Genomic DNA, 230,686 nt, shown 5'->3' with positions numbered 1-230,686 from the left:
CCCCCTTGTTGAAGTAACCCACCGCTTAGCGGCAGGTGAAGATATTGCCGATTTACGCGACATTCGCGGTACCGCAATCATCGTTAAAGAAGCCTTACCAGAATGGCAAGGTGTTGACTCTACCTCTCTTGATAGACCCGGTAAAATTGACGCCATTCCAAGCCCCTATCAAATGGAGCCCGAGTGCGATTCACAAGATAAAGACGCGAAAAGCAGTGAAGCGCCAGAGGCTGCGCCTATCGTAATTCAGCCTGCGCAAAAAGAGAAAGAAAAGCGTAAGCCTTGGGAGAAGGTGTACGTTAAGCTGCCAGCGTACGAAACAGTAAAAGACAACAAGGTATTATACGCGCATACATCGCGTATTTTGCACCAAGAGACCAATCCAGGTTGCGCCCGTGCGCTAATGCAGCGTCACGGCGACAGACACATTTGGATTAACCCACCCGCCATGCCTCTTGAAACAGAAGAGATGGATGCGGTATTTGATCTTCCATATCAGCGTGTGCCTCACCCTGTGTATGGCGATGCTAAAATTCCTGCGTACGATATGATCCGCTTTAGCATTAACATTATGCGCGGATGCTATGGCGGCTGTACCTTCTGTTCTATTACCGAACACGAAGGCCGTATCATTCAAAGTCGCTCTGAAGATTCGATTATTCGTGAAATTGAACAAATACGCGATACGGTACCAGGTTTTACCGGCGTAATTTCAGACTTAGGCGGTCCGACGGCGAACATGTATCGCCTTCGTTGTAAGAGCCCGAAGGCAGAAGCGACTTGTCGTCGCCCTTCTTGCGTGTACCCAAGCATATGTGCACATATGAACACGGACCATAAGCCCACCATCGACTTATACCGGCGTGCTCGCGAACTGCCTGGAATTAAAAAGATTTTGATTGCTTCAGGCGTGCGTTATGACTTAGCGGTAGAAGACCCAGAATACGTGAAAGAGCTAGCCCTTCACCACGTAGGCGGCTATTTGAAAATAGCACCAGAACACACAGAAGAGGGCCCGCTTTCAAAAATGATGAAGCCGGGTATGGGCAGCTATTACCGCTTTAAAGAACTGTTTGATAAATACTCACAGGAAGCGGGTAAAAAGCAGTACCTTATTCCTTATTTTATCGCATCGCACCCGGGTACCACCGACGAAGACATGTTAAGCCTTGCGATTTGGCTAAAAGAAAATAAGTTTAAGCTTGATCAGGTACAAAACTTTTATCCGTCGCCAATGGCAACGGCTACAACTATGTACCACACCGAAGTGAATTCCCTTCGTAAAGTTACTAAAGAAAGTGAAGAAGTACCGTCAGCGAAAGGTGAAATTCACCGTAGACTACATAAGGCCATGTTGCGTTATCACGACCCGAAAAACTTTGCGCAAATTCGAGAAGCACTTAAACGTATGGGTCGTGAAGACTTAATTGGTCGTGGTCCTCAGCACCTTGTGCCGCCAGAGACCGCTGACGAAAAACGCCAGAAAGTACAAAAAGGCCGTCGCGGTGAACGTGCGCTTACTAAGCATACTGGGCTTCCACCCTCGTTTCAGGGTAAAAACGGAAAAGGCAAAAGCCGAGACGGTAGCGCTGTAAATAAAAGCCGTCGTAATACAAACGGCAATAAGCAAGGTAGCGGTAATAGGCAAGATCAAGCCAACGGAAATACCGCCAATCGAAATTCCGGTAAAGCTTCTAAGGCGAATAATGGCGGCGGAAACAATCGTGGCCGCTCTCAAAAACAGCCAAGCATGAATAAACGTTAAGATAACAAACGCTAAAAATAAAAAAGCCCGATGCTTTTCAACATCGGGCTTTTTTTGTGACTTTTAGCAATAGCACTGCGGTATTTCAGCTAGCTATTTATGTATTCAACCTTTATGTACCCAAGCTATACGCTTACATTCAGTCGTGATTTGGGTAGCACTTAACATTTTCAAGTTTAGCAAGCTCACCAGTTTGATCATTTCGCAGCAAGCAGTGCTTGCCATTACTTAGTAACGTAAAGCTGTACACAGGGCTGTCATGCCTTCCTTCAACGGGTAACCCCCTGCTATCTATCTTCGCTTTTCGTTCAATTGTAATGTTTGACGCTTTGCTAAATACATTATCAGCAACAGTAATGGGTATACCGCCAAACCAGTTGCTGATGGTATTTTCAATAGTTTGCTTTTGGCTTGCACTCGTGCTGTTAGTGATTGCTTTATGCAACTCAGTCTCCTTGCTTGCAGCACAACCAATGGCCGATGATAGCGCTATAGCAAGGGCTGCAACTGGCAGCCCGGTGCTTTTAGCTTTGCCTCTACCGAATAGAGCCATCATTCTTGTTCCTTGATAACGGGCTGATTAATCTTGTTATGTAAAATAAAGTTTTCCCTGCGCGTTTCGGGTGTGTCGATAGGAATAAGCTTTTCACCTACTAGCGCGCTTTGATTACTGCGCAGTGCATTTACATCAGCCATGCCGTTACCCGATACCACTTCAGGGCATGCGCCCGTAGCTGCAAATTCTAGTGCTGCAGACAACATACCTTCATTCGGGTCGCCTAAACTAGCAGTAAAATCATCTTCAACTTCACATCCTGGCAGTTCAAAATCAAAGTTCGGGGTATTGGTTGGCATAAAGCCATCGGCATAATCACCAAAGCCTTTATTATTCACCCCTTGGAATTGAATAGTGAAGTAAGTTTCACCACAGTTGTCTGTTGGATAGAAACCATAAGGTTTACCGCACGTTGTAGAGCCAATTTGAACCACCTCTACATCTATGCCGCGAAGCGCGTTCATTACCGCTTCGCTCGCTGAACAGGTTGCATCTGTCGAAATTACGTATACACGAGTCAGTGAAAGGCTCGGCAGTAGAGTATCGGTAAGCCGTCCGGCGTTGTAATCGATAACATTACTGTAAAAAGGCGTAGGACGAATGGTCTCACCAGTAATGGGGTCGGTCGTTGGGTTCTTGTCGTTAAATCTTAAGGTTTCAAACGTAGCATTGTTCGTTTGATTTGGGCCCGCTACCATATAAGAAAGCTGAGAAGCTAACGCCAAACGCCCCCCACCGTTGTAACGTAAATCCATAACTAATTCGGTTACATTCTGCTCAACAAATGTATCGAACGCGTCTATCAGCCCTTCTTGCGCAGTAACAATGAAGGTATTAAATTGGAAGTAACCTGTTTTACCGTTTTCGGTATCGAACACCTTAACGTTTTGCACCGGCGTTACGCTCACATCAGCAGAAGTTATATCTACAGACATAGTCGTACCGTCAATCAGCTCAAACTCAAAGCTCGTAGTAGTTCCCGCTTCATCAGGAAACAGTCCATCGTTTAAAGCGTTTACACCTTGTTGGGTATTGTCATTAACGAAATCAACGCCGTTAATACTCACAACCTTAGCGCCTCGCGGCACATTCGCTGCAGCAGCAGGTGAACCAGGCTCTGTGAACCGCACTGTTAGCTCCCTTGGCACTGTGTTTGAACCAGATTCCCAATCAAAACCAAATCCTGACGATATGCCAGATTGAGATAGCTCGTTGTATTCAGCAGTGTCTTGTGAAAAATGAAAATTATCTTTTGGCGTGCCGCTTGGCGTTAATTCATTGGTTTTTAACTGGTTAAAGTATGCCAATACTGAAAAGTTTTCTGGGTCGTTATCGTCTACTTCGTCGTACCATAAATAGGTGTCATTGGTCCAGGAACGCAGCCAGAGCTTTTCATCCATTGCGGTACCTTGGGTATCTGGATAAGCACTTCCTGTAAAAGGGTCGATACCAGTTCTTGGCGTTTCACATTTGGCGATGAAGTCAGATTGCGGCTCATAGACACCGGCTTCCCACTCAGGTTCAGACGTAACGGGAGTAGTAGGTGTTGTTGCTACTGGCGTGTTACTGGATGAACCGCCACCTCCCCCACATCCTGTGAGAAGTGAAATCGTGACTGCAAGTGCAACTGAAGAATACGTATACGCTTTCATGATTAACTATATATCCTTTATGTATAGGTGCCGAATTTTAAAGTTCACCGGCTTTTATGCGCTCGATAAGACTATGTCTTACGTTAGCATGATTTATAGTGCTATAGGATTGTAAGAATAACTAGGTAACAAAAGTTTAAACATTGATTAAATGTAACTAAATTTTATTTATTTCTACGTACTAGTCGTATTATCAGCACTATATTTCGCCACTAGTTGTTGCCACTATTAATTTCCACTGTAAGCGTCGCCCTCCATATCAGTCACGTCCGTTAACGAACGCGTTTTATTATGGGGAAGAACACCCACGGTAGGCGCTATCAGGCTACTAATAAACAAACCATATTCTGTTTCTATAGCGCCAGTTACAAAAGGGTAAGCGCCGCTTGGGTCTTGAAGAGATTTAAGTACCTTCCCACTGTCGCTAATTTTTAAAAGGTGCCCGTATGGTTCACCCTGTGGTCTCAGAAACTGTGGTAAACGTTGAATTATTTTACGAACAAAGGGTTTGTCTGATAACCCATCCACTGGCGCTGAACGGGGTGAAGCTAGGCCTAGATAATAGCCGCCACCGGCAGCCTGACTTATGTTGTCAGGAAAACCGGGTAAGTTATCTATCACCACATCCACGCTTCCCTGTTTAGGCCCCTTTAACCAGTAGCGTAAAACCCGGTATTTTCCTGTCTCGTTAACTAACACAGAGTCTTGGTCATGACTCATTGTTACGCCATTTGCGAAAACTAAACCGTCTATCAATACTTTGCTCGAAGCAGTTAATGGATAGTATTCGATTAGTCTGCCATTCCCTTTGTGCTCTAGAATTTCTAGCAGGCTTGCCGAAAGCGTTCCGCCGTGGTCTTTTGCGGCAAACTTGATGGTCGCGTCGGTAAAATAAACCTTTCCATTTTTAGCTATATCAACATCATCGGCGTATACCACGGGGGTATTCTCTACCTGATTGACCAGCGTTTTTAGTTCGCCTTTTGCGTTTGCAATTAGTAACCCTCGATGGGCATCAGCGATTAGTAAATTTCCTTTGTTATCGTATTCAAGACCAAGTGGGCGGCCATTGGTATTTATCCATGATGTAAATGACGTTTGCCCCTGTTTCATCAACAATACTGCTCCAGAGTGCGTCGCGGTGGCAATGGTTCCCGCTTTGTTTATCGCAAAATCCTCCGGTCCCTCTTCTCCTTCTATATCAATGTACTTAAGCTCTGCCAACCGCGAATTTTCTGTAAACGCTTTTGTAAAGCCACCATTTTTCGGTGCTTGCCAACTGACGGGATCGATAGGTACCGGCCATAACAGTAAATAGGCAAGAGCTAAAATAAGAGAACCCCATAGCATTTTCATTCACTCACTCCTTTTATACTTTTACCTACCTTAGCAAGCGCAGTTGACCGACTCTGCTTTCATTTTTAAATAGAACACTATTCACCAAAGCTTTAAGCTCTTCAAAAAGCTAGGCTAAATTCGCGTATTAGTACGCGCATTACAAATACGTAAGGCGGCATCCATATAAGCATTTCGCGCGTTTTTTAGTAAAACGCTGTTGGAGTACGTCATGCCATTTTATACAAAGCTACTGGGGGCTAAATATACTAAGCAGGTAGATAAGGAACTACGAGCAAGTCATGCTGGCGAAACAGGTGCCGTCTGGATATACCGAGGGGCCATGGTTGCTGAATTTATCTCTAGCCTATTTCGCATTAGCAAAAGCAAAGACGACTCAGAACGCTTTATAAGAGAGCACCTTGAAACGGAGCGTGCGCACCTTGCTATTTTTGAAAGTGAAATGCCGCTGTTTAGGGGTAGCTTCATACTGCCACTATGGATAGCCGCGGGATTTATAACCGGCTTTCTGCCACGACTTTTGGGTAAAAACTGGTTTTTTTATACCATTTATTGTGTAGAGGAATTTGTTGATTTGCATTACGACGAGCAATGTAAAAACATGTCGGCATTATCTATCCCGCCATCAAACGTGATAGAAAGGTTTCAACACTGTCAGGAAGAAGAACAGCACCATAGAGACGAAGCGTTAGCAATGATGACACAGCAACCATCTTTACCAATGAGGCTGTGGGGGCGCGCAGTAGAAAAAGGGTCTGCGTTTGCAGTTGCTGTCGCCAAATTAATTTAGATTGATACTCTGCAAATGACCTGAGAAAACAACAAAACAGCCTCGCGGATAAAATTAGGAAAGAACGCTACAACATGGGAAAGAAAAGCAGGTTAAAACCACCAAAGCAATGTAACGACTGCGGTGTGGAAGCTGATACGCAATTTCGCGTTCGCCAAAGTGAGACAGACGAATGGCGCATAGTGTGTAAGGCTTGCCAAACACTGGCAAAAAATAATGATGACTACATGTATGGCGGGACGTGGAAAAGAAAAAAGCGTAACTAGAGTGAATACATCAAGGGGCGAGGTAGCTGTACTTTCGCCCCTTGATAATTACTTTAAGGTTTATGCGTTAACACTCGTTCCTCGAGCTTCTTCATTTGTGTCTTCTTTATTTCTGTCGCCTCGATTTACCTCGCTAAGGCCACCGCCAACATAATAGCCGCGAACGTTTTCCACACGTTTAAATAGCACAGTAGCGCGGTATAAGCTCCAGATCACGTACACAGCCATTGGTATATTTAGCTGAAGTGATGCAATAGAAAGCGCAGCACCTTGATGTACGGCAGCATAAGTGGCTAAAAGTACAAGTACACTTAACCCAGATATCATCAACCACACTGGCTTTGTCAGCGACTTTACTGCCACGGTCACAGCCGTATTGAATAACATTAGGCACCAAAATACGGCGATAAGAGAACCGGCAAAAAACATATCAACGGCTGCGGTTAAAGCCAGAGCGCTAACACTGCCCCAGACTATGGCGTACCAAAGCCTGCTCGCCAAAGGTGGGTGTGCTTTTTTAGACAGCCAAATTTCCATACCAGAAACACAAAGCATGGTTAGCATAATGCCCAACACTAAGTAGAACCACTTGCTGGTTAGGCCAGCAAAATCACCAAAATGCAGTCGGTACATGGCCCATACAAGCTGCTTGCCCCATTCTCCATCTTCGTAGCCAGCATCACCGATATAGTTTCCGGCAGTATCGAAACGATAGCCTTCAGCGTAAATCATGCGGTTTGGCGCTTTCGCATAAATTTCAATAAATTGCTCTGGCTCACCGACTTCATGTACGGTTAAGAATATCGGCGACTTTTCAGGCGCAAGCGTTTCCATTTGCGCGAAGGCTTTTCCAATAGCGGGTTTACCTTCTTGGGGTGTTAATACGGGGTCCGGTGTGAATATTTGATCAACAACTGCATCCCTGTCGCCGCCATAGTTGAGTGAAGCCACGACCACTAAAATAATGCCCGCCATGCCGAAATAGGCACCCGTAATCCCTATAATTAAATGAAACGGCGCAGCCCACAGGCCAAAGCGATTGTGCAAGTCTATCTGGGCCTGCTGACCATTACCGCCTCTTCTCAGTTTGAATGCATCTTTCCCTATTCGTTTATGGGCAATAATCCCTGTAATAACTAAGGTACAAATAATGGAGCCTAGGGCACTGACTAAAATCATTCCCCAGCTATGCGGCAAATTTAAGTATAAATGTAAGTCCACCAGCATTTGCGTAAAAGACACGCTTTCTTCTTCCAGCAGGTTACCTTCGCTATCAGCAAAATACGCTACATGGTCGTTTTCAACCACCAACCGTGGAATATCGGATGTAGGAAATACAACAAAGAGGTGGTGAGACTCTTCGGTATGTTCGGCTAGGAAGCTATCCATCGCCTTTTCAATCGCCTGTGGAGAAACATTTTCCATCTCTTCAATATGAGGCTGTTCCCATCTTTCAAATTCTAGGTGGAATACGGCAATCGTACCTGAAAGGCATACTAAAAAAAGCAGTACACTCAAAAACACACCAACCCAAGTATGTGCATTTAATGCATTTTGTTTTGTAACTTTATCCATTGATATTCACCTACATGGGTAAGAAGATAAGTATTGGTACACAAGTCGCAGACAATGCTGCGTAAGCACCAATGACTTTAAATTTGTGGGCGGTGGCAAGATAGTGATAAACGAAAAGCCCCCACAACACTGGCAGTAGAACTGTACCCGTAGCCAACTGGCCTGCGATGGAAAACGGAAGCAGCGCGCATACGCCTAGCGTTATTAGAACGCTAACAACCAAGAGAACAACCAGTACCACGAAATAGTTTGCAACATTTGCCAATACTGTACCTCGTGCGAAGTCAAAGCTTCTCGGCTGAGGTACGTTTTTGGGCTGTGGCAAAAACGTTTGATTTAATGCGATGAATGGCCAGACTAGCATTGCAGGAATACACAACGCATATAACACGCCAAACTCCCAACCCTGCGCTTTAGACCAACACACTGCTGACGCTAGCCATACGACTAAGCCTAAATAAAGATAAGTTGAGGCTTGCTCACGCCAACTTTTATAAACAACCCCTAAGGCCGCGAGTGTTAAGCCACCTGCTGCAACTGTAAGCATGATCTTTCCTTAAAACGAATAGGTAAGCGACGCGTTTACTGTTCTACGTACACCTGGGAAACAATCCCCTCTGAACAAACACGACGTTAGGTACTTCTTGTCCGTAACGTTTCTAACATTCAGCTGCAAATTCACGTTACTCGATAGCTCGTACGCCACCATTAAATCGCCCAATGTATAGCTAGGTGTTTCATAACGAATTGTGCCATTTTCAGAGACCGATTCGCCGACATAGCGAACACCTGCGCCTATGGTTAAAGCCTCCAGCTCAAGGGGAGAGTAATTTACCCAAAGCGACGCATTGCTGTCTGGCTGTGCTGATAACGAGAAACCGTTAGGGTCTTCTGCATCCATAACAGACGCAGCGAATTGCGCGGTTACTTCGCCAAAGTCTAAACGCCCTTCCAGCTCTACACCTTCGATGGACGTAACGCCCTGCTGCTGCGCGGCTTCATCTGGTAAACCATTTGGATTAGGAAGGTTAGACACTTCAATATCGTAATACGCTAGCGTTATAAAACCCGGAATAGCAGATAATTCATACTTAATACCGGCCTCGTATTGTCGACCTTCTTCAGGCTTAAGCTGATTGTTGTCGTTATCCAGTCCCACCACAGTTTCGAATGACTCAGCATAGCTAAGGTAGGGAGAGATGCCGTTATCGAAGCGGTATAACACGCCAGCCGAGTAAGAGGTTTGCGTATCATCTTGTTCTGTCACGCCGGTATCGTTGTCAACGCGGTCGTGACGTAGCCCCAACGTCATCCGCCAGTTTTTATAAGTAACCTGGTCTGATAAATACAGCCCTGTATCTGTAACAGTTTGTTCCGGCGCATCGTTATAAATTGAATCAAAAACTGCTAGCTCTGGCGCACCTGTATACACAGGGTTGGCTAAATCTAGAATGTATCTAAAGTCACCTTGTAATACACCTCCACCAGCGTAATAAGCTGAGTTAGCGTCTGTTTTAACATTTTGGTATTGCACACCCGCTAATAATTCGTGCTCAAAAGAACCCGTTGCAAAGGGCTTGTTTACTCGAATATCAAAAGCGTGTTGATTAAACGTGTTGTCCGCCTGGTAAAAGGTTCTTGGAACAAAGGTATCAGTAGGCGCAACAGGCGCTCCTACAAAGGCGTTTAGGTAGCGAGTACCACCGGTAAAAGTAGGCCAGGCCTGGTGATAGTCTGCCTCGCCATCTCGCCATAAGGCGGTAAATGAAAGTGATGTGGTATCGTCAATTAAATGCTCGCCAAGTAAGGTAACCTGATTTGACGTAGTATCGAATTTATTAAACCCTGGCTCGCCTGCGTAAACGTCTTGATCTGGCAGATAGGTACCATCCGCCAAAGGTAATAGTGTGCCTTCAACAGGAATAAACTGTGCCGCCGTATCGCTATCGGTATCCTGAAATAAGCCAATTAATGTTAACGTTGTATCATCTGACGGCATAAAAGAAAGTGAAGGCATAAGCACTTGCGTGTCATCACTGACATAATCAACCTGAGAGTCGGCATTTCTATAAATACCGACAAAGCGCCCTACCCACTTATCATCCTCAGATAGGCTACCGTTTACATCTAAGCCAATTTGCGCCCGGTCGAAACTTCCGTAAGACAATACAACTTCACTTCCCTTACCTAACGTGGGTGTCTTTGACACATAGTTCATGATGCCGCCCGGTGAGCCTTGTCCATAAAGCACAGAAGCTGGCCCTTTAAGTAGTTCAACCTGTTCCATTGTGTAAATTTCAGCGCGCGTTGAATTGTAGCTGCCGAACAACTCTTGAATAGAGTCGCGATAGCGAGGAATACTTAACCCTCTAGAAGATATTGAATCAACCCGAGTGGCGTATCCGTAAGATTCACCGGTAACACCCGCCATATAAGTCGCTGATTGGGATAGATTTAAAACGCCTTTTTGCTTTAAGTCTAATGCCGTTTCAATGGAAATTGTACGGGCGAGTTCAACGATGGGCGTATTAGACTTAGTCGCACCGAAGGGGGAGCGCGTGCCGAGTACCTCTATCTTTTCAACCGCAATTTGCTCTGTCGTTGATGCCTCGTTGCCACTTTCCTGCAAAGCCTGTGCAGCGTTAATGTCGCCTTCCTGGGCATTGGCATAAGACACCAATACAGCTGTTACCGCTAAACTAAGTAATTTTTTGTTCATGTCGAGTGCTGTCTTCTAATTATTTTGTTATGTCTCGCCCGCTCACCAATCTGAAAATAACGAGTGCTGAGTGGCTAACTTGTACTTTGGTATAATTTAACAAAATATCATACAAATGATAACCATTTTTATTACCAATATTGAATACAAATGGTCAAAAATGAAAATCGCAAAACACCCTTTGATATAAGGTAAAGTTATCGCACACAAAAAAGCCGAACTAACTGAGTTAGTTCGGCTTTTTTACATATTTGAGTTAAGCGCTAGATACTAAACGTATTAAGCAGCTTCGCTCTCGTCTTCAGTTTCAACCACTTCATGGCTAAGCAGGTATTCAAAGGCGGCTAGTGACGCTTTAGCCCCCTCGCCCATCGAAATAACGATTTGCTTATAAGGCACTGTTGTTACGTCACCCGCAGCAAAGATACCAGGCTCAGAAGTATGACATTTAGTATCAACAATGATTTCACCATACTGCGTCATCTCTACCGTGTCCTTCATAAACTGGCTGTTCGGTACAAGGCCAATTTGAACAAATACACCGGCAAGTTCGCGAGTGTGAACTTCATTAGTTGAACGGTCTTGGTATTCAATCGCGTTCACTTTGCCATTCTCGGCCGTGATTTGACGTGTAGCCACATTTTTAATAATGGTAATGTTGTCGCGTTTTTCAGCTTGGTCGATAAGTACCTGGTCCGCTTTAAGTTCCGGCATAAATTCAAATACCGTTACTGATTTTACGATACCTGCCAAATCTAGTGCCGCTTCAATACCTGAGTTACCACCACCAATAACTGCAACATCTTTACCTTTAAAGAAAGGACCATCGCAGTGCGGGCAATATGCTACGCCGTTACCTACGTTCTCTCTTTCACCGGGGACACCCAGTTCTCTCCAACGTGCGCCGGTTGCGACAATAACCGTACGGGTGCGAATTTGCTCGCCTGAAGAAAGCGTAATAGTTTTGATATTACCTTTTTCAATGCTATCGACGCGCACGTGCTCTTTAAGCGTAATGTCGTAATCGCGAACGTGCTCCATTAGGTTGCCTACAAGTTCAGGCCCTGTCGTTTTGGGTACAGAGATTAAATTTTCTATACCCATAGTGTCTTTAACCTGACCACCAAAAGTTTCAGCAACAATGGCTACTTTAAGGCCTTTACGTGCACTGTAAATTGCAGACGCAACACCCGCTGGGCCGCCGCCAATAACAGTAACGTCTTGAAGCGGCAATGCGTCGCCTTTATTTGCCTCTTTAAGGCTAGGGTCGCGCTCGATAAGTTTATTGATAAGTACTGAACCATCAACTTTACCGTTCGCGAATAGCTCGCCATTAAGGTAAACGCTAGGTACACCTTGAATGTCGCGCTCTTGAATTAGATTTTGATATAGCCCACCGTCGATCATTTCGGTCTTGATATTAGGGTTAATCAAAGCGAATTGATTAAGTGCCTGTACGACCTCTGGGCAGTTGTGACAGCTTAAGCTGATAAATACTTCAAAGTTAAGTGGTTCTTTAACGGCTCTAACCAATGTTTGAACACTATCATCTAGCTTAAGTTCAGTGCCTGCTGCGTGCAGCATAGCAAGTACAAGTGAGTTAAACTCATGGCCACCCGGAATACCTGAAAAACGAATTCCAGTATCTTCACCGTCAGCTTCTAATAAAAAGCTGATAGCGCTGCGTAGTTCACCATTAGTTTCACGTTCTTCTACGTTTAGTTTTTCGCTTACTGAAGCAATGTCGGACAGAAACTTCACAAGCTCTTCGCGCTTGCTATGTTCACCGGTCTGTACGACAAAGGTTACGTTTTTTTGCATTGACTCAGCATATGATTTCAATGCTTGTAAAATTTCTTTAGTTAACACGGTTGTTCTGCCTTATTTTCGACACGCCGATCCCCGCCAACCCTACAATAGGTCAACAACATAAGCGGAAATTGGAAATTAACATCAGGGAGTGGAGACCCACTCCCTACAAACTATCGTCCTAACACTTTTACTTACAGTTTATCCTGCTGTGCTAGGAACTAAGCGGTGCTGCTTAGATTTTGCCTACTAGGTCAAGAGAAGGAGCAAGTGTTTCTTCACCTTCTTTCCATTTCGCTGGGCAAACTTCACCTGGGTTGTTTGCTACGTATTGAGCAGCTTTAACTTTACGTACTAGGTCGTCTGCGTCACGACCAATACCTTCAGAAGTGATTTCCATTGCTTGTACGATACCTTCTGGGTCAACAACGAATGTTGCACGGTCAGCAAGACCCATAGTTTCGCGCATACAATCGAAGTTACGCGTGATTTCGCCAGTAGGGTCGCCAATCATTGCAAACTTGATCTTGTTGATCGTGTCTGAAGAATCGTGCCATGCTTTGTGAGTGAAGTGTGTGTCAGTAGATACTGAGAATACTTCTACGCCACGAGACTGAAGTTCTTCGTACTTATCAGCGATGTCACCAAGCTCAGTTGGGCAAACAAATGTGAAGTCAGCTGGGTAAAATACGAAAACTGCCCATTTACCTTTGATGTCTTCGCTGCTTACGTCTACGAATTCGCCGTCTTTAAATGCAGTCGCTTTAAAAGGTTTGATAGCAGTATTAATCAATGCCATGTTTAATTCTCCATTTGGTTTAAATTTTCCGGATGCTTAATACATACGGATACAAACTTTACGTTTATTTTGTCGACATGGTTTTGCAGTTTTGTGAAGATATTCACTTGTTGCGAAATCCATGTCTCTCGAAACTGGTGATAAGAATAGCGCGCATCACTTAAAAAAACTAATTGGTAAATATGAATCGCTTAATCAGGTTATTGAATTGAACGATGAAAATAAAATCAATTAGCCAATCGGCACGCGATACAATCCTGTTTATAGCCTTAGTACAAGCAGCGTGAGGAACATATGACAAATACCCGAATTCACCTTATTTCAGAAGAAATAGAGCGTATTGATAATTACAAACCATCGCGAAGCTTGCCAAAACATATAAAAATGGCTACCAGCCCGTTTGTATTTTATCGAGGCAGCGCTCAGTTATTCTACGCAGATATCAAAGCGGGTCTGATTAATTTCCCCAAAGAGTGTGATTCTATACCACTTACCAGCGTGATGGGCGACTGTCATACTTCCAATTTTGGTTTCCTTACCGAAGAAGGCTCTCACGGAGATACAGTAATCTTTTCTCCCAATGATTTTGATGATGCATGCGTGGGCAAAGCACATTGGGACATACTTCGCTACCTCACCTCATTGCGTCTTGCTCAACTGCACTGTAGCGGTATCGTGGAAGGTAGATATTCAGGGGAAGGCATAGATACCACTAAACCCGTAGTCACTCATCAGCAAGTTATTAGCGCGCAACACGCTTTTATTAAGCACTATGTGGAAACCTGCGACCGTGTAGTAAATAATGCTAAGGTGATGAACGAGGCAATAGACTATTGCCCTAATGCTGTGCCAAGTAAGCTTACAAAGCTTTATAAAAAGGCAAAAGCCCGTAGTGCGGGCGGCGAGGAGTTTACAATAAAAAGTGCGCTTGCCAAAGCGGTGAGTTTTAACGGCACGAGGCTGGGCTTTAAACCCAACAGTGATAAATTCGAAACCCTAAGCGAGGGGGAATATAAAACATTACACGAAGCGTTTGCTCCTTACATGGACGATTCTATCGTAGATATTGTTAAACGCCTGAACGCAGGGACCGGCTCCGTAAATATGGCGCGCTATTACTTTTTAGTCGGGCCGTCTAAACCACACAATGAAAAGAGTTTTGCGCATTGCCATATTGTAGAAGTTAAACAACAGCGTAATGCTGCACCTCTTCATTACTTCCCTACCGTTAACCCTGTCAACCGTCTGAACGCTGCCCACCTCACCGCACGTTGCCAACGACGAATGCAAAGAAAGCCTGACCTTGTTCTTGATGAGGTAAAATTCAAAGACGCTCATTACCTAATTCGCTCAAGACATCACGCTAAAGTGGGTGTGGACCCTCAAGATATTGCAATGGGCAAGAAGGCCCTTAACGGGGGCTTTGAATATTTTGCACAATTATGCGGTTATAGCTTGGCACTGGCTCATTGTCGTGGAGATAGAAGAAGCACGCGGTTTGCCCAATCAGCCTCAAATGCCTTTTCTCAATCAAGAGATTTGCTTGTGAAAATAGCAAATCTTTATGCAGATCAAGTCGTTGATGATCACGCTTTATTTTCCCGTCACCTCGAATCAAATTAAAACAATGCTGGCTGTAATAAAAAAGTAATACGCGCTCATAAAATGTCTATAGCGTTATTTAATGGTTAGGTAAGGCTACAAAAGCGATTTAACAGGTTAAGTAAGTTTACTCATACTTCCTATACTTTTGTTTTAATTAAGTTATTTTAAAAACAGCTTGAATAAGATTAAGTTATTTCTATTAATCATAAACTTCCCTACGGTAGAACAAGCAATACGAAAGTTGCTCGTCACAGGGTGCTCTGCTCAAGCAGACTTTACAACAAAAATACTAGTACCTGTGATTTAAAAAATAATGAAACTACAAAGGGAAAATGACGTGAGAACATCATTAACTTTACTATCTGCAGGAATAATCTCTGCACTTTCTTCTACCGCTATTCAAGCCAACGATTTGGTTATAAGTGGTGTTATTGACGGGCCATTAAGTGGCGGTGTTCCAAAAGCTGTAGAACTTTTCGTGGTTAACGATATTGCAGACTTATCTACCTATGGTATTGGTGCAGCGAACAACGGTGGTGGTACAGATGGAGAGGAATTCACTTTCCCAGCTGGCACGTCTGCAAGCGCTGGCACTTATATCTACGTAGCATCAGAAATTGATGGATTTACCGCGTTTTTCGGTTCTGCACCAGACTACGATACATCGGAGTTAGGAATTAATGGTGACGATGCTATTGAGCTTTTCAAAGATGGTAGCGTTATCGATACGTTTGGTGATATTAACACCGACGGCAGCGGCACCGCATGGGAATACTTAGATGGTTGGGCATACCGTTCGTCTGGTCAATCGGCTAATGGCGGCAGTTTTGAAGCATCTAACTGGACTTACAGTGGCGTCGACGCACTTGACGGTTCAACTACAAACACAGATGCGGCGACTCCCTTCCCGTCCGGTACATTCACCACCGAAGGTGGCGGTGATGACGTTGTAGACGTACCAGAAGAGCCTGCTGTTGAGCTCGGCATTTGTGGCGCAGACGCAACACTTATCAGTGCTATTCAAGGCAGCGAAAGCAGTTCTTCTGAAGTAGGCAATAGCGTTATTATCGAAGCTATAGTTACTGGCACCCGTGCTGACGGCTTCTTTGTACAGGAAGAGGCGTCTGATTACGACGTTGACGATGCAACCTCTGAAGGTTTGTTCGTAGACGGCAGTGTTGATGTTGCCACCGGTAATATCGTTCGTCTTTATGGTGAAGTGGAAGAAAACTACGGCATGACAACCCTTGCCATGGATAGCGATGTTGCTGCACTTGATTGCGGCACCGCAGATGCTGTTGCGGCAGTAGAGATCGCTATGCCGTACGAACTTGACCTTGAATCGGTTGAAGGTATGGTTGTTAGCGTGACTGATGCGACAGTAACAAGCACAAACAACCTTTGGCGCTTCGGCGAAATCGTTGTTAGTGACTCGATTAAACGCCAACCAAGTGATGTGGCAGCGCCATTGTCAGATGCTTACACAGCGGCTGTTGAAGCAAGCGAAACAAGCCTGCTTACTATTGAAGATAACAGCAGTTCTCAGTACCCAGATGCACTGAGTTTCTTCCCTACTTTCAGCTACGCTAATGCTATTCGCATTGGTGATTCGGTTTCTGCTGCAGGTCCACTAAACTACAGCTTTGGTACTTACAGAATTAACCCTAGCGACATTATTGAAGTCACTTCAACACGTGAAGCAAACCCTGTTGTTACAGAAGGCAACTTATCAATTGCTACTTTCAACGTGCTGAATTACTTCAACGGTGAAGTGGACGCTAATGGCGATGTAACCTTCGACTATGATGAAAATCGCGGTGCGGACGATGCTGTGGCATTTGAACTACAGCAAGGTCGTATTGTAGAAGCCATTGTTAACTTAAACGCTGACGTTGTTGGGTTAATGGAAATCGAAAATGATGGTTTCGGTGAAGACAGCGCGATACAGGCTCTAGTTGATGCTATTAACGCAGAACTAGGTGAAACTGAGCAATATTCATTTGTTGCTACAAGCGATAGTAGCGAAATTGGCACAGATGCTATCACTGTAGGCCTTTTATACAAGGCTTCTGTAGTAACGCCAGAGGGCGACGCTATTATCGTTGATATGCCAGTACAACAAATTGACGAAGATAGTCTTGCACAAATGCGCCCTAGCCTTCTTCAATCTTTTGTTCACACAGAAAGTGGCAAGTCGTTCCTAGTTTCAGTTAACCACTTTAAGTCTAAGGGTTCGCAGTGCGCTGAAGACATTGCCGAAGCGCCGTCTGAAATTACTACAATTCAGGGTAGCTGTAACGCGTTTCGCGTATCGGCAGCGGTTACATTAGGTAATGCTTTGAGCGATGAAAATCTGCCTGAGCGTAAGATAATCTTAGGCGACTTAAACGCGTACAGTGCTGAAGATCCTGTGGCTGTACTTACCGACTATACACCTGAAGATCGCGGTTACACTATTTCCACTGCAGTAAATACAGGTATGGATGACGGTGCATCTGTGGAAGTTGAATCTAGCTTTGGCTATCACAATTTAGCTGAAGAGTTCGATGCAGAAGGCTTCTCATATTGGTTCTACGGTACCGAACAAGTAGGTAGTTTGGACCATGTTTTAGCAAGTGAAGCCATGCTTGAAGACGCTATTGATGGTGCACACTGGAATATCAACTCAGTTGAAGCCTACCAGCTACAGTACGACCAAGCGCTTCGTTATTATGCTGATGAAGACGGCTACGCGTTCACTGATGTGGGTCCATTCAGAAGTTCAGACCATGACCCGTTTGTTGCAACTTTCGATCTGCAAGCGGATGTAGTTGACGATGAAGAAGACGATGACGACAGCTCAGGTGGCTCAATGGGAGGAATTCTTGCTCTGTTAGCCGCAGCAATTGGCTTTCGCCGTCGTGCTACTGTTGCTAAAAAATAACAGAAGAAAGGATTAAATCCTTCTTGAATTAAAAAAGCTGCCTTGAAATTCAAGGCAGCTTTTTTTTAGATTTTCATTTTGCCGTTGTGTGTACATGATTAGCGGCGTTTAAACTTTTATCTAGCCCTTTATAATAGCTTCGCAAGCTTTAGAAAGGACAACATTCCAAACTACGCTTTAGCGACAACCACGCCGACTAAATCGGCCGCATTAGTATCATCCACTTCAATGCCAATTCGCGCGATATACTGATCTCTTTTTTCCGCTTGGGTCGCCGATAACTCTTCAGAACAAAGCAATTTGGCAGCACGCTGCGCCGAATGCATTTGTTCTTCACTTAGTCCACTATCTAGATGCATTTGAGTAATGACTTTAAGCAAGCTTAACGCGATCTGTTTGTCTTTGGGTGACAAGGTCAAGGCCTGTCTTAAATTGTTATAAGCGGGAATAAGGCGATTTTCTTTGTAATTTACAGCCGCCATCTGCTTAAGCTCTTTAGTAGTAAACTGAATTTCCGTACGCTCAATAGACTCTTGATTCAAATACTCATTAACCACTTGTGAGGTAAAAGTATCACCTTCTATCTGCTTTCTCAGTTTATCTAAAATGCTGACACAGTGTTCACGCATGCCTAACTCATGGAAGGCTTTCATCTTATCTAAACTATCTTCCATTGACAGTCCATCAGTAGACGCTGAGCGATCCTTCATTAACTTTTCAGCCTCACGTTTCTCGTCTCTAAGACATAGTACTCGGGATTTAACCACATCCATTTGCTCAGCAAGCTGACTCTGCATGCCTTTCTGCTGCCTAAGCTCTTCAAGCTCACTTTCGGCGCGTTTAAGGTACTTGTCACCTTCAGCGTTTCCTAAGCTTGTAGCCAAATCAATGGTAGAGCGAATAACATTGAGCGTAAGTTGAGGGGAGTCATGAATAGAATTTTTAGCAAACTTTGCCATATTCTGCACGGCAGAAAGCTGGCCAGCTTTATCATGATTGAGCCTGGCTAGGTCCCACAAGCGCTTGTTTCGCTCGATATTACGGGGCGCAAGCCGGCTTGCCTCTTTCATTTGCTCGTAAGCAATATCAAACTGCTCTTTTTCAATGAAGTATTGTGCGAGCAAATCGAAGGTTAAAAACCGAGTATCGGGCCGCTGGAGTAGATCATCAACCAGTAACTGTGCTTCTTCTAGTTCATCTTGTCGCAATAAGGAACGCGTGAGACCAATATGAACCCAGGCATGGTCCATACTCTGTAGTAGCGTTCTAAAGTAATTTTCTGCCGTTTCATAGTCCCGTAACTGCAGAAGACAATCACCAATAAGGCGTTTTATTCTGGTGTGGTACTCTGAAAGCGAGGGATCTTTTAGTTGTCGCTCAGCATAATACATCGCCGTTGAATAGTCGCCAGCATGCATGCAATGCAGCATTTTATGCAGTTTCAAGCGAACTTGTATTAGGTATTCTAAGCGCGCTTCGATCTTATTGCGCTGTAACGGTTTAACCCAGAAATCATCCGGCTGCAGTTCTACAATACAGTTAACAAGTTCAGGTGATGTTTCGGCACTAAGGAAAATGACCGTTGTGGTATCGTTAATGTGGTTGAGGTGCTTAAGTTCTTCAAAAAGATGAAAGCCATCTTTATCGTGACTTACGTTAAACGCTAGTAATACAAAGTCATACTGCCTTGCCTCGCATAATCTCTTGGCATGGAACGCGTTGAATGCACTACTAACGTTTTTAATCCCTATTTCGTGTAATGCTGAAGCAACAACATCGTGAACTAGCCCCTGGTTATCGATAACCAGCACATGCAGCTCTTCTCTTGGGGTGGGGGCAGGTATTTTTTCCAGCATTAACCAATCACTTCTTACATCTTTTCCCTAAGCGACACAATAGCGTCAAGACGGCCTATTGTGGACAACACTATGCTATCGTTGTGAGGTAACCATCAAATACAAAGCCTGTTTACTTACCACTAAGCTTCACGGACTACTCGAATTTCAAGTACGGTTTTATCACAACAGATATATAGCAAATTCATATTATACATAAGTATGAGTTTTTGGATACTAGCGCGGAGGGTCGATACTGTCATTAACAGTACCGTTTACTCTAAACCATCCTGCAACAGAATGGCGCGTTCTTACCGAAGGCAAAACTTCGTGGGGAAAAGCTTCGCTAAGAAATACTACAAATGTTCCTTTTGCCGGTAAGACTTTTGTTCCTATTTGATCATTTTCATCAAAATACAGCACTAATTCTCCGCCATCTGCCTCTTCCCAGCTATCGTTGAGATAGGCAACAAGCGATAGTACCCTGTTGCCCTGACCTTTAAACGCATCTACATGGCGCTTGTAAAATTTACCTGGTTCATAGCAAGCAAAATGACTCTCAAAAGAAAAGAGCCCCATAAAAAGCGAACGGTTTATATACTGCTTCATGGCTTCACACCAAGACAACCACAGGGCGCCTTCCTCAGATGAACCGGTAATCCAGCAAATCTCGTCCCCTCTCACTTTTTCAGCTTTCTGATAATTCTCTGCGCGACCAATACCCGCTTTTTTATATTCAGCTTCGGAGATTGAACGCTGACAGGTTAACAGTGCTTGTGTAATGAAATCGGGTAAACCATTCTCCTGAATAGAAAAGCCTGAAGTGACTAAGTCATCTACGATGTTTTCAAATATGGCTTCATCGAAAACATGTAGAGGCTGATACGACGCAAGTTGTTCTCTATTCATCAAACTATTTTTACCTATAGGTAGTTAACTAATTGTGTAGTTATTAGAAAGCTGTGGACGCAAAAAAAGTAGCGAACTTATACGCGGCGTTGAGCTTTGTGGCAATTGCATGACCACACATTTTTCGCGCTATTTTTTTATCGTTAAAAGAAAAATTATTTATCGCTTTGACGGCTAAAGAATTCGCACGTTTCTTGCTAGTTTCTTGCGAACTATTCTTTAATTAGTCTTTAATCAGTGCGTGAGCAAGCTCCGCTAGACAGAAACTAAAACAATCACTAAAGAGAAATTTTAACAAATAAGATTAATTAGTAAGCCAAGGTATGTATTTTTAATGGTGTTGCTTGAAACCAAGCCCCTTTTTACTTGTTCTCTTCGCCTTTACGGTAAGAACACGAGGACTACATTTAACAGTTGAAAAAACCATTACAAGGCGTTTAAGTAGAAACATAAACACTGTACGTATCAGAAGTATTTATCAAAAGCATTAGCAAAAAGAGTAACCCATGAGTCAAGACCAGACACAAATAGAAGAAACGGAACACCATCTAGACTTAAGAAACTTAAGACTGGACGACTATAACGATGTAAAAGGTTTGATGGACAAGGTATACGCAAACGTTGGCGGCGCCTGGCCTTACTCTAACTACAAAGCACAAGTCACCACGTTTCCTGAAGGACAAATATGTATTGAAGATAAAGGCAAAGTGGTTGCCTTCGCCATTTCAGTCATTGTTGATTACGACCAGTTTGGTGATAAGCATAGTTACGATGAAATAACCGGCGATGCCTATCTTACGACTCACGATCCAAATGGTGATGTGCTTTACGGCGTAGAAGTTATTGTTTGCCCAGAGTATCGCGGTCTTCGTTTAGGTAGACGGTTATACGAAGCGCGAAAAGAGTTGTGTAGAAACTTAAATTTAAAATCAATTATGGCTGGGGGTCGCATACCCAATTATAGAAACTATGCGAATGAATTGTCGCCTTATGAGTACATCGAGCAAGTAAAACTAAAGGATATTTACGACCCGATTTTAACGTTTCAACTATCAAACGGCTTTGAAGTAAAGCAAGTAATGACCGCATACCTCCCAGAAGATGAAGCATCAAAGGGTTATGCCACATTACTTCAATGGCATAACATTTACTACGAACCGGGCACGCCTTCGTTAATCGCCAGCAGAAAATCGAGTGCGCGCATAGGATGCATTCAGTGGCAAATGCGCTATTTCAACAATGTAGAAGAACTGCTTCAGCAAGTTGAGTACTTCGTTGACGCGCTATCTGACTACTCATGCGATGTGGCCTTATTCCCAGAATTTTTCAATGCGCCGCTTATGGGTCTTAGCCCATCGGATTCATCAATTGACGCTATTTGGCATTTGGCCACTTATACCGATGAAATTTTAACTGCCGTATCTCATTTAGCTGTTTCGTACAATATTACAATTATCGCGGGTTCAATGCCTGTCGTAGAAGAGGAACAGCTGTATAACGTAAGCTACATATGCAAGCGAGACGGAACGATTGAAAGCCAATATAAACTTCATCCAACACCTCACGAGAAAGAGGACTGGATTATGAAGGGCGGAAATAGTCTTAAGACTTTTGATACCGATTTCGGGAAAATCGGCGTGCTAATTTGTTACGACGTGGAATTTCCAGAACTGGCGCGCATTCTTTCCGACCAAGAGATGCAGATTTTATTTGTGCCGTTTTGGACAGACACGAAAAATGGTTATTTACGCGTTCGCCGCTGTGCACAAGCAAGGGCTATCGAAAATGAATGTTATGTAGCTATTGCTGGTAGCGTCGGTAATCTGCCTAAGGTTGATAACGTGGATATTCAGTATGGTCAAACCGCGGTGTTTTCACCCAGTGATTTCGCGTTTCCTCACGATGCTATTGTGTCTGAAACGACACCAAATACAGAGATGACGCTTATCGTTGATTTAGACCTCGACAAACTCACTAAGCTGCAAAATGAGGGCTCGGTGCGAAATTACCTGGACCGACGCCGCGACCTTTATCGCGTCGAATGGATTGGCGATAAAAACTAATCAGGTTTATGCCATTGAAAAATGCTGGCGTTATACAAATTCCAGCTTCTTTGGCTTATGGAAAGTTAGCATTCTACATAAGCCATAGAATTTCCTTCGATTTAGCGATAACATGAAACTGCGCGCAAAGAATAATGGGCTCTCGTTTAGATAAAACGTTTTAACGTCAGATAGAGAGCGCTACATAAAGAGATTATTAATTTACTATGGCAAATAATTCGAAAAACGATGAGTTTCCAACCATTAGATTGGATGAAGAAGACCGTCGAGATTATCAGACTAAGAGGCAAGCGGCCCCAACAAAGGCGACCACGCCTTCACCTTCCCCTTCAGCCAACCGTCAGCCTTCAAATAGTGGTAGCGGAAACGGAGTCTGGGTTGTTTTAGTTGCCTTGATCGCCTTAGCGGCGTGTGGTGGTTGTTACTACTTGTACACTATGCTTGAGCAACAAAAGGCTGTGGCTGAGCAAGCTGAAAAGCGCATTATGCAGCTAGAAAGCAAGCTTTCTGCGACAGGCGAGGAAATTGGTGAATCTACGGTTGCTTTACAAGTCAAAGTTACTGAGTTGTCTAATAAAACCAATGAACTTTGGGAGCAAATGGACAAACTTTGGGCTTCGGCATGGCGTCGTAATCAAAAAGAAATCGCTGACCTTGGTGATCGTGTTGGCAATGTTCAAACTGCATTGAATAAAAATGTCAGCGCCGTTTCTGACGACGTAAAAAGCCAAGCTGCTGCAATTGGTTCTGTTAAAAATCAATTGGCATCACTAGCCGATGAACTACTTGCTGTAAATGTTCAACTAGAACAAGCCACAAGCGATAAACAAAGCGCCCAGCAACGTGTGCGTAATCTTACCGATAAACTATCAGTATTGGAGCAGCGCAACACAACGTTATCTGGACGCATTACCAGTTTAGAAAACGAGATCCGCGACATCGCCACAAAAGTAGTATCAAGTGGCAGTGCGAGTGGTGGTGCGGGTTCACCTCCCTCACCTGCTGGCAGTTAAATTATCTACCACCGGCTGGCTTGTTGTTTTCAAAACGAACAGCAATATAGGGCTACGCCAGATAAATACAGAAAAAAGAAAGGGGTTAATCGCCCCTTTCTTTTTTGTCGTGATACCATTACCGCCTTCGACGAAATAAGATAGGACATACTGCGCAATGAGTGACCAAGCGCCTAAACGTTTAAATAAATATATTAGTGACACAGGCCTATGTTCACGCCGAGAAGCGGATAAACTCATTGAGCAAAAGCGCGTAACGGTAAATAACAAACCACCAGAACTTGGCACTAAAATTGGTGCCGGCGATATTGTTAAAGTTGATGGCAAGGTGGTAGGTGCGGTAGCGAAGGACAAATCAGATAGGGTCTATATTGTATACAACAAACCTATAGGCATAACCTGTACTACCGAGCGCCATGTTAAAGGCAATATTATTGACGCTATCAGTCATAAAGCACGTATATTTCCCGTAGGTAGGCTTGATAAGCCTTCTGAAGGGCTCATCATACTCACCAGCGATGGTGATATCGTAAATAAAATATTGCGCGCTGAAAATGCGCACGACAAAGAGTATGAAGTAACGGTTAACCAGCCTATTAGTGAACGGTTTGTGAAGCGTATGGCGCGCGGCGTGCCCATCTTAGGTACAGTGACAAAGCCATGTGTTGTTAAACCGACCGGCAAAAACAAGTTTACTATTATTCTTACCCAGGGGCTTAATCGCCAAATACGTAGAATGTGTGAATTCTTAGGCTATGAGGTGACTAAACTTAAACGCACACGTATTATGCATTTAGAACTCGGGTCACTAAAACCAGGTCAATGGCGAAACTTAACAGCTCAAGAATTAAAGACGATGCAAAACGCCGTTCGTTCATCAACCAAGACAGCAGAGAAAGTAGAGTTGCGTAAATAGGTGGAACTACTACATTTAATACTAGTATCTAATTTAGCTTTATTACGCCTTGAAACACGGACATTATCATTTTTTTTCAGTAGCAGATTTTCCGCCTAATACTGAAATTCTAGCTACCTACGATGTATTTTTCGTACTGGTTTCCGTTCTTATTGCCATATCAGCATCACTAATTTCTTTCGTGCTTGCCGCTAAGATGGCGCAAACGGAGATGCAAAACGAGCGGACTTATTGGTCGCTGGCATCTGCATGCTTTTTGGGCTTTGGAATTTGGTCCATGCACTTTGTTGGCATGCTTGCTTATCAACTTCCGCTTGTGGTCTCTTACGACCCTTTTATTACTCTGCTATCCGTATTCCCTGCGATCCTCGCAAGCATTGTTGTTATGGGTAAGTTGCCTTACAAGGCAAACGCGCTATGGCTTCGCAGTATTTATATGGGGGTCGGCATAGGCAGTATGCACTACATCGGCATGATGGCGATGCAGATGGACGCCGCAATGGCTTACGATGGCTGGTATTTCTCCCTTTCGATTGTGGTTGCTGTGGGATTGGCCGGCATTGCATTAAAAACCCATGAATATGTGACTACAGCGCAGCTTCGCATTACAAAGCAAATAGTACCAGCAATCATCATGGGGTCCGCTATTTCCGGCATGCACTATACCGGAATGCTGTCTATGCACGTCTACGCCCTTCCAGAGACTAAAATACTGCAAGAGCCTGAAACCAAGAATCTAGTTTATCTAGTCATGCTAATGGTCATGTTATTCGCATTTGCTATCTTGGTATTTATTGAACTTCGCACACGAACTTTATTACTCGAGCGATACAACGCCGTATTAAACACCGTACAAGATGGCGTTATCACCTTCGATAATTCGGGCTTGGTCGAGTTTGCAAATCCTGTGGCGTTAAACATGTTCGGCTTGAGTGACTTAACCCTTACCACGCAGTCGGTGCATATAAGAGAACTTATTAGTCCTTCTGAACATACCACTGAATCACTAATTGTTAGTTTAAAGAAAGGGGCAAATAACAGCGTTGCGCATAGCGCCCCATTTACGTTGGACGGCATAAGAAAAAATGGCAAAGTGTTTCCTCTTTCTCTGAAAGTTAAACAGTTGCCGGGAAACCATGTCGCTTATATGTGTACGATTAAAGACCTATCGGATGTAAAAAACCAAGAAGTCTTTGCGCAAACCGTGTTTGACGCTCTGCCCAATATGCTGCTAGTAAAAAACGCTAAGACGCTTTCTATTACGCATGTTAACGATGCGGGAAGTGAGCTATTGGGAATTGATAAAGCATCGTTAATTGGGCTGTCTGATTTTGATATATTTGAAGAAAAAGAAGCTAAGGCGTTTGTTAGTGATGATAAGCAATTACTGTTAAGTTCCAAGAAGCAAAACGCGCATGAATACAGACTTAATATTGGCGGCAAAGTGCACTACTTGCACACAAAAAAAATAGTCATAGGTGATAGTTGCGGTGACGCACAGTTTATTTTATCCCTTTCTGAAGATGTAACTAAATGGCGTGAAACCCAGTACGAACTTAAGACGCTTAATCGCAGAATGTCTATGGCTGCGGACGCTGCTCGTATTGGAGTATGGGAATGGGACATCCGAGCTAACCTTCTTATTTGGGACGAGTGGATGCACAAAATTTACAATATATCCCAAAATCGTTTTAGTGGCCTTTTTAGTGATTGGGAAAACACCGTCCATACTAGTGATATCGATGGCGTAAAGAAAAAAATTGAGAAGGCGGTATTAGAAAAATCCTCCTTCGAAGCAACGTATAGAATTAAAACCTTAAATGAGCAGTATCGTCACGTCAAAGCATACGGCCGCGTTGAAGGTAGTAAGATGTTCGGTATTAACGTTGATATTACTGAGCAAATAGAAGCCGAGCAAAAAATTAAAAAGCTTGCTAATAGCGACACCTTAACGGGGCTTGCCAATAGATTGGCGCTATCTACTTATATGCGCAATGAACTTCCCAGGCTAGAAAGGAACGCAAAATTTTGTACCCTATTTTATCTCGATCTAAACCGTTTCAAACCAATCAACGATGAATATGGTCATGCCCTTGGTGATGAGGTACTTGTAGAGCTTGCACGAAGACTAAAAGCTTTATGCCGCTCATACGACATTGCTGCGCGTGTCGGTGGTGATGAGTTTATTGTCGTCGTCACTGAACTTAGTAAAGAATACGACATACAGCGGATAACGATGCGGCTATTTAAAACACTGACTCAGCCTATCACTACCACTCAAGGGACATTCAACATAGGGGTAAGTATTGGGCATGCAAGTTATCCATCGGAGGGAAAGACGTTAGAAGAACTTATTCATATTGCCGATGAAAGGATGTATGAAGATAAGAAGCAACATTCAAAGGAAAGTTGAAATTGCAGATTAGCCTAGTTCGAAGGAGAGTATCTCTTAAGTAAAAAACGGATGAAAAAAAAAGCGCCCAATGGGCGCTTTTCTTGAAACCTATGACCCATCCTAAATAACGTTGACACTTTTCAAACTTAATTTGGAGAGTGTAATGAAATCAAATAGCAAAAGAACGCAACGCGATTATTCCCTCGCTTTTAAACTGGCCGTTGTAGACCAAGTTGAAAAAGGCGAATTCACATATAAACAAGCACAAGACCACTACGGAATTCAGGGGTGTTCAACGGTTTTAGTTTGGCTTCGTAAGCATGGTCGTCTAAATTGGACGGATGGTACACCTAAGCTTCTTAAACGAGGTAACTGCGTGGATAAGTCCAAAATAGAGCTCACTCCAGAACAGCGTATTAAAGCTCTGGAGAAAGAGCTTGCTGATACGAAAATGAAAGCTGATTTCTTTGAAGCCGTCGTGAATGTTCTTGAAACTGATTATGGAGTAAGCGTTGTAAAAAAGCGCAAAAGAAAGTCATCCAGGAAAAAGTGATAGACGGGGTTTCCGTAGCCAAAGCTTGTCGTTATCTGAAGATTTCTCGTCAGGCTTACTACCAACACTGCGCTCGCTCACTCAAGCGCGAAGCGCATGAGGCTAGGGTCATTCAATTCGTACGTCAGGAGCGAATGATTCAGCCTCGTATCGGTACTAGGAAACTACAGTATCTTCTTGCGCTCGTAAAAATAGATATTGGTAGGGATCATCTCTTTAATTTACTAAGAGAAAGGCGTCTACTGGTCCCGACAAAGCGTGCCTATCACAAAACAACGAATAGTCATCATCGGTTCCGCTGTCATCCCAACCTCATTAAAGCGGGGTTAAAAGCCGATAAACCCAATCAGCTATGGGTAGCGGATATCACGTACTTACCGACGCGAAGTGGAGAGAGTTATGTGAGTCTCATTACAGATGCTTACTCAAGGAAGATTGTGGGCTATCAGGTTGACGATAACATGCGAACGCAGTCAGTAAAGCAAGCATTTACTCAAGCGCTTAAACAAAAAAGTACGAACGAAAAGCTCGTACATCATTCTGACAGAGGTATACAGTATTGCTCAGAAGAGTATCAAAAACTCCATAGAAAACATGATGTACAGTGCTCAATGACAGATGGCTACGACTGCTATCAAAACGCCCTTGCAGAACGGATAAACGGTATCCTTAAAAATGAATACTTACTCCATAAGCCAAGAGATTTAGAAGAAGCGAGAAAAATGGTTGCAGAGTCAGTAGCAATCTATAATGGTAGGCGGCCACATCTGGCCCTTAAATACAAAACGCCCGATGAAATACATCGGGCGTTTTAACCGAAATAAGTGTCAACCTATTTCAGGACTAGTCACTAGTCTTATCGACGTAGACCTAGACGCTTGATTAGGTCAAGGTAACGCTCAGCGTTCTTGCCTTTAAGGTAGTCTAGAAGCTTACGACGTTGGCTAACCATGCGTAGAAGACCACGACGAGAGTGGTGATCTTTCTTATGATCAGCAAAGTGACCTTGAAGCTTGTTGATGTTGTGAGTAAGCAAAGCTACTTGAACTTCTGGTGAACCAGTGTCGCCTTCTTTTACGCCGTACTCAGCAATGATTTTCGCGGTTTCTGCTTTAGTTAGTGACATATCATTCTCCTAAAATTTATGCTTCGCCGATCACTAATTCAGCAAAGCGGAATGAGCGCAGTATTATAATGACGTTTACACACTTAGCAAGCCATAAACCATCTTTATTTACAGGCGCTACGTTTATGGATAAACAACCCGGCGCTTAGGGTTAACAAATACTTCTTGTTTAGGTATGCCTTGGTCTTTTGGGTCAAGCACCCCTTCCCCAACGCCAAGGAAAATACCATTAGTATCAACGCCGTGGTAGACCCGGTAGGATGTCCCTTCACAAAGTGCTTCACTGCACATGCCTTTAACCGATTGGCCATTGTCAAAACGATTTCTTTCGGCGTCGTTAATTGTCACAAACGGTAGACGACTTACCGCTGTATCCATAGGAATAAGCAAGTCATCAAGGGCTTTGAAGTCACCGTCTTCTAGCGACTCCTGAATTTCAATTAACTTATCCAGCGACACCATTTTATCGGTAGGATAGTCAGCAACTTCGGTGCGATGTAAGCGGGTCACATAAGCACCACACCCCAGATTCTGACCTAAGTCATCCACAATAGAGCGAATATAAGTACCTTTACTGCACTTGATGCGCATATCGACATAAGGCAGTTCGATTCGCAGTACGTCCAGTTCATACACTTCAATATCACGTGGTTCACGCTCAATCTCTATGCCTTGACGGGCATAGTGATAAAGTGGCTTACCTTGGTGTTTCAGCGCAGAGAACATAGACGGGATCTGTTTACTTTTACCTAAAAAAGCTAAACACGCTTTACGTACTTGCTCTTCAGTGACTTCAATGGGCTTCTCTTCTACCACTTCACCGTCGGCGTCAGACGTGGTTGTGCGCACGCCAAGTTGTGCCGTAACCTCGTAGGTCTTTTCCGCATCCAAAAGAAACTGTGAGAACTTGGTAGCTTCACCTAAACACAGCGGCAGCATACCGCTAGCTAGCGGGTCAAGCGCGCCAGTGTGGCCCGCTTTGGCCGCCTTATACAGCCAGCGTACTTTCTGTAATAGTTGGTTTGATGAGCCACCCAGTGGTTTATCAAGCAATACTATGCCGTTAATGTCACGGCCCTTACGACGTCTTGCCATCTACTCCTGCTCTTGTGAATCGTCTTCATCGCGCTTCGACTCATCTTTAGCGATGGTCTGTGACACAAGATTAGAAATGCGCATGCCTTCAACAATCGATTTGTCTTCAAAGAAGTGAAGATCAGGTACTGAGCGCATGCGAATACGTTTGGCAAGAATACTGCGAATAAACTTTTTGTATTCAGCTAGCTGCTTGATTTGGGCTTTGCCTTCTTCTTCAGTGCTGTTGTAAATAGTCACAAAGATTTTCGCGTGAGCTAGGTCGCGCGATACATCTACATCAGAAACCGTAATTAAAGGCATATCGCCTACACGGTGTTTGTATTCGTTTTGCAGAATGCTCGCTACTTCTTTATGAACTTGCTGAGCGACTCTGTCGGTACGTGAAAACTCACGAGCCATTGTACTCTCCTTTCCTTATTTAACGTAGGGCATGCTTGAATCTGTTTACTTTATACAGACAAAAACGGGAGCACTCGGCCCCCGTTTTTCACATGCCGAATTAACTAAGGCAATTAAATTTCGCGTTTAACCTCAACGATTTCGAAGACCTCAATTTGGTCGCCTACTTTCACATCGTTATAGTTCTTAACGCCGATACCACATTCCATACCGTTACGTACTTCTTGTACGTCGTCTTTAAAGCGACGTAGTGATTCTAATTCGCCTTCGTAAATTACTACGTTTTCGCGAAGTACACGGATTGGGTTGCTACGCTTAACATTACCTTCTGTAACCATACAGCCTGCAATTGCGCCCAATTTCGGTGACTTAAATACGTCACGTACTTCGGCAAGACCAATGATTTCCTGCTTAAACTCTGGTGCAAGCATACCGCTCATGGCCGCTTTCACTTCGTCAATTAGGTGGTAGATAACGCTGTAGTAACGTAGGTCAATTTCTTCAGCCTCTAGTACGCGACGTGCTGTTGCATCGGCACGAACGTTAAAGCCTAGTACGATAGCGCCTGATGCAGCCGCAAGGGTCGCGTCAGTTTCGGTGATTCCACCTACACCACTACCTACAATATTAACTTTAACTTCAGAAGTAGAAAGCTTAACCAGTGACTCAGAAATCGCTTCTACTGAGCCCTGTACGTCAGCCTTAAGTACGATGTTAAGTTCGCTAACGTCACCTGATTCCATGTTCGCAAACATGTTTTCAAGTTTCGCTTTTTGCTGACGAGCAAGTTTAAGTTCGCGTTTCTTCTGATGGCGCTTCGCTGCTACTTCACGAGCTTTACGTTCGTCTTTAACAACTGCGGCATCTTCACCAGCTACTGGAACACCTGAAAGACCAAGTACTTCTACCGGCGTTGAAGGTCCTGCAACCTTAATCTCTTTGCCGTTTTCGTCGCGCATTGCTCGAACCCGGCCGTACTCTTCACCACAAAGTAGAATGTCACCAGCAAGTAGTTGACCTTCCTGAACGAGTACTGACGCTACCGGACCACGGCCTTTATCAAGACGAGATTCGATAACAATACCGCGACCAGAGCCTTCAGCTACTGCTTTAAGGTCAAGTAGTTCTGCCTGAAGAACGATAGCATCAAGAAGTTCATCGACGCCCATACCCGTTTTCGCAGAAACGTTACAGAACTGGTGCTCACCGCCCCACTCTTCTGAGATAACTTCTAGTTGAGATAGCTCAGTTTTAACGCGGTCTGGATCAGCTGTTTCTTTATCCATTTTGTTCACTGCAACGATAAGAGGTACACCCGCAGCACGGGCGTGCTGTACAGCTTCTTTCGTTTGCGGCATTACGCCGTCATCTGCAGCAACAACAAGAATAACGATATCCGTCGCCGTAGCACCACGAGCACGCATTGCAGTAAACGCGGCGTGTCCAGGGGTATCTAGGAAGGTGATTTCACCGTTATCTGTTTGTACTTTGTAAGCACCGATATGCTGGGTAATACCACCCGCTTCACCGTCTGCTACTTTCGCACGGCGAATGTAGTCAAGCAGTGATGTTTTACCGTGGTCAACGTGACCCATGATGGTAACAACAGGAGCACGTGTCGATTTCTCGCCTTCTGTGCCGTCTGCTAGCAACTCATCTTCAAGCGCATTGTCATTTACAAGCTCGTACTTGTGACCCATCTCTTCGATAACTAGTACCGCAGTGTCTTGGTCTAGCACTTGGTTGATGGTAGCCATCTCGCCCATCTTCATCATCGTTTTGATAACTTCGTTAGACTTAATAGCAAGCTTACTTGCCAGCTCACCAACTGTGATAGTTGCACCAAGCTTAACAACGCGCTCTACTGGCGCTGCTGGCTTGTTAAAGCCTTGCTTAAGGTGCTCACCCGCGTTTTTCTTAGACTTGCGACGACGACGTGAAGAACGCTCAACTTGCATGTCTTCTTCGTCTTCTGCTTCTTGAGCGTAGCGGTTAGAGTGCAAGTGAACTTCTTCAGCTTCTGCTTTCTTACGACGTTCTTCTTCTTCTTTCCAGCGACGCTCGTTTTCTTCAGCAAGTTTACGCGCTTCGTCAGCCGCCTTCTTCGCGTCTTCTTCAAGTTTCTTTTGCGCTTCTTCTTCCTGTGCTTTGCGAAGACGCTCTTCTTCCTGACGCGCTGCTTCTGCTTCTGCTTTTTCAGCTTCAGTTAGTTCAGGCTCGTCTGCTTTACGGGCTTCAGCTTCTTTCTTAGCTTGTTCCGCACGACGTGCACGCTCTTCATCAGCAGCTTTTTTAGCTTCTTCTGCTTTACGCGCTTTTTCTTCAGCGGCTTTCTTCGCTTCAGCAGCTGCTTTCTCTTCTGCTTCGCGCTTCAAACGTGCCTCTTCTTCAAGACGCTTCGCTTCTTCTTCCGCTTGACGCTGCTGTTCTTCAATGTCGCTGCGCTTAACGTATGTGCGCTTCTTGCGTACTTCTACTTTCACTTCTTTAGACTTACCAACACTTAATGTGCTAGTTGTCTTACGCTTAAGTGTCATGCGCGTTGGTTCAGCTGCGCTACCGTGTTGCTTACTTAAATGATCCAATAGTTTCTGTTTCTCGTCTTCGTTTACCTGATCGCCGGCACTCTTAGAGATACCCGCGTCTTTAAACTGGCCAACCAATCGGTCAACGGTCGTACCAATGTCGCTGGCGAGCTTTTCAATAGATACATCTGCCATTACGTAATTTTCCCCCTGTTGACCTTACTCTTCTTCACTGAACCATACGATATTACGAGCCGCCATGATTAACTCACCGGCTTTCTCTTCGTCTAGTTCATCGATATCACTGATATCATCGGTACCTTGTTCTGCTAATTCTTCTAGGTCAGTAACACCGCGGCTGGCCAACACATAAGCCACGTGTTTACTCATACCTTCAAGATTTAATAAGGCTTCTGTAGGCTCTGCACCTTCAAGCGATTCTTCATTCGCTAGTGCACGCGTGGTTAAGAAAGCACGCGCTCTGTTGCGCAGCTCTTCAACCATTTCTTCATCTAACCCTTCAACCGCTAGAAGCTCGCTTGCTGGCACGTATGCCACTTCTTCTAGTGTTGTAAAGCCTTCATCTACCAAGACAGACGCAAACTCTTCGTCAATGTCCAAACCAGCAGTAAATAGATCAAGTACCTTCGCGTTTTCTTCTTCGTGCTTCTTGTTGAGATCTTCAACCGTCATCACGTTAAGTTCCCAGCCTGTAAGCTGGCTAGCTAGGCGAACGTTTTGGCCACTACGGCCAATTGCCTGAGCTAAGTTGTCCGCTTCAACCGCTACGTCCATACTGTTGCTGTCTTCGTCAACAACAATTGACGCAACTTCAGCGGGAGCCATTGCATTGATAACGAATTGCGCTGGGTTCTCGTCCCAAAGCACGATATCAACACGTTCACCGCCAAGCTCGCCCGATACAGCTTGTACGCGCGAACCACGCATACCCACACACGCGCCTACTGGGTCTAAGCGCTTGTCGTTAGTTTTAACGGCAATCTTTGCACGTGAACCTGGATCGCGAGCCGCAGATTTAATTTCTAGCGTCTCTTCTGCAATTTCAGGCACTTCCAAGCGGAATAGTTCAACTAGCATGTCTGGGTGAGTACGGCTAATAAATAGCTGTGCACCGCGCGCTTCCGGACGGATAACGTAAAGAAGACCACGTACACGGTCACCCGGACGGAAAGTCTCACGAGGAAGCATATCATCGCGGTAGATAACGCCTTCTGCGTTATTACCCAAATCAATAATGATATTGTCGCGGTTTACTTTCTTAACCGTACCCGTAACCAGTTCACCCACTTTGTCTTCGTACTCAGCAATCATTTGCTGACGCTCAGCTTCGCGTACTTTTTGTACGATGACTTGCTTAGCGGTTTGCGTAGTTATGCGGTCGAATTTGATAGATTCAATCTGTTCTTCCACATAATCGCCAAGTTGTATCTCTGGTTCGTCGATTTGCGCCGCAGAAAACGTAATTTCAGCAAACGGATTTTCTTGCTCTTGATCATCTGGGATAACCAACCAGCGACGGAATGTATCAAAGTCACCAGACGTTCTGTCGATACTTACACGAACTTCGATTTCGCCTTCGTTTTTCTTTTTGGTTGCACTAGCGATTGCATACTCTAGCGCTTCAAAAATCTTCTCTCTAGGCACTTGTTTTTCATTTGAAACGGCTTCCGCCACTAACAAAATTTCTTTATTCATTTTCGCCTCTCTTATGCTTTCGTCGATGAAAGCAGAGCTGTTCCGTTAATCGAACGTGGGAACAACGTTACCTTTTTCGATATTCGCCACAGCTAACTGGAACTGCTGGCCATCCACTTCAATACTTACAATGCCGTTTTCACACGTAAGTACTTTGCCTTTAAAATTACGTCGGTCGTCCATTGGCATAGACAATCGAACCTGAACCACTTCACCTACAGCTTCGATATAATGCTTTTCTTTGAAAAGCGGTCGGTCCATACCTGGTGATGACACTTCAAGGTTATATTCAGTGCTAATTGGATCTTCAACGTCCAAAATTGCGCTAACCTGATGACTTACATCTGCACAATCATCTACGGTAATACCGTTCTCATGATCAATAAAAACGCGAAGAATTGAATGCTTCCCCGCTCGTACAAACTCGATACCAACCAGTTCAAAGCCCAGTGCTTCTACACCTGGCTCTAGCATTTCGGTTAGTTTCTCTTCAAGTTTTGCCAATGCAAACCTCCAAAAACGAAAAAAGGGCCTAAAGCCCACCTGTCATCACCCGGCTCAGCGAGGCTGACTCCAGGTTTTAATACAACAAAAAGCCCCGGACTAGCGGGGCTTTTATTAAAATTCTGAACCCATACCTGCCAATGTAGGCAGTTGCAAACTTATGGGTAAAACCACCGATAGGTGATAGCTTGCTAATGATAAGTGCGTTACTTTCCTTTAATGAGGGAGCCCGCTCTCATCACTTAATGCGCATATTATACGTATAGGCGGCGCATTAAGCAACAGCGAAAAGACTTAGCGGTTAGTCCTCATCTTTAAACTTGGCTTTTATGTCGAGTATTTTAGGCATAATTTCTATCATTAATTCGACCAGTTTTGGTTCGAAATGCTTCCCTTTCTGGCTCTCCATAAATTCGACAGTTTTGTCGATACTCCATGCGTCTTTATAAGGCCGTTTACTGGTAAGTGCATCAAACACATCAGCAATAGCACAAATGCGTCCCTCAATAGGAATATCCTCTCCGGCAAGTCCGTTCGGGTAACCCGTTCCATCCCATTTCTCATGGTGGGTCAATGAAACTGACTTTGCCACTTTGAGCAGTAAAGAATCGCCGCAATCACCGATGATCTCAGCGCCAATTTCTGGATGTTGCTTCATAGTGGCAAATTCTTCATCGGTAAGCTTACCAGGCTTAAGCATGATGCTATCAGCAATACCAATTTTGCCAATGTCGTGCATAGGTGCGGCATGTAGCAAGGTTTCTGCTTGTTTTTCTGTCATGCCATAAGCTAACGCCAACTCTTTAGCATAATGACTCATGCGCATAACATGCATGCCTGTCTCATTATCATTGTACTCTGCTGCTCTTCCTAACCGTTGAACGACCTGTAATCGGCTATCTAAAAGCTCATCAGCCTGTACTAAACTCAAATGGGTTTTCACCCGTGCTTTGACGATTGCCGGTGATATGGGTTTAGTAATGTAATCCACGGCACCAGCTTCGAAGCCCTCAGTTTCTTCATGCTCATCGTTTAACGCCGTGACAAAGATAACGGGGATATGCTTGGTACTCGACTGCTGCTTAAGTTGACGACAGACTTCAAACCCCGTAAGCCCAGGCATCATGACATCGAGTAATATTAAACTTGGCTGTCTAGCCTCAGTAAGCTTTAGCGCTTCTTCACCGTTTCTTGCAAAAACAAGCTGGTAGTCCGATGCTAAAAGTTGCTTCAAAACCCGTAAATTTACAGGCTCATCATCAACAACTAATAAAGTAGGTTTTTCAATTTCAATCTCTAACATGCCGTGTCTCTGAGCTACTTTAACTCTTGTATTAGTGAAGAAATGTGCTCGTGCGCCAATTCAAACTCAAAGTCATCTATATCTAAGAGAATTTGACCGATTTGCTCACTATGATTGGAGCACCCTATTTCTTTTAAAAATGACAGTTCCTCTTCATCCACCATATTTTGCTCTACACTATTGAGAATAGCTTTCAGGTGACTTAGGAGCAAAGCATTGTCTATACTTTCATTGATTGCATTTTCTGCATATAAGGGCGATTCACTTAGCATCAGTTCTATCTTCTCTAGAGCGTCGCGGAGCTGATTGACTTGTTCAATATCAATAATTGATTTCAGCGCCTGCGCCTCTATCTCTTTAGTGATACGGAAGAAGGTAGTTAAACATAGGTTACCCGACGTTCCTTTTAAGCCATGAGAAAGCGATGCTACCGCTTTATAGTCTTCTCTAATAGCTGCGTTCATCAACTCGTCGACCTTTTCTCTACTTGTTGAAGTGAATTTGTCCACTTCTTGCAATATCGTCTCAACGCTTCCCCACAGACCAACCGCTTTCTTCAAATCTAAGGTAGCTTTATCGGCTTTAAACGCTGATTCTGAGTCATTTTCTATCGGCGTGTCGGCGGCAAAAACAGTATCGAGTTTCAGCACCCGCGCCACTTCTTCCATAAGTAAGCCAAAATCCACAGGTTTGTTAGCAAACCCTTCCATGCCGGCTTGTTGCGCCGCATGCTTATCCTGCACTAAAACACTTGCAGTCAACGCAATAATAGGTGTTGGGGGTAGCTGGTGTTCTCGCTCAAATTTACGTCGTTGCTTTGCGGCCTCTAATCCGTCTAAGTTGGGCATTTGCAAGTCCATTAGAACAACATCAAATGAAGCCAACTCCATTTTTTCTAACGCTTGGACACCATCAGTAGCAGTATCTACCTGATGCCCTGCTCGCGTGAGGAGCAATGACAAAAGCTCTACATTTTGTTGTACATCATCAACCACTAATAGATTTAACGTCGATTGAAGTTGGGTTGAAGTCGATTCTAAAGTGTCAGGTGTATAGTCACTGACTTCAACCGCTTCTAGCGGCAACCTAAAGGTAAAGGTGCTTCCTTTGCCTTTTTCACTGGTAACACAGATGTTTCCGCCCATAAGTTCAACAAGCTGTTTAGAAATAGTGGTTCCCAGGCCAGTTCCGCCATATTTTCTGCTCATCGACGCGTCCGCTTGCGAGAACGGGTCGAAAACGCGATCCACTTGTTCTTGCGTCATACCAATGCCGGTATCTGACACGCTAAAATAGACAAACTTATCGTCACCTCTTACGTTAATCGACACTTCACCTTCATGAGTGAATTTAACGGCATTACCGATAAGGTTATTGAGCACTTGTCGCATGCGCTCTGGCACACCTCTGTAACCAGTTGCGACCGAAGAATCCACATTTAGGACTAGCCCCACCTTTTTACGCTTAGCTTCTAACCAAAATGTAGAAACAACCAAATCTAATTCTTCTCGAATAAGAAAGTCGCGGTAATCTAAGTCAAGCTTCCCCTTATCTAACTTTGCGCTATCCAGTATGTCGTTAAGAAGGTGCAGCAGTGAACGGGCTGAACGGTTTATCGTGGTGAGATGGGATTTCTGTTCTTCACGCAATGACTCCCCTAACATCAAGTCGCTAAAACCAATGATCGCGTTCATAGGTGTACGAATTTCGTGACTCATATTGGCAAGAAATGCAGTACGTGCTGCAGCTGCTTGTTCAGCTTTGTCTTTCGCAGCTTTTAACTCATCCTCCATAACCCGCCTTTGGGTTATGTCTGATATAAAACCATCGACATATAGGATATTGCCATCATTGTCTTTTACATGAGTGCCATGCTCTGTTACCCACTTTACTTCACCTGATTTAGCTATAATGCGATATTCATAAGAGAAGGCATTGTGTTCAGTACTAACATTAGAAAGCCGCTCAATATCGTCTGGATGGTAAAGGTCGGTAAACGAACGTTTTGGATCGGGTAATACGAAATCGCTGGGTGAATAACCAGTAATGTCAAACACAGCGTCACTTACAAAAACCATAGGCCAGCCTGGCATATTTAAGCATCGATAGGCCATACCCGGGATATTCGAAATCAAACTTCTAAACTTAGCCTCACTTTCACGCAACGCATCTTCGATTTCTTTACGTTTTCTAAGGTCGGAAGCAAAGGAAACAAAAACTGGCTTACCGTCTATTTTTGTGTAGCCTACGCCTAAGCGCACTGGTATCCGCTCACCACCTTTTCTGAGAACTTCTACTTCTCTCCCGGTACCAATTATTTGTTCAGTAGGCACTACGCGCTGGCTAAAAAAGTCGTCGCCATACAGATGCCGTCTTTCAGGGGTGACCATGTCGGAAGCGTGCATACCCACTATTTCTTGCTGCGTGTAACCATAAATTTGCTCTACAGCGGGGTTAGCGGTTTTGATGATGCCCTTATCATCCACGGTGAGAATAGCGTCGACGGCAGTATCAGTAATCGCGCTTTGAATTCGTTCACTTTCTATCGCGCGCAACATCACATCGCGGTATTTAAATAAAAGGCTAATTCCCAACACCATGGTAATTAGCACTAGTGTTACGATAGCAATAGAAATAGCTAGATAGACGGCGATATTTGACGACTGGCCGGACGTTTCCATACCAGGTGGTAAAACAAATCTTGCCGCAGCCATGCCAGTATAGTGCATACCCGCAATGGCCAGCCCCATAACAATACTCGCAAGTAATGCGTGCTTACCCAGCATTTTTCTGCTTTTAGCCGCGGCAGTAATACCAAACTTTATCCATAGCGATAGCATTGCCAAACAAACAGCAACGACGATAGAAAGAGCGAATACACTAAGGTCATAGCGAAGAAGCGGCGCCATCTCCATTGCGGCCATACCACTATAATGCATGGTGCCTATCCCAGCTCCCATCAACACGCCACCTAAAACTACCTCGGTAACGCTAATACGGGTTTTAATCAAAAGGTTCAGAGCTACCCAAGCAGCAGCCACACCAGGAATAGCAGAAAGTGCAGTTATCAAGGGGTCGTAATTGACAGGTAAACACAAATCAAAGGCGGTCATGCCTAGAAAATGCATTGACCAAATACCGCCCCCTAGCGCTATGCTACCGGTAATTAATAAAGTATTTCGTCTTAATTTGTCTTGAGTGACAGCTGCTTGCCCTGCAACGTTAAACGCCATAAATGAAGCGAAAACAGCGACTAATAAAGACAGAGCAACAAGGGGGAAATGATAAGCGCCTTCAATTAATGTGGCGTGTCCTTCGTACGTGAAAAAGCGAGCAATCATGGCGCGGCCAAACTACCTGTAAGTTTAATTGTTCAATGGTGGCATGAGTTTAACTTAGCATACTAGACTAGCATGTGCGGCAATTATTTCTTAAAAACGACCTTAATGTCCGCTAGTTAAATCGAGAAGATATTTACGGATTGCGCAATCAGAAAAGAAAAAACCCAGCAAAAGCTGGGTTCTTAAAGTGGTTGCGGGAGCAGGATTTGAACCTACGACCTTCGGGTTATGAGCCCGACGAGCTACCAGACTGCTCCATCCCGCGACTGTACGGTAATTATTGCTTACGCAATATTATTTAGTTCTGATTTTACAAATTTGGTTGCGGGAGCAGGATTTGAACCTACGACCTTCGGGTTATGAGCCCGACGAGCTACCAGACTGCTCCATCCCGCGACTGTACGGTAAAGCCTGCATTTGCAGTGCTTTGAAATTCTGGTCATTTTCTGTGGTTGCGGGAGCAGGATTTGAACCTACGACCTTCGGGTTATGAGCCCGACGAGCTACCAGACTGCTCCATCCCGCGCCAGAAAATTAACGTTGTAACCGCTGCGTTTCATGCCTCGCTTCAACGTGGGGCGTATTATACATAGAGACTTATTCAACACAAGAGCCAAGCCGAGAAATATTTCATTTTTCTGACTGTTAGCGGTTTAATTAACCAACATGTGCAAAGTTAATACAAATCGCCGCCGAAACAAGCCCATTTTAACCAGCTGACTACCCTAACTATCTAAATTTTTCCATTTTTTCTGCAAGTGAAAAATCGAGTTCCGTTAGTCCATCAGCATCATGAGTAGTCAATGTCACTTCCACTTTGTTATATACGTTGAACCATTCGGGGTGATGTTTTAGTTTTTCCGCCCAAATCGCGATTTGCGACATCCACCCAAATGCACGTATAAAACTTTTAAACTTGAACGTCTTTTTAATTGTATCTCCACTTTGTTCCCAAGGTGTGTCATCTGATACCAGTTCGTTCAACGCATCTAACTTTGCAGTGATTTCTTTCTCTGACAGCTTAGTCGCCATTCTTCTCTCCTTCGCTTCACGTTGTTCATAGGTAACCCTATGCCGTAGGTGCGTCATAATGTAATCAATCGGTTTATAAATGGAAAATATCGTAGACGAAAAAGGGAGGGCGTAGTGGAGACAATGGTTTACAAAAAAACCTGCCTTTAACTATTAACAATAAAGGCAGGTTTTCACTGTGTTATTTTATTAATTAAAACTCAATTGCTAAGCGAGCATAAATTTGGCGCCCTCTTGGATCATGAACCTTAGAGTCAAAACCGCTGTTGGTAAATAATTGAGGCGGCTCTTCATCGAACAAGTTAATGGCACCTAAAGTTAATACATAGCTTTGCTCGGTATCGTACAACCCGCCCAAATCAATATTGTATTGGGCATCAACCGTTAGGTGGCTATCAACTTCATAAAAGCCATTTGAGCAACCACCTACGTTAGCCGTCCCGTCTGCACAGTTTTGATCGTCATCATAAGACGAAATATAACGTAGAAAGATATTGGCAGCATGAATATCGCTTTGCCATGCTAAACCTAAGTTAGCACGCAACTCAGGTGAAGACACACCTATGTTATTGAAATTACGACGTCCAGCGCCATCAATGTTACCAGCCTGAGGGTCCATCAAATCGTATTTAGTAATGTAAGTTGCATTTAACGTTGGCGTAAAGTTACCAAAATCCGTTTCAATTTTATAACTTGTAACGAAATCGAGACCTGACGTTTCTAGCGAGCTTGCATTAACGTAGGTGTTATTTACTTGAAGTACAGGCCCTGTTAGCGGGTCACCCGCGCGAATTACTCTCTCTGTATTGGTCGGATCTTCATTTAGCACAGCTTGCGCATTTTCCTGAATGATCAGGTCTTCGAACTCAAAGTTCCAATAATCAACCTCAACAGAAAGGTCTCTGAAAGGCTCATAAGAGAAACCAATATTGTAAGCAGTCGACTCTTCTGGTTTTAAATCTTCATTACCTGATGTTCTAACTGCCACGAAAGCAGTTGCACCTTGCACGGGGTCGATAAGCTGCTGCAACGATGTAGCGCCCCCCTGCGCTAAGAATACCGTTGGCGCTCTGAACGACGTGGATATTGAACCCCGTAATGAAAACTCATCAGTGGCGCGCCATGATATAGCCAGTTTAGGGTCGACTGTGCTGCCAATAGAGCCGCCGTAATCTTCATAACGCACTGCTAATTGCACATCTAATTCGTCATTAATAGGCAACGCAAGCTCACCAAAGGCTGCCCATACGTCTTGACTACCGTCAATATCGGGGTTGCCGATTACAAAGGTAAAGCTGTCCTGATTAGCCAAGTCATCGTAGTCTTGGCTAAGCTGATTTTCACGGTATTGGACGCCTAGCGCTAATGCTGCAAAGCCGCCGCCCATTTCGAACACATCAAACGAGGTAAACGCTTCGAATACTTCAAGATCTGCTTTCGAATCAATAACCTCTGTTCCGGTAAATGAACTCACTACATAGTCAGAATTCGGAGCACTCGTATATGAACTCGCAAACGGATTGAAGAATTCACAGTCACCCACTCCCGGCGAGCCAGCAATTGGGTCACAATTTGAGCCACCTAGCCCGTATAATGCAAGTTGAAACTCGGTATTGAGCACATCGGGTACTCTAAATACAAAATCGTTCACTGCACGGGTGTAGCTGACCTCCCAGAAACCAGTATCTGTTACGCCCTGCAAGCTAGTACTGAAGCGCAAGGTATCCGATTCGGTATTGGCTGAATCACCAGGAAAACCATTACCTTCAGCACGCCCAAAAAACGCCACTGGCTGACCAAATGGGTTTTGCGGGTGATAATCTGGAACGATAGGCGACGTTAATATAGGGAAGCTCGGTGCCCCGCCCCGTTCAGCACGGTTTCTAGCAGTACTGAATTCAGCTGTCCACGTAATATCATTATCAAATACATAGTCAGCGCGAACGTAGGCGTTAGTTCTGCTCTCATCAGCTACATAAGAATAGAACTTACCAAAGTCAAAACCACAAAAACCAACCTCTAACCCCGGGATGGTGCCACTAGGCGCAAGCAGGTTTGGTGCGCCGCCAAATTCTTCACATCCGTAAGGGTCAATAATAGGTAGAGGGCCTGCACCAGGAATATTTAAAAAGAAAGAGCCAGGATTACCCAATGCACTTGTATCATCTTGTGGTCGGCTTAAGCGTCGGTCGCTTAAAAACAGGGGTGAACGATTTGTGTAACTAATTGCCGCTAATACGCTCCCGTTATCGCCTGTTGCCCCCCACAAACCTTGCAAAATATATTCTTTATTGTCGCCGTGTGCACCGTCTTGGTAGTCAGCAGTCACCATGGCACCGTCATAGTTACGCTTAGTAATAAAGTTAACCACACCTGCAACGGCATCTGAACCATACAAAGCAGATGCGCCATCTTTAACTACTTCCATTCTGTCAATGGCAATCATAGGTACAAGCGAGCTTGTGTCTACAAAGTTGAGCCCTTCGTTTGTAGGCTGAGCGGTAACAACTTGGCGCTTGTTATTAAGCAGTACCAAAGTAGATGCTACACCTAAACCGCGAAGGTTGATGTTAGAGGTGCCTGCGGTGGCATTTTGGGTGAAAGCGTCTGGGTTGTTCTCTGCACCAGTGTTGATGGTTAACGTCTGAGTGATATCCGCGATATTTTTGGCACCAATGGCGTCTATTGCAACACTGTCAACAACAGCGAGCGGTGATGGAGATTCAAAGTTTTCGCTTCTGCGAACAAAGCTTCCGGTAACAAGGATTAGTTCTACGTCTTTCTTAGCTTCTTGCTCGGATTCAACGTCAGATTCTTGGGCTGATGCGATATAAGGAGAGCAAAATAACGCAGTGCCGACCATTGCGGCTACTGCTGTCTTACGCGTTTTAAATTTCATAGTGTGATTCCAAATCTGGGCTTATCACTACCGGCACTACTACCCACACTTTCCGCTAGCAACAGGCTGTTCGATTTCGTGTTTGTTATTGTTAGAGGTCTACAGAATGTTGACCTACATCACTGATACTATGCCCGAATTTTAGCTTTGTAAATTTATTGTGAATAATATGTTTACATTAATTTTACACATGGTCAGACCAGATATACTTAAGGCTAACAAGAAAAAATCACGTGACAGCGGGGATTGAAATATAGTGAGAAGAACTTGCTCTAACTGCGTAATTTATTCACTACAGGGTTTTAAAGGGAAAACCAGAAAATTTATTAAATACTTTAAAATCAGATCTTTACCAAAAATCTGAAAGCGGAACAATTTTTGAACCTTTTTGTGGCATCAATCGAAAAAGGTAATGGAGTCTATGGAGTTCCCCAAGATAGATGAAGTATACAAGCTTCTAAGTGAAAAGCTTGAAGGCTGGATGGAAGGCGCAATCACCTTACTACCAAACATTGTTGTTGCATTTGTCATTGCGATTGTTTTTGGTCTTATCGCTAAAATGGTAGGAAATGTTGCAGGCAAGTTGATGCGACGGACCTTTGAGTCTCATCAGATAGCCGGTCTTCTTACGTCTATTATTAAAGCCCTAGTTCTTGTTGCCGGTATATTTATCGCCCTAGATTTTGTCGGCCTAAAAGGCACGGTAACATCTCTTCTTGCTGGTGCGGGTATCGTTGGCCTAGCCATTGGTTTTGCGTTTCAAGATATGACGGAAAACTTCATTGCCGGTGTAGCAATGGGCATCAGAAAGCCTTTCGATATTGGTGATGTGATTGAGGCTGAAGGGGTCTTTGGAAACGTCAAAGAAATAAACCTACGCAATACGCTTGTTGAAACCTTTTATGGCCAACTTGAAGTTATCCCAAACAAGATCCTATTTCGCAATATCTTGACCAACTACTCCTATCTAGGCTACCGGAGGATAGAGGTTCCGGTTGGCATTTCATACGCTGACGATATTGAAAAAGCCGCGCAAGTTATCACCGATGCGATGAACGATAAAGACTATGTAATTAAAAAGGACGAGACCGCCGTTTATGCAGAATCATTCGGCGACTCGAGTATCAATTTACTACTGTGGTTTTGGATCCGCTATCCCGGAGAACCTGGGTTCATGGTTGTGCGTCACGACGCCATTAACACAGTCAAGACCGTGCTAGAAGACAACGACATTCTAATCCCGTTCCCTATCAGAACATTAGATTTTAATGCAAAAGGTGGCGATAAGCTCAATGCTATGCTCAAGCAGCGCGATGAGAGGAGTTCATCTGATAATAATTCATCGTCACAAACAAACGGTGACGAAAAAGCGGCTGATAATTCAAGTCAAGCCGATGATGAGTAAAACCTAAGGAGAAACAAAATGGAAATGTTAAATTCAACAACACGTAAACATACGTTTTTAGCACTTATTTTTGCAGCGAGTATTGGAAGCTTGGGCGGTTGCGCGACTATCGAAGGCGCTGGTGAAGATATTCAAAGTGCAGGCGAAGCAGTTGAAGAAGGTGCACAAGAAGCGTCAAATTAAGACGATAGTTGTGCTAGTTGATAAGGTCAGATAAGGGGTTGCCTTTTCTGACCTTTTTTCCATCTGACCTTTATTCGTAATAAACAAACTTTGGTTTGTTAACTGAACGCCGTATACGAGCGCAGACTGTGTAAAATCAAGCTTATGTAAACCTACGCCATAGTTCAGTTACTATTGTGGTTTAATGACCGCCAACATTAAAAAGCTTCCTACTAGTGCTGGGTTCCCGCTCGACTTCAAAATGCAGCTAGCCTCTACCTTAAAAAGCTTACCTTGAGGCTTATCGCTTACATCAACAAGTTTAAATTGGTACTTTAACGCGTCATTGCATTTGACCGGTTCAAGGAATCGAAGTTTATCTATGCCATAGTTTATCATTGAGGCAATGTTGTCACTTGGAGCAAGTACCTCACCAAAAGCTTTGGGCATAAGACTGGCACTTAAAAAACCGTGTGCAATGGTTGTTTTAAATGGACTCTCTTTTTCACAGCGAGTTGTGTCTAGATGAATCCACTGATGATCGCCAGTGGCATCAGCAAATTGATTAATCATGTCTTGAGTTACAGTTAAAAAATCAGCTTGTTCAAGCACATCCCCAACCGATAAATCTAAAAGCGTCTTCATATCTAAGTCCAATCTCCGTTTATTAACGACGAAACTACTATTATTCAGTTGAATGTTTCAATTAACTTTTAATAATAGGTATTTATAAATATTCTTGTTACACTAACGTAAATTATTCGTAGATGCTATGTAGCAACAGTCTCTATAGTTGCTCGTTTTTCGCTGTGAAAACAGCAGTGGTTCTTCATTTTTTGGCTTTTTTATTAGGGTAGTCGCCCGTAAAGGACTAGTTATGAATCTCAATAGAATTGATTTAAACCTGTTTGCCGTATTCGACGCTATTTATACGGCTGGTAGTTTAACCAAGGCAGCTGATGTCTTGTGTATCACCCAACCAGCGGTTAGTAACTCGTTAGCCAGATTAAGAGAAATGTTGAACGACCCACTTTTCGTGCGCACAGGTCACAGTATGACCCCTACACCCGTAGCACAGAACATTATCGTGCCAGCCCGGCAGGCGCTTGCATTGTTACGCAAGAGCGTCCAGGAAAGCCACACGTTTGACCCACTCACTGCCGAGAAGTCTTTTAACTTTGCCAGTCGAGATTTGTTAGAGGCCAGTATCATGCCTCGCCTAGTGTCTCGTTTACAGAATTTAGCGCCTAATATCGCCCTAACGAATTATGAGATTCCTCGAAGCCAAGTAGTTTCAGCAATGGCGGCAGGTACGCTAGATTTCTTCGCCGATGCATCTACGTTTACTGATCCGCATCTGTGTAAAGAGAAAATAGCGCAAGACCGATTTGTGGTACTTGCTCGCAAAAACCACCCTGCTCTTAAAAACGGTTTGGATTTAGATACATTTTTGCGTTTGGGGCATATTAACGTATCTCAGCGCAAATCTGGTGCGGGTCCTATTGATGTTGCTCTCGACAAGATGGGCAAACGAAGAAAAGAGGTTATGCGTGGGCAGCACTTCTTGACCGTGCCTAGTACTATCGTAAAAACTGATCTAATCGCCTGCTTACCGTTTCATTTGGCGAAGCACTATGATTTAGCTATTTACGAACTTCCTTTTGACCTGCCACCGGTAGAATACTACTTGTATTGGCACGTTAGTGCAGACCACGACTATGCACATATGTGGATGCGTGAGCAAATTATGGAAGTGGCAAGTAACTTCAAGCCTCATTGATTCTAAACTCTTTTGATACGCAAAAAGCGCCCTGCAGCCTGAAGTGTCCGCGGGGCGTTTTGATGTTAGATTATTTCGTTTACCACTTCTATAGGGTGTCGTGGCTTACTTCCTTCAAAGCGCGCTACTTGGCTGCGGCAGGAAAATCCAGTCACAAGCACTTCATTAAGTGTTTCCTTTTGCGCACTAGCGAAAACAGGAGCCCAGCTTAGCGTATAAAGTGCTTTAGAGCTTTCTAAATGTGATGCTTCGTGGCCATAGGTTCCTGCCATACCGCAGCAGCCAACAGGCTTGTGAGTAAGGTTCACACTTAGATGCTGAAATATGCGTTGCCAACGCGCTGTGGTATCCGGCATGGCGGTTTTCTCGCTGCAGTGGGCAAGCAGAGAGAAATTCTTATCACACCCGTTACTACCGTTAATATCTGCGTTTAAACTTTTTGGCAACGCATCTATCAACCATTCATCAATGGTATGAACGAAAAACTTTCCGCGCTTATCTTTTAAGAATTTTTGGTACTCGTCGCGATAGCACAACACTAACGATGCGTCGGCTCCAACCATAGTAATACCTAACTCATGTATTTTATTTAGCCGCTTTGCCGTACCTAATGCTTGTTTTTCAAATTTGTCTAGAAAGCCTTTTACATGGGCGGGCTTACCGTTTGGAGTAAAGGGCACAAGTAATGGCTTAAGGCCCATTTTACTAATAACCTTTATTAGACTTTCTACACTTTTAGCGTCATAAAAACTGGTAAAAGGGTCTTGTACTACAGCAACATATTTTTCCCGCTCACTGTTATCAAGGCGTTCTAGTTGTTCGATATCCCCTGTACCTACAATTGATTTTACTCTGTCAACGAGCGTTGGGTAGGACAACAGCGGAGTATCTACATACCCCACTTTCTTCTTTAAAAACCATGTTACCCACTTGTGTTGAAGTAACCTGTTGTAAAGACTAGGCACTTTAGCAGTTAAGGGCGCAAGCGTTTCTACATTTGCCACCAGTAAATCCTTTAGCGGGCGCATATAACGCTGGTAGTAAATAGATAAAAAGATGGATTTGAAGTGAGGAACATCAATATTTACAGGGCACTGGTGAGTGCAGGACTTACACGATAAACAGCCGTCCATCACGGCTTTAACTTCATGAGAAAAATCAGCACCCTTAGTCAATACCGTGTTCTTAAAACGAGAGAAAACGTTACTTTTAAATTGTTTGTAGGATAATCCACCACCATTCTTGTCGTCTATTTGTCCGCTTAACGATAGCAGTCGCGCCCACTCCCTTAACATACTCGCCCTGCCCTTTGGCGTGTGACGTCGGTCTGACGTTACTTTACTCGAAGGGCACATGGGGGACGCTGGTTCGTAGTTAAAGCAAAGACCATTTCCATTGCATTCGAAAGCTGGCGCAAGGTCGCGTTTAACCGTTACAGGAATAATCCGCTCGATACTCGCCCTTTTGACCGCTTTAACGGAAACTAACTTATCTTTACTGCCCAACGGCGTACAAATTTTTCCAGGGTTCATTTGGTTATAAGGGTCGAACGCCGCTTTTATTTTGCGCATTTCATTAAACAGCGTTTCACCGAAAAACTCGGGACCATACTCGCTACGAAAGCCTTTGCCGTGCTCCCCCCACATTAGCCCGCCATATTTAGATACAAGCTTTACCACCTTATCTGAAAGATTATGCATAAGCGTCTCTTGCTCGGGGTCGGCTAAATCAAGGGCAGGCCTTACATGAAGAACGCCAGCATCAACGTGTCCAAACATGCCATAGTTAAGGTTGTGACTGTCGAGCAACGCGCGAAACTCAGCAATAAAATCAGCTAAATGCTCGGGGGGCACAGCGGTATCTTCAGCAAAAGCGATAGGTTTCTGTTCACCTTTAACCTTACCTAATAAACCCACTGCCTTTTTGCGCATTGCGTAAATACGTTGAATATCAGCCTTGTCATAAGTAATTCTGTAACCTGAAATATTCCCTTCACCTTGTTTTATTGCATCTTCAATAGCGGCTTCAAGGCTATCAATGTGGCCCTTCATTACCTCTATCGAGCTGGCGTTATATTCCACTAGATTTAGACCAAGTAGCTCTTCGTCGGGAACGTCTGTGATCAAGTGTTGTATGTCGTGCCAAATTATGTCCGTTTTGGCAAAGTTAAGTACTGTACTATCAATCGTTTCCACACTCGTCGCGTTCGCCTCAACCAATTGCGGAGCATGCCTCAGCGCGGCATCGAATGAGCGGTAGGAAATATTTATCAGTGCCTTAACCGGCGATATTTTATCTAGTGTTAATACGGCTTCAGTGACAAACGCCAAAGACCCCTCAGCGCCTGTAATCAACCTTCCTATATCGATGTGGTGACCATCGTATACGTGCGCTAAGTCATACCCTGTTAAAAAGCGATTTAGTTTCGGAAAAGTACGCTCCACCTCGTCCTTATAATTTACGCAGGTATCTATCGCTTGTTTGTAGATAGCACCTTCCGCAGTATTTTCATTGGCTTTTCGCTTTGCCATTTCTGTGGATATTTTGGTTGTTTCAATGACCTCACCGTTAACTAGCACTGCTTTAAGTGCAATAACGTGGTCGCTTGTCTTACCGTACACAAGCGACCCCTGCCCTGATGCATCAGTACTTATCATTCCGCCTAATGTGGCTCGGTTGCTAGTAGAAAGGTCTGGTGAAAAAAATAGGCCATGGGGGCGTAAAACATCGTTAAGGGAGTCCTTAACTATCCCTGTTTGTACTCTCACCCAGCCGTCTTCCACATTTAGCTCAATCACTTTATTTAGATAGCGACGAATATCTACCACAATACCATCGGTGAGGCTTTGTCCGTTGGTACCTGTGCCTCCGCCCCGAGGAGTAAAAGACACGTCAGGATACTTAGCCGCTAATTGCCCGATAAGCTGACAGTCTTCGTTACTTGTAGGGTAAATTACGGCTTGGGGCAGCTTATAATAAACGGAATTGTCAGTGGCTTGCGCTACGCGGGCACTATAGCTAGTTTCAATATCCCCGGTAAATTCACTCGCTCTTAGGTTTTCAATGAATGCGCGGTACTGAATAGCTAAATTTGAATCAGATTTTAGGGCGGGGAGAGTCACTACCTTAATTTCCTTGTTAAAACGGGTAAATCAATGACGAAACAACATGTCAAACTGGCCATGCACGGCCTGCAAATGTTATAATATAACATATCCAATTCGTATTATAGGGCTATGCCTATTGGTGTGATAGCCTATAGCGCTATATTTCAATAACGCATCGTATAGTAAGAGCAACCATAAATATGATTAAAGCAGTACCTACCAACATCATCACGGGCTTTCTAGGTGTGGGAAAAACATCCGCTCTACTACACTTGTTAAAGCAAAAACCTTCAAACGAGCGTTGGGCCATTCTAATCAACGAGTTTGGCGAGATAGGTATTGATGGTGCACTTGTGCAAGGTATGCAAACTGGAAAGCCTACTTCCATCTCAGAAAATGCGCAGAAAGTATTTATTAAAGAGGTGCCCGGCGGCTGCATGTGCTGCGCTGCAGGCTTACCTATGCAAATAGCATTAAATCAATTGCTCGCCCAGTCTAAACCCGACCGTTTACTGATTGAACCTACTGGGTTAGGACACCCTGTAGAAGTTATGCAAACCTTAAGCGCTGAACACTATCAAGACGTGCTGGATATTCAACGTACTATCACGTTAGTTGATGCAAGAAAGCTAACCGATCCTCGCTATACCACGCATGCCACGTTTAATCAGCAAATTGATATTGCCGATGTCATTGTAGGAAATAAATGCGATCTTTACGGGCTAAACGAAGCAGAAAACTTAACGGACTATTCGGTTAATAGAGGCAAGCAAAACACGCCTATCGTACTATGCGAACATGGAGAAATACCTTTTACTGTATTACAGGGAAAATCGGATGCGCTTGTAGAAATGAATGCACATGCCCACCATCACCACAATAGCGAGCCTACACCTTCAATTAACGAACGACCTTTTCCCGATTCAGGCTTTTTAAAAATCGAAAATGAAGGGGAAGGTTTTAAAGCTGTGGGATGGCGCTTTTCCCCCTCCATAGAATTCGATAGAGATGCGCTATTAGCCTGGATAAATAAGCTAGAAGTAGAACGCTTAAAAGCGGTAATGATCACAAGCACAGGCATATTTAGCTATAACCTTGCAGACGGCGACTTAGTTGAAAGTGAGCTAAGTGAGTGTGCTGAAAGTAAAATTGAAATTATTGCTGCTAACGTTAATACTGACTGGGATGATGAATTAGCCGCCTGTGTACAAGCCGGCTAATCATCCGCTCAACAGACGTGGCTTAACGCCTTGTATATTTTACCTCTCCGTTTACCAGCGTATAGTATGTTTCGCCATACAAGGTTTCGTTGATAAAGGGCGAGTTTTGTGACTTTGAAGCAAAAAATGAAGGCGTTACTGTAAACGGCGTATTTAAATCAAATAGCGCTAAGTCTGCACCTGCGCCTTCTTCAATTCGTCCGCATTTAATATTAAATATCGCACCAGCTTGCTTACTCATAAGATCAACAGCAGTATTTAAATTAAGCTTTCCTGTTTTGACAAAATGTGTGTAGATAAGCGCAAATGCGGTCTCCAACCCTATAATACCAAAGGGCGCTTTCTCAATAGGCAAAGCTTTTTCATGCGGCGCGTGAGGAGCGTGGTCAGTTGCAATAGCATCTATTATCCCTTCTGATAACGCTTCTCGACACGCAAGCATATCGTGTTTAGAACGAAGGGGCGGGTTCATTTTCCAATTCGCGTCAAGCGTACCATCGGCCTTAATGGGTATATCTTCATCGCAAAGCAATAAGTGATGGGGTGAAACCTCTACAGTTACATTAGCCCCTTGTACTTTTGCCTGTCTAATAGCCTCTATTGAGTCAGCGGTAGAAACGTGTAAAACGTGATAATGCCCACCTGTTTCTAGACTGTATTCACATCCCCGCTTCACATGTACCGACTCTGAGGATGCCTTAATTCCCTTTACATTATGTTTTCTAGATACGTCTCCTTCGTGGATAGCGCCGCCGTTTGATAAGCTTTCATCTTCGCTATGATCGAGTACTGGCATCCCAAGCGCTTTGGCGTTGATAAGTGCCTGCTTAAACAAGCTATTATTTTGAACGCCTTTACCATCGTCAGTAATGGCAACGGCGCCTGCAGCCTGGAGAGTTTCAAAATCTGTTATCTCTTTCCCTTCTAACCCCTTTGAGAGCGCCCCTGTCGGATAAACTTTACACAGCCCCGTCGTGCTGGCTTTTTCTACCATAAAGGCTACCGTATCTTCATTATCAGCGGTTGGCGTTGTATTTGGCATTGATACTACCGAAGTAAAGCCGCCTTTTACTGCTGCGCGGCTTCCGGAGGCAATATCTTCTTTGTACTCCATGCCTGGTTCTCTAAAGTGTACTTGGGGGTCAAGCAAACCTGGGGAGAGGAATAAACCAGTTGCATCTATTACCTTTTCAGAATTTTTTTCGGTAGAAGTTCCTTGTGGCGCGGGTAATGGACATTCTGAAATCTGGAAAATTTTGCCCTTTTCGATAGCGAGTGAAATAGTGATAAGGTCGTGGCCATTTCGCCCCAACAGATGGGGTGTGGTTGAAGCGTTATTGATTATGATCTTCATAAGTCCCTTCGTATAAAACAATTAAAATTGGGGATTATTGGCAACGTGCGCAAATACACGCGACTTCTAGGTGAGGCGTTATAATCTCGCATTGCAACGCTTGCGCTTGCTGGACAAGATGTTCATAAACAACAGGGTCTACAATAGACTCTTCAACTGCGCCACAGCGAACGCAAATTAAAAACTGCGAATACCCGTGGTGTTCACAGCATTTAGCACGAGCACATCCTATATACTTATTGTTGAGATTAAGTTTGTGAACTAAGTTTGCCTCTGACAGGAATTCAAGCGCTCGGTAAATAGTCATTGGTTTGATATTTTCGTCATGCCGCTTTGCATACAAATCTTTTATTTCATAGGCCGACAGTGGAGACGACGCTTCAATTAATATATTAAGTACCTGTTTGCGCTTCTGTGTTAAGCGCAGCCCGTCTCCCTCACATTTATCCTGAGCTATAGCAAGCAAGTTTTGAAATCGTTGATCCATTCTATCCTCAATCTAATAGCGACGAATATTATTCCCTGTTTACACTTCATTAAAGGCAAATAACCAAAAGCAATTTGTTACAGTATAACATATCAAATGCACTATAAAATGAGTCCCATGAAACTGTCCGTATTTTTGTTAACGACTACCTGAGGTTTTTTGTGTTAGCAGTTAAAGCTCGCCTAGGATTATCAAATAAAGCTTTCGCCCCCTTTTGATATAAAGATATATACCAAAGTATTAGCTAATGTATTTTTCTTAATTCAGCTTTATCGTTTAATCATCCCAACGAAAACAACTATTAAATTTACTTGAGGAATTAGCCATGTTGAAAATAGTTAAAGCTTCTCTTGTTATCGCTGGTACTTTCGGTGTGTCATCAGTAGCACACGCTGACGTTAGCGAGGCATTAGCAAATATATGCACCATTGTGCAGGCGGACGATAAAGGCGAATTAAGAAAGAAGATGCGCGCCGTTCAGTCTGACTATCGAATGAAACTAAAAGATTACTATTCGGGTGTTAGCTGCAGTGGTAACAGCCTTATCCGTACTGCGATGCTTAATAACGCTGTGGAAGCCGGAGAGTTGTTGGTTAAAAAGATGCCGAAAAGCGACTTAAAAGCCCCCGAAGCAGACGGCAAAACCTTACAAGCTTGGGTTGCGGAGAACGGCTTGCAAGACAGCCCAATCGCAGCGGTGCTTCAAGAGCGACTGTAAGACAATTTCACGCCATGTGAACCAGTTCAACATGGTTGCAGAGAAATCTGCACTTTAAGAAGCGACCTCCGGGTCGCTTTTTTCTTTTTAAGATTAAAAAAAGGAGAGTTAATATTTACTCTCCTTTTGTTTATTTACGAGTAACTAATACCTAACTGGCCTTAGCCACCGCTAGCTTTTCTTCAGAAATTGCTTCGCTTATCGAAAGTACAGGCTCATTTTGATAAATTCGCTCAAGGAATGCCTTATATACATCAGCAAATTTTTCTTGCTGGGCAAGCTCACCAAACACTTCTTCTACCTTCAAGAAGCTTAACCTGTCCGTGTCGTTTTGCTGGGCAGCTTGATGAAGTGTATCAGACAATACATCGTTGATTTCTAGCGGCTTTCCGTCTTGAGACGCGTGTTTATCAGAATAATACGACCAACACGCAACGACGAAGGCACTAATACTTACATCGCGACCAGCTACTAAGTTGTCGCGTACCGTAGGCAACAAGAATACTGGCAGTTTGGCTGAACTTTCTAAGCAAATACGTGCCAAGGTATCCTTGATAAACGGATTTGAAAAGCGAGAGATTAACGTGTCGCGATAATCAAATACATCAATGCCTTCAACCTGGTCTAGGGTTGGCATCACCTCTTTTTCCATAAAGATAGACAATAGCTGCTTTAACTGCGCAGCTTCTACACTTTCATGGATAGTATCAAGACCGGCAACTGAACCCACTAGTCCTAGTACTGAATGCCCGGCGTTTAGCATGCGTAGCTTCAACTTTTCATAAGGGGCTACATCGCTAACGAACTGTGCGCCCACTTGGTCAAACTGTGGCTTAGTGTTGCAAAAATCATCTTCAATAACCCACTGATCGAAAGGCTCACATACTACCGGCCAGCTATCTTCAATACCCTGCGCTTTTAACGAAACAATATCTTCGTTTGTCGTCGCAGGCGTAATTCTGTCCACCATAGAGTTAGGGAAGCTAACATTCTCGTTAACCCATTGGGCTAACGCTTGGTCGAATAGTTCGATGTAAGCTAGCAACATTTTTTTCAGCACATGACCGTTGTGCTGAATGTTGTCGCACGACATAACAGTAAATGGCTGAACATTGTTTTCTTTACGCTTTTTAATAGCAGCAACCAAATAACCAAACACTAGTTTTGGATTTTTGGGGTTTTCAATGTCATGAATAACGTCTGGGTTAGTGGTAATAAACTCCCCTGTAGACGCATCAAAGTTATAACCACCTTCTGTGATAGTTAAAGAAACAATGCGCACTTCAGGCTCAGACATTTTATCAATGACAGCTTGAGGGTTATCCGTTGCCATCATAAACCCTGTCATTGCACCTATAACTGACGCAACGCGTGAGCCGTCATTATGTTTTTCAACTAAGGTGTACAGGTTATCTTGCTCATCGAACACTTTTTTCATTGCGCGGTCGTTCTCGCGAAGACCCACGCCACAAATGCCCCAAGACAAATCGCCGGTTTTTGCCATCAGCCTGTCTACGTACATAGCTTCATGTGCACGATGAAAGCCGCCTACCCCAATGTGAACGATACCTGTTTGAACATTCTCCACATCGTAGGCTGGGCGCTGAATACCTGCCGGCAACGACGGTAAATTAGCTTTGTTTAATAAAATAGACGTTTGAGATTGCATAAAAACCTTATTAGCTTTGAAGCGCTTTTTGGCGACGCATCGCCCAATACGCAGTAACGAAATAGATAACGGTGCACGCGAACCCAATATTGAAAAATAGATCTCGGTTCGATTCGTACACGGCAAGCGTGTCACTAAGAGAAAAAGTTTTAATTGCTAGCGCGATGGACACAAGTAGGCTAGCTACAGAAGTAAGGCGCAATAGCTTGGTTACAGCGCTAATATCTTCAACGTGGTCGTTTTCTAACGCAGCTTCTTGTTGTTGATGCGCTTCAACGCGTGCATCGAAAGCCTCTACCTGCGCTTCCTGCTCTGGGTATGACTGTTTTGCACCGTACTTGGCTGCAAGCGCAGTATATACCGCAATAGTAAAGAACCAGGTTGGTATAAACAGGTAATAGAATGAAATTACATCTAAAGCATTTAAACCAAAGCCGAACACAAGTCCTAAGCCCCAGCTTGCAACAGCTGGCGTGCTATGAGTAAGACTCTGATAATGTGCCCAGTAGCGTGTATACCCAATTCGAGGGAAAATCATATGCTCAGCGAATACTATTGCACCCACTGGAACAACAAGTAGCCCAGCATAAGTTAGCAGCGGTAGTAACTTGGTAAATACAAATGGGAAGCAAGCAATGGCCACCGTAACCATACCAACAACGGCAGTGGTTTTGGTACGTGACTTATCTTTGAAAATAGCTTGTGCAGCAAGCCCGGCACGATAAAGGTTAGCATTTGCGGTAGTCCAACCTGCAACGATAACAATAACAAGACCTGATAGACCTAGCGCGTGGAAAGCAACATCGCCTGGGTCGAGTTCAACAATAGATTTTTGAACGATAACCGCGGTTCCAGCGCCCATAATACCCGCTGAAATCCATGCGATATAATGACCGAACAACATACCTGCTGATGTGCAAAGGCCGTAGCGCTTACGCTTTGCAAATCGAAGTAGCGCCATATCAATAAGACCAAAATGCGTAATGGTATTCGCTGCCCAAGAGAAGCCAATAACTTCTAATAAACCAATCCCTGGCTCACCGCTTTGTGTTAACCCCGTCCACACCGACGTACTGCCAATGTGCATAAAGTCGTTCCACGATGTTAGAAACGTTTGTCCTATTACAGATTCTGCTAGTGCAGGCATAAGAATAAGTGGACCACAGATGAACATAGTGAACAGCCAAGGTGCACAAATCCGGGAGAAGTCAGATACGGCGTTAAACCCGTACATGGCGACAAACACAACGATAACCCCTACTGCTAGCACTACAGCAACAAAGGCTAAGTTAGTCGGATACCAATTCAACTGCGCAGGAATATTTAATGCAAAGCGCACAGCCGTTGCCGATACTGTGATCATCGCAGCAGATATTACAGTGAATATGATCACGTTCGCCCAGTTATAGAGCTTTGTCATCGAATCGCCCGCGATCTTCTGAAGATAGGAGTACAAGCTTAGACGGGTTTCAACAGCTATAGGTGTAGTGATAAGTGTCCAGCTTAAAACCGCCAGTAGATTACCAATAAGTAAGCCTAACAAAATGTCGGTCATGGTGGCGCCTAGGGCGACAAACGTTGCACCGAAAACAAATTCTGTTGCGGCAACATGTTCACCGGCATACAAGCCCATGAAATGCTTCCATCCCTTTAATTTATGTTTAGCGACAGGGAGTTGCTCATCGCTTACCTGTGAAATATCAATATCGCTCGACGTTGACTTCATCTTCAAATCTCTTGTTGTAGGTGGCCGTCCCTTATTAAAAATCACTTTTGAGCATTCGCTCACTATATGGGACATATCTCATTTCGGTAGATATTTGCACATGGAAGTGGAATTGTAAATACCTATTAACAAAACAAAGTGCGATGTGAGTACAAATTTAACACAATATTATTTGCTATTTTTTCGCCAATATAGCGCTATTAAGACGCTAATCCTTTGAACTTACGGGATATTGGCTAGGCAGCAATTGTTAATAAATTGGATATTAAAGATACGCTTTCGATATGCTCTTTACTAAAGTGTTTTAAAAGGTAGAAAGCAAAGCACCAATTACTTTACACTTAAGCAATTGTACACGCCGTTTTATTATGTCATTACCAACTTGATGGTATGTTCTTTTCCTTTTGGTAGTGAAGTCTTCGTATAACTGGTGTTTTTGATATGAGGAAAAGTAACCTTTGCAAACAACTACCGTAAAGTTAGTGATCTTTGATTGTGACGGTGTACTCATTGATAGCGAAGTGCTGTCTATGGAAGCTTGGCAGGAAATTCTAGCGGACTATAACATTTCTTTATCGAAGCAGTTCTTTATCACTCACTTTCTTGGTAAAAGCGTAGAACACGTAGAGAAGATACTAAAAACGGACTTTTGCTTTGAGTTAACTGACGTGGTTAAAGAGGACTTTCACGCTCTGCTCTATGAAAAGTTTGAGCACTCATTGCGAAGGACACCAGGCATCAAGTACGTATTAACAAACCTTGATGCCCGCCACATTCCCTATTGTGTTGCCACAAGCAGTTCTCCCGAAAGAACGACTAAAGCGTTAAAAAGCACCGGCCTTTTCTCTTATTTTGAGGGACGTATTTTCACGCGCTCTATGGTAGAGAAAGGTAAACCAGCACCAGATTTGTTTTTACATGCTGCGGCAACGATGGGTATAAAACCTGAAAACTGCTTAGTTATTGAAGACTCTCAGCCCGGTTTAGCCGCAGCAGTAGCCGCCAAGATGTCCTGCCTTCATTTTACCGGTGGTGCACATTTACATAACGATATAAAAGCTGATATTCCAAATGACAGCAAATCTCTCTTTTCATGGGACGAAATTCATTCTCTTCTCCCTGACATTTTCGACGCGAGAAAAATAAATGAGTAAGAAAGCACAAAACGAACTTAACAAACTAGACGAAGCCGCAAGAGCAGGATGGATGTATTACGTTGGGGGCAAAACACAAGATGAAATTGCAAAAACCCTTAACACGTCACGCCAGAGCGCTCAGCGCCTTGTGGCGTTATCTATGTCAGAAGGCTTGGTGAAGGTGCGTTTGGAACATCCCATAGCCAGATGCATGGAGTTGGCGCAAGGCATTAAAGAAAAGTTCGGGCTGTCATTTTGTGAAGTGGTACCCAACGTCGACGACGATCCTAATTCCACACAGGGACTCGGCCAAGCAGGCGCTGCCGCCATAGAGCGTGCCCTTAAATTTGATACGCCACAAACTATTGCTTTTGGCACAGGGCGCGTTCTTCGAGCATGTGCAGATGAACTATCTATTCTTCATTGTCCCCAGCATAAAATAGTGTCGTTAGTAGGTAATATTGCAGATAACGGCGAAGCAACACGATATGATGTTGCCGTTCACGTTGCAGATAGAGTAAAAGCGCAGCATTACCCCATGCCCACACCAGTTATAGCCTCAAGTAAGTCAGAACGCGAAGTGTGGCAACAACAACAGCATATTTCACGCATTCACGCGTTTGCTGAGCAGGCGGATATTAGTTTCGTCGGTATCGGAAATTTAGGTAGCGTGTCACCGCTTTACAAAGACGGCTTTATCGGCGATGACGAATTAGGCGTATTGTCTGACTCTGGCGCATGTGGCGAAATAATAAGTTGGGTCTTTAATGAAGAAGGTGCACTCATAAAATGCGATATTAATGAAAGAGTGACGAGCTTTAAATTGAAAGCTACGCCAGAAAAGCCTGTTATTGGCGTGGCGGCGGGCGATAGTAAATTTAAAGCTATTAGGGGCGCACTTCGCTCTAAGTTTTTAAATGGCCTTATCACAACGGAGCGAACAGCATCAGCATTACTCGAAATTTAACACTACCTCTCACCGAGTAAACAAACAAATTTGATGTACTATTAGTGCCAACCTACTAAGACTAACTGGGCGCTAATTCGCTTTTCGACATAGTTAAAATGCAAAAAAACGGCATCAAACGCTGTTTTTTTGCACTTTATTTTGTGCTTTAACAATTGATACTAAAAACCCCTCTATCTCGCCAACGCCTTTAATACTAAAGGCTATAGCGCCCCCTACCCACTTACACCTTTAGTATAAGGTATTTGCCGACATACTTAGTTATTTCAGTGAGTATTTTTTGAACGCTTTGGTTGTCTTTTAATTAATCCCGAACAAACAAACCGATTAATGAAACAAACGAAGGAATTTAACCATGTTGAAAATCGTTAAAACCTCTCTAGTAATTGCAGCCTCTACTCTAGCTTTTTCTAACACAGCTCATGCTGACGATGTAAACGAGGCTTTGGCAAATATCTGTACTATTGTACAAGCTGACGATAAGAGCGAACTGCGTAAAAAAATGCGTCGCGTTCAGTCTGACTTCAAATTGAAACTACGCGATTATTACGCAGGTGTTTCTTGCGGTGGACAAAGTCTTATTCGAACAGCACTTACTAATAACGCTGTAGAAGTAGGCACATTGCTTGTGAAAAAGATGCCTAGCAAAGACCTAACGCAGCCAGAGTCAGACGGTAAAACCTTACAAGCGTGGATTGCAGAACAAGGCTTACAAAGCTCGCCAATTTCGGCGGAGCTTAACGACAGAATTTAGATAGCATTTTCACAACGCCATGTGAACCAATTCAACATGGTAGCAGCACATGCTGCGCTTAAGGCCCCACTGCTACGGGGCCTTTTTTATTGCTTTTTACTCTAAAGCTTATTCTTTGATGTTTATTGCGAATGCTTTGGTAGCAAAAACGTCGACCGACATAAGTAGCGAAGGAGCAAGCGTATATTTGAAAGGTATACTTTGGTATACCCTGTTATTTTACAATATGTTTTTCAGCAACTTAGATTCAGGTTTAATACATCTCAACGAACAAACATAATCTTAATAACAACAAACGAAGGAATTTAACCATGTTGAAAATCGTTAAAACTTCTCTAGTAATTGCGGCATCTACTTTAGCTTTTTCTAACGCAGCTCAGGCTAATGACATCAACGAAGCACTTGCGAACATCTGTACTATTGTTCAGGCAGATGACAAGGGTGAACTTCGTAAGAAAATGCGTAGCGTTCAGTCAGACTACAAACTTAAACTTCGCGACTACTACTCGGGTATTTCATGCAATGGTCAAAGCCTTATTCGCACAGCGATCACAAACAATGCAGTTGAAGTAGGTACTCTGCTTGTAAAGAAAATGCCGAGTAAAGACTTAGCTCAGCCAGAGTCAGACGGCAAAACGCTACAAGCTTGGATTGCAGAGCAAGGTCTACAAAGCTCACCTATTTCAGCTGAACTTGACGGCAGAATTTAATACAACAAATTAATCACACCATGTGATACAGCAGTTCAACATGGTAGCGGCAGGACGCCGCACTGGAGGCCCCTTTTAGGGGCCTCACCCCTTTCTAAGCCTCTATAAAAGCGATCACTTCTTTTTATAACCATTCAGGCTTTGCCCCGTGTAACCAATGCGACGCGCTGGAAATAAACCACGTTGTAATGAGCGGTACATGGTGTTCATTTCTATCTCACACACTTATATCAAACGCATCATCCTGCTCTCCCCATAATAATAGCGTTGGGCAATGATCAACCTTTGAGTATTGAGAGAAAACCAATGTGCTCTCTTTCTCTAAGTTACTTTAAAAAACAAAAAGGCCGAGTGAAAGAACATAGCCAATGATTAATGGTTCGATCATTTTGCCGGCTACGTTATTTTCTCGGCCTTTAGTACGTTTTATATTAGCGCACTTTTTTCAACTTTATGTGGTTACTCTATGGCAAACATACTCTCTGGCATAGACATTAGGTTGTCAGCGCCTGACTGCATTGCAGAAACCAGTGAGCGAGTGCGTGTCAACAAGCGGTCAAAATAGAACCCTGTTGTTAGGATCTTGCTTTTGTAGAACTCAGTTTCTGTACTACCCGCATCAAGTTGCTCTTGCGCTTTCACCGCCATTTTAAGCCAGAAGTAAGCCACGGTTACGTAGCCCGAGTACATTAGGTAGTCAACAGATGCTGCACCAATCTCATCAGGGTTTGACGCCGCAGCTTTACCAATATCCATGGTAATTTGTTGCCACTCATCAAGGTGAGAGTTCAGAGCATTCGTCCAAGCGCTAAACTGCGCGTTGTCGCGAAGTGAGTTACAGTAGTCGCGTACTTCTTGTACAAATACATTAAGCAGCTCACCGTTAGACCCCATCACTTTACGTCCCAGCAGGTCTACTGCTTGAATACCAGTGGTCCCTTCGTACATGGTGCAAATGCGTGTATCCCGCGCCAGCTGCTCCATACCCCATTCTTTAATAAAGCCATGACCGCCGTAAACCTGCATGCCATAGCTAGTTGCTTCTTGAGCCGTTTCGGTCAAAAACGCTTTAACAATAGGCGTTAAGAAAGCAAGTTTAGCTTCTGCGACCTGCTTTTCTGCTGCATCATCGCCGTAGAGCGTAACATCAACCATTTGCATGCAGTACGCCGCTAACGCTCGGTTGCCTTCAGCAAACGCTTTTTGTGTTAGTAGCATACGGCGCACATCAGGGTGCACAATTATTGGGTCAGCAGGGCCATCAGGGTTTTTACGCCCCGTTAATGAGCGAAACTGAATGCGGTCTTTCGCATAGCGCAATGCACCTTGGAAAGAAGCTTCAGATGCAGCAAGACCTTCTAGTCCAGTACCAATACGCGCGGTATTCATGAAGGTGAACATGCAGTTTAGGCCACGGTTAGGTGGACCAATTAAGAAGCCCTTAGCACCATCAAAGTTGATAACACAGGTAGCACTAGCTTTAATACCCATCTTATGTTCAATACTGCCACAGGCTACCGCGTTTCGGTCTTGTTTTTCACCATCTTCAGATACGTTAAATTTTGGTACAACAAACAGCGAAATACCTTTTGTACCCTCTGGCGCATCAGGTAAGCGCGCCAACACAATGTGTACGATATTCTCAGACATATCGTGCTCACCGGCAGAGATAAAGATTTTCGTGCCTGTTAAGCTGTAGCTGCCATCTTCTTGAGGTTCGGCACGGCATTTAAGCATACCTAAGTCTGAGCCACAGTGTGCTTCAGTTAGGCACATTGTGCCTGTCCACTCACCGCTAACCAGTTTTTCAAGAAACATTTTTTGCTGAAGTTCTGTGCCGTGAGCTTTTAGCGTTTCCATACAGCCCTGACTTAGGCCTGGGTACATAGCCCACGAGTGGTTAGCACCAGAGAACCACTCAGCGATAATAGAAGACAACGAATAAGGTAGCGCTTGACCACCGAACTCTTCTGGGTGAGACATACTTGGCCATCCACCCTCAACGTAGGTCTGGTAAGCTTCTTTAAACCCTTTTGGCGTTGTTACTTCACCGTCAACCCACTTACACCCTTCTTCATCGCCTGATGCATTAATTGGTGCAAGGGTGTTTTCAGAAAACTTGGCTGCTTCAGCAAAAATTGCAGACACTAAGTCTTCAGACGCTTCATCGAAACCCAGCTTTTGATAGTGATTTTGATAATCTAGCAACTCATGCGTTACAAACATGGCGTCACGTTGTGGAGCTTTATAACCTTCCATACCCAATACCTATATAACTTCAAATAGACCAGCGGCGCCCATGCCGCCACCGATACACATGGTGCAAACAACATATTTCGCACCGCGTCGTTTACCTTCGATGAGTGCGTGACCCACCATGCGAGCACCGCTCATGCCGTACGGGTGACCAATAGAAATGGCACCACCGTTAACATTTAATAATTCGTCAGGAATGCCTAACTTATCGCGACAATACAGAACCTGTACTGCAAACGCTTCGTTAAGCTCCCATAGACCGATATCGTCCATGGTTAATCCATGCTGCTTTAATAGCTTAGGAATGGCGAATACTGGGCCAATTCCCATTTCATCTGGCTCACAGCCTGCCACGGCAATGCCTCTATAAATACCAAGAGGCTGGGCATTGCCTTTTGCTGCCGACTGTTCATCCATAATTACTGTTGCGCTTGCGCCATCAGATAGCTGACTTGCGTTACCTGCAGTAATACAACCGCCTTCAATAACAGGGTTTAGTGATTTAAGCCCTTCTAGCGTTGTTTCTGGGCGATTGCCTTCGTCTTTTGACAAGGTCACTTCTCGCTCAGAGGTTTCGCCTGTTTCTTTATTGAATACCGCTTGAACTGCAGTGATAGGAACAATTTCGTCGTCAAATTTACCTGCTTCTTGGGCTGCTGCGGTGCGCATTTGACTTTGATAACCGTACTCATCTTGTACATCTCTGCTGATGTTGTAGCGCTTACCCACTACTTCAGCGGTTTGCAGCATAGGCATGTAAATGTCTTTGTGCTTGGCAACAAGTGCAGGGTCTACGGCGCGGAACATATTCATGTTCTTATTTTGCACAAGTGAAATTGAGTCTAGGCCACCTGCAACCATAATATTGGTGTCGCCAGTACGAATTGAGTTCGCAGCAGTAGCAATTGCATACATACCAGAGCTACATTGACGGTCTAGCGTCATGCCAGCTACCGTCACGGGCAATCCACCAGCAAGACCAGCTAAGCGACCTATATTCATGCCGCCGCTGCCCTGAGTAAGTGCCGCGCCCATCACTACATCGTCTACGCTGGCAGGGTCGATACCTGCGCGTTCTACGGCATTTTGAATGGCATGACCACCTAATGAAGGGGCTGGTAAATTGTTTAGCGCACCTTTATAGGCGCGGCCTATTGGCGTACGTGCTGTACTTACAATAACTGCATCGCGCATTGTATTGTTCCTTTCAGTTGGGCTGAATGTTCAGCCTGAATTTCGCTAGCGCTTTTTATCTAAGACCAATTTCTCAGAATCAGTTCTTAGAATCGGCTCTTAGAGCAGGCGCTTTGCTTTACTTAAAATTTTCTTCGACGGCGTAAACACTCAATGTTTGCGCCGCCGACTTGTTACCTGTGCCTACTTAGGTTGGTAACTTTTAAACGTGCCGCCTTCCTGCGCCAACTTAACAAGTAAGTCACTCGGCTCAAGCCACATTTTTCCGTACTCACCAAGTTGGTCGCGATAAGTCGTTAGCTTATCTAAAATAGTGCCAAGCCCTACTTCGTCTGCATACTGCATAGGACCACCGCGATATACTGGGAAGCCATAGCCGTAAACATAAATCACGTCAATATCACTAGATTTAGCCGCTATACCCTCTTCCAAGATGGCGGCACCTTCGTTTATTAATGAATACATAACACGAACTAGAATTTCTTCATCGCTAATATCTGAGCGCTGGACCACGCCTAAACGTTCAGCTTCCTGCTTAGCAATGTCCAATACCTCAGGGTCTGGGATGGGTACCCGACTGCCGGGCTCATAGTTGTAGGCACCACGACCCGTTTTTAGACCGTTGCGCCCCATTTCAACGAGGCGATCTGCTACAGCGCCATACGCAGGGTCGTGAGAAATGTGCTCTTGGCGAGACTGGCGCACATAATAACCAATATCTAAGCCTGCCATATCTCCCATGGTGAACGGGCCCATTGGCATGCCAAACTCGGTAAGCACGCGGTCGACTTGCTCAGGCGTTGCCCCTTCAAGTAATAATCGGTTCGCTTCCCGGCCGTATGGTTCAATCATACGATTGCCCACAAATCCGAAGCATACACCTACTAAAACAGCAACCTTCCTGATTTTCTTAGCCATCTTCATACAAGTTTTAATAACTTCAGCAGACGTCTTCTCAGCTTTAACCACTTCGAGTAGCTTCATTACATTGGCTGGCGAGAAGAAGTGAAGCCCAATGACATCTTCAGGGCGAGAGGTGGCTGTCGCGATTTCGTCAATATCGAGAGTAGATGTGTTAGAGGCGAGTATAGCCCCTGGCTTGCACACTTTATCAAGGGTTGCGAATACCGTTTTCTTTACTTCCATCTTTTCAAAAACGGCTTCGATTACCAGGTCAACATCAGCTAGATCGTCGTAAGACGTTGTACCAGAAAGAAGCGCCATTCGACTTTCTACTTGTTCTTGGGTCAACTTACCTTTTTTGGCTGAATTTTCGTAATTCTTACGGATAAGGGCCAGACCTTTCTCTAGTGCTTCTTCTTTAAGCTCTAGCATAGTGACTGGAATACCCGCGTTGGCAAAGTTCATAGCAATGCCACCGCCCATAGTGCCAGCACCGATAATGGCGACTTTTTCAATGCTGCGCTCTGGGGTGTTTTTATCAAAATCACTTACGTGACCAGCTGCACGCTCAGCGAAGAAGAAATGCTGTTGAGCTCGCGCCTGTGGCGTGTTCATACATTCCATGAACAACTTGCCTTCATTTTTAAGACCGTCTTCAAACGCTAGGGTGTATGCGCCGCGTACAGCTTCAATACATTTTAATGGCGCGAAGAAGCCGCGAGCCGCTTTTTTAGTTTGTGCGGTAACTGCATCGAACACGGCCTGCGTCTCATCTGACATAGTCAACGTAATGTCACTGGTACGCTTTATGGCTTTATCAGGTGTTAAGCCTTGTAAATACGCTTTGGTATCTTCAAGTAAATGCTCAGGCTTATCAGAAATTTTGTCGAATACACCGGGTAATTTAACGACAGAAGTTGGTTTACCTGTGACAATCATTTGCAGTGAGGTTTGCGCGTCAGCTAGGCGTGGCAAACGCTGTGTACCACCGGCACCAGGAAGAATGCCAAGGTTAACTTCTGGCAGACCGACCTTATTGTCGGCAAAAGTAATACGGTGGTGACACGCTAGCGCCACCTCTAGACCACCACCAAACGCTGGCCCTGGAAGCACTGCGATTACTGGTTTAGATGCATTCTCTATTTTGTCTAACACTTCAGGCAACATGGGAGATAGATCGCCGCCAGAGAATTCACTGATATCAGCGCCACCCGAAAAAATAGGGAGAGAAGAAGTAATAACAATTGCACTGACACTGTCGTCATTAAGTGCGCTATCTATACCTTCAATTAGCCCTATTCTAATAGCACGGGATAGTGCATTTACCGGCGCGCTCTGCATTGTCAGTGTAGCAACGCCTTGTTGTACTGCATATTCTACGGCTTTATTTTCCATCTCAGTCATCACCATGTCCTGTTTATCACGTTAACTGGATGTTATTGCAGTGTTGTTAATCATCCAAGTTTATTGGTGTTATAGACATTTATCATAATTTTTAATAATGACCGCTACCCCTTTTATAAGCTCACCTTCCCGTGAAGCCCTTGACATAGCTTACTTAAGCTTTAATTGACAGCTTCACTTCCCAATGCTTTTGTTAACAACGATAGACCGATAATTACATTTAATTTACAAAGGATGTTTATCTATGCAGGTTCGTAAAACGCCAGAAAGTGCTTTTGACAATATTAATGATTTTCCTTACCCCCCTAAGTTTGCAGAAGTTACTGATACTATCAGTAGTGTGATTTCGATGGCGTACTATCAGTGCGGCCCTCAAGATGGACATACAATTCTGTTAATGCATGGCGAACCTACATGGGCCTATCTTTATCGTAAAATGATGCCACTGCTAGCTGACGCAGGGTTTAATGTGATAGCACCGGATTTGATTGGTTTTGGACGTTCTGACAAGCCTGTAAGAAAAGAAGACTATTCCTACGCACGCCATGTGATATGGACAAAAGACTGGTTTACACAGGTCACCAAAGGTCCGGTGACCTTATTTTGCCAAGATTGGGGGGGACTGTTAGGGCTGCGACTCGTTGCTGATATGCCAGAACGCTTTTCCGGCGTAATGGTGTCTAACAGCGGACTCCCGACCGGTGACCACTCACCGAGCGAGGCCTTTATCAAATGGCGCCGGTTTTCGCAAGACGTACCGGTTTTCCCAACCTCAAGTATTATACAAAATGCAACGACAACCGAATTAAACCCAGCGACACTTGCTGCCTACGATGCCCCTTTCCCTGATGAGAGTTATAAGGCTGGAGCGCGCATGTTCCCCCTACTTGTTCCTACAAGCTCAGACAATGCAGAGGCGCAGGCGAACAGAGATGCTTGGGAAAAACTTAAGCACTACGAGAAACCTTTTGTTACCGCTTTTGGTGATAGTGACCCCGTTACTAAAGGTGGCGATAAGATATTTCAAAAGCTGGTGCCGGGCTGTAAAGGCATGCCCCATACCACAGTGAAAAACGCCGGGCACTTTATTCAAGAAGATAAAGGCGAAGAGCTAGCTAATCTACTTATTCAGTTTATTAAACAAACACAGCTTAAATAGTTTCAACGACAAACTATCAACAGACTTAACTTCCATAAACATTAGACACTAGGAGTTTACCATGGACGCTCTACTCGACTTTACCGGGCAAGTTGTATTGATTACAGGTGCGGGCAGCGGTTTTGGCCGTTTATTATCTTTAGGACTTGCTAACAGAGGCGCGAAACTAGTGCTTTCTGATATTAACCAAACCGCCCTTGAAGAAACACAGAACGATGTAAAAGCGCTCACAGATGTGGTGGTGCTAGCAGGCAACATAGCAAGTGAATCACTCAATAAAGCATTAGTTGAAAAAGCTATGGAAACCTTCGGTAGACTAGATATCGCCGTAAATAATGCTGGCATTGCACACAATCCAGCGCCTGTGCACCAGATGACTGAAGAGATTATAGATTCACAGTTTGCTGTAAACGTGAAGGGGGTGATGTTTGGAATGAAATATCAAATTCCGGTAATGCTCGCACAAAAGCAGGGCCACGTTCTCAATGTTAGCTCACTAGCGGGGTTAGGCGGCGCGCCTAAAGGCGGTGCCTACGCTGCGGCAAAACACGCAGTGTCGGGAATAACCCGTACAGCAGCTGTGGAATATGGCCGTAAAAATGTTCGCGTTAATGCCATATGCCCCTTTTATAGCCCAACTAATATTTTAAACGTGGATGGTTACAATACCCCAGAGGCAAGGGAACAGCTTGGCATGGGCAGCCCAATGAAACGTTTGGGCGAGCCGCAAGAAATCGTAAACACAATGATGCTAATGTTGTCACCAGGCAATAGCTATATGAATGGGCAAACAATAGCCGTAGACGGCGGTGTAACCGCATGGTGATAACAAAATAGCTAATCAATGTCTTAGCCCTGAGTATAAGAAACTATACCTTGGTATAACACAGTGCCTTTAGGTTTTTCACTACTTCAGATGTAATAAAGGGGAACAAACAAAGTCGATTAAGGAGGCGAGTGCAACCGCCTCCGAGATCTTTTCTTAGTGTGAAAGAGAAAATGTGATGAAAAACCTAACTAAAAACATTTCTTCTACTTTGGGGCTACTTGTCGTAATAAGCGCTTCAAATTTCAGCATCGCACAAGAAACGACGCCTTCAATATCAGCCTTTAAAGTAACGAACGCTTCTCAGAGTTATAAGAAAATTCGCCAAAGCAAATCGCTAGCGCTAAACACATTTAAACGTAGTGATATTTTGCCGTCGCCAACTTCCGCCAAAAAGAAAGGTCAATATCTAGTCCACGACGCTTTACCTAGCGGTAGCTTCAACGGCAAGCAATAAACTTCAATAACTAGTCGTTAACGGCTATGCTTCTCGAGCCCTTCATTCCACCTGCGAACAAATTCATCAGACCATGCGTCCCAGCCAATGGTAGTCAGAGTCCAAATTGTGACACCTAAAATAGCAACGTTTAATACTAAACCTATGTAAGCAATAATTTTCCCTTTAGTAAGCGTCGATGAGTTTGCATATTGCTCGTAAGGAAGGGATAGGCTTTTCTTAGCGTTGCGAGCCAAAAATAGTGACAGCAAAGAGAACACAATCGCAAACCCACCAAAGATAAATAAGGTACAGCTCAGTACCGCAGACCAATAAACAGTACCAGCGCCAGAAATTTTATTATCTGTTTGATTTTGCATTGTGCTTCTCTTCCTTGATGAATAATTAGATGTTCAGCCTATTAATTGTTTAAATTACAGACAACTCACCGTTATTGCTAGCGTTTAATAAACTGAAAGCTTAGTGGATATACCCACAGCTCGCCTTTATTAGCTTTTACCGCTGCTATTATCGCGAAAATGATGTTCATCAAACCAAGTACGACAAACCCTAGGGCGCCGATAATGATAAAAGTAAGAATAAAACAAATAACCGAATAAACGAGCAGGCTCAGCAACCAATTAGCTGTTACTCGACCGTGCTGATTAATATCTTCATTTTGATCTTTATGCGCTATCCAAAGCACAATTGGCAAAACAATGCCTAAGCCAGGTATGACAAAGCTAGATAATTGAGACACGTGTATAAGTGTGCAATAGCTACGGGCGTTAAGCCCCCAATAAACCGGTTCTTCCGTTGACATAAATTTTTCCTTATTAGTTAGTTGGTTTTATTTGATAAATATAAGCGTCTATTGTTTCGCCGCAGTCTAGCTTAACTGGAACAATTACTCTTTCATATTGCTCACCTTCAAAATCATCCAGCATGGGCCAATTGTCGCCGAGTTGGCCAGATTCAAGCACCATTCCTTTTACTAGCTGTTTGGGCACTGAAGAGTCGGAGATGATAATACCTGGAAAACCCATTGCTGCGCCCCACCCTTGTTCAACAAGATGGCCTTTTACTGTGCCAGGTAACCACCGGCCTCTAATGTGAGAAACAATATGGTGGTTTGGACAATCGGGTGCAAGGCTGCCATAAATAAATAGCCTTTCTAAAGTTGGGTTAGTAACTTCAAAATCATCATTTTCGTACTTCATTAGGTTATTCACTTCATTGGAAACCGTTTGAGTTTAAAAGCTTATCGATTTCTTTCCAAGAGCACTTCTTAGTACTCTTTTTGCTTGCCATTACTGGCTTCCGTGCATGTGAGCAACTTAAATTTGTTTTACAAAAGCTGCATAGCGATACACAATGCTACCCCATGTCTATGTGAACGTCGATTCACTTTAAAAACACAATAATTAAAGGACAAAGTATGCTTAATCATAAACGTACTCTAATAGCCGCATTGGTAAGCGTATCGCTTATGGGATGTGGCGAGAGTACTACTCAGACAGAAACTAAACCCGAACTTACTGCGCAAGACGCGAAACAATTCTTACAGCAAGCGCAGGATGATATTGCGAAAATGCAGGTGCCGGCTGCTCATGCACAGTGGAGCTATGCTACCAATATCAATTTTGATACCGCTGCGGTTAGCGCCTATTTTAGTGAAGTGCTATCAACAAAAGTGGCAAAGTTAGCAAAAGAAGCGGCTAAATTTAATGACGTAGACGTTGATGCAAATACCCGCAGACAACTTGATTTGCTCAAAAACAGCTTAACTATGCCTCCACCAGCAGATACTCAAAAGGCAGAGCGTTTAGCCAAAATAGGGTCAGAACTTAGCGCCATGTATGGGTCGGGTGAATACTGCAGCGATGAAGGTAACTGTAAGAGCTTAGTTGAAATGAGTGCAGAAATGGCCACGCTGCGCGACGCTGATAAACTGCTAGAGTATTGGACGGGCTGGCGCGAAGTTTCTAAACCCATGGCACCGCTTTATGCTGAACAAGTTTCTCTTGCTAACGAAGGTGCGGCGGAACTTGGGTTTGAAAATGTGAGTGCACTATGGCGTGGTAAATATGACATGCCAGCAGACGACTTCCCAAAAGAATTGGACCGTTTGTGGACACAGGTTGAGCCTTTCTACGAGTCTCTTCATTGCCATGTCCGTGCTAAACTTGGTGAGCATTACGGTGAAGATGTAGTACCGCAAGACCAGCCTATTCCGGCCCATCTTTTGGGTAACATGTGGGCGCAGTCATGGGGAAACATCTACGACATCGTTAAGCCTCAACAAGAAATGAAGGTTCCTGACGTAACGAGTGCACTCGCCGCACAAGGGTATGACGAAGTAGCCATGGTTAAGCAGGCTGAGTCATTCTTTTCTTCACTTGGCTTTGAAGAACTGCCAGCAACTTTTTGGGAACGTTCAATGTTTCAAAAGCCTGAAGGTCGTGACGTGCAGTGTCACGCTTCCGCATGGGATTTGGATGACAAAGACGATCTTCGCATAAAAATGTGTATTCAAAAGACTGGTGAAGAATTTAACGTCATTCACCATGAATTGGGCCATAACTATTATCAACGTGCCTATAAAGATCAGCCTCTGCTTTACCGTGGCTCAGCAAACGACGGTTTTCATGAAGCCATTGGCGATACAATAGCCCTGTCAATTACGCCTAAGTACCTTAAGCAAATTGATTTGATAGATGAAATCCCTGACGAATCAAATGATATCGGTATGCTGATGCAGGTAGCGCTTGATAAAATTGCCTTTATTCCTTTTGGTTTGATGGTTGATCAATGGCGTTGGAAGGTCATGTCTGGTGAGGTTACACCTGAACAATATAATCAGCTTTGGTGGGAGTTAAGAGAAAAGTATCAGGGTGTAATGGCGCCTGTTGAACGCAGTGCTGATGCCTTCGACCCTGGAGCAAAATATCATGTTCCAGCTAATGTACCTTATACGCGCTACTTCCTTGCGCATATTCTTCAGTTCCAATTCCACAAAGCATTGTGTGATATTGCTGGTGATGAAGGCCCGCTGAACCGCTGTTCTATTTACGGCAGTGAAGAAGCAGGTAAAGCGCTTAACGAGATGTTAGAAATGGGAATGAGCCAACCTTGGCAGAATGCCCTAGAGACACTAACAGGCTCACCCCAAATGGATGCCAGCACCATTGCCGATTACTTTGCACCACTCAAAAACTGGCTGGATGAGCAAAACGCAACACGCCAGTGCGGTTGGTAATGCTTCTATAAAAATTAAATCGCAGCACTATTGCTAACATTTCTAAGTAATTAAGCCCCGTTAAAATGGGGCTTTTTTGTACGATTTAAACTTTTGTTCTATTGAAAGTCCTCGGCATTAGCGTAACTTACACCTATGAACAATCCTTAATGTTGCAATGATATGCGCCGCCCTTCAGCCTGCCTCTTCTTTATTCTCGCTTTATTGGTTAGCTGGAACCTTTCTGCACACGCTCAAATTGGAGCCCCCGCTTTTAATACATTCGACATGGAAAGCGGCATTACCCACGTCACCGTTTCTGACGTCGCAGAAGATAAATACGGTTTTTTGTGGTTAGCATCCCAGTCAGGTATAGATAAATTTGATGGTTATACCTTTAGAAATTTTGGAATGTGGGGCAAGGATGAATCTTCAGGCCTTCAAACACTTAGTGTTCTGCAATTAGAAGCAAGCTTAGACGGTCAGTTTATTTGGGTTGGTACGTTTAGTGGCTTAAGTCGCTTGAATGTCGACACTGAAAAGTTTATTCATTACGCCCTTCCCGTTTCTTCGTCATTCGACAAGCAGATTATCAATAGGCTGAAAACCACCCATGACGGCATGCTGTGGATAATATCTGAACGAAATTTGTATCGATACCACGAGAAAACCGACAGCATAGAGTTAGTCAGCTATCTTCCTGATACCACGAGTACACTTACCGATGTAGAGCTCATTGGCAATACGCTTTATGTAACCTCTACTTCCGGTCTCTATAAGCTCGACCCATTTAAAGGCTCGCTAGAATTAGTTGCTTACAAGGGTGTGAACTTCACTCGCCTTGTCGCTGCCGAGCGTTCAAGATTTTGGTTAGGGACTTCTACTTATGGTATTTGCTTGTTTAACCCCAATGCAGAACCTGAGGTCATTACCAAACAGTGTACAAGTGAAGCACAGGGACTGTCGGATAACTCGGTTACGGATATTTTACTTCAACGCAATGGTGACGTTTGGGTAGCAACTGAAAGAGGCTTAAACCTTTTAACAGCGCATAGCCCATACACAGTGTTACGCTTTCCTATCAGTGACAAAGATTCAGGAGACGAGCGCGTTTCAAGTCTATATCAAACAAACTCCGGACTAGTGGTCGTCGGAACCAAAGACGACGGCTTTGCGATAAGCAACCCTGAGCTAAGCAACTTTTACACTACCGAAGTCGGAAATGGCCGTATTGTAGGCTCGATGACCGAATACAAGGGTAATAAAGTATGGCTAACCAACGAAAAAGGGCTATGGATTTACGATACCGTCAATAAAGCTTTCCAGGGGCCATTTACGTCAGATAGCGCTCGAACAACCGACGATAGTGCAAGCGATAAACTAACCAGTGTTTATTACGATAAACATAGCGATACGCTCTGGGTTTCCACACGCAGTGGGCTGGCAAAATTAAATAATGAAACAAAACAGCTTGAAGTTGTGGCGTTACAGGGTAAATCTGGCTACAGCGTAAACATGGATGCTCAGGGTGATATCTGGTTCGGTGGTTATAGCGACGGTGTATTTGTTTATCGCCCGTCTGAGGGGCGTGTTATCAAGCAGTGGCCCCTCTCCCTCACTACTCGCATCCTTTTTGAAAATAACGAAAGTGCATGGCTGAGCACGGTAACAGGCTTACACTTTGCTAATAAACTTACTGGTGAGTTAACGAGCATTAGTGACTACACAGACAAAATGACAGATAGCACAGTGGTGACGTGGATTTCGCGTTCGAAACGCGGTGGCTACTGGGTAGGAACACAAGCAGACGGCTTATTTTTTGTCACAAAAAATAACGATGATTTATCTTCTATCAACGTTAACCAAATAAAGCCAGAGAGTAGACTGAGTAAGGTTTCAATTGGTGCCATTGTCGAAGATGATGAATATGGCTTGTGGATTTCCACAATAGTAGGCATTTCTTATTTAGCGCCCGATCTCGATACACTTTATTACTATGGCGCAGAGAATGGTGCCCTCTCTACTGGGTACTACATTGGCTCTGTAGCCACTACGGAAAATAACACTATTCTTTTTGGCGGCGCTGAAGGGCTCACTCAGTTTAACCCCTCTGACGTTACCAACGTTAAATGGTCTCCTGACGTACATCTTACTAAAGTAGAAACAGTAAATCGAGATCAGAACAATGGCACTAGCGTTCAACAGCGCCTCAATTTAGGGGAAAAGATAGAACTTACCCATAATAATATTGCCCTTTCCATTGAGTTTGCAGCAACAGATTACATGAATGCCAATGAACTGCGCTACGCTTACAAGCTGGTAGATTTCGAAAATAGCTGGCGATTTACCGATTACAAAGCACGAGTGGCGACCTATACGAATTTAGAGCCCGGACACTACCGTTTTACAGTAAAAGCGATAAACCAAGAAAACGTCTGGAGCAGCGATGAGGCCCAACTCGAAATTATTGTCATACCGCCATGGTGGGATAAGCCTGTTTGGCGTGGTGTACTGTTACTCTCTATCTTATTGTTCATTACTTCGGTAGTTTGGCTGAGAATTTCGGCACTAAAAGCACGTTCAGCAGAGCTCTCACTGAAAGTAGAAGAAAAAACGCAAGATCTTGAAGCCATGGTTGAGAAATTGACGCTTTTATCTTCTCAAGACTCGTTAACTGGGCTTAAAAACAGACGCTATTTTACCGAACGAGCCAAAGCACAATGGCACGAATTTAAACGGCACAACCGAGCTTTTTCATTACTAATCGTTGATATCGACTTTTTTAAGAAAATTAACGACGCGTATGGCCACCACGTGGGCGATGCCGTTTTGGTTAAAATAGCTAACACCCTGGAGAATAACCTACGGGAAAGTGATGTTATTGCTCGCTGGGGTGGAGAAGAATTTTTGATATTGTTGCCTTCACTAAATATACAAGAGGCGTATTGGGTCGCTGAAAAGTTACGTAAAAGTGTAGCGGAACAAGTTGTCGAGGCACCGCCGCATTCGGTCAGTGTTACCATCACATGCGGTGTCGCAGATACAAAAGACTATGACAGTGTAGATGCCTGTATTCACGCTGTAGATAAAAAACTCTACGTAGGTAAAGAGTCTGGTCGAAACGCCGTTGTGAAATAACGGTAGCCTTGCGTCGGCTCAACACCTTACATCTGACTCATAACGGTATTGCCCTCACTTACCAATTTATGCAGCCAATCTCTTTAGCATGGCATTCCATCGCAGTTAATGATCGCATATTGCGATTGCTTACTATGCAACCTTGTATCGATAAATATTTTTCAATTACAAGGAGTATAGCATTATGGCTAATGTATTAGTGATTGGCGCTTCAGGACAAATTGGCAAACAAGCTACTGTCAAACTTTTAGATGCGGGACATAAGGTTTTAGCACCGGTGAGAAGTCCTGACAAACTATCTGACATACAAAATGATAATCTTAGTGTTGTAGAGCAAGATCTCGAGAAGGATTTTTCTTCGCACTTTGAAGGAATTGATGTGGCGGTATTCACCGCTGGCTCAGGGGGCAATACAGGCGCTGACAAAACCCTTATGATTGATCTATGGGCCGCACGGAACGCGGTAAATTATGCTAAAGCGGCAGGTACATCTAAATTCATCATGGTAAGTTCCATCGGCGCAGGCGACCCTGATAGCGTAGATTCAGCAATTAAGCCTTACTTAGTTGCCAAGCATATGGCTGACGAGCACTTAATTAACAGTGGTTTGCATCATATTATTTTACGCCCGGGTACTTTACAGAATGAACCAGGTACTCATTTAGTGCGCACTGACATGCCAAGCAATAAAGATGATGCGGTAATCCCTAGAGAGGATGTGGCAACAGCTATTGTTGAGAGTGTTGCAAAAGAAGGGAGTAAAAATACGATTACTTACCTGTTTAAAGGCGACACGCCTATCTCGCAGGTTTTATAGCACTTAAATCCCCCTCCCCTGTTTAGTGTAATCACTACAGCGGGAGGGATAGCACTATGCAAATAGCATCTTAGGGGATTAGAGCTTGGCTCACCCAGTTACCATTGGCGTCTTTTTGATGCCATTCTCGGCTTTGTGGGTTACCTCTTAAATTTAGGTAATCTACGCTCTCAATAGCCAGTAATATCACACAGAAATGAGGCGGCACTTCATCGAAATCGCCTTCTATTTGAAGCGCTGTGCCATCATTACGAGGCGTCCCCGGCTCGCCCCATAGAAACTGCTTTTTCCCCGCGTCCGACAACTTATTCCAGTGCTGTTTGACTAAGTTAATATCCTGACTCGCAGTGATTATTGTAGCGAGGCAAGAGAAACGGTATTGCTCTCTGCTTTTAGAAAAATACCAACATACCTGTGCTTGAGCGTTTTTCTCTAGCTGGCTGTACTTTTCTGTTCGGGTATCAGAGATAACAACTAGCTGATTTTCGTCGGTCATCCCTCTAAATACTACAGTTCGGCAAAACGGAGTACCGCTGCCATCGACCGTGGCTAACTGAAAATATCGACTTTCGGGCATACTGCGGGTTTGGTGTAGACTTTTTGTCAATCCCTGTCGCCATTGGGGCATACCCACCTCCTCATGTAAGCCAACTGCTTTTTTGTTACGCTGCTTTTTTATCAGCTAAAGAAAACAATGTGTAAAAGTTGCGCGTAGTGATATCGGCAAGCTCTTTTACCGATACACCTTTGAGTTCTGCGATAAACTCAGCTACTTCTACTACATAGCCTGGTTGGTTTTGCTTACCGCGATGAGGTACAGGCGCTAACCATGGAGAGTCAGTCTCAATTAACAACCGCTCTAAAGGTATAGCTTTCACCACGTTGCGTAGTTCATCAGCAGAGTTGAAAGTCACAATGCCAGAAATAGAGATGTAAAAGTCCATTTCTATAGCGGCCTGTGCCATCTCTAATGACTCAGTAAAACAATGTAAAACGCCTTTGGTATGCGCAGCTTTGTGTTCACGGAGCAAGTTAATGGTGTCTTCTCTCGCATCCCGCGTGTGAATAATAAGCGGCTTTCTGGTTTCGTTAGCAACTTTAATGTGATCTACAAAAGAGGTAAGCTGAATATCTTTGCTTTCCGGGCTGTAAAAATAGTCCAGCCCTGTTTCTCCTATCGCGACGACTTCTTCACGCTGCGCCTTTTCTAGAAGTTCCTCATAACTACATGCTTCGTCTTGATGCAGCGGGTGCACACCACAAGATACTGAAACGTCATCAAACTGGCTAACTGCGTCTAACATGCTGTCGTAATCGCCGACTGATACGCACACGCAAAGAAAGTGCTCTACACCTCGTGTTCTAGCAAAATTTAACGTTTCAGCCAGCTCTTCTGGCCCTTGCTTCAGTCGGTCTAAGTGACAATGAGAATCTACGAACAAACTACACCTGTATTAATAAATTGCTTTCAGACAAAAGGAACTAAAACCTTTTTTGTCTGTTAACGTTGAAACTGTTTTAACAACCCAAAGAGTACCATCGATTTATTCACCCCAGCATGTTCGAGGGTTTTTACTGCCTCTACACACGCTATATAGCGTTCAAAGTCGACGGCCTGTTGACGTTTTATGTATTCGTCATGGGCCATTTGTTGGCACCACAATGCGATTTGCTGCGCATTGCTCTGCCACTTATTTGCAAGTGTTTGCACCTGCGTGTTGGCATCACCTGCTAAAAGCGCTTGTATACCATCACTGAAATTGCGGTAACTAATATCTTCGTCACCAGATAGCGCTTCTTCCACGCGAAGTGGTGCATAACCATAGGCCGCCAGTAATGCTTCGCTAGCATCTTCTACGCCTTTAGCCTTAAGGTAGTTCAAACTTTCTGGTACAGACGGAAGCGCAAGTATCTGTCGTTCACACCGGCTCAATATGGTTGGCATGATCTTGTTGATACTGTCAGTAATCAGCAGTAAGAAAGTATTATCTGTGGGCTCTTCTAAGGTTTTCAATAGCGCATTAGCCGCCGCCTCTGTCATGGTGTCGGCTCGGGGGATCAGCAACACTTTGTTTCCCCCCATTTGCGCAGTACCAGAGAGCTTGGCAATGCCTTCGCGAATTTTATCAACACCAAGCTGCTTTTCACTTTCTAAAACATGAAAGTCTGGGTGATTACCCGCCTGTCTTAGGTGACAGCTTTGACATTGTTCGCACGGTCCATCGGTGCTAGGTTGCTTGCACAATAACGCGTTGCTTAAGCCCACTGCGAGTTGATTTTTACCGATGCCCTTTGGCCCTGTCAGCAGTAGACCATGGTGCAGTTTTTTAGCCATATATCGGTTAAGCAAGGTCGAAAACGTTGCAACAAACCAGGGCAGCATTTGCATTACCCTCTCTCCTGCTGGCTATCATTTTGCACTGAGTGGCTACTTTCACTTACAGTGTATTCATTGCTGGTCACATAATCGGTGATAGTGGCAATAACATCTTGGTGAACCTTTTCCATAGGCTGCATTGCGCTAATTACTACTATCGATTCATCTTGCTCGGCTAACGCCAAGTATTTAGCACGGGTACGCTCGAAAAAGGCGAGCCCGGCTTGCTCAATGCGGTCAAGTTCGCCACGTCCGCGAGCCCGCTCTAGCCCTACTGCTGGCTCAACGTCTAGGTATAGGGTTAAATCTGGCTTAAACCCTTTTAGTGCAATATTGCTAATGGCGGACATGGTTGCTTCACTTACACCTCGCCCCCCACCTTGATAGGCTTGTGAGGATAAATCGTGTCTATCTCCTACTATCCATGCTCCTGCGTCGAGTGATGGAAATATTTTATTAGTAAGCAGTTGCACGCGAGCGGCGTACATAAGAAGCAGCTCAGTTTCTTCACTAACGGCTTCATCCCAGTCGTGCTTTACACATTCTCGTATGGCTTCCGCCATAGGTGTACCACCTGGTTCACGAGTCTGCTCAACGCGCTTTCCAGCATCTTTTAATGCTTGAACAATTAGCCCTATTACAGAGCTTTTTCCTGCCCCTTCAAGGCCTTCAACTACAATAAATTTTCCGCGCATTACTTTTCAAACTCTGTTTTCATTTAGCTATAACCTACTGGCTAGGTAACTGCTACGCACTATGTAGCTGTAACAGCAGGGTTATCGTTTTAACTGGTATTTTCGCACAGCTGCATTGTGTTCAGCTAGCGAGGTAGAGAATTGATGGCTTCCGTCACCTTTCGCTACAAAATATAAAGCATCTGTGGATAGCGGGTGTAACGCCGCATGAATCGCCGCCTTGCCAGCCATGGCTATTGGCGTTGGCGGTAACCCCTTAATAACGTAAGTGTTGTAAGGCGTAGCCGTTCGAAGGTGTTTACGCGTAATATTTCCGTCGAATGTGGGGCCAATACCATAAATCACGGTCGGGTCGGTTTGAAGGCGCATGTTTTTGTTGAGTCTATTAACAAAAACCCCGGAAATCATGTCACGTTCTTCAGGTACTGCCGTTTCTTTTTCGATTATACTCGCCAAGATAAGTGCTTCATAAGGTGTGGTTAATGGAAGATCCGTTTCCCGTTTTTCCCACTCAAGAGAGACAAACTCAATAAGCGCATGGTGAGCTCGCTTCAATAATTCACTGGCTGTTGTACCTTTAGTAAAAAAGTAAGTATCAGCCAAATACACCCCTTCGGTCTGAGATACCTGTTCGCAGCACCAATCAACACCGTTACCTTGGATTAACTGTCCTAATTTATCGTCGTCTAAATCGAAAACAAGATTGGGATTTTGCTTAAGAGTTTCAATCCATTGAGAGAGGGTTAGCCCTTCAACTAAGCTTACTGCAAAGAAATGCTCGTCACCTTGAGTAAAAAGCGTAAATACATCCACTAATGACTGACCAGGGCGTAACATGTATGTACCCGATTTAACCGACGTGCTGCCTGCAAAAAATTTAAGCCACACTTTTGCCACAAACGGTGGCACATCAGTTATTTCTGCTTCGCGCAAAAACTTCACCGTGCGATACGCATTACTACCGCTTTTTATGGTAAATAAAGTTTCATTTTCTAGCGTTAATTCAGAAGTGACCTTTCCAGACACGTACATAACGCCACATGCAGCACCAATCACTGCAACCATAATAAGGGACAGTAAAGTAATAACAGCCCGCTTCATACTTGGGCTTCCCTTTTGTACATTGTTTTATTTTCCATTCTACTTCGTTCTACGACTAATTCTTCAAATCACTTAAGAATGCATGCGCTCTTTTGTATGCATCTATAATGTCAATTTGAGCGCTAGCTAGTTTCGCTGGCTACCTTTACTTATTATTACTCGCTTTTTTACCGTACACTTTTTACTGCCCACTTTTCATTGCACTAGTAAGACGTGCCTTTAGGCAAGCAACTGCATCGCTTTTAACATCAAAATTGACCACAGAAAAATCAGTCATTCTTACTTGTTTCACCGGCATTACTCCCATCAACGCATTGGTAATTACCACTGCGCTGGCTTTTCGTAAAAAAGAAAGGTCGTAATTCCCAACGTGAAGTACACAGTTATCGTTTAACAGCGAATCAATAAGACACTGCCTTACAACACCATTTACCCCGCTCCCCTTTAGAGAGGGGGTATACCATTCGTCATCAAGATAAAAAAACAGATTACCTGCACTAGCCTCTATAATGCTATCCTGGGTGTCGCAAACGATAGCGTCGTGAGCTCCAGCTTCATCTACTTCATGTTTTACAAATACTTGCTCGAGCCTATTCATATGCTTAACGCCAGCAAGCAGTGGCTGGATGGCTAGCCTGGTTTGAGCACATATAGCCGTAACCCCGTCATTAGCAAGACTATCGTAATGACTCGGGTACGGGTGCTGACTAAATCTTATTAATGGTTCACTGTCTTCACTACGCGCGTAGCCTCTACCCGCTTGACCACCAGAAACGTGAACTTTTAACACATACTTTGTCGATGCGCTCCCTTCTGAGGCTTTCTTTATTGCTTCAACCTGTTCAGCGATTGCGGCTTCGAGAGTATCAATATCGATATCCAGTTTGATGGCAGCGGTATCGTGCTCTAAACGTGATAAATGGTAAGGCAGTAATTCTACGTTGTGTTCGTTCACCATTAAGGTGGTAAACACACCATCTCCGTAATTAAACGCCCTATCACTTGATGAAATAGGCGTAGCGCTGGGAATAATTATCACTGCCTACTCTTCTTCGCCGTTACTATCTTTGAGGGAAGTATACCAACTTGCATTGGTCAAACAACTTATAGCTGTGACCAATTGTTTGACTCCCCAATAAAGAAAGCCAGACACAAACAATCTTCGATGTTACATTTGTTCATATAAACAGCAAAAGGCAGCCGAAGCTGCCTTTTAACTTTACGTGAAGTTCACTTAAACCGCGTTAATTACGCGCCGTATTAGATACGCTTAAATATCAATGAGCCGTTCGTACCGCCAAACCCGAATGAGTTACACAGCGCGTAGTCTTCATTGAATGCTTTGGCTTTGTGTGCAACAAAGTCTAAGTCGCAGCCCTCACCTGGTTCATCCAAGTTAATGGTTGGCGGCGCCATTTTGTCACGTAGTGCCAAAATAGTGAAAATTGCCTCAACCGAACCGGCAGCACCCAGTAAGTGACCTGTCATTGACTTGGTAGAGCTAACAAGTAATTTGTGAGCGTGGTCGTTAAATACACGTTTTACCGCAGCCACTTCAGCAATGTCACCTGCAGGCGTAGACGTACCATGGGCATTAACATAGCCGATGTCGCTTGCGTCCATCTTGGCATCGTTTATTGCGTTTTGCATAGACGCGGCAGCACCTTCACCATCTTCAGGTGGTGAAGTCATATGGTATGCATCACCGCTCATGCCAAAACCAACGAGCTCAGCATAGATAGTAGCGCCACGAGCCTTAGCAGCTTCGTATTCTTCCAGCATTACCACGCCAGCGCCCTCACCCATGACAAAACCATCACGGTCTTTATCCCATGGGCGGCTTGCTGCCTGTGGATTATCGTTGCGAGAAGACAACGCACGAGCTGCGGCAAAGCCTGCCATCCCTAACGGCGTGATAGACGCTTCAGCGCCACCGGCCAGCATGGCGTCAGCATCACCATAAGCAATGGTTCTTGCGGCAATACCTATGTTGTGAACGCCTGTAGTACACGCAGTCACAACGTTTAAATTCGGTCCTTTCAACCCTTCCATGATAGACAAAAAGCCTGAAATCATGTTGGTAATGGTTGAAGGTACAAAAAATGGCGATACGCGCTTAGGTCCGCTATTTGTCAGTTTTAAATGGTTTTGTTCAATTTGCTCTAAACCACCAATACCTGAACCAATAGCTACACCTACGCGATGCGCATTATCTTGTGAAACAGTTAAACCAGAATCGACCAAGGCTTGCTTGCCCGCTGCAATACCCAGCTGGATAAAGCGGTCCATCTTCTTGGTTTCTTTCTTTTCAATGTATTCCTGCGGATCAAAATCGTTAATTTGACCTGCGAAACGGGTTGAATAGTTACTACAATCGAAATGGGTGATTTCACCAATGCCGCTTTCGCCCGCGAGCAATTTGCGCCATGTGTCTTCGCTATTAAGACCTAATGGTGAAAGCATTCCAAGACCAGTAACCACTACGCGACGTTTTGTCACAAAAAGCCCTCGCTTTGGAACTAAGGTAGGAGATACAAAAACGGCTCTGTAAGAAGAGCCGCTTTGTCGCTACTTAAGACTTAAGCGTCTTTGTTAGCGTTGATGTAGTCAATTGCAGACTGAACAGTAGTAATTTTTTCTGCTTCTTCGTCAGGAATTTCAGTGTCGAATTCTTCTTCCAAAGCCATCACTAGCTCAACAGTGTCAAGTGAATCAGCGCCTAAATCGTCAACGAATGAAGCTTCTGCTTTTACTTCTTCTTCTTTCACGCCAAGTTGTTCAACAATGATTTTCTTAACGCGTTCTTCAATGTTACTCATAATTCTAGGTTTCCCTTAAACGTCACTAGATAATAAAAGTGCCGCTAGTTTATTTTGCAAGGTGCATCCTTGCAAGCACCAGTTTAAACAAATTTTCTGGTCAAACCAGCGACATTCGAAATTCGTAAAATACTATTTTTACATCCAAGTTCGGGTAAATACCACCCCAAACTAGGGAAAATTCGCAATTTTTGCGAATTTACCCCATATACATACCACCATTTACGTGGATGGTTTCGCCTGTAATATAGGCTGCACCATCGCTCACTAAAAAGGCAACAGTGGCTGCAATTTCATCAGGCGCACCTAAGCGGTTCGCCGGAATGTCTTTGAAAATGGCTTCTTTTTGGTCATCGGTCAGTGCTTTTGTCATATCGGTATCGATAAAACCAGGTGCCACAACGTTGATTGTAATACCACGAGAAGCTACTTCACGAGCCATCGATTTAGAAAAACCAATAACCCCTGCTTTCGCTGCAGCATAGTTTGCTTGGCCAGCGTTGCCCGCACTACCCACTACAGAACCGATATTTACAATGCGACCACAACGCTTCTTCATCATACCGCGAAGTACCGCTTTTGACATTGTAAAAATAGAGGTTAAGTTAGTGTCGATAATATCTTGCCACTCATCATCTTTCATGCGCATTAGCAGATTATCACGTGTGATACCTGCATTATTGACCAAGATATCAATGCTACCAAAAGCTTCGTTAATTGCTTTTAATGTTGTATCAACGCTTTCTTTGTCGGTGACATTTAGCGCAAAGCCCTTGCCGCCAAACTCAGAAAGATAGTCGCTGATTGTTTGCGCACCGTTTTCACTGGTTGCAGTACCGATAACCGTAGCACCTTGTTGTGCAAGTTGTGTGGCAATCGCTTTACCTATACCTCGGCTTGCGCCGGTAACAAGCGCAATTTTACCGTCTAATTGACTCATTGCGTTTCCTTATTGTTTTAATGCTTCAACACCATCAGGTGTATTAACTGCAAGAGACGTAAGGCTCTTATCAATACGTTTGTTCAATCCGGTAAGTACTTTACCAGGACCTACTTCAATAACACGCTCAACACCCGCTGCCGCTAGATATTCGACAGTACGAGTCCATTGAACGGGGCAATAAAGTTGTCTTACTAATGCGTTTTTGATTGCATCACCTTGGGTTTCAATGGTGACATCAACATTATTCACAATATTGATTGCAGGCTCATTAACGTTCAATGACGATAGCGCGTCTTCTAATTTGTCTGCCGCAGGGCGCATTAGCTCACAGTGTGAAGGCACACTTACAGCAAGAGGAAGTGCGCGCTTAGCGCCCGCTTCTTTACATGCATTAGCCGCTTGTTCAGCTGCGTTCTTTTCGCCAGCAATAACGACTTGGCCTGGAGAGTTAAAGTTTACCGGCGCAACCACATCGCCCGTAGCAATAGCAGTTTGCTGGCAGATATCAGCAATGGACGCGTCGTCTAACCCGATAATGGCATACATAGCACCCGCACCGGCCGGTACAGCCTCTTGCATATATTTACCACGAGCTTCTACAAGCTTGATAGCATCAGCAAAGTCCATAGCGCCGCCACACACTAATGCTGAGTACTCACCAAGGCTGTGACCTGCTAAGTAATCTACGTCTATCCCCTGCTCGCGTATTACACGCCAAATTGCAACACTCGCTGCAAGCAACGCAGGCTGAGTGATATGGGTTTCGTTAAGCTTACCGTCTGCATCGTTTTGGACTAAATCCCACAGGTCGTATCCAAGTGCGTCAGAGGCTTCTTTGAACGTTGCTTCGATAATCGGAGAAGTCTCAGCAAGTTCCTTCAGCATGCCCACACTTTGAGAACCTTGTCCTGGAAATACACAGGCTGTCTTTGTCATGTCGATTCCTTATTATTTTTAGTTTACTAGAAACGAGAATACGTCGAAGTTAAATTACATCATCACATGGCTAATAGCGTACAAGCGCTGACGCCCATGCAAATCCGCCTCCGAATGCTTCTAGTAATAAATGCTGTCCGCGTTGAATGCGGCCGTCTCTGATAGCTGTATCAAGCGCTGTGGGAACGGTAGCAGCAGAAGTATTACCATACTGCTCTAACGTAAGCACAACTTGGTCAAGAGACATATTTAGCTTTTTAGCTGTCGCTTTAATAATTCTAAAGTTTGCTTGGTGAGGTACTAACCAGTCAAGATCAGATTTTTGCATACCGTTCGCAGCAAGGGTTTGTTCAACCACTTCTGAAAGCTTGGTTACCGCAACTTTAAAGACTTCGTTACCGCGCATCACACCCCAGTTTTCATGAACTGACTGCTCATCACCACGGGTTGGATTACCCACGTACAACAAGTCGCCGTATGAACCTGCGGCATGAATATGTGTAGATAAAATACCAGGTTCATCACTGGCTTCTATAATGGTCGCGCCTGCCGCATCACCAAACAGAATGACCATGGTTCTGTCTTCTGGGTCTATTAGACGGCTTAGGCAGTCGGTTCCGATTACAAGAATGCGTTTGGCCATTCCCGATTTAATATACTGATCGGCTACACTTAACGCATAACAATAGCCTGCGCACGCAGCAGCCACGTCAAATGCCGGAATGCCGTCTAAATCAAGAATGCGTTGAATTTCACATGCTGTGCTTGGAAGCGCATAGCGACCACTCGTGGTAGCGCACACAATCATGTCGATAGATTTCGGGTCAATGCCCGCCATTTCTATGGCTTTTTTACTGGCTTCTGCCCCCATGGTAGCAGCGGTTTCATCTGCTCCAATAATACGTCGCTCTTTTATCCCGGTACGGTCAGTGATCCATTCATCACTGGTGTCCACCATTTGCTCTAAATCTGCGTTAGTACGCACGTCGCTGGGATAATAGCTACCTGTTCCTATAAAGCGTGAATATTTGCTCAAAGCTGCTCCAACAATACCGTTTCTATCTTAGTCTTTATCTTTTCAGGCAAATGCATCTTTGCTTCTTTCATTGCTTGCACGATGGCGTAATAAAAGGCATCTTTTTGTGCATTTCCATGACTCTTGATAACAATGCCGCGCAATCCTATCAGACTCGCACCGTTATACTGGTCGGGGTTCACGCTGTTATAGATAGATTTCAGTAATGGGAAGGCAATTTTTGCTAATAATCGGGTATAAAAGTTTTTCTGAGACTGGCGTTTTACTTCGTTTATCACTAACTTAGCCAGCCCTTCGCTCGATTTAAGCGCCACGTTTCCGGTAAAACCGTCTGTAACCACTACGTCCGCATGATCGGTGAAAATGTCGTCACCTTCTACATAACCAATATAGTTTATGCCTGGCGCGTCTTTAAAAAGCTGGTCGGCAGATTTTACCTGCGCGTTACCTTTAATATCTTCTTCGCCCACGTTCAATAAGGCAACCCGTGGCGATGCTATACCCGCGACTTCTTGTGCAAGCACTGACCCCATAACACCGTATTGGAAAAGAATTTCAGGCGTACAGTTCACGTTAGCGCCTAAATCTAAAAGAAATACGTTATGGTGCCCTGTTGTAGGCATCATATTAATGAGTGCGGGCCTATCAATGCCTGATAAGGTTTTAAGCAAATAGAAAGATAAAGTAAGCAGTGCACCGGTATTACCTGCGCTTACGCACGCGTTTGCCTCACCACTTTCGACAAGTTCAATAACGCGACGCATAGAAGAATCTTTTTTGTTTCGTAGCGCTGACGTTGGCGCTTCGCCCATCTCAACCACTTGTGAGCAATGCACAATAGTAACGCGGTTGCGTTCAGTGTTGGTAAGGGGCTGTATACCTGCTTTGATGGTATCTTCATCACCGCATAGCGTGAAGTGCACGTCTGGGTGAAGTTGAATAGCCTTTACGGCTGCGGGAAGGATAACAGGGGGACCATGATCGCCCCCCATGATATCTAACGCGATGGTTAGTTTAGACAAAATGTAGTCGCCGTATTACGCGCCGATTACTTTCTTGCCTTTGTAATAACCGTCAGCGGTCACGTGGTGACGACGGTGAGTTTCGCCCGACGTTGAATCGACAGACAAAGTCGCGCCTGTCAATGCATCGTGTGAGCGACGCATACCGCGCTTAGAACGCGTTTTACGATTTTGTTGTACTGCCATAACTTACTCCTGGTCTCGCTTAAGTTCTTTCAAAACCGCGAAAGGGTTTTGTCGCTCTTGTTCCGGTTCAATCTTTCCAAACGACATATCGTCTTGCTTCACTGTACACTCCGACTCTGCATGAAGGGGTACAATTGGCAAAGATAACAGTAGCTCGTCTTCAAAAATTTGAAGCAGATTAACTTCTCCGTGGTCGTTGACCTCTACCGGTTCGTAAGCCTCGGGAATGATGTCATCGCTTTCCTGTTCTTCTCCCTGCACTGGAGTAAAACAGAATTCCGCTTCCACGGGATAATCGAGTTCACCATTACACCTTTGACAGATAAGTGTTACCTGCGTGGCTAAATGACCGTGAAAAACAGTAAGACCCTGCGCGTCTTTTTCGAACTGCACTTCTGCGTCCACATAGTCACTGCATCGGACAACTGCTTCACTCAATCGTTCCATATCTTTAGACGCAATCACGCCCCGGTAATCGGAACGTTTCATGGCACTTTTAGTCGGTTCAACCGAATGAGGGAGTTTCACTTTCTGCATAGGGCGCGCATGATATAGGGTCAACCCCTTCCTGTCAAAGCAAAATTGCGTTTTAACCTATAATAAAACACTGTATGTCGCACGCTGTGATAATGTAACATTGCGCTATTAACTGAAAGTACGCAACATGTTGATTTTATAAAAGGAGTAATTGTGGCCTCCCTTGTTCTCGCCTCATCATCCCAATACCGAAAAATGTTACTTGCCAACATTGGTATTCAGGTAGACACCCACGCACCAGATATTGACGAAACGCCCTTTGCAAACGAAAGTCCTACGGCATTGAGTTTACGTTTGGCCGAACAAAAGGCGCACAAGGTTGCCGCTGAATTAGAAAGAGTAAATAGCGACACCATTATTATTGGTAGCGATCAAGTGGCTTTGGTACAAACCGATGCGGGCCCGCAGCTACTCGGCAAACCAGGTACGGTCGAAAATGCAGTAAACCAGCTACTGGCATGCCAAGGTAAGCAAGTGTCATTTTATACTGCACTTTGCCTTCATCAGCCTAGCGCCAATAAAACGATAACGCAGGTTGATGAAACACGCGTTTTCTTTCGCCACAACAGTGAAGCTGCCATTCGCGCCTATGTAGATAAAGAGCAACCACTTGATTGCGCCGGCAGTTTTAAAAGCGAAGGTTTAGGCGTACTACTGTTCGATAAAATAGAGAGCCGTGACCCTAACAGTTTAATAGGTCTTCCTATAATGCTGTTAAATGAATTACTAGGCGCACACTTCGATGTGGATTTATTAGCAATGGCTGCACAGTAAGCCACTAATTCTGTAAGAGCAGCACTATCAAAGTAGTTCTATAAAAACAGCGCTATTTAAGTAGCGCTGCTTCTAGTTCACTTATAGAGTGTACGAGTGCCACAGGTGAAAATGCTTCTAAATGAACCTGCGCATGAACACCATATGACACCCCTATTCTATCCATACCAATCGTTTTCGCCATTTGCATGTCGTAGGTTGTGTCGCCAATCATCACGGCATCTTTTATTTCATAGCCCAGTTCATCAAGTAACTGTAGCAGCATGTCGGGCGAAGGCTTTGATTCTGCCTCGTCGGCGGTGCGCGACGCACTAAAGAAAGGTCCCGTTCCTGTTTGTGCCCACGCTCTATCAAGACCTCGGCGCGCTTTACCTGTCGCAACGGCTAAGGTGCATCCCGCTTCTTTCAAATTGCTAAGTAACTGTTCAACGCCATTAAACAAAGGACACGGCGTTGTATCACGGGTAACAAACGCCTCTTTATAGGCGGCGACTAAACGCTCGGCTAACTCATCATCTTCAATATTAAAAAGCTGTTTAATGGCTGGCTTTAAACTTATACCAATAATGTGGCCTACTTCGTCGTACGTAGGAACAGGCATATCACACTGCTTTGCGGCTAGCTGCATGCAGCTAACAATTTTTGCCGCCGAATCCATGAGCGTGCCATCCCAATCAAAGATAATAAGTTTGTACTTAGGTAGTTTTTCATCTAACGAAGTGAAAGGCTGTGTTTCCACAGCCTGGTTCTTTGAATGCATATTTTACAGCGCTTTAAGTGTATTTGAGAGGGTGTCGTCTAACGGCGCGGTAAAAGTAACGCGCTCTTCAGTCGCTGGGTGCAGCAGTGAAATACTGCGAGCGTGAAGGAATAGTCTATTCAGCCCTTTTTGGCGCATTGCCGCGTCAAAATCTGCATCACCGTATTTTGGGTCACAAGCAATAGGGTGACCAGCATGCAAACAGTGAACGCGAATTTGGTGGGTTCTACCCGTAATAGGCGACGCCTCAACTAACGTAGCCCCGGCGTATTCTTCTAATATGCGATAACGCGTTTCTGACGGTTTACCATCGTCACTTACACTTACCATGCGCTCGCCCGATTGGAGTACATTCTTACGAAGTGGTGCTTTTACTTTAAATCGAGTTTTAGGCCATTCACCTGCAACCAGCGCATTATAACGCTTGTCCATTTTACCCGTACGAAGTTGCTCGTGCATGTGTCGAAGGGCAGAACGCTTCTTAGCGATTAAAATACAGCCAGAGGTATCGCGATCAAGCCTATGTACTAATTCCATAAACTTGGCATCGGGGCGCAAGGCTCTTAAGCCCTCAATCAAACCAAAACTTAAACCACTGCCACCATGAACTGCCATTCCAGAAGGCTTGTTTATAACAAGTATGCGATCGTCTTCGAAAAGAATGTGCGACTCAAGCGCTGCAATTTTATCGAGTTTAGGTGATGGTGCCGGTGCACCTTCCGATACACGAACAGGAGGAATTCTGACTAAATCGTTAGCTTGTAGTTTGTATTCTGGCTTAACACGACCTTTGTTAACTCGCACTTCACCTTTACGTAAAATGCGATAGATCATACTTTTAGGCACGCCTTTTAACTGCGTACGCAAAAAGTTATCGATACGTTGACCAGCCAAATCGGCTTCAACCGTTACAAAACGTACTTTTTTGGGGGCTTCTTCTTTCATGCCCAGAGTATACCTCATTGGTATTTCTCTGGGCTAATTGAAAGTGATAAATATTTGAAAAAAGCATTTATCGTCGCAATTTTAACCAAAGGCAATTTTTTGTCATTCGTCTGTGCTCAGTACACAGCCTACTTATTGAGATATACACAATTTATTCACTTGCTTTCCTTGCTAAATTTGCAGTTTTGGTGCGATAATTAACGACGTTTTTTGAACGGTAATATTCACAATTTAGTTTTTGATAGTAAGTGGTAAAAAAACGCCCTTTCAGAAACGTGAAACTCAGCGTTATAAAAACAACAAACGAGAACGAGATAGCAATCTATAAAGAACGACGATGCTACTCACACTTGTAAAACGAAAAAGTATGGCGTTCGCGTTGGTAGCATCCGCAATGAAAAAATATTTTTCAGACCAACCAAGCTAGAGAGGCAACGACTACACTGCCGTGATAAAGCAACCGCCATTGCTTGCGAACATAAAATAAGTTTGCCGTTAACTAACAGAATTAAATGACTAGCGAGCATATAAAAATGCTCGTAAAAAAGAATACAGTAATAAGGGCTAGTCGCTCCCGACATCCTTAAAGCAGTGTGGCCATTGCAATTCGCTTGCGATTTTGTCTGAAAATAAGACACAAGTGAAAACAGTTAAAATTAAGCGCTAAAAACGGTGTAAACTGGCCAACCACCAGGGATAATGCGACGCAACAACAAGGTCCCCGTCCAGCCGTGAGGTTGCGCGGTGAGGGTTTGCACATGTCACTTTAATTTTGTGTCTTAACGGCTGTACTAAAACAGAGTTAGATACAATGAAAAGAATGTTAATTAATGCAACTCAGCAAGAAGAGTTGCGCGTTGCCCTTGTTGATGGGCAACGGTTGTACGATTTAGATATTGAAAGCCCAGGGCACGAGCAGAAAAAAGCGAACATCTACAAGGGTAAAATTACCCGCGTTGAACCAAGCTTAGAAGCTGCTTTTGTCGACTACGGCGCAGAGCGTCACGGTTTCCTCCCTCTAAAAGAAATTGCCCGCACTTATTTCCCTAAAGGTTACAAATTCGAAGGCCGTCCAAACATCAAAGATGTGATTAAGGAAGGCCAAGAAGTTATTATTCAAATCGACAAAGAAGAGCGCGGCCAAAAAGGCGCGGCTTTAACTACATTCCTATCGCTTGCGGGTAGCTATTTGGTGCTTATGCCGAATAATCCACGCGCTGGCGGCATCTCTCGTCGTATTGAAGGCGACGAGCGTACTGAGCTTAAAGAATCACTAAGTAAATTAGACCTTCCTGAAGGTATGGGCCTAATTGTGCGTACTGCCGGTGTAGGTAAGTCGTTCGAAGAATTAGAGTGGGATTTAAAAGTTCTGCTTAAACACTGGGAAGCGATTTCAGAGGTAGCTGAAGAGCGCGAAGCTCCTTTCTTAATTCACCAAGAAAGTAACGTTATTGTGCGCGCTATTCGTGACTATCTACGTCGCGATATCGGCGAAATCCTTATCGATAAAACCAGCATTTATGAGCAAGCGCTACAGCACATTCAGCTAGTGCGCCCTGACTTTGCAAATCGTGTAAAGCTTTATCGTGGTGAAGTACCATTATTCAGCCACTATCAAATCGAAAGCCAAATTGAGTCTGCGTTCCAACGCGAAGTGCGTTTACCATCTGGCGGCTCAATTGTTATCGACCCTACTGAAGCACTAACATCTATTGATATCAACTCTGCCCGCGCAACTAAGGGCGGTGATATTGAAGAGACTGCGCTTAATACTAACTTAGAAGCGGCAGACGAAATTGCTCGTCAGTTGCGTCTTCGCGATTTAGGTGGTTTGGTAGTTATTGACTTCATCGACATGACACCAGTACGTCACCAACGTGAAGTTGAAAACCGCATGAAAGACGCGGTAAGAAGCGACAGAGCCCGTGTACAACTGGGCCGCATTTCTCGCTTTGGTCTTCTTGAAATGTCCCGTCAGCGTTTACGCCCTTCACTAGGTGAATCAGCGCACCATGTGTGTCCACGCTGCTCTGGTCACGGCACTATTCGCGGAACCGAATCTTTAGCATTGTCTATTCTTCGTATTTTGGAAGAAGAAAGCATCAAAGAAAATACAGGGCAAATTGAAGCACAGTTGCCTGTTCCAGTTGCGACCTATTTACTTAACGAAAAGCGTAAGTCAATTCAGCTTCTTGAAAAGCGTCACGGCGTAGATTTATTGCTTATTCCTAATGCAAACTTGGATACACCTCATTACCAGGTGTTGCGTAGACGTCCGGATGACGTTGTGTCTGACTCAAGCTACAACGTAGAGTTAATGCCTGCAGTAGAAGCTGAAACAGAAACGACGACTACGGCACCAGTTAAACGCGAAGAACCAGCGCTTAAAGGCCTTGTTGCGCCAACGGCTGCACCTGTTGTGGCGCCGAAAGAAGAGCCAGCGAAGAAAGCTGACGATGTGCCTTCGTTGTTCGCACGTTTCGGCAAATGGATTAGTGACTTATTTGGTAGCGAAAGCGAAGAAGAAACCAATAAAGACAAGAAAGCAAAGTCTGGTAACCAAAATAGAAACAACCGCACTCGCAATAACGACGACCGTCGTCGCAAGCCGCGTAATAAAAACAACCGTCGTGGCAGCCAGTCTAGAGGCCGAGACCAAGATAAAGATCAAAACCGTGATGGCGAGCAGAAAGATAATCGCAAAGCTCGCGGCGAGCAGCGAAGAGATCAGAATCAAGACCAGAGGAAAGATCAACGTCAGGACCAAGACGAAAAACGCAATAACAAAGGCCGTAAGCCGCGTAAAGCGCAACAGCCTCGCGATGAACAGCAAAAGCCTAAGCACGAGAAGCAAGATGGCGAACAGCAAGAAAACCAAGCGCAGAAGAAGCGTGAAGTGGCTGAACGTAGAAAACGTCGTGACAAGCGCCGTAGCGTTCGTGTGAAAAAAGATGACACTGCCGTAAATACTGCAGAACAAAATGACGCTCAAACAGCCCCTGCGCCGAAAGAAGCACAGGTACAGCAGAAGCCAAAAGCTGATGCAAAACCTAAGTCATCTAAAGTAGAAAAAACGCAGGCGCCAGCTGAAAAAAATGTTGAGTCAAAGCAGGACGCTAACAAACCAGCGCCGCAAGCAGAACAACAAGTAGCTGAAAAGCCTGTAGACGCTAAACCAGTAGTGGCTCAATCGGAGGCGACTAAGAGTGATAGTCAAACTTCTGTAGCTAATGAAGCTGTTGAAGCGACTACTGATGCGAGCAGTGAAGCCAATAGTGAAGAACAAGGTCAAAAACGTGAAGGTCGTGGTCGTTCGCGCCGTTCACCTCGCCATGTTCGTGCTGCAGGTCAACGTCGTAAGAAAGAAGCGCAGCAAGTTGACGATGCAGACACTCAAGCTAAGCAACCTGGCGAGCTTTCACCGCAAGCTCCAGAGGCTGAAGTTGAAGCGACAGCTAAAGCTGACGCCCCTGTTGTTGAAGAAACGCAAGCACAGGAGCCTGGTCAACTAGCGCCAGCTGACGAACAGCCTGTTTCTAACCAAGGCAAGCAAGAAAAAGCCAAGCTTGATGTTGAAGCCGTTCAGGACGAACTTCAGTTTGATGCGGAGCCTTCAGCGAGTGATAAAGCTTCAGCGGATGATAAAGCTTCAGCGAGTGATAAAGCTTCAGCTGATAATAAAGCTTCAGCGGATGATAAAGCTTCAGCGGGTAAAGAGCCTTCAGAAGATAAACCTTCTACTACTGAAGAAACTTCAGCAGAAGAAAACGCTACCACTGAAGCCGAGCAGCTCAAAGAAGCTCAAAGCGCTGAGCAGGCAAACGTATCTGAAGACACCACGTCTGCAGCAGACACAGAATCTACAGATGAGACTGCTGATACTGAGACTTCAAGCGCAGCGTCAGAAGCTAAAGGTGAAGCAGCATCTCCAGAACAAGTTGAAATTAACTTGGCAGATGCGCCATCAAAACCGGAAGCTCCAGCGCAAGAAGCAAAATCAGCTGATACGACGGCTAAAGAGCAACGTACTGTAAAGGCAGCACCAGCTTTAAATAGCCTAGCAGCTAGCGGTAAAGGTAAGCGTGGCGCATCTCATCCTATGGCATTGCCAGCGCAAGTGAACGACACGTTTGTTGATGTTGTGCTTACTGCAAAAGCTGACGATGCACGTCCTGCACTAGCAGTATCAGGTAAAACTGCGGCCATGTCGTACGCCAACTCGCGAGCATCAGCAACTACAACACTTCCTCGAGCAGTAAGCGACGTTGCTGAAGCGCCAGCAGCGGCTGAATAAATCTCAGTTGCTAGTGGTTGACTAGCCCATGAATAAAAGCCGCTTTCGAGCGGCTTTTTTGTTTGTTAGTGTAGTTTTGAAATTTAGTTAGAATTGAGAATGAAATGTCAGACACGGTAGACCAGCAATATATAGATTGGTTAAGCCAAGTGTGTAATGCCAGGGTATTAAATACGCAACTAATCCAGCCTCTTTGGAGTGGCTATGGAGCGTGTTTTCGTGCCATACTAAGCTATTCTAGTGACGGTACCGCAAAAGCCAGTAATAATGTTAGCGCTACTTGTAGAGATGAAATCCAGCACGTACAAAATAGCTCAACTACCCTACCCAAAGCCAACTACCAACCAGTTACTAAGGTTGTAGTAAAATGCGCCGCACCGCCAAACACCCTTTCACACCCCAAAGGTTGGAACGGCGAGGCAAGCCACAACCGAAAATGCCAATCTTTTGCGGTAGAGAACTGTTTTTATAGCCGAGTTCAAAAGCAAACTGATGCCTGCTTTCCAACAGCTAGATACATAGCACACAGCCAGCAGGGCGAAGCCTCCCTTCTGGTTATGGAAGATTTAGCGCACACTGGCTACTCACGCACAGCCTCTTCACTTACTTCAGTACAATGCGAAACCGTTCTAAAATGGTTAGCTCACTTTCACGCGCGCTTTCTTAATGTAAGAAGTGAATTTGAAAACCGAAATATACAGTTGTGGAGCGAGGGTACTTATTGGCACTTAGCTACACGTGAAGATGAGTTTCAAGCCATGCCAGAGGGTCTGTTAAAACAAAACGCCTTGGCCATTGCTAGAACTTTAGATAGCGCTAACTATCAAACGCTAGTACATGGCGATGCTAAAGTGGCTAACTTTTGTTTTACTGAAAATTTTCCGCCTGTGCCGCCGTCGACTTTCAGTATGTAGGTTTTGGTGTCGGCATAAAAGATGTGGCTTACTTTTTGGGAAGTGCATTACCCACTGAGACCCATATTGCCCATCGGGACGCCTTACTTAATACGTATTTCCTTGCACTAGAAGACGCACTACAAGCTCGCTCGTCAAACCATGCTACCCCTTTTTACTTCAAAAGCAGTGATATTGAGCACGTTATTACCGAATGGAAAAAGCTGTACCCTTTTGCCTGCGCTGACTTTTATCGGTTCTTATCTGGTTGGAGCCCAGAGCACTGGAAAATAGATGCTGAGCTTAAGTACCAAACTGATATCGCCTTAGCCGCCTTATAAAGTTCACACGCCTGCTAGCCGCCTTTAAAACCAATAAAACTGCACCAATACATTATATTAAGCGTATATAGTGGCAAACAAATACAATGTCGTTGCCATGTACAAACGCAAACTTTATCTTTTTGGGTTGTTATCTACATTTATCTTGTTAATAGCCTTGGCAAGTGCCGCAATCTCGGCACACTTAACCCGTACTAATCTAACCCAGGCACAGCTTGCCCAGTCCTTACTGTCAGAGCATCAACAGCTATCGAGTGTTTCCTACAGGCTTTTTAAACAGCTGACAGACGAGCTTATATTTGGGAAAAATGCGAACCAAGCTAAAGTTAGAAACAAGCAACAGCAAATAGAAAACGCATTAAATCGGATAACATCGCTAGAACTCGCGCAGCGTGAAGCCTTAGGAGTTGAAGCAACGCTTGGCAGCGTAGAGGACACTGATGAACTCGAAGCACTCATTCAAAGCATAGTGGCAGAATTTAGGGCTATTGCGCTTTCTAACGTTAGCACCCCACTCAACCAGCAGCAGCGCCTTCAAACATTATTAGAAGTCACCATCGACAATCAGTTTAGAGAAGCCATTAACTCTGCTGTAAATAGACAAACAGGTGTGGTATCGCGTATTAACGCTAGCATCGAAACACTTAACACCAGCATTGTATGGTTTACGATTAGTTTGGGTCTTATCACCTGCCCCTTCATTTTGCTGGGTTGCTACTGGCTATTCAATGCCCTTTATTCACCCCTTACAGTCATTCGTACTGGTACTGATGCTATCGCATCAGGAAATTATCACTATCGCTTGCCTGAAACCCTAGACAGCGAATTTACTGACTTGGTGAAAGCGCTTAACTCTATGATTGCGCGACTACAGGAGCATGAAGATCAGGCAGATGCCCATCGCAAGCATTTAGAGTTTGAAGTGGAGAGCCGTACTCGCGCGCTAAAAGAAGCAAATGACAAGCTAACTAAGCAAGACGCAAAGCGTCGTCAGTTTATGGCCGATGTTAGCCACGAATTGCGTACGCCGCTAACTATTATACGCGGCGAAGCGCAGGTAACCCTCAGACAAGCAGCAGCGAGCAATGAGATTTACAAAGAAACGCTGGAGACCATACTAGAGCAAGCGGTTAACTTAAGTAAATTAGTGGATGACTTACTGCTACTGGCGCGGGCCGAGATGCACGAATTTACGGTGGATTTGGTAAAATCGGACTTACACAGCCTGCTTACTCAAAACATGCCATCGTGGCAAAAACTTACAAAGCCCAGAAACCTAGATATTAAATGGCTTGCTAAAGAAAAAGCGCAAGTGCTTATCGACAGTGACAGAATTTCGCAGGCACTAACCATTCTTATTGAGAACGCGCACAAATACTCCTATCCAGATACGCCCATTTCACTGCATGTTGAAAGCGAAAACCAGAATATCAATGTATCAGTTATTGATTGCGGTGAAGGCATTTCTTCAAGTGATTTGCAGCACGTGTTTGAACGCTTCGTTAGGTTAAAACGCAAAGGCAATGGAATGGGGTTAGGTTTGTCTATCGCAAAAGCCATTGCGGAAGCCCACCAGGGCGCACTAACTGCACACTCTACATTAGGTAAAGGCTCTCAGTTTACCTTGACACTTCCTTTGATAGAAAGCCAAGCAAGTCAATCAGATACAACAAGCGCTGAATGACATAGACGATTTAGGATTATACCAACAATGAAGATTCTTATTGCTGATGATGAAGCCCCCTTACTACGATTTTTATCGCGAGGCTTAAGCGCGGAAGGTTTTGAATGTGTCGAAGAGTCGGCATTGCACAATTTAGTCACGCGCATTCGACACGAGTCCCCTGCCATCATCGTACTTGATCGCATGTTTGGCGACGAAGATAGCGTAGAACTGTTGCCCGCCATTAAATCTCTCCCTCATGCTCCTATGGTTTTGCTACTTACAGCTGTAGATGAGGTACGGGAGCGTGTGAATGGTTTAAAACAAGGCGCAGACGATTATCTATGTAAGCCTTTTGACTTTGACGAACTGCTAGCGCGTATAACGGCCTTAAGCCGAAGAGTGACCAACACGCCTGTTACTCAATCAGGCTTAACCGTCGGACCGTTAAACATTGATGATGAATCTCGCATTGCAACACTGTCAGGAGAAGAAATTACACTTACTAAACTAGAATACGACATGCTCTATTATTTTGCGGAAAATACTGAAAAAGTCCTCTCTCGAGAGCGCATATTAAGTCGAGTATGGCGAAGCCACAGCGACCCGCTGACCAATGTGGTTGACGTGTACATCAGTAGGCTACGTCAAAAGCTTCATAGCAGTGATGCCATATTTATTGAAACCTTGCGCGGGAATGGGTATCGATTAACCACCAGAAAATAGTCATTTCGTCTCATCAACTATTGCATTTAGACCCTATTCATCCTATTTTGAACACTCGTTCAAATCTTAATTAAGGATAATCATGGCTCGTTCACCTTCATCATTACTATCACGGATATGTTGTGCAACCGCTTTAGGCCTAGGTCTTCTGTCATCACCTGTTTTTGCGCAAACAGGAAATACCGATGCAATGCAGGTTGAAAAGAAAGAACTGCGCGCGCCCAAAGTTATCTTTTTTGATGTAAACGAGACCCTTCTTGACCTTACCGCCATGCGCAGCTCGGTGGGTGAAGCATTAGGAGGGCGAGACGATTTGTTACCGCTTTGGTTCTCAACCATGCTGCATCACTCGCTGGTCGACTCAACCACTGGTCGCTTCCATACCTTTGGAGAGATTGGCGTTGCCTCACTATTGATGGTCGCTGAAATTGAAGGTATTGAATTAACCAAAGAGCAGGCTAAAACGGCAATTGTTACGCCTTTGCGAAACCTTCCCCCACACCCAGACGTACGTGATGGCTTGCAGGCGTTAAAAGACAAGGGCTATAAACTGGTGAGCCTTACCAATTCCTCTAATAAAGGCGTGTATACACAGTTTAAAAATGCAGACCTACTTTCTTACTTCGATGAGCGACTTAGCGTTGAAGATATTAACTTGTATAAACCAGATACACGCACTTATGAATGGGCTATTGAAAAAATGGGCATAGAAGCAGAAGACGCTATGTTAGTTGCGGCTCACGGCTGGGACATTGCTGGGGCTAAACAGGCCGGCTGGCAAGCTGCGTTTATCGCTCGACCGGGCAAAGTACTCTATCCTTTAGCGCTATCGCCTGACACTGTAGTGAGCGGGCTAGATGAGCTGGTATCTCAATTACCGAAGGCGAAGTAAGCATTCGGGTCTTGATTGATGAATTCTAGGTGCATTTAAAAGCACCGCTTATCGGTTGGCATGGGTAAATAATATTGCTTAATACTTTGGCTATACGTCTGTTCCAAAGCTATAAGGTTATGCCAACCGACTTTTTGAGCTAGTTATAGAGCTAAGCTTTTGCTGTGCCTAGTCTTTTCATATCTATGTGAGGGATGTCATCTTCCAAGTACATCGTTGATGTGGCTTCAAAACCAAAACTTTCATAAAAGCGTTTTAAATACTCTTGCGCACCAATTTCAATATCACACCCCGGCCACAGCGACTCACAGTGCTTAATGGCTTCACACATAAGGGCTTTACCCGCTCCTTTCCCCCGAAAGGCTTCACTGGTCGCCACACGGCCTATGCTTACCGATGGATAACTAACCCCTTTACCAAGTAATCGTGCACATGCCACAAGTTGATTATTTTCAAAACCCATAAAGTGATGGGTTTGCGAATGGCGGTCTTTTTCATCTAATTCCGGATAGGGGCAGTTTTGTTCAACAACAAAGACATCGACTCGCAGCTTAAGCAGGTCGAAAAGTTGATGGTTTGTAAGTTCATTAAATGTAAGTGATTGCCAAGAAACCATGTTACCCCGATGAATTTCTATTATTAACGTTTTTATGGCGCACATTAACTTGTGGTGTTAAAAGCGCAATAGTAAAAGACTAAAGCTATGACCTGCCGTAGTGTAACCCATTGCTATTTACTCACAAAGCGTATCAAGCTCACATTAAACAGAATTGTTTTGGATTAGCACAACAGTTTTATTTTGTAATGATAAGCAACATCCCCTATCGCAATTCCCCCTAACTTTTTGAATGCTCACTTAGGGTTAAGATATTCATTGTTTGCTAATCCGGCCTTTACATAGTCGATGAAGGTTTTAATTTTGGTGAGGTTTTTTCGTCCTTCAACACTCACCACTTGAATAGGCAACTTGTTATCTTCCACATCTTCTAACAAGCTAACCAATTCACCACTTTTAAGCGCATCAGCAACTTGGTAAGACATAAGCCGTACAATACCTACGCCATCTTTTGCTGCATTAATTGCCGCTCTATTTTGGTTAGACTGGAAGCGAGGTGTAAGCTTAATGGGTATAGCTATGCCGCCTTTGTGGTAGGTCCATACGACAGGTTCGTTGAATCTTGTAGGAAACAAAATGCTATGCTGTTTTAAATCTTCCGGTTTCTTGATGGGCCCGCTGCTTTCTAAGTAAGCAGGTGCTGCGCAGGTTACGCGCCTTACATACCCAACAGTAACACCATAAAGCGATGAATCTTTCGGCTTACCAATTCGAATTGCTACATCAATATTATTATCAATCAAATTCACGACATCATCGTGAAAATGACCGTTAATTGAAATATTAGGGTAATCCTTCAGGAACTGAGAAATAATCGGCGTTATGTAACGCTCTCCGAATAATATAGGCGCAGTTATATTGAGTTCACCTTGTGGCGCGAGATCTAAGCCAGATACCGCAGCTTCACTTTGTTCAATGTCGGTCAAAATACGCGAGGCATGACTTAAGTAATGCTCTCCCACTTCGCTCAGCTTTATTTGCCGTGTTGTGCGATGAAAAAGCCTTGTATTTAATTGAGATTCCAAATGTGCAATACAGCGAGTAACTGCAGGCGCTGACATTGACAATGCATCTGCAGCCCCTACAAAGCTACCCGATTTAGCCGCCTCGACAAACACTCTCATGCACAAAAGCTTATCCATATTATTTCACTATTTGAAATTATGAATTTTAAAAATAGCCAATTATTAAACAAAAAGAAAGCATTAGTATTTCCATAAGCTAATTCGCACTTTCAATTCAAACAATATTGATAAACCACAGACCGATAACACGAGGAGACATTTATGAGAGCGCCAACACCACCATTTTCACTTGAAACCGCAGCGCAAAAAGTGCGCCTTGCTGAAGACGCTTGGAACAGTAAAGACCCAGTAAAAGTTGCGGGTGCTTATACCTTTGACTGTAGCTGGCGTAACCGCGCAGAGTTCATTGAAGGGCGAGCTCAAATAGTAAGTTTTTTAACGCGAAAGTGGAACAAAGAGCTCAATTATAAACTGGTAAAAGAGCTATGGACATATGGCTCAAACCGCATTGCGGTGCGCTTTGCCTATGAGTACAAAAACGATTCTGGACAATGGTTCAGAGCTTACGGCAACGAAAATTGGCAGTTTAACCCGGAAGGGCTAATGGAAAAGCGTATAGCCAGTATTAACGAACATCCTATTGCTGAGGGTGATAGAAAATTTACCTGGGATGGTGACCGACGCCCCGATGACTTTCCTTCACTGTCGGAGCTTGAACTATAAACAAGTTCAGTGACGACATTAATCTAACTATGCCTATTGTGAGAAATATCCCATGACGCACCAAATAAATAAAGTTAAGCCCCAACACCCTATAACTTTGATTCAAAACCCTAAGTCTGGCCACTGTCATAAAGTTTCGCTATTTATGGCGCTCAACGCCATTCCTTTTATAACCGTTGAACCTGACATGGCCAGTGGCGAGCACAAAAGTGAGCGTTTTAGTGTACTTAACGTTTTCAAACAAGTCCCCGTGATAACTGACGGCGATATCACTTTGGCTGACTCTAATGCCATCTTGGTTTATTTGATCAACGCATATGCAGACAGCGATTATTGGTTAGGAAAAAGTGCCAAAGAAAAAGCGCTTATTCAACGTTGGCTCTCGGTTTCAGCAGGTGAACTTGCTAAAGGGCCCGCTGCCGCGCGATTAGAATACGTGTTTGGCGCAACAGTTCATGTTCCCACTGTACTTGCCACCAGCGCTACATTGCTAGAAAACATCGAAGCGCATTTATTGCATTCGAAAAGTGTTTTTCTAGTAGGTCATCACGTCACCGCCGCAGATATCGCTATGTATTCTTACATGGCTCACGCCCCTGAAGGTGGCATATCGCTGGAAAAGCACCCTCGCATAACTGAATGGCTAAAGGCTATCGAGAGCTTAAACGGCTTTGTTCCAATGCCATCATCTGATATTGCTCCAGCTCGAAATTAGGAGGTTGCTATGTCACTACCTAGGCTACCGTCAATAAACCCTGCGTTTCACCATGGTGAAATTGCTCTGCAAAAGAAACTCGGTATTGATAAGGAAATAGGCGAGCGAACCAAGGGATTCATCCGTAGCTACATGCCAGAGCAGCATAGGCTTTTCTTTACTTCTAGCCCGTTCACCGTTTTAGCCTTGGTAAATGACGAAGGCTACCCTGTAGCCGTTCCTGTGTGGGGAGAAGGAGATTTCATAGAAAGTCCCTCGCCCACCCAATTGCGCTTTAGCCTTCAAGTACAAGTATGGAACATGATGCTGGGTGCGTTAGATCTCGACGTGATTTCAGGAAGCAAAGTGGGTATAGTCGGAATTGAATATGCAACAAGGCGAAGAAATCGACTAAACGGTACGATAAACCACGCGAATAACGGCAACCTTACGATATTAGTAGATCAAAGTTTCGGTAACTGCCCTCAGTATATTCATAAACGAAACACGACAAAAAGGCGACGTCTTGCCATAGGTGTGCAGCCAGAGAGTAACGCGTCTTGCAATGTTAATATGGCCACTACCACAACAAACGTAATCGACACCAGGGTTCGTACAATAATAGAAAGCGCTGAGACATTTTTTATTGCTTCACGGCATAGTTCTCTGGGACAAGAAGCAAACGAAGGCTTGGACGTATCTCACAGAGGGGGCAAAGCAGGCTTTGTTAACGTGAAAGGAAATACAATAACCTTCCCTGATTTTAGCGGGAATAAGTTCTTTAATACTTTGGGCAACATCCTACTAGACCCACGCGTAGGTTTGTGTTTTTGGGACAATGAAACAGGCGATCTTCTTTTTATTAAAGCAAAGGCAAGTGTCGAATCGCTCGAGCCTAATATAACGGAATTTGAGGGTGCAGAGCGCTTTGTGTCTCTTTCTGTGCTCTCGGTAACGCATATTTCGGGTGTGTATCCCTACTCCCATGAAATCACAGACATGTCCCCCCACGCACTAAAAACGGGCGACTGGAAATAAGCGGACTCAGGTTTCTGGTTGGTTCGTTAGCAGGTAATGAATATGTAACTACTCATCATCTTATATCTGAAAAACTTTTTATTACACTTTTAATTGTAGCAATTAAGAGTTGCGAGAATTCCAAGAGACGTTGGCCGATTTGGCATGATACCTTTATAAAAACAGAGGTTTCCCCTCGTAATAAAAAACCAAATTAAAAATTTGATAAAGCCTAACGGGAATAGCGGCGCTATACGGTTTTCAATTTCAACGCCACTAAGCCCACCTCTTTAAATAATTTCCTCGTTAAAGGATTAGACTTTGCCTAAATTATAGAAAAAACGTTTAGGCAAAGATGAATTGTTATTTTATTCAACTTGCAACGTTTTGAAATGTACCAGCATCGAGTATTTGTTTACGTGTCTTAAATCTACAGATGAAATTCCAATTCCAGCTCGCGTCATATTTATGGCATAGCCCCCAACTCAACCCTGGCGCCTTGCTTTTTTCAATCTCCTCCCTATAGAGACCTATAGCTTCAGGCGCACCTTTTATATGTGCCATGATGTCAAAGTTAAGGCCATCATTGGCAAATTGAATCGTATTCTTCTCGGGGCCATCGGTAGTTAATAGGGACGCGATGCCACCGTTATAATTCCAAACGACGACTTCATGACCACTATTTGAAATTGGGTTTAACTCAGATTTCGTGTAAGGCCCAAGCGGCGACTCAGCAATTGCTACGCCATGCTTTATTTCTCGTCCGCCCATATTCATCGACTCCCCCATTGTCTCTCCTTTGTAATAGAGATAGTACTTTCCTCGGAAAGATAGCAGGCAAGGATCATGAACCTTATGGCTATCAAAGCTTCCTTTAGATTCAACGTGGAATCGGTTGTCCTCTTCCCCTTTCCACTCACCATCCTTTGCTGGGGAAACAATAGGCTCAGGTGACTTTTGCCATGGTCCGTATGGGCTTGTAGCGTGTGCTATCGCAATTTCTTCATACTGTCTATTGGTATAGGGAGTCTTAACACTTTGATAGACCAAGTAGTAGTTATCGTTTTCAACAAAAATCTCGGGGGTGAAAACCGCACGGTCATCATAAGACCCAGGCTCCCCCCTCGATATCGCTACTCCTTGCTCTTTCCAAGTTTCACCGTCTTCCGACGTCGCATGCCAAACTTCTGTAAGGTCCCACGGGAATACCTTGTCTTCAAGATTTGAAGACCCAAACCCCACTGTTTCACCCTCACCTTTAGTATACCAACAATGAAAAATACCGTTTACTTTAACAATAGAAGAAGGGTCTCTACGAATCACCCCTTCTTGATATGCAAAATCGCCTTTTAACGGATACACATCAAACTCAATCATCCATTCGGGGCCTTTTTTATCATACCCCCTTTCTATCGCTCTCTTGGTGGCTAAGCTCAACTGTTGACTCATTAATACTCTCCTTTACCACACTGCTGTTTAAATTCGTTCTTGGCTTTTTCGGTGCTTTCCTGCGGAACAATGGCACCGTGATACTGCACAACTTGCCGCGCCATGGCATCAGCCGCAGCAACTGAGGTTGCGACATCTTTATCATTTAAGCGTGCAGCGAGATAAACACCAGCGAAAGAATCTCCGGCAGCGGTTGTGTCGGTTTGCTTTTCCGGTTTAAACGGTTGCTGACAAACGCATACGCCATCTACATAGGCCAACATTCCTTGCTTTCCAGCCTTTACTACAAACTCTCTGCAACCAAGGGAATTTAAGTGGTCTACAATATCGTTTACGTTTTCATGACCATATACAGCTCGATGGTCATCAAGCCCTGGCAGTGCAATATCAGAAAGTTGATATGCCTTATCAAACCAAAGCTTTGCATGATCATGCCCACTCCACATCGCAGGTCGATAGTTTGGATCAAACGCAATTTTCACTCCACCTGACTTACAAGCAGAGACAAGTTCTATGAGGTTTTGTTTATCATTTTCAGACATAATGCTAAGTGCTATACCGCTGAAAAAAATAATATCAACATCTTTAATAACAGTATTGCGAGCTTGATGTAATGACATCATCGATCGGGCAGCTGATTGTTCTCTCCAATAATCGAAGCTCCTTTCACCTTCTCTATCGATTACTATGCTGTATAGACCAATATTTCTATTTCTACTGCGAGCGACGTACTCTGCGTCGATCTCGTGTCGCTCAAAAAAAGACAACACTTTATTACTGAAATTATCTACCCCTATTGCACTATAAAAGGCACATTTCAAAGAAGAATCCCAACGCTTTGCGTAGATAAGTGCGTTGAGTGTATCCCCCGCAAATCCCAATCGGCATAGCTCTTCACTGTGATCAAATGAAGCAAGCTCGACCATGCACTCACCAATAGCAAGTAATGATTTCCCATGATTATTTTGTGGCATAACTTACAGCCCTTTCGCCAATTGCTTTGAAGCGAAAAAAGCTTCAATTTCTTCAATACTTTTGTTTTTGGTTTCTGGCATTAATTTAAACAACACAATAAATCCAACGACTCCACATACCGTGTAGAACAAGAAAATATCTGCTGCTCCCATATTAGATAACTGCCAAGGAAAGAACTGCTGGACCAAATAGCTAACGATACTGGCGATAAGAGCAAAGGCTGGTATCGCAACACCTCGAACACGCGTAGGAAATATCTCAGAAAAAAGCACCCACATAACAGGTCCAATAGAGAAATGAAATGCGGCAATAAAGCTTGAAATACCCACCAGCACTAAGATACCGTTCATAGTCGTGCTGGCTTGCAAAATTTCACCTTCAAATTGCTTAGCTACTTCAATTCCAACTGTATCTTGAAGCGCATGTTTAAAAGCAATATCCGACTGGTAAACAACGCCTTCAAGTTGGTTTAGTGCAGACAGCTCGGAAAATCCTTTTAATTGCAGTAGTGCTTGCTCGTTTACTTCATAAGTTGCCGAACTGAACCCTAGGTAACATGCAAACAAACTGATTGCAGCCCATGCCAATCCCCAAACTATTAGCGGTCTCCGACCTAGCTTATCTATTAGTAAAATGGCGAGTACAGTAAAAAACACACTAATAGTTCCAACAATAGCAGCTTGGAGAAATGCTGCATCAGAGCCTATTCCCACTTGCTCGAAAACCGTTGGAGCGTAAAACATAATGGCATTAATACCTGTTATTTGCTGAACAATTGCTATTGTCACCCCCACTAATGCAGCTGTTCGTACACGACTAGAAAATAATATTTTAAAAGACTCCTTCACGCTCGCTGACGCACCTCCATCTTTTTGCAGATTCAATCTGACATTGGCTAGTTCTTTACGCGCCAGCTCCATAGGCATCATCGATTGCATTACTAGTAGTGCTTCATCATCACGTCCCTGCATTACCAACCATCTTGGGCTTCTCGGTATTTTAAAGAGCAATATAAACCACATGATGGCCGGCAAGATTTCAACTGCAAGCATCCATCTCCATGTGGCTGTGTCTAAGGCAATTGCGTGAACCCAAGTTAGATCTGACTTGCTCAATTGTACAATGCCATAGTTTGCAAAGTACGCTGCAGATAGCCCTACTACAATGTTAATTTGAATCATAGACACTAACTTTCCCCGCCATTGAGGAGGAGCAACTTCTCCAATATACATAGCCGCCACTGACAACGAGGTAAATGCCAATCCGCCGATAAATCTAGCGGCAACCAATGTCTCGAATGAAAAAGCTATTACAGAAAAAACTGCAGAAAACAAGTAAAGGAAAGAGATGATAAGTAAAGTGGTTCGTCTACCAAAAGCATTGCAAATTTGCCCCGTCACAAGAAGTGCGAAGAGCACTCCAAAACCAGGGGCACTTACTACTGCACCTATTTCTAAATCGCTCAAACCGAATTCCATTGTGATGAACTTAACGGTACCCGATATAAGTGCTGCATCTAATCCAAATATAAACCCACCTAGGGCCACGATAACTGCATTCGCAATAATTTGTCTGGAGTTCATTCTTGATCTTCTTTACCATTGTTAATGGTTAGTTAAAACACCAACCTAATCATGACGATTATCTTAACCCATCACATCATAATTGTTAACAATAAAATATAAACAATTACATCATACTTAAAGACATCAATGTGTCATTAGCTGTTATATATAAAGTTTTGTAAGTACTATCAAAAGCAACATTTGACGTGACATTTGGAATGGAAATACGACCAACCAACACTAAATTGCTATCGAAAACAAAAAGCCCCTCCGGGCCTGTCGCGAACAACAGTCCATTACTGTGAAAAGCTAAGCCATCAGGAAGACCGCTAGAGTTTTCACCCTCTATGTCTTTATGCTCATGTATAAGTGTTTTCTTCGTAACTGAACTATCGTCGCCTAGCTCAAGTTGGTACCATGCTTTATGTTTTTCGTCAGACACCGCTACCACTAAATAGCTTTCATCTAACGCTAGAGCTATCCCATTTGGAAAACTAAGCTCACTTTCTAATAAATTAAGCTGGCCCGCCTTAGTGAATAAAAAGACGCCTTGAAACGGTAGTTCTTTGGTTGGATCATCTATGCCTTTGGGTAACCCGTAAGGAGGGTCAGTAAAAAACAAGTCACCTGTTGTGTTAAACACGCCATCGTTTGGACTATTCAAGCGCTTTGAATCATAAGAAGTAATTAGGTTTTTATAAGTAGAGTTCGGCTCATCAACATCTCCTTCCATCAAGCTTACCGTTCGATTTCGAGATTGAAGCAGTAATAACTTTCTATCAGGAGACATGATTAGACCATTAGAAAAGCGACTGTCACTTAAAAACTCTGTAACTCCCGACTTTTCACTGTAGTGGTATACTTTACTAGCTGGAATATCAGAAAATAAGAGCCCATTTAACTCGTTTACCCAAACAGGCCCTTCTGTCCATTGGAAGCCACTCTCTAATACACATAATTTACTGTCTTTAGTTACTACACTTAACAACTCCAAGTTTGTAGAATTAAGGCGTTCACCTAAAGACTCGCATTCTTTGGCAAGCGCTAGTTTTCCAGACAAAGCAAATATGCCAGCTATACAAAAACCTCTCCATTTGTCTTTACATTCCATAATAATCACTTCTCAAACCTACGTTGATATAACGAGTAGTTGACTTGCTTGACAGATTTAATAAATGGCTTGTAGGGAATATCTGCAACTGAAACAAAACCTACGTTGTAGTTTTCTCCATCATAAGCGCGCCCTGCAATTGGAGAGTCAATGTACTGAAACCAGTGAGCCCCTACAAAATAAGGATTGTCGATTACAGAGTTCATATAAGTTTCGTACATTTGCCCACGTATTTCTTGTGTATGAGCTCCAATTAAACCTGGGTTGAATAAACCAGAGTCCAAGGCTCCCATATGAAACTCTCCGATAATAGAAGGCATATCTAGCTCTTCTAGAAAATGCCAAAATACAGGGTTAATACCCTCTCTGTAGTAGTTATAACTCATTACATCAACATGCTTCGCAGCTGCACTGCGCAGTTCTGGTGTCATGCCCCAGTCCGCAAACCTAGCCCCCATATAGAGATGATTGGGCATGTATTTACCCATCGAATCAGCTACCGTTTTAAAATAGGCTTCCGCATAAAAGGTGAGAAGTTCACTATAGTCTTGAATTGCCTCCGTTGAATTAAAGTTGATTGCAAAGCCTTCATTTAATTCGTCAAAGCTAACGAAGGATACACCCCAATTTTTGTTTAGAGTCTGGATGCTTTCGTATCTATTTTTTAGCCACTCAACAAAAGCTGTTTTTGCGGGACTATCGCTTGCATTAAGCGCCATCGTACCCGCTACTAGACCGAATTGAGATTCGGGGCTCCCCATAATCCCCCAACTCTTTTCGTTATCGATAAACACTCCTACGCACCAAGGGCTATCTTTAACTTCTAGCGCTATCTGCTTCACTGTAGCATCAGTTCGTTCAGCGAACTTTTCATCAAAAGGGTCAGGAATAGGCGCCCAATAGTCATTGCCTGAGCTTACCGTTTTGAAATCACCAATAATCCAGCCATTAGCAAAATATGGGAAGTTGTCATTGTCGTAAAAACGCGTATCAATCCAGTTACCAAACGAAGTAAAGCCCCAGCTTTGCATACGCTTAACCGTTAGTGACTCCCACTTATCTAGTACTCCATCTACCGTCATGTCTCCAAATTTCCTAGCCAAATTCGCCATGTAATAACTGTAGGTTTCGCCTTTATCGATCGTTCCCGTATGCACAGAGCGTCGATAGCCATAAAAGTTACCTAAATCTTCATTATAATCGGGCAAGGAAGTAAACATATTGGCACGTATGGCAGATGCCTCGAAGCGATGCTCTGCTGCTTCATTACTCAGCCTATTGAGGCCCATTGAATCTTCAGGCGTTAAATCAGTACTCGTCCTTGATTTAACATAGGCGTCAGGCACATCAAACCCGGTGATAGTAGATGTATTTGCCATTCGAACATTGGCTATTCCTGTTGAGAAAAACAAATACCCTTCAGGGTCTACAAGGGCCCATTTTCCATCATGCTTTTCAGTGCGAAAATACCCCGTACTTTCTAATTTTGGTCCATTGAGGTACCCACCAAATTTGCTCCTATCAGTGGGAAATTGCGCTTGAAGTTCAACACTTTCTTCTTTGAAATGTTGCCGCAAATTGTCGATGGACGTAACTTTGCCTTCAAAATCAATTTTATTGTTTTGGCCAAATTCGTCGACAATATGCTTCGCCGAATCTTGAATAAAAGAGGTTGGGCGCACTGCTCTAATATCTCTAACGGTGATATATTTATCGGCCATTACCCCCATCACTTGGAAGGTAATTGATTTGATTTTACTGACATCTATCTCTTTTGAGCCCGTTCTCCATATTAGCTGAGTGTAGTTGGTGTCCCAATGTTTGGGGTTCGAACGCATACCAGTATCTAAGGATACATTCTCCCCTTTTATCAAAGAATAATAAGATGCAGAAGAATGAGGAGGTATAGCGCTATTGCGATTGTGTTTTTTCCCGTGCACATCAGTTAGGGCTACATGAAGGTGTACAGGCTCACTGCTCGGGTTATCAATATCCATTACTACGGCGACCGTGTCGTTCAAACTAAAATCCCACGTCGACTCAGCATTAATAGTTAAAAATGGTTTATTTGCTGATGCTGCGTTAAATTTTATATTGAGCTGCTTTTCTCCATCGTCTGCGGTTGAAATTTGCCAATCTACTGCATTAGCGTTTATCAGGCTTTTAGTGTTTTCATTTAACTTAACCATCGACTCAAGCATGTCGTGAGAAGTATTGCTTTCATGTTGTGAAGCCAACTCTTTCGTGTCAGTAATTAAATATGCTTCGCGCTTTGCGCACGATTGAAGCCCAAACACAGCTAAAACACACGTGGCAACCACGCTAAACCTGGTTCGAATAGTCATAATACCCCTTAAAAAATATCATTCGCCTTAACGAAAACCTTACTTTTAATAATACAACTGTCAACATTTTTGTTAACATTTTACAAAAATTGGTTTTTTGAAACTATCCGTTTGAGAGATATTTAGTGAATAATCAACAACATAGAAAAGTATTATAAATGTTACGTTGCAATTTTCACTCATTCGCAAATTCGCTCTTTCCCACAAATCAAAAGTTTGCTATTAATTGTTAACAATGTACAATTAAAAAATATAGGTTTTATAAGGATGCGAAAGTGACAGCAATCCCTTTAAGTACAAATCATGTTTCTGCCAGTGGTATCAAAGATGTTGAGGTTAGCTATTACGTTATCCCACTCCCGGAAGTGTTAAGCGACGCAAAACACGGTGACCATACACATTTTGAGTTGATTACCTGCACAGTGACATGCGGAGATGGTACCCAAGGTACTGGCTATACCTACACAGGCGGTAAAGGCGGACAAGCTATATTCAGCCTTTTAAAATATGACTTAGCCAAATTTTTGGTAGGTAAAGATGCTGATTGCGTTGAGTCTATCTGGGAGCAAATGCAATATGCATTGCACTATGTGGGGCGTGGTGGTTTAGTAAGTTTTGCGATATCTGCCGTTGATATTGCCTTGTGGGACATTCGCTGCAAGCGCATCCAACAACCCCTTTGGCGTCTAGCGGGCGGTTTTTCAGATAGGACCCCTTGCTACGCTGGAGGAATAGACCTTAATTTCAATGAAGAAAAGCTTATATCGAACGTAGACGGATATTTGAAAAAAGGGTTCAAGGCAGTAAAAATAAAAGTGGGTAAGCCTGATATAAACGAAGATATTGCCCGAGTCGCAGCAGTTCGAAATCACATTGGAGACAGCGTCGCTTTTATGGTGGACGCCAACTATTCTATGTCTCCTGAACATGCTATTCGATTCGCCAACGCGATTGAGAAATACAATATTCATTGGTTTGAAGAACCGACAATTCCAGACGACTATCAAAGCTATTCACGCATTGCATGTGCAACCAACATCCCTCTAGCAATGGGTGAGAATTTACATACATTGTATGAGTTCAATTATGCCATCAATCAATCAAAACTCTCGTACCTTCAGCCCGATGCATCGAATATTGGCGGGATTACTGGCTGGTTAAAAGTCGCGAGCCTCGCTCATATAAATAACCTGAAAGTTTGTAGTCATGGAATGCAGGAGCTGCACGTATCATTGATGGCTTCCCAGCCTAATGCAGGAATGATGGAATACCACTCGTTCCCCATAGATGCTTATACGAAGCACCCGGTCACTTTAGATAAAGACGGCTTTGCCGTTGCGCCCAATGTCATTGGTGTAGGCGTAATTTTTGATAAAGAAAAACTCTCACCGCATAAGGTCATGTAAGGAATTATTATGTTTTCAGCACAGTATATAGGTAACAAGACGTTTAACGTCCAGTCCGGAACGGCTATTCCACCAGGACCTGGCGAAGTTCGATTGAATGTAGGATATGTGGGTATTTGCGGTACTGACATGCACATTTACCATGGCGTCATGGATGCACGAGTTTCGCCACCTCAAATTATCGGTCACGAAATGTCAGGCGTAGTAGCGGAAATTGGACAAGGAGTTACTAACGTAGCACTGGGCGATAATGTGGTAGTAAGACCGTTGGATTATTGTCTTGAGTGTCCAGCATGTAAAGCCGGACACTCGCACGTTTGTCAAAACTTAAAATTCATGGGGATAGACACTCCTGGAGCCTTCCAGAGCTCTTGGACAGTTAAAGCAAGAACATTACATAAGTTACCAAGTAATGTTTCGTTAAAAATGGGGGCACTGGTAGAGCCTCTCGCTGTTGCATGTCACGATGTTTCACGTGCACGTGTTTCTCAAAATGAAGATGTTATCGTTATTGGCGGTGGCCCTATTGGTCAATTAGTGGCTTTAGTTGCTAAAGCTAAAGGCGCTAACGTAATGATTTCTGAAGTAAATGACACGCGCCGACAATTTGCTGAAAATAACGGTATTAGGACTGTTGACCCTATTAACCAAGATGTTATTGAGCAGGTAAATACATGGACAAATGGCAAGGGCGCTGATGTTGTTTTTGAAGTATCAGGTGTGCAAGCCGCTGTTGATGTAATGACGGACATTGCGGCAGTAAGGGGGCGTATTTGCATGGTAGCTATTCACTCCCAAAAACCACAAGTAGATTTGTTTAAGTTTTTCTGGAAAGAGCTCGAGCTTTTAGGTGCTCGCGTATATGAGCACGAAGACTTTGAGCACGCAATATCCTTAATTGCAAATGAGTCGTTAGATTTAGCCCCTTTCATTAGCTCAGTAAACCAATTATCAAACATTGGTGATGCGTTTAAGTCGATGGACGGAAATCCTTCGGGTATGAAAGCGCTTGTGTCGCTTATTGAGGAGGTACAATAATGAGCGAACTGTTTAGTTTAGAAGGGAAAACAGCATTGGTGACCGGCTGCAGCAGAGGCATAGGTCAAGCGATGGCAATAGGATTGGCTCAAGCTGGCGCTGATGTTATAGGAGTTTCGGCCTCACTAAATCATGGCAGTGAGACTGAAAAGGGCGTTATTGAATCAGGAAAGCGCTTTTCGGCTTATCAGTGTGACTTTAGCAACAGGGATGACGTTTATAAATTTATTGAAAAAGTGAAAAACGATCATCCAAAAATAGATATATTAGTGAACAATGCCGGTACTATTCTAAGAGATCCAGCAACGAACCACAGTGATGAGTACTGGGATAAGGTTATCGAAGTTAATCTCAATGCTCAATTTATTCTTAGCCGTGAGATAGGCAAAGATATGGTTGCAAATAAGTCGGGAAAAATCATTTTTACAGCTTCATTATTAACTTTTCAAGGTGGTATAACAGTACCTGGCTATGCTGCGAGCAAAGGAGCAATTGGGCAGTTAACAAAAGCACTTGCTAATGAGTGGGCAGGACAAGGTGTAAACGTTAATGCGATAGCACCAGGTTATATTGCCACAGACAATACAGAGGCACTAAGAAATGATCCACAAAGAGCGGCATCTATTCTAAGTCGTATACCACAAGGACGTTGGGGAGAGCCTACCGACTTTGTGGGCCCAACGGTATTTTTAGCATCTAAGGCATCTGACTACATGAATGGCGCTACTGTGCTCGTTGATGGCGGATGGATGGGAAGATAATTCATGTTTAAATACAATAAAAAGCATTTTATTAATGGCCAATACTGTGAATCAGTGTGTGCGGAGTCTATACCCGTTTTAAATCCTTCAACAAGCGAAGCAGTGGGTGAAGTGCCGCTAGGCTGTGAAGATGATGCAGAGCAAGCACTCATTAGTGCACAGCGGGCCCAAAAAGGATGGGCAAAAAAAACGGCTCGAGAAAGAGCAACCGTGCTTCGAAAATTCGCACAGCTTATACGAGATAACTCCCCTTCCCTAGCACCTTTAATCGTTCAGGAACAGGGCAAGCTTATTGGCGTTGCTGAAATGGAAGTGGCTGTAACCGCTAGTTTCATTGATTATGCATGTGACAATGCACTCACCATTAGCGGCGACATTCTGCCCTCAGATAACGAAAACGAAAAAATTTATATTCACAAAGTACCACGCGGCGTGGTTGTTGGTATTACAGCATGGAATTTTCCGTTAGCGCTGGCTGGCAGAAAAATAGGCCCAGCCCTAGTAACAGGAAACACTATGGTGTTAAAACCTACAGAAGAGACTCCGCTTTCAACAATGATGCTTGGCGAATTGGCCAATCAAGCTGGAATTCCAGCGGGAGTGCTGAATATTGTCAACGGTACGGGAAACTCAGTAGGTCAATACCTGTGCGAAAGTCCTATCACCAAACTTATTACCATGACGGGGAGTACTCGGGCAGGTCAGCACATATATCAATCAGCCGGTAAGCATATGATACCTGTAATGCTCGAGTTGGGTGGTAAAGCGCCCTTTATTGTTATGGAAGATGCTGATATAGACAAAGCGGTAAACGACTTAATAGACACCCGTTTTGCTAATTGTGGTCAGGTATGCACCTGTGCAGAGCGCCTTTATGTTCATTCAAATGTGTATGATGAATTTATTGAAAAGCTTACCCCTAAAGTCAGAGCATTAGTGGTAGGCGATCCAATGTCGCCAACAACGCAAATGGGCCCGAAAGTTAATGCTCGAGAGATTGACAATATTTCGTCTCTTCTGGGTAAGAGTTTAGAACAAGGCGCAGAAATTATCACAGGTGGCAGTAAAACAAGCATTGACGGCTTTGAGAAGGGTCACTGGTTTGAACCTACATTGGTGGGCAATGTTGCACAAGATAACGTACTTATGCACGAAGAAACGTTTGGCCCTATTTTGCCAATCTGCAAAATTGACAGCATAGACCAGGCTATTGCATACACAAATGACAGTGAATACGGACTATCCGCGTACTTATATACTAAATCACTAGCATATATAAACCAGGCCATTGACGAGATGGAGGTTGGTGAAGTGTATGTCAATAGAGGTATCGGAGAGCAGCATCAAGGTTTCCATAATGGTTGGAAAAAGAGCGGAATGGGCGGCGAGGACGGTCAATACGGTCTAGAGCAGTACCTTGATAAGAAAACTATTTATATGAACGAGGCCATTTAACACATTATACCTTTTCCTATATGCTCAGTCACCGATAGTTATCTATCGGTGAAATTGAGCATGTTGGAATAGGCAACAGTAAAACCATTGATAATGTTTATCGGAAAACACAATTTATTGAACAATACGAGCATTGCTTGACGCTCATTTTTTAGGAACTTTGAAATGGATTTAGAAAGTATTATCTTTCATTTGTGTTACTAATTTACTTTTGATTTCTACTGCGCCTATCGGATTACTTATTGCCAAAACAGTGCCTGTTTTTGCGTATCCTACAGGCTTTACCAATGTCGCGGGATTTTTAGCCAACACACTGAACCCTAAAGTCTCGATTTCTTATCTTGCCGCTTTTCTACAATTTATGCCTGATGACAACAGCGCGCTGAGCTCTTAGGCTCTTTTTTGTGCATATTCAATAGGTAATGTCGCCTAGTTTTCAACTATGCTCTTTCTCACTGGCGAAATCAAAAAGTGTAACGACCCACCCTAAATTTAACATTTGATTGAACTCTTGCACGGGTTTCGTATTTACCAGGTTCGGTATCAAATTTCTCTTTACAAAAAGTAGTTAGCAAACAACTGCTCGCCTTTGTCGAGTTCATTGCGCGAGTATTCTTACCGCTCCAACGCACCTCCACTACCACCATTTAAAATAGAGTAATACGAGCAAAATCATAATTCCTAGTGCTGACACGTTAAAGCTACGCTGCGTTTTAAAATTGATTGTCGAGACATCTACAGAAGTATCTGTAATCGAGGGTTTTCCGAGAAGTGAAGTAATGGTCGCAACAACTATGCACAAAATGAATACATACCCAATACGGTCCATGAATGGTATGGCAGGCCACGCTAACTTAAATACAATTGAAAAACCAGCCGAGCTTAACGCTGCCGCAAGGGCACCAGATGATGTCGTTCGTTTCCAGAACATACCTAAAAGAAAAATCGCTGTGATGCCTGGCGAAAAGAGGCCAGTAAATTCTTGGATATATTGAAATGCCTGATCAAATTTTCCAAGGAGTGGTTGGGCGGTCAGTAATGCCAAAATCAAAGATACGATCGTAGTTATTCTCCCCACTCGTACATAAAATTTCTGACTCTTATCAGGCTGTAAAGTCCGAAATATATCCATTGTGAAAATAGAAGAAATACTATTTGTCATCGACGCAAGCGATGAAACAATAGCAGCAACTAATGCTGCGAATACCAACCCTTTCAATCCAATTGGCATTAGTTCCATCATTGATGGGTATGCCTGATCGGGCGCGGTCAAATCAGGATATAGAATAAAGGCAGCAATTCCCGGCAACACGACAATAATAGGCATCAGTAATTTAAGGTAGGCAGCAAAAGCAATACCTTTTTGTGCTTCTTTGAGACTTTTTGCTGCTAACGCACGTTGAATTATATACTGATTGAATCCCCAATAACCTATGTTCATCACCCATAATCCACCGACTAGTACTGAAATACCAGGAAGACTCATATAGTGCGGACTCTCTTTTGACAAAATCATATCAAAGTGTTTTGGCGTACTTTCGGTCATAGTGTTAAAACCAGCTATAACTCCTTTGCCATTTCCGATAGTATCAAGTGCTAGATAGCTCAACACAAAGCCACCTACAACGAGTAAAACCACTTGAATAATGTCGGTATAAGCAACTACCTTTAGCCCGCCATAGAGTGAGTACACTACAGAAAATGAAGCTAAAAAAATCATCCCATATAGCCAACTAATTCCCATTATGGTTTGGATAGCCAGTCCTCCAAGCCATAACACAGAAGTAAGATTCACAAAGATAAATACCGAAAGCCAAAACAAAGCAAGTGTTGTCTTAACTCTGGAGTCGAAACGCTGCTCCAAATACTGAGGCATTGTATAAATTGCGTTTTTCAAGAAAATAGGAAGTAAATATTTTCCCACTACGATCAGAGTTATCGCCGCCATCCACTCGTATGAGGCAATCGCCAAGCCTATCGCATACCCCGAGCCTGACATACCAATTATTTGCTCTGCGGAAATATTCGAAGCAATTAAAGAGGCACCAATCGCCCACCAAGGTAAGGCCTTACTTGCTAAAAAGTAGTCTTCTGTATTCTGGTTTTCCTTTCGCTCATTTTTGGAAAGCAGGTACGCTATGAACAAAAGGCTTATTACATAGCCAATGAAAATTGCTAAGTCTAGTGATTCCAGCTTCATATAATTTCCCTGAACAGCCGGTTAAAAACATTAACGTTCGGTAGTGGATTTCCAAATGCTAACTTTGTAATTCATTCGATTACATACACTTCCCTATTCTTAGCTTCAGTAAGATTACGCTGATGTAACGCCTCGAAAAACTTATCGACTTCAGCTTTATATTCCCATGACTGCTGAAGTACATTATTTTGATTTTTTTTATTCCATATATTCCACTTGCGCGCCAGTGATTGCTGCGCCTCAATATTGGAATCTACGATGTTATTCGATTCTGTAGGGTCATGACGCATATCGAAAAAGCTTCTCCCTACACCAGGCAACGGTTGGTTCATATATTTGTAATCCTCTGTACGAACAGCCCAAATATGCTGGGCTTCTTCTAACCTCCAAAACAATGCCTTATGAGGAGAGCCTGTTTTTTCACCTGTTAGATATGGCATCAAATTAACTCCTTCAAGATCTGCGGTGTTTGCGTTCGCTAATACCGTGCTTGTAGCGGCTATATCCAAAGAAGATACTAGGCCATCGAACACCTGCCCTGGGGCAATTTTGCCTTTCCAATTGGCAAGAAAAGGGACGTGTATACCTCCTTCTAACAAACTCACTTTTCCACGTCTGAACGGTGTATTATCAGCCCAGTCGCTGGTAGGTTGCCAGTCTTCCGGATAAACCCCACCGTTGTCGGAAAGAAACAGTATAAGGGTGTTTTCCCTCAAACCTTGCCTGTCCAAAGCATCAATAATCATCCCAATACCACTGTCCATCTCATCGACCATAGCCGCATATACTCGTCGCTCTGTATCTTCAATATGAGCGTACTTTTTTATTGTGTCTTCGGGTGCTTGCAGTGGCGTATGAGGTGCGTTGTACGACATGAATATAAAAAAGGGGGATTTTCTGTTTTCTTTGATGAAGTCCGAAGCCTCTCGACTTAATGCTGTAGTCAGGTATTCCTCAAATTCAGCAACCTGCGTATTTCGCATAATCGGCAATGAATAGCCATCTCCTCCAACAGTAACTTGGCCGGGCATATAATTATGCCCACCGTCTAAAAAGCCATAAAAGTAGTCGAATCCTCTTTTGTTAGGTTGAAAATGCGGGGCACCACCTAGATGCCACTTTCCAAAAATAGCTGTACGGTAACCTACCTCTTGTAACCTTTCTGGAAAAGTCTTAACAGACAGGGGCAATCCCATGTTTTTATCTTGCGGAAAGTAGCTCACATTATTTTCCATACCGAAACGTGCTTGATATATTCCGGCTAATAACCCAGCTCGAGAGGGCCCACAATAAGGATGGGTCACATAACCGTTTGTGAACTGCACCCCCTCTGCAGCTAAAGCATCAATATTTGGTGTTTGAATATCGGTTACACCAGTATAACCCACGTCGTTATACCCTAAATCATCCGCCAATATGACGATTATATTTGGCGGAGTATCACTCCCTACTTGAACACTTTCATAGGCTCGTTTTTCACTAGCAGTCGCTTGTTGCCAAAACATTCCAAGAATGAAAACCACCAAGCTCAAAAAAAGCCATGGTCCTCTATCAGTCTCATTACATCCCACATTTTCTGTATTACTCATGTGTCTTCCTTTTAAAAACGTTTCGGTGTTTCATCATGGAAACCAAATTACTTTACAACAGCATAACATTTGTTTATTTTGTTAACAATTAACTGTGATACAAATTAATATTAGGATAAACATTAGCGATGAAAGTTTGGCTTGTCGTTTTGCGCTATCTACACTCTGCTTGTTGGGTTGCGGGCATTGGTATTTCGATAGGCATTTCTATTGAGGTATGCGCGGCTGAGCCTCATACAGCTTCATCAAACGCAAGAATAGTGCGCTGGGCGCATGTGTACGAAGCCTCTCATCCCCTTCATAAGTGGGCAGTATGGGCTAGTGAGCGCTTTTATGAAGAAACTAATGGAAGGTACAAGATTCTCGTCTACCCATCTTCTTTATTAGGTAAAGAGGGTCATCTCAATCAGAGTCTTAGTTTAGGTACTGTAGATATTATCTACACTGGTATCAGTTTTGCGGCGCAAACTCACCCTCCGTTGGGTCTCTCTGAATTACCCTATATTTTTAATGATATCTCTCATTGGCAACGTTTTTTTAAGTCCTCAATATTCCTTGATATGTCGGAAGACTACAGCGAGCTTGCTAGTGGAAATCGTATCGCAAGCGTTACTTATTATGGAACCAGACACATGACGGCAAACCGTCAAATAAATACACCCGAAGATATACAGGGGCTAAAAATACGTGTTCCAGGTGCAAAGGTTTACCACATTTTTCCTCTTTCTTTGGGTGCAAAGCCCAGCCCTATTGCCTTTTCAGAGGTGTACTTAGCGCTACAACAAGGGGTAGTAGATGCACAAGAAAACCCGTTACCGACTATTTCCGCTAAAAAATTATATGAGGTGCAAACCCATATTAATTTAACTGGTCATATACTTGGCTCAATACTCACCATTACCAATAGCCGGTTTTTAAACGAGCTTTCCAAGAAGGACCAGGGCGTTTTATTAGGTCTACTAGAAGAAGCATCAACTCGCGCATCTCGAGATATAGAACTGGAAGAGCTCCAGCTCAAACGTTGGTTTATTGACAACGGAGTGGTAGTCCACACACTTGATACGCAGCCCTTTAAACGTGCAACGCAACGTTATTTGTCAGATCGCCTTCAACCTAAGAGCCAAGGTATTTATGATAACATCCAATCTCTCTAGTAAGTCGACTCAAAGCACAAACGAAAAAGTCGAATTAGACGAAAAAATAGCCATTACTTTGTTTTGGTTTTTGGGTTTAACGCTTACTGCACAAGTGTTAAGTCGCTATCTATTGAATGCGCCATTAGGCTGGACAGAAGAAGTCGCCCGATATCAATTGATTCTTCTAACCTTTTTAGGCGCTGCTCAAGGTTTTAGAAAACAAACCCACATTAGCTTTAGTTACTTCCAACTGTGCTTGCCCAGTAAAATTAAATATTGGGTTACTCGATGTGTTTTGATTGTGAATTCGGTTACTTTGCTTTTCCTCGCTGCCTCTAGTCTTATTATTGCTTTAAAGATACAAAATCATGAGATGAGCGCACTAAACCTTTCATTCAGCTACTTATATAGCTTTATAGCACTGACTTTGCTTGCATGCTTTGTTCGTGCTGCACAGCAACTGTTCTCTTTTTTACTACGGAACACTTTTAATACAAGCGTAAATTAGACTTATGACCATACTACTGCTTTTTATCTCGCTTTTTGCGCTTATATTCATCGGTTTTCCCATAGCAATAGCGCTTATCGTCGCGTCTTTACTTGCTATTTTGTACGAAGGAAGCATTCCTTCTGTTGTTGTTCTGCACCAAATGGTAGGTGGCATGGATAGCTTTCCATTACTTTCGATTCCATTCTTTGTCATGGCAGGCGCATTAATGAACCAAGGTGGCATTACTCATAGAATATTTGACTTTGCCCAAGCACTAGTAGGTTGGTTACGCGGTGGGTTAGGACACGTAAATGTAGGGGCGTCAGTATTATTTTCCGGAATGTCTGGTGCAGCGGTTGCCGACGCTGGTGGACTCGGAGCAATTGAGATAAATGCTATGAAAGCGCGAGGATATGACACGGACTTTGCCGTTGGGCTTACGGCCGCATCCTCAACAATTGGGCCCATAATTCCGCCAAGCTTACCTATGATTATATATGGTGTACTTGCTTCAGAAAGTATAGGTAAGTTATTTGCAGCGGGTTTAGTCCCAGGGCTTTTAATGGCGCTCGCACTATCACTAATGGTCGCCTTTGTCGCTTATAAACGTGGGTATCAAAAAGATGCTGGTTTTGCTTTTTCTACTATTTTAAGCACGTTTAAAAGAGCTGGGCTTTCGTTGATGACGCCCTTCATTATTGTTGGTGGTATAGTGAGCGGCTTTTTTACTTCAACTGAGGCCGCCGTGGTCGCCTGTGTTTATGCCATCATACTTACAGGGTTTGTGTACAAGACTCTTACCTTAAAACGACTCCTTAGGGTGTCTTCTGAAACTGTTGAAACTACAAGTATGATAATGTTGATCATTGGCGGTGCAGCCATCTTTTCGTGGGTATTAACCAGTCAAGGTATTGATGCGGTAGTCGCTGACTTTTTAGCACAAACAGGTACAAGTAAAGTAACGCTATATCTGTGTATTACTCTTTTGCTTTTCATTGTGGGTTGCTTTATGGAAACCATTGCTGCTATCACAATTTTAACCCCAATTTTACTTCCAATCGCGATAGCCGCCGGAATAGAGCCGATTCAATTTGGTATTATTATGCTGCTTAATCTTATGATCGGGCTACTCACCCCTCCTCTGGGCATGGTGCTATTTGTACTTGCTCGAGTTTCTGGTTTAACAGTTGAAAAAACGGCTAAAGCTACTATGCCATTTCTATTACCGCTGATTATAGTGTTAGTGCTAACTATGATGGTACCGGAGATTACGCTTTGGTTACCCAATTTATTGTATCCTAACACTTAATTTATGGAGACTTTATGCGCCTTCGTCTGGTCATTGCTTTATTAATTCTTATAGTAAGCCCGCTAAGCCTACGAGTTTTTGCTGAACCTAATTTCGACGTTTTATTTGAGTTGGATGAAACTGTACCACCTGCAAATATTGCCGTTACACCAGAGGGGCGAACATTTCTAAGCACACACCAAGCTTACGGTGCTAACTACAAATTGTTGGAAATTACCCAAGACGGTGAGTTTGTTCCCTACCCCAATAAAGCATTTAGTGAATCCATGTTTTCCGTTTTAGGCACAGTTGCAGACAAAGAGGGCGTCTTATGGTTTCTAGATACAAGATGGGATTACCATTCAGGTAGAGTAATTGGATGGGATACGAAAACCGAGACATTGTTTAAAATGTTTCATATAACCAAACCTTATATTGGTGAGAACTATATTTTAAACGATTTAGCGGTTGATAGAACGCATAATGCAATTTATATCTCAGATACTGCTGACGCAAAAACATCTGCTCTAATCGTTATAGATATTGATACCGGACACATCCGTCGTGTACTTTCAGGGTCTACCTACACTATTCCAGAAGATAAAAACATAGTAATTGACGGTAAGGTTCTCCCAATGGGGGAAGAAAATGCCCGTATAGGCGTAAACCCGATAACCATTGATCACAACGATGAGTGGGTCTATTTCGCGCCAATGACGTCTGAATCGCTCTATAGAGTTAAAACTGAAGACTTGCTAAACGATGAGTTAAATGATGCACGCTTAGCAAGCAAGGTGGAATTTTTCGCCCGCAAACCATTTAGTGATGGAATTACGATAGATACAGCTGGAAATATTTATGTTTCAGACATAACAAATAACACACTTGCCATCATCAATAATAAAAGACAATATCAACCGCTTTTTAAAGATGAGAGACTCGCTTGGGTTGAAGGGTTCGCCAATGCAGGCGATAAAGGTATCTTAGCAACGGCCAATCAATTACACCGCTCAAAAGCCTTCAACAAAAGTAGTACTTCTACCAACAAGTTTTACATCATCCGCTTTACACCAAAAGCCAACGCCGGCTTTGGTCGCTAGAACGATGCGATGGTGCCAATGCAAGGCATTGGCACTTACATTTACAACCAGTAATGAATATCAAACTGAATAAAATTTATTAAGTGGCAACGTGCGATGACGATTTCCTGTAGCTGAGAAGATGGCATTTGCAACGCTTGGCGCAACAGGTGGAACCCCAGGTTCGCCCACACCACCCGGCGCGTTGCTCCCCCCGTCCATTATATGAACATGTATTGCAGGGCACTGTGACATTCTTAGTACGGGATAATCATGGAAATTAGATTGCCTCACCGCGCCGTTATCAATATCTATTGTTCCCATTAGCGATAATGACAACCCAAAAATCATCGCACCTTCCATCTGAGCACGAACTCTATCTGGGTTGACTACGGTTCCACAATCAATAACGCAATGCATTTCTTCTACAGCCAATTTTTTTTCAACAACCTTTACCTTTGTTGCCACCGCAACATAGCTCACGAAACTTCGGTGAACAGCGAGCCCCCACCCTTGCCCATTGGGTAACGCTTCGTTTAAGGGGGCGTTCGACAATAAAGTTTCAACAACCTTACGATAGCGTCGCGTTGAGTATGGGTGGCGCGTTAGTGTTTCGGAGTAATTGGTAAATTCAAAATTGTATTCTTCTTTGTGATCGATATCTTTATCCTTGGCAAGATTAGCAAGGATAAAATCAGACATGGACAAATCTACCTTGTGTGCCGCCTCATCTACCGCACAGTTTAACGCAAATGCATGTTGAATATTGCATACAGAGCGCATCCAGCCGATTCTAACTGGACTATCTGCCATTGCCTTTTCAAATAACGCATTATCTACATCGTAAGGGAAGTCTGCAAAACCGAGGCTCAACTCAAAATCTTGGGGCGTATTCGCCTTATGATCGAATGTGGATAATATGGTGGGATAAGCCGTAAGGCGGTGCCATGCTAATAATTTACCCTTTTTATCAATACCCACTTTTATTTTTTCCACTGCTCCAGCATGATAGTAACCGTGCTTGATGTCATCCTCTCTAGTCCAAACCACTTTAATGGGTTTCGATATTCTTTGCGAAAGAAAAACAGCTTCGTTTACAAAATCAGATTTTGATTTTCGACCAAATGCGCCGCCGAGAAGCGTTGGGGTAACTATAAACGATGATTCAGGCAAACCTGTAAGTGCCGCGGCGTTTTGCATTGTCGATTGCGGATCTTGGACACTTGCATAAATTTCGCACTTGTTGTCTTTGAACCACGCTGTCGCCGCGGGTGTCTCCATTGGTGCGTGAGCAAGATAAGGGGTTTGATAACTCGCTTCTAGAATTAAATCCGACTGCTCAAAGCCTTTTGTAACGTCACCTTTTCCTCCTACTTTTTCAGGTAAATCAGATAGGCTCTTTCTCCACATATCAAACGAAGGTTCAGAATTCACCTCCCTATTCGCTTCACCTTCTTCGTTATAAGTCCATTTAACATTTAGTAATTTTCGACCTTGCATGGCTGCCCATGTATTGGTAGCAATCACTGCGACACCAGCTAACGGGAAATACACAACCGTCTCCTTGGTCGCAGGCATTTGTATTACCTCTTGCACTCCCGGAACTGCTAATGCGGCAGCTCTATCAAATGACTCGACTTGACCGTGAAGCACCGGGCAACGCTCGATAGACGCAATTAGCATTCCTGGCAAGGTCACATCAATGCCAAAACACGCTTTTCCTGATGTAATATCATCAATGTCAACGATAGTAATGCCTTTCCCAATATATTGATAATTGGAAAATGGCTTAAACTTTAATGTGTTTGGCTCGGGTATCGATTGTTTGCTAGCAAGTTCGGCCAAATCTCCATAAGCGAGAGTCTTATCGTTTTTCTTATTAAAAACTCTCCCGTTTTTTGCAAAAACGTCTTGTAAAGAAACCTGCCAATACTCCGCACCAGCACTTTCTAGCATTGTGCGTGCAGAAGCGCCTACTTCTCGCAATTTATCCCAAAAAAGCCGGATGCTAGTGGACCCATCGGTATTTTGATTTCCGTATGCCTTGTTACCACGTCCTTGAATAACCCTAACCATTTCCCAGTCGGCCTCGAGTTCGTCGGCAATAATTTGAGCAATACCAGTTTTTGACCCCTGCCCCATTTCTGAGCGATGAGAAACTATGTCTATGGTGCCATCGGTATGGATTGACACAAATATATTAAGCCGATGATGAGGCGCTATAGCGTCAAATTTTATACGCGATGAGTCACTTGCACCTAACGCATATGTCGTATTGCAGGCCAATAACAGTCCTGAGCCTGCTACGCCAGATAACCTTAGAAACTCTCGGCGAGATAATTTTGCTAGAAATGCAGTTGGTGGCGCTATCATTTTTTATCACCTGCTTGATTGCTTTGCATTAGCTTTGATGCGTGCTTAATTGCCGCTTTGATCCTCGGATAGGTACCGCAACGACAAATATTACCTGACATAAACGCATCAATATCAGCATCACTTGGTGAAGGGATGTGATTTAACATCGACAACGCGCTCATGATTTGTCCCGACTGGCAATACCCACACTGAGGCACATTGTATTCTCGCCATGATATTTGAATAGCGTGTTCCTGCCCTTCTTTACTAACACTCTCGATCGTCGCAATTGCAGAACCTTCCACCACTCCTACGGGTGTAATACACGAACGCACAGCCTCGCCATTTACATGGACTGTGCAAGCACCGCATAACCCCATACCGCAGCCAAACTTTGTTCCTTTCTTATTAAGCACATCACGCAATACCCATAGAAGCGGCATGTTTTCCTCCACATCTACTGTGTGTTGTTCGCCATCAATGTAGAGTTTCATCATGCGTTAGTTACCGCCACTATTAGTAAAAGATACGAGGTCATCATTACGTTTCTCCCATTGTATAGAAAAGGCATACGCCAGCTGTGAGGGTGAATTCGCTTTGAGTTTTATCCGCAGCCCATCCATATCTTGCTTCCAATATTCGATGTAGTTGCCATTCAAGCTCTTTACAGAAGTGACAGCATCGTGTTCTAGGCTGTTGTTTAAGGATAAAGATGAAATTAGGATTTCTTCATGCGGCATACCTAGGGCAATTGCATATAGCGTATTATCGTTTTGAGTAAATCTTATATCTTGAGCGGTATAGTCGACATGTTTTGTAAAATGACCACTATTTGACATTTTAGTAGGACCTTCACCAAAAATTTTCCATGGTCGGGTTTTATAAATTGCCTCGCCGTTTATATGAAGCCAATTACCCAGCTCCTTCAATACAGCTTTTTGATCCTCAGGAATAGTGCCATCAAATTTAGGAGAAATATTCAGCGATAACTGACCGTTTTTGGATACAATATCAATAAAGTCATGCAGCACCCAACTGGCAGGTTTTATTTCCAAGCCCTCGATGTACGACCAACTTTGCTTCGAAATAGTATCATCTGTTAGCCATGGCAAATTGGTTAGCTTATCGCGACGGCCTTGTTCAAAATCCTCTACGGAGAAGCTGTAAGGCATGTCCCTATCTTTATGCGTTATCATGACGTCTTTACCCCATCGCCCTGCCGCATTTAAATAGTAGGAAGCAAATTCAAATCGCGCTTGCTCTGGGATTAAATCCAGCCAAGTGTCAAACCACACAATGTCGGGCTGATATCTATCAACAACTTCTTTTAAACTGCCTAACCAGAATGTATCTATCCACTCTTCTTCTTCCATATTACCGTATAGAATCGCCAATTCAGGATCATTTGACGAAGTTGCTAAGCCATCAACCCATGGAAAGTGTGAATTCCAGTACATGTGATACATATCCAAGTGGCCATACTTTTGCAAGGCCCGTTCATATGACTGCCCCTTATAGCGCTGTAAATTTCTAGCGTGATGAAAAGTGGTAATAAGCTTCATTCCCCTCTTTCTCAACTCTGCTGTGATTTCCCCTGTAATATCGCGTTTAGGGCCGATATTAGCCGAGTTCCAAGGAGTAATTTGACTATCCCACAACGCATAGCCGTCGTGATGCATAGCAACAGGCCCCGCAAATTTAGCGCCTGCTAATTCAAACAAATCTACCCATTCTGCAGCATCAAAGTGTTCAGCGGTAAAGCGCGGAATCATATCGTGATACGCAAATTCTGAAGGGTGCCCAAAATTTTGAGTATGCCAATCGAGAAGCTCAATATGATAGCCTGGTTTCTTTCCTTGCCAGCTTTCAGGTGGCACTTTAAAGTGCATCCATCGGGGGTACCATTCGTTTCCTTTTGCGGCTACTGTGTAGGGGCCCCATGTAAAGTAAATTCCCAATTTTGCATCTCTGAACCAGTCAGGCACAGCATAATGACGAGCCAACGATTTTTCATTCGCAGTGTAAATTTCTTGAGCTTGTGCTTTTGAAGCAAAACACAGCATCGATACGAATAGCGCAAATATTGCTAATAGTGCGTTTAACGTCCCTATTTTTTTCATAGTGTTGAGTCTTTTACTAGTACAATTTAATCCGCTGGATACTGTCTTCATACATGTTGCCGTCACTTGAGGTAAATACCACTCTTAGCATGTAGTATTCTCCTGGTTTTAAATTAGAAGAGGGCAACAAACCTTGCAGATTAATAGAGGCGGTGGCGCTGCCTTGTTCGGTGTATAGCACTGACGAATCTACTTCAATTCTATCTTCTAAAGGAATGAGGCCTGATGAGCGGTGACGCAACCAAAACTGCATGCCCCCTTCATCTGCGGCAATTACGTTTTGGCCAGTTCCTGCATGATATTTTACTGTCAGCGTAAGAGGCTTTGAGCTATCTATACCGTTCAGTTGAAGATCCTCTTTATCAAGGATGTTTACGAATGGTGTCCTCTCAACTTTCGAGGCAAGCTGTTCTTTTAGAAAAACAGAATGAACGGAGGGCTCACTAGGTTTGTGCTTCCCTACGGTAAAAATTTGGTTAATTGAAGGCTTTTCGATTACGAGGGTTTCACCATTTCTCCAGCGTATTTGTACTTTGTTTATATGAGCAGTATTTCCAAGCCCAAAATGTACAATATTGAGGAAACTCTGGGAAAATATTTCCCCGGCTGAACCAACGCGTTTTCTGAACTCACCGGCCGGTGTAGTTAATGTTACATAAGCGCCTAATGCATCTACATTGCTTTTTGGAGAGTAACCAACATTAATTAATGCATAGTTACTCTTGCTAGTATTATTTTTGCCATTGTTTTCGTACAGATACCAATAGCCATGCTCGCTTCCAGAAAGAATATCGAGGTAACCATCAAGGTTAAAATCGAACGCTTGCCCCATATCTCCGAAGCCAGGCCCACCGTGATCACTTGCGCCGTGCATTGTTGATGTTTCGAACTTACCCTTTCCAGTATTCAATAACATAACATCAGCAATTCGCTTATCTACTCTACCCCAACGATAAACGAACAAATCCTGATAAGAGTCGTTGTTGAAATCGCCTGTAGTAACTCCCAGTGCATTGCCCCCTAGAGGAATTTCCCACTGAGCTGAAACGTCGAAAAAGCGACCATCTCTATTTTCTAAAAGCACGTCCTGAATGTTTCTATTTTCAGGTTCGAACGCTGGATTTGCTGCGGTAACACCCTGTAAGGTAAAAAAGAAGGACCAAAAGATATTGCCATTTCTTACCAACTCTGCGTTCCACTTCCCATCACCTAGATAACCAAAGTAGACGCCATTATCTTGCCGTATTTCAGGCCAGCCTCTCGCCATCTCGGAATTAAAAGTGAATTGACCACCAGACTGAATATTGTGTACAGCTTTGCTTGCCCCTAAATAAATAGGGTAGTCTTTACCTCTAAATCCCATCTGACCTAGAAAGTAATAATTATTAAGGGTAATTGAGTCATCCGCGCTAAAGCTGAAACTGTCCCGGCCTTCATACCCTCTTGTTTTTATAGCAAAAGATTTTGAAATAGGGTCAAAATCCAACGAAGGAGCTTCGCCAAAACCGTGCTCGAATTCTTTGCCTCTCGCAAGATATAGATCAAGATCGCCGTCATTATCTATATCAATGTCGGCGATAGCCATAACCTGCCGAATGTCTTTTATCTCTAATGGCAACAAAGACGATACGTCAGTGTAAGTAAAGTCACCGTTTCCTTGCCACAAAGTTAAAGGACCGTACATAATGACGTCGTCAATACCGTCGTTATTAAAATCGGTGATCAGCGCTCTCGACGCCCTAACATCTTCTATCCCCGGTACTGATTTATAAACAAATCGTCCCTTGCCTTTATTCTCAAAAAACATATGCTGCGGCTTACTGTGCGTTAAGCTTGTTTCGTTAATAACGAAGAGATCTAAGTCTCCATCGAGATCCACATCAGTAAACCTCGCGCCACGCCCACGGCCACCTTTGTCTATACCTGCATCGCCGGTAAAACGAACAAAGTTCCCGTTGTCGTTCACATAAAAATAGGAAACTGAAGGTGTGGTTCCATTACCTCCGCCTCGAGTGAGCATTAAGTCAAGGTCACCATCGTTGTCATAATCGCCAAGAGCCGTTCCATGCAAGTCTTGCATTAGCCAGCGAGAAAGGTTGCGAGAGTGCTTAGTTACTGTGAAATCACCATTATTCCAGTAAATCTTGCTACTTTCCGCATTATGATTATTTACAACGAAATCGTAATCACCGTCTTGGTCAATATCAGCTACAGAGGGCCCGCCATATTTTAGAGATGGCACTTTGTCTATTCCGGCTTGCTCAGTAATATCGAAGAAGGAGGGAAGTGCAATTGACGATTTCTCGATATGCCAATCTAATAGAGTTAACTTACCGTTTATTGTCTTTAGCGTGAGAGCTTTTTCTCCTGTTGATTCAAACGCTATCAGCGAATGCAAAGTTTGCCCCCCTAGCTCGGGTACATTGACATTATCGACCAGTAGCTTGTTACCTGCTAAAACAGAAAACCTAGTAAGGCGTGAATGATTATTGACTCTAAATACCACTTTATAAGCATGTGATTCAGTAACATTCATAGAAACAACCAAGGGTTGTTGCGGAGTAATTATACGACCGTGGTGCTTTTCATGGTTATAAGTGCACCCAGCTATAGCAATTAATAACGCTAGCAAACACGCTATAATCGCAAGATTCGATAACCAGTTCCCCTGTTGACGCGTATCTTCCTTTGCAATTCGCAACCTACACTGATTGATTTTTTTCACAGGTTATCTCCGACCTTTACCAACTGATCAGCGGGCAAATCTTTAATCGTAGTTACTTCTCTATCTCTCCATTGAACACGGACTTCTTCTATAACCTCTTGCGTACCTAGCCCCACATGAACAATATTCAGCAGACTTTGCGAATGATTCGCATTGGGCGAACCAACAAGCGTAAAATGTTGCTCACTAGCGGTTTTTACCCAAACTTTGGCCCCCATGGGATCAATGCCGTTTGGCGAATAACCTATGTGTAGCAGAAGGAAATGATTTTCAGTAGATGGTGTGACGTTGTGATACATATGCCACTTACCGTTATCATCATCACCACTTAAAATATCGAGCTTGCCGTCAAGATTGAAATCAGCCGCGATCCCCCCGTCGCCATGAGAATCCATTCCCACTTCACTTGTAGCGTTGTGATGTACTGACTCTTCAAAAATATACCCCCCCTGATTCAGTAACATTACATCAACCACCCGGCGTTTGAGCTCACCGAATCGATAAACGAAAAAGTCAGCTAGCCCGTTATTATCAAAGTCACCTGCTGTTACCCCCCAGTTGTTATCACGAGTTGAATTGGGAAGAACATTTGAAATGTCGGTTAATACTCCATCGTCATTGCGTAAAAGCACATCAGGCACAGACAAATCTTGAGGCTGCCATTGCGCCTCATATTTTTCTACTCCAATTACAGACGCTCTCAAATCCCAAGCTAAGTCAGCGGCCATGTTCCACTCAAAGCGCCACTTGTTGTTGCCTAAGTAGCCAATGTACCACCCTGTTTCTTCAACTTTATCGGGAAAGCCTTCTGCTTCTGTTGGTAAAATGGTTACTGGATTGACAGGGGTTGCTATCTGGCGCTTATTTCGCCCAATAAATACAGGCATGCTCTTCAATAGATTTGCTCGGGGAAAGTGATAAAAGTCTGTCAAGGTAAGTGCATTATCAGCGTGAAGATACATGCCGTCGTGCCCCTTACTCCCCTTATCCCTCAAGTCTAAGCGTTTTCGCTTTTGGTCAAAACTTACGGCGTTATTTGCAATGGTGTAATACAGCTTCCCTCTCGCAAAGTAGTAGTCAAGGTCTCCGTCATTATCAATATCCGCCTGCGCTACTGTAATAGTTCCAGGATAGTTCTTACTGTTCTGAGGAAATACCGAAGAAGACGTATTTGTGAACGTTAAATCACCGTTTCCCTTCAATATCGTGCTTTTATCATAGCTAGTAAACGCAATAATGTCGGGTACATTGTCATTGTTATAATCTGTAATAAGCAGACGTTCAGCTTCAATATCTTCGAAACTAGGACTGCGAAAGTAATCGAACTTCCCATTTCCTAGATTTTCAAAAATAATGTTTCGAGGTGTCGACTCATTAAGCATTTTAGCCGCATTGATCTGCAAGAAATCGAGGTCGCCATCATTGTCAAGGTCAACCCAGCGGACGCTTCGCCCCCGGGCCCCCAGCTTTGATACCCCAGCAGCCTCTGTTACATCAGTAAAAATTCCATGGTCGTTGCGCAGCATTCGCTGAGGAGAAGGGTGCAGACCGTTTCCCCCTCCCACAGATAGCAAAATATCATTGTCGCCATCTAGGTCGTAATCACCCGCAGCAATACCGTGCAGATCAACTTTCGGAAATATTGTTTCATGCTCTACATAGCCGTTAGCAGACGTTGCCATAAACAACTGTACGGGAGTAGAGTCATGGTTTGTTAGAAGTAAATCGTAAAAACCGTCTTGGTTTAAGTCGGCGACAGAAGGGCCTCCATACTTCCAATTGGGCTGCGTGATTAAACCTACTTGCTCAGAAACGTCAGAAAACACAACCTTTGCAGTACCGTCTTGCTCGTGTGTATTGCTACATCCCACTACCACTGCCGCACTTAAACAAGCCGTAACAAGAGCCGAAAATACAATAGCGCAATTCTTTTTGTTCATAAGTGTTCTTTGACCAATGTTTATTTAAACCTGCTTGGCCGGCACACGCAGCTGCCAGCACCACAGAATGATGACAACTGTTAACAATATACAACAAAGAACAAAGTTTCAACAAATAACTACATCTCGTTTACAACTAGATGTTGCGAGATTTGAAAAGAATTAAAATGAAGAGAAGGACGGAGTTTTCTTAGCTCCGTCATTATGAACACACGAAATTAAAGCAGGTCGGTAAGACTTTGGGATGGGTCGGCTAATTTCGACTTATCAATAAAGGCATTTTTGTCAATCGCTCTGCCACCAAGTACATATGATTTAGGTGAGTTAATTGCTTCAACACTTACTAGTTTATTTTGCACAAAGTGCCAAACCGACAGCGCTTCTTTTGACTCTTGGCGTGTAACCTGACAATCTGCGTTTACAGGAAGGCCTACCATTTGAAGTTTCATGTTGTACTGATCTGACCAAAACCATGGTATTGCTTTATAATTCTGCAGTGGAGCAGCATCACCAGCGTTAGCTACGGATATTTGCTGTATATTTTTTGCCGCAACCTTGGCCTGCTCCAACGCGTTTTGTACTGATTCAATATGGCTGTTTTCACCATACAATGGATGAGTAAAGCTAGTACAATCTCCAATAGCCCAAATATTCTTAATCGAAGTCTGCATGTGCGTGTTGACGCTTATTGCACCTCTATGGAGTGACGTGCCAGCCTCTTGTGCAAGCTCGCTATTCACTCGCACACCGACCCCGAGTAATATAGCGTCGGCGCGATACCGCTCACCATTATCACAAACTATCCATTGAAAACCTTTATCTGTGTCTCGTTCTACCGCGCTTACGTTACGCTGACATAAAATCGTCGCTCCATTTTCCTGATGTATTCGGGCAACATGATTTGACACAGATTCGCTGGCAACACGAGCAAGAATTCTCTCTTCGCGCTCGATGACAGTAACGCTGGCCCCAGCTTTACGCAACGAAGCGGCTGCTTCGAGGCCGATATACCCTGCCCCGACTATTACAATGTTTAAATTACTTATGTTTTCGCGTTTAGCATGCATTAGTGATTTGAGTGCAAGAGCATCCTTTGCATTTCGCATCACGAGACAATTTTCTGCGACATTGAGACCAGGTATTGATGGAATAATTGGAGACGCACCAGTAGCGAATACCAAATGCGTGTATTTGATAGAGTAACCATTTTCTGCGTTACCTGAGCCACCTTTGTTAAACGAAACTATGTTTTCTTTAGCATCAACTTTCGTAACCATAGCCCCTAGAAATAATTCAATGTCTGCTTGCTCGTAAGCGCTCTTAGCTTTTAACGGTGCCGGGGCGTCATCCAACGGCGTATTAAGAAATGCTTTAGAAAGCGGTGGGCGGTGATAAGGCAAATGCGTATCGGCATCAATAAGCACTAACCTTCCACTAAACCCTTGCTTTCTCAATTCAAATGCACAGTTAACTCCAGCATGACTCGCGCCTACAACTATGCACACCGGCTCTGATTGTATTTGTTCAGACACTATGGTTACCATTGCATTAATCTCTTACCACTGTGACGCTTATGCCACTTATTTCGTCAGATAGTGCCACTTGACAGCAAAGACGACTTGTTTCACTAACACCTTCTGCAAGCTCTAACATGTCTTTTTCAATATCGTTTGGCTCTCCTACACGAGCATAATCTTGCTCGGAAACACGAACATGACAGGTGGCACAAGAGCAGACTCCACCACAGTCACCATCTATCCCAGGAACGTTATTCGCTACAGCTAGTTCCATTAAAGAACCCGATTCGCCCTGCGCATTGATTGTTTGTCCATCTGCGGTAATAAAAGTTACGTTTATCATTTCTATGTCCTGTACTAAAGTGATGCTTATCTATGAATTAATATTTTGTTAAGCGTAATTTGAAATATTCCTAAAGTATCAACTACATTGCATTCGCACACGGCAGCAGCTACAGCTTATGTAATCGCACATTTAGTGAATGAAAGCCGACTTTGCGCTTAACGTCCCCCCAAATCTCAATGTTCTCTTCATATTGCCCTACTTCAATAGCAGAGACTTTTTGGGTCAGTTGCAGAATCCAAATCCTCAATAGTGCTCGAGCATGAGTGGCGCCTAAACAGTTGTGGATCCCGAAGCCAAAAGCAACGTGGGGGTTGGTTTTACGCGTTAAATCCACCAGATTTGGGTTTTCAAATACGGTTTCATCACGATTAGCAGAGGCCCAACAAAGTGAAATACGAGTATCATTTTCCACTTGATGTCCGTTGACCTCGCCATCTGCGGTAGCCACACGTCCCATATGCGTTAATGGAGAAAAATAGCGAATTAACTCCTCAACCGCGTTATTTACAAGCTCAGGTTGTGTGCGTAAGAGTGCTAAATCATCTTTATTTTCGGAAAAATATGCCAACGTATTAGTTAGCGCGTTGATAACCGTGTCGCGGCCGCCTGCAAAAGTAAGGACCATAATGCCTTTTATCTCTTCATCGGTTAGTGCTTTACCTTCCACTTCGGCAGCGAGCAATTGACTGTAAATATCTTCTCCGGGGACTTGTTTTGCTTTGGCTATTTGTTTATCTAAATAGTCATAAAGAACGTTGGCTTTTCCAGCATCAAGAGGGTTGTCATCACTTCTAAAAACATGCGTACCCCAACTAATCCATGTTGCGGCCTCGGCGAATGGTACATTTAATAGCGTTGTTAAAGCCTGTGACTGCACAACTAATGCAATTTCATTGACCGCCTCGGTATACGTATTACTATTAGTTAGTAAACTATCAAGCATGTCACTTACAATACTATTAAGTCGCGCTTGATAAGAGTCTTCCAAAGGACGTTTAAACCAAGGCTCAAGCAAGGTTCTAAAGCCTTTGTGGGCAGGAGGGTCTACTTCAAAAGGTATTTGCCTTATATCTCTAATGGCCACTTCAGAAGGAACGACAATGCGACCTGGTTTTGCCCCAGATTGAAACAATTTCCAGTTGTGCGCCGCTTTTCTCACCTCTTTTAGTCCCAACACTATTGTCACAGGATCACTTTGATCATCAATAGCTAAAACTCCCTCATCACATCGATGCATTGCAAAAGCGTCATTAAAAATACTTACTTTTTTTTCTTTTGTTGCAAATGGGCAGCCGCTTTCTGTTTTCGCTTCAATCTTATTAGAATCACGACGCTGTTCAGGCTCCATTGTGCGCACTCCTATTCGTTGCTGTATGGGTTCATAGCCAAATTACTGTAGGAGTATGCTAGCAACATTTTCTTTACATTAGTGACAGGCTACTATTCAGAAATATCAAAAATATGCTCTTTTGAGGTTGTTTTGGACGATGGCAACAAGACAAATAACCAGTTAAAGCTAAAAATTCACTGTTAAAATGTGCTGCAATAATGTGATTTTGTGCACTGCTAAATACCCACTTTCATCTAAAATTAAACCTGAATGTATATGTTCACAATAGAGGATTAGACCTATGAAACGTGTTGCACTAATAACCGGAACATCAACAGGGCTAGGCATTTCACTGAGTATAAAATTAGCTAGCATGGACTTTGTCGTATACGCCACTATGCGCGATACAAATAAAAAAAGTGAGCTACTAGCAGCAGCTGAAAAGGCCAATGTAAGTATCAATATTTTGCCACTTGATGTGCAAAGCAATGAAAGTGTAAATCGAGCGGTGGCTCGCATTATCGATTCACATGGTCAAATTGATGTACTAATCAATAACGCGGGTGCAGGATGCGTGCGTACAACGGAGCATGCAAGTGAAGACGAAGTGAAGTGGGTAATGGATGTAAACTTCCATGGTGTAGTGCGCTGTACAAAAGCCGTACTACCTCATATGCGTTCTGCTGGACAGGGAAAAGTTATCAATATCAGTTCTGTTGGCGGTCTGGTTGGCCAACCTTTCAGCGACATATATTGTGCAGCAAAGTTTGCTGTGGAAGGTTATACTGAATCACTTGCAAGTTATATTACGCCGAATTTTGGCATTCAGTTTTGCTGTATAGAACCCGGTGGTATCAGCACTGAGTTTGCTAATAATGTAGTAGCTCAGATCCAATCTAACGGCCCGCTTCCTGATGATGAATACAAAGCGGTGTTTGAAAAATTCTTAGCTAGTGGAGCTGGAAATGAACGTGGAAATCTTTATCAAACCGCAGATGAAGTTGCTGACGTCGTAATAAATGTAGTTAAAGAAGATACTATGCCACTTCGCAGAAGAACTTCCGAGTGGGCCGAAACTTTCTGCTCATTAAAAACACAGGCTGACCCTGACGGTTTAAAACAAGTTGCATTAGTAAAGCGTACGTTCGGATAACTCGATGGCAGGCAATACAAAGTTCTACGAACATATTGGTGACTACCTTAGTGCTATTGGTGTTGATGCCCCCGCTCACCCATTGGTTGCTTCGCTAAAGCTTAAAGAAAAAGAAATAGCGGAGCGGTCATCTAATGTTGAACCAGGCACGATGCTTTCGGGTGGCTTTTACTTTTTGTCGTTAAAACAAATCGTTGAAGGCCAAGTTCATTATGGGCAGACCCATTATGACTGCCAAACGGGCACTTTGTATGCCATTGCTCCAGAGCAACGCGTTGCTACCTTTGACATTAAAACGCGGGGCGACGTCAGGATTCTGCTGCTTCACCCCGATTATATTCGAGGACACGCTATAGAGAGCCTGCTTCGAGAGTGTGGTTTTTTCCACTATCAAATTAACGAAGCGCTTCACCTGTCGATTTCTGAAAAGCAAACACTGGCTAATATATTTGACGCATTAACTGCAGAGCTTTCGGGGCCCTACGAACCTTCAAGTCGAGATATTATCTTATCTAACATCACCACCCTTTTGCATTATTGTTTACGATTTTATCGACGTCAATTTCTACAACGGCGGGAAATATTTAGTGATTGGTACGGTAGACTCATTAAAGAGCTTGATAGATATTATGCCCGTGAAGCCTGCCACCAGTTACCTGAACTTCAAGAAATGAGTGATGCGTTAAACGTTTCGAGTCGCTATCTAAGTGATGCACTTAAGGCGCAGATGGGACTAAGTGCAAAGGCGTGCATGCAGCAGTACATCATCGACAAAAGTAAAAGCATGCTGTTAGCCAACATGCAAAGTGTTAACGAAATCGCTTACGCATTAGGGTTCGACAGTCCAAATTATTTTAGTCGTTTATTTAAATCAAAAGTAGGCGTTAGTCCTAACCAATACAGAAAGCAAAGAGCGGAAAAGCATTAAACTCGCTCACTCTGTATTTGTCATTGAAGCGCGAAACTGCCTTGGCGTTTTTGAGAACTGCTTCTTAAATTGTGCAATAAAGTGAGATGGACTAGAAAAGTTTAGCTCATAACTTATTTGTGTGATTGACAATGTTGATTGGCTGAGTAGCCTTGCTGCGCTGTATAACTTATGACGCAGCGCGTATTCAGAGAAGTTAACGCGAAAAATCTGCTTAAACATACGTGAAAAATGAGATGGCGATAAATGACACATATTTGCCGCTTCAATTAAAGAAAGCTCTACTGCTGATTGGCTTCTAAACTGATTAATAACTGGCAACATTTTTTCATAAAGCGGAGAATAGGTTATTGGCTGATTAATACCTCCTAGAGCGGGTTTGGCATACTCTCCAATAGTAAGTATCAACAATTGCAACAGTACTAAACTGCGGGCGCTATTAGGATCTTGCTGGTAACTCTCTAACAACCAGTGAACTTGCTGTTGTATTTCGGTGATGCGAGACTTGGGGAGTCGTAAATGTAAACCGTGTTGGAAAAAGGCATTGGCTTTTGCCATTTTTTCGTCGCCCAATACGTGCGGCATAAACTGGACAATAAACCAAGATTTTTCTCGATCGCTGCAACTGAAGTTATGCGTTTCAAGTGCAGGAGTAAACACGATATCAAAATCGTCTAATTCTGACTCTCCCTGACTGTAAAAGTACTGCCCTTCTATTTTCTCAAAAATAATAAATTCATGAACTTCATGAAAATGCATAAAACAATGATATGGGTCTCTTTCATCGTATTTAACATGATGCACTTCAAAATTTCGTCCCTTTTCTATACAGAATGGTTCACAGTACACCGATTTATTCACTGTCAGACTCCTTGAACTCGATAGTTCACAACCCGTTTAAAAAGCAACTTATTACTGTGTTCAGTAATGCAATAAAAATGACACTAAACAGGGTAATTAAGAAATTATTTTGAGCATATTTAGCATATAAATGACATTTAGGATACTTAGCGCTAAACGTTAACGATAAAACAGGTTTTGGCCAAACACACGGGCTCGTAGAAACAGCAAATTTTTGACATTTAATCACGGCATAATGACAGAAGCCCTTCAAGCACTGTGTTTCAATGATTAACATTCTGTTAATAATTATAAAGTACCAAAATGATCCCATCAAAATCTGTCACATCAGACGGCAACGGCAACATCACTGTAGAAACCATATTTGTAGGACAGCCAAATACGGGGGAAGTACTCGTTAAAGTAGTCGCTGCTGGACTATGTCATACTGACTGGGATTCTATTCAAAACTGGAACAAGCCATTTATTGTCGGTCACGAAGGGGCAGGAATAGTAGAAGCGGTAGGTGACGGCGTGACTCATGTAAAGAAGGGGGACAAGGTCATTTTAAACTGGGCAATTCCCTGCGGCGCATGCTTTCAATGTAGAGAAGGAAATTTACACATATGTGAAGTGAACTCCCCTGTGTGTGGTTGCGGGCTTAAGGGACATGCTCATATTGCATCAAGTCAAAAAAATAATATTCCAATTGAACGTTCTTTTCATTTAGGGACACTCAGTGAATATACTGTAGTAAAACAAGAGGCGGTTGTTGTTGTCGACTCTGCTATTCCCTTCTCGTCAGCGTCTATCGTGGGGTGCGGAGTAATGACAGGCTGGGGCTCAGTAGTAAACGCAGCTCGCGTCGAGGCAGGTGCATCAGCCTGTATCATTGGTTGCGGCGGTGTAGGACTCAATTGCATACAAGGAGCAAAGCACTCGGGTGCAGCTATCATAATCGCCATTGACATAAACCAAGATCGACTCAATCAAGCCAAACAGTTTGGCGCTACTCACGGTATTATTGCAGAAAAAGATGACCTTGATTTTCAAAAAGTCGCGCATCAAGTTCGAGAAATTTGTGGCGGCAGAGGCGCAGACTATGCGTTCGAGTGTACAGCCATTCCTGCACTAGGTTCGGCACCACTAGCATTAATAAGAAGTGCGGGCACCGCTGTTCAAGTCAGTGGTATAGAGCAGCGTATTGATTTTAACTGTGAATTATTCGAGTGGGATAAAATATACATAAACCCTCTCTACGGTATGTGTAACCCCGAACGGGATTTTGCTAAATTGCTCAAGCTTTACGAAGCAGGAAACCTAAAGCTTGATGAGTTGGTCACAAAAACTTATACAATTGACGAGATACATACTGGGTTTGATGATTTACTAAACGGTCGAATTGCGAAAGGCGTCGTTATGATGCCTGGTTTTACCAAGGATAGTTGCTAATGACAGTTAAAAGACTAGAAGTATCCAACCCTCGCTTCACTTCTGACAACCTTACATTGATTACTGTGCATTCGAGCGCCGTTAACGGGCGGCGAGATATTAGTGTTTATAATGCGCACCCTGAATCTAAAGATTTACCTGTTGTGGTTTTACTGCATGGTGTTTATGGTAATCACTGGGTTTGGATGAACCTAGGTGGTGTCCATGAGGTTTACAAACAATTGCATAAAAAAGGGCTTGGTGAATTCGTATTAGTTATGCCATCGGATGGCGCACTATGGGATGGTTCGGGTTACCTCCCATTAAAAGAGCATGGCAATTATGAAACCTGGATAGTCGAAGATGTCAAAGACGCTGTAACTCAAACCATAGATGCGGTAAGTAAGCAAAGCAATTGGTATATATCGGGTCTTTCCATGGGAGGGTTTGGGGCTTTGCGTCTAGGTGCAAAATATCCATCGGTATATAAAGGGATATCGGCTCATTCAGCTATCACCTGCATGGATGATTTTACGCATTTTGTCGACTACCCTATCGAAACCTATTGCTGTGAACATGAGTATGAAACCGATTTAATGTACTGGCTTAGTAAGAGCAAAAATGAACTGCCTTCTTTGCGTTTGGACTGCGGTTATCAAGACGTACTCTACGAAAGTAACAAAGCATTGACGAGCCAACTAAGACATGAAGGTATCTCTTTTGATTTTGAGTGGCTTGATGGTGGCCATGAATGGTCATATTGGCACAGAAACGTAGAGAAAACGCTGCGTTTTTTTGATCAGATTCAAAAGCGTTTATGAACCTTCAAAGTTGAAAAACTAACGCAAGAAAGCGCTACTAATCTTTATACTACTTACCGCTCATCGCTATTTTTTGATGAGCGGATTTTTCAATTTAATACCACAAAATATTAATTCAACAAATTTTCACTTGCGTTTTCTTTTGCATATATAGTGACGGGGTAGCCCGGAAACCGCGGGGATTCGCTATCGGCACTAATATCCACATTAAACCGGTAAGCATCTACTGTGTAGGTCTGCTTTGATACGTCAAACTCAATGGTCCCAAATCCACTTCCTTTTTCATGGGCTTTGACATATCGATTTGGTGACTCCCCTACATCCGGGTGGGCAACAGCATACACATAAATGTCATTTCCGAAAGCATCTCGATAGTTGCCGGTGTTAGGCATATTATGCTTAGGTCTCTCGACACAAGGCAGTCCCGCGTCTTCCGGTAACCACCAGCGAGGCCAGCCAACTGCAATAACGGGAGAGCAGAAAGCCCAATTGCTGTCTCTTGGTTTATGTACCCCGTATTGAGAAAGCGTGCCAAGATGAGTATCGCCGCAAATGTGCAACGCCTTTGCCTTTCTCATGATACTGACCGCACGATTTCTAGCGGAAGCGGGCCAGCCACTGCTATCGAAGTCATACTTAAGGTAACGTTCGGGGTGAGGTTGGTGCGTAGCCCCAAATTAAAACCTGCACCACCATTAAAGAATGGCGTATGGTCACTCTCCACTACTACCTGTGTGATAAAGCCAAGCTCTGGCTGAATAATAGATTGAGTGAGCAAATGCACATTCCGACAACCTTTTTTGCTACTGCAGTAAGCTTGACCACGCTTTATTTCCCAGTCTTCCACGGGGTTTGCCCATACATTCTCCCCAAAAAACGGGCCATCAAAGCGCTCGTCCCAGTCTGCTTTAAAAGGTTTATTAAAAGAACTAGATGTTAGGTTTTCATCTTGTGAGTCAGAATAATGTGTTACACAGCCTAACGAAGTCGTTACTGCGGAAGCAAGAGCGAGTTTTAGTGTTCTTCGCTTTAATAAATCAGGGCGTTCAGACATAGTAAACTCCTAAATAAAAAGGCCTTAAAACAGGCCTTTTTGTCAAACAAAAATGTGTCTAGCTACTTAAAGCGTCTTGAGTACATATTACCGTTTATCTCCCGCGCAGCCTCCACCATAGGAGCATAAGGGGTGTCGGTTACGTTAACGAAGCCCACGTTGTAGTTTTCGCCGTCATAAGCACGGCCTGAAATGGGTGAATCCATATACTGGAACCAATGGGCGCCAACAAAATAGGGATTATCGATAACGGAATGCATATAGTCTTTGTACATTTCTGCTCGGTCTTGCTGTGTAGCTGCCTGGATCAAACCGGGGTGAAATAGCCCATTGTCTCGGGCACCAAAGTGAAACTCGCCAATAATACTAGGCATGTCTATTTCTTCTAAAAATGCCCATGACTGCGGGTGTATACCTTCTTTATAAACATTGTAAGACATTACATCAACGTGCTTAGCAGCAGCTTTTACGATCTCCATCGGTTTACCCCAGTCAGGGAATCGCGCGCCCAGGTACATGTGATTAGGCATATGCTTATCTAATGCAGTGTTCACTATTTTGAAATACTGCTCACCATAGTGATATAACATTGCGCTATAGTCTTCTAATTGAGCCTCATTTCTTATCGACGAGTCAATGCCTTGATCAAACGCCTCCCATGAAGCGATGTCGGTTCCCCATACTTCATTAAGCGAATTTATATTCGAATATTTCGCTTTCATAAGTTCAGTGAAAGCTGCTTTTGTAGGTACATCTTTACCGTTTCGCTTTAGCGTATGGAGCACAATTCCGTACCGTGTTTCATTACTTTCACTTCTACCGAAACTTTTTTCATTATCAATAAATACGCCCACACACCAAGGGTTATTCTGAACTTGTTTGGCAATAGTAGCAGCAGTAATATCAGCACGACGGGCAAACTCAGGGTCAAACACATCGGGCAATGGAGCCCAAAAGTCGTTACCGCTCGACACCGTTTTAAAGTCACCAATTATCCAACCATTGGCAAAAAACGGAACTTCATTATTTTGATAGAAGCGCGGATCGGTCCAATTTCCTAACGAAGAGAAGCCCCAGTATTTCATGCGCTTAATGGTCACTTGTTCCCATGCTTCCAACGGGTCTTCACTTCCGTATTTGCGTTCCAGATTGGCTGCATAAAAGCTAAATGTTTCACCTTTTTTCACTGGGCCAGAATGAGCGCTTCCACGGTAACCAAACCACTTCCCAAGTGGTTCATCGTAAGACGGCAACCATTCAAACAAGTTGGCACGTACTTCAGATACAACATGTCTACTTGGAATAGCTTCATCATTTACCCGGTTAAGCCCCTTCGAATCTTCTGGTGTAACGCCGTCACCTCCCAAATCAACTAGGCTTTCATCAAAACCATACCCGGTCATTGTTGAAGTGTTTGATAAACGAATAATGTCTAAACCCGTTGCGAAGTAAAGATACCCTTCAGGGTCAACGAGTGCCCATTTCCCATCTACTTTTTCTGTTCTAAAATAGCCTGTAGCTGCGAGTTTAGGACCATCTTTATAACCTCCGAAGCGCGAACGATCCGGCATCAGTTTGTTATCTAGCTTTTTCGCTTCTGCCTCTCTTGCAGCTTCAATTTCTTGCTGGGAATGAATTTTTCCTGGAAATTCGACATTTGCATTCTGACCAAACTCATCAACTATTTGAGTAAGAAAGTTCTCATTCATTTCTGGATTCGGTCGTAATCTAATATTGCCCAACGCTATAGATTTATCGAATAAGTTACTTTGTACTGATATGCTTATTTCAGTAATACCCTTGAGGTTAAGATTTTTCTTGCCCCACATCGAAATAAACTGCACATCATTTGAATCCCACGTTTCAGGATTGGAACGAAAACCAGATAAAAAGTTTAGTTCCTGATTTACATTACCATCTGGAGTCGCCAAATCATGGCCGCGCATTTTGGCGTAGTACGTGGTTGTGTCCCCTCTTGGTACTGCAACACTCCGCGTATACGTCGCCCCATCAACGTCAGAAATATTTAAAAAAAGTTGAACGGGATGTTCTCCAGTATTTTTAATATCCATCGCTAGGTTAAAGTCATCTAAGTGACTCATATCCCAAGGCGTATCAGGCTTAATTGAGATGCCTGCGTAAGGATTGTCTTTACCCAGAAAGGTTATATATAAACGGCCCTCATTGGCTTGCGCTGTTGCATTAATCAGGCTTACATTACTGTCTAATGACGACTCAGAAAAGGCGATGAGCGTCTTTTCTTGCTGAAGAAGTGCGCTATGAACGTCACTTTTACCCTGTGAAACAATGTCAGTCTTCTCACTACTTTTTGTCTGTTGACAACCCAAAAGGCTCAAAGAAAGCGCCAACGCGATGGCTGTTCTATTCATTTCTTTTCTCACAATTTATTAACAATCAAAATCTAGTATAACCACATCCAAGACAACATTAAACTGTTAACAATACAATTTGTGACTTTTTTGTTGTACGCTTAGCTAAAATTTTATTCGACGCTTAATATTTAGGGCAGGTTTGCTAGCTGTGCTTTTAAAAATCTGGACATTTCACAAAATAAAGTTAACAATTTATCGATGATTAAATTCTAAAATAATGAAGAGTCTTATGAAGCCTAAAATACTCTCAGTGCGTGATCAGATAGCAGATGTTTTACGCTCAGACATTATATCCGGTGAGCTTGCGCGAAATACAGCTTGCAGAGCGCTTCGGTGTTTCAAGAGGTCCCATTCGAGATGTGATACTCAAACTGACAAAAGAAGGCCTTTTAATTAGTAAAAATAACGTTGGTGCGTCGGTAAACAACCCACTGCCAGCGGCCCTTCAAAAACTCAGTATTGATATGCGAAAAAAGATTGAGGAGTTTGCTGCTAAAGAAATTATTGGCCTTATATCCAAAGAGCAACTTGCAGAAATGGATAAGCTTATTGCCATTATGCAAGAGCATTTTGAGAAACAAGAGTATACTGAGCTCACCAAGGCTGACATAGCTTTTCACCAGTACTTTGTAGAGCTTGCTGGTGGAGAAGACCTACTTAATTTATGGTACCCCATCGTTATCCGTATGCGCATGAACTATCAGCGTATCAAAACCTCAGATAAGCTCGTTGAAGAGCATAGAGATATCGTTGATGCGTTTAAGAATGGAGACGTAAAACAAGCTGTCGCGGCAATTCGGAAAAATATCAAATAACGCTACGCTTACCCCTTTAAAGTCATGAATCTAAAGTGTCGTTTTAGGCACTTTAGTTCGCCCAACTCATGTCTCTCTATATATATCAGTCTTTCTTTTCCTCATCCTTTTTTGTAACACTTGACATTTTGTTAACAATTAACGTAAAACAATAATGACGTTGTGGCACCTGCTTAACTGCGTTTTCTAGTTTTCGCGAGCCTTATGTGTTTTGAAATTGAAGGTACTTCTATGAAAAAACTGTTTATTTGGATACCTTTTGCATTCTGCCTAAGTGTTTCATCCTTTTGTTTAGCCCAAGAAATACAACCAAATATTCTACTCATTGTTTCTGATGATGCTGGCTATAGTGATTTAGGAAGCTTTGGCGGCGAAATAGCAACCCCAAATTTAGATGCACTAGCAGCTAACGGCCTTAAGCTTTCGCGGTTTTACAGTAACGCAAGATGCAGTCCAACTAGGGCATCACTCCTAACGGGTGTAGAAGCAGCTCACGTGGGTTTCGGCGGTGGCGTTGTCGGGGACTGGGAACGGGAGTTACCTTTTTCAGCACACCGCGCACGTTTAAAGTATGAACAACCTTTAATTTCAGAGCTGCTTCTTGATTCCGACTATCAAACAATGATGGTAGGTAAATGGCATTTAGGTGGAAGCTACATTAAACAGCACCAAGAAGAAATGGCACCTAAGTGGAAAGCTGTCCACCCTCCACAAATGGCACTAACCGCTCAAGAAATGGAATTAGACTATTTGGCACTGCCGCCACAACGAGGGTTTGAAAAAAGCTTTGTATTTCACGGTGCACAAGGAAATCTATTTTATCAGCCTGGCCTTCCACATCCCTATTACCACAACAACGAACCAGCCGAACTCAAATACAAACAGCAATATGATATGCGATGCTATAGCGACACCGACTATAGCAGGAAACATTACTCAGCCTGTGATGGCAAGAAAGGTATAGCATTTTATGCGACCGATGGCATTACGGATGAAGCTATCTCGATGCTAAAGCAAACAACAATAAAAGATAAACCGTTTTTCATGTACGTTGCTTACCGAGCACCACATAAACCGCTTCAAGCACCAAAAGAACTTGTCGATAAGTACAAGAAAAAATACTCGGATCTGACCAGTATCGCTAAAGGCCGACACAAGCGACTTGTTTCTCTTGGAATGTTTCCCAAAGAAGCAGAAGCGAGAGATACAAATGCATTTTACAACAATATGCCGGCAGAGAAATATACACAGTATGTTGAAAAAGCGTCTTTCCACGCAGCTATGATGGAAAAATTAGATGACAACGTGGGGCGACTTGTTTCCCAACTAAAGGAAGCGGGTCAGTTGGATAATACGTTAATTGTTTACCTTTCAGACAACGGCGCAGCTTCTCACATAGGCGACCTTATGAATCAGCCCTATGCTGGAGTAAAAGCGCTGCTTTGGGAAGGTGGGGCGAGAACTCACGCCATATTACATTGGCCCAACACAATACAGCCAGGCTCATTGTCTAACGACATAGTATGGGTAGGCGATCTATTCTCTACCTTTATTGAGCTTAGCGGGGCGGAGTTTCCTCAAATATTTCGCGGCAATACTCCTCGCCCGCCCGATGGACGAAGTATCGTTCCTTTACTTAAAGGTAAGCAATTACCCCCTCCTATTGAGTTATATAACAATGATAAGGGACAGCAAAGTGTACTGTATAAAGGTAAGTGGAAGCTTCTTATTGAGCCCGGTTGGTATTTACAAACGCTCGCAAAACCAGGTGTAGCAATTGAGCTATATGATATTGAGAACGACCCTGGGGAGGTGAACAATGTTGCGGACATGCACCCTGAATTAGTGAAGCGCTTAACAACAATGGCTGAAGAATGGAAGAGCAGAAACAAGATTATAGATTACAGGCACATTATCAAAATTAAGCCTAATGACCCGTATTAAACCTCTAACTTAAAGGTACTAAGACATGCGAGTAGCCTACTTGTTACCCTTTTTTTTCGTCCATTCCGTCTCAGCTAAGGATTGGGATGCTTACCCAGTACCAGTGGATGCAGGTGAAGGAATGAAATGGCAACTTCATCCGTTATCAGATGACTTTAACTATGACGCACCCGCTGAAAACAAAGGACATAGCTTCGCTGAGCGCTGGTATGAAGGATTTATCAATAGCTGGAAAGGACCTAGTCGTACAGAATGGCATCCACACCAGTCTTTTGTAAAGGACGGTAAATTGCAACTTTCTGCCAGTCGAAAACGTTTATCGCAGAAAATAATGATGGGAAGTATCACATCTCATGATTCGCTAACTTACCCACTCTATGTAGAAGTAAAAGCTAAGATAATGAATCAAGTATTAGCGTCAGACTTTTGGCTTTTGAGTAAGGACTCCACCCAAGAAATTGATATTCTTGAAGCATATGGTGGAGATCAGCCGAACAATAAGTGGTTTGCAGAACGACTTCACTTAAGCCATCACGTTTTCATAAGAGAGCCGTTTGCAGATTACCAGCCAAAGTCCGAAGACACATGGTATTACAACGGCACTACGTTTAGAGATGAGTTTGTCAGAGTTGGAGTGTATTGGCGCGATCCTTGGCACCTAGAGTATTTCGTTAATGGCAAAAAAGTAAAGGTCTCGTCTGGTAAAGATGTTATCGACCCGCACAACTATACAGATGGCAAAGGACTGAATAAACCTATGCAAGCCATCTTTAATTTGGAGGACCAGGACTGGCGAACGTCACAAGGATTAACACCGACAAACAAGGAACTGGACGACAAAACTCGCGGTAACTATCTTGTCGATTGGGTGCGTTTTTATAAGCCTGTTCCCGCTGAATAATCTAAATGAGCAGTAATCTAAAATTGAATCTGGTAGCGTTATCCAAACAGGAAGAACCACCAGATTCACTTTGTGTGATTTGTTATAAACCGCTTAGCTTAGCAGTGCTAGCTCAGTCTCGCTATGCAATTAACACCCTATCCCTTCAGGAAGGGCAGACAATCTAATATCACCAAGAACAATTTCCATTTTTCCCTCGGTCGACAGCTGCATTATTGAGGTGATTTTACTAAAGTTGACACTTCCACCATCAAAACATTTAAGTGGAATTGGTACAGTAATCCATTCTTTTTTAGGAAGCTTTTTTAAAACATTCTTTAAAGGAAATGACGCTCTCTGCTTCCAGTTCCATTCACTTTCTATCGTCCAATCCACCAGCTCTTTAGGCGGGCTCAATACCATAATGTCTAACGCGATTGCAGCATTCTCTTTTACCGATGATAAATCAATAAATCCACCAGTATTGGTAAGAGTAGCAGTGAGAATATTCTTATCTATTCCACCCCATTCGGTTTTAATATCTTTCGGTTTCCATTTTAACTGAATCGCATCATTTCCATTTTTTCCCTCCACGGCCCTTAACACTAAGCTATTTCTAACTGTAGACGCGTAACCGTTCTCATCAATGCTGTTTTTCCCATAGTTTAAACTTAATTCCCAAGGCGATATCACTAGGCCTTCATGAAAATAATGGATGTTAGCGTCCGTTTCATTTTGTTTTCCAAATGCACTATTGGAAACCAGCAGGACAACTACTAAAGAACACCAACGTGTCAACATTTTACTGCTTCCTTATCTATTTATTACTTGAATCTTTTCGCGGATTATTAGAATATCTCAAACTAATTTTGTTAACAATATACAGATATTATGTTAACACGAAATCTATTATTAAAAATATGAAGAGTTCTATGAACACAAGTGTGATGAAAGTAACGATATTAGGCGGAGGAACCGCAGGTTGGATGGCTGCTGCTCTCCTTTCTAAAACATTCCGTAGTATCGAAATTACCCTAGTGGAATCAGAAGACATAGGTACCATTGGTGTAGGTGAAGCAACTATCCCCAGCCTTCACTTCTTCAATGATATTATGCATATACGGTCTACCGAGTTTGCCAAGGCAACAGCGGGGACATTTAAACTCGGCATACAGTTTGAGAATTGGAAAGCAAAGGGTGAACACTATTTTCACGGATTCGGCACTACCGGCGCTGGCATGTGGGCGGCTGGCTTTCACGAGTATTGGAAGCGTGGGCTTTCATTGGGAATTAGTCAACCTTTCGGCACTTATAATTTAGAAGGCGTAGCAGCTAAACAAGGCAAGTTTGCTCATGTGCAAGGGGGGCCCAATTTTGCCTACCATCTTGATGCAGGCCTTTTTGCTCAAAAACTACGAATAGAGGCACAAAAGCTAGGTGTTAGACGCATTGAAGGTAAAGTCTCAAGTGTTGCAAAAAGCGAAGAAAATGGATATTTAACACATCTGGTATTAGAGACAGGAGAGCTTATTAGTGGTGATTTGTTCATTGATTGCTCTGGCTTTGCAGGATTACTAATTAAAGGCGCACTGGATACGCCTTATGTTGATTGGTCTCATTACCTCCCGATGAATAGAGCAATACCACTCCAAACTAGCCTTACTTCGCCTCCTGCCCCCTACACTCGCGCAATAGCACATGAAGCAGGATGGCAATGGCGAATTCCCTTACAGCAAAGAATGGGTAATGGAATTGTGTATTGTGATGATTACTTATCAGACGATGAAGCACTCAAACGATTGATTAATGATGTTGAGGGCGAAATATTAACAGAGCCCCGTGTAATAAATTTTGTAACTGGACATCGGGAAAAGCTTTGGACTAAAAATTGTATAGCGCTAGGCCTAGCTGGGGGATTCATCGAGCCTCTAGAGTCTACCGCTATTCACCTCATTCAGCAGGGATTGATGCAACTGATTAAGTATTTTCCAGCTAATGGGATCAACCCATTGGAGGTTGATTTATACAATGACTACATGCTGAACGATTATCGCGACATTCGTGATTTTATCGTTCTACATTACTGTCAAACCGAGCGTGATGACTCGGATTTCTGGCGTTACTGTAAAAACCTCACTCTGCCTGAGTCGCTTTCACACAGGATGAAGTTGTTTTCAGAGACAGGGCGATTTGTACAGCGAAAAGAGGAAATATTTTCCGACTCGTGGCTACAAGTAATGATCGGACAGGGACTTATTCCCCTACAACACCACCCTCTTGCAGATGAAATGAGCGAGCAAGATTTAGCTCAGTTTCTCAAGGCTACTGAATCGACCATTATAGAACAAGTGAACAAATTGCCTTCCCACGAAGAATACATTCGCCGTTTTTGCTTATCTCAATACTAAAAATTCCCGCGACAATTGCTCGCGGGAACGCATTTATGAGTTGTTAATGTGCTGGTTTTGTTAACCATGGGGGCAACGATTCTATTGCTGTACTTGAACAGTCGCCTTGCTTTCGGCATCGTTGTGTAGGCGAGCAGTTATTGTGTAATTCCCCGGCTCAATACCTTCTAATATGGCGAGTGCTCTTCCTTTGTAAGTATCAACAGAGTTACTTTGAAAAGGCTGAACACTATTAACCCAACCATTATCTATACCAAGTAACTTAATACCTTCTGGTATATCTAGTGAAATATTCGCATCCGTGAAACGAACAGGGCGACCCATACTATCTGCGAGCTGCATCTCTACATGCACCACTTCCCTCTTTTGCAATTTCACAATTGATTTATCAATACTCATTAATATAGAAGTGGGCATTCCCACCGTTTTTATACTGTCCGCTGCACCGCAATCACCTTCTGCGCGAATCTCACCAGACTGAAACGGTACAAACCATTTAAATATGCGATCATCGTGCTCTTTCAGTAATTGCCGCCCATAGGAAACTTCGTTTACAAACAATTCAACCGCTTCACAATTACTGTACGCTTCTACAACCGTATTCTCATTTTCGTTGTAATTCCAATGGTGTTCAACGTCGTGCCATTCCCACACTCGCGTCTTCCAACCGTCTTTTTTGCGCTCTACAACGTTGCCATTATTATCAAGCTCATACAGCGAATCCTCAAGCAGTTGCGTTGTCAGATACATGTGGGGTGCATCTGACCATAGTGTTTTAAACATATGAAAAGAAGGCTTTTTAAAGCCAGCAAGATCGAGAAGGCCACTGTTTACTCCTTTACGCGGCCACCCGCCATGGGCTTCGCCCATGTAATCAACGCCCGTCCACAAAAAGGTGCCAGCAATTGCAGGGGTATCTAAAACCGCCTTCCATTCATGCCATTGAGGAACATTTTCAGTGCCCATGATCATTTTTTCAGGAAACAATCTTCTTCCGTAATCGTAAATAACCCGTCGATAACTATAACCAACAATATCCAACGCATCTGTATAGCCTGAAATGTGGCTAACTGAAGGTAAAATTAAATTAGCGATAACGGGCCTTGTAGTGTCTAATTCTTTCACCCAAGATGACAATTTCTTAGCCGTATCTGCCAGTGTATATGTACCTTTTTCACCACTTTCAAAACGCTGCTTTATTTCTTGCGAAGAAATAGGGGGCAGCGTATAGAAATAATTGCCGTTCGCATTCATATCGAAGTATCCAGTGGAAGCCGCATACCTTGGATATGTCCACTCTATTTCATTGCCGATACTCCACATGATAAGAGAAGGGTGGTTTCTGTCTCGTAACACTGCTGCGTTTAAGTCTTTATGAGCGTGACTTTGAAACCAATCAGCATATCCTCGACTTATATAATCATCGTGGCGCTCCTGTTGGTTTAAGCGTTTATCTTTAGGATAATCCCACTCGTCAAAAATTTCTGCCTGCACCAGAAAGCCTAGTTCATCACAAAGGTCCATCAGTGTTTTTGAAGCTGGGTTGTGAGACATACGAATTGCATTCACACCGGCTTCTTTTAGACGAACCAAGCGACGACGCCATACGTCTTCTGGCACTGCTGCACCCACTAGTCCCCCATCATGATGAAGATTGACGCCCTTAATCAAAGTATGTTTGCCGTTTAGGAAGAATCCACCATCAGGTTTGAACTCAATCGTTCGAAAGCCAAGAGGTGTTACTACCTGATCTTTAGTATCTTGTCCATCTGTTAACGTGCTGACCACTTTGTACAGATAAGGGGAATCAATATCCCACAGCTTCATTGTTGATACGTTAAGAACTTGTTCTACCTCTAATGATGAGTTCGACATTACGGTAACTTCATCGATTTGCTTAGCCACCACTTCGCCTTCATTATTAACGACAACGCTTTTGAGCATCGTTTTCTTCGGTTGGTCATCCTCGTTCTTTAATGTCACTTTAATGCGAGCATCTCCTGAATCATGCGATATATTCTCGGTGGTAACTTGCGTCCCCCAAACAGGAATGTGCAGTTTTGGTTTGTTGTAGAACGTTACGTTACGGTATATACCAGATCCTGGGTACCACCTTGAGTCAATATACCTTGTCCGGTCGACCCTAACTGCCAACACGTTTTCATCGCCCACAGGATTAAGGAAAGGCGTCACATCAACTGTAAACGGTGTGTAACCATTAACCTCACCCCCTACTCTTTTATCGTTGATGTAAACTGTCGAATGGTTATAGATGCCGTCAAAATTAACCAAAATAACACTATCGTTTTTCGATGCTGGAGTAACAAAATGTTTGCGATACCAACCTACCCCGCCCGGTAAATAGGCAGTGGCACCATCCCATTTTTCTTCAAATTCATGCGACACAGACCAATCATGAGGTAAGTTGACGCTTTGCCAAGCCGAAGCATCCAAGTTGAGCTTGCTGAATTGTGCTTTATCCTCTTCAATGAACAGCCAAGATTGGTTAAAGTCCTGAGGGCCAAGGCTTGAGTAGACAGTGTTCGGTCTAGTGCGCTCGTCACTACTTTTGCTAGATTGGAAGCCGCAAGCGGTAAGAATCAAACTTAAACTGAAGACAAAGTAAAATTTAGCCATAATTAATAGTAAATTGTTAACAATATTTGATATACAATTGCAAATTGTAAACAATGTGTCAATGAGTTTGCTCTTACTGTGAGTGAGCTTTATTTCATAATCGAACATACATAAATAAATTTTGATGCTTAGAACAAAGGTGGTGCGGGCGCATGAGTGATAAACGAAACATTAAGCAATATGACAAACCCGCTGGCGGATGGGGAGCGCTAAAGAGTGTAACCCAGAGCTGGATCCAAAGTGAAAAGCCACTTAAGAATTTACGCGCTATGCTCAAGATGAACCAAGACAAAGGCTTTGACTGCCCAGGCTGTGCGTGGGGTGAATCACCAGAAAGTGGTTTAGTGAAGTTTTGTGAAAATGGTGCTAAAGCAGTTAACTGGGAGTCTACCGGTCGCTATGTAGACCCAACATTTTTCTCTAAGTATTCGGTCGGCTCACTTAAAAAACACACCGACTACTGGCTTGAGTCACAAGGAAGACTCACCCACCCCATGCGCTTCAATGCTCAAGCAGACCACTACGAACCCGTATCATGGGACGATGCCTTTGCACTTATCGCTAAACATCTAAATGGTTTACATTCCCCTCATCAGGCAGAGTTTTACACCTCAGGGCGGGCGAGTAACGAAGCCGCCTATTTATATCAGTTATTCGTGCGCGCATTTGGAACAAATAATTTTCCAGATTGCTCAAATATGTGTCACGAGGCGTCGGGGCAAGGTATGAAACCAACCATAGGTGTGGGTAAAGGTACGGTCACATTTGACGACTTTGAAAAGGCAGATACCATATTTGTTATTGGTCAAAACCCCGGGACTAACCACCCTCGCATGCTTGAGCCACTGAGGGACGCCGTGAGAAGAGGCGCTCAAGTAGTTTGCTTTAACCCTTTAAAAGAGCGCGGGTTAGAAAAGTTTCAACACCCGCAGCATCCCCTTGAGATGTTAACTAATGGCTCTGAGCCAACTAATACCGCATATTTCAGACCTGCTCTTGGTGGTGACATGGCGGTTATGCGCGGCATCGCTAAATGGCTGTTGACATGGGAACACGAAGCCAAAGCGAAAAATGCCCCTCCCATATTCGACCACGACTTTATTAATGCACATACCAATGGAATGAACGACTATTTGAGTATCGTTGAAGCGACGAGCTGGGAGCATATTGAAGCGCAGAGCGGTTTATCAAAAGACGAAATACGTCACGCGGCAACCATGTACAAACGTGGAGAACGGGTGATCATGTGCTGGGCAATGGGGATCACCCAACACAAGCACTCAGTAGCTACGGTTCAGGAAATAGTAAACGTTCAGCTACTACGAGGAAACGTGGGTAAGCCAGGTGCAGGGCTTTCTCCTGTTCGGGGTCACAGCAATGTTCAGGGAGATAGAACCGTCGGTATTAACGAAGTACCGACTAAAGCCTTGCTCGACGCGCTAGAAAGCAAGTTTAACTTCGCCGTTCCACGAGAAAGAGGTCACAATACCATTCAAGCTATTCAAGCTATGGAAAGTGGTGAGTCCAAAGTCTTCATTGGCCTTGGCGGTAATTTCGCGCAGGCGACGCCAGATACGCCGCGTACTCATTCTGCGCTGTCACAATGCGACTTAACGGTACATATCGCCACCAAGTTGAATCGCTCTCACCTAACTACAGGTAAAGACGCGCTTATCTTACCCTGTTTGGGACGTACTGAAATTGACATGCAGTCTAGCGGGCACCAAGGCGTGACTGTGGAAGATACGTTTTCTATGGTCCACATTTCTTATGGCCAACTCCCGCCAAGCTCGCCCGAACTTCGCTCTGAACCCGCTATTATTGCTGGTATTGCGAAGGCAACGCTTGGTAACAAACCAGTAGACTGGGACTTTTTAATAAGCGATTACGACAATATTCGTGAGCTCATTGCCGATACCATCGAAGGCTTTACAGACTTCAATAGCAAACTCGCTAACCCAGGTGGTTTTCACTTGGGCAATGCTGCGAGTGAGAGACGCTGGTTAACACCTTCGGGCAAAGCCGAGTTTGCCGCGAACGCGCTGCCAGATTCACTGTTAAATGCTGACCTAATTGCGAAAGGCGAAGAGCCGGACCTCATTTTACAAACACTGCGCTCTCACGATCAGTACAACACAACTATCTATGGTATGGATGACCGCTACAGAAACGTGTTTGGCGCGCGGGACGTTCTTTTTGTTAATGAACGTGATATTAAGAAGCTGGGATTTAACGATTGCGATAAAGTCGACATTACGTCAATGTGGAACGACGGCAAAACACGCCAAGTTAAACAGTTTATGTTGGTGGCTTACGACATCCCGCAAGGTCAAGCGGCAGCATATTACCCCGAAACCAATCCATTAGTACCGCTAGAAAGCTACGGTGATGGCACGTTCACTCCAACGTCGAAGTTTATCGCGATCAAACTTTCGAAATCTGAATCAGATGGAAGAATAGCGGTCTCTGCAGTGTAAGCTTTTCGGTGCTTATCCGGTACGCTACTTATCGATAAAGGCCCATTGTTTCTTATAGGTTCGCTGCGCACTACTTTTCTTGCGGTGCGTAAGCTCTTGGAGGGTCATACTTAGGTACATGGATCAGTGTGAGACCGTAACGGCTTGCCCACTTTACTGACAACGCTGTGGGGGCAGATAGCGTTACTACCAAAGGGAATTTAGCTCTTATCGCTTTTTGAACCAGCTCTACACTACAGCGACTTGTAAGCACAACAATACCTTCAGGCTGAAAGAGTTTATTGGTAGTGATAGCACCAATTAATTTATCAAAAGCATTATGCCTTCCTATATCTTCTCGGCATGCCAGCACATTGCGCTTAGCATCAATATAGAGCGCCCCGTGCACTGCCCCGCTTTGCTGCGCTAATGTTTGCGCATTAGATATAAGGCTTCGTAATCCGTTAAACCAGCTTACATCTGGTAGAGGCGATAATTCAATAGACGTTAATTGAGGTAAAGCGTTGTCTAATGCCTCAACACCGCAAAGTCCGCATCCCGACGTGCCCGCCAACTGCCGTTTATTTTCCTTTAATTTCCAAAACGCCTGGTTAGCAATTTCAACTTCAGCATTAATGTGTTCTTTGTGATCCGTTAATTCAATGCTGTAAAGCTGACGAGGGTGGTCGATAATGTCGTTACTTAAGCTGAAACCCACAATGAAATCTTCAATGTCGTTGGGCGTTATCAGCATGACGGTGTAATTGATACCATTATAACTTATGCTCAACGCAACCTCTTCAGCCAATGCAAAATATCCTGGCTCGAGCTCTTGCCGTATTAGCACAGCTTTTTGCATTGCCATTAACTGCATTCCTCTTTTTAAATTAATGTTTTAACTACAGTTATTTTATATTTCTCATAAAGGTCTGAACACGCTAAATTGAGCCATATTCTTTGGGCCAGTCACTGGGTGAATTAACATTTAACCACTGAGAATTTTTAGTATTGTCGTCGTACAAATTTTCGAAGGTCAATGCATTAATAGATTTCAGAAAACCAACAACTCTTCGCTTGTTTTTTTCAATTAAGTAGTCTTCAAGCGTGGGGATTGTATTTTTTTCGATAGGCATATAGAAGGGCATAAAACGAGATCGTACATAGCAGGCCCGTTTTTGAGCACGTCCATAGTTTACCATGGCACTCAAAAAAGTCGGTAACATTAGCGGCATGTCGACGGGTAAAACAAGCAGTTCAGCGTTAGCACTTTTTTTGTTTTCGCCAAGAAAAGTTAGTACTCCATGAACACCACCTAGAGGGCCTACATGCGGAATTTTGTCGCCCACATAGCCATCTTCATTGCGACTAACTAGTATCTCTTGGCAGCCTGCCGACCGCAATATCTTTGATGCACACTGAATAAGCGTATTCCCTTTGTACTGCATCATTGCCTTGTCTTGGCCCATTCTACGAGACTGACCACCTGCTAGCACAACTCCATGCAACATCTTGTTCTCCGTAATTTTTGTAGTTAACTATACAGAACAGCTGCGTCACCGCAGCCATTCTTACGAAGCATCTTACTAATATGTCAAAAATCAGCAATTATTGTTTTTCATGATGTCTGAATTTATCCATTCTCTCCATTGCCAATCCCTCATATTTGCGTTCCAATTGCCATAATGGACGCTCGAGTGAGGTTTCCCATTCAAACAGCTTTTTATACAGTTGCCTGACACGATTGGGGTATTCCATTGCTAGATTATGGTTTTCTGACACGTCATCACTTAAATTGTATAGCTCAGCGGGCCTATCTGGAAAGCGCAACAATTTCCAATCACCATCTCGAATTGCAGCTCGATTCTCTTTTTTCCAAAACAACGTCTTATGTGGCCTTTCACTTAGCTTCCCTAATATAAAATCAGTGAGTGCTACACCATCAATTTCTCCGAGTGTTTCAATGCTTCCTCCCCCCATCTTTACAAAAGTGGGTAAAAAATCTAGAAAACTTACTGGAAACTCATACACTGTATTAGCACTTATCAATCTGGGCCACCGCATTATAAGCGGTACTCGAATTCCACCTTCTAAGTGATTTGCTTTGGTGCCGCTTAATGGAAAATTGTTACCAGCGTTGGTATCAGAGGGTGCCCCATTATCATTAGTAAATACCACTAGTGTATTGTCTGCAACACCACTTTTATCCAGTGCTTCTAACACTTTTCCAATTTCTCTATCCATCGCCAGCGTCATCGCTGCTAATGTTTGTCGACGTGGCGGTAAATGTTGAAATTTTGCTAAGTCTTCAGGCTCTGCTTCCATGGGAGTGTGAACCGCAGTTAGCGAGAGCATAAGAAAAAACGGGCCTTGCTGCCGATGAATAAACTCTACTGCATTGTCTGCCAAAGCTTTGGTTAAATATTCTATAGGCTCTTGGAAATTCCGAAAGCCAAACTCAAGTTTATTTTCCGGCTGAACACTTCTATGGTAATCATCAAGCGCATAATAACTTCTAGAACCACCGCGCAAACCATAGAAGTAATTAAACCCGCGCTTGGTTGGATGATATCTATCGGCATTACCTTGATGCCATTTACCTATAAGGCCAGTGTTATACCCCAGTTTACGCATGTGTTCGGCAACGGTGACTTGGTCTAAGGGTAACCCCATATCTTCGCCAAGCAAAGCCGATGAATAACTCATATAGCCTGGTACATTGTTTTCTTCATAACCAAATCGCTGCTGGTATTTTCCCGTGTATAAGCCGGCTCGCGATGGGCCACATACAGCTGCCGTTGTATATGCCTGAGTAAACTTCATTCCTTGAGCTGCTAATTTATCTAAGTTAGGGGTTTTCATTTGGGTGCTGCCTTGAAAACCAAAATCAGCATACCCTGCGTCATCTGCGAGAATAAATAGAATATTGGGCTTTTTGTTCGAATCCTGGCCCGCAGCGCTGAAAATAGACCAAAAAGCTAACAGTAAAAACAAATAGCTGTATTTCATAATAAAGTGCCAAGTTTTAGCGTGATTAAAGCTACTAAAAAAACTCCAGCTAATTGCTGGAGTTTTAAAGAACGAGCAATCGAAGGGTTAAGGAATGCGAACAACCGTTAGGTTATCGATAATGTACTGTGCATTATCGCCATTTACATCGACATGCATCATGACATTTTCACTATCCCAATCAGTCATAGTGCCAAAGCCCTCAAAATGAGATGATTCATCAGCAATGCTGTGCACAGTGCCATATTCCGGACCGTTCCATACCGTACTCAATTTTGAAAACTCTAGCTCATTATCCGAATTTTCAAAAACAAACTCAAAGGTATAAGCGCCAGCATCATTGATGTTGGAATCGGCACCTGAAGCCTGGTTTTCAGCGTAATTAAGATACTGCACATCATAAGATATGCGATATTTAGCGCCAGATGTTAATGCTCCTTTGGAGACAGGGAAGCTTAAAGTTACGCCTTCCGCTGCATCCGTCGTATCGACATAAAGCACGTGGTTATCAGGGTTATTTTCATCGACGCGTACTTCGACAAGCCCTCCACCGTTCGTGTTGACCACATAATCACTGTCTTCGAAATTACCTGGGCTATTTAATAGGACATCGACACCCTCTATGTTGTCATAACGAGTAAAATTAAAGTCGTCGAACACGGGCATGCCGTCATTACCTAACCATGCGCTCATCACAAATAGACGAAGCTGGTCAGCAATGTCCATGGGCGTTTCGCCATCACCATTTGGCGTTGCCAAATAGCCAGACTCAGTGTCGAATTCAACTAGCAAAGGTCGCCACGACCCATCTGCTGGATGTTCAGGACGTACTCCTCCCCAGAAATTATGAGAACCATTGGGGGCATTGTTTATAACAATATAAGGCGATGCCTCACCAGCTCCTACGAAAGCGTTGTAGCTTAAATAATACTTCGCACCAACCTCTAAATCTGGAAACGATGCAGCTGTTACAGCGTAATAACAGGGAGCTCCCATCATTTGAAACGATGCATCTCCATTTGCAACAATTGAGGTAGTTATTGCTGCTCCCGGGTCACACCATGACACTTCAAAACCTGCGCCGCCATTTTCAAAACCTACATCCATGCCATTTTTTGCTAGAAGGTTAGATTCAACGCCATTTACACGAATAGATAACTCCCTCTCGCCATCAGAAAAATTTCCTTTATCGTCAGAAACTTTCATCGTAAATACGAAGTCTTTGAATCCATTCGGACTTATTTCGTCAAGAAAGGCATTAGGGTTAAAGTAAAGAATGTTGTCAATAACACGCCCCTCAAATGAATTCTCGTAGGCCACACCGTCTAACTTGACATCGCTAATAACAATAGCATCACCTTCTCGCTCTTCTATCTCCTTCGCGAGGTCGACTTCGAGCATTCCATCAGTTTCCAAAATATCTTCCGTCAAGAAATAGTTAAGAACCAGTGGCGCACCAGCGATATCTTGTACTCCTAGTACGTTAACATATAACGCTCGCTCCAGATCAAACCTGTGATCGCTAACCGTATAAGTATATTTGAACGTAACCTTTTGTCCGTCTGGAATGCTGTCTTCTACGGCAGAAATATCAACCTCTATATTAGTACCGTTAATGGTCGCAGGTAAATCGTACTCATTCATCGAGTCGGCAACAAGATCACTGATTGTGAGTGGCTCATTGTCTGCGTCAGTAACATCACTTAGGCCATTAATAACTCCTATCCCGGAATCTTTAGTAAAATTAGCCGTTAAATCGTTCGCAATCTCAGGCGCGAAGTCTTCACCCTCAAACGTAATTGTTGCTGTTCGTGGCGTTTTGTTCTTTCCATCAGAAATGTTAAACGTCACTACAACAATATGTGTTTCCCCCGTATCCAAATTAGGCGCTACAGCTGAGGGGCGAATACCAAGTTTATTGCCATTTTGCTCAATACCCGCATTCATAATTTCATCAGCTCGCGGACCTGATACAGAAATAGAAAGATCAGTCACCGTCATGTAGTTACCATCGGCATCTGTTGCTACTCCCGGCCCTGTAAGAGCACCTGTAGGCGTTCCTAAAAGCTCAATAAATTGAAAGTCTTCTTTTTCATCCACGGTAAGAGTAATATCTCCACCGTGAACAGGGGCTGCTGTATTAACTTATTCGGGCGGCGTAAAGTCGTTATCACTTCCTCCACCGCAACCATAAAGCGCTGTAAGTACAGTCAATCCGATCAAGCTGTAACGTTTTTTATATGTTTTCATAACCGTTTTACCATTAATCTGTATATTTCGTACGGTAGGCTAGACAAAAGTAGTAGCTACCACACTCTACTCAAACTCAACTACCTATTAGAAACGCACTCTGACACCAAGACGATAAGTTGAACCTACCTTATATTTGGTATAAGTCCGGTGGGTAGGCGCATCACCGTCAAGTGGATTGCCTTCCTCTAACGCAACGAAATCGTATCCAGCAGCGTTATCTGCAGCTTGTCTAACCACATTTAATGTTCTGCTTGTGAAGTAAGTTCTAAAGGCTTCGTCAGTTAAATTAATAGCTTGGAAGGTTACGGTTACATCCTCGTTAACTTGATAAGAGGCGGAAAGGTCTAATGTATTGCGGCCTTCATTCCAAATTGAACCTTGGTTCCAACTGCGTCCATACTGACCGTTCGCCCAGTCTTTGCCGACAAGTGAATCTGTCATACCTTGGAAGCTTAAGCGTATTTGATGACCTTTGTGCTCCCAAAACGCGGTAAAGTTATAGCTATGTTCCGGCGTATCAGCGACAGGATAAGATGGCAGTAAAAGATTAGGGTTTATTGAAGAGTACTCTGACTCATATTCACTTTGTTGATAAGTGTAGTTCGCAGAAACACCGAAACCACCTACCCACTCTGGCGCATCTAAAAGTTCAGGTAAGAAATCGTAGGTTTGCACATATCCAATTTCGATCCCCTCAATTTCAGCATCTTTCGCATTAACGGTTTTTGTTACCGTCATGTTTGCACAGTTATCACGGGGATCACCAGAAAACGTAGTAGGGTCACCAGGTTGATAGGCAAACTCTGTCGTTGCAATAATAGGGTGGCAGTTTTCTAATGCGGAATCATCTCCGGTATCGACTAAAATTAAGTCATCACCACTTTCAGGTGCATTTGCAGGGTCTCTCACGCTGTTAACAAAAGAGAGCGTTGTTTCACGGTCAGTAAAGTTTGACATATCCTTTCTAAAGTAAGCCAAGCTTAGCAAACCAGTGTCACTAAAATACCACTCTAACGACAAATCTAGGTTGTTAGATTCTAGTGGCTCAAGCTGAGTGTTGTACATATCAACTCGGCCAACATTAAGATTTCCGCTCCCCCAATAGCTTCCTTCAGTGACCTTATAACCAGGGCGCAACAGATCGATTTCTGGACGTGTCATTGTTTTAGAAACCGAGAAACGACCGATAAGTTCGTCAGAAAACGCATAGTTAATATTTAAACTTGGCAGAATATTTTCGTAGCTGTGAGTTTTAAAGGCTGGTATGGATGCAACTTCTCTGTTCTCGACAGAACCCCATGAATAGTTAGTATTTACGCCGTTCTCTTCTCCATTCCATTGAGGCAAATTATCCCATCCATAAGTACGACTGTTATTGACGCTGGCGTAACGCCACATGCTTTTCCATAACAAATCATACTCGTTTAGCGTAGGGGCTGGCCCTTCCCCCATTCTGAAAGCATTAAGTGCATCCGCATAATCAGCAAATGCGGTATCGTGACAAGGTCCAACATTTTCTATTCTTACCCAAGTAGAAGGGTCTGGCCCTGCACTGGTGTCCCACCCCAAACCGTCAACCCGTTGATATTTTAGCTCGTAGTCTTGGGCTATCCCATCTGCACCAAGGTTCAGTGTTGGACACTCGGGAAGAGAACGATCTGCAAGGTTGCTCAATGTATGGCGGTCAATTTCACGCTGTAAATCTGAACCATTTTGTTCAAAATAGCGCATACCAGAAAAGCCAACAGCTTCGACTTCAGTTTCTACGTACCTTACGCCAACATCACCAGTTAACCTGCCATCTAATAAATCGAAGTTTGCTTTCAGGTAGAAAGCTTTAGTATCAAGGTCGGTTTCACGAGAGGCAGTATCGTCCACATTTCGGATAACATCCCCATCACCGAGTACCAGAGCTTTTGCCGCCTCAACATCTATTGGTGTCCAGCCGACTGTCGCCCCTTCTCTGGCATAACCCAAACTTTCCATGAAATCATCGTAGGGAATAGGGTTTCCAGCGATTATATCTCCACGGATATCAATCAACGACCCTCCTAGCTCTACCAACGTTTCACCAGTAACTGGATCTGTGATAACTTCGGACGCTTGGAGAGATTGGAAAGTGTAAGCTTGATCATCGACCTTTTTATTCCGCGAAGTTACTTTTGCACCGAATTCAAGTGTGGTTATCCCAAACTTATCTAAATCGAAATCAAAATCTATTTGTGCGTTTGAAATACTGTCTTCTACAGTTACATCATTTTCACCAATATAGCCAAGGTGGAACGACGTTACGTCTTGCGGATTAAATCCAGTAAAGGCTATGTTGTCTTCTGCTCCTGGCACTCGTGCTCCAGTTTCATCTGTGTATGCATAAAGGTTTTCGCCAAGGTCAACGAAGGTATCTCCGTAAACCATACGACAAGTATTACCTCCTCCAGTACAGTCAACACCGACAGGCTGGATATTTTCACCCGCATCCCATAGTAATCGCGCTGGAACCTGATAAAAATTCTCCATTACAGTATAGGCATTAGGCAAACTATTAGACTTACTTGATGAATGCCCAATTAGTGATTCAACTCTTAAATTTTCAGTTAATTCACGTTTGTAGTTTAATGTTGCACTGAAGTTTTCGTTTTCAGTTCCGCCATCATTTCGAACAATATTGCCGTTTCCGTATCGATTTAAGCGTTTTGTCATGTCATAAGTAGATGTATCGACTTGTATCCAATCAATTGGATCGCTAGACGGGTTTGGTGGCCTTACAAAGCTTGTTGGAGTAACACCTTCGACCCAATTTCGATTGTTTGCAAAACTCTTTGCTTGAATCGCATCAAACGTTCTCACGAGCTCCTGTTTACTATAGGTTGCATCGAACATAAGTTCTGATACATCATCAGGAAGGAATTGTATCCCCAACGACCCACCATAACGGTTGCTTTCATTTTGATGAAGTTCATAACTTGCCAATGAAGGTTCAATTGCTTTTACCCCTGATATGACATTGCCATTCTGATCTATGGCTTGCGCATATTCTTGTGACTCAACGAAATTACCTGCACTGTATTGATCTTTCCGATAAGCATTAGTTTCATCATAAAGCGTGAGCGCTACGCCTAAATTGTTATCAAAGAATTTTTCAGAAAATGCGAATTGAAGTTTGTGGTTTTCTTCATCAGCAAAGTCGTTATATCTGCCTTGAACTGTAAGAGAGCGTACACCTTCAGCTTGATTAAGCGGTCTTACCGTCACTAAATTAACAGATGCACCCAATGAGCCTTCATCGTGATCGGCACTTGGGGTTTTTACCACTTCCAATTTAGATAAAATATCAGCTGAAAAAGAGCTTAAATCCACAGCTTGAGAAAAGTCGGTAGACGTTAATGCCTGACCATTCAGTGTAATCGCATTTTGATTAGCATCAGCACCACGAACGGTAATCTGCGTTCCTTCACCATCGTTATTTACAACCGTTACACCTGTTACGCGGCCTAGTGCATCAGCAATATTTTGGTCAGTAGATTTACCAATATCTTCTGCATTGATTGTATCCCTAACGCCAGAAGCAAAGCGCTTATCATTAAGTGACTTTTTCAAACTCCCTTTATAGCCAGTTACTTCAATTACTTCTACTTGCTCGTCTTTAGACTTTTCTTCGTCTTCACCTGTATTTTCTTGCCCTATGGCGCTGCAACTCAAAGCCGTAAGGACAGCAAGACTAACGCCGCTTAAGTGAAATCGTTGTTTTTTGACGGTCATATCCCAGTGCTCCCGCTCAATAAATGTGTGGATTTTAACTACTTCAAAAATGTTATTATTTTGTAAAGGCACTGACATAATGGCCACATTTAGCACTCATGTCAATAATAAATTGTTAACAATTTAACAAATTGATACTTATGTATAAGAGGTTTAAATGACGAACAATTTTTTTGCAAAACTCTTTGATTAAATTAAAAAACACCTACAAACTTACTCAAGCTTGAAGGTGTTTTCGACTACTGGTTTTGTATGAAACGTTACTGTTTTTTATCAAACTTTTTCTTGTACAAGTCTTTATTGAATGTGGTCATGGCCTCAATTAATTCTGGGTATGGCATATCAGCTACGGTAACAAGGCCAATATTGGCATTTTCACCATCGTGGGCGCGGCCCGTTATCGGTTCATCAATATACTGGAACCAATGTGCACCAACCATATAGGGCTTGCTAATAACACTTTCCATATACTCCGTGTACATCCTGGCTCTATCGGTTTGGTCGCTAGCATGCACGATTCCGGGGTTATATAGTCCTGAATCAGTCGCCGTCCCTATATGAAATTCACCAATAACTACGGGTAAATCTATTTCGTCTAAAAATGCCCAAAACTCTGGCTGCATACCCTCTTCATAGATATTGAAACTCAGTGCGTCAGAGTACTTCAACGATGCTTTGATAATTTCATCGGGCATTCCCCAATTAGCCATTCTTGCACCCATATAAAGGTGATGAGGCAAAACATCTTCTAATGTATTATGAACCACTGAAAAGTATTGCTCTCCTAAAAGCTCGAGTAACATGGAAAGGTCGCTTATAAGGTTTTGTCCGTGAGTGTTAAAATTAACGCCTGTTTCAAAGTACTGCCAATTCGGATAATCCGTTTGCCATGCATTGTTTAAGTTATCAATCGTTTTATATTTATCCCTAAGCGCAATTGAAAAAGCCTGCTTTGCTGGACTATCTTTGCTATTTTTACTGAGGCCATCAAGAATGACACCGTATTTTTGCTGAACACTACCTTCTCGCTCCCCCCAACTTTTCTCGTTATCAATAAAGATCCCAGCGCACCAAGGAGAACCATTTACTTCCTCAGCAATTTTCTCTATCGTTACGCGCGCACGCTTTGCGAATTCAGGGTCAAAAGGGTCTGGCATCTCTCCCCAATGATTTACGTGGCCAGAGAGGGTTTTAAATTCACCAATTATCCACCCATTTGCAAAGTAGGGAATCCTCTCAGAGTCATAAAACATCGGATCAACCCAGTTTCCAAAAGAGGTAAAACCCCATTCGTGCATTCGCTTGATAGTAATGTCTTCCCACTGACTAAGGTATTCATCACCATATTTTCTTTCCAGATTAGCGCGATAGAAACTAAACGTTTCACCATGTTCAATTGGACCTTTGTGAGATGTCCTTCGATAACTGTAGTGCTTTGCCAACGGATCGTCGTAACTAGGTAACCATTCAAACATGTCACGACGCACTTTTGAAATTACTGTGGCAGTTTCTCTTATAGCTTTGGGTACCGAAACAATATCAATTGAATCTTCGGGAGTAAGTTCGTCGGAATCAATTTTTCTAAGCTTGCTATTATTATAATCCATACCAGTATAAGTAGTGGTATTGGCCATTCTTACGTTAGCAGGTCCATGTGAGAAGAACAGATACCCTTCAGGATCCACCATCCACCACTGCCCGTTTACTTTTTGTGTCCTAAAAAAGCCAGTTCCCTGTTGTTTTGGCCCTTTTTTCCATCCTCCATACTGGCTGCGGTCATTCCAAACAGCTGCCGATGACAACGCTTCAGCCTCACGTTGAGCGCGCTCTCTTAATTCAGTGTTGGATGTCACTTTGACATTATTGTCTACACGTGTGCTTTGCCCAAACATATCGACTAATTTAGATAGCCAAAGCGGATTGGTTTCAGGGTTTTTCCTAAAGCGTACGTTTGATAGTCCCATGGTTTTTGTTTCTAAATTCCCGATAACTAAAAACCGTACTTGGTCAAACCCTTGGTAATCTTCGCCGACTTTCTTCCAAGACCGCCATATCATCCTCAACTCTTCAGAGTTCCAAGAAGGAGGGTCACCCCAAAAACCAATATCTGCCGAAGCTTCTTCGCCACTAAACGGAAAGAATACTGTCCCTTGATAATTCGCAGGTATACTTACCGAATGACGTTGTTTTACCTCTTCCCCATGTAGAATATCCACATATAAATGCAGTGAAGTTTCGTTATAGTTATCTACATCGAATGCAAGATTATTATCGGTGAATTGCTCAATCTCATTAATTCCACGCACATCAAACGTAATCGAAGGCATATGCACATCTTTAGGGAAAGAAAGCTCAAGCTTATTTTTAACGGTTTTATTATTTTCCTCAGTTTCAATTACATGAACACCGTCAACTGAGTATTTTTTAAACACCGAATGCGGTAAGAGATAGTCTGCGTTTTGCGCAGCGCTAACCAACTCAGTATTCTGTTTGGTAGAATGTTCTTGAGCATTATTACTATCACACCCTGTTAAGGAGAGTGCGGCGGTAAGGCATGTAGCGAGACAAGTTAACTTGAATACTTTTGACTGATTTTGTCTAAGACGAAAGCCACTATTATGCGAGAGTTTCCTATAACTGCCAGTCACGTTGCATTTCCTTTTATCAAAATATTTTGTTAACAATCTACAACTCATTTTTAACAAATGCAACGTTTTAAAACCCGAGAGCTTGATTCAACTTATTGATTGCGTCTAGGAGTGCATCAGTACTTTGCTGCTGATTTATATCTAATTCATTTTTCCCGCTAATATCGCTTATCATTAAAGCGCCTATTTGTTTACCCTCGTGACGCCCTACTAATCCAACTAATTCTTTGACACCGTTAATATGAAGGCTTTCTCTCCAATCAAAATGGGACTTTGACATCGCTGCAATGTCGTTAATAACCTTAGTGCGAATCGATGTAACGTCAGATATGCCTTGTAACGCTTCTTTGATAATCAACTCTCTTACTTCATCCTTACTATGTGATAAAAGAAGAAGACCAGGATTAGAGGCAATTGTTGAGAAGCAGCTGCCCTCAGAATAACTTAGAGAAACTGCCCCAGGGCTCCTTGCGTGAACTAAAACCATTGTTTTACTTTGGTATAACACAAAAAGTTGGCACGATAACTTCGTCTCGACGGCTAAGTTTTCCATGATAGGTAGCGCCTGTTGACGAATTAAGTCTAATGGTGAAATAGAACGAGCCAAGTTATAAAGCTTGAGTGAGAGTCGATACTTGCCGGACGTTTTATCCCTAATTAGGTAGTTGTTACGCGTTAAATTTACCAATACTCTAAAAATTTCGTTGGTACTCCTATTAACACCTTTCGAAATTTCACTTTGAGATAGTGGTGCACCAATCGTGGCTAAATACTCCATTATCTCAAAACACTTATCTAATGCGGGTACTGCATAATTATAGTTACTTGCCATAACTGCTCTCTTTTTACTGGTGAAAGTTAAAAAAATTCTTTAGCCCTATTGCACTGATAGCGACTTCGGCAGGATTTTATATTTGAAAGTGATATTTTTATATAAAATTAACATTGCATTTACTCATCATTTGCTCAATATTGTCAACAATACACAAAAAACAAACAGGGTGTTATTATGGCAAATTTAACTAAACAACAAATAGATGACTTTGAAAGAGATGGGTATGTGATCGTTCGCAGCTACTATAGCGAGGCAGAAATAGCCAAGTTACAAGATAAAGCATTTAACGATGACTCGTTGTACCAACGAGCCTGGGACAAAAAAGACGCTTCAGGTACTGTCAGCAAAGTCTGCTTGTGGCAAGATTTAGGCGATGATTTTTATTCTATGTTCTCCAGAGGAAGACGACTTGCTGATGCATGTGAAGAGATCCTTAAAGAGCCAGTTTTTCATACTACGACCAAGATCATGATGAAAGAGCCCTTTGTAGGGGGAGCTTGGGAGTGGCATCAAGATTACGGATATTGGGCGACAGACAACTTCCATCTATACCCCAAGCTTATTAGCTGTATGATTGCAATAAATCGCGCAACGATTGAAAATGGTTGTCTTCAAGTATTAAAAGGTTCTCATCATATAGGTCGCATAAATCATCAGAAAACAGGAGACCAAAAAGGGGCAGACATGGATTTTGTTAATGAGGCGCTTAAACATTTAGAACTCGTTAATGTCGAACTAGAACCCGGTGATACACTGTTTTTTCATTGTAATCTCTTACATAAATCAAACCAAAATCGCTCTAAAGATCCTCGTTGGGTAATGATTGCGGCCTACTGTGCAGAATCAGCTAAACCATTTAAAGAGAACTCGTTAGTATATCGGCCACTAAATAAGGTAGAAGACGATGCCATTTTAAAATGGCAAGAGTCGTCTGCGACCTAGTTGATAAATAGTGTAAGTATAATTTTGTAAATATGGCGAGGAAGGTGTCCACTTCCTCTTTTAACTTCTACACTCTCAATAATTTTTTGGGATGGATCCCATTCGCATTCCATTCAGCTAAGTACAGATTATCCAGTTTATCTTTTGCAAGTCCGTGACAATGTTTAAATGTTTTAAAGTCGCCCTTGAGCATTTTTCCCTCGTCCGGTAGTACTCCACCTAACACAGAAATAAGGCTATCGCTCTCATTAAAAATACAGATCACGCCTGAATTATGCTCAGGATTGTTTTCTAACCCAGTCCAACAAACTGGTGCTACCATAAAATTACCTATAAATATTGGCGCGTGAATGAAAGCACCAGGGACATGAAGCGACCTTACGTATCGGCCATCCAAGGTATACCACATTAAAGAGTGTTGACTCCTAGAGCTAACTAAAAGAAGTGGTTCACTACTTCGATAATCTATTGTAATACCGTGGCCATTGCATATTTTATGCTTCCCTTCTTGGCCGAATTTTTTAATAAAATTGCCATTTTCGTTGTAATGCAAAATGTAATCGCTCCCATAACCATCAACAACGAAAAACTCACCGTTGTCATGTACAGCAACGTCTGTTGGATTAAATGGCATGTCGCTTTTATACGCGCCATAAGTTGCTGGATGCCCTATAGTAAATAAAACCTTTCCATCCCTAGTCGTTTTTGAAATTGCCCCTGACTGTGGAATCATTTTATTAAATGGAGAATCCCATTTATCAACACTAATTCCATCCCATTTCCTATTTAACATCCAACCGCTATCCACCAAGAATAGATGTGTTTTACCGCCTATTACGTGAGTTTTAATACCGTGCAAGCCAGGCCACTGTCTTCCCCAACTATCCACTACATTACCATTTTCATTGTATTCAATAATATTATGATCAGGGTGGTCTGTAGCTAAAAGTAGCTTATCTTCCACGAAGACCAATGCATGTGCATTAAGCGGGCCTACCGGAGAGTTGTTAAACTTGCCCCACTCAATGTCGATTTCATAAACCCAACCGTTTTGCCCCAACATTCCTTCCCTCACTTTTTAAACATTATATTGACAACTGTTAACATTTTGATCGAATAATAATAGTTTACACAGGAGCTGACAATGGTGATCAATGAAATATCGACGTTTGTAAAACGTCTTGGTTTTAGGAATGTGCTTTTTGTTAAAGTAACTTGTAAATGCGGAACTTACGGCTGGGGAGAGTCCGGTTTATCAAGTAGAGAATTTGCAGTCGCAGGCGTAATTTCACATTTTGAGCAGTTTCTTATTGGGCGCGATGCACAGAACGTCGCAGCTCTTTGGCAAGAAATGTATCGAAGCCAATACTTCGAGGGAGGGCGTGTACTTAGCGCGGCAATTGCGGCTATAGATATAGCGCTTTACGACATTTTAGGCAAAAAGCTTAACGTCCCCATCTATCAACTGCTTGGCGGTAAACAAAGAAATAAAGTGCCGCTATTCGCAACAGTTACCGCTCCCCTCGACGATAATATTGTCAAGCCTTGTTTATCACTAAAAGAAAAAGGATGGACACACATAAGACTTACAACGGGTTTGCATGGTGATATCAATAAAACTACTGTTTATGATACCCGCAAAGAGCTTGCGAATGCAGCCAGAGCAATAATTCAAGTTAGAAAGGCTCTTGGCACTGATATTAAACTAGGTATCGACTTTCACCATCGTTTATCTGTTGCCGAAACAAAAAGTTTTTTACAAAGACTCCCTGATGGCGCTCTCGATTATATCGAAGAGCCAATCCGAGCTGAATCTCCCGATAGTTACTTACAAATCAGAAGTTCTTGCAACACCTCCTTTGCCATTGGTGAAGAGTTTACTAGCAAGTGGGCATTTTACCCATTTTTGAAAAATCAACTGATTGATTTAGCGCGAATTGACATTTGTAATGCTGGAGGGTTTACCGAAGCGATGAAAATAGCATCGCTCTGTGAAACTCTCTATATTGACATGATGCCGCACAACCCATTAAGCCCTTTGTGTACGCTAGCTACAGCACAGTTTTGTGCTGCTATCCCTAACTTAGATAGCTTAGAGTGGCTTCCCTATGGCGATGAAACATCGCTTTATTCAGAGTTGTTCTCAAAGATGCCTCAGACAGAAGAACCCTTTTTGCAACTTTCAGATGCCCCCGGCCTTGGTATTGATATTAACGAGGACGCTCTACGAAAGCTCCCTTTTGATTATTGGGAAGCTCCTAGGCTTGCTAAGCCCGACGGTAGCTACACAAATTGGTGAATTATGAATAGCAAAAGACAGAAACTACAGGTTCTTACTCTTATTTTCATAAGCGTTGTTATTAACTATATGGACAGAACAAATTTATCGATTGCCGCAGCTCAAATGAAGAGTGAGCTGTCTATTTCTACGGTTGAAATGGGGCTGCTTTTTTCCGCTTTCGCTTGGACCTATTCATTCTTGCAAATACCCGGAGGCATTTTAGCTGATCGAATAAAAGCAAGAGTTCTCTATCCTATCATCATGATAGGTTGGAGCGTAGCAACTCTCGTACAAGGGTTAATTAGTAACTTCGCCGCATTAATAGGCTTACGCATGCTCGTGGGCGCATTCGAGGCACCGTCTTACCCACTGAATAACAAAATAGTAAGTCAGTGGTTTCAAGAGCAAGAGCGCGCTGGCGCCATTGCTGTTTATACTTCTGGACAATTTATCGGATTAGCGTTCGCTATTCCTTTACTGGCTATTGTTTTAGAGTGGGCGGGTTGGCGTGGACTTTTTATTATATCTGGCGCAGTGGGTATAGCCTGGGGGTTAGTATGGTATTTCATTTACCCAAGGCGTCTCTCACTTGGGAAAACGATGTCTAAACAAGGTAATACTCGGCCCTCCTCTGCCGACTTAAAGACCACAAAACAACAGCTAAAAGTAGCATTTACAAACAGAAAGCTGTGGGGCCTATACCTAGGTCAATTCTGCTTGGGCAGTACATTAGTTTTCTTTCTTACATGGTTTCCGACTTACTTATCTGACTACAGAGGGCTGAGTATTATTAAGTCTGGGTTCTATGCTGCTATTCCATTTTTATGCGCATTTGGCGGTGTACTTATTTCCGGCACAGTTAGTGACAAACTTACCCGAAATGGAGTAAGACCTGAGTTATCAAGAAAGGCGCCTGTTATTATTGGTTTACTTCTGTCTAGCAGCGTGATCGGTGCCAATTACGTAGAATCACCAATTTGGGTAACTGTATTCCTTTCTTTGTCTTTTTTTGGAAACGGCCTCGCGTCAATCAACTGGGTATTTGTATCGTTAATTGCGCCTAAATCGATGGTAGGTCTGGTGGGAGGCTGCTTTAACTTTATTGGCGGGCTTTCTGCAGTCATCATCCCCATAACAATAGGTTTTCTTGTCGCAGATGGTGACTTCAAGCCAGCACTAGTTCTTATATTCTCACTGGCTCTAGTAGGCAGTCTCTCTTTTATATTTTTAGTCGGAAAAATTGAACAAATACCTGAACCGTCGACGCCTTCAATGTCGTCAGACAATTCTTTGCTTTAACTCATTAAACGGAGAGATGAAATGCACGAAGCGATAGCTGAAATACATAAAACTAAAATTGTTGCCATTATTAGGGTTAAAGACTCCTCTACAATTGGCTTAATAGCGAAATGTCTAGTAGAAGCGGGAATTACTGCACTAGAGATAACAAGTAATACACCGGGCTATCTAGACTCAATTACCCAATTACAAACCAAATACCCTTCAATTTTTATTGGAGCGGGGACTATTACAAATGACAAACTTGCAAAAGATGCTATAAGCGCAGGTGCACACTTTTTAGTTACGCCCAATACGTCTCGTCAAGTTTTAGATGTTGCCAAAAGTACTCAAACACCGATTTTAATGGGGGCGTTAACTCCCACTGAGATATATCAAGCTTACGAATGGGGAGCTGATCTCATAAAGTTTTTCCCAACCAATTCGGTTACATACGACTATATCACTTCATTAACGTCAGGCCCATTTAATGATATCCCTTTAGTCGCAGTGGGCTCGGTTGACGAAAATAACGCAAAGAAATGGATAGAATCCGGAGCTGTATGCGTAGGATTCGGCGGTGAATTGACTAGCCCAATCTTGTCAGCGGAAGAGTATATAACAAGAAAAAGCCGCATAATATCCCTCATAAAATCAATAAGCTAAAAATAAACACATACTTTTAAATTTCATTTTTGTTGACAATTAACAGTTAATTAAGAATACTCGCGATAACACATATTGTTTACAATTAACAAACGTATGAGACACAATTATGAAAAATTTTGGTTTGACAACGTTATCTTTGGCCGTAATCAGTTCGCTATATGGTACAAATTTGTTAGCTCAAGAGAACGATGAAAGTAATGTTGAGGTAATTCAGGTTAAAGGAATTAGAGGAGCGCTTTCATCTGCGATGGATGTAAAACGAAGCTCTACAGGCGTTGTCGATGCTATTTCAGCGGAAGATATCGGTAAGTTTCCAGATACCAACCTTGCAGAATCCCTTCAACGCATTACTGGAGTCTCCATTGATAGAACAAACAACGAAGGTAACCAAGTTACCGTTCGAGGCTTTGGTCCTAGCTTTAATCTCGTTACTTTGAACAACCGACAAATGCCCAATTCATCTGCACTTGAAACAGCTGGAATTTCTAGAAGCTTTAATTTTAGAGAATTAGCGGCTGAAAGTGTTTCAGGTGTAGAAGTCTATAAAACCGGTCGAGCGAACGTTAGCTCAGGCGGAATTGGAGCTACAATCAACATCAACACCGCTCGTCCATTTTCAATGGACGAATTCGTTGCTGCTTGGAGTGCTAAAGCAGTGATTGATACCAGTGTAACCACAGGTGATGATGTAACACCTGAATTATCTGGAATGATTAGCAAAACGTTTGGCGACAGAAAGTTCGGTGTCTTAGCCTCTTTTTCTCACGCAGAAAGAGATAGTCATGTAGATAGGATCGGGGCTTTTAACTGGGGCCAAGGTTATCCAGGTCAAGCGAACCCAGATACTAGTGCAATCGATACAAATTTAAACCCTACCCTCACCACTTGGCGCACACCTACTGTAGATTTAGATGATACCAACTATGAGCGAGAGCGTCAGAACGGACAGCTTGTACTTCAATACAGTCCGATTGACTCTCTGACTGTAACGGCAGATTACGTCATGTCTCGTTTGGAGGAAATGGGTAATCAACACCGTATGAGTTTCTGGTTTGACAATGTAGAAGAGGGGTCGGCAGATGTAAACGGTACAATCATAAACCCACTTCGCACAAATGATGAGCTTAATTTTTGGTCTTGGGAATATAATTTTGAAACTGAAAACGATTCTTTCGGTATCAATTTTGATTGGAAAGCAACCGATGCACTTAGTTTAAAACTCGACATTCACGACTCAACATCGCACTCTAACCCTGGTGCTTTACCTGCTGAACGCTTAGCTAATTTGAAAAACCCTTTTGGCAGCGCTGCGCCAGTAACTATCTCCGCCGATTTTAGCGGCAACATCCCTACTGTGGCGTATGATGATTCAGCGTTGGAAGGTGGGGCCTATGCGCTAGAAAATATTGAAGGCGATTTATATCAAGAACGTGGATTTGAAGTTGAAAACAACATACAACAAGTTCAGTTTTCGGGCCGTTGGCTCAATTTAAAAGATGGTGCGCTAGATGCTATCAATTTTGGGTTGGCACACACTAAATACACAATCGATTCAGTAAAAATAAACGGCGCTAATTTCGGTCTAGGCAACGGCGCTCTCGATATTAGTGAGTTAGATTTAGCCTTTATTGACGGCGACATTGGGTTTGAGTTCATTCCCGTATATAGCGCCGACCAATTCATTTCTTTAACAAAAGAGCAAGGCCTATATATTGAGCCTAATAAAAGCTTAAACGGCATAGAAGAAAATACCACTTCAGCCTACCTTTCGTTTGATTTCATCACTGAATTCAACGATATGGAAGTGAGAGCAAATTTCGGCGTTAGATATGAAGAAACTGACGTAGAATCATATTCCATCAACCGCCCGGTGATAGGCTTTAATTGGCTAACTCCTCTTGAAATGTCAAAAGTTTTCGCTGACACCGAGGTATTTGAAACACTTGAGGGTAGTTATGAACACTTCCTTCCTAATCTTGACTTTTCATTGAATGTTACCGATGACATTGTCACTCGGTTCGCCTATAGCAAAACAGTTGCTAGAAGTGATATTACTGCAATGTTCCCTGCTACAAGCCTAAATAACCACTTAGCAACCGGGCCTTTCAGAGCTTCGCAAGGTAACCCTAATCTTCTGCCCTATGAAGCAGACAATTTCGACTTATCCGTTGAATATTACTACGATGAAGGTAGCTATGTATCAGTAGGACACTTTAGAAAGCAAGTCGATAACTTTATAGCAGTTGGCGAAGAAGAAAGAACTATTGATGGTTTGAACGGCCCACTCACAAATCCAGCAGCGGCCAATCGGCCGGGTTGTCCAGGGGGGGCAGCTGATAACCCCCTCCCCGCTTGCGTATCTCAACCCGGAGATCCTGTTATTGAGTGGATAGTATCTACGCCACTGAACCTAGACGAAACTCGCGTCTACGGTTGGGAATTTAATATTCAGCATATCTTTGGCGACACAGGGTTCGGCGCAATTGCTAACTATACTATGGTAGATAGTAGCGATACCTACGATGTTTATTCACTTGAAAATGACTTTGCATTACCCGGCTTAAGTGACTCTGCCAACATCGTTGCATTCTATGAGCAAGACAATTATCAAGTTCGAGTTGCTTACAACTGGCGCGACGACTTCTTACTTCAAGGTGGCATAGAGCCATTATTCACCGAAGCTTATAGTCAAGTAGATATCTCTGCAAGCTACGATATCAATGAATCACTTTCTGTATTTATTGAAGGTATCAACGTCACAGATGAATCAACACGACGTCATCAGCGCTTTTCTAATCAAATTAGAGACTACGAAGAGTACGGACCTCGTTACAATTTAGGTATTCGTGGGAAATTCTAGACATTCTGGGGACGCCGATAGCGGTCGCTATCGGCGGTTGTAATTATGGAAAGTACTCACACATCGAGCGAACACAATTTACGTAATATCGTTATCTTAGGTGGCGGCACTGCCGGTTGGATCACCGCTGGTGTTATTGCAGCAACGCATCGAAGTAATAATTCAACCAACCCTTCTATTAAGATAACGCTGATAGAAGCGCCAAGCATTCCTATTGCGGGAGTGGGAGAAGGTACTTGGCCATCTATGCGCCGCACGTTAAAACTTTTGGGCGTTTCTGAAACCGATTTCATTAATCAATGTAATGTCACCTTCAAACAAGGTGCAAAGTTCAGACACTGGGTTACTGGGAGGGACGACGATGAGTACTACCATCCTTTAGTCGCTCCCAACCATTACAATAATATTAACTTTGCTGAAAGCTTCGCTACTCAAAAGTTTCCATTCAGCTTCGACAAAGCAGTTTGTACCCAAGGTCATATTTGTGATTTAAATTTAGCGCCCAAAAACATTTCACACCGAGAATATGAAGGACTCCTAAATTACGCCTACCATCTTGATGCAAACGCTTTTGCTCTGTTTTTAAAGAAACATTGTACCGAAACGCTTGGTGTCACGCACATAGAAGCGGAGGTTGAACGCGTTGAAGGGGAGCCTGATTCGCCCATAAAAGCTTTGGTAACAAATAGTTCAACCCGCATTGAGGGCGATTTGTTTATTGACTGCTCTGGTTTCAAAAGTCATCTCATTGGCGGCCACTTTAACGTAGAGTATCAATCGTGTAAGGACATTTTATTTTGCGATAAAGCGATAACAACTCATTTGGCATACGATAATAACGCACCTCTTCTACCCTACACTCTATCGAGTGCTACCGACGCAGGTTGGATCTGGGATATCGGGCTGACTAATCGACGAGGCGTTGGTCACGTTTATTCATCAGAGTTTATTGACCAAGAACAAGCTAAGTCTCGACTTGAGCATTACGCCAAAAGAAAGCTTCGCGATGATGAAGTCCGGACGTTTGATATTGCTCCCGGCCATAGGAAAGAGTTCTGGAAGCAAAATTGTGTGGCCGTTGGTTTGAGTGCAGGCTTTCTTGAGCCGCTTGAGGCTTCTTCCTTGGTACTCGTTGAAATGGCAGCCAAATTCATTGCTGAACAATTGCCTCGTAACACTAACGTGATGGGTGTTATTGCTAAACGGTTCAATGAAGTCTTTCGTTACCGTTGGTCGCAGATCATCGACTTTTTGAAACTGCATTATGTATTAAGCGAAAGAAAAGAGGCGTTTTGGCAGCAACATAGAAATCAAGAAACATGGACCAAGTCATTAAGCGAAAATTTACTCCTTTGGCGCTATCATTGTCCGTGGCATAACGACTTTACTCATACGGAAGAAGTGTTTCCTTCAGCGAGTTACCAATATGTTCTTTACGGTATGCAGCCTAATTACTCATTTAGAAACACCGCTGCGCAATGCCAGCACAAGCATTACATTGAATTGTTTGCACAAGATATTGAACTCCAACTGCATCAACAAAAAGCTCAACTTTACGACCAAAGAACGCTGTTGAGTAATGTACGTAAGTTTGGGTTTGCACTGGGGTAATACTGTCTCTACCGCACCAGAATAATGATAATAGACGAACAGCCCTAAGAGATTAATGATGAAGAAATATATTCCACTATCATTCGATACACACCCGAATATAAAAATTAAAAAAAACTACGCTGGATCTTGTGTTTTTAATGAAAGTACTTTTCCTATTCTGTTCGATGAGTTTGAGCAAATTCAGAGAGAGTATCCCATCGCCATATTCAAATCTATCGATGATGGCGCATTGAGTATCCACGCTTTGACGGCATTTGACGAAGGAGTAAATGAATTCATTATTGAGGGAAGTTGGAATGCTCAATACATCCCTTTGTTTGTGAAGTGCCATCCTTTTTCAATAGAGCTTGATGAAAGTAAACGCACATGCCTATTGATTGATGAGCAGCACACAGCTTTCAAAAACGGTAGCGAACCACTTTTTGCAAAGGATGGTTTACTAAGTCCCTTTGCCCAAGCAATGAAAAAGTCTATAGAACAAATAAGTTCCCAGCAGCGCTATACTGAGGGCTTTCTTCATTTTATTCAGGAAAATAGACTCTTAAAGGCAGTCTCGATCGACTTTACAGATCATCAGGGTATCAGTCATAGAAGAAACCATCTTCTCACAGTAATACCTGCAGATTTCCTTACTCTGTCTCCCTCTTTACAAGAGCTTGCTTTACGCAAAGGCTATTATCAAGCAGCCGTTTACATCCAGGCCAGTTTGCATTCCCTAAAAGAGCTCTTTGATATCTTTTCTCGTCGCATTTCCCCAACAAAAGCTCATCACTGTTAAGAGAGAAAAGTAATGCTTACAATTAAGGATATTGCAAAAAAAGCAGGTGTATCACAGGCAACAGTTTCGAGGGTTATAAACAACACCAAAACGGTAAAGCAGGAAACAAGAAGACACATAGAGCAAATAATTAAAGAGCTAAACTATAAGCCAAACCCGAATGCAGTGATGCTAGGAAAAAAAAACATTTACGCAATTGGCATCGCATATTCTAAATACTTAAATACTGGTTACAAAGTGCTTCAAAAAGCCGAAGCGTATACGAGTAAAAAAAACATTCCTATTCAAGTAAAAAGCGCGGAACCTGACGCAAATAGTGAATTAGATGCCATAACCAGTTTGCTCTCTTATGGATGCTCACCTGTCGTTGCACAGGCGCAATATATTGATGATACAACGTTAAGAAACCTGATGGTATATTACCCAAATTTGTACATAATAGACCGTTTTGTAAAGCCGTTTCCTGAGCGATGCGTAACCTTCGACCATCAAAAAGCGGCTGAAATGATCATTGACTTTGTCCAAAAAGATAGCAACTGTCTTTGTATCAATGACATTAAGCCTGCCTTCAATGCCCACTACAGGGAAACAATAATTAGAGAGCAGTTAGAAGTTCCCTTTTTAGAGCATAGGACAACAGACAGCTTCAATAATGGGGAAAACCTGATGCGAGACCTTATTTCCTCTAATGACATGCCAAATACAATTATTACAGATCTACCAAGCACGGCAATGGGTCTAGCCAGTGTATTTTATGACCATTTTAGTAACAGTAAGCGTCATATAAATATAATTACATTCGGAAACTACTGTTCACCTTCTCCATTTAACGCTTATATTACTAGTGTGACTTATCCACTTGCTTTATTGACTGAAAAACTACTTGATAAAGCTTTCGCATTAGAGGCTTTAACCGATGAACAATTAGTTCAAAAGTTTTTACCAACGATTAATAGAAGCCAATCCTATACTTCTAATGCATTATTGCTCTAATATTTTAAGCGCGACGTTGGTGGCTTAAATACCATAACATCAGAATAAAAAGATATAACGTCGATGCTTCACTCACCGCATGAGTTACAGTTGTCAAATAACCAATATCAGCAAACGATGCGACAGTGGTATCGCTTAACGTAATTGGATAGGGCCCTAAATAGCCGGTCATTAAGTCAGATGAACCACCAGGCCAAGGCTCGTCCCAATGACTATTGGCAGTACCTGCGCCTCCGCCAAGTTCAACAGGAATAAAGGTGGCGTCTTCGACAAACTCACGGCGGTAGATTTCCAAAGCGTATTCTCCGGTGTAGCGCCCTGTGCCATTGACGTAATTAGACTGGCTCCCTGCGATAAAAAAATCAGTCGTCCACAAAGTGCCAAACCCGATAACATGAGCCATTTCGTGCACGATAACATCGAAAAGTGTACCGTTAGTTTCCATATTATTTAGATCTGCCGTATCAAAGCGCATGCGACCTTTATTCGCATAAACATAAGTACTGTCGGAAAGCTGAGTAATACTAGAAGGCCCGGCACTACCCAGCACCCCGCCTGTACCATCAATTGGCGCTCCACTCGCCTCTATAACAATACTATGGTCAAAAGAGCTTTGAACACCTATTAAATATGATTCCCAATACGCAATTGCATCGTCAAATGCGCTAGATTGTGTGGGTGTTAATCCTCCAAGATTATTGATAGAGATGTTGAATAGCCCAGCATTTACAGGTAGTGACATGCACAATGATATTACGACACCTAGAACCAGCTTCGGTAAACCGTTCATGGCTTCCCTCCTACATTAAGAAACAACATCTAACGCAAATAATTATGGGTAACGATACTTATGCGCTTTAATAACTATAGACTAGAAAGCAGAGGTAACACCTCTCCTTAACTATTTTGTTCTTAACGGCCGAGATAAGATTTTCTAAAGAGAACAAATTCTAAAAAGTCGTAATAAATACAGTGCTTTAGGGTAGCACAAGCGATAGTTATGAAGGGACTTTGAAGTTCAATTGCAATCAGAACATGCAAATAGAGTACGGGTATTAGGAGAAGGTTGATAAAACGAGAGTAAATACAGCTATGGTTGAAAGCATTTACTCACCACCGAGCTTTTTTTAAAACCTCAAGGTGGTGAGTTTGAAAAGTTTACCAGGTTAAATCGTCTGGAATTTCGTAGTCGGCATACCAGTCGTCTTCATCCTCGTCTTTTCCGTCGCTGCCACTTTTATCTAGATCGGCGCGATATATAATTGAAGATTCATCACGCTGAGCAATCTTGTCAGCCACAGGCGTTGGAACCAGTTCGTAAGCGTCGTCAAGCAATACCACAGTCAAACGACCTTTTGTCACTTGCTTGTGCATTTCTTCACTCACATACATGCGTTTTACCACGTTATCGTGAGTAAAATTAAGTAACGTTTCACCCTTACGAGGCTGTTTATTAACGTTAATAAGTTGCCTTACTTGCGCCGCAATTGAACGTTTTTCTCGTTCTTCCTGCTGCAGTTGGTTTAGCTCACGAGAGCGAGCTTTTTTCTCTTCCGCCGCTTTTTGAGCCGCTAACGTAGCCTCATCTACCACTGGCTGTTTTTGCTTATTTTTCTGTTTCTGCTTTTTACGTTTGTCAGCGCGCGCTTGTTTTGCAGTTGCTTTGTCAGCCAGTCCGGCTTTTAAAAGTTGATCCTGTAAAGAGGCCATAACTCACTCTCTATTAATATAGTAATAAACCTTGCATGAAGCGTGTTGCAAGTCTTCATTGGGTTTCTTAAAACGTAATAAGCCCGAATAAAATCGGGCTTATTGTTTAGGCTTCAAAGTATTATATTAGCTTTGAATTACTTTTTCTTGGCTTTTGACTTGGCCGCAGGCTTTTTCGCTGCTTGCTCCTGCCATTTACCGTTGTCGTACCATGCCGACCAACCCGTCGCTTTTCCGTTTTCATTTTCGGACATCACATACTGCTGTTTGGTCTTTCTGCTGTAGCGAACTATCGCAGAATTACCATCAGGGTCTGTTTTTGGCGCATCAGCAAGATAATAGAATTTCGGCGAAATTCTGTCTCTAAAGCGGGCAAGTTCTTCCACTTTCGGCGCACGAGTCTCACGAGATTTAGGGAAGTTATGCGCTGCCAAGAAGATGCCCGACGCCCCATCGCGTAGCATGAAGTGCGCGTCTGACTTTTCACATGGAAGTTCCGGCAGATCGACCGGGTCTTCTTTCGGTGGTGCGGCTTCCCCGTTTCTTAGCAGCTTACGGGTATTTTTACATTCTTCATTAGTACAGCCGAAGTATTTACCAAAACGACCGTTCTTAAGCTCCATATCGCTGCCACATTTATCGCATTCGATAATAGGACCGTCGTAGCCTTTAATTTTAAATGTGCCCGTCTCAACCAAGGTGCCATCACAGGTAGGTGTATTACCACAGACGTGAAGCTTACGGGTCTCGTCTACCAAGTAGCTGTCCATGGCAGTGCCGCACTTAGGACAACGCTTTTTAGAGCGAAGCGCTTCTGTTTCAAGCTCTTCTTCGTCATCCACCTTCACCACTTCGTCACCAGGCGTTAGGTTCATGGTGTTGGTGCAGCGCTCTTTAGGCGGTAAGTTATAACCTGAACAGCCCAAGAATACACCGGTTGAAGCGGTTCTTACATTCATTTCGCGGCCGCATTTGTCGCATTCAATACCCGCAGGTATTGCCTGATTTAAGCGCATACCGCCTTCTTCAGGGTCTTTTTCGGCGTTTAGCAGTTTTCCATAGAAGCCACTGTAGAACTCATTAAGAACATCTTTCCAATCTTTATTGCCTTCAGCAATATCATCTAGATGTTGCTCCATGTTAGCCGTGAAGTCATAGCTCATTAGATCGTCGAAGTTTTCCATCAGGCGATCGTTTACTATTTCACCCATTTTCTCGGCGTAAAAACGTTTATTTTCTAAACGCACATAGCCGCGGTCTTGTATGGTTGAAATGATGCTAGCATAGGTTGAAGGACGACCAATGCCGCGTTTTTCAAGCTCTTTTACCAGAGACGCTTCATTAAATCGCGCCACAGGCTTAGTGAAGTGCTGCTTAGGATCAAGGGCTTTTAAGTCAAGCACATCGCCTTTTTGCACATCAGGCAGCATAAGCTCTTCATCGCCTTTTTTGCGAAGTTGTGGCTGCACACGCGTCCAACCGTCAAACTTAAGTACACGGCCTTTTGCTGTGAGCTCGTAGTCCCCTGCTGCCACTTTAATCGTAGTTGCATCGTACTTAGCCGGTGTCATTTGACACGCTAAAAACTGGCGCCAAATAAGCTCATAAAGGCGCTGTGCATCGCGCTCCATATCACCTAAGCTCGCCGCACTAATATTCACATTTGAAGGTCGTATCGCTTCGTGCGCTTCTTGCGCACCTTCTTTGCTTCCATAGCGATTTGGCGAATCTGGTAGGTATTTGCCACCAAAATTGTCTGAGATATATGCGCGCGCACTTTCTACTGCTTCTTGACTCAAATTGGTCGAGTCAGTACGCATATAGGTGATGTAACCCGCTTCATAAAGACGCTGGGCCATCATCATGGTTTTCTTAACACCGAAGCCCAAACGCGTACTCGCTGCTTGTTGCAGCGTAGAGGTAATAAATGGCGCAGAAGGACGACTTTGCGTTGGCTTCGACTCACGGCTTTCCACCGTATAGTTCGCACCTTCAAGGTCAGCGAGTGCTTTATCTGTTTCCGCTTTGTTTTTCGGCTTAAACGCACTGCCCTGATGCTTGGCAACCAACATGCGAAGCGCCGCTTTTTGCTGGCTGGTCAAATCTGCGTGAACGTCCCAGAACTCTTCTGGTACGAAGGCTTTAATTTCGCGCTCTCGCTCGACAACAAGCCTAACCGCTACCGATTGAACACGCCCTGCTGAAAGTCCGCGCGCAATCTTTTTCCATAGCAGAGGCGACACCATAAAGCCTACAACTCGGTCTAGGAAACGGCGTGCTTGCTGTGCATTAACACGAGAAATATTTAGCTCACCCGGGGCTGAAAACGCGTCTTGAATCGCATTTTTAGTAATTTCGTTGAAGACTACGCGCTGATACGTCTTATCTTTTTTGCCTAACAGTTCTTGTAAGTGCCACGCAATCGCCTCTCCCTCGCGGTCCAAATCCGTTGCGAGATAGATAGTGTCGGCGTCTTTTGCGAGCTTTTTAAGTTCGTTGACTACCTTTTCTTTGCCCTGCAGCACCTGATAGTGAGCCTTCCAGTCTTTTTCTGGATCAACGCCCATTCTGTCTACAAGTTTCAAGTATTCGTGACGACGAAGATATTCTTGACGCTCTTCTTCGCCTAAAGTTTTGAGTTCTTTAGCCGGTTTTTTAGGCTCTACTTTGCCTAACGCCTTCGTTGGAAGATCTCGCACATGGCCAACCGAACTTTTTACGATAAAATCTTTGCCAAGATATTTATTTATCGTTTTTGCTTTGGCTGGTGACTCGACTATGACCAGTGATTTTGCCATATAATTGAACTAAACCTATTGATTTTTAATGACTATTTACGTCAAATTCTGAAAATTGGAGCAGCCCGACACTATATATAGGGTACTCGCTCTTTTTTAACATATATCTACAAAGTGAATGGAAAACAAGATCTTCTTCATACTTATTCTTCCCACCGCTCTAAACGCGCACAAAAACTGTACATTAAATAAGCAGCGTGATTGGCATCGGTCTTAAAAGCCGTATAATGCCAGCCATTCCAACCTGACCTAACGACGCGCTCAGGTTTAAAGAAGTGCTGCGTTTGCCCCTGTACAAAGCGAAAGCGCTACAACTGCAATCAATTTAATGGCAGTGCCTGTAAGAATGTAGCATATGGGGTCAACAGCAAAAACTACAAGAATGAGGGAAAGTATGAAGCAGTTTGAAGTTAACTTTGATGGTCTTGTTGGACCTACACATAACTATGCCGGCTTATCGTTTGGCAATGTCGCTTCCCTGAACAATGCGAATGCAAAAAGCAGCCCTAAGCAGGCTGCAAAGCAGGGTCTTGCAAAAGCAAAAGCGTTGGCCGATATGGGAATGGTTCAAGGTGTGTTAGCGCCGCAAGAACGCCCTGATATCGCTGCACTCCGTCGGTTAGGTTTTACCGGCTCTGATGCTCGTGTGCTAGAAAGCGCTGCAAAGCAGTCTCGCGAGATTTTCCTAGCGTGTTGCTCTGCTAGTAGCATGTGGACCGCAAATGCCGCCACTGTGTCTCCTAGCGCCGATACTGCCGACGGTCGCGTGCACTTTACCCCTGCAAACCTAACAAACAAGTTTCATCGCTCATTAGAGCCTCAGGTAACAGGCAATATTTTGCGCGGCACATTTGCCAATGAAAAACACTTCGCCCATCACCAACACCTGCCAGATAACGAGCATTTTGGTGACGAAGGTGCAGCAAACCATACGCGGCTTTGCAGCAATTACGGGCAGGCTGGTGTGGAGCTGTTTGTTTATGGTCGCCATGCATTTGATACCAGCAAACCTGCGCCAACCAAATACCCGGCTCGCCAAACACTGGAAGCGTGCCAAGCCGTAGCGCGTTTGCATGGCTTAGACGACGATGGTGTGGTTTACATGCAACAAAACCCTGATGTTATCGACCAAGGTGTATTTCACAACGACGTGATTGCCGTAGGTAACCAAAACGTGTTGTTTTTCCACGAGCAAGCGTTTTATAAAAAAGAAGCGGGCTTTAAAGAGCTGCAAGCGAAATTTGGCAGCGAGCCACTTCACTTTATTGAAGTTCCAACCTCTGAAGTGTCTGTTCAGGACGCGGTTAGAACCTACTTGTTTAACACGCAAATTATAACGCTTCCTAGTGGTGATATGACCATTATCGCGCCAACTGAATGTCAGGAAAACGAAGCGGTTAAACGTTATTTAGACAAGCTAGTTACACTAGGTACGCCAATTAAGTCGGTTAACTATTTCGATGTTAAACAAAGTATGCGCAATGGCGGCGGCCCTGCTTGCTTACGCCTGCGTGTTGCAATGAACGACCAAGAGCTTGAAGCAGTAAATCAAAACACCTTAATCAACGATACACAGTTTACGCGCTTAAACGCGTGGGTCGATAAGCACTATCGCGATGAACTAAGCGAAGATGACTTGCGCGATCCTCAGCTACTAATTGAGTCGCGCACTGCTCTAGATGAGCTTACGCAGATTCTGAAGATTGGTTCGGTTTATCCGTTCCAAAATTAGCAAGCGATAAAACGAAAAAACCGCCTGAATAAATTCGGCGGTTTTTTTACTTCTCAGATTTTTAAATATCTATGCTGGATTCATCCAACGACATAATACTCGATTTTTTACTTCATGATTTGTGTTCAATCAGGTGAGGTACAGTCTTCCAGAACTCCAAATGGATTTGGCGGAGGTGGCACAGCTTCGTCACTCAAATCATCAGCGGAGGTCTCTAATAGAAACTCCATACTCGCCTGTGCTTCACTGCCGGTAGATTGACCATTTACAGTGATAATAACTTGTAGCCAACCACCATAATTTTGTGGGTATCTGAGCACCAAAGTCGCTTGTCCATTTTCATCAGACACAGATTCACCTACAAATGAAATAGCTCCAACGATTCCCGGTGTAAGTAGATTATCACCATTGCGGTCTTCAGTTGTTGTACTAGTTACATCAAGAATACCGTTATTGTTTACATCTTCGTTCACGCAAAAGAACCGTCTACCGCCTTGAGAAGGATCGCTTGTCCACACCGTGCCATTCCATACCCTGAAACCTTTAATGTAACCAGGCAAATCGGGGAATCTCATTGGTGCAATAGAAGCAGTTAAATTAACATCACTAACAGGTTGTCCAGCACTATCAGAAACAAATACTGCAAATTCTTTACGGTATGAGCTAGTGTCGGCTTCTTCAATCTGATTGCCGGTACCAAGGGAAATATCAAACGATCGATTAGCTACCGTTAAAATTGCTTGGTCTTGCACTTCAGGTGTACCAACCACTTGAGCAGTCACAACTACAGATTCATTACTAGACACTGCGCCTGACGTAAACACGGTACTCGCAACACCGTTACTGTCGGTTACCGCTTGTGAAGGTGAAATGGTACCTGTTGAGGGATCATCAACGTTAAATGATACAACTTGATTTTTAACCAAATTATCGTTTTCGTCACGTACTATTGCCGTAATTCGACTACTTTGACCATCTGGACCTACAATGTCAGGTGTTGCATCAGCATTAATGTAAAACGGCTCATCTGCGATGAATTCTATGTCTACCGTCGATACAACCTCTACGCTCTCCCCCGAGGGGTCTAAGCCAGACGCCGTAACGCTCGAAAAACCAGCATTGTTAGAGCTCAAGCTGAAAGTGAATACACCATTAGCATCGGTCTCAAATGTCTGGTCTTCTGAATTGGTGTAATCTACCTGTCCTCTGGAGGCAGTAACAAGTACCCTCCTATTTGCAACAGGGCTATTATCTTTCAACCAACGCCCTGTAAGAGTAGTCACTGTGTTTAAAGATATTTCACTTTCTGGTGTTTCAGTAAAATCAAAATTATCTTCCTGCACGATAATAGAAATTATATCAGAAGCGCCAAGTGCTTCAATTTCAAATTGATCCTGGCCGGAAGCAATTGCGTTGTACACAACTTCAACTTGACCATTAGCATCTGTAGTCAATTCAGTTTGCTCGAACGTGCCTTCTGTGTTTGGTGTTATTATTATCTCTTCGTTTGGAATAGTATTTCCATCTGAATCTACCACTCTTAATACATAGATCGCTGTTTTATTAAGTATCACAGAGCTGGGACCGTTAGCAGTAACTTCTGTCCCTTTTACTTCGATTTCAACTTCTTCGTTTGGTAAAGAGCCTACTTGAGCCATCACTTTTATAACACGATTTTCAGCATTATTTTGAGATGAAACAATTGCTCTTGCGGTACCATCGGCCTGCGTTACAGGTTGTGTCAAATTAATTTCAACACCTTCCGATGCTGGTGCAAAGAAGCTTACGTCAACCCCTTCCATCAACACACTTTGTTCATTTTTAACTAAGGCAATCAATTCAATTTCATCATTGCCACTTGATGCCAACTGAATGCTACTGGCAAATAGCTCCAACGACGCAGGCTCTTCACTTACCGTGGTACTACCTTCAGAGCTAAAGGTCGTAGAGTCTGTCTCACCAGTAGGTAGAGTCGCCGTTACTTCGCCGTCGCCAGAGGCGCTTCCAACCGACATGGCTATTGTCGCAACACCTTCGGCATTTGTTAATGCCGTCGCCGTATCGTTTGAGAAGGTAGCAAGCTCATCATTACTTAATGAAAAGGTAAGCAGTAGATCGGCCTGAGGCTCACCCAATGAATTAGTTACTGTTGCCACTGCCGTTAAAGCATTGCTAGAAGAAAGGTTATTATCGGCCTCTCCACTTTCATTTTGCAACGATAGTGCAACACTAATAGTAGTAGGTTCTGTGGCACTTACCGCTGTGGCAGAGAACGTGGTACTCCCTGTTTCGCCACTGCTTAATGCCGCGGTGATTTCACCATCACCCGAAGCCGTACTGGCGTTCAAGCGGATTCTGGCAACACCGCTTGAATTGGTACGCGCAGTACCGGTGTCGTTGCCAAACTCTGCAAGTTCCTCGTTGCTCAACGTGAAAGTTAACAGTGCATCTGAGTACGGGTTTCCTTCGTCATCTGTCACCGTTGCTACTGCAAACAAGCTATTGTTTTCTGATAAGTTGTTGTCGCTTGTCCCACTTTCATTTTCTAATGTTAAAGCTATCGAATAGGTAGGTGTGGTAGTACCGTCGTCTCCGCTTCCATTATCCGTGTTATCCCGAGAGACTGCAGAACCGCCTCCACCACATGCTGTTAGCATAAATATTGCGCTAATTAGGCTTAGCGCTCTCGCTAATGTCGACATAATTCGTTCCTGAACCTCTTTTATTGACAATTGCGTCGTTTTTTATGTTTAAAAATCAACTGAATCTGGCACACTACGAAAGATTAAAAATATAACAATGCACAGGAAACATTAATGTCTTCATCTGCACATAAGTATAGTTTAACCGCCCGCATATTTATCGGCATGGCTGCCGGTATCTTGACTGGTGTCTTTCTCCAATTATTGTTTGATGATAGCGGAGATTTTACTTTTTCGGTATTCGGTTTTGAGCTCTCAACGTATAACATTCTCGTAGAAGGTATATTTTCAACTCTCGGCCAAATATTTATTGCTAGCTTAAAGATGCTGGTGGTTCCCCTTGTTTTTGTTTCTCTTATTTGTGGAACTAGTACCTTATCAGACCCGAGCAAGTTGGGAAGACTGGGTGCAAAATCGGTAGGGTTATATGTTGTCACAACCGCAATCGCCATAACACTAGCCATGAGTATAGCTTTGGTGGTTTCTCCCGGTGACGGACTTAATTTAACCACGGAAACCTCGTTCCAAGCAAAAGAAGCGCCTAGCCTGTCAGACGTTATTGTGAATATGTTCCCTAGCAACCCTATAAACTCTATGGCACAGGGCAACATGCTTCAAATCATTGTTTTTGCTGTACTGTTCGGTATAGCAATGGCGATGACAGGTGATGCGGGCAAACGTCTTACCGCTATCTTTGAAGATATCAATACAGTAATCATGCGCTTAGTGACAATCATCATGAACTTAGCGCCATACGGTGTTTACGTACTGATGGCGAAGCTCTTCTCAACCATTGGCGGCGAAACCATATTGAGTTTGGCGAAGTACTTCTTTTTAGTATTTGGTGTTCTGATCCTTCACGGCCTAGTTACTTATTCTGTTTTACTTAAAGTTTTGGCAGGCTTAAACCCGGTCATTCTGTTGAAAAAAATGCGTGACGCAGCCCTTTTTGCTTTTAGTACGTCAAGTAGCAGTGCAACGTTGCCGGTTACCATGGAAACAGCAAAAAACAAACTTGGCGTAGGTAATTCAGTTTCGTCATTCACCCTGCCTTTAGGCGCAACAATTAACATGGACGGTACCGCCATCATGCAGGGTGTGGCGACGGTGTTTATCGCACAGGTTTACGCTGTCGACTTGAGCCTTGGCGACTATATGATGGTAGTGTTAACCGCCACGCTTGCTTCTATCGGAACCGCGGGTGTACCCGGCGTTGGCCTTATTATGCTGGCGATGGTTTTACAGCAGGTAAACTTACCCGTTGAGGGTATTGCACTTATTATCGGCGTAGACAGACTGCTCGATATGACCCGTACTGCGGTAAATATTACTGGTGACTGTATGGTGTCATGCGTTGTTGCTAAGAGCGAAGGCGCATTGGATGAGAGGGTTTACAACGACCCTAGAGCAGGTTTGAAACAAGAAGATGTGGATTTCGAACACTTCGAAAAGAACAAATAGTATAGTGTTCAAATCTCCTGAGTGCGCTTTGCACATCATGTAAGTGTCGTACAAGAACAGCCGTTAAATACGAACAAGGCCAGCATAATTTGCTGGCCTTTTTATTGGTTAAAGTCGCGTTATTAGCCCTGTGAACATTAGTCTAGGATATATCAGGCCAACATTTGTACCTTTCTTACGCTTCACCTATGTTGCTAAAACAACGAGGTTGCCGAGGGTTACTGGTCGCTGATGCTTAAATTAACTATCATCGCCCCGTAATAGTTAATTTTGTAATTAGCTAGTGAAGCGCAGAAGATGGCGACACTTTCGCAGCTTTTTGCGCTGGATATAACGTAGCCCCGACACTTAAAAACATGGCTACAACAATTGTTACTACCACATCCTCCCAATGTAAGCTTGAAGGTAGAAAATCAATAAAATAGATATCGCCAGAGAGAATTTCTACACCTAACAATGTTTCAATAAAGCGAACAATATCTGACAAATTTGGTGCTACTAGTAAAGCAAGTGTAACGCCAACGGTTATGCCGATAAACCCGTTAATAACGCCCTGAAGTACGAAAGTATTGCGGATTAGACGGTCAGTAGCTCCCATTGTTTTTAATATCGCAATAGCAGCCTGTTTGTCTCTTACCGCCATAACTAATGATGACACTATATTAAAGCAAGCTACGGCAATCACTAACGTAAGCGCAATATAAACCACGGACCTTACAAGCTGAATATCGTTATATAAATGCCCTTGAGTACGTGTCCAGTCAGACATATAAACAGCTTGAGGATAGCTATAGCCAATATCTCGCATGGTATCGTATGCTGAAAAAGGATCGTTAAGGGTAAACTGAATACCCTGGGCTTTAGAGGTAATACCAATAGCTTCCGACGCAGTTGCTAAATGCATTAACCCAAGCTGATTGTCTAACTCTCCACCAACAGATAGCACGCCTGCGATAGTCAGCGTAATAGAACGTGGCGCCTTAAAAGTTAGATCATGGGTGGTTTGAGGTATCAATAGTTGAACCGTGTCACCTACGTTTAGCGCCATTGAAGACATAATACCTTTACCAACAAGTAATCCATTAGATTGCTTAGAAAAGTTTAGCCAATCTTGACTAGCTACTCTTTCAGCGTATTTATCACCAACCTGATTTACTGGGATACCGGTAACGCTAATCGCCTTTAACTCGCCTTTTGACTGCAGCATTCCTGTCAACCCTGTGTAAGGGGTTACTGATGCAATACGGCTGTCTTGTGAAAAACGGTAAAGCTGAGCATCTAAATTTTCTATTCCACTTTCGCTTTTAGTGTATAGCTCACCGTGTGGAACCACGCTTAAAATGCGACTCGTTAACTCTCTTTCAAAACCGTTCATAACACTTAAAAGCACGATAAGAACAAAACACCCCAGCCCAATACCAATAGTCGACGACATTGATATAAACGAAATAAAGCGCTGTTCGGAACGTGTTTTTCTAAATCTCTTGGCCAATTCAAGGGCGAGCATCTTGACCCTCCGCAGGCAATGCTTCGCTAGCTAACCGGCCGTCTTTAATCTTGAGTACCCTATCCATTTTCGCAGCAAGAGTAATGTCGTGGGTAACCACGACAAAGGCTGTCCCCTTTTTCTCGCTTAAGCTTTTCAAAAGCTTATAGATTTGTTGTCCCGTAGAATCATCCAAATTCCCTGTAGGTTCATCGGCTAGCACCACAGAAGGTTCGGTAACCAACGCACGGGCTATTGCCACACGCTGTCGCTCGCCTCCCGACATAGTTGAAGGTAAATGATCTAATCGATGGGAGAGCCCTACTTCTTCTAACATAGCTTGGGCTTTAGCATGGGCCGCTTTTGTGGATAGACCTCTTATTCTAAGCGGCATCGCAACGTTCTCTAAGGCCGTGAACTCACCAAGCAGGTGATGAAACTGGTAAATAAACCCCATTTCGTCATTGCGAAGTTTAGCTAGCGCATTACCAGATAGTTTGCCAAGAGATTTGCCATTAAATTCGACGTCGCCGCTGGAGGGTTTATCTAATCCCCCGAGTATATGTAGAAGCGTACTTTTACCCGAGCCAGAACTGCCTAAAATGGCTACGTGTTCACCAGCTTTTATAGAAAGAGAAACATCGTGTAATACGGGGGTGGCGTTAATGCCATCTTGATAAGTTTTATTTATATTGCTGCAATTTAGCACGTCCTGCATGCGACTGTTCTTCTATAGTTTCCAGACGGTGAATGGTAGCGCTAAACACTACCAACACCAACTGAAAAATAACAGTGCTAAAACGCGTTATTGTGTGTCTTGGACGCTTTTAGCTAGCGCATCGGCAGACTGAGGCTTGCCAAACAACCACCCTTGACCAAACCCGATAGTTAACCCCTTCAGTTCATTACACTGTTCGGTATTTTCGACGCCTTCTGCGATCAGGTCGACGTTAAGCCCTTCGGCAATACTAACAATATGTGGAATAAGCGAAGAACGAATGCTGTTGTCTTCCATATCCATAACAAAGCTTCGGTCAATTTTGAGATAGTCACAGTTCAAGGTTTTTAGCTGGCTTAGGTTAGAATACCCCACGCCGAAGTCATCAATAGCAAATAAGAACCCTTTACTTTTTAACGATTTAATATGCTTAACCGCACTATGAGTTGCTATCTGTTCGTCTTCGGTAATTTCCAGTACTAACTTGAAGTTTTTAACATTCATTTCCAAAGCAAAATCTAAGTCTAAACAGTCTTCTCTTGTAAAGTCGAAAGGAAATAAGTTGAAGGATACTTTAAACCCATTTGGAATATCAGGGTTTTCATTAAGCTCCTTCATCGCAGTCGTAATCATATCGATAGTAAATTCCCAGGTCATTTCTTGCTCTTTAACTTGCGGAATAAACTCATCAGGATAAATAGGCCCAAACTCGTCTTCAAAGCGACTAAGCACTTCACAACCGATGACTTTGCCCGTTTCCAAATCAACAAATGGCTGATAAAGACTATAAAACTTATGCTCTTTTAACCCTTTGCTAACTCTGGACTCGAGAGAACGACGACGACGTAAATAATTAAACACCAGCATGTGCGTGAGCGCGGCCGTCAACAGCATAGCGAAAACAAACAAGACAATCTTGCCCGTGTGTAAATCTAATACCCTTCCGTGGTCAGATTTAACTTTTAAACAAGTGTTATTGTAGCGCTCATCGCACAAAATGAATTGCAATGAGAAATACCCTGTACGTGCTTCCATATCATCTTGGCTAAGCGTGGTATCTACAAGCCCTGGGTTGCCCGCCATATGATAAAAATGATCGCCATTGTAAAAAAGCTGCCAATCTTGGGTAAAGCTGTAGCCAATAACGCTATCCATATCAAGCACAGCATTATAGCGACCACGTTTAACAATGGTGCCTGTTGCCTGTTTGTCAAATAACTGCAGGGGTGTGTTTATCCAGAATGCATCACCAAGCTGAGTGTAAAAATCTGGGGTTGCTTCTTGTATGGGCTCTTCAAGAATACCCAGATAGGTACTACACAACAATTCGCCGTTTTCATAGAAACCAATTTCTTTTACAAAACGGGAGCGAAAAAGAGTTTTGCGCATTTCTGCCAAGTTTTCGAGTTCACAAGACTGATAAGGCAGTGCGTTGAGATAATCGAGGGTAATTTCTGCATCTCTAAAGACAATGCGGACGTTATCTAAAATCTCTTTAGCACGGCTCTCTTCTTGTTCTCTAACAAACACAAACATAATTATGGCAAGAACAAATGTAACCAATGCCACGCTTAACAAAGAGACGCCAATCGCTTTTAAATTATCAGCCAAAAAATACCGTTTTTGATCGCTTTTATTCATAATTTCCGTTGTTGTAAAACTCTAACGTCCTAACTGTAGTACAGATTCAAAAAAACACACTACGACTTTAGGGCACATGTTACTGTTTGTTAGATAGTTTTAATGCTTAATGTGTGGCTCTTGAAAATAAAAATGAAAGGTTTAAAAACTAAGTAAATACAGATATGAAATTTGTCTAGCGCGTTTTAATAACGGCTATTATGCGAGGTGCGAAAAGTGCTTTTGCGGGTAAAAATGACTAAAGAGGATGCTAATGAGAACTAAAGCCTTGTTTTTTTGTTTTGGGGGAGAGAGAAACTAACTTAAATGAGAACTTGATATGACTCTTTATCATTAATGGCGGAGCGGACGGGACTCGAACCCGCGACCCCCGGCGTGACAGGCCGGTATTCTAACCAACTGAACTACCGCTCCGCAATAATGAAAAGCGCGCATTGTTCGATTAATGGCGGAGCGGACGGGACTCGAACCCGCGACCCCCGGCGTGACAGGCCGGTATTCTAACCAACTGAACTACCGCTCCACATAATCGAGATTGCGCTGTATAACTAAATGGCGGAGCGGACGGGACTCGAACCCGCGACCCCCGGCGTGACAGGCCGGTATTCTAACCAACTGAACTACCGCTCCGAAAACCTTTTAGTTATACCATTGAAAGAGTGGCGGAGCGGACGGGACTCGAACCCGCGACCCCCGGCGTGACAGGCCGGTATTCTAACCAACTGAACTACCGCTCCACATCTTCAATGTTATCAGTGAGTTGACTTGGCTGTTGTTGCCCTGTCCCCTGACTGCGGCGCAGATAATACGTATTCCCCCATGTGGAGTCAACGCTTTTTATTAATAAAATTGTCATCTGCGGTTTGTTTGCCTGTTAAATAGACATTATGTCGAAATAAAATTCAAAGTGAACAATTTAACATCGCATAATCACAGCTGTGATAAAACAAACATTAGGATTTTTCCGGTTTGCTTCCTTTTTTAAACATCCCGAATAACTTTTTCAAACCTTTCGGCTTTTCTTCCATAGAAAGTTCGGCATCAGTCGTAGCTGTAGGCTGCTTTGCCGGTGAAGACGACGGTTTGGGAGACGTACGCTTTTTACGCATAAAAATGATAACCGCCGCAGCAATAACTCCGATAAGTACAATTGACCCATTAACTGCTATCAAGATAATGGTCAAAGTTCCATTATCCATTTCTTCTTGCCCATCTAGCGAAGATTCTTCATTTTGCGTCATAGCGGCAGGATTTAGCTCAGGTGACTCAACTAATGGTGCACTGCCATCGACAATCGGGTCTTTACCATCTATTAATGGGTCTTCAACTTCAGGCTCTTGCGGCCCCTCAGCGACGAAACTAAATTCAGGCACATCTAAAATAAAATCCCTGCCATTCATTGTTGTTCCATATGCCGTAATCTTTACTCTAAAGATGCCTTCTTCATAGGCTACAATTAAATGCTCGCGAGGCTCACTGCCCCCTTCGGTCAAAGAAAAGTTCTGCATGTCTGCATTAGGGAACTTTACCTTTCCGTCCACAAGCAAGGATTCGATATCCACTAGATCCCTATCAACATCAATTATGATCTTATGGTAGCCGTCACCGCCGCCGTTCATTTCTACGTCAATAGAAACAGGGTTGTTATGTAAGACAATAGGTTGGCTTTCTTGCTCACGAGTATACATAGGGGTGATAACGCGAAAAACCGGCTTCCACTCCCCCGCCGCTATCTTTAAATTAAATTGACCGGTAAAGACACCATCTCCAGGGCGCTCGTCCATTCCCCGGCCGTCGTCTTGAAACGTAGCAACGTCCTGATCGCCTGTACCAAAGTTTCCGAAGTTAGGGTTGTTTGTGCTCTTAAATTCAATATCAAGCTCGACTACATCCCTGAACTGCTTGTTGTCAATTGGCTTGCCATTATTTGTGAGGTAGGCCGTAGATTTTAGAATTTCACCGGCAAATAGCACGTCAGGTAAAGGGTCGGCGTGTAACTCTATATTTGATATAACCATCACACGGCTTTCTGGCAGTACTTGGCCCACTGCTTGCCAAGGCCCTGGAACAGGATTTTTAATGGTTATCATGTCGAAGGTATCGGCATCGAACCACTCTACTTTGTCTTCGTCCACTCGCCCCTGAAACAGCTTAGAGCCATCAGGTCTCACAAGTACAACCGGTGCAGAGCCATACTCTCTGAAAAAGACCATAGTGATTTCTTCGACGTTGTAATCTACTCGAAATCGGTTTTGTAAAAGCTTTATTGAGTTTGTATAGCTGTCGCCTAACTCAGTAAGCGGCGAGGTATCAACATCTTGATTATTTGACTGAGGGCTTTGAATTGCACTATCTGCGAGCTGCCTAGCGGCATCGCGCTCGTCTTCTTGCGACTGAGCGCCAGCGCTTAAGTGTATAAAAAGCGATAAAATAATTACCCAATAAAACCACACTTTCACGCTACGCTGCTCCTGCACTGTTTGGTTGTTTTACTTCTATTTACATGTTTTTGGCTAAGACACCTCTTCAGGCTGAGGACGCCACAAGCATTTTCCACCCGCTTTTTCTACAATGTCTAAGCGAGCCTCATGCTGTGTTACTTCATCGGCGGTAGCTTTAATAACCTTTAATTTATTTGCGCCACGCTTAACCCTGCGAATAGCGGTTGAGTCTGTGTCATTGCCCGAGCTTGATGCCAATTTAAGCTTGGTCTGCCCACCGGTCATTAATAAATAGACATCGGCAAGAATTTCAGCATCCAGCAAAGCCCCGTGAAGCGTACGGTGGCTGTTGTCTATACCGTAGCGTTTACACAATGCATCGAGGTTGTTTTTCTGCCCCGGGTGCATTTGGCGCGCAAGGGTCAGCGTATCAAGTACATCACATATCTGGCTGGTGATAACGCCTTTTGTTGAGGCTTCCATTCCAAACTCGTGATCCATGAAACCCACGTCGAAGGGAGCGTTGTGAATAACAAGTTGCGCCCCTTTGATAAAGCTCACAAACTCTTGGGCAACTTGAGAAAACGTAGGCTTGTCGGCAAGAAATTCATTGGTTATGCCGTGAACTTCAATTGCTTCTTGTTCAATATGGCGGCCCGGGTTGATGTAAACGTGAAAGTGATTCCCCGTCAAACGGCGGTTAACAACTTCAACACACCCTATTTCGATAATGCGGTGGCCTTCTTTGGGGTCAATACCTGTGGTTTCAGTATCGAGAACAATTTGGCGCATGGAACCTCTACTATAATTACACTTTCATTTTTTGATAGTATATCAACCCCTTTGCAATCCGCTAAGGGAAAACACAAGATAAATTAAGCGAGTTAAACTAAAGGAAACGCTGTGGCTCAAAAGACCATTCACATTTATACCGACGGCTCGTGTCTAGGTAACCCTGGCCCGGGCGGGTACGGTGCTGTACTAATTTATAAACAGCATAGAAAAGAGTTGAGCGATGGCTTTGCCCACACCACGAATAATCGTATGGAACTGCTTGCCCCGATTGAAGCGCTCAATAGCTTAAACGAGCCGTGCAATGTTGAGTTAACTACCGACAGTCAGTATGTAAAAAATGGTATTAATCAGTGGATCCATAATTGGCGTAAAAACGGTTGGCGCACTGCTGATAAAAAACCGGTTAAAAACGCAGACTTGTGGCAACGGCTAGATGAAGCGGTGAAAAAGCACAAGATAAACTGGCATTGGGTGAAAGGCCATTCAGGGCACCCAGAAAACGAGCGTTGTGATGACCTTGCACGCGGTGCTGCAGAAGCAAACCCAACAAAGCCAGATGAAGGCTTTGTTGGAAAGTAAAATACCTTAGCAAAGCCTCTTTAGTGAGAGCCTTTAGTAAAAGCTCTCACCCATAGCTTTTACTAAGGACGTTTACCACTAGCTTTTGACACGAGCTTTTACCACGAACTATTACCAAGAAATGACCAACTTGCCCTGCGTGTCGTTGTTTTCCAATCGCGCATGAGGCTTATCGATATCATTAATACTATAGTGAGTATCGATATTTACATTTATCTCTTTATTTTCAAAAGCGGGCAAACATACGTTAGAGAAATCACGTATCAAGTCTGCTTTATAGTCGTCGCTTCGATTTCTCAGTGTTGTCCCAATAATCGAGGCTCTCTTTCCTAAAAGCAAAGCCATATCAAGGTTATCAGCATACCGCCCTGCTAGCATGGCCAGGTAAACCACTTTGCCGTCTTGCTTCAGCACTTTAAGATTTCGGTTAAGGTAATCGCCACCGACCATATCAAGTACCATATCAACGCCTTCAGGCCATACTTTTTTTAAAACGTCATCAAACTTCTGCTGTTTGTAGTTAATTAGATGCTCGGCGCCATTGTTCTCACAAAGGTTCAGCTTGTCTTGGCTTGACGCTGTTACTGCACTATGAACACCCCAATATCGACATAGCTGAGTGGCGGCCAACCCCACACCACTTGCGCCCCCATGTATTAAGGCTCTTTCAGCGGGCTTAATGTGAGCTATGGTGCGTAAACACTGAAATGCGGTAAGAAAAACTTCGGCAAGACCTGCCGCTTCAAAAAATCGCATGCCCTTAGGCATAATCATTAAGTGAGCAGGATTAACAATGACTTCTGTGGCATAGCCACCACCTGCGACCAAACCAAATACTTCGTCACCTTCTTTAAAGGTACTAACATCACTGGCAACTTCTATTACAACGCCTGCTACCTCTAACCCGAGGATTTCACTTTCCCCTGGCGGAGGTGGATAGTTACCTTGACGCTGCAAGGTATCTGCTCGATTTACACCGAATGCTTTTACCTCTACTTTTACTTTTCCCGATGTTAGCGATAACCCTTCGCATTCCTTAACAGTCAGTTCGCTTGGGCGGCATCCCTTTTCAAAATCCACATAGCGCATACTTTGCATCCAATCCTAGTCTTAAAATTTTAATCGTAATTTGTCTACGTACTTCAACATCAATCAGTTTGGGTTTCTTCTAAGTTTATACCAGTCGGCATAGATAATATTCAACACAGAACCTCTGAAAATGCGTATAATCGCGGCCATTACCGTAAGCATCTAATATGGCTTACATCAAATATATATTGTTTAAATTACCACGAGAGCCTACATGTCAGCACAGGTCATATTACAACCGTCCAGAGATAAATCACTTCGCCGTAAACACCCTTGGGTTTTCGAGAGCGCCGTGGCTGAGTTAAAAGGCCGAGCACGGGTTGGCGATACGGTAGATGTTTTCGATTCTGAAGGCGATTGGTTAGGGCGAGGCGCTTATTCTCCAAATTCTAAAATTCGCGTTCGCATGTGGACGTTTAAAAAAGATGAAAGCATTGATAACGGCTTTTTCTTGCGCCGTTTAGAAACTGCGCTAACACTGCGTAAGCGCTTGTTCGACCCAACCAAAACAAATGCGTTTCGTTGGATAGCGTCTGAAAGCGATGGTCTTCCCGGTATTACGATTGATCTCTACGACAACGTTGCCGTGGTGCAGCTTCTTAGCGCTGGCGGTGAAAAGCACCGAGATAAGATAGTATGGGCAATCACTAAGCTAATGCCTGATGTTCACGTCTATGAGCGCAGTGACGTTGATGTACGCAAAAAAGAGGGGCTAGAGCCTGTAACAGGCGTGCTTCACGGCGAGCCACCCATGCAGGTTACAGTAAAAGAAAACGGCATTAGTATCGTTGTTGATATAGAACATGGTCATAAAACCGGTTTTTATCTCGACCAGCGCGATAGCCGTGCCGCCGCTGCACACTACGCGAAAGATGCTGACGTACTAAACTGTTTCAGCTACACAGGCACATTCTCTTGCTATGCCCTTTCAGGCGGTGCTAAGTCAGTGACTAACGTAGATGTATCTCAACCAGCGTTAGATTTGGCTAAACATCATGTGGCCATTAATGGATTAAGTGAGGACAAAGCGCATTTCGTCAACAAAGATGTATTCAAAGCGCTTAGGGAGTATCACGAGCAGGGCAAACAGTTCGATATGGTTATACTCGACCCACCAAAATTTGTTGACAGCAAAGCTACACTAAGCCGCGCTGCTCGTGGCTATAAAGACATTAATATGTACGGCATTCACACAGTTAAATCTGGCGGATTACTGCTGACTTTCAGCTGTTCAGGTCTTATGCCTGCCGATTTATTTCAAAAGGTCGTTGCCGACGCTGCCCTTGATGCGGGCCGCACTATAAAAATCATTGCAAGGCTAAATCAAGCGTCTGACCACCCTATTATTGGTAGCTACCCCGAAGGCTATTACCTGAAAGGTTTAGTCTGCGAAGTCACCGACGATTAGAAATTAAAAAGCGCCCTCGTTCTTATAAAGACTGGGGCGCTGATTTCACTTATTGAATTAACGATAGGTTATGCAAATCGCCTTAAAGCAAGCAATAAACCTTATATCTTAAGAAGCGAAGGTTGCAGCATTATTTGAAAAGCCCCTATTCTTTGAAAAGCCACCACTATCCGAAAAGCTATTCGATAGTTGCTGTGAAGACTCACTTGTTTGCCCTTCAGTAACCGCCTCTTTGTCCTCTAACTTTTTCCACACCATTTCGTGGAAATAGAAGGCCACAGTATTAATTGCTGGCTCAACTAATGCTACCGCACCGCCTACTACCAAGCTACCCGTAAGTAGGTAGGCTACAGTAAAGGCTACTGAAAAGTGCATAACGGCAAAGGTAATTGTCTTTTTCATAATAATCGCTCTCTCAAAAGTTAAATCTGTTTGCTTTCGCATTAATGAGAATTATTATCAATTAAGAGAAAAGATTAAAATCGAAAAAACTGAACCGCTTATTCGGTTTAATAAATGATAAGAGACAGACTAGAACGAATAATCCAAGCTTGAAGTAAATAAATTAGGCGAGCAACTATTAAAACGTGGGAAAAAAGCCGCTTTTAAGGTAATACGGCCCATACAACGACGTTGTATGGCGCTTGTATGCTTAAGAAAAGGCGAAGTTAATTTCGCCTTTTTACCTGAGATAAATCTATTTCATCTGAGAAATTTCAACGCCTATAATACAGCTTGAATCAGATTCTGGTTCACAGCGTACGACCGTAGCTAACGCTGCCAAAGAAGGGATTTGCGAGCTAGACGATTCTATAGCAACACTCACCTGTGTTCCCACTTCAATTGAGGGTTCGTCAACTTCTAACGACATTCCTGTGGCGCTTATATCTTTGCACATTGCCTGCATGGTGCGGCTCGACTCATCGTCAGTAATTTGCAACTGACACGGCGAATTTACCATCATCCTGAAAAAATTTCGCTTATCGTCGTATCCCAACATGTCTACTTCTCCTGATTTTTAGCATTACGCTGACGACTACAAATGTTGTTATAGGTTGATGGCGATAACTTGTCAATCGAACTGTTTAAATTTTATTCAACAATGTTGCAAAAGTAGTATTGGTCTTACCTCAATGAGTCGACGTTTATCTTTTACTATCGATAAAACAGCATATATGCATGCTTATTAGATACAAATAATTAAGTCCCACAATACGCTGTACTGTGGGGCTTTAATATAAGTAACCAGCCTATGTAGAAGCGCTTCGCGCATAGTAAGCTAGGCGTTACACATTGCCATATCGATAACTTCATTAGAAGTCTGCTAAATAGAGGGTTATACGCTTGGCTGATATGGGGTATGCAGTACCAAGCTGCTGTGCAAACAGAGAAACACGCAACTCTTCTATCATCCAGCGCACATCATCAAGGGCTTGAGGCACTTTACCTTTGGGGTACTTACTGCACGCTTTTTCCCATTCTTTAATCGACTTTTCTACCGTTACCTGATGCATTCTGTCTTTGTTGGGGTCAATGGGTAGTTTCTCAAGACGACGGGCCAAGCCTTTAATATACCGGTTCCAATCGTCCAGCCTACTTTCGCCAATTTGAGAGACAAAGCCAGGGAACACCAATGACGCAAGATGTGCTTTACAGTCACCTAACGCGTTAATCATAGTTAGCGGTACGTTGCCTTTCATCTGCTTTTGGCATTGATGAGCAAGGGTAAGCCCCTGCTCTACCTGCTTGGCGATTTCTAACACTCTGTCATTGATATTGGCTCGAGCGATCTCTAAACAGGCCTCAAAATCAGCTTTATTTCGAATGTCAGTGTCGTTCGATTTACTGTAATCACTGACGATGGCGTCGATACCGGCAAAAATGCAATCATCTATCAGCGCTTTAACTTGCCCGAATGGATTGAAATACAGGCCCAGTTTAGCTTTGTTGGGTAATTTACTTTGCAAATAGTTAAGCGGCGACGGCATGGCGTTTTTAATCAATACATTAACACCCTGCTTATGTAGCGCCTGCGCTTTATCGGCCTCTTCTATCAACGCGATATCCACCTTATCGCCTTTTTGCACTAAAGCTGGGAACGCCTGTACTTCAAAACCGCCTACCTTTTGCACAAAGGTTTCCGGTAGGCTTTCAAAATCCCACTGTTCAATATTGTTGCGCTCTAATTCTGGTGTCGCGGCTTTTTCAAAGGTTTGCTTAACCTGTCCTGAGCACTGTTGCTTAAGCGCATGTAGGTCATCACCTTTGGCAATATCATCACCGTTGTCCTTCACTACCGCAAAGTGCATTTTTAAATGCTTATCAAGCTGAGCTAGATTCCATTCTTCGCTTTCAATAACAACGCCAGTCATTTTACGAAGCTTATCACTAACCGCTTCCAGCAAAGGCACAGGGCGATTGTTTTTGTCTGTTTCACTGATATCAGCAAGGCAGGCATCGGCAAAGTTAGGCGCAGGCACAAAATTGCGTCGCAAACGTTTAGGTAAGGTTTTAATTAAGCCGACTATGAGGTCGTGCCTTAGCCCCGGCACCAGCCAATCAAAACCTACATTGTCCACTTGGTTAAGCACTGGTAGGGGGATCACTACCGTTACACCGTCATCTTCAGCGTTGGGCTCGAAGTTATAGCGTAGCGGCAGCGTAATATTGCCCTGGCGCCATACATCAGGGAACGCGTTCGCTACCGACTGCCCAGGCTGCTGACGATACACGTCTTCTTCTTTAAAGGTTAAACTGTCGTTGCTTCCGTGCTGTCTAAGCCACTTTTTAAACGCTGCATCATTATTGGCTTCAACCGGAATACGTTTAGCGTAAAAGCTTACAAGCTCTTCATCATCTACAATCAAATCGCGACGTCGAGTCTTTTGCTCAAATTCATCCGCTTGTTCAAGCAGTGCGTGATTTTCTTGTAAAAAGCTGTAGTTGAGCTTGGTGTTACCTTCTACTAACGCTTCGCGAATAAACAATTCATGGCAAATTGGCGGGTCGATTAGGCTGTAAACCTTTGCGCGCTTCATCACAATAGGCAGCCCGAACAGAGTAACCTTTTCAAACGCAATAACCGCGCCGCGCTTTTTAGACCAATGAGGCTCAGAATAGCTTCTTTGCACAAGGTGTTCAGCTAAAGGCTCTACCCACGCTGGGTCTATTTTTGCCACCATACGGGCAAAAAGTTTAGACGTTTCTACCAGCTCGGCTGCCATTACCCATTTTGGCTGAGACTTTGATAACCCTGAGCCTGGGAAAATTAAAAAGCGTGAATTGCGTGACCCCATATACTCACGGTCTTTATCTTTAAAGCCCATGTGTGATAACAAACCGCTGGCGATAGCTTGGTGAATGGCCTGATAGTCGGCTTCTTGCTTTGAAATACCGAAGCCCAGTTCAGCAATAGACTTTTTGAGCTGGCTTACAATGTCTTGCCACTCGCGCATACGCAAATAGTTGATGAAATTCTGCTTACACCATTTGCGTAGCTGGTTTTGGCTTAATGCGTTTTGCTGCTCTCTAAACGCCACCCACAAGTTGTAAAGGCTTATGAAATCTGAATCTTTGTCGTGATATTCACTGTGCTTCTCGTCTGCTTGCTGGCGTTTTTCCTGTGGGCGCTCTCGTGGGTCTTGAATTGAGAGTCCCGCCGCAATCACCATGACTTCGCTTAGTGCGTTCGTGCGCTCGGCTTCAATCACCATGCGTGCATAGCGAGGGTCGATAGGCAAACGCGCCACCTGACGACCCAGCGGGGTAAGCTGCATCTTGCCACTTTGCTTCGTTTTTCTATTAGCTTTGCCTTTCCCGATAGCTTGGATTTCTTCAAGTAAGCGAAAACCGTCGTTGATATTTCGGTTATCAGGCGGTTGAACAAACGGAAAAGCAGCGATGTCGCCTAACCCTAACGCAAGCATTTGTAAAATAACCGACGCTAAGTTAGTGCGAAGTATCTCTGGGTCGGTAAATTCTGGGCGCCCTAAATAGTCGTCTTCGCTGTATAGGCGAATACAAATACCATCAGACACACGGCCGCATCGCCCTGCCCGCTGATTCGCTGAGGCTTGTGATATTGGTTCAATAGGCAGTCGCTGCACTTTACTTCTAGCGCTATAGCGTGAAATACGGGCAAACCCCGGGTCTATTACGTATTTGATACCGGGTACGGTTAACGAGGTCTCGGCAACGTTTGTGGCTAGCACAATGCGTCTACCGCTGTGTGACTGAAAAATGCGGTTTTGCTCTGCCGCCGATAGCCTAGCATAAAGCGGTACAATTTCAGTATTGCGATAATGCTGTTTGCTTAGGGCATCTTGGGTGTCGCGTATCTCGCGTTCACCACTTAGAAAAACCAGAATATCGCCCGGTGCTTCACGCATTAGCTCGTCGACAGCATTTACGATGGCATCACTTTGATCGATGTCATCATCATTGTCTTCAGGGGCGTGATAACGAATCTCTACCGGATAGGTACGACCGCTCACTTCAATAATTGGCGCATTATTAAAGTGTTTAGAAAAGCGTTCTGGGTCGATGGTAGCTGACGTAATAATAAGCTTAAGATCAGGGCGCTTATCCAACAGTTGGCGCAGATAACCTAACAAGAAATCAATATTAAGGCTTCGCTCGTGGGCTTCATCTATGATGATAGTATCGTATTGATTTAAGAATCGGTCTTGCTGCATTTCAGCAAGCAGCATACCGTCGGTCATAAGTTTAACGTAGCTTCGCTCGCTTACCTGATCGCTAAAGCGAATCTTAAAACCTACCTTTTCGCCAAGTGGCGTGTTTAGCTCTTCAGCGATACGCGTGGCCACGCTTCTTGCTGCTAATCGTCTTGGCTGGGTATGAGCAATCATGCCATTCACACCCCGACCTAGTTCTAAACATATTTTAGGTAGCTGTGTGGTTTTACCCGAGCCAGTCTCACCGGCTACGATAACCACTTGGTTATTCGCAATCGCTTCTTTGATATCTTCTTTTTTATCGCTAACCGGCAGCGGCGGATACTCAACCTTAGGAAGGTTGCTTTGACGCCAATTACGCTTTTCTATTGATGTATTGATGTCGCTTTCTAGTTTTTCAAACTGCTTTTTTAGATTTTCTTCGCTTACTGAATTATTTGTCTCTTCTTTTTTTCCATTTTCTTTACCGCCAGATGCGTCATTAGCTTTTTGCGCAAGCTGCGTGATCCTACGCTTCAAACGAAATTTATCTACGCTTAAACAATCATCAAGTTTGTTGTAAAGAGGTTTTATAGCAAGTGGTGAAGACAAAGTGACATCCTAAAGCGAGTTTCTAATCATCAATAAAATTCGGGCGGTGATCCTAGAAGATACCGCCCTAAAAAGCCAGTGTGTTAAGCGTTACGAGAATTTAAGCGCTTTGGGTTAATTCATCGTCCCGCGGGGTCGTAAAACGAGGAAAACCAAACCAAATGGCTGCTACTCCAAATACGAATATAAGCATGGGGTACCAGCAATAAGGTGTAATAGCCAATGGCGAAATGCCCACTACGGCTGCTGCGCTTAAAAGCTGTGCTCCGTAAGGGACCAAGCCCTGGAAACTACACGAAAAGATATCCAGTAATGACGCCGTACGGCGTGGGTCTACGCCATATTTTTCGTTTAAATTTTTCGCAATAGGGCCTGCGGTAACAATGGCAATAGTATTGTTGGCCGTTGTAATATCTAAAAAGCTCACTAAACCAGCAATACTAAACTCCGCGCCTTTTTTAGACGTAACTTTGCGAGTTAAACGCTCAATCAACCAGGTTATACCGCCATTTGCGTGCATAAGCGCAACAATGCCGCCTATGGTTATGGCAATCATGGCTAAATCTTGCATCCAGCCCATCCCTTTTTGAATACTTTGCATCATCGAAAGTGGCGTAAAGCTACCTTGAACTAAACCCACCACGCAGGCGCTGGCAATACCCACTGCAAGTACGCTGATAACGTTAAACCCAGTTAGCGCAAATGCAATAATGCATAAGTAAGGCACTATGCGCCAAAAATCATAGCTGCCGCCTTCTACAATTCCTGAAGTATCAACATCAACCATAAGCAGTAACGCCATAGTGACGATGCATGCTGGCACAGCAACCATTAAGTTTGCTTTGAATTTGTCCTTTAGCTGTACGCCCTGCGTTCGTGTAGCTGCAATGGTGGTGTCTGAAACAAACGAGAGGTTGTCACCAAACATAGCGCCCCCCACGACAATACCCAGCGCCATTTCCACAGGCAGCCCTAAGCTTGTGGCAAGACCGGCTCCTATTGGCGAAAGTGCGGTAATAGTGCCCATTGACGTGCCCATGGAAAATGATATGAAGCAGCAAATTAAAAACAGGCCCGGCAATATCAGTGCAGAAGGAACAAATTGCAGCGCCATGTTGACCGTGGCGTCTCGTGCACCAATATCGATGGTCACCGCGTAAAACGCACCTGCCAGTAAGAATATCAGCACTAAGAGAATAATGTTCTTGTCGCCACCGCCTTTGCAAAAAGTTTGTACCTTTTCGGAAAAGCTAACTTTCCTGCCTTTGGGGTTCAAACATAAGCCATACCCGGCACTAATGAAAAACGCCACCAAAATAGGCATTGCGGTAATGTCATTTGTGGTGATGCCTGTTACCACAACAAGGATCACAAAAAGCAAAATAGGCGTTAGACCTAGTGGGTTTGGAATAATAGAATTTGGTGCAAAGTCGTTATTTTCGTGCACAGAAAACTCTCTTTTGGGTTTTATTGCGTAACAGCAACAGTTTAAAGGCTACGCTGAACAGCCACCTTAAGGGTGCGAATGCGTAAAACAAGCTTCAACAAGACCATATCTTCACGGTCTTTCACGGTGCGAAGCTAAAGCAGCAAAGGATAAAAGGTTTTAAGTGCGTTGAAAAGAAGTTTACCTCTCAACAGCTAACCCTTCTGAATGGTTACAGCTACTCTTTTAGTTTTTTAAGCTTTGGGCTAGGCTTGCAGTTCACTGGGAGTCACGCAGTTTAACGGGCATCACGCAGTTCACTGGGAGTCACGCAGTTTAACGGGCATCACGCAGTTCGCTGGGAGTTTTGCCGGTAAGCCGTTTTACGGTACGGCGAAAATTAGTTAGGTCGTTAATGCCCATTGCATTTGCAGCAACTTCGTTGCTAACTTTATTTACTGACAAAAGCATTACCGCATGATTACGCTGGACTTCTTCAGACAACGTGCGAAAGCTAACGCCAAACTCCTTCAATTTTCGCTTCAAGGTAGCCACGCTAACGTCCAACTTTTGTGATAATTCGGGTAACCCAGTATTTGCACTTTCTGCGCTAAATGCAAAAATGTAATGTCTGACAAAATCTGGCAAAGACAGACATGGTTGCAGCGTAGTCAGAGACGCTGCTTTTGATGAAGTAACACTGCTTCGTAATAAACTGTTATCTACTAAATAGCTTGATGGGACCTGTGGTTCACAAACGTCTGCCGCTCTACTTACCGGTTTTAGGGGCTGAAGCAATACGTCTTTTTCAATACAAATACTATTAAAGGGACTGTTAAACGATAACTTAAGACCAAGGTGGGTTTCATAATCAGCGATGTTTTTCGGCCGACTACCCGTAAAAGTAAAAGACAGACGTATTCGCTTATTAGCAATATTTCTTAACAGTGAAACGATACTTGCTAATGCCATTTCAATAGTGAATAAAGATAGCTTGCTGTTACCCCCTGTTAACTGTGGTACCAATACTATGTTATTTGCGTTTTCAAAACGCTGAAATTGACATAGCGGTAAGCTACACCACCTGAATATATGATGGTGAGTGAGGTGAAAAAGTAGTGCTTCGACATTTTCGCATGCTGCTAACACATGCAAAGGACTGTGCTGCCACTGTGAAGCTAAAGCACCACCGAGCATAAAGCTAACATCGCTACCTTTTGTTTGAGCATGCACATTCCCTAACAGCAATGAATACTGTTTTATGCTTAGTAGAGAATCACTTTGTAAGGCATCATCAAAAATACCGGTGCCTCGCAGCACCTTATTTTTATTGGCCCCTCTCGATAGCGCCACATCCAGTGCAGCCCGCACCAACCAACACCCACGAATCGCTTTGTCTTGAACAGACATCACCACACTAGCACTAGCAATGACACCCACGCCATGCACATCAGCATCTGCTTTTGCGAAGACCCCCATGCCAAGGTCATCAGCATTTCCTGTTGCAAAGACACCCATAACAGAAGGGTTTTTAGGGTGGTTATGCTCAGCCTCTGCAATGTGAGCATCTCTGCCCTCAGCTGCACGCAGTGCTTCTAATGGTAGTGTTAAATCCATAAATTACTTACCGTAGGCGTCTTTTTACTTTGCACAAAACGCCTTTATTAGGCTGCGCTATCATGTGGCCGTTCAAGTTCCAAGAGCATGTTATTAATCACCGTTGCTAGTCGCTGGTTGGGCAGCAAAGTTACTTGAGTGCTACGTGCAGTGGTGTAAATCGCATTCGCATTTTGGCTGTGCCTAAAAGCAAGATGTTGGATACTGGCTTTAATATCATTGAGAATAATATCAGCCTGCATGGGCGAAATATCCGGCATTAGAATGGCAAAACGATCACCAGCATAACGACAAGCTAAATCTTGCTGCCGTAAATTCATAATTATTAGTTGCGCAATGTCATGCAGATATCTATCGCCTTCCGTGTACCCATGCTTCTGGTTAAACAAAGAGAAATTATTAATATCAATGATGGCTAGAACGGCTGACTTACCTGAGCGCTGTTGCTTGTGAATTTGTTCTTTCCAATACTCTGCTCTGTAAAGTTGCGTTATGGGGTCGATGGCGTCGTGATCGCGAAAATCCCACTCCCTACGCCGCAATTGCAAATTTAAGGCGCGCTGCTCTAAGTGCCATCGATAAAGCGCCGCAGTCATCACCACCATCCCCACGGCTGCTGGATAAGACTCAATCATACTTATCCAGTAAGCTTCTTCGGGGTAGTGAAAAAACTCATCTAAAAAGTCCAAGCTGACGGAAAACAAAAATAAACCTAGCCCTATCGTCAGAAGGCTAGTTACTGTTCCAGGAGGACGACTGGCAAGGGCAGCAAGCATCCATGCCAAGGTTAAAAAAGCGATACTGCCCTCCCCCAAAATATCTAGGTTTGATATTACAGCGCTTTCTTTGAGATCACCGAACATAGAAGCCAAGCAAACCGCCAGCGTCACTATGCCCGCAGTAAATACCAGCCAAAGCTTGTGGTGTCTAAATTGTGTTGCGTTTGAAAAGGTAAACATAATGCTCTCTTTGAGAATATCTCGTGGTGAATTACCTCACGCACCATGTCTATGTGCGAAAGCGTTAAAAATAAAACGAGAGTCTTGCCCAATTCTGCTGAAACTGTCGAGGGTCAGTTTGGCTCATCAATGTGACATCTTGATGGCAAAGTGCGCAGATAACGATAAACAGCGAAAATAAAACCAATTAATTCAGAAGGTTAATTCAGGGTCATTTTAGCTCAACAAACTAAAATTTTGTCACGATTTCGTTTATCGAGACACCACTTCCATCACATCGTCATATAACTGTCACGCAGACTTTTTAGTGTACTTACCCACTTGCTTATCACATCTTTTGACTGCTTAATTGTTTGGAAAATAAATGAAAATTAAAACCGCGTACTCATCTCTTACCCTTGCTTGTATAACAGCATTGGGTCTCACCATTGCTTCTCCTGTTTCAGCTGCTGATGGCGTAATAATCGGTTCTGTAAAAGACGCCGCAAAGGCACGCAGCTATGCCGGCGCACAAATAAAGATTGTCGAATTAGGGCTTAGCACCGAAGCAGGCAGAGACGGTACGTTTCGCTTTCCATCTATTCCCGAGGGTACTTACACACTAGAGGTTTCTTACCTAGGTGAACAAACCGTCACACAAGATATCCAGGTGACTGATAACGGTATTGCCCGCGCTGCCGTTGAGCTTGGAAACGGCGATACAATTGACGAAATACTGGTACGCGGACAACGAAGCGGACAAGCAAGTGCAATTAATCAGCAAAGAGCATCAGACCGCATTTCTTCCATTGTTTCAGCTGATGCCATTGGTCAGTTTCCAGATCAGAATGCTGCAGAGTCTTTGCAACGCTTACCCGGTTTATCTATCGAGCGAGATCAAGGTGAAGGCCGTTTCGTTGGAATACGAGGTATCGACCCTAACCTGAATAACGTGACTATCAACGGTTTAAATATCCCTTCACCGGAGTCAGGCGTACGTTCAGTAGCACTAGACGTAATTCCATCTGAGCTTATTCAAACCTTGGAAGTTTCTAAATCTGTAACCCCGGATATGGACGGCGACGCTATTGGTGGCTCGGTAGCCGTCAAAAGCGTAAGCGCCTTTGATAAAGCGCGTGATACCGCAAGCGTGACGGTACAGGCAAGTCAAAACGATTTGCGTGATGAAACCAGCCCTAAGCTTTCTGGCACTTTCACTAAGAAACTATCACCAGAATGGGGAGTGGCTGGCGCTATCTCGTATTTTGACAGAGACTTTGGTTCAGACAACGTGGAAAGTAACGGTGAAGATGAACTTGAACAGCGCCATTACACCATCACCCGCGAGCGTTTAGGTAGTGCATTAAATATTGATTTTCGCCCAGACTTTAACAACCAGTATTTTCTTCGCACACTCTACAGCGAGTTTTCTGACGATGAATTTCGCCAGGGCAACATATTTACGTTCGACGGCGAAGATTCGGAAATAGAAAGAGAAAGTAAAGACCGCTTTGAGAGCCAAAGTATATTTACCGTGGCGTTAGGTGGTGAACATCAATTAAAAACTTGGACAGCCAACTGGCAACTTGGTTATGCGAAATCTGATGAAGATGAACCTGATGCCCTGTATTACGTCTTTAAAACTGAAAATGACAGTATTGACGCCAATATAAATACAATGCGCCCTACTGTTTCACAAAACGCTGATGCCATGGACTTATCAACTTACGAGGTAGATGAGATAAGCTTTGAAGACAACTACACCAAAGACACCGAAACCAGTATTAAATTCGATGTAGCACGCCCTCTTAATCTTGGTGGTTATATTGGCGAATTAAAAATGGGTTCTAAATACCGCAGCCGAGAAAAAGACCGAGACAGCAGCATAGCAATTTTCGACGGTGACTTTGACGAGTTAGATGCTTCTCAGTTTGGCGCTGTAAGTCCAGATTATTCACTCGATGACTTTGGGCCAGGGCTTAATCGCAGTGAAATGCGCAGTTATTTTAACGACAACCGCAGTAGCCTAGAATTAGACAGTCTAAATTCTGAAGTGGAGTCTCGCGGCGCCACTTATATTAATGAAGAGGATATTTTTGCCGCCTATGTCATGGGTAGCGTAGACATTGATAAACTCCACCTAGTTGCGGGTGTTCGCTATGAGCGCACTGACTTTTCTACATCAGGTATGCGAGTAGAGCTAGTAGAAAACGAAGAAACCGACGTTGAAGAAGTGGTTAATACACCATGGAATGCGGAGCGCGACTATGACCATTGGTTACCCAGCGTGAACGCTAGGTATACATTTTCAGAAAAACTCCAGCTTCGCGCCGCTTACACGCAAACTATTTCAAGACCTAAATTTGAAGACGTAGCGGCATTCCAAATCATTGAGAGCAAAACAGAAGAAGACGATGGCGTATTTGTCACTGAACGCGCAGCCGAAGTTGGCAACCCTGAGCTTCAGCCGTATGAAGCACAAAACCTCGACTTATCGATTGAATACTATCCAGGCGATATTGGTGTAATGTCAGCTGGGCTGTTCTACAAGAATATCGATAACTTTGTAGTGTACGCTGACGTAGCTGGCACCACCGGCTGGGAAGGTTTTGAAGAGGTCATACAGCCAATAAATGGTGATTCTGCTGATTTGACCGGCTTAGAACTTTCTTGGGTAAAAGCTTTCAATAACGGCTTTATTGTTTCTGCCAACGCCACCTTTACCGACTCAGAAGCGACAACTTTCTTAGACGGCGAGAAATTTGAAACTCAATTACCGAACCAGTCAGACCGCATTGGCAACTTAACCATTGGTTACGAAGCCAATGACTTCAGCGTGCGTTTAGCTACCACCTATAAGAGTGACAATTTCGAAGAAATTGATGGCGACATGTTGAGATTCGAAGACGACCACATTCAGGTTGATTTCATGGCACGCTACTACATTAACAATAGCATGCAGGTCTATTTCAACGGCATTAACTTGGGTGACGAACCCTTCTACAACTATTTTGATACGCGCAGCCAAAATGCACAGTATGAAGAGTACGGGCGCACCTTCGAGCTTGGCTTTACCTGGCAGCTTAACTAAGTACGTTTATCGATAGCCAGTCTATTAGTAAGGGGAAGGTCAATATGTTTGTGACCTCCCCATTTAATTCTTCTAGGCCATGCTTTACTCGTTCGGCTAAGCATGTGCTTACACTCAGAAAGTTTTAGGACAATAACAACAATGACCCAAAAGCGTCACACTCAACGTTCTTTTATGGCTTTAGGTAGAGCAGCGGCGATTTCAAGCGCATGTTTAGCGTTATTTAGTTGCGCAGCCGCTAACACTGCAACTAGCACCACAGCGAATAAATCTGCGGATGATAACCAACAGTCAAAAAAAACCGATGCCCAAGAAATAGTATTGCCGCTTACAAAACTCGAAAGCGGTTTTAGTCTCACACTTCCCTACAAAAGCAACATTAGTAAAGACACCCATGCTAATACCCAGCAGTTTGCTTACGCAGACACCCATGCAAACAACAGCAAAGACACCCAGCCTAAAAACACTAACGAAGACACCCACGTTATCTATATCAACGTGAATGAATACAAGGGTGTCTCGTTAAGCAATTCGGCGGGAAAGAAAAAATTCATTGCGGGAAATTACAGCCTAGTAAATGCTGAAGTTGTATTGCATAAAACCAAGCAATGGGTGTCTTTGGTAATGTTTAACAACGACACTCAACACATTGAAGTGTATCGCATCGCTCCAGAGCCCCTTGAAATTCGTCAACAAATAAGCCAACCAACCAAGGGCTCTGAAGCTATTTGCGCTGCAACATCGGCTAATGGTGAACTACAAGTCATCAACATTGATGCTACTGGCACACTAAATCAGTATGAAGTTCATAACGGAAGTTTTTTGTCGCTTCGTGACTTTGCGATAGGGCCGGGCATTAAAAGCTGCGCCCTGAATACCCATACTGAAACCTTATATCTAGCCGACGAATATGCCGGCGTATGGCAGCTAGATACCAATATTGAAAATGAGCTAGCGAAAGATCTAATCTTCCATGAGCGAGATGTTGCTGTTGAAGGTGTAGCCACCCTACCCCCAATGCCCCCAATCTCAATACAAGATAACGTGGGTGTCTCTGCAAGGGCTCTACCCTCAATATCAAAGCAAGATAGCGTGGGTGTCTCTGCTTGGGTTAGCCCAGATGCTAGTGGTGTATGGTTACAAACCCCTTGCCTGACGCAGCTTGTCTCGCTTGTTTATGATGCAGGAGATGGCAACTCAGCATTTGAAGTAGATAATGCAGACGGTAAAGCTACCTTTATTCAGCCCGAATACGTTCATTTATCGCTAGATAGCAGTGCAAGAAGCATTTCTCTTATTGTTGATGATGACCAATCAGGGGACTTTTTTCACACGGAACTATCACCAGCATTGAGCGAAGCATTACTTAATAGTCAGTGCGATTCTGGCCAGGCAGAAGTTAGTACCAAAAACACTACTAAAGACACCCACACCAAAAGCACCATTACAAAAGGTAGCAGCACAGCAGCGGTAACGTCGAAAAGTAAATACGGGGCAGTCAGTGTTAAGCCTGAAATAGAAACTGACTCGGTAGAAAATTATGGTGATGCCGCTGACGACCCTGCCATTTGGGTTAATTCACTCGCACCGCAACAAAGTCGCGTTCTCGGTACCGACAAAAAAGGGGCACTCAATAGCTACGACCTATCAGGTAAGCTTTTGCAAAGCTTACCTGTTGGCAGAGTGAATAACGTTGACGTGGGGTACAATGTATTTGTCGGACAAAGCCAAGCTCGCAAAAGCAATGCGCCGACGATTGACATAGCAGTAGCATCAAACCGTTCAAACAACAGTTTGTCAGTATTTGAGATTGATAAACGCGGAGACATGACTCACCTTGGTGATATTAGCACTACGCTTGGTGATATCTATGGCCTGTGTATGTTTGTTTCAGATGGCAAAGCTCAAGTATTTGCAAACGATACCAGCGGACGCTTTGAACGATATCACCTATCTTTTGATACAGCCAAAACCATCAATGGGCGCTTAACACAGTCTTTTTCGCTACCTTCTCAACCTGAAGGGTGTGTGGTAAATACCAAGACAAACACTGCCTACCTGGGGGAAGAAGGTGCTGGAATCTGGGCCTTGAATGTAAGCAAAAACAATGAAGAGCCTCGCTTTATAGTTGAAATAGCCGCGCCTGTAGAAGCAGATGTTGAAGGGCTGGCACTTTTCGAAGTAGACAGCCAAACCTATCTTATTGCCTCAAGCCAAGGCAATGACAGTTACGCTATCTATCAAATTCACAACAACAAACCTAGCGCACTAAAACTTATTGGTCTCATTCAGATCGTTGCAGACAAGATGAAAAGAATAGACGGCGCATCGGAAACAGACGGGCTTGATGTAACCAATGCTAATCTTGGAGGAACGTTCTCTGAGGGACTTTGGGTAGTACAAGATGGCCGAAACGTTATGCCAAGCCAAACACAAAACTTCAAGTTAGTGACTGGCACATCGCTAAAATATTCAATAAGAAAACTGGTTAAAAGAAACCATTAGATTTGCGTAGTTATATAACAAATAAGATTCCTAAATACAGAAATCAAAAAAAGGCGTTAAGCACGTTAACGCCTCTTTTTACAATACACTGCTTTTCTAACAAAAGTGAATTTGCAGCAACCGTTATAAAGCAGCGCCATAATAAGTTTTAGCGCTTTAAAATCAACTAACCCGCTCGCTGATACCCATCATTTAATTGAACGTCAATAGCGCGAAGCACGGCCGTTCGGTTAATTGAGCCTAGAAGCACACCATCATCATCTACTACCGGGTAAACCCGCGGCTTCTCCTTAAGCAGTAATTGCGCTAGCTCTATCACTGACATGTAAGGCTTAACCGAAACCACCGGCGTTTTCATGATTTCCCCTACCCTACAAATTTGCTCGCGATAGTAGCTAGAGGCAATCATTTGAGCGATACAATCCTGCTCCGATAAAAAGCCCACCACTTTTCCCTTTACATCGAGCACAGGCCCTCCACTTTGCCCACTGGCCAATAGCACTTCAACAGCCTGCGCTACTGGCATATCGACATTAAGTTTGACTGGGTGAGTATTCATATAATCACTGACTTGCAACGATTCCATTTTCGATTCTCCAGCCGTGGCGCCTAATGTGACCGATACTGCGACTTATTTGGCGTTACGGCACTTCAATTATTATTAACCACATGTGAAAGCAATTTTCCCCCACACTTAAAGACTAGACGTTTCATTTAATACAAGCCAGTAAATTTAACATTAAAATAACAACCGCTTTCTGGTATTTAGTCTTTATAAATAGCGACGGTTACTTCGCCATTTATGTCGATGCTCGCACGGTACATACCCGCTGAATTAAAAGGCATCGCGATATTGCCTTTCCCGTCGATGGCTATTACGCCACCATCACCACCAGCCTTCACGAGTACATCATTAACCACAGTATTAGCTGCGTCGTTTAGTGTTAACCCTTGATACTTCATTCGCGCACAAATATCTGCTGCTACATTGTATCGGATAAAGTATTCGCCATGTCCGGTAGCCGATACGGCGCAGCTTGCATTATCGGCATAGGTACCTGCACCAATAACGGGGGAGTCGCCGATGCGCCCAAATCGTTTCGCCGTCATTCCACCCGTTGATGTTCCGGCGACAATGTTGCCCTTATCATCTAATACCACCGCGCCTACGGTTCCAAAGCGCTCGTTACCCTGCTGTGTACCATACCCATTTGAAGCTTGTTCCATACGGGCTTTCGCTTTATCTAAAGCCTGCTTGCGAAACTCAGTATCAAAAACCGAGTTATCCACTTGGTCAAGACCGTTTTGTTTTGCGTATTGTTCGGCGCCTGTGCCAGAAAGCATGACATGGGGGGATTCGTTCATTACAAGTAGTGCCGCCTCTATTGGACTTCTGATTGTCTTAACACCTGCAACAGCGCCTGCGTTTTTACTTCCGCCATGCATGATAGACGCGTCGAGTTCATGCTCTCCCTCAAAGGTATACACGGCACCAATGCCAGCGTTGAACAAAGGTGAGCTTTCAAGAATTTTAATGGTTTCAACCACCGCCACTTCACCTTTTGCGCCGTCTTGCAGCAAGGCATAACCGTGCTTTACTGCTTGGGTTAATACCTTTTTATAAGCCGCCTCTTTTTCAGCCGTCATCGAAGACTTTAAAATAGTGCCAGCTCCGCCGTGAATGGCGATGGCAACCTGTGGGCTTTCTTGGTGAGCATCAGCCGCTGATGCGTCAGTACTAACAATCGCTAGCGAAGCTGCTAAAGCGCTGATTGCACATAGCGTATGTCGAACTTTAGTGGACTGGCGAAAAATGCGAGAAAGGTTCAAACGGTTCACTCCTTTAAAAGTTATAAAACACCGCTTGTTTTCGTGGCAGATGAAACCAACACAAACGAGCGATGTGATTATCGTATTTATAGCGAATTAAGATGACACACTAAAAGATGATAATCTAGGCTACTTCAAGAAGTTCTAAGAAGGTATTGAGATCGTCGCCGATAGATGGAAGCAACGCCTTTACTTTCACCCAATCGGCTACCTTTGATAACTCCCAAAGTGTTTCAAAATCTTTTTGCAATTGAACGGCACCTATATCTGCAGACATCCCTTTGAGTTTAAGAGAAAGGACTTGTACCTGTGAAAAGTCTTGTTCTTCAGCGGCCCTTTCTAAAAGTTTAAATTTTTCTGGTGCGCTTTGAGAATAAAGCTCACAAACCCGCGAGAACAACGCTTTATCTCCCATAATGCGAGCTATAGCATCCTCTTTTTCCCAACAGTCATTACTTATTGTATCCGTTTGCTCGTTAGAAATACTTTCCGGCGTACCTAATGCGTCACTAGGCTCAGAACGAACAGGAGCATCAGTGCTTTCCTGTGATTCGTTTGTAACGTCCATAGACTCAGCACTTTGTTCCAGGTCTCTATCAATAGCACCAAGCAGGCTGTCTACTAAGGGAGGCGCCGACGCACTATTACTCGTTTTATTTACAGGTTCTGAAAGAGAAGTGTTGGTGCCTTCAGCGCTTTGAGTACCAACTTCTGAAATTTCAAGCGCGGTACCTGCTAATTTGGTAACTTGATTTACTAACCACTGCCTGACTTTAGGAATAAGCACATCTGCAATAATCGGTTTAGTAGCAAAGTCGTCCATACCTGCTTCTAGGCACTTTTCTTTTTCGCCTAGCATAGCGTTTGCCGTCATCGCTATAATGGGAACATCGGCATGCATTGCACCTGCTTTTCCCTCTCGAATAGCACGTGTTGCCTCGTAACCATTCATTTTAGGCATTTGGCAATCCATTAAGATGCTGTGAATTCGACGACCTTTCTCATCGCATTTACGCAGAAAAGCAACCACTTCTTCGCCGTCTGCACAGGTATATAATTTACAAGGTAAGCACTCTAGAACGCCCTTAGCCACTTCCCTGTTTATCATGTTGTCGTCAACGATAAGCAAACGCGTGTTTTCAAGCGAAAAGTGTGATTTACCTTGCTCTTCTGCCTTATTTTCGACTTCTGGTGTACTACTATGGCTGTCTTCAGTAGTGACTTTTTTAGTCAAACCACTGTATTTAACAGCATCTAAACCTTGCTTTACCGTTACAAACGTAGAGCGGAAAAGGGGTTTGGGTAAATACAAGGGCGTTAAATGCGTAAATTCATAGGGTGCCCCTTCTAGCTTTTGCAGAATATAGACAACGGGCATTGTGCTAGCCTTTCCGCCTTTTTCACTTCGTTCCCACTCTCTGTCAATTTCACCAATTAATGTGCTGGATTCATCAAGTAAAAGAACGTCGTAATCTTTCCATTGAATAGCGCTAGCAGGGCCATTTAAGACTTGTGGAGTAGCCCCTACATACTCAGCAAGTTTACATATGTGCGCTTGCAGCGGTAAATAAGCGGATGAAACGCCAACGTTAACCTTACTAAGAAGTGCCTTCTCGTCTTCATTAATTTGGTCGGAATCTGCTGACTTGCCCGATCTAGTATCGGGAAGTGAAATGTAAAACGAAAACTTACTCCCCTTTCCTAATTCCGACTCGAAGGTAATGTCCCCACCTAATAATTGGCACAACTGCTTGCAGATAGATAATCCCAGTCCTGTACCGCCGTATTTTGTTGCCACAGAGGCGTCAGCCTGCGTGAAGGCAGAAAAAAGCTTGGGCTGATTTTCTTTTGATATACCAACACCTGTATCTTCAACGCTAAAATGTAGCTTTTGAACGTCAGACACCGGTTCGCTTAAAAACAGTTTTAATTTAACGTGCCCTGTTTTAGTAAACTTAATCGCATTGTTAAGTAGATTACTTAATACTTGGTTAATTCTGTGAGGATCTGAGTTAACTTCTATCGATGGTATCTGTGAGGTATCAACCAGTAACTCTAGCCCTTTACCTGCCGCCTTTATAGCGAACACTTTAGCAATAGACTCAATAAGAGAGAGTAGTTCGAAATTTTGCTGGTTAATATCCAGCTTGCCCGCCTCTATCTTTGAAAGGTCTAGTACATCGTTTATAAGCACGTTTAAGTTATTACAGCTGATTTCCATCATGGAAACTAACTGCTCTGCCTTTTCGTTAAGCGGTTGGCGTTTTAATAAAGCTAAAGAACCAACTACCCCATTGAGGGGGGTGCGCATTTCATGACTAATATTAGAAATAAACGAACTCTTTACCTTGCTTGCTTTACGCGCTTCTTGCGTGGCCTCTACCAACTCTTTTGTTCTGCTTACCACTTTTTCTTCAAGCTTTAAGTTAACTCGTTCAATAGCGTCTTTTGCTTTTTGTTCCTCTGTAACGTCTCTAATTACTACGGCAACACCAGAAAACTGTGAATGCTCTCCCCATATTGTTGACGCGGTAATCAACAGCGAATGCTCTTTTTTATCATCATCTACATAAGGCTTGGTAAAGGTGACTTGCTTACCACCTTCAACGAGCACATCCTCTAGCCCCAGCAGTGATAATGGCGCAAAAGACGAATAATGATGATTGATGATTATTTGGGAAGGGATCCCAAAAAGTGACTCCGCCGCTTTGTTCCAGCTTTTGACAATTCCGGTGGAGTCCACACTAAAAATGGCATCTTTTGAAATATCGACAATAGCGACTGATTCACCGCGCACTTTGGCTAACTCAATATTCTTTTTATTACTGCGATATACGAAGAGCAAAATGCTTACAAAGATAATCGAGATGACGACAATCACGCTGTAAACACTCAGACGTTTTTCGTTTATCAAAGCACTCACTTGGGTTTGCGGTAGAAGTATGTGTAGGTAAAAGCCTGTGCCCTGTTCTTTGGCACCTAGTGTGAACGCCCTAGAAACAGCGTAATGTACGCTCTGATTTTCATTTCTAGGCGTAATCTTGTTCCAACCGTTGAATTGAGATACTGAGAATTCGCTTTGCCATGTTACAGAAGGGTTTAAGTCTTTTGAAAAAGATTTTTGGCTATCGGGATGTACTACAAAATATCCATCTCGGTCAGTAACGTAGAGCGACTGATTGCTAGTTAAAGTTTTGCTCATCTGAGAAAGCAGATATTGTGCGTTGACGTTCATGATTAGAAATCCGTAGCGCTCGCCACTTTCACTGAAGATGGGTAAAGAAAGCCGAATGACGCTCTTGTAGGGGTATTCTAGTTTCCCATATTCCCGATTCAAGTTGATATCGGAAATGTAAAATTGACCTTTATTACTTTTAACGCTTTCAATGAAATAATTTCGCGTAGCTTTCGCCTGTAGATCAGTACTGCTGGCTATTAAAACACTCCCACCTTCGCGCTCGACCCTTAAGAATTCTTTCCCCTCTTCGTCTGCCTTAATGACCCTCAACTGATCGATTTCTGTGTTATTTTCGATAAAAGCAACAAATATAGTTTCTAAGCGATGCTTCCACTGGTCAAGCGTAGTGCCATCTTTAGGATCTAACTTATTGTTCTGCGTGGCTCTAACTATTCCGCTTATGGGCGGCGTTTGGTGCAAAAAGTTAAGGGCGTTGAGATATTTAATTAGCTGCGTTTCGGCGACATTTTCCACGCTTAAGGCGCTTTTCTCTAAAGCCTGATAGGCCTGACTCTCCGCCGTCGCTTTTATGTTGCTTTCAAACAAACTAACAACCAACACAATCAGCAAGGTAGCAAGCACAACAGCCAATATAAAAGTACTTTTAGCTTCGTTGAACGCAGGTTTAGATGGTAGGACCGACAAGCCAATAATTTCCGTATAACTTGTAATAACCTAAAGCTAGTCAGAGATGTTTTGTTGCGCAAGTTTATAGTCTAAAAATCTTATATAAAAAACAAACGACAAAACCGTTAGTTACAACGCCACTGTAGCGTTTCGAATGTCTTAATTATTGGGCACAAAACCAACAGCATTTGGTATTAAAATTGTCGCGGTGTACACTGCGTGCAAGGTTTTACTAATAAGCAATGGTGGTTATGCACGCACCTACATTTTTGTGGCACGATTTTGAAACATTTGGCACCAGCCCACAAAAAGATCTTCCCTGCCAATTTGCCGCAGTCAGAACAGATATGGATTTAAATGTTGTTGGAAAGCCCATCAACATTATGAGCGCCATTGCTAATGATTATCTACCTCACCCAGAGGCATGTTTGGTTACTGGCATTACGCCACAGCAAACCATAAGAGATGGGTCAAACGAAGCGGATTTTGCAGCGCGAATTTACCAAGAGATGTCTACACCAAACACCTGCAGTGTAGGATTTAACAGCATTCGCTTTGACGATGAAGTGTCGCGCTATCTGTTTTACCGCAATTTTTACGATCCCTATTCTCGGGAATGGAGAAACGGGAATAGCCGCTGGGATATTATTGATTTAGCAAGAGCGTGTTATGCGCTTAGACCGGAAGGAATCAATTGGCCAGAACGAGAAGATGGTACGCCTAGCTTCAAATTAGAATCGCTCACTGCAGCTAATAACATTGGCCACGAAAATGCACACGATGCGCTAAGCGATGTCTACGCAACCATTGCTTTGGCAAAGCTTATAAAAGAAAAGCAGCCTCGTTTATTTGAGTATGCATTGTCGCTTCGCAATAAACATACGGTTATGCAGCAAATTGACTTAAGCAAACCATCGGTACTCTTGCATATATCCTCTAAATTACCGGCCTCTCAGGGATGTTGCACGTGGGTAATGCCGATTGCTAAACACCCAACCAATTCTAATGCGTTTATAGCGATAGATTTATCCCATGATATAGACAGCGTGTTAAACGACACAGCCGAAGAGATAAGACAGGCACTTTACGCGCCAGCGGATACGTATTCAGATACTAAAGAACGACCTGGTCTTAAACTTATCCACATTAATCGCTCTCCTTTTATTACCACAGCCAAAGCGATGACTGAGGAAAATGCCGCTAGATTAGGTCTTGATAGAGAGCGCTGCCTAGACAATTATAAAACACTCGCAAACACCAAGGATCTTGCTGCTAAGCTTGTGGATGTGTATGACGAAGAACGCCACAGTACAGAGCATGACGTAGACCATGCCCTGTACAGCGGTGGTTTCTTAAATGACGAAGATAGGCGTTGGTGTGAGCGTGTTATTGATGCAGCCCCTGACGACCTTGCCACCTTAAGCGATGAAACCCAGCATGAAGGCTTGCGCAAACAGTTGTTTCGTTATCGTGCGCGCAACTACCCTAATACACTTACCGCTGATGAGATGACGAAGTGGCAGTATCACCGTCAGGCTCGGCTAACAGACCCCGCGTTTGACGGCTCAATTACATTAGAAAACTATATGATGAGGCTTGAGGCGTTAGCCCACGAGCACAGTGACAACCCTGACAAGCAGGCCATACTGCGCGCCCTGTATCAGTATGCTAAAAACCTTTGACGGAGGTTTTATAACATCATAAATTAATGATAGTTGAACAAAGGCGGTAAAGGATAAAACGTAGTCAAGGAATTGATGACTTCCGCCGATAATAACAATACACGCGCGTAAGGGAATAAGTAGTCATGAATGGCGTTACAATAAGCTTCGACAAATCAAGAACCTATATAAACATTATGCTCGATCCTTCTGAATTTACATCAGAGGTGAATATCCGTGATGTTAGACAGCAGTTGGAAAGTGGCGAAACCAAACGTCTGTATGTGTCAGAAAAAGCGTTGAAATCAGCCTGTGAAACGGCCAACCATTACTTTAAAACAGGTGATGGTACTGTGGTTCAAGAACGCATCGGTGAGCGCAAAAACGCCGAAGTTGAATTTCGGGTGCCTGAAGACGGCATGATTGCAAATTTGGTCCTCACTACCCCCTATGGCGGTAAACTCCCATCCCTTGCGACAGTTAAATCATTAGCGGTCAAAAATAGAGTGATTCGAGGTGTTAGTACTAAAAAAATAGACGCCATGCTAAAAGCCGCAAGAAATGCGGCGCCTGGCACCGTACTAGAGGAAACCATAGCTAAAGGGCTTCCTGCTCGAAATGGCAAAAACTCCAAATTTATTCCCCTTGTTCCGAACGCACTTGAACGAATACTAAGACCGCAAACGAACGAAGGTGAACGAGTTGACATGCGCAACTTAGGCGAAGTGATATGCGTGAAAATAAACACGCCTGTTCTGCGCCGTACCCCACCTACAAAAGGTCGTTCTGGCTTTGACGTGAAAGGAAACACAATATCAGCCACTCCTGGTGAATGGGTAGACTTTAAAATGGGAACAGGAACGGTGGTGTCTGATAGCGACGCAAACCTATTAATGTCATCCATTTCAGGGATGCCTAAATACCGTGACCAAGTTATGAATATAGATGATACCTTTATTTGTAATGGCGTTAACGTTGGGTCAGGGCATGTAAATTATGAAGGTGCTGTATTAGTTAATGGCGATGTCACCGAGAAAATGCAAATTAAAGCGGCCGGTGACGTTACTATTAACGGTTTCGTAGAGTCGGCTTACATTGAGTCGGGCGGCGACATTATTATCACCGAAGGTGCTATGGGCAAGGTGAACGATAAGCAAGGTGACTACCAATGCAAACTCGTTGCCGCGGGAAGCATTCACGTTCAGCATGGTCAAGGCATCGATATTCAGTGCGCTGGGAATATAACTGTTGGTAGACAGCTTGCTTACAGTCGTCTGCGCTGCGGTGGTGCGGTAATTGTGGGGCAAATTGATAAACCCATGGGCAATTTGTTTGCTTGTGACATTATTAGTCAAGATAGGGTTGAAGCAGGAACACTCGGCGCTGTTTCTGGAAGTACGTTAAAAGTTGATTTTAGCCCCGGTTTTAATCAGCTGCTAGAGCGCAAAGATTCTCTTGATGAGTTATTAAGGCAAATTCGCGAAAATAATCTAAAGCACAAAGAAAAAATCGACCTTATTCAAGGTAAAAAGATTCCTAAAGAGCTACAGCGCAAGGCAGCGGAAGCGCTTGAGCTTTTTAACAACGAAAGCGCGCTTCTTGAATGGTTAGAGAATAAAGCTAACGACGTAAAAGCCGCAAAAGAAAACTATCAAACAGATATTAAACTTATTGCCAATAAAAGACTCTACCCAGGTGTTTCAGCCAAATTAAATAACAGAAATTGGCGTTCTGAGAGGGAATACGATCGCGCCCAAATTCACTACGACTCGCACCAATGGCATTACGAGCCAATTATTTAGATGATGTTTAGGCTAGCGAAGCCGGCTTTTTAGGCTTCGCACCTCTACCTTTCTATTTAGCCGTAGAGTAATCCATTTTTACTGAGCAATGGTCACATTACCGTAGCCCTGCCGCTTAGACTGATAAAGCGCTTTTATAGTGCGTTCAAGCCAATCTGGGAACTCTTCTGAGTCTCGCAATTCAGCCATACCAATCGCAATTTTGTATTTATCATTCAAAAGATAGTGGGTATCCATGCACTCCAATAGCCTATCTGCAAGCGTTTTTGCTGAGTCTAATTGGGTCTGTGGACAAAGCACGACGAACTGCTCACCATTAAACCTTGAAACGATATCAACGTCTCTTACAGTATTAAGGCAGTTCTGAGCTGCGGTCTTCAACATGTCTTCTCGAATAGAAGGGTCGTGAGAAAATAGATCTTCATCAACAGGCGTTAAATCAATGGCGATTAATGTAGCGGTAGTATGAAACCGATGGAAGCGTGATATCTCTTCTTCAGCCCGCTGTATCATGTGGTTACGGTTATAAAGACCGGTGATCGCATCGTAAGCTGAAAGAAAACCTAATGTTTTGTTTTTCTCTAACAACGTGGCTTGAAGCGCACTTATCTCTTCATTTTTTTGTTGAATTATACGCTTGTAGCCGCCCACATGACGGTTTCTCGAAATTAGCCACAACAAGCCCAACAATACAATTGCTGAACTTAATATCATCACAGCATAGTTGCGGCTGTAACGGATTTGCACGTTGTTCCATTGTTTGTAAATTTCTACTTTCTTTGTCTCTGGAATGCGCTCTATTGCGAGATTAAGTTTATTGACTAAATGACTGAACGACTTATTAACGCCAAATGCGAGAGAGTCAAAGGGTTCGGCGTAACCGACAATGTGCAAATCTTCGAGTTCAAGGTTATTAATGTGCATATTCACACTCATTAATGAACCTACCATTACGTCAAATTCACCGTTTGCGAGTTGCTTAAGGCCTTCCTCCTCAGATGGGATGAGTTTTAGACGTAATCCCGGGTAATGACGAGAAATATACTCGACTTGGCGGTAACCCTGCACAATACCTACCGTACGATTTCCGATTCCTGAATAGCCCTGCAGCATAGGTGTTCCCGTGCGGGCCACCAAGACATTTGGCGCCTCAAAATACGGCACACTAAAATCTAAAAACTGCTTGCGATAATCAGACGTGTTCATCATAGGAATGACTTGGCACTTACCTTGTTGAACGAACTCTAGGCTTTCCTGCCAACTCTGTGTAGAAACAAGCTTGAACTTAAGCTCGCTAAGCTCAGCAATAAGCTGCATATACTGGGCTGAAATACCCACGTGGATGCCATTTCTTATCGCTTCATAAGGCGCCCAATTGGGGTCGATACAATAGGTTACTTCAATTGAATTTTGAGATGCTAATGGTTGCTCAGGTGCAGCTTGCAAAAACGCGCTAAAAGCGGATCCTACAAACAACACTGTGCAAAGCAGGCCTTTTCTTATTTTTCTCAACTGCACACCCAAAAGAATAATTACATCAACAACAAGTCAACCGCGAAGTATTAAGGTTAAATGCAAAAAATGCAATAAATTCGATTATTTAGTCATTATTTAGTTATGTGACACTCTGCTGTTGCTTGAACTCTTCCCGATCATAGCGCTTTTCATTCATGATAGCAGCCAAAGCCGTTACCGCTTTCTCAACATCGGCAAAACTTAAATACAGCGGCGCAAAGCCAACACGAAGTATGTTTGGAGCACGAAAATCAGCAATGACACCTTCAGCTATCCACGCTTGGCAAATGGCATAAGCATCATTGTGGGCAAACGCAATTTGGCTACCTCGATTATCTAGCGACGGGCTTACCACCTTAAGCTCGTCTAATAACCCTGCTCTTTTAGCTTCAGCGATAAAATAGGCTTGAAGCTTTTTAGATTTTTCATCAATGGCTTTAATCGAAACGTCTTCAAACACATCAAGGGCAGCATCTAAAATGCTCATGCCAATAATGCCTGGCGTACCACACAAGTTCTGTTTGATTGAGGTATCAGGGGTGTAGTCGGGAGAAAATGAAAATGGCGAGCTATGGCCCATCCAACCTGATAGAGGCTGTTTATAAGCGTCCTGATGTCGTCGGGCAACATAAATAAATGCAGGTGCACCTGGACCGCCATTCAAATATTTATAGGTACAACCCACGGCGAAATCTACATTGCATTCATCTAGGGCTACAGGAAACGCGCCCGCGCTGTGTGCCAAATCCCACAGCGTAAGTATTCCTTTATTATGCGCTTGCTCAGTAATACCCTTCATATCAAGCTTCAAACCACTTCTGAAGTTTACCTGAGTCAACATCAGCACTGCGATATCTTCGTCAAGCTGAGCACCAACACTGTTTTCATCCACGTACCGAATACTGTATTCAGCGCCCAGTAAATCGAGTAAACCTTGAACCATATAAATATCGGTGGGGAAATTGTTTCTTGTTGTGGCAATGACTTTTCTATCAGGGTGCATTCTTAAGGCAGCACTAAGCACCTTAAACAAATTGATTGATATCGAGTCGCAGCATATTACTTGGCCTTGCTTGGCGCCAACAATTGTACCAATTTTGTCACCCACCTGCTGTGGTAGTGAAATCCACTGATGCTTGTTCCAGCTTGTGATAAGGCCCTCACCCCACTGATTTTTTACCACCTCACCGGCGCGCTCTTCCGCTTTTTTGGGTAAGGGGCCAAGAGAGTTACCGTCAAGATAGATAGTATTGTTTGGCAGCGAGAATTCGCTCGCCTTGCTAAAAAGCGGATCTTTTTCATCAAGTTGCTTAGCAGAAAAAACCTTATTTATCATGTTGACTCATAACCTCAAGTAAAGCATCAAAGGACGTTGATTCTGGATGTAGCCAGTCGAAATGACCACCGTTTGTTATTATTCTGTTTTTTACGCCGGGCATTGTAGCGTGGTGTTCGGGTACAATACTATCTTCGTTGCCTTGCAATAATATTACTGTAGGCTTGATTGCCGCTGCATCAGGCGTAGCTGTTTGATATTCACGTTTGTTTTCAGTGGGCATTCCCCCCATAAACTGCGGCGTGGCTGTCTGACAACTATTTTCGCCAAGTGCATAACTTTGCACATTTGTTATAGCGGCAAGGCCTATTACTTGTTTAATGCTTTCACTTACATCGCTACTCGATAGCTGCTGTGCAGCAAGTAAGCCAAGATGCCCGCCCGCAGAGTGCCCCACCAAATATATGTTGCCACTATCCCCTGTAGCTTCAATATTCTCAATTGATGCCTTCACAGCACTTGTTACATCTTCCAAACTACCGGGCCAGCCACCGCCTTCATCGCCTACGCGCCGATACTCCATTGCATAGACACCCATCCCAAGCTCTGCCAAGGCATGATAAAACCCTTTAGCATGGTCATAGCCGTATGCATTAAGCCAGCATCCGCCGTGAACAAATATGACGGCGTCCCCAGCAAACTCATTTTCATCCCCACCGCGGCCATGCCATACATGCACAGTCTGTAGCGGGTCATCCCCATAGCTGAATTGGCTGTCATGCTCTGATGTTGGCAAGACACCCAACGCAGAATATGGCACTTGGGTCAGTGTGCGAGGTATTTCATGCGAATGGGCGTTTACATCAATATTTGCGTGGGTGTCATTCAAAGCGTTTATCAGGGATAAATTCGCGTCATTAGTATGGGTGTCTTTGTAATTCGGCGTTGTTTGGGTGACACCCAACGTAAAAGTTAACTCTTGCGGGCCTGCATGCAACTTCGAGTTTGCATGGGTGTCATTAGAAGGAGCACTCGAAGCGCCACCAGATACTAAATTTCGTTCACTTACGTGGGTGTCATCGTAAGTTACACGGTCACTTGCGTGGGTGTCATTGTTAGTTACATTGTTATTTACACCCCCCTCATTCAGAAGTGGAGTCGCTTGAGTATTTACGGCCGGCAATAGCGCCGCTAATACAGCTAATGTAATTGGAGAGATAGCTTTGATATAAGATTTCATATTGATAGTTTTTATTTCAATTAAATCATAGAGTACCAAGTAAATGGTGGCACTCTATGATTAATTTTTTGACATCTTATCGCCGGTCTTTGATTAGATCATTTCAACAGCCAGTGCTACGCCTTCACCACCACCAATACATAAGGAAGCAATACCTTTTTTCCCGCCACGTTGCTTAAGCGCGTGCAGCAGAGTTACCAAAATACGTGCGCCTGATGCACCGATTGGGTGGCCCAATGCACATGCACCACCTTTCACGTTCACTTTATTTTCATCAAGCCCAAGTTTCTTAACTGCCAGCATAGTCACCATTGCAAAAGCTTCGTTAATCTCAAACAAATCAACTTCTTCTTTTGTCCAGCCTGCTTTATCCAACACCTTTTTCATTGCTCCAACAGGTGCCACAGTAAAGTTTTCGGGTTCAATAGAATTTGTAGCGTGAGCAACTACACGTGCCAGTGGCGCTAAACCAAGTTCTTTCGCTTTACTCTCACTCATAACAACCAGTGCTGCAGCACCATCGGAGATTGAGCTTGAGTTTGCCGCAGTGACCGTACCGTCTTTTTTGAAAGCAGGTCTCAAAGTTGGTATTTTTTCAGGACGTGCAGAACCCGGGCCTTCATCGGTATCAACCACGGTGTCGCCCTTTCTAGACGAGATTGTTACCGGCACTATTTCATCAACGAATGTACCGCTATTTATTGCTTCATGTGCTTTTGAAAGCGAGCTTAGTGCAAATTCATCCATTTCTCCGCGAGATATGTTTTCTTCATCGGCCGTATCTTGCGCAAAACATCCCATTGCTTTGCCATCATAAGCATTTTCTAGCCCATCAAGCATCATGTGATCTAGCACTTGACCGTGCCCCATACGATAACCCGTTCTTGCTTTAGGCAGCATGTAGGGCGCATTACTCATGCTCTCCATTCCACCCGCTACAACTGATGTTGCACTACCCGCTTTGATTAAGTCATGCGCCATCATTACCGCTTTTAAGCCCGAGCCACATACTTTATTAATGGTTGTAACACCGGCGCTTAACGGAAGCCCCGCCCACAGTGATGCTTGTCGTGCAGGTGATTGGCCAAGGCCTGCGGGTAATACACACCCCATAATAACTTCATCAATTGCAGAGACATCCATACCTTCACAGGCTGCTTTAATCGCAACTTCTCCAAGTTTGGTCGCAGTAAGCGAAGACAAATTACCGTTAAAACCACCCATTGGTGTGCGTTTAGCCGCGACAATAACTACTGAATCTTTACTCATAACCGTGCCCTTAAAATTCATTTAAATTATAGAGTTAAGTGAAGAAGGCCGCATAGATGTATACAAAAGTAAACACCTCTAATAGCGGCTATGCTTTGCCTTCACCATGAAAAATTGACGTTAGCAAAATGTTACTTTACCTTAACGTAAAATGTAATTAACGTTAACGTAAACCTGTACCAGGTATGTGTCAACCAAACACTACGTTTTAATATAGTGGTATGAAAAAGATGCTGCTTTAAAACAATAGTGCGATTGCGAAGACACCCAACCTACTACAGAAAAATTAATTACAAAGACACCCACGCAAAGATAAGGGTGTTAAACAGCGCTAAAAACAAGGTACGTGTAATGAGCAAGTACGAAGACGAAACAACATATGCAATAGGTGAACTCGCGCGAGAGTTTGACATCACACCTCGTTCAATTCGTTTTTATGAAGAGCAAGGGCTAATGTCGCCGTCCAGAACTGGCCAAAATCGCGTTTATTTAAACAAGGACAGAGTGCGCTTAAAGCTTATCTTGCGCGGAAAACGCTTAGGTTTTTCCCTTGCTGAAGTCAAAACACTGTTCGACATGTACGACACTAACCCCAACTCGGCCATTCAGCTAGAGGCCATGCTTGAAATGACTGAGCAAAAAAGAGCAGTGCTTAAACAACAATTAGAAGATATTCAGATGCTAATGACAGAACTGGATGATGTTGAAGCACGCTGCCGTGAAGAACTCGCAGAATTAAAACGAGGAAATATCGCATGAACACCTCCTACCCTACTTTGAATTTTGGACTTGGTGAAGACATCGAGATGTTACGTGACCAGGTCTACCAATTTGCACAAAATGAGATTGCTCCTCTGGCTGAGCAAGCAGACGCAGATAACCAATTCCCAAATCAACTGTGGACTAAGCTAGGCGATATGGGTTTATTGGGTGTAACTGTTTCAGAGCAATACGGTGGCTCTGACATGGGCTATCTCGCCCACACTATTGCGATGGAAGAGGTTAGCCGCGCATCAGGTGGTATCGGATTGAGCTACGGCGCACATTCAAACCTATGCGTTAATCAAATTTTTAAAAATGGTAACGACGCTCAGCGTGAAAGGTACCTTCCTAAGCTAGTAAGCGGTGAACACATCGGTGCGTTAGCAATGAGTGAGCCTAACGCAGGTTCTGACGTCGTTAGCATGAAATTAAAAGCTGAAAAGCGCGGCGACAAGTACATTCTCAACGGTAATAAAATGTGGATAACGAATGGCCCTGATGCACATACTTTTGTTATCTATGCAAAAACCAACCCTGATGCCGGCCCAAAAGGTATCACAGCATTTATTGTGGAGCGTGACTTTCCGGGCTTTAGTCGCGCGCAAAAGCTCGACAAACTTGGCATGCGCTCCTCGAACACTTGCGAGTTAGTGTTCGAAGATTGTGAAGTACCAGCCGAAAATATTCTTGGCAAAGAAGGCGAAGGCGTTCGTGTACTAATGAGCGGCTTAGATTACGAGCGTCTTGTTTTATCCGGCGGCCCACTCGGCATTATGCAATCGTGCATGGATATTGTTGTTCCTTATATTCACGACCGCCAGCAGTTTGGTCAGTCAATTGGTCAATTCCAACTGGTACAGGGCAAAGTCGCTGATATGTATACACAGATGAATGCGGCTCGAGCCTATGTATACACCGTTGCTCAGTCTTGCGATCGCGGTGAAACAACACGCAAAGATGCGGCTGGCGCGATTCTCTACTCAGCAGAACTGGCCACAAAAATGGCATTAGACGCTATTCAGTTACTAGGGGGTAATGGCTATATCAATGAATATCCTACTGGCCGCCTATTACGTGACGCCAAGCTTTATGAAATAGGTGCAGGTACATCGGAAATCCGCCGCA

Annotated in this window: 168 protein-coding genes, 7 tRNA genes and 3 pseudogenes (2 of these 178 running past the window's edge); 69 read left to right on the top strand and 109 right to left on the bottom strand. The window is 43.5% G+C overall.

All coding sequences use genetic code 11. The annotated features are described in order from the left end of the window. On the top strand, window positions 1-1,765 hold the 3' portion of the coding sequence (locus PCAR9_RS08645; RefSeq protein WP_179983244.1) for a YgiQ family radical SAM protein. Its footprint begins 590 nt before the window's first position; only the last 1,765 of its 2,355 coding nucleotides appear in the window; its start codon lies off the left edge, out of view; the stop codon is at window positions 1,763-1,765. A 139-nt stretch (window positions 1,766-1,904) separates the two neighbouring features. On the opposite strand, the gene PCAR9_RS08640 is transcribed toward PCAR9_RS08645, so the two are convergent. From PCAR9_RS08640 to PCAR9_RS08630, 3 genes are all read right to left on the bottom strand, one after another. Then, window positions 1,905-2,321 carry a hypothetical protein gene (locus tag PCAR9_RS08640; RefSeq protein WP_179983243.1) on the bottom strand — a complete coding sequence of 139 codons (417 nt, stop codon included), beginning with the start codon at window positions 2,319-2,321 and terminating at the stop codon, window positions 1,905-1,907. Beyond that, window positions 2,318-3,973, bottom strand: coding sequence for a S41 family peptidase (locus PCAR9_RS08635; protein WP_179983242.1), 1,656 nt, complete (start codon window positions 3,971-3,973; stop codon window positions 2,318-2,320). The genes PCAR9_RS08640 and PCAR9_RS08635 overlap by 4 nt, the downstream gene beginning before the upstream one ends. Before the next feature lie 228 nt (window positions 3,974-4,201). Next, window positions 4,202-5,329, bottom strand: a complete 1,128-nt coding sequence (locus PCAR9_RS08630) for a strictosidine synthase family protein (RefSeq protein WP_179983241.1) — start codon at window positions 5,327-5,329, stop codon at window positions 4,202-4,204. 211 nt (window positions 5,330-5,540) lie between these two features. Here PCAR9_RS08630 and PCAR9_RS08625 point away from each other — a divergent pair, with 211 nt between their 5' ends. Both PCAR9_RS08625 and PCAR9_RS08620 read left to right on the top strand, forming a co-directional pair. Continuing rightward, the gene (locus tag PCAR9_RS08625) at window positions 5,541-6,119 is read left to right on the top strand and encodes a demethoxyubiquinone hydroxylase family protein (RefSeq protein WP_179983240.1); all 579 of its coding nucleotides are present in this window, start codon (window positions 5,541-5,543) and stop codon (window positions 6,117-6,119) included. A 74-nt stretch (window positions 6,120-6,193) separates the two neighbouring features. Continuing rightward, window positions 6,194-6,385 (top strand): DUF8622 domain-containing protein, encoded by a 192-nt coding sequence (locus tag PCAR9_RS08620; protein WP_179983239.1) that lies wholly within the window; start codon window positions 6,194-6,196, stop codon window positions 6,383-6,385. A 60-nt stretch (window positions 6,386-6,445) separates the two neighbouring features. Here the strand turns inward: PCAR9_RS08620 and PCAR9_RS08615 are convergent, their stop codons facing one another. The 5 genes from PCAR9_RS08615 to ahpC all read right to left on the bottom strand — a co-directional run bounded on the left by PCAR9_RS08615 (window position 6,446) and on the right by ahpC (window position 13,281). Then, on the bottom strand, window positions 6,446-7,960 hold the full coding sequence (locus tag PCAR9_RS08615; protein ID WP_179983238.1) for a PepSY-associated TM helix domain-containing protein: 1,515 nt from the start codon (window positions 7,958-7,960) through the stop codon (window positions 6,446-6,448). A gap of 10 nt (window positions 7,961-7,970) precedes the next feature. Then, the gene (locus tag PCAR9_RS08610; protein ID WP_179983237.1) at window positions 7,971-8,507 is read right to left on the bottom strand and encodes a hypothetical protein; all 537 of its coding nucleotides are present in this window, start codon (window positions 8,505-8,507) and stop codon (window positions 7,971-7,973) included. Between the two features lie 9 nt (window positions 8,508-8,516). Further along, a complete protein-coding gene (locus tag PCAR9_RS08605; RefSeq protein WP_179983236.1) occupies window positions 8,517-10,679 on the bottom strand; it encodes a TonB-dependent siderophore receptor in 2,163 nt (720 codons plus the stop codon). Window positions 10,680-10,958: 279 nt separating this feature from the next. Then, the gene (ahpF, locus tag PCAR9_RS08600; protein ID WP_179983235.1) at window positions 10,959-12,548 is read right to left on the bottom strand and encodes an alkyl hydroperoxide reductase subunit F; all 1,590 of its coding nucleotides are present in this window, start codon (window positions 12,546-12,548) and stop codon (window positions 10,959-10,961) included. Between the two features lie 175 nt (window positions 12,549-12,723). Further along, window positions 12,724-13,281: an alkyl hydroperoxide reductase subunit C gene (gene ahpC / locus PCAR9_RS08595; protein WP_461851522.1), complete on the bottom strand. Its 558-nt coding sequence runs from the start codon at window positions 13,279-13,281 to the stop codon at window positions 12,724-12,726. Between the two features lie 300 nt (window positions 13,282-13,581). On the opposite strand from ahpC, the gene PCAR9_RS08590 reads away from it, so the two are divergent. After that, entirely contained in the window at window positions 13,582-14,910 is a 1,329-nt protein-coding gene (locus PCAR9_RS08590) for a DUF2252 family protein (protein ID WP_179983233.1), read from the top strand. A gap of 319 nt (window positions 14,911-15,229) precedes the next feature. Next, window positions 15,230-17,815, top strand: a complete 2,586-nt coding sequence (locus PCAR9_RS08585; RefSeq protein ID WP_179983232.1) for an ExeM/NucH family extracellular endonuclease — start codon at window positions 15,230-15,232, stop codon at window positions 17,813-17,815. Between the two features lie 170 nt (window positions 17,816-17,985). Here the strand turns inward: PCAR9_RS08585 and PCAR9_RS08580 are convergent, their stop codons facing one another. Both PCAR9_RS08580 and PCAR9_RS08575 read right to left on the bottom strand, forming a co-directional pair. Beyond that, complete coding sequence (locus PCAR9_RS08580; RefSeq protein ID WP_179983231.1) at window positions 17,986-19,671, bottom strand: response regulator; 1,686 nt, start codon at window positions 19,669-19,671, stop codon at window positions 17,986-17,988. A 216-nt stretch (window positions 19,672-19,887) separates the two neighbouring features. Beyond that, entirely contained in the window at window positions 19,888-20,559 is a 672-nt protein-coding gene (locus PCAR9_RS08575; protein ID WP_179983230.1) for a 2OG-Fe(II) oxygenase, read from the bottom strand. A gap of 506 nt (window positions 20,560-21,065) precedes the next feature. Here PCAR9_RS08575 and PCAR9_RS08570 point away from each other — a divergent pair. From PCAR9_RS08570 to PCAR9_RS08550, 5 genes are all read left to right on the top strand, one after another. Further along, a complete protein-coding gene (locus tag PCAR9_RS08570; protein ID WP_118495164.1) occupies window positions 21,066-22,622 on the top strand; it encodes a carbon-nitrogen hydrolase family protein in 1,557 nt (518 codons plus the stop codon). A 206-nt stretch (window positions 22,623-22,828) separates the two neighbouring features. Beyond that, window positions 22,829-23,635 carry an AAA family ATPase gene (locus PCAR9_RS08565; protein WP_179983229.1) on the top strand — a complete coding sequence of 269 codons (807 nt, stop codon included), beginning with the start codon at window positions 22,829-22,831 and terminating at the stop codon, window positions 23,633-23,635. 157 nt (window positions 23,636-23,792) lie between these two features. Continuing rightward, window positions 23,793-24,551, top strand: coding sequence for a 23S rRNA pseudouridine(2604) synthase RluF (gene rluF / locus PCAR9_RS08560; protein ID WP_179983228.1), 759 nt, complete (start codon window positions 23,793-23,795; stop codon window positions 24,549-24,551). A gap of 49 nt (window positions 24,552-24,600) precedes the next feature. Further along, window positions 24,601-26,964 carry a diguanylate cyclase domain-containing protein gene (locus PCAR9_RS08555; protein ID WP_232091162.1) on the top strand — a complete coding sequence of 788 codons (2,364 nt, stop codon included), beginning with the start codon at window positions 24,601-24,603 and terminating at the stop codon, window positions 26,962-26,964. Between the two features lie 145 nt (window positions 26,965-27,109). Continuing rightward, window positions 27,110-28,314 (top strand): IS3 family transposase gene (locus tag PCAR9_RS08550; protein ID WP_179982363.1). Its coding sequence is split into 2 segments (ribosomal slippage): window positions 27,110-27,482 and window positions 27,482-28,314, totalling 1,206 coding nucleotides; the frame shifts between segments, so codons are not numbered across the junction. 41 nt (window positions 28,315-28,355) lie between these two features. Here the strand turns inward: PCAR9_RS08550 and rpsO are convergent. From rpsO to PCAR9_RS08485, 13 genes are all read right to left on the bottom strand, one after another. Continuing rightward, a complete protein-coding gene (rpsO, locus tag PCAR9_RS08545; RefSeq protein ID WP_012518257.1) occupies window positions 28,356-28,625 on the bottom strand; it encodes a 30S ribosomal protein S15 in 270 nt (89 codons plus the stop codon). A gap of 123 nt (window positions 28,626-28,748) precedes the next feature. Further along, entirely contained in the window at window positions 28,749-29,720 is a 972-nt protein-coding gene (gene truB, locus PCAR9_RS08540) for a tRNA pseudouridine(55) synthase TruB (RefSeq protein WP_179983227.1), read from the bottom strand. After that, window positions 29,721-30,122 (bottom strand): 30S ribosome-binding factor RbfA, encoded by a 402-nt coding sequence (gene rbfA / locus PCAR9_RS08535; protein ID WP_118495169.1) that lies wholly within the window; start codon window positions 30,120-30,122, stop codon window positions 29,721-29,723. A 113-nt stretch (window positions 30,123-30,235) separates the two neighbouring features. Next, window positions 30,236-32,842 (bottom strand): translation initiation factor IF-2, encoded by a 2,607-nt coding sequence (gene infB / locus PCAR9_RS08530; protein WP_179983226.1) that lies wholly within the window; start codon window positions 32,840-32,842, stop codon window positions 30,236-30,238. 24 nt (window positions 32,843-32,866) lie between these two features. Beyond that, window positions 32,867-34,363, bottom strand: coding sequence for a transcription termination factor NusA (gene nusA, locus PCAR9_RS08525; RefSeq protein ID WP_179983225.1), 1,497 nt, complete (start codon window positions 34,361-34,363; stop codon window positions 32,867-32,869). A gap of 45 nt (window positions 34,364-34,408) precedes the next feature. Continuing rightward, complete coding sequence (rimP, locus tag PCAR9_RS08520; protein ID WP_179983224.1) at window positions 34,409-34,867, bottom strand: ribosome maturation factor RimP; 459 nt, start codon at window positions 34,865-34,867, stop codon at window positions 34,409-34,411. Window positions 34,868-35,168: 301 nt separating this feature from the next. Further along, window positions 35,169-36,170: a response regulator gene (locus tag PCAR9_RS08515; protein ID WP_179983223.1), complete on the bottom strand. Its 1,002-nt coding sequence runs from the start codon at window positions 36,168-36,170 to the stop codon at window positions 35,169-35,171. A gap of 14 nt (window positions 36,171-36,184) precedes the next feature. Next, on the bottom strand, window positions 36,185-39,511 hold the full coding sequence (locus PCAR9_RS08510) for an MHYT domain-containing protein (protein ID WP_179983222.1): 3,327 nt from the start codon (window positions 39,509-39,511) through the stop codon (window positions 36,185-36,187). A 188-nt stretch (window positions 39,512-39,699) separates the two neighbouring features. After that, window positions 39,700-39,776: transfer RNA gene (locus PCAR9_RS08505), tRNA-Met, on the bottom strand. Between the two features lie 54 nt (window positions 39,777-39,830). Beyond that, window positions 39,831-39,907 (bottom strand) — tRNA-Met (locus tag PCAR9_RS08500). A 53-nt stretch (window positions 39,908-39,960) separates the two neighbouring features. Next, window positions 39,961-40,037: transfer RNA gene (locus tag PCAR9_RS08495), tRNA-Met, on the bottom strand. A 203-nt stretch (window positions 40,038-40,240) separates the two neighbouring features. Further along, on the bottom strand, window positions 40,241-40,543 hold the full coding sequence (locus tag PCAR9_RS08490) for a 4a-hydroxytetrahydrobiopterin dehydratase (RefSeq protein ID WP_179983221.1): 303 nt from the start codon (window positions 40,541-40,543) through the stop codon (window positions 40,241-40,243). Between the two features lie 193 nt (window positions 40,544-40,736). Then, complete coding sequence (locus PCAR9_RS08485) at window positions 40,737-43,442, bottom strand: TonB-dependent receptor (RefSeq protein WP_179983220.1); 2,706 nt, start codon at window positions 43,440-43,442, stop codon at window positions 40,737-40,739. A gap of 421 nt (window positions 43,443-43,863) precedes the next feature. On the opposite strand from PCAR9_RS08485, the gene PCAR9_RS08480 reads away from it, so the two are divergent. Next, on the top strand, window positions 43,864-44,847 hold the full coding sequence (locus PCAR9_RS08480) for a mechanosensitive ion channel family protein (RefSeq protein ID WP_179983219.1): 984 nt from the start codon (window positions 43,864-43,866) through the stop codon (window positions 44,845-44,847). Window positions 44,848-44,865: 18 nt separating this feature from the next. Further along, on the top strand, window positions 44,866-45,030 hold the full coding sequence (locus PCAR9_RS08475) for an entericidin A/B family lipoprotein (protein WP_081765829.1): 165 nt from the start codon (window positions 44,866-44,868) through the stop codon (window positions 45,028-45,030). Between the two features lie 171 nt (window positions 45,031-45,201). Here the strand turns inward: PCAR9_RS08475 and PCAR9_RS08470 are convergent, their stop codons facing one another. After that, window positions 45,202-45,654 (bottom strand): MaoC family dehydratase, encoded by a 453-nt coding sequence (locus PCAR9_RS08470; RefSeq protein ID WP_179983218.1) that lies wholly within the window; start codon window positions 45,652-45,654, stop codon window positions 45,202-45,204. A gap of 232 nt (window positions 45,655-45,886) precedes the next feature. On the opposite strand from PCAR9_RS08470, the gene PCAR9_RS08465 reads away from it, so the two are divergent. Then, window positions 45,887-46,789 carry a LysR family transcriptional regulator gene (locus PCAR9_RS08465; RefSeq protein ID WP_179983217.1) on the top strand — a complete coding sequence of 301 codons (903 nt, stop codon included), beginning with the start codon at window positions 45,887-45,889 and terminating at the stop codon, window positions 46,787-46,789. A gap of 65 nt (window positions 46,790-46,854) precedes the next feature. Here the strand turns inward: PCAR9_RS08465 and ydiJ are convergent, their stop codons facing one another. Beyond that, window positions 46,855-49,911 carry a D-2-hydroxyglutarate dehydrogenase YdiJ gene (gene ydiJ, locus PCAR9_RS08460; protein ID WP_179983216.1) on the bottom strand — a complete coding sequence of 1,019 codons (3,057 nt, stop codon included), beginning with the start codon at window positions 49,909-49,911 and terminating at the stop codon, window positions 46,855-46,857. Window positions 49,912-50,096: 185 nt separating this feature from the next. Between ydiJ and PCAR9_RS08455 the strand changes: the two genes are divergently transcribed. Next, on the top strand, window positions 50,097-51,116 hold the full coding sequence (locus PCAR9_RS08455) for a CobW family GTP-binding protein (RefSeq protein WP_179983215.1): 1,020 nt from the start codon (window positions 50,097-50,099) through the stop codon (window positions 51,114-51,116). 22 nt (window positions 51,117-51,138) lie between these two features. On the opposite strand, the gene PCAR9_RS08450 is transcribed toward PCAR9_RS08455, so the two are convergent. Together PCAR9_RS08450 and PCAR9_RS08445 are read right to left on the bottom strand one after the other, a co-directional pair. Next, a complete protein-coding gene (locus PCAR9_RS08450; protein WP_179983214.1) occupies window positions 51,139-52,470 on the bottom strand; it encodes a dihydroorotase in 1,332 nt (443 codons plus the stop codon). A gap of 34 nt (window positions 52,471-52,504) precedes the next feature. Beyond that, the gene (locus tag PCAR9_RS08445) at window positions 52,505-52,957 is read right to left on the bottom strand and encodes a Fur family transcriptional regulator (protein WP_179983213.1); all 453 of its coding nucleotides are present in this window, start codon (window positions 52,955-52,957) and stop codon (window positions 52,505-52,507) included. A gap of 325 nt (window positions 52,958-53,282) precedes the next feature. On the opposite strand from PCAR9_RS08445, the gene PCAR9_RS08440 reads away from it, so the two are divergent. Next, window positions 53,283-53,675, top strand: coding sequence for a DUF3718 domain-containing protein (locus PCAR9_RS08440; RefSeq protein WP_179983212.1), 393 nt, complete (start codon window positions 53,283-53,285; stop codon window positions 53,673-53,675). Between the two features lie 151 nt (window positions 53,676-53,826). Here the strand turns inward: PCAR9_RS08440 and PCAR9_RS08435 are convergent, their stop codons facing one another. Both PCAR9_RS08435 and PCAR9_RS08430 read right to left on the bottom strand, forming a co-directional pair. Continuing rightward, the gene (locus PCAR9_RS08435) at window positions 53,827-55,344 is read right to left on the bottom strand and encodes a mannitol dehydrogenase family protein (RefSeq protein ID WP_179983211.1); all 1,518 of its coding nucleotides are present in this window, start codon (window positions 55,342-55,344) and stop codon (window positions 53,827-53,829) included. Window positions 55,345-55,354: 10 nt separating this feature from the next. Continuing rightward, window positions 55,355-57,070, bottom strand: coding sequence for a purine-cytosine permease family protein (locus PCAR9_RS08430; RefSeq protein ID WP_179983210.1), 1,716 nt, complete (start codon window positions 57,068-57,070; stop codon window positions 55,355-55,357). Between the two features lie 458 nt (window positions 57,071-57,528). Here PCAR9_RS08430 and PCAR9_RS08425 point away from each other — a divergent pair, with 458 nt between their 5' ends. The 4 genes from PCAR9_RS08425 to PCAR9_RS08410 all read left to right on the top strand — a co-directional run bounded on the left by PCAR9_RS08425 (window position 57,529) and on the right by PCAR9_RS08410 (window position 60,637). Then, window positions 57,529-58,224, top strand: a complete 696-nt coding sequence (locus tag PCAR9_RS08425; RefSeq protein ID WP_179983209.1) for an HAD family hydrolase — start codon at window positions 57,529-57,531, stop codon at window positions 58,222-58,224. Continuing rightward, complete coding sequence (locus PCAR9_RS08420; RefSeq protein WP_179983208.1) at window positions 58,217-59,173, top strand: sugar-binding transcriptional regulator; 957 nt, start codon at window positions 58,217-58,219, stop codon at window positions 59,171-59,173. The genes PCAR9_RS08425 and PCAR9_RS08420 overlap by 8 nt, the downstream gene beginning before the upstream one ends. 355 nt (window positions 59,174-59,528) lie before the next feature. Next, window positions 59,529-59,927 carry a DUF3718 domain-containing protein gene (locus PCAR9_RS08415; protein ID WP_179983207.1) on the top strand — a complete coding sequence of 133 codons (399 nt, stop codon included), beginning with the start codon at window positions 59,529-59,531 and terminating at the stop codon, window positions 59,925-59,927. 311 nt (window positions 59,928-60,238) lie between these two features. Then, entirely contained in the window at window positions 60,239-60,637 is a 399-nt protein-coding gene (locus tag PCAR9_RS08410; RefSeq protein ID WP_118495189.1) for a DUF3718 domain-containing protein, read from the top strand. 459 nt (window positions 60,638-61,096) lie between these two features. Here the strand turns inward: PCAR9_RS08410 and PCAR9_RS08405 are convergent, their stop codons facing one another. The 3 genes from PCAR9_RS08405 to PCAR9_RS08395 all read right to left on the bottom strand — a co-directional run bounded on the left by PCAR9_RS08405 (window position 61,097) and on the right by PCAR9_RS08395 (window position 66,394). Further along, on the bottom strand, window positions 61,097-62,896 hold the full coding sequence (locus PCAR9_RS08405) for an acyl-CoA dehydrogenase C-terminal domain-containing protein (protein ID WP_179983206.1): 1,800 nt from the start codon (window positions 62,894-62,896) through the stop codon (window positions 61,097-61,099). Window positions 62,897-62,905: 9 nt separating this feature from the next. Continuing rightward, window positions 62,906-64,087: an acetyl-CoA C-acyltransferase gene (locus tag PCAR9_RS08400; RefSeq protein WP_179983205.1), complete on the bottom strand. Its 1,182-nt coding sequence runs from the start codon at window positions 64,085-64,087 to the stop codon at window positions 62,906-62,908. A gap of 183 nt (window positions 64,088-64,270) precedes the next feature. Then, a complete protein-coding gene (locus PCAR9_RS08395) occupies window positions 64,271-66,394 on the bottom strand; it encodes a 3-hydroxyacyl-CoA dehydrogenase NAD-binding domain-containing protein (RefSeq protein WP_179983204.1) in 2,124 nt (707 codons plus the stop codon). A gap of 244 nt (window positions 66,395-66,638) precedes the next feature. On the opposite strand from PCAR9_RS08395, the gene PCAR9_RS08390 reads away from it, so the two are divergent. The 3 genes from PCAR9_RS08390 (at window position 66,639) to PCAR9_RS08380 (ending at window position 68,836) form a co-directional block, all read left to right on the top strand. Then, window positions 66,639-67,553: a haloalkane dehalogenase gene (locus PCAR9_RS08390; protein WP_179983203.1), complete on the top strand. Its 915-nt coding sequence runs from the start codon at window positions 66,639-66,641 to the stop codon at window positions 67,551-67,553. Window positions 67,554-67,614: 61 nt separating this feature from the next. After that, entirely contained in the window at window positions 67,615-68,379 is a 765-nt protein-coding gene (locus PCAR9_RS08385; protein ID WP_179983202.1) for an SDR family NAD(P)-dependent oxidoreductase, read from the top strand. Between the two features lie 175 nt (window positions 68,380-68,554). After that, a complete protein-coding gene (locus PCAR9_RS08380; RefSeq protein ID WP_179983201.1) occupies window positions 68,555-68,836 on the top strand; it encodes a hypothetical protein in 282 nt (93 codons plus the stop codon). 17 nt (window positions 68,837-68,853) lie between these two features. On the opposite strand, the gene PCAR9_RS08375 is transcribed toward PCAR9_RS08380, so the two are convergent. The 3 genes from PCAR9_RS08375 to PCAR9_RS08365 all read right to left on the bottom strand — a co-directional run bounded on the left by PCAR9_RS08375 (window position 68,854) and on the right by PCAR9_RS08365 (window position 70,035). Further along, window positions 68,854-69,195 (bottom strand): CCC motif membrane protein, encoded by a 342-nt coding sequence (locus PCAR9_RS08375; RefSeq protein WP_025254985.1) that lies wholly within the window; start codon window positions 69,193-69,195, stop codon window positions 68,854-68,856. Between the two features lie 77 nt (window positions 69,196-69,272). Then, window positions 69,273-69,638, bottom strand: coding sequence for a DUF4870 domain-containing protein (locus PCAR9_RS08370; RefSeq protein ID WP_179983200.1), 366 nt, complete (start codon window positions 69,636-69,638; stop codon window positions 69,273-69,275). Between the two features lie 13 nt (window positions 69,639-69,651). Further along, entirely contained in the window at window positions 69,652-70,035 is a 384-nt protein-coding gene (locus tag PCAR9_RS08365) for a gamma-glutamylcyclotransferase family protein (RefSeq protein WP_179983199.1), read from the bottom strand. A 218-nt stretch (window positions 70,036-70,253) separates the two neighbouring features. On the opposite strand from PCAR9_RS08365, the gene PCAR9_RS08360 reads away from it, so the two are divergent. The 3 genes from PCAR9_RS08360 to PCAR9_RS08350 all read left to right on the top strand — a co-directional run bounded on the left by PCAR9_RS08360 (window position 70,254) and on the right by PCAR9_RS08350 (window position 76,008). Beyond that, window positions 70,254-72,074: a M2 family metallopeptidase gene (locus tag PCAR9_RS08360; protein ID WP_179983198.1), complete on the top strand. Its 1,821-nt coding sequence runs from the start codon at window positions 70,254-70,256 to the stop codon at window positions 72,072-72,074. Between the two features lie 162 nt (window positions 72,075-72,236). Next, on the top strand, window positions 72,237-75,191 hold the full coding sequence (locus tag PCAR9_RS08355; protein WP_179983197.1) for a ligand-binding sensor domain-containing diguanylate cyclase: 2,955 nt from the start codon (window positions 72,237-72,239) through the stop codon (window positions 75,189-75,191). Between the two features lie 184 nt (window positions 75,192-75,375). Then, window positions 75,376-76,008: an SDR family oxidoreductase gene (locus PCAR9_RS08350; protein WP_179983196.1), complete on the top strand. Its 633-nt coding sequence runs from the start codon at window positions 75,376-75,378 to the stop codon at window positions 76,006-76,008. Between the two features lie 70 nt (window positions 76,009-76,078). Here the strand turns inward: PCAR9_RS08350 and PCAR9_RS08345 are convergent, their stop codons facing one another. The 14 genes from PCAR9_RS08345 to yceD form a co-directional block, all read right to left on the bottom strand. Further along, complete coding sequence (locus tag PCAR9_RS08345; protein WP_179983195.1) at window positions 76,079-76,636, bottom strand: pyridoxamine 5'-phosphate oxidase family protein; 558 nt, start codon at window positions 76,634-76,636, stop codon at window positions 76,079-76,081. Window positions 76,637-76,670: 34 nt separating this feature from the next. After that, window positions 76,671-77,450, bottom strand: coding sequence for a TatD family hydrolase (locus PCAR9_RS08340; protein ID WP_179983194.1), 780 nt, complete (start codon window positions 77,448-77,450; stop codon window positions 76,671-76,673). A 59-nt stretch (window positions 77,451-77,509) separates the two neighbouring features. Continuing rightward, window positions 77,510-78,397, bottom strand: coding sequence for a DNA polymerase III subunit delta' (gene holB, locus PCAR9_RS08335; protein WP_179983193.1), 888 nt, complete (start codon window positions 78,395-78,397; stop codon window positions 77,510-77,512). Continuing rightward, window positions 78,397-79,080: a dTMP kinase gene (gene tmk, locus PCAR9_RS08330; RefSeq protein WP_232091161.1), complete on the bottom strand. Its 684-nt coding sequence runs from the start codon at window positions 79,078-79,080 to the stop codon at window positions 78,397-78,399. The genes holB and tmk overlap by 1 nt, the downstream gene beginning before the upstream one ends. Window positions 79,081-79,161: 81 nt before the next feature. Further along, window positions 79,162-80,181: an endolytic transglycosylase MltG gene (gene mltG / locus PCAR9_RS08325; protein WP_179983192.1), complete on the bottom strand. Its 1,020-nt coding sequence runs from the start codon at window positions 80,179-80,181 to the stop codon at window positions 79,162-79,164. A 181-nt stretch (window positions 80,182-80,362) separates the two neighbouring features. Next, window positions 80,363-81,220, bottom strand: coding sequence for an aminodeoxychorismate lyase (gene pabC / locus PCAR9_RS08320; RefSeq protein WP_179983191.1), 858 nt, complete (start codon window positions 81,218-81,220; stop codon window positions 80,363-80,365). A 221-nt stretch (window positions 81,221-81,441) separates the two neighbouring features. After that, window positions 81,442-82,680 carry a beta-ketoacyl-ACP synthase II gene (fabF, locus tag PCAR9_RS08315; RefSeq protein WP_179983190.1) on the bottom strand — a complete coding sequence of 413 codons (1,239 nt, stop codon included), beginning with the start codon at window positions 82,678-82,680 and terminating at the stop codon, window positions 81,442-81,444. A gap of 80 nt (window positions 82,681-82,760) precedes the next feature. Then, complete coding sequence (gene acpP, locus PCAR9_RS08310) at window positions 82,761-83,000, bottom strand: acyl carrier protein (RefSeq protein ID WP_012518211.1); 240 nt, start codon at window positions 82,998-83,000, stop codon at window positions 82,761-82,763. Between the two features lie 199 nt (window positions 83,001-83,199). After that, a complete protein-coding gene (gene fabG, locus PCAR9_RS08305) occupies window positions 83,200-83,940 on the bottom strand; it encodes a 3-oxoacyl-ACP reductase FabG (RefSeq protein WP_179983189.1) in 741 nt (246 codons plus the stop codon). Between the two features lie 9 nt (window positions 83,941-83,949). Then, complete coding sequence (gene fabD / locus PCAR9_RS08300; protein ID WP_179983188.1) at window positions 83,950-84,879, bottom strand: ACP S-malonyltransferase; 930 nt, start codon at window positions 84,877-84,879, stop codon at window positions 83,950-83,952. A gap of 70 nt (window positions 84,880-84,949) precedes the next feature. After that, on the bottom strand, window positions 84,950-85,915 hold the full coding sequence (locus PCAR9_RS08295; protein WP_071814538.1) for a beta-ketoacyl-ACP synthase III: 966 nt from the start codon (window positions 85,913-85,915) through the stop codon (window positions 84,950-84,952). Then, window positions 85,912-86,937: a phosphate acyltransferase PlsX gene (plsX, locus tag PCAR9_RS08290; RefSeq protein WP_136781267.1), complete on the bottom strand. Its 1,026-nt coding sequence runs from the start codon at window positions 86,935-86,937 to the stop codon at window positions 85,912-85,914. Before plsX ends, PCAR9_RS08295 begins: the two co-directional genes overlap by 4 nt. A 15-nt stretch (window positions 86,938-86,952) precedes the next feature. After that, the gene (gene rpmF / locus PCAR9_RS08285) at window positions 86,953-87,123 is read right to left on the bottom strand and encodes a 50S ribosomal protein L32 (RefSeq protein WP_012518206.1); all 171 of its coding nucleotides are present in this window, start codon (window positions 87,121-87,123) and stop codon (window positions 86,953-86,955) included. 3 nt (window positions 87,124-87,126) lie between these two features. Next, on the bottom strand, window positions 87,127-87,660 hold the full coding sequence (yceD, locus tag PCAR9_RS08280; RefSeq protein ID WP_179983187.1) for a 23S rRNA accumulation protein YceD: 534 nt from the start codon (window positions 87,658-87,660) through the stop codon (window positions 87,127-87,129). 153 nt (window positions 87,661-87,813) lie between these two features. Here yceD and PCAR9_RS08275 point away from each other — a divergent pair, with 153 nt between their 5' ends. Then, window positions 87,814-88,434 carry a Maf family protein gene (locus PCAR9_RS08275; RefSeq protein WP_179983186.1) on the top strand — a complete coding sequence of 207 codons (621 nt, stop codon included), beginning with the start codon at window positions 87,814-87,816 and terminating at the stop codon, window positions 88,432-88,434. A gap of 52 nt (window positions 88,435-88,486) precedes the next feature. Here the strand turns inward: PCAR9_RS08275 and PCAR9_RS08270 are convergent, their stop codons facing one another. After that, entirely contained in the window at window positions 88,487-89,194 is a 708-nt protein-coding gene (locus PCAR9_RS08270; RefSeq protein WP_179983185.1) for an HAD-IA family hydrolase, read from the bottom strand. A gap of 3 nt (window positions 89,195-89,197) precedes the next feature. Beyond that, window positions 89,198-90,139: a 23S rRNA pseudouridine(955/2504/2580) synthase RluC gene (gene rluC / locus PCAR9_RS08265; RefSeq protein WP_179985188.1), complete on the bottom strand. Its 942-nt coding sequence runs from the start codon at window positions 90,137-90,139 to the stop codon at window positions 89,198-89,200. Window positions 90,140-90,950: 811 nt separating this feature from the next. Here rluC and rne point away from each other — a divergent pair. The 5 genes and pseudogenes from rne (at window position 90,951) to PCAR9_RS08240 (ending at window position 98,948) form a co-directional block, all read left to right on the top strand. Beyond that, window positions 90,951-94,433 carry a ribonuclease E gene (rne, locus tag PCAR9_RS08260; protein ID WP_179983184.1) on the top strand — a complete coding sequence of 1,161 codons (3,483 nt, stop codon included), beginning with the start codon at window positions 90,951-90,953 and terminating at the stop codon, window positions 94,431-94,433. A 104-nt stretch (window positions 94,434-94,537) separates the two neighbouring features. Then, window positions 94,538-95,667, top strand: a pseudogene (locus PCAR9_RS08255) (phosphotransferase). Between the two features lie 97 nt (window positions 95,668-95,764). Continuing rightward, window positions 95,765-97,351: a sensor histidine kinase gene (locus tag PCAR9_RS08250; protein WP_179985187.1), complete on the top strand. Its 1,587-nt coding sequence runs from the start codon at window positions 95,765-95,767 to the stop codon at window positions 97,349-97,351. A gap of 27 nt (window positions 97,352-97,378) precedes the next feature. Continuing rightward, window positions 97,379-98,056 carry a response regulator transcription factor gene (locus PCAR9_RS08245; protein ID WP_179983183.1) on the top strand — a complete coding sequence of 226 codons (678 nt, stop codon included), beginning with the start codon at window positions 97,379-97,381 and terminating at the stop codon, window positions 98,054-98,056. Window positions 98,057-98,138: 82 nt separating this feature from the next. Continuing rightward, window positions 98,139-98,948: a haloacid dehalogenase type II gene (locus PCAR9_RS08240; protein WP_179983182.1), complete on the top strand. Its 810-nt coding sequence runs from the start codon at window positions 98,139-98,141 to the stop codon at window positions 98,946-98,948. Between the two features lie 151 nt (window positions 98,949-99,099). Here the strand turns inward: PCAR9_RS08240 and PCAR9_RS08235 are convergent, their stop codons facing one another. Together PCAR9_RS08235 and PCAR9_RS08230 are read right to left on the bottom strand one after the other, a co-directional pair. Next, entirely contained in the window at window positions 99,100-99,564 is a 465-nt protein-coding gene (locus PCAR9_RS08235; protein WP_179983181.1) for a GNAT family N-acetyltransferase, read from the bottom strand. A gap of 236 nt (window positions 99,565-99,800) precedes the next feature. Next, complete coding sequence (locus PCAR9_RS08230) at window positions 99,801-100,706, bottom strand: LysR family transcriptional regulator (protein WP_232091158.1); 906 nt, start codon at window positions 100,704-100,706, stop codon at window positions 99,801-99,803. A 144-nt stretch (window positions 100,707-100,850) separates the two neighbouring features. Here PCAR9_RS08230 and PCAR9_RS08225 point away from each other — a divergent pair, with 144 nt between their 5' ends. From PCAR9_RS08225 to PCAR9_RS08215, 3 genes are read left to right on the top strand one after another with little or no spacing between them, the layout of a single operon-like run. After that, entirely contained in the window at window positions 100,851-101,312 is a 462-nt protein-coding gene (locus PCAR9_RS08225) for a nuclear transport factor 2 family protein (RefSeq protein WP_179983180.1), read from the top strand. Window positions 101,313-101,364: 52 nt separating this feature from the next. Then, the gene (locus tag PCAR9_RS08220) at window positions 101,365-102,027 is read left to right on the top strand and encodes a glutathione S-transferase family protein (RefSeq protein WP_179983179.1); all 663 of its coding nucleotides are present in this window, start codon (window positions 101,365-101,367) and stop codon (window positions 102,025-102,027) included. A gap of 9 nt (window positions 102,028-102,036) precedes the next feature. Then, window positions 102,037-103,044: a pyridoxamine 5'-phosphate oxidase family protein gene (locus PCAR9_RS08215; protein WP_179983178.1), complete on the top strand. Its 1,008-nt coding sequence runs from the start codon at window positions 102,037-102,039 to the stop codon at window positions 103,042-103,044. Window positions 103,045-103,395: 351 nt separating this feature from the next. On the opposite strand, the gene PCAR9_RS08210 is transcribed toward PCAR9_RS08215, so the two are convergent. From PCAR9_RS08210 to PCAR9_RS08190, 5 genes are all read right to left on the bottom strand, one after another. Continuing rightward, on the bottom strand, window positions 103,396-104,472 hold the full coding sequence (locus PCAR9_RS08210; RefSeq protein ID WP_179983177.1) for a glycoside hydrolase family 117 protein: 1,077 nt from the start codon (window positions 104,470-104,472) through the stop codon (window positions 103,396-103,398). Beyond that, window positions 104,472-105,446 (bottom strand): sugar kinase, encoded by a 975-nt coding sequence (locus tag PCAR9_RS08205; protein WP_179983176.1) that lies wholly within the window; start codon window positions 105,444-105,446, stop codon window positions 104,472-104,474. The genes PCAR9_RS08210 and PCAR9_RS08205 overlap by 1 nt, the downstream gene beginning before the upstream one ends. Before the next feature lie 3 nt (window positions 105,447-105,449). Further along, the gene (locus PCAR9_RS08200) at window positions 105,450-107,030 is read right to left on the bottom strand and encodes an MFS transporter (protein WP_179983175.1); all 1,581 of its coding nucleotides are present in this window, start codon (window positions 107,028-107,030) and stop codon (window positions 105,450-105,452) included. A gap of 106 nt (window positions 107,031-107,136) precedes the next feature. Further along, window positions 107,137-108,123, bottom strand: coding sequence for an SMP-30/gluconolactonase/LRE family protein (locus tag PCAR9_RS08195; protein ID WP_179983174.1), 987 nt, complete (start codon window positions 108,121-108,123; stop codon window positions 107,137-107,139). A gap of 5 nt (window positions 108,124-108,128) precedes the next feature. Continuing rightward, complete coding sequence (locus PCAR9_RS08190; RefSeq protein WP_179983173.1) at window positions 108,129-110,468, bottom strand: beta-galactosidase; 2,340 nt, start codon at window positions 110,466-110,468, stop codon at window positions 108,129-108,131. A 275-nt stretch (window positions 110,469-110,743) separates the two neighbouring features. Here PCAR9_RS08190 and PCAR9_RS08185 point away from each other — a divergent pair, with 275 nt between their 5' ends. From PCAR9_RS08185 to aldA, 4 genes are read left to right on the top strand one after another with little or no spacing between them, the layout of a single operon-like run. Beyond that, the gene (locus PCAR9_RS08185; RefSeq protein ID WP_179983172.1) at window positions 110,744-111,874 is read left to right on the top strand and encodes a mandelate racemase/muconate lactonizing enzyme family protein; all 1,131 of its coding nucleotides are present in this window, start codon (window positions 110,744-110,746) and stop codon (window positions 111,872-111,874) included. A 9-nt stretch (window positions 111,875-111,883) separates the two neighbouring features. Beyond that, window positions 111,884-112,912, top strand: coding sequence for a zinc-dependent alcohol dehydrogenase (locus tag PCAR9_RS08180; protein WP_179983171.1), 1,029 nt, complete (start codon window positions 111,884-111,886; stop codon window positions 112,910-112,912). Beyond that, on the top strand, window positions 112,912-113,673 hold the full coding sequence (locus PCAR9_RS08175; protein ID WP_179983170.1) for an SDR family NAD(P)-dependent oxidoreductase: 762 nt from the start codon (window positions 112,912-112,914) through the stop codon (window positions 113,671-113,673). Before PCAR9_RS08180 ends, PCAR9_RS08175 begins: the two co-directional genes overlap by 1 nt. 3 nt (window positions 113,674-113,676) lie before the next feature. Then, a complete protein-coding gene (gene aldA / locus PCAR9_RS08170; RefSeq protein ID WP_179983169.1) occupies window positions 113,677-115,128 on the top strand; it encodes an aldehyde dehydrogenase in 1,452 nt (483 codons plus the stop codon). Between the two features lie 637 nt (window positions 115,129-115,765). On the opposite strand, the gene PCAR9_RS08165 is transcribed toward aldA, so the two are convergent. Continuing rightward, window positions 115,766-117,328 (bottom strand): sodium/sugar symporter, encoded by a 1,563-nt coding sequence (locus PCAR9_RS08165; RefSeq protein WP_179983168.1) that lies wholly within the window; start codon window positions 117,326-117,328, stop codon window positions 115,766-115,768. A gap of 71 nt (window positions 117,329-117,399) precedes the next feature. Next, window positions 117,400-118,917 carry a sulfatase family protein gene (locus tag PCAR9_RS08160; protein WP_232091157.1) on the bottom strand — a complete coding sequence of 506 codons (1,518 nt, stop codon included), beginning with the start codon at window positions 118,915-118,917 and terminating at the stop codon, window positions 117,400-117,402. A 128-nt stretch (window positions 118,918-119,045) separates the two neighbouring features. On the opposite strand from PCAR9_RS08160, the gene PCAR9_RS08155 reads away from it, so the two are divergent. Genes PCAR9_RS08155 through PCAR9_RS08140 form a run of 4 tightly spaced genes read left to right on the top strand, consistent with a single transcriptional unit; the run spans window position 119,046 to window position 122,931 of the window. After that, complete coding sequence (locus PCAR9_RS08155; RefSeq protein WP_179983167.1) at window positions 119,046-120,071, top strand: sialic acid TRAP transporter substrate-binding protein SiaP; 1,026 nt, start codon at window positions 119,046-119,048, stop codon at window positions 120,069-120,071. Continuing rightward, on the top strand, window positions 120,049-120,561 hold the full coding sequence (locus tag PCAR9_RS20250; RefSeq protein WP_179983166.1) for a TRAP transporter small permease: 513 nt from the start codon (window positions 120,049-120,051) through the stop codon (window positions 120,559-120,561). Before PCAR9_RS08155 ends, PCAR9_RS20250 begins: the two co-directional genes overlap by 23 nt. A gap of 4 nt (window positions 120,562-120,565) precedes the next feature. Further along, on the top strand, window positions 120,566-121,852 hold the full coding sequence (locus PCAR9_RS08145) for a TRAP transporter large permease (protein ID WP_179983165.1): 1,287 nt from the start codon (window positions 120,566-120,568) through the stop codon (window positions 121,850-121,852). 14 nt (window positions 121,853-121,866) lie between these two features. Next, window positions 121,867-122,931 carry an L-dopachrome tautomerase-related protein gene (locus PCAR9_RS08140; protein WP_179983164.1) on the top strand — a complete coding sequence of 355 codons (1,065 nt, stop codon included), beginning with the start codon at window positions 121,867-121,869 and terminating at the stop codon, window positions 122,929-122,931. 60 nt (window positions 122,932-122,991) lie between these two features. Here the strand turns inward: PCAR9_RS08140 and PCAR9_RS08135 are convergent, their stop codons facing one another. From PCAR9_RS08135 to PCAR9_RS08100, 8 genes are all read right to left on the bottom strand, one after another. Then, on the bottom strand, window positions 122,992-125,283 hold the full coding sequence (locus PCAR9_RS08135; RefSeq protein ID WP_179983163.1) for a xanthine dehydrogenase family protein molybdopterin-binding subunit: 2,292 nt from the start codon (window positions 125,281-125,283) through the stop codon (window positions 122,992-122,994). Further along, window positions 125,280-125,762, bottom strand: coding sequence for a (2Fe-2S)-binding protein (locus PCAR9_RS08130; protein WP_131136154.1), 483 nt, complete (start codon window positions 125,760-125,762; stop codon window positions 125,280-125,282). The genes PCAR9_RS08135 and PCAR9_RS08130 overlap by 4 nt, the downstream gene beginning before the upstream one ends. Window positions 125,763-125,765: 3 nt before the next feature. Next, a complete protein-coding gene (locus PCAR9_RS08125; protein ID WP_179983162.1) occupies window positions 125,766-127,385 on the bottom strand; it encodes an alpha-L-fucosidase in 1,620 nt (539 codons plus the stop codon). A 16-nt stretch (window positions 127,386-127,401) separates the two neighbouring features. Beyond that, a complete protein-coding gene (locus tag PCAR9_RS08120) occupies window positions 127,402-130,110 on the bottom strand; it encodes a CRTAC1 family protein (protein ID WP_232091156.1) in 2,709 nt (902 codons plus the stop codon). Continuing rightward, entirely contained in the window at window positions 130,107-132,050 is a 1,944-nt protein-coding gene (locus PCAR9_RS08115; protein WP_179983161.1) for a CRTAC1 family protein, read from the bottom strand. Before PCAR9_RS08115 ends, PCAR9_RS08120 begins: the two co-directional genes overlap by 4 nt. Window positions 132,051-132,268: 218 nt before the next feature. Next, the gene (locus tag PCAR9_RS08110; protein WP_179983160.1) at window positions 132,269-133,582 is read right to left on the bottom strand and encodes an NAD(P)/FAD-dependent oxidoreductase; all 1,314 of its coding nucleotides are present in this window, start codon (window positions 133,580-133,582) and stop codon (window positions 132,269-132,271) included. Between the two features lie 16 nt (window positions 133,583-133,598). Further along, window positions 133,599-133,910 carry a 2Fe-2S iron-sulfur cluster-binding protein gene (locus PCAR9_RS08105; RefSeq protein ID WP_131136158.1) on the bottom strand — a complete coding sequence of 104 codons (312 nt, stop codon included), beginning with the start codon at window positions 133,908-133,910 and terminating at the stop codon, window positions 133,599-133,601. 109 nt (window positions 133,911-134,019) lie between these two features. Beyond that, the gene (locus PCAR9_RS08100) at window positions 134,020-135,150 is read right to left on the bottom strand and encodes a cytochrome P450 (protein WP_179985183.1); all 1,131 of its coding nucleotides are present in this window, start codon (window positions 135,148-135,150) and stop codon (window positions 134,020-134,022) included. 394 nt (window positions 135,151-135,544) lie between these two features. Here PCAR9_RS08100 and PCAR9_RS08095 point away from each other — a divergent pair, with 394 nt between their 5' ends. Next, window positions 135,545-136,396: an SDR family oxidoreductase gene (locus PCAR9_RS08095; RefSeq protein ID WP_179983159.1), complete on the top strand. Its 852-nt coding sequence runs from the start codon at window positions 135,545-135,547 to the stop codon at window positions 136,394-136,396. A 4-nt stretch (window positions 136,397-136,400) separates the two neighbouring features. Next, complete coding sequence (locus PCAR9_RS08090; protein ID WP_179983158.1) at window positions 136,401-137,324, top strand: helix-turn-helix domain-containing protein; 924 nt, start codon at window positions 136,401-136,403, stop codon at window positions 137,322-137,324. 6 nt (window positions 137,325-137,330) lie between these two features. Here PCAR9_RS08090 and PCAR9_RS08085 read toward each other — a convergent pair whose 3' ends face one another. After that, window positions 137,331-138,185: a helix-turn-helix domain-containing protein gene (locus PCAR9_RS08085; protein WP_232091155.1), complete on the bottom strand. Its 855-nt coding sequence runs from the start codon at window positions 138,183-138,185 to the stop codon at window positions 137,331-137,333. A gap of 303 nt (window positions 138,186-138,488) precedes the next feature. Here PCAR9_RS08085 and PCAR9_RS08080 point away from each other — a divergent pair, with 303 nt between their 5' ends. Together PCAR9_RS08080 and PCAR9_RS08075 are read left to right on the top strand one after the other, a co-directional pair. Next, a complete protein-coding gene (locus tag PCAR9_RS08080) occupies window positions 138,489-139,616 on the top strand; it encodes an alcohol dehydrogenase catalytic domain-containing protein (RefSeq protein ID WP_179983157.1) in 1,128 nt (375 codons plus the stop codon). Beyond that, window positions 139,616-140,416: an alpha/beta hydrolase gene (locus PCAR9_RS08075; protein WP_179983156.1), complete on the top strand. Its 801-nt coding sequence runs from the start codon at window positions 139,616-139,618 to the stop codon at window positions 140,414-140,416. The genes PCAR9_RS08080 and PCAR9_RS08075 overlap by 1 nt, the downstream gene beginning before the upstream one ends. Before the next feature lie 110 nt (window positions 140,417-140,526). Here PCAR9_RS08075 and PCAR9_RS08070 read toward each other — a convergent pair. From PCAR9_RS08070 to PCAR9_RS08060, 3 genes and pseudogenes are all read right to left on the bottom strand, one after another. Further along, window positions 140,527-141,087: pseudogene (locus PCAR9_RS08070) on the bottom strand (alkaline phosphatase D family protein); the annotation flags it as partial. Further along, the gene (locus tag PCAR9_RS08065) at window positions 140,991-141,470 is read right to left on the bottom strand and encodes a hypothetical protein (RefSeq protein ID WP_179983154.1); all 480 of its coding nucleotides are present in this window, start codon (window positions 141,468-141,470) and stop codon (window positions 140,991-140,993) included. The pseudogene PCAR9_RS08070 and the gene PCAR9_RS08065, both read right to left, overlap by 97 nt. A 62-nt stretch (window positions 141,471-141,532) precedes the next feature. Further along, window positions 141,533-143,860: a beta-galactosidase gene (locus PCAR9_RS08060; protein WP_179983153.1), complete on the bottom strand. Its 2,328-nt coding sequence runs from the start codon at window positions 143,858-143,860 to the stop codon at window positions 141,533-141,535. A 272-nt stretch (window positions 143,861-144,132) separates the two neighbouring features. Between PCAR9_RS08060 and PCAR9_RS08055 the strand changes: the two genes are divergently transcribed. From PCAR9_RS08055 to PCAR9_RS08045, 3 genes are all read left to right on the top strand, one after another. Continuing rightward, window positions 144,133-144,678: a GntR family transcriptional regulator gene (locus tag PCAR9_RS08055; RefSeq protein WP_232091154.1), complete on the top strand. Its 546-nt coding sequence runs from the start codon at window positions 144,133-144,135 to the stop codon at window positions 144,676-144,678. A gap of 231 nt (window positions 144,679-144,909) precedes the next feature. Continuing rightward, window positions 144,910-146,622, top strand: a complete 1,713-nt coding sequence (locus PCAR9_RS08050) for a sulfatase-like hydrolase/transferase (RefSeq protein ID WP_179983152.1) — start codon at window positions 144,910-144,912, stop codon at window positions 146,620-146,622. A gap of 25 nt (window positions 146,623-146,647) precedes the next feature. Further along, entirely contained in the window at window positions 146,648-147,523 is an 876-nt protein-coding gene (locus tag PCAR9_RS08045; RefSeq protein ID WP_179983151.1) for a LamG domain-containing protein, read from the top strand. Between the two features lie 129 nt (window positions 147,524-147,652). On the opposite strand, the gene PCAR9_RS08040 is transcribed toward PCAR9_RS08045, so the two are convergent. Continuing rightward, a complete protein-coding gene (locus tag PCAR9_RS08040) occupies window positions 147,653-148,303 on the bottom strand; it encodes a putative glycoside hydrolase (protein ID WP_179983150.1) in 651 nt (216 codons plus the stop codon). 131 nt (window positions 148,304-148,434) lie between these two features. Here PCAR9_RS08040 and PCAR9_RS08035 point away from each other — a divergent pair, with 131 nt between their 5' ends. After that, window positions 148,435-149,910, top strand: coding sequence for a tryptophan halogenase family protein (locus tag PCAR9_RS08035; protein ID WP_179983149.1), 1,476 nt, complete (start codon window positions 148,435-148,437; stop codon window positions 149,908-149,910). Window positions 149,911-149,991: 81 nt separating this feature from the next. Here PCAR9_RS08035 and PCAR9_RS08030 read toward each other — a convergent pair whose 3' ends face one another. After that, window positions 149,992-152,547 carry a glycoside hydrolase family 2 TIM barrel-domain containing protein gene (locus tag PCAR9_RS08030; protein ID WP_179983148.1) on the bottom strand — a complete coding sequence of 852 codons (2,556 nt, stop codon included), beginning with the start codon at window positions 152,545-152,547 and terminating at the stop codon, window positions 149,992-149,994. A 152-nt stretch (window positions 152,548-152,699) separates the two neighbouring features. Between PCAR9_RS08030 and PCAR9_RS08025 the strand changes: the two genes are divergently transcribed. After that, the gene (locus PCAR9_RS08025; protein WP_179983147.1) at window positions 152,700-155,024 is read left to right on the top strand and encodes an FdhF/YdeP family oxidoreductase; all 2,325 of its coding nucleotides are present in this window, start codon (window positions 152,700-152,702) and stop codon (window positions 155,022-155,024) included. Between the two features lie 70 nt (window positions 155,025-155,094). Here PCAR9_RS08025 and fdhD read toward each other — a convergent pair whose 3' ends face one another. From fdhD to PCAR9_RS07990, 7 genes are all read right to left on the bottom strand, one after another. Further along, window positions 155,095-155,868 (bottom strand): formate dehydrogenase accessory sulfurtransferase FdhD, encoded by a 774-nt coding sequence (gene fdhD / locus PCAR9_RS08020; RefSeq protein WP_232091153.1) that lies wholly within the window; start codon window positions 155,866-155,868, stop codon window positions 155,095-155,097. Between the two features lie 73 nt (window positions 155,869-155,941). Further along, on the bottom strand, window positions 155,942-156,511 hold the full coding sequence (locus tag PCAR9_RS08015; protein ID WP_179983145.1) for a molybdenum cofactor guanylyltransferase: 570 nt from the start codon (window positions 156,509-156,511) through the stop codon (window positions 155,942-155,944). Window positions 156,512-156,608: 97 nt separating this feature from the next. Continuing rightward, entirely contained in the window at window positions 156,609-158,009 is a 1,401-nt protein-coding gene (locus tag PCAR9_RS08010) for a sulfatase-like hydrolase/transferase (protein ID WP_179983144.1), read from the bottom strand. 87 nt (window positions 158,010-158,096) lie between these two features. Then, on the bottom strand, window positions 158,097-160,109 hold the full coding sequence (locus tag PCAR9_RS08005; protein WP_179983143.1) for a hypothetical protein: 2,013 nt from the start codon (window positions 160,107-160,109) through the stop codon (window positions 158,097-158,099). Window positions 160,110-160,346: 237 nt separating this feature from the next. Then, window positions 160,347-164,099, bottom strand: a complete 3,753-nt coding sequence (locus tag PCAR9_RS08000; protein ID WP_232091152.1) for a TonB-dependent receptor — start codon at window positions 164,097-164,099, stop codon at window positions 160,347-160,349. Between the two features lie 182 nt (window positions 164,100-164,281). Then, complete coding sequence (locus tag PCAR9_RS07995) at window positions 164,282-166,669, bottom strand: agarase (RefSeq protein ID WP_232091151.1); 2,388 nt, start codon at window positions 166,667-166,669, stop codon at window positions 164,282-164,284. Between the two features lie 67 nt (window positions 166,670-166,736). Continuing rightward, on the bottom strand, window positions 166,737-167,501 hold the full coding sequence (locus PCAR9_RS07990; protein ID WP_179983141.1) for an IclR family transcriptional regulator: 765 nt from the start codon (window positions 167,499-167,501) through the stop codon (window positions 166,737-166,739). A 177-nt stretch (window positions 167,502-167,678) separates the two neighbouring features. Here PCAR9_RS07990 and PCAR9_RS07985 point away from each other — a divergent pair, with 177 nt between their 5' ends. Continuing rightward, the gene (locus PCAR9_RS07985; RefSeq protein WP_179983140.1) at window positions 167,679-168,446 is read left to right on the top strand and encodes a phytanoyl-CoA dioxygenase family protein; all 768 of its coding nucleotides are present in this window, start codon (window positions 167,679-167,681) and stop codon (window positions 168,444-168,446) included. 67 nt (window positions 168,447-168,513) lie between these two features. Here the strand turns inward: PCAR9_RS07985 and PCAR9_RS07980 are convergent, their stop codons facing one another. Then, window positions 168,514-169,509, bottom strand: a complete 996-nt coding sequence (locus PCAR9_RS07980) for an NHL repeat-containing protein (protein ID WP_179983139.1) — start codon at window positions 169,507-169,509, stop codon at window positions 168,514-168,516. An 81-nt stretch (window positions 169,510-169,590) separates the two neighbouring features. Here PCAR9_RS07980 and PCAR9_RS07975 point away from each other — a divergent pair, with 81 nt between their 5' ends. The 7 genes from PCAR9_RS07975 to PCAR9_RS07945 all read left to right on the top strand — a co-directional run bounded on the left by PCAR9_RS07975 (window position 169,591) and on the right by PCAR9_RS07945 (window position 178,919). Beyond that, a complete protein-coding gene (locus tag PCAR9_RS07975) occupies window positions 169,591-170,745 on the top strand; it encodes a mandelate racemase/muconate lactonizing enzyme family protein (protein WP_179983138.1) in 1,155 nt (384 codons plus the stop codon). A gap of 3 nt (window positions 170,746-170,748) precedes the next feature. Next, a complete protein-coding gene (locus tag PCAR9_RS07970; RefSeq protein ID WP_179983137.1) occupies window positions 170,749-172,026 on the top strand; it encodes an MFS transporter in 1,278 nt (425 codons plus the stop codon). 21 nt (window positions 172,027-172,047) lie between these two features. Continuing rightward, window positions 172,048-172,671 carry a bifunctional 4-hydroxy-2-oxoglutarate aldolase/2-dehydro-3-deoxy-phosphogluconate aldolase gene (locus tag PCAR9_RS07965; RefSeq protein WP_179983136.1) on the top strand — a complete coding sequence of 208 codons (624 nt, stop codon included), beginning with the start codon at window positions 172,048-172,050 and terminating at the stop codon, window positions 172,669-172,671. A gap of 109 nt (window positions 172,672-172,780) precedes the next feature. Next, complete coding sequence (locus PCAR9_RS07960; protein ID WP_179983135.1) at window positions 172,781-175,534, top strand: TonB-dependent receptor; 2,754 nt, start codon at window positions 172,781-172,783, stop codon at window positions 175,532-175,534. Between the two features lie 45 nt (window positions 175,535-175,579). Next, window positions 175,580-177,145 carry a tryptophan halogenase family protein gene (locus PCAR9_RS07955; protein WP_179983134.1) on the top strand — a complete coding sequence of 522 codons (1,566 nt, stop codon included), beginning with the start codon at window positions 175,580-175,582 and terminating at the stop codon, window positions 177,143-177,145. 55 nt (window positions 177,146-177,200) lie between these two features. Next, window positions 177,201-177,926, top strand: a complete 726-nt coding sequence (locus tag PCAR9_RS07950; protein ID WP_179983133.1) for a SapC family protein — start codon at window positions 177,201-177,203, stop codon at window positions 177,924-177,926. A gap of 12 nt (window positions 177,927-177,938) precedes the next feature. After that, on the top strand, window positions 177,939-178,919 hold the full coding sequence (locus PCAR9_RS07945) for a LacI family DNA-binding transcriptional regulator (RefSeq protein WP_179983132.1): 981 nt from the start codon (window positions 177,939-177,941) through the stop codon (window positions 178,917-178,919). Window positions 178,920-178,923: 4 nt separating this feature from the next. On the opposite strand, the gene PCAR9_RS07940 is transcribed toward PCAR9_RS07945, so the two are convergent. The 3 genes from PCAR9_RS07940 to topA form a co-directional block, all read right to left on the bottom strand. Continuing rightward, window positions 178,924-179,709, bottom strand: a complete 786-nt coding sequence (locus PCAR9_RS07940; RefSeq protein ID WP_179983131.1) for a leishmanolysin-related zinc metalloendopeptidase — start codon at window positions 179,707-179,709, stop codon at window positions 178,924-178,926. 368 nt (window positions 179,710-180,077) lie between these two features. Further along, the gene (locus PCAR9_RS07935; protein WP_179983130.1) at window positions 180,078-180,629 is read right to left on the bottom strand and encodes a DUF2058 domain-containing protein; all 552 of its coding nucleotides are present in this window, start codon (window positions 180,627-180,629) and stop codon (window positions 180,078-180,080) included. Between the two features lie 137 nt (window positions 180,630-180,766). Next, entirely contained in the window at window positions 180,767-183,427 is a 2,661-nt protein-coding gene (gene topA / locus PCAR9_RS07930) for a type I DNA topoisomerase (RefSeq protein ID WP_179983129.1), read from the bottom strand. A gap of 394 nt (window positions 183,428-183,821) precedes the next feature. On the opposite strand from topA, the gene astB reads away from it, so the two are divergent. Next, a complete protein-coding gene (gene astB, locus PCAR9_RS07925) occupies window positions 183,822-185,159 on the top strand; it encodes an N-succinylarginine dihydrolase (RefSeq protein ID WP_179983128.1) in 1,338 nt (445 codons plus the stop codon). A gap of 125 nt (window positions 185,160-185,284) precedes the next feature. On the opposite strand, the gene PCAR9_RS07920 is transcribed toward astB, so the two are convergent. After that, complete coding sequence (locus tag PCAR9_RS07920; protein ID WP_179983127.1) at window positions 185,285-187,861, bottom strand: Ig-like domain-containing protein; 2,577 nt, start codon at window positions 187,859-187,861, stop codon at window positions 185,285-185,287. A gap of 114 nt (window positions 187,862-187,975) precedes the next feature. On the opposite strand from PCAR9_RS07920, the gene PCAR9_RS07915 reads away from it, so the two are divergent. Beyond that, window positions 187,976-189,322, top strand: a complete 1,347-nt coding sequence (locus tag PCAR9_RS07915; RefSeq protein ID WP_179983126.1) for a dicarboxylate/amino acid:cation symporter — start codon at window positions 187,976-187,978, stop codon at window positions 189,320-189,322. Window positions 189,323-189,602: 280 nt separating this feature from the next. Here PCAR9_RS07915 and PCAR9_RS07910 read toward each other — a convergent pair whose 3' ends face one another. The 9 genes from PCAR9_RS07910 to dnaQ form a co-directional block, all read right to left on the bottom strand. After that, a complete protein-coding gene (locus PCAR9_RS07910; protein ID WP_179983125.1) occupies window positions 189,603-190,829 on the bottom strand; it encodes a lipoprotein-releasing ABC transporter permease subunit in 1,227 nt (408 codons plus the stop codon). Continuing rightward, the gene (lolD, locus tag PCAR9_RS07905; RefSeq protein WP_179983124.1) at window positions 190,816-191,526 is read right to left on the bottom strand and encodes a lipoprotein-releasing ABC transporter ATP-binding protein LolD; all 711 of its coding nucleotides are present in this window, start codon (window positions 191,524-191,526) and stop codon (window positions 190,816-190,818) included. The genes PCAR9_RS07910 and lolD overlap by 14 nt, the downstream gene beginning before the upstream one ends. 87 nt (window positions 191,527-191,613) lie before the next feature. Further along, window positions 191,614-193,167, bottom strand: coding sequence for an EAL domain-containing protein (locus PCAR9_RS07900; protein WP_179983123.1), 1,554 nt, complete (start codon window positions 193,165-193,167; stop codon window positions 191,614-191,616). Window positions 193,168-193,504: 337 nt separating this feature from the next. Beyond that, window positions 193,505-193,581, bottom strand: a tRNA-Asp gene (locus PCAR9_RS07895). 32 nt (window positions 193,582-193,613) lie between these two features. Continuing rightward, a tRNA-Asp gene (locus PCAR9_RS07890) sits at window positions 193,614-193,690 on the bottom strand. A 30-nt stretch (window positions 193,691-193,720) separates the two neighbouring features. Beyond that, window positions 193,721-193,797 (bottom strand) — tRNA-Asp (locus PCAR9_RS07885). A 30-nt stretch (window positions 193,798-193,827) separates the two neighbouring features. Next, a tRNA-Asp gene (locus PCAR9_RS07880) sits at window positions 193,828-193,904 on the bottom strand. Between the two features lie 216 nt (window positions 193,905-194,120). Next, window positions 194,121-195,626: a TIGR03503 family protein gene (locus PCAR9_RS07875; protein WP_179983122.1), complete on the bottom strand. Its 1,506-nt coding sequence runs from the start codon at window positions 195,624-195,626 to the stop codon at window positions 194,121-194,123. Between the two features lie 54 nt (window positions 195,627-195,680). After that, window positions 195,681-196,400 (bottom strand): DNA polymerase III subunit epsilon, encoded by a 720-nt coding sequence (dnaQ, locus tag PCAR9_RS07870; RefSeq protein ID WP_179983121.1) that lies wholly within the window; start codon window positions 196,398-196,400, stop codon window positions 195,681-195,683. Window positions 196,401-196,511: 111 nt separating this feature from the next. Here dnaQ and rnhA point away from each other — a divergent pair, with 111 nt between their 5' ends. Continuing rightward, complete coding sequence (gene rnhA, locus PCAR9_RS07865) at window positions 196,512-196,982, top strand: ribonuclease HI (RefSeq protein ID WP_014949181.1); 471 nt, start codon at window positions 196,512-196,514, stop codon at window positions 196,980-196,982. Window positions 196,983-197,093: 111 nt separating this feature from the next. Here rnhA and PCAR9_RS07860 read toward each other — a convergent pair whose 3' ends face one another. Beyond that, a complete protein-coding gene (locus PCAR9_RS07860) occupies window positions 197,094-198,071 on the bottom strand; it encodes an NAD(P)H-quinone oxidoreductase (RefSeq protein ID WP_179985180.1) in 978 nt (325 codons plus the stop codon). A gap of 214 nt (window positions 198,072-198,285) precedes the next feature. On the opposite strand from PCAR9_RS07860, the gene PCAR9_RS07855 reads away from it, so the two are divergent. Continuing rightward, window positions 198,286-199,479, top strand: a complete 1,194-nt coding sequence (locus PCAR9_RS07855) for a class I SAM-dependent rRNA methyltransferase (protein WP_179983120.1) — start codon at window positions 198,286-198,288, stop codon at window positions 199,477-199,479. A gap of 228 nt (window positions 199,480-199,707) precedes the next feature. Here PCAR9_RS07855 and PCAR9_RS20245 read toward each other — a convergent pair. The 6 genes and pseudogenes from PCAR9_RS20245 to PCAR9_RS07825 form a co-directional block, all read right to left on the bottom strand. Beyond that, a pseudogene (locus PCAR9_RS20245) lies at window positions 199,708-199,881 on the bottom strand (DUF2061 domain-containing protein); the annotation flags it as partial. Window positions 199,882-200,176: 295 nt separating this feature from the next. After that, the gene (locus PCAR9_RS07845) at window positions 200,177-200,479 is read right to left on the bottom strand and encodes a PilZ domain-containing protein (RefSeq protein WP_118495239.1); all 303 of its coding nucleotides are present in this window, start codon (window positions 200,477-200,479) and stop codon (window positions 200,177-200,179) included. A gap of 313 nt (window positions 200,480-200,792) precedes the next feature. After that, on the bottom strand, window positions 200,793-204,764 hold the full coding sequence (gene hrpA, locus PCAR9_RS07840) for an ATP-dependent RNA helicase HrpA (RefSeq protein WP_179983119.1): 3,972 nt from the start codon (window positions 204,762-204,764) through the stop codon (window positions 200,793-200,795). A gap of 100 nt (window positions 204,765-204,864) precedes the next feature. Further along, window positions 204,865-206,211: a Na+/H+ antiporter NhaC family protein gene (locus PCAR9_RS07835; protein WP_179983118.1), complete on the bottom strand. Its 1,347-nt coding sequence runs from the start codon at window positions 206,209-206,211 to the stop codon at window positions 204,865-204,867. Between the two features lie 315 nt (window positions 206,212-206,526). Beyond that, on the bottom strand, window positions 206,527-207,807 hold the full coding sequence (locus PCAR9_RS07830) for an AraC family transcriptional regulator ligand-binding domain-containing protein (RefSeq protein WP_179983117.1): 1,281 nt from the start codon (window positions 207,805-207,807) through the stop codon (window positions 206,527-206,529). A 47-nt stretch (window positions 207,808-207,854) separates the two neighbouring features. Then, window positions 207,855-208,766 carry a diguanylate cyclase domain-containing protein gene (locus tag PCAR9_RS07825; protein WP_179983116.1) on the bottom strand — a complete coding sequence of 304 codons (912 nt, stop codon included), beginning with the start codon at window positions 208,764-208,766 and terminating at the stop codon, window positions 207,855-207,857. A 364-nt stretch (window positions 208,767-209,130) separates the two neighbouring features. Between PCAR9_RS07825 and PCAR9_RS07820 the strand changes: the two genes are divergently transcribed. After that, on the top strand, window positions 209,131-211,836 hold the full coding sequence (locus PCAR9_RS07820; RefSeq protein WP_179983115.1) for a TonB-dependent receptor: 2,706 nt from the start codon (window positions 209,131-209,133) through the stop codon (window positions 211,834-211,836). Between the two features lie 141 nt (window positions 211,837-211,977). Continuing rightward, window positions 211,978-214,341: a phytase gene (locus PCAR9_RS07815; protein ID WP_179983114.1), complete on the top strand. Its 2,364-nt coding sequence runs from the start codon at window positions 211,978-211,980 to the stop codon at window positions 214,339-214,341. Window positions 214,342-214,507: 166 nt separating this feature from the next. On the opposite strand, the gene PCAR9_RS07810 is transcribed toward PCAR9_RS07815, so the two are convergent. From PCAR9_RS07810 to PCAR9_RS07800, 3 genes are all read right to left on the bottom strand, one after another. Continuing rightward, on the bottom strand, window positions 214,508-214,927 hold the full coding sequence (locus PCAR9_RS07810; protein ID WP_025254932.1) for a CBS domain-containing protein: 420 nt from the start codon (window positions 214,925-214,927) through the stop codon (window positions 214,508-214,510). A 179-nt stretch (window positions 214,928-215,106) separates the two neighbouring features. Beyond that, complete coding sequence (locus PCAR9_RS07805; RefSeq protein WP_179983113.1) at window positions 215,107-216,171, bottom strand: isoaspartyl peptidase/L-asparaginase family protein; 1,065 nt, start codon at window positions 216,169-216,171, stop codon at window positions 215,107-215,109. A 124-nt stretch (window positions 216,172-216,295) separates the two neighbouring features. After that, complete coding sequence (locus tag PCAR9_RS07800; protein WP_179983112.1) at window positions 216,296-220,054, bottom strand: ATP-binding protein; 3,759 nt, start codon at window positions 220,052-220,054, stop codon at window positions 216,296-216,298. 233 nt (window positions 220,055-220,287) lie between these two features. Between PCAR9_RS07800 and sbcB the strand changes: the two genes are divergently transcribed. Both sbcB and PCAR9_RS07790 read left to right on the top strand, forming a co-directional pair. Next, window positions 220,288-221,718, top strand: a complete 1,431-nt coding sequence (gene sbcB, locus PCAR9_RS07795; RefSeq protein WP_179983111.1) for an exodeoxyribonuclease I — start codon at window positions 220,288-220,290, stop codon at window positions 221,716-221,718. A 125-nt stretch (window positions 221,719-221,843) separates the two neighbouring features. Beyond that, window positions 221,844-223,499, top strand: a complete 1,656-nt coding sequence (locus tag PCAR9_RS07790) for a FapA family protein (protein WP_179983110.1) — start codon at window positions 221,844-221,846, stop codon at window positions 223,497-223,499. A gap of 78 nt (window positions 223,500-223,577) precedes the next feature. Here the strand turns inward: PCAR9_RS07790 and PCAR9_RS07785 are convergent, their stop codons facing one another. The 4 genes from PCAR9_RS07785 to PCAR9_RS07770 all read right to left on the bottom strand — a co-directional run bounded on the left by PCAR9_RS07785 (window position 223,578) and on the right by PCAR9_RS07770 (window position 228,799). Next, window positions 223,578-225,011, bottom strand: a complete 1,434-nt coding sequence (locus tag PCAR9_RS07785) for a diguanylate cyclase (RefSeq protein ID WP_232091149.1) — start codon at window positions 225,009-225,011, stop codon at window positions 223,578-223,580. A gap of 103 nt (window positions 225,012-225,114) precedes the next feature. Continuing rightward, the gene (gene kynU, locus PCAR9_RS07780) at window positions 225,115-226,350 is read right to left on the bottom strand and encodes a kynureninase (protein WP_179983109.1); all 1,236 of its coding nucleotides are present in this window, start codon (window positions 226,348-226,350) and stop codon (window positions 225,115-225,117) included. Continuing rightward, window positions 226,340-227,530 carry an alpha/beta hydrolase family protein gene (locus PCAR9_RS07775; protein WP_179983108.1) on the bottom strand — a complete coding sequence of 397 codons (1,191 nt, stop codon included), beginning with the start codon at window positions 227,528-227,530 and terminating at the stop codon, window positions 226,340-226,342. The genes kynU and PCAR9_RS07775 overlap by 11 nt, the downstream gene beginning before the upstream one ends. A 93-nt stretch (window positions 227,531-227,623) precedes the next feature. Continuing rightward, window positions 227,624-228,799 (bottom strand): thiolase family protein, encoded by a 1,176-nt coding sequence (locus PCAR9_RS07770; RefSeq protein WP_179983107.1) that lies wholly within the window; start codon window positions 228,797-228,799, stop codon window positions 227,624-227,626. A gap of 351 nt (window positions 228,800-229,150) precedes the next feature. On the opposite strand from PCAR9_RS07770, the gene PCAR9_RS07765 reads away from it, so the two are divergent. Further along, window positions 229,151-229,558: a MerR family transcriptional regulator gene (locus PCAR9_RS07765; protein WP_179983106.1), complete on the top strand. Its 408-nt coding sequence runs from the start codon at window positions 229,151-229,153 to the stop codon at window positions 229,556-229,558. Next, window positions 229,555-230,686, top strand: the 5' portion of a protein-coding gene (locus PCAR9_RS07760) for an isovaleryl-CoA dehydrogenase (RefSeq protein ID WP_179983105.1). Its footprint extends 38 nt past the window's final position; the window shows 1,132 of its 1,170 coding nt (coding positions 1-1,132); the start codon lies at window positions 229,555-229,557; its stop codon lies beyond the right edge, outside the window. Before PCAR9_RS07765 ends, PCAR9_RS07760 begins: the two co-directional genes overlap by 4 nt.

It is taken from the genome of Alteromonas macleodii, from assembly GCF_903772925.1.
Classification (GTDB): Bacteria; Pseudomonadota; Gammaproteobacteria; order Enterobacterales; family Alteromonadaceae; genus Alteromonas; species Alteromonas macleodii_A.
Note: the sequence above shows the minus strand (reverse complement) of the source record. Positions and strands in the feature narration are given on the sequence as shown.

Bases quoted from the DNA above. Each gene is read 5' to 3' on its own strand.
- PCAR9_RS08640 (WP_179983243.1), bottom strand. From the start codon at position 2,321: ATGATGGCTCTATTCGGTAGAGGCAAAGCTAAAAGCACCGGGCTGCCA.
- PCAR9_RS08635 (WP_179983242.1), bottom strand. From the start codon at position 3,973: ATGAAAGCGTATACGTATTCTTCAGTTGCACTTGCAGTCACGATTTCA.
- PCAR9_RS08630 (WP_179983241.1), bottom strand. From the start codon at position 5,329: ATGAAAATGCTATGGGGTTCTCTTATTTTAGCTCTTGCCTATTTACTG.
- PCAR9_RS08625 (WP_179983240.1), top strand. From the start codon at position 5,541: ATGCCATTTTATACAAAGCTACTGGGGGCTAAATATACTAAGCAGGTA.
- PCAR9_RS08620 (WP_179983239.1), top strand. From the start codon at position 6,194: ATGGGAAAGAAAAGCAGGTTAAAACCACCAAAGCAATGTAACGACTGC.
- PCAR9_RS08615 (WP_179983238.1), bottom strand. From the start codon at position 7,960: ATGGATAAAGTTACAAAACAAAATGCATTAAATGCACATACTTGGGTT.
- PCAR9_RS08610 (WP_179983237.1), bottom strand. From the start codon at position 8,507: ATGCTTACAGTTGCAGCAGGTGGCTTAACACTCGCGGCCTTAGGGGTT.
- PCAR9_RS08605 (WP_179983236.1), bottom strand. From the start codon at position 10,679: ATGAACAAAAAATTACTTAGTTTAGCGGTAACAGCTGTATTGGTGTCT.
- PCAR9_RS08590 (WP_179983233.1), top strand. From the start codon at position 13,582: ATGACAAATACCCGAATTCACCTTATTTCAGAAGAAATAGAGCGTATT.
- PCAR9_RS08580 (WP_179983231.1), bottom strand. From the start codon at position 19,671: ATGCTGGAAAAAATACCTGCCCCCACCCCAAGAGAAGAGCTGCATGTG.
- PCAR9_RS08575 (WP_179983230.1), bottom strand. From the start codon at position 20,559: ATGAATAGAGAACAACTTGCGTCGTATCAGCCTCTACATGTTTTCGAT.
- PCAR9_RS08570 (WP_118495164.1), top strand. From the start codon at position 21,066: ATGAGTCAAGACCAGACACAAATAGAAGAAACGGAACACCATCTAGAC.
- PCAR9_RS08565 (WP_179983229.1), top strand. From the start codon at position 22,829: ATGGCAAATAATTCGAAAAACGATGAGTTTCCAACCATTAGATTGGAT.
- rluF (WP_179983228.1), top strand. From the start codon at position 23,793: ATGAGTGACCAAGCGCCTAAACGTTTAAATAAATATATTAGTGACACA.
- rpsO (WP_012518257.1), bottom strand. From the start codon at position 28,625: ATGTCACTAACTAAAGCAGAAACCGCGAAAATCATTGCTGAGTACGGC.
- truB (WP_179983227.1), bottom strand. From the start codon at position 29,720: ATGGCAAGACGTCGTAAGGGCCGTGACATTAACGGCATAGTATTGCTT.
- rbfA (WP_118495169.1), bottom strand. From the start codon at position 30,122: ATGGCTCGTGAGTTTTCACGTACCGACAGAGTCGCTCAGCAAGTTCAT.
- infB (WP_179983226.1), bottom strand. From the start codon at position 32,842: ATGGCAGATGTATCTATTGAAAAGCTCGCCAGCGACATTGGTACGACC.
- nusA (WP_179983225.1), bottom strand. From the start codon at position 34,363: ATGAATAAAGAAATTTTGTTAGTGGCGGAAGCCGTTTCAAATGAAAAA.
- PCAR9_RS08515 (WP_179983223.1), bottom strand. From the start codon at position 36,170: ATGTTAGAGATTGAAATTGAAAAACCTACTTTATTAGTTGTTGATGAT.
- PCAR9_RS08510 (WP_179983222.1), bottom strand. From the start codon at position 39,511: ATGATTGCTCGCTTTTTCACGTACGAAGGACACGCCACATTAATTGAA.
- PCAR9_RS08490 (WP_179983221.1), bottom strand. From the start codon at position 40,543: ATGGCGACTAAGCTGTCAGAGAAAGAAATCACTGCAAAGTTAGATGCG.
- PCAR9_RS08485 (WP_179983220.1), bottom strand. From the start codon at position 43,442: ATGAAATTTAAAACGCGTAAGACAGCAGTAGCCGCAATGGTCGGCACT.
- PCAR9_RS08480 (WP_179983219.1), top strand. From the start codon at position 43,864: ATGGAGTTCCCCAAGATAGATGAAGTATACAAGCTTCTAAGTGAAAAG.
- PCAR9_RS08475 (WP_081765829.1), top strand. From the start codon at position 44,866: ATGGAAATGTTAAATTCAACAACACGTAAACATACGTTTTTAGCACTT.
- PCAR9_RS08470 (WP_179983218.1), bottom strand. From the start codon at position 45,654: ATGAAGACGCTTTTAGATTTATCGGTTGGGGATGTGCTTGAACAAGCT.
- PCAR9_RS08465 (WP_179983217.1), top strand. From the start codon at position 45,887: ATGAATCTCAATAGAATTGATTTAAACCTGTTTGCCGTATTCGACGCT.
- PCAR9_RS08455 (WP_179983215.1), top strand. From the start codon at position 50,097: ATGATTAAAGCAGTACCTACCAACATCATCACGGGCTTTCTAGGTGTG.
- PCAR9_RS08450 (WP_179983214.1), bottom strand. From the start codon at position 52,470: ATGAAGATCATAATCAATAACGCTTCAACCACACCCCATCTGTTGGGG.
- PCAR9_RS08445 (WP_179983213.1), bottom strand. From the start codon at position 52,957: ATGGATCAACGATTTCAAAACTTGCTTGCTATAGCTCAGGATAAATGT.
- PCAR9_RS08440 (WP_179983212.1), top strand. From the start codon at position 53,283: ATGTTGAAAATAGTTAAAGCTTCTCTTGTTATCGCTGGTACTTTCGGT.
- PCAR9_RS08435 (WP_179983211.1), bottom strand. From the start codon at position 55,344: ATGCAATCTCAAACGTCTATTTTATTAAACAAAGCTAATTTACCGTCG.
- PCAR9_RS08430 (WP_179983210.1), bottom strand. From the start codon at position 57,070: ATGAAGTCAACGTCGAGCGATATTGATATTTCACAGGTAAGCGATGAG.
- PCAR9_RS08420 (WP_179983208.1), top strand. From the start codon at position 58,217: ATGAGTAAGAAAGCACAAAACGAACTTAACAAACTAGACGAAGCCGCA.
- PCAR9_RS08415 (WP_179983207.1), top strand. From the start codon at position 59,529: ATGTTGAAAATCGTTAAAACCTCTCTAGTAATTGCAGCCTCTACTCTA.
- PCAR9_RS08410 (WP_118495189.1), top strand. From the start codon at position 60,239: ATGTTGAAAATCGTTAAAACTTCTCTAGTAATTGCGGCATCTACTTTA.
- PCAR9_RS08405 (WP_179983206.1), bottom strand. From the start codon at position 62,896: ATGGAAGGTTATAAAGCTCCACAACGTGACGCCATGTTTGTAACGCAT.
- PCAR9_RS08400 (WP_179983205.1), bottom strand. From the start codon at position 64,087: ATGCGCGATGCAGTTATTGTAAGTACAGCACGTACGCCAATAGGCCGC.
- PCAR9_RS08395 (WP_179983204.1), bottom strand. From the start codon at position 66,394: ATGACTGAGATGGAAAATAAAGCCGTAGAATATGCAGTACAACAAGGC.
- PCAR9_RS08390 (WP_179983203.1), top strand. From the start codon at position 66,639: ATGCAGGTTCGTAAAACGCCAGAAAGTGCTTTTGACAATATTAATGAT.
- PCAR9_RS08385 (WP_179983202.1), top strand. From the start codon at position 67,615: ATGGACGCTCTACTCGACTTTACCGGGCAAGTTGTATTGATTACAGGT.
- PCAR9_RS08375 (WP_025254985.1), bottom strand. From the start codon at position 69,195: ATGCAAAATCAAACAGATAATAAAATTTCTGGCGCTGGTACTGTTTAT.
- PCAR9_RS08370 (WP_179983200.1), bottom strand. From the start codon at position 69,638: ATGTCAACGGAAGAACCGGTTTATTGGGGGCTTAACGCCCGTAGCTAT.
- PCAR9_RS08365 (WP_179983199.1), bottom strand. From the start codon at position 70,035: ATGAAGTACGAAAATGATGATTTTGAAGTTACTAACCCAACTTTAGAA.
- PCAR9_RS08360 (WP_179983198.1), top strand. From the start codon at position 70,254: ATGCTTAATCATAAACGTACTCTAATAGCCGCATTGGTAAGCGTATCG.
- PCAR9_RS08355 (WP_179983197.1), top strand. From the start codon at position 72,237: ATGCGCCGCCCTTCAGCCTGCCTCTTCTTTATTCTCGCTTTATTGGTT.
- PCAR9_RS08350 (WP_179983196.1), top strand. From the start codon at position 75,376: ATGGCTAATGTATTAGTGATTGGCGCTTCAGGACAAATTGGCAAACAA.
- PCAR9_RS08345 (WP_179983195.1), bottom strand. From the start codon at position 76,636: ATGCCCCAATGGCGACAGGGATTGACAAAAAGTCTACACCAAACCCGC.
- holB (WP_179983193.1), bottom strand. From the start codon at position 78,397: ATGCAAATGCTGCCCTGGTTTGTTGCAACGTTTTCGACCTTGCTTAAC.
- tmk (WP_232091161.1), bottom strand. From the start codon at position 79,080: ATGCGCGGAAAATTTATTGTAGTTGAAGGCCTTGAAGGGGCAGGAAAA.
- mltG (WP_179983192.1), bottom strand. From the start codon at position 80,181: ATGAAGCGGGCTGTTATTACTTTACTGTCCCTTATTATGGTTGCAGTG.
- acpP (WP_012518211.1), bottom strand. From the start codon at position 83,000: ATGAGTAACATTGAAGAACGCGTTAAGAAAATCATTGTTGAACAACTT.
- fabG (WP_179983189.1), bottom strand. From the start codon at position 83,940: ATGAGTCAATTAGACGGTAAAATTGCGCTTGTTACCGGCGCAAGCCGA.
- fabD (WP_179983188.1), bottom strand. From the start codon at position 84,879: ATGACAAAGACAGCCTGTGTATTTCCAGGACAAGGTTCTCAAAGTGTG.
- rpmF (WP_012518206.1), bottom strand. From the start codon at position 87,123: ATGGCAGTACAACAAAATCGTAAAACGCGTTCTAAGCGCGGTATGCGT.
- yceD (WP_179983187.1), bottom strand. From the start codon at position 87,660: ATGCAGAAAGTGAAACTCCCTCATTCGGTTGAACCGACTAAAAGTGCC.
- PCAR9_RS08270 (WP_179983185.1), bottom strand. From the start codon at position 89,194: ATGCATTCAAAGAACCAGGCTGTGGAAACACAGCCTTTCACTTCGTTA.
- rluC (WP_179985188.1), bottom strand. From the start codon at position 90,139: ATGAAAGAAGAAGCCCCCAAAAAAGTACGTTTTGTAACGGTTGAAGCC.
- rne (WP_179983184.1), top strand. From the start codon at position 90,951: ATGAAAAGAATGTTAATTAATGCAACTCAGCAAGAAGAGTTGCGCGTT.
- PCAR9_RS08250 (WP_179985187.1), top strand. From the start codon at position 95,765: ATGTACAAACGCAAACTTTATCTTTTTGGGTTGTTATCTACATTTATC.
- PCAR9_RS08245 (WP_179983183.1), top strand. From the start codon at position 97,379: ATGAAGATTCTTATTGCTGATGATGAAGCCCCCTTACTACGATTTTTA.
- PCAR9_RS08240 (WP_179983182.1), top strand. From the start codon at position 98,139: ATGGCTCGTTCACCTTCATCATTACTATCACGGATATGTTGTGCAACC.
- PCAR9_RS08235 (WP_179983181.1), bottom strand. From the start codon at position 99,564: ATGGTTTCTTGGCAATCACTTACATTTAATGAACTTACAAACCATCAA.
- PCAR9_RS08230 (WP_232091158.1), bottom strand. From the start codon at position 100,706: ATGGATAAGCTTTTGTGCATGAGAGTGTTTGTCGAGGCGGCTAAATCG.
- PCAR9_RS08225 (WP_179983180.1), top strand. From the start codon at position 100,851: ATGAGAGCGCCAACACCACCATTTTCACTTGAAACCGCAGCGCAAAAA.
- PCAR9_RS08220 (WP_179983179.1), top strand. From the start codon at position 101,365: ATGACGCACCAAATAAATAAAGTTAAGCCCCAACACCCTATAACTTTG.
- PCAR9_RS08215 (WP_179983178.1), top strand. From the start codon at position 102,037: ATGTCACTACCTAGGCTACCGTCAATAAACCCTGCGTTTCACCATGGT.
- PCAR9_RS08210 (WP_179983177.1), bottom strand. From the start codon at position 104,472: ATGAGTCAACAGTTGAGCTTAGCCACCAAGAGAGCGATAGAAAGGGGG.
- PCAR9_RS08205 (WP_179983176.1), bottom strand. From the start codon at position 105,446: ATGCCACAAAATAATCATGGGAAATCATTACTTGCTATTGGTGAGTGC.
- PCAR9_RS08200 (WP_179983175.1), bottom strand. From the start codon at position 107,030: ATGAACTCCAGACAAATTATTGCGAATGCAGTTATCGTGGCCCTAGGT.
- PCAR9_RS08195 (WP_179983174.1), bottom strand. From the start codon at position 108,123: ATGGAATGTAAAGACAAATGGAGAGGTTTTTGTATAGCTGGCATATTT.
- PCAR9_RS08190 (WP_179983173.1), bottom strand. From the start codon at position 110,468: ATGACTATTCGAACCAGGTTTAGCGTGGTTGCCACGTGTGTTTTAGCT.
- PCAR9_RS08180 (WP_179983171.1), top strand. From the start codon at position 111,884: ATGTTTTCAGCACAGTATATAGGTAACAAGACGTTTAACGTCCAGTCC.
- PCAR9_RS08175 (WP_179983170.1), top strand. From the start codon at position 112,912: ATGAGCGAACTGTTTAGTTTAGAAGGGAAAACAGCATTGGTGACCGGC.
- aldA (WP_179983169.1), top strand. From the start codon at position 113,677: ATGTTTAAATACAATAAAAAGCATTTTATTAATGGCCAATACTGTGAA.
- PCAR9_RS08165 (WP_179983168.1), bottom strand. From the start codon at position 117,328: ATGAAGCTGGAATCACTAGACTTAGCAATTTTCATTGGCTATGTAATA.
- PCAR9_RS08160 (WP_232091157.1), bottom strand. From the start codon at position 118,917: ATGAGTAATACAGAAAATGTGGGATGTAATGAGACTGATAGAGGACCA.
- PCAR9_RS08155 (WP_179983167.1), top strand. From the start codon at position 119,046: ATGAAAGTTTGGCTTGTCGTTTTGCGCTATCTACACTCTGCTTGTTGG.
- PCAR9_RS20250 (WP_179983166.1), top strand. From the start codon at position 120,049: ATGATAACATCCAATCTCTCTAGTAAGTCGACTCAAAGCACAAACGAA.
- PCAR9_RS08145 (WP_179983165.1), top strand. From the start codon at position 120,566: ATGACCATACTACTGCTTTTTATCTCGCTTTTTGCGCTTATATTCATC.
- PCAR9_RS08140 (WP_179983164.1), top strand. From the start codon at position 121,867: ATGCGCCTTCGTCTGGTCATTGCTTTATTAATTCTTATAGTAAGCCCG.
- PCAR9_RS08135 (WP_179983163.1), bottom strand. From the start codon at position 125,283: ATGATAGCGCCACCAACTGCATTTCTAGCAAAATTATCTCGCCGAGAG.
- PCAR9_RS08130 (WP_131136154.1), bottom strand. From the start codon at position 125,762: ATGATGAAACTCTACATTGATGGCGAACAACACACAGTAGATGTGGAG.
- PCAR9_RS08125 (WP_179983162.1), bottom strand. From the start codon at position 127,385: ATGAAAAAAATAGGGACGTTAAACGCACTATTAGCAATATTTGCGCTA.
- PCAR9_RS08115 (WP_179983161.1), bottom strand. From the start codon at position 132,050: ATGAACAAAAAGAATTGCGCTATTGTATTTTCGGCTCTTGTTACGGCT.
- PCAR9_RS08105 (WP_131136158.1), bottom strand. From the start codon at position 133,910: ATGATAAACGTAACTTTTATTACCGCAGATGGACAAACAATCAATGCG.
- PCAR9_RS08100 (WP_179985183.1), bottom strand. From the start codon at position 135,150: ATGCATCGATGTGATGAGGGAGTTTTAGCTATTGATGATCAAAGTGAT.
- PCAR9_RS08095 (WP_179983159.1), top strand. From the start codon at position 135,545: ATGAAACGTGTTGCACTAATAACCGGAACATCAACAGGGCTAGGCATT.
- PCAR9_RS08090 (WP_179983158.1), top strand. From the start codon at position 136,401: ATGGCAGGCAATACAAAGTTCTACGAACATATTGGTGACTACCTTAGT.
- PCAR9_RS08080 (WP_179983157.1), top strand. From the start codon at position 138,489: ATGATCCCATCAAAATCTGTCACATCAGACGGCAACGGCAACATCACT.
- PCAR9_RS08075 (WP_179983156.1), top strand. From the start codon at position 139,616: ATGACAGTTAAAAGACTAGAAGTATCCAACCCTCGCTTCACTTCTGAC.
- PCAR9_RS08065 (WP_179983154.1), bottom strand. From the start codon at position 141,470: ATGTCTGAACGCCCTGATTTATTAAAGCGAAGAACACTAAAACTCGCT.
- PCAR9_RS08060 (WP_179983153.1), bottom strand. From the start codon at position 143,860: ATGAATAGAACAGCCATCGCGTTGGCGCTTTCTTTGAGCCTTTTGGGT.
- PCAR9_RS08055 (WP_232091154.1), top strand. From the start codon at position 144,133: ATGTTTTACGCTCAGACATTATATCCGGTGAGCTTGCGCGAAATACAG.
- PCAR9_RS08050 (WP_179983152.1), top strand. From the start codon at position 144,910: ATGAAAAAACTGTTTATTTGGATACCTTTTGCATTCTGCCTAAGTGTT.
- PCAR9_RS08045 (WP_179983151.1), top strand. From the start codon at position 146,648: ATGCGAGTAGCCTACTTGTTACCCTTTTTTTTCGTCCATTCCGTCTCA.
- PCAR9_RS08040 (WP_179983150.1), bottom strand. From the start codon at position 148,303: ATGTTGACACGTTGGTGTTCTTTAGTAGTTGTCCTGCTGGTTTCCAAT.
- PCAR9_RS08035 (WP_179983149.1), top strand. From the start codon at position 148,435: ATGAACACAAGTGTGATGAAAGTAACGATATTAGGCGGAGGAACCGCA.
- PCAR9_RS08030 (WP_179983148.1), bottom strand. From the start codon at position 152,547: ATGGCTAAATTTTACTTTGTCTTCAGTTTAAGTTTGATTCTTACCGCT.
- PCAR9_RS08025 (WP_179983147.1), top strand. From the start codon at position 152,700: ATGAGTGATAAACGAAACATTAAGCAATATGACAAACCCGCTGGCGGA.
- fdhD (WP_232091153.1), bottom strand. From the start codon at position 155,868: ATGGCAATGCAAAAAGCTGTGCTAATACGGCAAGAGCTCGAGCCAGGA.
- PCAR9_RS08015 (WP_179983145.1), bottom strand. From the start codon at position 156,511: ATGTTGCATGGAGTTGTGCTAGCAGGTGGTCAGTCTCGTAGAATGGGC.
- PCAR9_RS08010 (WP_179983144.1), bottom strand. From the start codon at position 158,009: ATGAAATACAGCTATTTGTTTTTACTGTTAGCTTTTTGGTCTATTTTC.
- PCAR9_RS08000 (WP_232091152.1), bottom strand. From the start codon at position 164,099: ATGTCAGTGCCTTTACAAAATAATAACATTTTTGAAGTAGTTAAAATC.
- PCAR9_RS07990 (WP_179983141.1), bottom strand. From the start codon at position 167,501: ATGGCAAGTAACTATAATTATGCAGTACCCGCATTAGATAAGTGTTTT.
- PCAR9_RS07985 (WP_179983140.1), top strand. From the start codon at position 167,679: ATGGCAAATTTAACTAAACAACAAATAGATGACTTTGAAAGAGATGGG.
- PCAR9_RS07980 (WP_179983139.1), bottom strand. From the start codon at position 169,509: ATGTTGGGGCAAAACGGTTGGGTTTATGAAATCGACATTGAGTGGGGC.
- PCAR9_RS07975 (WP_179983138.1), top strand. From the start codon at position 169,591: ATGGTGATCAATGAAATATCGACGTTTGTAAAACGTCTTGGTTTTAGG.
- PCAR9_RS07970 (WP_179983137.1), top strand. From the start codon at position 170,749: ATGAATAGCAAAAGACAGAAACTACAGGTTCTTACTCTTATTTTCATA.
- PCAR9_RS07965 (WP_179983136.1), top strand. From the start codon at position 172,048: ATGCACGAAGCGATAGCTGAAATACATAAAACTAAAATTGTTGCCATT.
- PCAR9_RS07960 (WP_179983135.1), top strand. From the start codon at position 172,781: ATGAAAAATTTTGGTTTGACAACGTTATCTTTGGCCGTAATCAGTTCG.
- PCAR9_RS07955 (WP_179983134.1), top strand. From the start codon at position 175,580: ATGGAAAGTACTCACACATCGAGCGAACACAATTTACGTAATATCGTT.
- PCAR9_RS07950 (WP_179983133.1), top strand. From the start codon at position 177,201: ATGATGAAGAAATATATTCCACTATCATTCGATACACACCCGAATATA.
- PCAR9_RS07945 (WP_179983132.1), top strand. From the start codon at position 177,939: ATGCTTACAATTAAGGATATTGCAAAAAAAGCAGGTGTATCACAGGCA.
- PCAR9_RS07940 (WP_179983131.1), bottom strand. From the start codon at position 179,709: ATGAACGGTTTACCGAAGCTGGTTCTAGGTGTCGTAATATCATTGTGC.
- PCAR9_RS07935 (WP_179983130.1), bottom strand. From the start codon at position 180,629: ATGGCCTCTTTACAGGATCAACTTTTAAAAGCCGGACTGGCTGACAAA.
- topA (WP_179983129.1), bottom strand. From the start codon at position 183,427: ATGGCAAAATCACTGGTCATAGTCGAGTCACCAGCCAAAGCAAAAACG.
- astB (WP_179983128.1), top strand. From the start codon at position 183,822: ATGAAGCAGTTTGAAGTTAACTTTGATGGTCTTGTTGGACCTACACAT.
- PCAR9_RS07920 (WP_179983127.1), bottom strand. From the start codon at position 187,861: ATGTCGACATTAGCGAGAGCGCTAAGCCTAATTAGCGCAATATTTATG.
- PCAR9_RS07915 (WP_179983126.1), top strand. From the start codon at position 187,976: ATGTCTTCATCTGCACATAAGTATAGTTTAACCGCCCGCATATTTATC.
- PCAR9_RS07910 (WP_179983125.1), bottom strand. From the start codon at position 190,829: ATGCTCGCCCTTGAATTGGCCAAGAGATTTAGAAAAACACGTTCCGAA.
- lolD (WP_179983124.1), bottom strand. From the start codon at position 191,526: ATGCAGGACGTGCTAAATTGCAGCAATATAAATAAAACTTATCAAGAT.
- PCAR9_RS07900 (WP_179983123.1), bottom strand. From the start codon at position 193,167: ATGAATAAAAGCGATCAAAAACGGTATTTTTTGGCTGATAATTTAAAA.
- dnaQ (WP_179983121.1), bottom strand. From the start codon at position 196,400: ATGCGCCAAATTGTTCTCGATACTGAAACCACAGGTATTGACCCCAAA.
- PCAR9_RS07860 (WP_179985180.1), bottom strand. From the start codon at position 198,071: ATGCGCTATGTGGATTTTGAAAAGGGATGCCGCCCAAGCGAACTGACT.
- PCAR9_RS07855 (WP_179983120.1), top strand. From the start codon at position 198,286: ATGTCAGCACAGGTCATATTACAACCGTCCAGAGATAAATCACTTCGC.
- PCAR9_RS07845 (WP_118495239.1), bottom strand. From the start codon at position 200,479: ATGTTGGGATACGACGATAAGCGAAATTTTTTCAGGATGATGGTAAAT.
- PCAR9_RS07830 (WP_179983117.1), bottom strand. From the start codon at position 207,807: ATGGATTTAACACTACCATTAGAAGCACTGCGTGCAGCTGAGGGCAGA.
- PCAR9_RS07825 (WP_179983116.1), bottom strand. From the start codon at position 208,766: ATGTTTACCTTTTCAAACGCAACACAATTTAGACACCACAAGCTTTGG.
- PCAR9_RS07820 (WP_179983115.1), top strand. From the start codon at position 209,131: ATGAAAATTAAAACCGCGTACTCATCTCTTACCCTTGCTTGTATAACA.
- PCAR9_RS07815 (WP_179983114.1), top strand. From the start codon at position 211,978: ATGACCCAAAAGCGTCACACTCAACGTTCTTTTATGGCTTTAGGTAGA.
- PCAR9_RS07810 (WP_025254932.1), bottom strand. From the start codon at position 214,927: ATGGAATCGTTGCAAGTCAGTGATTATATGAATACTCACCCAGTCAAA.
- sbcB (WP_179983111.1), top strand. From the start codon at position 220,288: ATGCACGCACCTACATTTTTGTGGCACGATTTTGAAACATTTGGCACC.
- PCAR9_RS07790 (WP_179983110.1), top strand. From the start codon at position 221,844: ATGAATGGCGTTACAATAAGCTTCGACAAATCAAGAACCTATATAAAC.
- kynU (WP_179983109.1), bottom strand. From the start codon at position 226,350: ATGATAAATAAGGTTTTTTCTGCTAAGCAACTTGATGAAAAAGATCCG.
- PCAR9_RS07775 (WP_179983108.1), bottom strand. From the start codon at position 227,530: ATGAAATCTTATATCAAAGCTATCTCTCCAATTACATTAGCTGTATTA.
- PCAR9_RS07770 (WP_179983107.1), bottom strand. From the start codon at position 228,799: ATGAGTAAAGATTCAGTAGTTATTGTCGCGGCTAAACGCACACCAATG.
- PCAR9_RS07765 (WP_179983106.1), top strand. From the start codon at position 229,151: ATGAGCAAGTACGAAGACGAAACAACATATGCAATAGGTGAACTCGCG.